Origin of the sequence: Burkholderia sp. SJZ089 (assembly GCF_007828315.1) — a bacterium.
Lineage (GTDB): Bacteria > Pseudomonadota > Gammaproteobacteria > Burkholderiales > Burkholderiaceae > Burkholderia > Burkholderia gladioli.
On sequence record NZ_VIUM01000008.1, the window covers coordinates 171635 to 358489 of the forward strand.

Annotated in this window: 169 protein-coding genes and 3 tRNA genes; 77 read left to right on the forward strand and 95 right to left on the reverse strand. The window is 69.6% G+C overall.

Annotation, left to right across the window (positions count from 1 at the left end; all coding sequences use genetic code 11):
- The first annotated feature begins 251 nt into the window (after positions 1-251).
- Complete coding sequence (locus FB600_RS16925; protein WP_145757114.1) at positions 252-1223, forward strand: LysR family transcriptional regulator; 972 nt, start codon at positions 252-254, stop codon at positions 1221-1223.
- A 79-nt stretch (positions 1224-1302) separates the two neighbouring features.
- Complete coding sequence (locus tag FB600_RS16930) at positions 1303-2559, forward strand: MFS transporter (protein WP_145757115.1); 1257 nt, start codon at positions 1303-1305, stop codon at positions 2557-2559.
- Between the two features lie 27 nt (positions 2560-2586).
- Here the strand turns inward: FB600_RS16930 and FB600_RS16935 are convergent, their stop codons facing one another.
- From FB600_RS16935 to FB600_RS16950, 4 genes are all read right to left on the reverse strand, one after another.
- On the reverse strand, positions 2587-3228 hold the full coding sequence (locus FB600_RS16935) for a DUF1109 domain-containing protein (protein WP_036055556.1): 642 nt from the start codon (positions 3226-3228) through the stop codon (positions 2587-2589).
- The gene (locus FB600_RS16940; RefSeq protein ID WP_036034451.1) at positions 3225-3797 is read right to left on the reverse strand and encodes a sigma-70 family RNA polymerase sigma factor; all 573 of its coding nucleotides are present in this window, start codon (positions 3795-3797) and stop codon (positions 3225-3227) included. Before FB600_RS16940 ends, FB600_RS16935 begins: the two co-directional genes overlap by 4 nt.
- Before the next feature lie 487 nt (positions 3798-4284).
- The gene (locus FB600_RS16945) at positions 4285-6345 is read right to left on the reverse strand and encodes a 7TM diverse intracellular signaling domain-containing protein (RefSeq protein WP_098153041.1); all 2061 of its coding nucleotides are present in this window, start codon (positions 6343-6345) and stop codon (positions 4285-4287) included.
- Between the two features lie 44 nt (positions 6346-6389).
- Positions 6390-7100: a response regulator transcription factor gene (locus FB600_RS16950; RefSeq protein ID WP_036034456.1), complete on the reverse strand. Its 711-nt coding sequence runs from the start codon at positions 7098-7100 to the stop codon at positions 6390-6392.
- Positions 7101-7503: 403 nt separating this feature from the next.
- Here FB600_RS16950 and FB600_RS16955 point away from each other — a divergent pair, with 403 nt between their 5' ends.
- Positions 7504-9030, forward strand: coding sequence for a PLP-dependent aminotransferase family protein (locus FB600_RS16955; protein ID WP_046580599.1), 1527 nt, complete (start codon positions 7504-7506; stop codon positions 9028-9030).
- Here the strand turns inward: FB600_RS16955 and FB600_RS16960 are convergent.
- Positions 9027-9398 (reverse strand): DUF4180 domain-containing protein, encoded by a 372-nt coding sequence (locus tag FB600_RS16960; RefSeq protein WP_145757116.1) that lies wholly within the window; start codon positions 9396-9398, stop codon positions 9027-9029. The two genes, FB600_RS16955 and FB600_RS16960, sit on opposite strands and share 4 nt — an antisense overlap.
- A 113-nt stretch (positions 9399-9511) precedes the next feature.
- Positions 9512-9871, reverse strand: coding sequence for a hypothetical protein (locus FB600_RS16965; RefSeq protein WP_036055565.1), 360 nt, complete (start codon positions 9869-9871; stop codon positions 9512-9514).
- A 422-nt stretch (positions 9872-10293) separates the two neighbouring features.
- Here FB600_RS16965 and FB600_RS16970 point away from each other — a divergent pair, with 422 nt between their 5' ends.
- Positions 10294-12405 carry a carbohydrate-binding protein gene (locus FB600_RS16970; RefSeq protein WP_186467866.1) on the forward strand — a complete coding sequence of 704 codons (2112 nt, stop codon included), beginning with the start codon at positions 10294-10296 and terminating at the stop codon, positions 12403-12405.
- A gap of 76 nt (positions 12406-12481) precedes the next feature.
- Here FB600_RS16970 and FB600_RS16975 read toward each other — a convergent pair whose 3' ends face one another.
- The 3 genes from FB600_RS16975 to FB600_RS37240 all read right to left on the reverse strand — a co-directional run bounded on the left by FB600_RS16975 (position 12482) and on the right by FB600_RS37240 (position 15706).
- Positions 12482-13537: a lactonase family protein gene (locus FB600_RS16975; RefSeq protein ID WP_098182123.1), complete on the reverse strand. Its 1056-nt coding sequence runs from the start codon at positions 13535-13537 to the stop codon at positions 12482-12484.
- Between the two features lie 219 nt (positions 13538-13756).
- On the reverse strand, positions 13757-14878 hold the full coding sequence (locus FB600_RS16980; RefSeq protein WP_145757118.1) for a lipid II-degrading bacteriocin: 1122 nt from the start codon (positions 14876-14878) through the stop codon (positions 13757-13759).
- 543 nt (positions 14879-15421) lie between these two features.
- Positions 15422-15706 (reverse strand): hypothetical protein, encoded by a 285-nt coding sequence (locus tag FB600_RS37240; protein WP_147238666.1) that lies wholly within the window; start codon positions 15704-15706, stop codon positions 15422-15424.
- Between FB600_RS37240 and acnA the strand changes: the two genes are divergently transcribed.
- The 4 genes from acnA (at position 15696) to FB600_RS17000 (ending at position 21334) form a co-directional block, all read left to right on the forward strand.
- Positions 15696-18356, forward strand: a complete 2661-nt coding sequence (acnA, locus tag FB600_RS16985) for an aconitate hydratase AcnA (protein WP_145757119.1) — start codon at positions 15696-15698, stop codon at positions 18354-18356. The genes FB600_RS37240 and acnA overlap by 11 nt on opposite strands.
- 58 nt (positions 18357-18414) lie before the next feature.
- A complete protein-coding gene (locus FB600_RS16990; RefSeq protein ID WP_145757120.1) occupies positions 18415-19401 on the forward strand; it encodes a GntR family transcriptional regulator in 987 nt (328 codons plus the stop codon).
- Positions 19398-20138, forward strand: coding sequence for an ABC transporter substrate-binding protein (locus FB600_RS16995; protein WP_145757121.1), 741 nt, complete (start codon positions 19398-19400; stop codon positions 20136-20138). Before FB600_RS16990 ends, FB600_RS16995 begins: the two co-directional genes overlap by 4 nt.
- Positions 20139-20251: 113 nt before the next feature.
- Positions 20252-21334 (forward strand): serine protease, encoded by a 1083-nt coding sequence (locus FB600_RS17000; protein WP_241171117.1) that lies wholly within the window; start codon positions 20252-20254, stop codon positions 21332-21334.
- A 23-nt stretch (positions 21335-21357) separates the two neighbouring features.
- Here FB600_RS17000 and FB600_RS17005 read toward each other — a convergent pair whose 3' ends face one another.
- Positions 21358-22344 carry a LysR substrate-binding domain-containing protein gene (locus FB600_RS17005; protein WP_098153036.1) on the reverse strand — a complete coding sequence of 329 codons (987 nt, stop codon included), beginning with the start codon at positions 22342-22344 and terminating at the stop codon, positions 21358-21360.
- A gap of 57 nt (positions 22345-22401) precedes the next feature.
- Here FB600_RS17005 and FB600_RS17010 point away from each other — a divergent pair, with 57 nt between their 5' ends.
- From FB600_RS17010 to FB600_RS37515, 3 genes are all read left to right on the forward strand, one after another.
- Complete coding sequence (locus FB600_RS17010; protein ID WP_145757122.1) at positions 22402-23313, forward strand: DMT family transporter; 912 nt, start codon at positions 22402-22404, stop codon at positions 23311-23313.
- Between the two features lie 211 nt (positions 23314-23524).
- The gene (locus FB600_RS37750; RefSeq protein ID WP_096752894.1) at positions 23525-23671 is read left to right on the forward strand and encodes a pyruvate kinase; all 147 of its coding nucleotides are present in this window, start codon (positions 23525-23527) and stop codon (positions 23669-23671) included.
- A 68-nt stretch (positions 23672-23739) separates the two neighbouring features.
- Complete coding sequence (locus FB600_RS37515) at positions 23740-25560, forward strand: pyruvate kinase (RefSeq protein WP_261383410.1); 1821 nt, start codon at positions 23740-23742, stop codon at positions 25558-25560.
- A gap of 130 nt (positions 25561-25690) precedes the next feature.
- Here FB600_RS37515 and FB600_RS17020 read toward each other — a convergent pair whose 3' ends face one another.
- On the reverse strand, positions 25691-26017 hold the full coding sequence (locus tag FB600_RS17020; RefSeq protein ID WP_096751669.1) for a hypothetical protein: 327 nt from the start codon (positions 26015-26017) through the stop codon (positions 25691-25693).
- Positions 26018-26062: 45 nt separating this feature from the next.
- Here FB600_RS17020 and FB600_RS17025 point away from each other — a divergent pair, with 45 nt between their 5' ends.
- A complete protein-coding gene (locus FB600_RS17025; RefSeq protein ID WP_145757123.1) occupies positions 26063-26284 on the forward strand; it encodes a hypothetical protein in 222 nt (73 codons plus the stop codon).
- Between the two features lie 50 nt (positions 26285-26334).
- On the opposite strand, the gene FB600_RS17030 is transcribed toward FB600_RS17025, so the two are convergent.
- Positions 26335-27195, reverse strand: a complete 861-nt coding sequence (locus FB600_RS17030) for a LysR family transcriptional regulator (RefSeq protein WP_013691159.1) — start codon at positions 27193-27195, stop codon at positions 26335-26337.
- Positions 27196-27343: 148 nt separating this feature from the next.
- Between FB600_RS17030 and FB600_RS17035 the strand changes: the two genes are divergently transcribed.
- A complete protein-coding gene (locus FB600_RS17035) occupies positions 27344-28645 on the forward strand; it encodes an aspartate aminotransferase family protein (RefSeq protein WP_046580609.1) in 1302 nt (433 codons plus the stop codon).
- Between the two features lie 139 nt (positions 28646-28784).
- Here the strand turns inward: FB600_RS17035 and aqpZ are convergent, their stop codons facing one another.
- Positions 28785-29525 carry an aquaporin Z gene (gene aqpZ / locus FB600_RS17040; RefSeq protein WP_105820202.1) on the reverse strand — a complete coding sequence of 247 codons (741 nt, stop codon included), beginning with the start codon at positions 29523-29525 and terminating at the stop codon, positions 28785-28787.
- Positions 29526-30062: 537 nt separating this feature from the next.
- Between aqpZ and FB600_RS17045 the strand changes: the two genes are divergently transcribed.
- The gene (locus FB600_RS17045; RefSeq protein ID WP_208446758.1) at positions 30063-30470 is read left to right on the forward strand and encodes a DoxX family protein; all 408 of its coding nucleotides are present in this window, start codon (positions 30063-30065) and stop codon (positions 30468-30470) included.
- On the opposite strand, the gene FB600_RS17050 is transcribed toward FB600_RS17045, so the two are convergent.
- Positions 30394-30792 carry a tautomerase family protein gene (locus FB600_RS17050; protein ID WP_145757169.1) on the reverse strand — a complete coding sequence of 133 codons (399 nt, stop codon included), beginning with the start codon at positions 30790-30792 and terminating at the stop codon, positions 30394-30396. The genes FB600_RS17045 and FB600_RS17050 overlap by 77 nt on opposite strands.
- Positions 30793-30938: 146 nt before the next feature.
- Here FB600_RS17050 and FB600_RS17055 point away from each other — a divergent pair, with 146 nt between their 5' ends.
- Together FB600_RS17055 and FB600_RS17060 are read left to right on the forward strand one after the other, a co-directional pair.
- On the forward strand, positions 30939-31403 hold the full coding sequence (locus tag FB600_RS17055) for a MarR family winged helix-turn-helix transcriptional regulator (protein ID WP_098182114.1): 465 nt from the start codon (positions 30939-30941) through the stop codon (positions 31401-31403).
- A 35-nt stretch (positions 31404-31438) separates the two neighbouring features.
- Entirely contained in the window at positions 31439-32131 is a 693-nt protein-coding gene (locus FB600_RS17060; protein ID WP_186024316.1) for a TetR/AcrR family transcriptional regulator, read from the forward strand.
- A gap of 66 nt (positions 32132-32197) precedes the next feature.
- On the opposite strand, the gene FB600_RS17065 is transcribed toward FB600_RS17060, so the two are convergent.
- Together FB600_RS17065 and FB600_RS17070 are read right to left on the reverse strand one after the other, a co-directional pair.
- The gene (locus FB600_RS17065) at positions 32198-32629 is read right to left on the reverse strand and encodes an organic hydroperoxide resistance protein (protein WP_025102239.1); all 432 of its coding nucleotides are present in this window, start codon (positions 32627-32629) and stop codon (positions 32198-32200) included.
- Positions 32630-32863: 234 nt separating this feature from the next.
- On the reverse strand, positions 32864-33340 hold the full coding sequence (locus FB600_RS17070) for an Lrp/AsnC family transcriptional regulator (RefSeq protein ID WP_036036363.1): 477 nt from the start codon (positions 33338-33340) through the stop codon (positions 32864-32866).
- Positions 33341-33471: 131 nt separating this feature from the next.
- On the opposite strand from FB600_RS17070, the gene FB600_RS17075 reads away from it, so the two are divergent.
- Both FB600_RS17075 and FB600_RS17080 read left to right on the forward strand, forming a co-directional pair.
- Positions 33472-34707 carry a diaminopropionate ammonia-lyase gene (locus FB600_RS17075; protein ID WP_098153030.1) on the forward strand — a complete coding sequence of 412 codons (1236 nt, stop codon included), beginning with the start codon at positions 33472-33474 and terminating at the stop codon, positions 34705-34707.
- Positions 34708-34763: 56 nt separating this feature from the next.
- The gene (locus tag FB600_RS17080; protein ID WP_098153029.1) at positions 34764-35927 is read left to right on the forward strand and encodes a M20 aminoacylase family protein; all 1164 of its coding nucleotides are present in this window, start codon (positions 34764-34766) and stop codon (positions 35925-35927) included.
- A gap of 6 nt (positions 35928-35933) precedes the next feature.
- Here FB600_RS17080 and FB600_RS17085 read toward each other — a convergent pair whose 3' ends face one another.
- From FB600_RS17085 to FB600_RS17100, 4 genes are all read right to left on the reverse strand, one after another.
- Entirely contained in the window at positions 35934-36647 is a 714-nt protein-coding gene (locus FB600_RS17085) for a cysteine hydrolase family protein (RefSeq protein WP_145757124.1), read from the reverse strand.
- A 95-nt stretch (positions 36648-36742) separates the two neighbouring features.
- On the reverse strand, positions 36743-37330 hold the full coding sequence (locus FB600_RS17090) for a TetR/AcrR family transcriptional regulator (RefSeq protein ID WP_013691148.1): 588 nt from the start codon (positions 37328-37330) through the stop codon (positions 36743-36745).
- Positions 37331-37407: 77 nt separating this feature from the next.
- On the reverse strand, positions 37408-38940 hold the full coding sequence (locus tag FB600_RS17095; RefSeq protein WP_145757125.1) for a methyl-accepting chemotaxis protein: 1533 nt from the start codon (positions 38938-38940) through the stop codon (positions 37408-37410).
- A gap of 334 nt (positions 38941-39274) precedes the next feature.
- Positions 39275-42346, reverse strand: a complete 3072-nt coding sequence (locus FB600_RS17100) for an FAD-binding and (Fe-S)-binding domain-containing protein (protein ID WP_145757126.1) — start codon at positions 42344-42346, stop codon at positions 39275-39277.
- Between the two features lie 140 nt (positions 42347-42486).
- On the opposite strand from FB600_RS17100, the gene FB600_RS17105 reads away from it, so the two are divergent.
- The 4 genes from FB600_RS17105 (at position 42487) to FB600_RS17120 (ending at position 46052) form a co-directional block, all read left to right on the forward strand.
- Positions 42487-43398, forward strand: coding sequence for a LysR substrate-binding domain-containing protein (locus FB600_RS17105; RefSeq protein ID WP_145757127.1), 912 nt, complete (start codon positions 42487-42489; stop codon positions 43396-43398).
- Positions 43399-44011: 613 nt separating this feature from the next.
- Entirely contained in the window at positions 44012-44995 is a 984-nt protein-coding gene (locus FB600_RS17110) for a hypothetical protein (protein WP_098153025.1), read from the forward strand.
- Between the two features lie 97 nt (positions 44996-45092).
- Positions 45093-45512 carry a hypothetical protein gene (locus FB600_RS17115; RefSeq protein ID WP_098182108.1) on the forward strand — a complete coding sequence of 140 codons (420 nt, stop codon included), beginning with the start codon at positions 45093-45095 and terminating at the stop codon, positions 45510-45512.
- A 150-nt stretch (positions 45513-45662) separates the two neighbouring features.
- Entirely contained in the window at positions 45663-46052 is a 390-nt protein-coding gene (locus tag FB600_RS17120) for a DUF3597 domain-containing protein (protein ID WP_017920232.1), read from the forward strand.
- 156 nt (positions 46053-46208) lie between these two features.
- On the opposite strand, the gene FB600_RS17125 is transcribed toward FB600_RS17120, so the two are convergent.
- Together FB600_RS17125 and FB600_RS17130 are read right to left on the reverse strand one after the other, a co-directional pair.
- Entirely contained in the window at positions 46209-47795 is a 1587-nt protein-coding gene (locus tag FB600_RS17125) for an aldehyde dehydrogenase (NADP(+)) (RefSeq protein ID WP_096751652.1), read from the reverse strand.
- A gap of 383 nt (positions 47796-48178) precedes the next feature.
- Positions 48179-48907 carry a FadR/GntR family transcriptional regulator gene (locus FB600_RS17130; protein WP_186467867.1) on the reverse strand — a complete coding sequence of 243 codons (729 nt, stop codon included), beginning with the start codon at positions 48905-48907 and terminating at the stop codon, positions 48179-48181.
- 254 nt (positions 48908-49161) lie between these two features.
- Between FB600_RS17130 and FB600_RS17135 the strand changes: the two genes are divergently transcribed.
- Positions 49162-50091 (forward strand): dihydrodipicolinate synthase family protein, encoded by a 930-nt coding sequence (locus FB600_RS17135; RefSeq protein WP_145757129.1) that lies wholly within the window; start codon positions 49162-49164, stop codon positions 50089-50091.
- A 120-nt stretch (positions 50092-50211) separates the two neighbouring features.
- On the forward strand, positions 50212-50967 hold the full coding sequence (locus FB600_RS17140) for an SDR family oxidoreductase (protein ID WP_098182106.1): 756 nt from the start codon (positions 50212-50214) through the stop codon (positions 50965-50967).
- A gap of 55 nt (positions 50968-51022) precedes the next feature.
- Here the strand turns inward: FB600_RS17140 and FB600_RS17145 are convergent, their stop codons facing one another.
- The gene (locus tag FB600_RS17145) at positions 51023-51946 is read right to left on the reverse strand and encodes an AraC family transcriptional regulator (RefSeq protein ID WP_098153021.1); all 924 of its coding nucleotides are present in this window, start codon (positions 51944-51946) and stop codon (positions 51023-51025) included.
- Between the two features lie 169 nt (positions 51947-52115).
- Here FB600_RS17145 and FB600_RS17150 point away from each other — a divergent pair, with 169 nt between their 5' ends.
- The gene (locus tag FB600_RS17150) at positions 52116-52901 is read left to right on the forward strand and encodes an SDR family NAD(P)-dependent oxidoreductase (protein ID WP_096751648.1); all 786 of its coding nucleotides are present in this window, start codon (positions 52116-52118) and stop codon (positions 52899-52901) included.
- Between the two features lie 251 nt (positions 52902-53152).
- Here the strand turns inward: FB600_RS17150 and FB600_RS17155 are convergent, their stop codons facing one another.
- Positions 53153-54208, reverse strand: coding sequence for a GlxA family transcriptional regulator (locus FB600_RS17155; RefSeq protein WP_145757130.1), 1056 nt, complete (start codon positions 54206-54208; stop codon positions 53153-53155).
- Between the two features lie 552 nt (positions 54209-54760).
- Between FB600_RS17155 and proP the strand changes: the two genes are divergently transcribed.
- Entirely contained in the window at positions 54761-56302 is a 1542-nt protein-coding gene (gene proP / locus FB600_RS17160) for a glycine betaine/L-proline transporter ProP (RefSeq protein ID WP_060005013.1), read from the forward strand.
- A gap of 164 nt (positions 56303-56466) precedes the next feature.
- On the opposite strand, the gene FB600_RS17165 is transcribed toward proP, so the two are convergent.
- Both FB600_RS17165 and FB600_RS17170 read right to left on the reverse strand, forming a co-directional pair.
- On the reverse strand, positions 56467-56877 hold the full coding sequence (locus FB600_RS17165; protein WP_098153019.1) for a hypothetical protein: 411 nt from the start codon (positions 56875-56877) through the stop codon (positions 56467-56469).
- A gap of 79 nt (positions 56878-56956) precedes the next feature.
- On the reverse strand, positions 56957-57490 hold the full coding sequence (locus FB600_RS17170) for a GbsR/MarR family transcriptional regulator (RefSeq protein ID WP_098153018.1): 534 nt from the start codon (positions 57488-57490) through the stop codon (positions 56957-56959).
- Positions 57491-57812: 322 nt separating this feature from the next.
- Here FB600_RS17170 and FB600_RS17175 point away from each other — a divergent pair, with 322 nt between their 5' ends.
- Positions 57813-58988, forward strand: coding sequence for a porin (locus FB600_RS17175; RefSeq protein WP_013691132.1), 1176 nt, complete (start codon positions 57813-57815; stop codon positions 58986-58988).
- Positions 58989-59087: 99 nt separating this feature from the next.
- Here FB600_RS17175 and FB600_RS17180 read toward each other — a convergent pair whose 3' ends face one another.
- The 3 genes from FB600_RS17180 to FB600_RS37255 form a co-directional block, all read right to left on the reverse strand.
- Complete coding sequence (locus FB600_RS17180) at positions 59088-60359, reverse strand: M48 family metalloprotease (protein WP_186024308.1); 1272 nt, start codon at positions 60357-60359, stop codon at positions 59088-59090.
- 490 nt (positions 60360-60849) lie between these two features.
- The gene (locus tag FB600_RS17185; protein ID WP_098153016.1) at positions 60850-63120 is read right to left on the reverse strand and encodes a phosphocholine-specific phospholipase C; all 2271 of its coding nucleotides are present in this window, start codon (positions 63118-63120) and stop codon (positions 60850-60852) included.
- Between the two features lie 32 nt (positions 63121-63152).
- Complete coding sequence (locus tag FB600_RS37255; RefSeq protein WP_155296504.1) at positions 63153-63320, reverse strand: hypothetical protein; 168 nt, start codon at positions 63318-63320, stop codon at positions 63153-63155.
- A 365-nt stretch (positions 63321-63685) separates the two neighbouring features.
- Between FB600_RS37255 and FB600_RS17190 the strand changes: the two genes are divergently transcribed.
- Positions 63686-64327, forward strand: a complete 642-nt coding sequence (locus FB600_RS17190; protein WP_096751643.1) for a YukJ family protein — start codon at positions 63686-63688, stop codon at positions 64325-64327.
- Positions 64328-64483: 156 nt separating this feature from the next.
- Here the strand turns inward: FB600_RS17190 and FB600_RS17195 are convergent, their stop codons facing one another.
- From FB600_RS17195 to FB600_RS17215, 5 genes are all read right to left on the reverse strand, one after another.
- Entirely contained in the window at positions 64484-66007 is a 1524-nt protein-coding gene (locus FB600_RS17195) for an efflux transporter outer membrane subunit (RefSeq protein WP_145757132.1), read from the reverse strand.
- The gene (locus FB600_RS17200) at positions 66004-67077 is read right to left on the reverse strand and encodes an HlyD family secretion protein (protein WP_145757133.1); all 1074 of its coding nucleotides are present in this window, start codon (positions 67075-67077) and stop codon (positions 66004-66006) included. Before FB600_RS17200 ends, FB600_RS17195 begins: the two co-directional genes overlap by 4 nt.
- 12 nt (positions 67078-67089) lie before the next feature.
- Entirely contained in the window at positions 67090-68679 is a 1590-nt protein-coding gene (locus FB600_RS17205) for an MFS transporter (protein ID WP_098153012.1), read from the reverse strand.
- Between the two features lie 251 nt (positions 68680-68930).
- A complete protein-coding gene (locus FB600_RS17210; RefSeq protein WP_047838141.1) occupies positions 68931-69230 on the reverse strand; it encodes an ArsR/SmtB family transcription factor in 300 nt (99 codons plus the stop codon).
- 13 nt (positions 69231-69243) lie between these two features.
- Entirely contained in the window at positions 69244-70467 is a 1224-nt protein-coding gene (locus FB600_RS17215; RefSeq protein ID WP_175427817.1) for an MFS transporter, read from the reverse strand.
- 145 nt (positions 70468-70612) lie between these two features.
- Here FB600_RS17215 and FB600_RS17220 point away from each other — a divergent pair, with 145 nt between their 5' ends.
- Both FB600_RS17220 and FB600_RS17225 read left to right on the forward strand, forming a co-directional pair.
- Positions 70613-71536, forward strand: a complete 924-nt coding sequence (locus tag FB600_RS17220) for a LysR family transcriptional regulator (protein WP_046580634.1) — start codon at positions 70613-70615, stop codon at positions 71534-71536.
- 80 nt (positions 71537-71616) lie between these two features.
- Entirely contained in the window at positions 71617-71940 is a 324-nt protein-coding gene (locus tag FB600_RS17225) for a hypothetical protein (protein ID WP_227742807.1), read from the forward strand.
- Between the two features lie 25 nt (positions 71941-71965).
- On the opposite strand, the gene FB600_RS17230 is transcribed toward FB600_RS17225, so the two are convergent.
- The gene (locus FB600_RS17230; RefSeq protein WP_145757134.1) at positions 71966-72874 is read right to left on the reverse strand and encodes an XAC2610-related protein; all 909 of its coding nucleotides are present in this window, start codon (positions 72872-72874) and stop codon (positions 71966-71968) included.
- A 193-nt stretch (positions 72875-73067) separates the two neighbouring features.
- Between FB600_RS17230 and FB600_RS17235 the strand changes: the two genes are divergently transcribed.
- The 3 genes from FB600_RS17235 to FB600_RS17245 all read left to right on the forward strand — a co-directional run bounded on the left by FB600_RS17235 (position 73068) and on the right by FB600_RS17245 (position 75211).
- Complete coding sequence (locus FB600_RS17235) at positions 73068-73496, forward strand: ACT domain-containing protein (RefSeq protein ID WP_103692744.1); 429 nt, start codon at positions 73068-73070, stop codon at positions 73494-73496.
- Positions 73497-73522: 26 nt separating this feature from the next.
- Complete coding sequence (locus FB600_RS17240; protein WP_157693251.1) at positions 73523-74176, forward strand: glutathione S-transferase C-terminal domain-containing protein; 654 nt, start codon at positions 73523-73525, stop codon at positions 74174-74176.
- Between the two features lie 162 nt (positions 74177-74338).
- Complete coding sequence (locus FB600_RS17245) at positions 74339-75211, forward strand: hypothetical protein (RefSeq protein ID WP_145757135.1); 873 nt, start codon at positions 74339-74341, stop codon at positions 75209-75211.
- A gap of 85 nt (positions 75212-75296) precedes the next feature.
- Here the strand turns inward: FB600_RS17245 and FB600_RS17250 are convergent, their stop codons facing one another.
- The 7 genes from FB600_RS17250 to FB600_RS17280 all read right to left on the reverse strand — a co-directional run bounded on the left by FB600_RS17250 (position 75297) and on the right by FB600_RS17280 (position 84332).
- On the reverse strand, positions 75297-77009 hold the full coding sequence (locus FB600_RS17250; RefSeq protein WP_222432925.1) for an ABC transporter permease: 1713 nt from the start codon (positions 77007-77009) through the stop codon (positions 75297-75299).
- Positions 77009-77974 carry an ABC transporter substrate-binding protein gene (locus FB600_RS17255; RefSeq protein ID WP_046580637.1) on the reverse strand — a complete coding sequence of 322 codons (966 nt, stop codon included), beginning with the start codon at positions 77972-77974 and terminating at the stop codon, positions 77009-77011. The genes FB600_RS17250 and FB600_RS17255 overlap by 1 nt, the downstream gene beginning before the upstream one ends.
- 1 nt (position 77975) lies before the next feature.
- Positions 77976-78671, reverse strand: coding sequence for an ABC transporter ATP-binding protein (locus FB600_RS17260; protein ID WP_186115352.1), 696 nt, complete (start codon positions 78669-78671; stop codon positions 77976-77978).
- Positions 78672-78681: 10 nt separating this feature from the next.
- The gene (locus FB600_RS17265; RefSeq protein WP_096751636.1) at positions 78682-79830 is read right to left on the reverse strand and encodes a porin; all 1149 of its coding nucleotides are present in this window, start codon (positions 79828-79830) and stop codon (positions 78682-78684) included.
- Between the two features lie 289 nt (positions 79831-80119).
- On the reverse strand, positions 80120-80464 hold the full coding sequence (locus tag FB600_RS17270; RefSeq protein ID WP_017921192.1) for an HdeA protein: 345 nt from the start codon (positions 80462-80464) through the stop codon (positions 80120-80122).
- Between the two features lie 192 nt (positions 80465-80656).
- Positions 80657-81571: a glutaminase gene (locus FB600_RS17275; protein WP_017921191.1), complete on the reverse strand. Its 915-nt coding sequence runs from the start codon at positions 81569-81571 to the stop codon at positions 80657-80659.
- Positions 81572-81767: 196 nt separating this feature from the next.
- Positions 81768-84332: a TonB-dependent siderophore receptor gene (locus FB600_RS17280; protein ID WP_145757136.1), complete on the reverse strand. Its 2565-nt coding sequence runs from the start codon at positions 84330-84332 to the stop codon at positions 81768-81770.
- 468 nt (positions 84333-84800) lie between these two features.
- On the opposite strand from FB600_RS17280, the gene FB600_RS17285 reads away from it, so the two are divergent.
- Together FB600_RS17285 and FB600_RS17290 are read left to right on the forward strand one after the other, a co-directional pair.
- Positions 84801-85508, forward strand: a complete 708-nt coding sequence (locus FB600_RS17285; protein ID WP_096751633.1) for a response regulator — start codon at positions 84801-84803, stop codon at positions 85506-85508.
- The gene (locus FB600_RS17290; protein WP_046580642.1) at positions 85495-86652 is read left to right on the forward strand and encodes an ATP-binding protein; all 1158 of its coding nucleotides are present in this window, start codon (positions 85495-85497) and stop codon (positions 86650-86652) included. The genes FB600_RS17285 and FB600_RS17290 overlap by 14 nt, the downstream gene beginning before the upstream one ends.
- A gap of 48 nt (positions 86653-86700) precedes the next feature.
- Here FB600_RS17290 and FB600_RS17295 read toward each other — a convergent pair whose 3' ends face one another.
- A complete protein-coding gene (locus FB600_RS17295; RefSeq protein WP_145757137.1) occupies positions 86701-89415 on the reverse strand; it encodes a patatin-like phospholipase family protein in 2715 nt (904 codons plus the stop codon).
- A 327-nt stretch (positions 89416-89742) separates the two neighbouring features.
- Here FB600_RS17295 and FB600_RS17300 point away from each other — a divergent pair, with 327 nt between their 5' ends.
- The 7 genes from FB600_RS17300 (at position 89743) to FB600_RS17330 (ending at position 96149) form a co-directional block, all read left to right on the forward strand.
- Positions 89743-90777: a rod shape-determining protein gene (locus tag FB600_RS17300; protein WP_145757138.1), complete on the forward strand. Its 1035-nt coding sequence runs from the start codon at positions 89743-89745 to the stop codon at positions 90775-90777.
- A 133-nt stretch (positions 90778-90910) separates the two neighbouring features.
- Entirely contained in the window at positions 90911-93193 is a 2283-nt protein-coding gene (locus FB600_RS17305; RefSeq protein WP_098182094.1) for an amylo-alpha-1,6-glucosidase, read from the forward strand.
- A gap of 138 nt (positions 93194-93331) precedes the next feature.
- Positions 93332-93586: a hypothetical protein gene (locus FB600_RS17310; protein ID WP_013691108.1), complete on the forward strand. Its 255-nt coding sequence runs from the start codon at positions 93332-93334 to the stop codon at positions 93584-93586.
- Between the two features lie 128 nt (positions 93587-93714).
- Entirely contained in the window at positions 93715-94047 is a 333-nt protein-coding gene (locus FB600_RS17315) for a hypothetical protein (protein ID WP_145757139.1), read from the forward strand.
- Positions 94032-94505 (forward strand): VOC family protein, encoded by a 474-nt coding sequence (locus FB600_RS17320; RefSeq protein ID WP_098153007.1) that lies wholly within the window; start codon positions 94032-94034, stop codon positions 94503-94505. Before FB600_RS17315 ends, FB600_RS17320 begins: the two co-directional genes overlap by 16 nt.
- 169 nt (positions 94506-94674) lie before the next feature.
- Positions 94675-95334: a glutathione S-transferase family protein gene (locus FB600_RS17325; RefSeq protein WP_145757140.1), complete on the forward strand. Its 660-nt coding sequence runs from the start codon at positions 94675-94677 to the stop codon at positions 95332-95334.
- Positions 95335-95438: 104 nt separating this feature from the next.
- Positions 95439-96149: a DUF899 family protein gene (locus FB600_RS17330; protein WP_013691105.1), complete on the forward strand. Its 711-nt coding sequence runs from the start codon at positions 95439-95441 to the stop codon at positions 96147-96149.
- 667 nt (positions 96150-96816) lie between these two features.
- Here the strand turns inward: FB600_RS17330 and FB600_RS17335 are convergent.
- On the reverse strand, positions 96817-97611 hold the full coding sequence (locus FB600_RS17335) for an alpha/beta fold hydrolase (RefSeq protein ID WP_145757141.1): 795 nt from the start codon (positions 97609-97611) through the stop codon (positions 96817-96819).
- 183 nt (positions 97612-97794) lie between these two features.
- On the opposite strand from FB600_RS17335, the gene FB600_RS17340 reads away from it, so the two are divergent.
- Both FB600_RS17340 and FB600_RS17345 read left to right on the forward strand, forming a co-directional pair.
- Positions 97795-98658: a MurR/RpiR family transcriptional regulator gene (locus FB600_RS17340; protein ID WP_145757142.1), complete on the forward strand. Its 864-nt coding sequence runs from the start codon at positions 97795-97797 to the stop codon at positions 98656-98658.
- Positions 98659-99029: 371 nt separating this feature from the next.
- Complete coding sequence (locus FB600_RS17345) at positions 99030-99293, forward strand: YodC family protein (protein ID WP_096751628.1); 264 nt, start codon at positions 99030-99032, stop codon at positions 99291-99293.
- A gap of 429 nt (positions 99294-99722) precedes the next feature.
- On the opposite strand, the gene FB600_RS17350 is transcribed toward FB600_RS17345, so the two are convergent.
- Positions 99723-100043 (reverse strand): superinfection immunity protein, encoded by a 321-nt coding sequence (locus FB600_RS17350; RefSeq protein WP_025097562.1) that lies wholly within the window; start codon positions 100041-100043, stop codon positions 99723-99725.
- Positions 100044-100166: 123 nt separating this feature from the next.
- Positions 100167-100559, reverse strand: coding sequence for a rhodanese-like domain-containing protein (locus FB600_RS17355; RefSeq protein ID WP_096751627.1), 393 nt, complete (start codon positions 100557-100559; stop codon positions 100167-100169).
- A gap of 103 nt (positions 100560-100662) precedes the next feature.
- Between FB600_RS17355 and ftrA the strand changes: the two genes are divergently transcribed.
- The 4 genes from ftrA to FB600_RS17375 all read left to right on the forward strand — a co-directional run bounded on the left by ftrA (position 100663) and on the right by FB600_RS17375 (position 104124).
- Positions 100663-101619, forward strand: coding sequence for a transcriptional regulator FtrA (ftrA, locus tag FB600_RS17360; protein ID WP_098153005.1), 957 nt, complete (start codon positions 100663-100665; stop codon positions 101617-101619).
- 229 nt (positions 101620-101848) lie between these two features.
- Entirely contained in the window at positions 101849-103300 is a 1452-nt protein-coding gene (locus FB600_RS17365; protein WP_025097559.1) for a M20 family metallopeptidase, read from the forward strand.
- 102 nt (positions 103301-103402) lie between these two features.
- Positions 103403-103852 (forward strand): GNAT family N-acetyltransferase, encoded by a 450-nt coding sequence (locus tag FB600_RS17370; protein ID WP_036055622.1) that lies wholly within the window; start codon positions 103403-103405, stop codon positions 103850-103852.
- 53 nt (positions 103853-103905) lie between these two features.
- Complete coding sequence (locus FB600_RS17375; protein ID WP_025097557.1) at positions 103906-104124, forward strand: DUF1653 domain-containing protein; 219 nt, start codon at positions 103906-103908, stop codon at positions 104122-104124.
- A gap of 94 nt (positions 104125-104218) precedes the next feature.
- Here the strand turns inward: FB600_RS17375 and FB600_RS17380 are convergent, their stop codons facing one another.
- On the reverse strand, positions 104219-105430 hold the full coding sequence (locus FB600_RS17380; RefSeq protein WP_145757143.1) for a winged helix-turn-helix domain-containing protein: 1212 nt from the start codon (positions 105428-105430) through the stop codon (positions 104219-104221).
- A 442-nt stretch (positions 105431-105872) separates the two neighbouring features.
- Entirely contained in the window at positions 105873-107270 is a 1398-nt protein-coding gene (locus FB600_RS17385; protein WP_047838121.1) for an MFS transporter, read from the reverse strand.
- Positions 107271-107563: 293 nt separating this feature from the next.
- On the opposite strand from FB600_RS17385, the gene FB600_RS17390 reads away from it, so the two are divergent.
- Together FB600_RS17390 and treA are read left to right on the forward strand one after the other, a co-directional pair.
- Complete coding sequence (locus FB600_RS17390; protein ID WP_096751623.1) at positions 107564-108193, forward strand: TetR/AcrR family transcriptional regulator; 630 nt, start codon at positions 107564-107566, stop codon at positions 108191-108193.
- Positions 108194-108380: 187 nt separating this feature from the next.
- Positions 108381-110126 (forward strand): alpha,alpha-trehalase TreA, encoded by a 1746-nt coding sequence (treA, locus tag FB600_RS17395; protein ID WP_013691092.1) that lies wholly within the window; start codon positions 108381-108383, stop codon positions 110124-110126.
- Positions 110127-110327: 201 nt separating this feature from the next.
- Here treA and FB600_RS17400 read toward each other — a convergent pair whose 3' ends face one another.
- Both FB600_RS17400 and FB600_RS17405 read right to left on the reverse strand, forming a co-directional pair.
- Positions 110328-110729, reverse strand: coding sequence for a winged helix-turn-helix domain-containing protein (locus FB600_RS17400; protein WP_025097552.1), 402 nt, complete (start codon positions 110727-110729; stop codon positions 110328-110330).
- A gap of 609 nt (positions 110730-111338) precedes the next feature.
- Entirely contained in the window at positions 111339-111704 is a 366-nt protein-coding gene (locus tag FB600_RS17405; protein ID WP_096751622.1) for a DUF3564 family protein, read from the reverse strand.
- 339 nt (positions 111705-112043) lie between these two features.
- Between FB600_RS17405 and FB600_RS17410 the strand changes: the two genes are divergently transcribed.
- On the forward strand, positions 112044-113291 hold the full coding sequence (locus tag FB600_RS17410) for an SfnB family sulfur acquisition oxidoreductase (RefSeq protein ID WP_145757144.1): 1248 nt from the start codon (positions 112044-112046) through the stop codon (positions 113289-113291).
- A 158-nt stretch (positions 113292-113449) separates the two neighbouring features.
- Here FB600_RS17410 and hpaR read toward each other — a convergent pair whose 3' ends face one another.
- From hpaR to FB600_RS17435, 5 genes are all read right to left on the reverse strand, one after another.
- Positions 113450-113890: a homoprotocatechuate degradation operon regulator HpaR gene (gene hpaR / locus FB600_RS17415; RefSeq protein WP_013691088.1), complete on the reverse strand. Its 441-nt coding sequence runs from the start codon at positions 113888-113890 to the stop codon at positions 113450-113452.
- A 279-nt stretch (positions 113891-114169) separates the two neighbouring features.
- Positions 114170-115270 (reverse strand): porin, encoded by a 1101-nt coding sequence (locus FB600_RS17420; RefSeq protein WP_145757145.1) that lies wholly within the window; start codon positions 115268-115270, stop codon positions 114170-114172.
- A 160-nt stretch (positions 115271-115430) separates the two neighbouring features.
- The gene (locus tag FB600_RS17425; protein ID WP_096751619.1) at positions 115431-116498 is read right to left on the reverse strand and encodes an ABC transporter ATP-binding protein; all 1068 of its coding nucleotides are present in this window, start codon (positions 116496-116498) and stop codon (positions 115431-115433) included.
- On the reverse strand, positions 116491-118260 hold the full coding sequence (locus tag FB600_RS17430; protein WP_025097546.1) for an ABC transporter permease: 1770 nt from the start codon (positions 118258-118260) through the stop codon (positions 116491-116493). The genes FB600_RS17425 and FB600_RS17430 overlap by 8 nt, the downstream gene beginning before the upstream one ends.
- Before the next feature lie 128 nt (positions 118261-118388).
- Positions 118389-119489, reverse strand: coding sequence for an ABC transporter substrate-binding protein (locus FB600_RS17435; RefSeq protein WP_098182087.1), 1101 nt, complete (start codon positions 119487-119489; stop codon positions 118389-118391).
- Between the two features lie 136 nt (positions 119490-119625).
- Here FB600_RS17435 and FB600_RS17440 point away from each other — a divergent pair, with 136 nt between their 5' ends.
- Positions 119626-120306, forward strand: coding sequence for a response regulator (locus FB600_RS17440; protein WP_025097544.1), 681 nt, complete (start codon positions 119626-119628; stop codon positions 120304-120306).
- Complete coding sequence (locus FB600_RS17445) at positions 120294-121703, forward strand: sensor histidine kinase (protein WP_098153000.1); 1410 nt, start codon at positions 120294-120296, stop codon at positions 121701-121703. Before FB600_RS17440 ends, FB600_RS17445 begins: the two co-directional genes overlap by 13 nt.
- Before the next feature lie 68 nt (positions 121704-121771).
- On the opposite strand, the gene FB600_RS17450 is transcribed toward FB600_RS17445, so the two are convergent.
- The 8 genes from FB600_RS17450 to FB600_RS17485 form a co-directional block, all read right to left on the reverse strand.
- Positions 121772-122653, reverse strand: a complete 882-nt coding sequence (locus FB600_RS17450) for an MOSC domain-containing protein (RefSeq protein ID WP_098182085.1) — start codon at positions 122651-122653, stop codon at positions 121772-121774.
- Positions 122654-122886: 233 nt separating this feature from the next.
- Positions 122887-123867 (reverse strand): ABC transporter substrate-binding protein, encoded by a 981-nt coding sequence (locus tag FB600_RS17455; protein ID WP_098152998.1) that lies wholly within the window; start codon positions 123865-123867, stop codon positions 122887-122889.
- A gap of 83 nt (positions 123868-123950) precedes the next feature.
- Entirely contained in the window at positions 123951-125141 is a 1191-nt protein-coding gene (locus tag FB600_RS17460) for a c-type cytochrome (RefSeq protein WP_145757146.1), read from the reverse strand.
- 36 nt (positions 125142-125177) lie between these two features.
- A complete protein-coding gene (locus FB600_RS17465) occupies positions 125178-126080 on the reverse strand; it encodes an ABC transporter ATP-binding protein (RefSeq protein WP_013691078.1) in 903 nt (300 codons plus the stop codon).
- A complete protein-coding gene (locus FB600_RS17470) occupies positions 126074-127198 on the reverse strand; it encodes an ABC transporter permease (RefSeq protein WP_145757147.1) in 1125 nt (374 codons plus the stop codon). Before FB600_RS17470 ends, FB600_RS17465 begins: the two co-directional genes overlap by 7 nt.
- Positions 127199-127203: 5 nt before the next feature.
- Positions 127204-128238 (reverse strand): ABC transporter substrate-binding protein, encoded by a 1035-nt coding sequence (locus FB600_RS17475; RefSeq protein WP_105821299.1) that lies wholly within the window; start codon positions 128236-128238, stop codon positions 127204-127206.
- An 82-nt stretch (positions 128239-128320) separates the two neighbouring features.
- A complete protein-coding gene (locus FB600_RS17480) occupies positions 128321-129160 on the reverse strand; it encodes a class II aldolase/adducin family protein (RefSeq protein WP_145757148.1) in 840 nt (279 codons plus the stop codon).
- Positions 129161-129339: 179 nt separating this feature from the next.
- The gene (locus tag FB600_RS17485) at positions 129340-130425 is read right to left on the reverse strand and encodes an LLM class flavin-dependent oxidoreductase (RefSeq protein WP_145757149.1); all 1086 of its coding nucleotides are present in this window, start codon (positions 130423-130425) and stop codon (positions 129340-129342) included.
- Positions 130426-130685: 260 nt separating this feature from the next.
- Here FB600_RS17485 and FB600_RS17490 point away from each other — a divergent pair, with 260 nt between their 5' ends.
- Entirely contained in the window at positions 130686-131954 is a 1269-nt protein-coding gene (locus FB600_RS17490) for an acyl-CoA dehydrogenase family protein (RefSeq protein ID WP_145757150.1), read from the forward strand.
- 125 nt (positions 131955-132079) lie between these two features.
- On the opposite strand, the gene FB600_RS17495 is transcribed toward FB600_RS17490, so the two are convergent.
- A complete protein-coding gene (locus FB600_RS17495; RefSeq protein WP_096751608.1) occupies positions 132080-132994 on the reverse strand; it encodes a LysR family transcriptional regulator in 915 nt (304 codons plus the stop codon).
- A gap of 62 nt (positions 132995-133056) precedes the next feature.
- Between FB600_RS17495 and FB600_RS17500 the strand changes: the two genes are divergently transcribed.
- The 3 genes from FB600_RS17500 to FB600_RS17510 all read left to right on the forward strand — a co-directional run bounded on the left by FB600_RS17500 (position 133057) and on the right by FB600_RS17510 (position 137091).
- Positions 133057-133671, forward strand: a complete 615-nt coding sequence (locus FB600_RS17500; protein ID WP_096751607.1) for a cysteine dioxygenase — start codon at positions 133057-133059, stop codon at positions 133669-133671.
- Positions 133672-133725: 54 nt separating this feature from the next.
- Positions 133726-135396: a rhodanese-related sulfurtransferase gene (locus FB600_RS17505; RefSeq protein ID WP_227743956.1), complete on the forward strand. Its 1671-nt coding sequence runs from the start codon at positions 133726-133728 to the stop codon at positions 135394-135396.
- Positions 135397-135894: 498 nt separating this feature from the next.
- The gene (locus FB600_RS17510) at positions 135895-137091 is read left to right on the forward strand and encodes a porin (protein WP_013691069.1); all 1197 of its coding nucleotides are present in this window, start codon (positions 135895-135897) and stop codon (positions 137089-137091) included.
- Between the two features lie 234 nt (positions 137092-137325).
- On the opposite strand, the gene FB600_RS17515 is transcribed toward FB600_RS17510, so the two are convergent.
- A complete protein-coding gene (locus FB600_RS17515; protein WP_013691068.1) occupies positions 137326-137544 on the reverse strand; it encodes a hypothetical protein in 219 nt (72 codons plus the stop codon).
- Between the two features lie 15 nt (positions 137545-137559).
- Positions 137560-137898, reverse strand: a complete 339-nt coding sequence (locus FB600_RS17520) for a hypothetical protein (protein WP_036036705.1) — start codon at positions 137896-137898, stop codon at positions 137560-137562.
- 411 nt (positions 137899-138309) lie between these two features.
- On the opposite strand from FB600_RS17520, the gene FB600_RS17525 reads away from it, so the two are divergent.
- Positions 138310-139128, forward strand: a complete 819-nt coding sequence (locus tag FB600_RS17525; RefSeq protein WP_046582327.1) for an enoyl-CoA hydratase — start codon at positions 138310-138312, stop codon at positions 139126-139128.
- Between the two features lie 113 nt (positions 139129-139241).
- Here FB600_RS17525 and alr read toward each other — a convergent pair whose 3' ends face one another.
- Positions 139242-140369, reverse strand: coding sequence for an alanine racemase (gene alr / locus FB600_RS17530; protein WP_046582328.1), 1128 nt, complete (start codon positions 140367-140369; stop codon positions 139242-139244).
- Between the two features lie 29 nt (positions 140370-140398).
- On the opposite strand from alr, the gene FB600_RS17535 reads away from it, so the two are divergent.
- The 6 genes from FB600_RS17535 (at position 140399) to FB600_RS17560 (ending at position 146489) form a co-directional block, all read left to right on the forward strand.
- Positions 140399-140794 carry a hypothetical protein gene (locus FB600_RS17535; protein ID WP_127837706.1) on the forward strand — a complete coding sequence of 132 codons (396 nt, stop codon included), beginning with the start codon at positions 140399-140401 and terminating at the stop codon, positions 140792-140794.
- Between the two features lie 12 nt (positions 140795-140806).
- Positions 140807-141193, forward strand: a complete 387-nt coding sequence (locus FB600_RS17540) for a DUF427 domain-containing protein (protein WP_013691065.1) — start codon at positions 140807-140809, stop codon at positions 141191-141193.
- A 218-nt stretch (positions 141194-141411) separates the two neighbouring features.
- Complete coding sequence (egtB, locus tag FB600_RS17545; RefSeq protein WP_098152992.1) at positions 141412-142683, forward strand: ergothioneine biosynthesis protein EgtB; 1272 nt, start codon at positions 141412-141414, stop codon at positions 142681-142683.
- Positions 142667-143662 (forward strand): L-histidine N(alpha)-methyltransferase, encoded by a 996-nt coding sequence (gene egtD / locus FB600_RS17550; RefSeq protein WP_098152991.1) that lies wholly within the window; start codon positions 142667-142669, stop codon positions 143660-143662. The genes egtB and egtD overlap by 17 nt, the downstream gene beginning before the upstream one ends.
- Before the next feature lie 188 nt (positions 143663-143850).
- Positions 143851-144891: a bifunctional nicotinamide-nucleotide adenylyltransferase/Nudix hydroxylase gene (locus FB600_RS17555; RefSeq protein ID WP_025097517.1), complete on the forward strand. Its 1041-nt coding sequence runs from the start codon at positions 143851-143853 to the stop codon at positions 144889-144891.
- A gap of 110 nt (positions 144892-145001) precedes the next feature.
- Positions 145002-146489, forward strand: a complete 1488-nt coding sequence (locus FB600_RS17560) for a nicotinate phosphoribosyltransferase (RefSeq protein ID WP_145757151.1) — start codon at positions 145002-145004, stop codon at positions 146487-146489.
- Between the two features lie 31 nt (positions 146490-146520).
- On the opposite strand, the gene FB600_RS17565 is transcribed toward FB600_RS17560, so the two are convergent.
- From FB600_RS17565 to FB600_RS17575, 3 genes are all read right to left on the reverse strand, one after another.
- Positions 146521-147531 carry a sterol desaturase family protein gene (locus FB600_RS17565; RefSeq protein ID WP_145757152.1) on the reverse strand — a complete coding sequence of 337 codons (1011 nt, stop codon included), beginning with the start codon at positions 147529-147531 and terminating at the stop codon, positions 146521-146523.
- A gap of 12 nt (positions 147532-147543) precedes the next feature.
- Positions 147544-148548, reverse strand: coding sequence for a beta-propeller fold lactonase family protein (locus tag FB600_RS17570; protein WP_145757153.1), 1005 nt, complete (start codon positions 148546-148548; stop codon positions 147544-147546).
- A gap of 356 nt (positions 148549-148904) precedes the next feature.
- On the reverse strand, positions 148905-149483 hold the full coding sequence (locus tag FB600_RS17575; RefSeq protein ID WP_096751599.1) for a TetR/AcrR family transcriptional regulator: 579 nt from the start codon (positions 149481-149483) through the stop codon (positions 148905-148907).
- A gap of 86 nt (positions 149484-149569) precedes the next feature.
- Here FB600_RS17575 and FB600_RS17580 point away from each other — a divergent pair, with 86 nt between their 5' ends.
- From FB600_RS17580 to FB600_RS17590, 3 genes are all read left to right on the forward strand, one after another.
- On the forward strand, positions 149570-150013 hold the full coding sequence (locus tag FB600_RS17580) for a rubredoxin (RefSeq protein ID WP_080742261.1): 444 nt from the start codon (positions 149570-149572) through the stop codon (positions 150011-150013).
- Positions 150014-150353: 340 nt separating this feature from the next.
- Complete coding sequence (locus FB600_RS17585; protein WP_145757154.1) at positions 150354-151424, forward strand: AI-2E family transporter; 1071 nt, start codon at positions 150354-150356, stop codon at positions 151422-151424.
- A 149-nt stretch (positions 151425-151573) separates the two neighbouring features.
- Positions 151574-151981, forward strand: coding sequence for an outer membrane protein assembly factor BamE (locus tag FB600_RS17590; RefSeq protein WP_145757155.1), 408 nt, complete (start codon positions 151574-151576; stop codon positions 151979-151981).
- Between the two features lie 100 nt (positions 151982-152081).
- Here the strand turns inward: FB600_RS17590 and FB600_RS17595 are convergent, their stop codons facing one another.
- Together FB600_RS17595 and FB600_RS17600 are read right to left on the reverse strand one after the other, a co-directional pair.
- A complete protein-coding gene (locus FB600_RS17595; protein WP_096751597.1) occupies positions 152082-152876 on the reverse strand; it encodes an SDR family NAD(P)-dependent oxidoreductase in 795 nt (264 codons plus the stop codon).
- 157 nt (positions 152877-153033) lie between these two features.
- Positions 153034-153813: a carbon-nitrogen hydrolase family protein gene (locus tag FB600_RS17600; protein ID WP_098152986.1), complete on the reverse strand. Its 780-nt coding sequence runs from the start codon at positions 153811-153813 to the stop codon at positions 153034-153036.
- A 296-nt stretch (positions 153814-154109) separates the two neighbouring features.
- Between FB600_RS17600 and FB600_RS17605 the strand changes: the two genes are divergently transcribed.
- Positions 154110-154895: an alpha/beta hydrolase gene (locus FB600_RS17605; protein ID WP_145757156.1), complete on the forward strand. Its 786-nt coding sequence runs from the start codon at positions 154110-154112 to the stop codon at positions 154893-154895.
- A gap of 52 nt (positions 154896-154947) precedes the next feature.
- On the opposite strand, the gene FB600_RS17610 is transcribed toward FB600_RS17605, so the two are convergent.
- Positions 154948-155811: an alpha/beta hydrolase gene (locus FB600_RS17610; protein ID WP_145757157.1), complete on the reverse strand. Its 864-nt coding sequence runs from the start codon at positions 155809-155811 to the stop codon at positions 154948-154950.
- A gap of 264 nt (positions 155812-156075) precedes the next feature.
- Positions 156076-156981 (reverse strand): LysR family transcriptional regulator, encoded by a 906-nt coding sequence (locus FB600_RS17615; protein WP_145757158.1) that lies wholly within the window; start codon positions 156979-156981, stop codon positions 156076-156078.
- 100 nt (positions 156982-157081) lie between these two features.
- Here FB600_RS17615 and FB600_RS17620 point away from each other — a divergent pair, with 100 nt between their 5' ends.
- Complete coding sequence (locus FB600_RS17620) at positions 157082-157924, forward strand: SDR family oxidoreductase (RefSeq protein WP_096752887.1); 843 nt, start codon at positions 157082-157084, stop codon at positions 157922-157924.
- A gap of 23 nt (positions 157925-157947) precedes the next feature.
- Here the strand turns inward: FB600_RS17620 and FB600_RS17625 are convergent, their stop codons facing one another.
- On the reverse strand, positions 157948-159435 hold the full coding sequence (locus FB600_RS17625) for a PLP-dependent aminotransferase family protein (RefSeq protein WP_145757159.1): 1488 nt from the start codon (positions 159433-159435) through the stop codon (positions 157948-157950).
- 97 nt (positions 159436-159532) lie between these two features.
- On the opposite strand from FB600_RS17625, the gene FB600_RS17630 reads away from it, so the two are divergent.
- Entirely contained in the window at positions 159533-160198 is a 666-nt protein-coding gene (locus tag FB600_RS17630) for a pyridoxamine 5'-phosphate oxidase family protein (protein ID WP_145757160.1), read from the forward strand.
- 121 nt (positions 160199-160319) lie between these two features.
- Here FB600_RS17630 and FB600_RS17635 read toward each other — a convergent pair whose 3' ends face one another.
- Together FB600_RS17635 and FB600_RS17640 are read right to left on the reverse strand one after the other, a co-directional pair.
- On the reverse strand, positions 160320-161492 hold the full coding sequence (locus tag FB600_RS17635; protein ID WP_145757161.1) for a L,D-transpeptidase: 1173 nt from the start codon (positions 161490-161492) through the stop codon (positions 160320-160322).
- A gap of 119 nt (positions 161493-161611) precedes the next feature.
- Positions 161612-161869: a hypothetical protein gene (locus FB600_RS17640; protein ID WP_096751590.1), complete on the reverse strand. Its 258-nt coding sequence runs from the start codon at positions 161867-161869 to the stop codon at positions 161612-161614.
- Between the two features lie 64 nt (positions 161870-161933).
- On the opposite strand from FB600_RS17640, the gene FB600_RS17645 reads away from it, so the two are divergent.
- Complete coding sequence (locus tag FB600_RS17645; RefSeq protein ID WP_127837705.1) at positions 161934-162335, forward strand: hypothetical protein; 402 nt, start codon at positions 161934-161936, stop codon at positions 162333-162335.
- A gap of 96 nt (positions 162336-162431) precedes the next feature.
- On the forward strand, positions 162432-163076 hold the full coding sequence (locus tag FB600_RS37260) for a hypothetical protein (RefSeq protein ID WP_020381349.1): 645 nt from the start codon (positions 162432-162434) through the stop codon (positions 163074-163076).
- A 147-nt stretch (positions 163077-163223) separates the two neighbouring features.
- Here FB600_RS37260 and FB600_RS17660 read toward each other — a convergent pair whose 3' ends face one another.
- On the reverse strand, positions 163224-163982 hold the full coding sequence (locus FB600_RS17660) for a TerC family protein (protein WP_013691044.1): 759 nt from the start codon (positions 163980-163982) through the stop codon (positions 163224-163226).
- A gap of 139 nt (positions 163983-164121) precedes the next feature.
- Between FB600_RS17660 and FB600_RS17665 the strand changes: the two genes are divergently transcribed.
- The 3 genes from FB600_RS17665 (at position 164122) to FB600_RS17675 (ending at position 165870) form a co-directional block, all read left to right on the forward strand.
- Positions 164122-165009 (forward strand): LysR family transcriptional regulator, encoded by an 888-nt coding sequence (locus FB600_RS17665; protein WP_098182071.1) that lies wholly within the window; start codon positions 164122-164124, stop codon positions 165007-165009.
- A 231-nt stretch (positions 165010-165240) separates the two neighbouring features.
- Complete coding sequence (locus FB600_RS17670; protein WP_080757479.1) at positions 165241-165519, forward strand: AbrB/MazE/SpoVT family DNA-binding domain-containing protein; 279 nt, start codon at positions 165241-165243, stop codon at positions 165517-165519.
- A 12-nt stretch (positions 165520-165531) separates the two neighbouring features.
- Complete coding sequence (locus FB600_RS17675; protein ID WP_098182070.1) at positions 165532-165870, forward strand: type II toxin-antitoxin system PemK/MazF family toxin; 339 nt, start codon at positions 165532-165534, stop codon at positions 165868-165870.
- Between the two features lie 60 nt (positions 165871-165930).
- On the opposite strand, the gene FB600_RS17680 is transcribed toward FB600_RS17675, so the two are convergent.
- From FB600_RS17680 to FB600_RS17715, 8 genes are all read right to left on the reverse strand, one after another.
- A complete protein-coding gene (locus tag FB600_RS17680; protein WP_036036752.1) occupies positions 165931-166458 on the reverse strand; it encodes a flavin reductase in 528 nt (175 codons plus the stop codon).
- A 168-nt stretch (positions 166459-166626) separates the two neighbouring features.
- The gene (locus tag FB600_RS17685; RefSeq protein WP_105858455.1) at positions 166627-167559 is read right to left on the reverse strand and encodes an AEC family transporter; all 933 of its coding nucleotides are present in this window, start codon (positions 167557-167559) and stop codon (positions 166627-166629) included.
- Positions 167560-167696: 137 nt separating this feature from the next.
- Positions 167697-168581: a LysR family transcriptional regulator gene (locus FB600_RS17690; RefSeq protein WP_145757162.1), complete on the reverse strand. Its 885-nt coding sequence runs from the start codon at positions 168579-168581 to the stop codon at positions 167697-167699.
- A gap of 161 nt (positions 168582-168742) precedes the next feature.
- A complete protein-coding gene (locus FB600_RS17695) occupies positions 168743-169984 on the reverse strand; it encodes an MFS transporter (RefSeq protein ID WP_098153220.1) in 1242 nt (413 codons plus the stop codon).
- 201 nt (positions 169985-170185) lie between these two features.
- Positions 170186-170262, reverse strand: a tRNA-Val gene (locus FB600_RS17700).
- A gap of 103 nt (positions 170263-170365) precedes the next feature.
- A tRNA-Val gene (locus tag FB600_RS17705) sits at positions 170366-170442 on the reverse strand.
- 142 nt (positions 170443-170584) lie between these two features.
- Positions 170585-170661: transfer RNA gene (locus FB600_RS17710), tRNA-Val, on the reverse strand.
- A gap of 73 nt (positions 170662-170734) precedes the next feature.
- A complete protein-coding gene (locus FB600_RS17715) occupies positions 170735-171694 on the reverse strand; it encodes a LysR family transcriptional regulator (protein ID WP_096751586.1) in 960 nt (319 codons plus the stop codon).
- Between the two features lie 149 nt (positions 171695-171843).
- Between FB600_RS17715 and FB600_RS17720 the strand changes: the two genes are divergently transcribed.
- Positions 171844-172569 (forward strand): pirin family protein, encoded by a 726-nt coding sequence (locus FB600_RS17720; RefSeq protein WP_025102256.1) that lies wholly within the window; start codon positions 171844-171846, stop codon positions 172567-172569.
- Positions 172570-172768: 199 nt separating this feature from the next.
- Positions 172769-173191 carry a DoxX family protein gene (locus FB600_RS17725; RefSeq protein WP_279608224.1) on the forward strand — a complete coding sequence of 141 codons (423 nt, stop codon included), beginning with the start codon at positions 172769-172771 and terminating at the stop codon, positions 173189-173191.
- A 92-nt stretch (positions 173192-173283) separates the two neighbouring features.
- Here FB600_RS17725 and FB600_RS17730 read toward each other — a convergent pair whose 3' ends face one another.
- From FB600_RS17730 to FB600_RS17770, 9 genes are all read right to left on the reverse strand, one after another.
- Positions 173284-174561 (reverse strand): MFS transporter, encoded by a 1278-nt coding sequence (locus FB600_RS17730; protein ID WP_096751583.1) that lies wholly within the window; start codon positions 174559-174561, stop codon positions 173284-173286.
- 15 nt (positions 174562-174576) lie between these two features.
- A complete protein-coding gene (locus FB600_RS17735) occupies positions 174577-175371 on the reverse strand; it encodes a peptidylprolyl isomerase (RefSeq protein ID WP_098152977.1) in 795 nt (264 codons plus the stop codon).
- 9 nt (positions 175372-175380) lie between these two features.
- Positions 175381-176064 (reverse strand): respiratory nitrate reductase subunit gamma, encoded by a 684-nt coding sequence (gene narI / locus FB600_RS17740; RefSeq protein WP_096751581.1) that lies wholly within the window; start codon positions 176062-176064, stop codon positions 175381-175383.
- Between the two features lie 43 nt (positions 176065-176107).
- The gene (narJ, locus tag FB600_RS17745; protein WP_098182067.1) at positions 176108-176821 is read right to left on the reverse strand and encodes a nitrate reductase molybdenum cofactor assembly chaperone; all 714 of its coding nucleotides are present in this window, start codon (positions 176819-176821) and stop codon (positions 176108-176110) included.
- Positions 176818-178344 (reverse strand): nitrate reductase subunit beta, encoded by a 1527-nt coding sequence (gene narH / locus FB600_RS17750; protein ID WP_096751579.1) that lies wholly within the window; start codon positions 178342-178344, stop codon positions 176818-176820. Before narH ends, narJ begins: the two co-directional genes overlap by 4 nt.
- On the reverse strand, positions 178341-182126 hold the full coding sequence (locus FB600_RS17755; protein ID WP_145757163.1) for a nitrate reductase subunit alpha: 3786 nt from the start codon (positions 182124-182126) through the stop codon (positions 178341-178343). The genes narH and FB600_RS17755 overlap by 4 nt, the downstream gene beginning before the upstream one ends.
- Before the next feature lie 377 nt (positions 182127-182503).
- Positions 182504-183778: an isoprenylcysteine carboxylmethyltransferase family protein gene (locus FB600_RS17760; RefSeq protein ID WP_096751577.1), complete on the reverse strand. Its 1275-nt coding sequence runs from the start codon at positions 183776-183778 to the stop codon at positions 182504-182506.
- 194 nt (positions 183779-183972) lie between these two features.
- Positions 183973-185928: a collagen-like triple helix repeat-containing protein gene (locus tag FB600_RS17765; RefSeq protein WP_145768426.1), complete on the reverse strand. Its 1956-nt coding sequence runs from the start codon at positions 185926-185928 to the stop codon at positions 183973-183975.
- A 258-nt stretch (positions 185929-186186) separates the two neighbouring features.
- Positions 186187-186855: trehalose-6-phosphate synthase (locus FB600_RS17770; protein WP_186467902.1), on the reverse strand; the 669-nt coding region annotated here is incomplete at its 5' end.

A 186855-nucleotide genomic window follows, 5' to 3' on the forward strand; every position in this document is an offset into this window, starting at 1 on the left:
TCGATGCGCCGGCGTTCTCGGGGGATGTTGACCGGGTATCCGGTGTGGACAGTCTAGTCCGGCCGAAATCGCCCATTTATGAAGTTGTCCGGAGGATTCAGTGGGAACGGCAATGCCTGGCGCTCGAAAGCTTTCGGTTTGTCAGAAAGCATGGGCGATGCCGGCGGGATCCGCGGCGTCGACCGGTAGAATCCAGGGCTCCATTCCGCCGAGGCTCGCGGGCCCGGTATCCGGACAACAACGAGGCATACATGGATCTGCTGGCCGCAATGCGCGTCTTCGTGCGGGTCGTCGAACGCGGAAACCTGTCGCGCGCCGCGCGGGACCTGGGCCTGGGGCAGCCCGCCGTCAGCGACCGGATCGAGCGGCTCGAGCAGCACCTCGGCGTGCGCCTGCTGCTGCGCAGTACGCGCGCCGTCTCATGCACCGACGAGGGCTCGCTGTTCTACCAAAAGCGCAAGCTGGTGCTCGATGCCGCCGAGGAGGCGCGCGTCGCGGTCGCGCCCGGCGATCGGGCGGTGCGCGGCCGGATCCGCATCGCGGCGCCGCACGGGGTGGGCGATGCCCTGCTGCCGGGCGTGGTCGCGGTGATGCGCGAGCAGCATCCGCAGCTCCACGTCGAGATGATCCTCAACGACGAACCGACCGACCCGGTGACCGAAGGCGTCGATCTCTCGCTGCGGCTGGGTCGTATCGGCGAGGGCAATTTCATCGCGCGACGGCTCGGCCATGTGCGCCGCGTGCTGGTGGCCTCGCCCGGCTACCTGGATGCGGCTGGCCGCCCGGAGGCGCCCGCCGACCTGGTCCGGCATCCATTCATCCGGGTCGCGGGGCTGTTCTCCGATGGCCAGTTGCGCTTCGCTGCCGCTTCGCCGCTCCCGGCCTCGCCTGCCGCGCCGATCAACATCGTGACCACGGTCAGCCACTGGGGCCCGGTCCATCAGTTGCTGCTGGCCGGTTGCGGCATCGGCGTGCTGCAGGAGATCGTCTGTGCCGAGGCGCTGGCGACGGGCAGGCTGGTCGAGTTGCTGCCCGGCCATACCGTGCCGGGTTTCGAGCTGCACGCGCTGCTGCCGGTGACGCGCCCGGTGCCGGCCAGGACGCAGGCGGTGCTCGAACTGCTCGAGGCGCACTTGCCCGACGCGGTGCGCCTGGCGAAGCCGCCGCCCGAGGCACGAGCCGCGCGGGACCGGGGCGTATCGATCGGGTTTACCGATGACTGATATCGGGGCGGCGGCGCTACTCCCCGGGTGCGGCGCCCGTTAAGTTAGGCGGCAACTCCACTTGCCGCGAGGCCGCCTCATGTCCCGACTCAATCTCAAGCTGCTCGGCCCCTGCCTGCTGGCGATCGCGATCGACGCCATGGGCTTCGGCCTGGTCTACCCGATCATGGCGGCGATCTTCTCCGATCCGCATTCGGGCATCATCGGCGCCGGCACCCGCGTCTCGCTGCGCAACTTCTACCTGGGACTCGGCTACGGCGTCTATCCGTTCTTCATGTTTCTCGGCTCCTCGCTGATGGGCGAGCTGTCGGACGGCTACGGGCGCCGCAGGATCCTGCTGCTCTGCATCTTCGGCCTGGCGCTGAGCTACCTGCTGATGGCGCTCGGCGCGCTGCTGCCGAGCATCGCGCTGCTGCTGGTCGGGCGCGGCCTGAGCGGGCTGATGGCGGGCTGCCAGGGCATCGCGCAGGCGGCCATCACCGACGTCAGCACGCCGGAAACCAAGGCCTGGAACATGAGCATCATGTCGATGGCCTTCAGCGCCGGCGTGATCGTCGGCCCGGTGCTGGGCGGCATCACCTCGGACCGCACGATCCTGCCGATCTTCAACTACGGCACGCCGTTCCTGCTGGTTGCCGCGCTGTCGGTGTTCTGCGGCCTGTGGACCTTCTGGACCTATCGCGACGCGAGCCCGCCCAAGGGCAAGACCCACGTCGACATCCTGCTGCCGATGCGCATCATCCACGAGGCCGGCCGCCATCATCGCGTCGCCTTCCTGTCGATCGTGTTCTTCCTGATGCAGGTCGGCTACGGCCTCTACCTGCAGACCATCATGCTGGTGCTGCAGACCCGCTTCGGCTACACCAGCTCGCAGCTCGGCCTGTTCAGCGGCCTGATCGGCATCTGCTTCGTGTTCGGCCTGATGGTGATCGTGCGCCTGATGCTGAAGGTCTGGAGCGTGGTGGACATCGCCAAGCTCGGCCTGCTGATCGCCGGCATCGGCCAGGTGCTGTCGGCCCTGCTGCCGCACGAGGGCATGCTCTGGGGGCTCGGCATGGTGGTCGGCTGCTTCGACATGGTGGCCTACACCACCATGTACACCGCCTACTCGGACGCGGTGTCGCTCGAGCGGCAGGGCTGGGCGCTCGGCGTCGCGGGTTCCGTGATGGCGATCGCCTGGGTGGTGACGGGCTTCCTGACCAACCTGCTGCCGGTGGTCGGTGAGTTGGGACTGCTGATGATCGGCGGCCTGAGCTTCATCCTGAGTTTCCTGATGATGATGGCGTACGGCCGAAAGTGGTCGTCGGTGGCCGTCGGCGTCGGAGCACGGGCGTGATGCCGCCGCCCGGCTCCGGCGCCGCGCTCACCAGCGCAGCACGCGCGGCCCGAGCAGGGCGCCGGCGACGGTCGGCACCAGCATGCCGAGCAGGTACCAGACGCCCCAGAAGGCCACGCCCATCTCCGGGCAGTGCAGGCAGTAGACCAGGGTGGCTACCGCGCCCGAGAGCAGGCCGCCCGCGGCGCCGGCCAGCGCCAGGCGGGTGGGCGCGAGGCTGCGCAGCGCGGCCAGGGTGGCGACGAAGCCGGGGATCGACAGCATCGAGATCGCGAACGGGCAGACCTTCCAGGTCTGGCCGAGCACCATCGCGAGACGCTCGCCGGCCGGCGTGAGCGCCAGCATGACGAGGGTGGCGATCCACACCACCGCCACCGGCGAGGCCACCAGCAGGCCCGCGCCGCCCGCGCGCGCGCCGGGCCGCGCCAGCCTGAGCGCGCCGCGCAGCGCGCCGATCGCGATCGCCAGCGGCAGGGCCACCTTGGCCCAGAACAGCGGCGTTTGCGCGACCGTCGCCAGGTCGTGGCGCAGGCCGAGCACGGCCAGCATCAGCAGCAGCGCGCCGCCCGCGCCGATCGCGACGGCGGTCGCGAAGCGCTTGGCGGGCAGGTGCGGGTCGACGGGCGTGACGCCCGTCGCCAGCATGGAAATCAGTTCATCGGTCTTCATCGTGTTCCGCGTATCTTCGCGGCCAATGCCTTCAGGCCGCGATGCACTCCAATCTTGACGGCCGATTCGGAAAGGCCGGTCATCCGCGCGGTCTCCGCCACGGACAATCCCTCCAGCTTGACGTGCACGATCGGCAGGCGTTGCCGGTCGGGCAGCGATTCGAGCAGCTGGCCCAGGTCGCGCCGCGCCTCGGACGATTCCAGCTCCGGCGGAGCGATCCACTCGGCCTCGTCGTCGAAGCTGTCGTTGAGCGCCTCGTGGCGCGACCAGGCGCGGAAGTAGTCCACCAGCTTGTAGCGCGCGATCGCGTGGACCCAGGCCGTCAAGGGTTCGCCGGCGCGATAGGTGTGACGCTTGTCGTGGATCGCCAGCAGCATCTCCTGAACCAGGTCCTCGACGTCGGACGGGCGGCTCGCCAGCCGGCGCCTGACGAAGCCGCGCAAGTGCGCGGACAAGGCGTTCAGGAAGCGGCGGTAGGCAGCCTCGTCGCCGCCCAGGCCGAGCAGCAGCCATTGCCGCAGTTCCTGCTCGGTGCGTTGTCGCGCGGCGCTGTCTTGAGTTCGTTCCATCCGTGTCGGCGGTTACACCGGGCGCAAAAAATTTCGTCGATTCTACGACGGCGACGGGACGGGAGGCGTTTCTTGTGGGGTCAGGGCAACAAGGCGGGTCGCGGGCGGGCGGCGCGCGAGTGGTACGAAGCGGGTGCCGGGGCGGCTCGGGCGGCCGCGGCAAAGGCCTGGCCGGCGGTCTTGGTGAGCCGGCCGACGCTGCCGCGCCGGCCGGTCACCGCCTCGTGCCAGAGAATGACGAACGATGCGTGTCTTCAGGGCGCATCGTCCATCGCATTCGCCGGCCGGGCCGGTCGCGCCGCGCGCTGCCGCCGGTGTCGGCCCGTGCGGCGCCTTGCTCGCGCCGCGCTTCCTTGCCTTGGCAAGCGAATGTGCGGGCAGATTAGCAATCCGCCCCTTGGGTGCCCATCCCCCGAAATTGGTAAGCCGGTGAACCATGCCGGGCGGCCGATGTCGCGTGGCGCCCGGCTGTCGTTCGGGCGGTCGCTCAGCCGGCGCCGGTGGGCGTGCCGAGCCCGGGAATGCTCACCGTCAGCCGTGTGCCGCTCGCATCGGAGGCGATCCGCAGCACGCCGCCGAGCCGGCCGACGCGCGCGCGCAGGCTGCGCATGCCGATCCCGCCGTGCAGCGTCGGCGCTTCCGGGTCGAAGCCGCGGCCGTTGTCGGCGACGGCCATGCGCAGCCCCTCGGCATCGTGCACCACGGCGATCTCGATGCGGCTCGCGCCGCTGTGGCGCAGCGCGTTGGTGGCCGCCTCCTGCAGCACGCGCATCACGTCCAGGCAGGTCGAGTTCGGCAGGTGCAGGCTGTCGATGCCGGCCAGCTCCCAGCGGCAGTCGATGTCCTGCGCCTCGAAGGCGCGCGCCAGCCGGTGCCGCATCGGCGCGATGAAGCCGTCCAGCGAGCGCGTGCCGGCATGGTCGAGCGAGGCCGAATCGATGATGATGCGCAGGTCGTCGCGCAATTCCTTCAGGATGCCGAGGAAACGCGCCGGCGGCATGTCCTGCGGCGCGTGCTCGAGCGTGGTGATGCTCGACACCAGGGTGCCGCCCAGCCCGTCGTGCAGATCCTGCGCGAGCGAGAGCCGCTCGTTCAGGCGCGCGTTGGTGACCTGCAGCGCGTGCTCGCGGTCCAGCGTGTCGCGCAGCTCGCGCTTGGCCTCGGCCACCGCGCTGGTCAGCTCGTGGTTGAACTGCTCGATGCGGCGCAGGTTGGTGACGAAGCGCCAGGCCAGCACCAGCGCCATCCCGATCATCTCGAACTGCGCGGCGATCGAGGTGTAGTAGACGTTGTCGCCGAGCACGCCGAGGAAGGTCAGCAGGTCGTGCATGCAGGCCAGCACGAAGACCAGCATGCAGCCCGACAGCGCCAGCCGGTCGGCGCGCGGCCGGCGCAGCGAGAACACGATGAAGGCGCTGCAGCAGCCGATGAAGGTCAGCGCGGGCAGCAGGGCGATGGCCGCGCGCACCGTCTCGATCGAGCCGCGTGGCGCGAGCAGCATGGCCAGCGTCTGCGCCGCGGCGAGCAGCCAGAGCAGGCGCTCCAGGCGTGGGCAGCGGCGGTTCGCGAAGCGCAGCGTGAACATCGCGAAGCTGACGCTGAACAGCACCACCGCGATCGACATGGCCGCTTCCCAGCCGTCGGTGCTCGCGAACGGCCAGGGCGAGGTGGCCGCCTGGTTCACCTGGAAGCACCACCAGGCCATCGACTGCAGCCCGAACCAGCCGTACAGGCTCTCGCGGCGGCGCATCAGCCAGAGCACCACGAAGAAGCAGCCGAGCGTGGAGGTGACGGCAAGGCTGTAGAGCTGCAGGTCGCGACGCACCTGGTGGGCATGCGCGTAACGGCGCTCGACCTGCGCGGGAGCGCCCACCGTCACCGGGCCGAGCCCCGGCGCGTAGGCGGCCAGGCCCGAGACGCGCACCAGCAGGGTATTGCTGCCGGCCACCAGCAGCGAGGCCGGCAGCAGCCAGCGGCGCGGCATGTTCCAGCTGCGGCTGAGCGGTTCCTTCAACCGAGGGTCGGCGGCCAGCAGGCTGCCGTTCAGGTAGAGCGCGCCGGCCATGTTCACGTAGTCGATGAAGGCGGCCGCCGGTGCGTCGCCGAGGCAGGCGCGGTTCCAGCGCAAGCGGTACCAGACCACGCCGTCGAAGCCGGGCCAGCGCGAGGTCCAGACGTCGGGCAACTGCACGCGGGTCCAGCCGGCGGCGGGCGGCGCGGCGTCGTCCCAGCCGGCGGCGCGCGCGGCGTCGGTCTGCAGCGCGCAGTCGGGCGGCTCGGCGCTGCCGCTGGCGTCGCCGGCCAGCACCTCGCTGCCGGCCGGCGAGATGGTGGCGGCCGCCGCGTCGATCGGTGGCGCGGTGCTGGTCGAGGCGTTCGCCGTTGCCGGCGCCGCCGCGTCGGCGGCGCGCGCCGTGCTCGCCAACACCGTCAGCAGCGCGAGGCAGAGCAAGCACAGCCACGGCGGCACGAGCGCGCGAGCGCCGCCGCCCGCCGCGCCGCGCGCGGGCGTGGATGTGAGCGGTAACGTCGCGGGCCGGGCAGGCATCGATCTGTGATCGCAGGCGAGGGATGCTTGGAGGCGAGGCGCGGCTAGGGCAGCAGGCCGTGCGCCCGCGCCTCGAACACCGCCTGCGTGCGCGAGCGCACCGCGAGCTTCTTGTAGATGTTCTTGATGTGGCATTCGACGGTCAGCCGCGACAGCGACAGCAGCTCGGAAATCTCGCGGTTGGTCAGCCCCTTGCTGACGATGCCGAGGATCTCGATCTCGCGGCGGCTCAGGCGCACCGGCGGCGCGCCGTTGCGCGAGGGCAGCAGGCCCGCGCTGGCCGGCGTCGCGGCGGCCGGCGCCGCGTGCACGGTGGTCTCGAGGATATGGCGCGCCACGAAGGGATCGATCGGCGCGCCGCCGCGCAGCACGCTGCGGATCGACAAGGCGATCTCGATGTCGTCGCGCTCCTTGAGCAGGTAGCCGGTCGCGCCGGCCTGCAGCGCGCCGACGATGGTCGGGCCGGTGCTCCAGGTCGAGATCACCACGATCGGCAGGGCCGGGTCGGCCTCGTGCCATTCGCGGATCAACTCGATACCCGAGCCGTCGGGCAGGCCGATATCGACCAGCGCGATCGCGCAGGGCTGGGTGGCGCGGATCGCGCGCGCCTCCGAGAGGCTGCCGGCGAACAGCAGCGCGTCGTCCGAGTAGCCCAGCGAGGTCAGGATGGTGGTGAGCCGGCGCTGCATCAGCGGCTCGTCGTCGACGATCAGGAGCGGGCCGGGGACCATGGGTTCCGGGGGCAAAAGCGTCATGGGTCGCGTATCGGTGACAGGATCGGATGACGAACGGCGAGCGCGCGGCAAGGGCGCGGTCGCCGGACGGCCGGCAAGCGGGCGGGGCGCCGCCTCGAGGCCCGAAACGCGGGGCGCGGCGCGGCTTCCGGCCATTGTCCGGTGCCGGCGCGCGGGACGCGCGCCAGCGTGATCGCATGATACGCGAGCGCCTCGACAGCTTCCTTACAAGCGCGGGATATCGTGTATCTGCACAGTGGATGAGTGTGGCGTGGGTTCGATGACATCCATATGAAGAAAGGCGGGCGTAAGGCGAGGGTGGCGATCCCGGCGAAGGGCCGCGGCGGGCAGGACCGCGAGCCTGCCGCCAGGATCGATGTGGTATAAGCCGGGATTGATTCCACGCTTACCGGACTGGACCACTATGACGCGAGGCAAGGCCGCGATTCCGCTCGATCTGCCGAGGCCGCCGGGCCTCTCCTCGCGAGGCGGCGCCTCGAAGCAGGATCGCATCGCCGATGCGCTGCGCGAGGCGATCCTGCAGGGGCGCCTGGCGGCCGGCGGCGCGCTGCCTTCGACGCGCACGCTGGCCGAGCGCTGGCGGGTGGCGCGCGGCACGGTCGAGGTGGCGTTCGAGCGGCTGGTGGCGGAGGGTTATCTATCGCGCGTGCGCGGCTCGGGCACGCGGGTCAGCGCGGTGGTTCCCGAGGCGTATCTGATGGCGCCGGCAGCCGATGCGCATGGCGAGGCCGCGGTCGCGGTCGATATCGCGCCCGCGAGCGCCGATCCGTCCCGCCTCCGGCGCTCGCCCGATGCGGCCCGCGACGCCTCGCCGACCGGCACGCGCATCGGCCAGCCCTTCGTCGCGCGCCTGGCCGACCCGGCCCTGCTGCCGGCGGCCACCTGGAAACGCCACCTGGCGCAGGCGCTGGCGGGCCTGAAACCGGCCGAGCTCGGCGCGGCGGTGCCCGGCGGCGACGCGCGGCTGCGCGCGCGGATCGCCGCCTGGCTCGGCGAGTATCGCGGCATCGCCTGCCGCGCCGAGGACGTGTTCATCACCGCCGGCATCCGCCATTCGCTCGACCTGGTGATGCGGGCGATCGAGGTGCGTGGGCGGCGCGTGGCGATCGAGGATCCCGGCTATCCGATGACGGAGCGGCTGGCCGCGCTGAACGGCGCCGCCGTCGCGCAGGTGCCGGTCGATCCGCAGGGGCTGGTGGTCGAGCGGTTGGCCGCGCTGCCGGGCATCGTGGCGGCCTGCGTGACGCCCGCGCACCAGTCGCCGCTGGGCGTGACGATGTCGGTTTCGCGGCGCCTGGAACTGCTCGACTGGGCGCGCCGCGAGCAGGCCTGGATCGTCGAGGACGACTACGACGGCGAGTTCAGCTACCAGGCCGCGCCGTTGCCGGCGCTGAAGGCGCTCGACCGGCACGATCGCGCGATCTATTGCGGCTCCTTCAACAAGACCCTGTTCGCGGGCTTGCGGCTCGGCTACGTGGTGGCGCCGGCGGCGTTGCGCGCGCCGCTCGAGGCCCTGCTCGCGGCGCTCGGGCGGCCGGTCGGCGTGATCGAGCAGCGCGCGCTGGCGGGCCTGATCGGCAACGGCGATTTCGCCCGGCACCTGCGGGCGAGCCGCCAGGCCTACCAGCAGCGGCGCGATGCCGTGCTGGAGCGGCTGGCGGCCGGCGCGGCAGGCCGCTACGCGATCTCGGGCGAGCAGGCGGGCTTTCATTTCATGCTGTGGCTCGATCCGGGCAGCGACGAGGCCGCCTTCGTCGCGGCGGCCGCCGCGGCGGGCATCGCGCTGCAGCCGCTGGGCATGTTCTGCCGAGAGGCGCGGCTGCCGCCGGCGGTGCTGGTCGGCTACACGGCCCTGACGCTGGCGCAGGCGCGTCACGCGGGGCGCGCGCTGGCGAAGGTGCTGGCCGGATTCGCGCAGGGGAAGGCCTAGGCGGCGAGCGCCGCTTCGAGCCTGGCGATCGCCGCGTCGAGATCGGCGACGAAGAACACCTGCCGGCCGCGATTGCTCTCGACGATGAAGTCGTGCAGTGCTCCGGCGCGGACCTTGGAGAAATCGCCGACGATGGCCAGCAACAGGTGATAGTTCACGAACATCTGCAGCAGTTCGCCGGCCACGCCGGTGCGCAGCACGAGGAAGTCGGGATGCAGGCAGGCGGCGTCGATCGCGATGCCGTCGAGGTCCCGGTGGCCGTGGCCAAGCATGATGTCGAGCGCGTCCTGGCGGCTGCGCACGGGGGTATCGACACTGCTGACGTGGACGATGCGGCTCGTGGGCCGCTCGATCAGGCGTGCTTCCATGGAGAGTCGGATCCGGTTCGTCGTGCTGGCTGGGGATGCCGGCGCGAGGGCCGGCGCAGGCAACGGTCTGGCGATACCGCGCGGCCTGGTCGTCGAGCCGGCCGCGCGCTGCCTCAGGGCTTGGCCGCCGAAGCGCCGGCCGCGCCCGATGCGGCGGCCGCCTGCGCCGCCTTGCGCTTCAGGCAGTTCTGCGTGACCAGCATGGTGGCCTGGTCGGGGTTCAGCAGGGTGGGCGCGCCGTAGATCTCCTCGATCGCCTGGTCGACGGCCTGCGCGTCGGGGCCGTTGCCGTAGTACTTGTGCGACTGCGCGATCGCCTGTTCCTTTGTCTTGTGCTTCTTGCGCCAGCCGGAGATCTGCGCGGCCACGTCGCCGACCGCGAAACAGCGATCGTCGAAGGCCTGGGCCTGGGACGGGAGAGCCGGCAGCGCGAGCGCGCCAGCGAGGGCAAGGGACAAGACGGCTTGCTTCATCGGGAATTCCTGTGGATCGGGAGCGCGGTGCGCCGGTCGTGCCGTCCGCTGCCGCGAGAATCCGCACAGTCTATCGAAAAGCGGCCAGGCGAGCGGTTGGCGCCCCCGCTTTGGCCTCCAGCGATGATGCGGCGCAATGCCGCATAACACGATCGCGCGACGAAACCGCGCCGGCTAGGCGCGTGCGCCGTCGCTGCATCGCGGCGTGCTCGCGCGAGGCCGCGAACGCGCCTTTTCGCGCGCGATTCAACATATGGGAAGCCGTCGCGCAACTTGATCAGCCCTGATTCGGCGGATACCGTTCGCATGCAATCGAGCAGGTCTGGCGCAGCGAATAAAACCATTAATTGAATCAGGATACCTATTCAATGAAACGGCATATCCGAGCGGTATTTTTTTCATTGCCCTTATTCATATCGGCATTGTCTTCCTATCACGCGGGCGCGGCTTCGGTGACCGGCGCCGCGGCGCCCGGCAGCGGTGCCGCGCCCGCCGCGCAGCAGGCCTGGCCGCCCGCCTGGCCGCTGGTGCGGCAGGTGCCGGTGCCACCGCCGCCGATGGGCTGGGCGAGCTGGAACGGGCATGGCTGCAACATCAACGAAAAGGTGATTCACGACGCGGCCGATTACCTGGTCAGCAGCGGCCTGAAAAGTGCCGGATATGTCTATGTGAACGTCGATGATTGCTGGTCGGAATTGACTCGCGATTCACAAGGGAAATTGAATGGAAATCATGTATCGTTTCCAAGCGGAATGACCGCGCTCGGCGATTACATCCATTCCAAGGGATTGAAATACGGGATTTACGCGACGCCGGGCCTGCGTACCTGTGCCCAGCTCAACAATCTGCAGAACGAACTCGCCCCCGGCGCGCCCGGCAACGAGGCCAACGGCAATACCGGCAGCCTGGGCCACGAGGCGCTCGACGCGGCCACCTTCGTGCAATGGGGCGTCGACTACCTGAAATACGACTGGTGCACCAAGGGCTCGACCGCGGCGCCGGCCCAGGTGCCGGTATTCGCGAAGATGCGCGACGCGCTGCGCCAGGCGGCGCTCGGCGCCGGCCGCAAGGGCTACCTGTTCTACAGCATCAACCCCGACAGCTTCAACGACTCGAAGACGGGCCGCGACTACGACTGGGGCAACGTGGCCGACATGTGGCGCACCGAGGAGGACATCTCCTACGACACCGGCGACAACTTCACGCCGGGCTGGTCGCGCCTGGTGGGGCAGAACTTCGAGGGCAACGTGTTCCCCGAGGCGCAGCACACGGGCCGCTACAACGATCCGGACATGATGCTGGCCGGCATGGGCCTGAGCGACGAGCAGGACCGCTCGCACATCGCGCTGTGGGCGATCTCGGGCGCGCCGATGATCCTCGGCAACGACTTCACCGGCCGCCCGCCCAAGGCCGCCACGCTGGCGCTGCTGAAGAACCCCGAGATGATCGCGATCGACCAGGACGGGCTCGGCCTGCAGGGCGTGCTGGTGGCCAACCCGGCGCCCGGCGTCGAGGTCTGGGCCAAGCCGCTGATGGGCAACGGCCGTCGCGCGGTGCTGCTGTTCAACAACTCGACGAAGGACGCGAGCATGGCGGTGAGCTGGCGCGAGCTCGGGCTCGAGCCGCTGGTGCCGGGCCTGGTGCGCGATGTCTGGGCGCGCGCCAATGCCGGCATCGGCATCGGCCGCTTCGAGACGCGCGTGCCGGCCGGGACCAGCCGCCTCTACGTGATCCAGGGCGCCGACACGGCGGCCGTGCCGTATCGGCCCAGCGCCTACCAGCCGAGCGCGGACCTGTCGTCCTGCGGCGGCTGCGAGCCGAACGCGCAGCTCGTGAATCCGGCCACGGTCAGCTTCGACAACGTGGTCTCGCAGCGTGCCGGCGGTTACCTGCAGATCGCCTACCAGAACACCGGCAGCGAACCGGTCGACGCGCTGCTCAGCGTCAACGGCGGGCCGGGCAGCATCGTCTCGCTGCCGCCGACCGGCGCCGCCTGGGGGCTGGGCGGGGTGAGCGTCGAGGCCGCGCTGAAGCCGGGCCGCAACAGCGTGGTGCTGGCCAAGTGGCACGATCCGTCGGCGGCGCTGTCGATCCAGCGCGTGGCCGTGGTGGCCGGGCCGCTCGCCTACCGGCCGCCGCGCGCGGCCTACGAGGCCGAGTCGCCCCTCAATACGCTGAGCGGGCAGGCGGCCGTGTATGACTGCGCGAGCTGCTCGGGCGGCAAGAAGGTCGGCTACATCGGCCAGGCCAACACGCTGAGCTTCAACCAGATCGCGGCGCCGAAGGCCGGCGCCTATTCGATCGACATCCTGTACGGCAATGGCGAACCGAACGGCCGCAACGCGCAGGTCAGCGTGAACGGCGGCACGCCGGTCACGCTCGCGCTGCCCTCGACGGGCAGCTACGACACGATCCGCCATGCCGCGGTGACGGTGAACCTGCAGGCCGGCTCGCGCAATACGCTGACGATTTCGAATCCGAGCGACTGGGCGCCGGATATCGATGCGATCGGCTGGCCGACGCCGCTGAGGTAAGCGCGCCGCGCACCGGGAAAGGCAACGGGGCATGCCCGCCTGGGCATGCCCCGTTTTCCTTTGTTGGCTGGCCTTGTCAGGCGCGGGAAAACACCATGCAGACCGGGCTGCCTGTCGAGGTCAGCTGCCCGGTGGGCGAGAGGCGGCCGCTGCCGGCATCGACCGAGAAGCTCACGATGCTGTCGCTGTCCTCGTTGAGCGCATACAGCAGGCGGCCATTCGGCGAGAGCGTGAAGAAGCGCGGCGTGCGCCCGCCCGTCGATACGGCTTCCACGAAGGCGAGCCGGCCGTTGTCGGGATCGATGCGCAACAAGGCGATGCTGTCGCTGCCGCGATTCGAGGCGTAGAGGAAGCGCCCGCCGGCGTCGATCTGGATGCCCGCCGCGCGGCTGTTGCCCGTGTAGCTGTCGGGCAGCGCCGACACGATCTGCCTGGGCCGCAGCTCGCCGCTGTCGGCGCGATAGTCGTAGGCGGTCACCGTCGAATCGAGTTCGTTGACGCAATAGACCCAGGGCCGCGACGGATGGCAGGCGAGATGGCGCGGGCCGGCCGTCTCGCGCGTGGCCACGAAGGGCGGCTCGGCGGGCGTGAGCCGCCCGGCTTCGTAGCGGAACACGAAGATGCGATCGAGGCCCTTGTCGGGCACCAGCACGAAGCGGCCGTCGGGCGAGAAGGGATTGAAATGCGGCTTGGCCTGCTGCTGCTCGATGCGATGCGGGCCGATCGGGCCGTCCAGCGCGAGGCATTGCGCGAGCGCGCCGAGCGAGCCGTCGGCCGCGATCGGCAGCACCGCGAGGCTCGCGCCCAGGTGGTTCGAGACCAGCGCGCGGCGCCCGTCCGGCGCGAGCGCGACGTGGACGGGGTTCCTGCCGCCGGTGTCCTGCCGGTTCAGGAAGGCGAGGCGCCCGCTCGCGCGGTCGATCGCGAAGGCGCTCAGCTCGCTGCGATCGCCGTGCACGCTGTACAGGCGCTCGCCGCGCGCATCGATCGCGAGGAAGGACGGGTTGACCAGATCGCCGAGCACCTGCACGGGATCGAGCGCGCCGGTCGAGGGATCGACGCGGAACACGCTGATGCCCTCGCCGCGGGCGTTGCGCTCGCGCGTGGTGCGCGAGCCGACATAGGCGTACATGCTGCGGATTCTCCTCGATGCCCTACCTGTGGAAAGCGCCGGCCCGGTCATGCTGTCCGGTAGACGCCGGATTGTATTGCTTCTGGATAGCGCGAGACGGCACGGATATCCAAATAGGTCATGACCGTTTCGCGAGAATGGTGCTGGCGCCGCCGTACTGCACGGCACCCTGCGACGAGCCTGGGCCGGGCAATTTCCGAAGCGTCTGCCTCGCCGGGGCTAATCGATCACCGGCGGATTGCGCGGCAAGCCGCCAAAGGACGGTCTCGTATTCTGGCCTGTCGGGCTGACGGCTTGCTCCTTGTTCGGTCTTTGCCCGGAGATCGTCACGCCTTTGTTGCCGATGAACGTGATGTCGTAATCGTTGTGGCTTTTCGCGCCTAGATTCATGAGGAAGTTATTCAAGACTTCCTGATAACCGGGACGTGTCGAAGGGTAGGCCTCGTAGCGATCGTCATACAAAGTCCAGTAGCCGTTGAACGAATATGTCGTGTCCGTCAATACAAGATCACCAAACACTCGCCCGGTCACGCGTCCGAGGATGCCAGCAACCCAGATGTCCTTGTCCCCGTGGCTGAAGAGGTTCGTGTCGAATTGCGCATCGATGTGGTACGTGCCAGGCCCGTTCGCAAGGTCCAGTGCGACTCTCTTGATAGGATCGAAATCGGCAATTCCCATCTGCAGGTTCATCGATTCAATGTTCATGCTTCTCATGGAGCCATCTCCGTACAACCAATAATATATTGCTGATGTGGTCAATAACGCGGTTCCATAAAATTGGAAATTCGAGGGTTGCTGGAGGAACATGCCCGGGTAGTACTGGGCAGCGTATACGCCGAACAGAGAGGTCAGGATGTTCGACTGATTCAACGTCAAGCCATACGGTGTGGCGCCGGCGATATTCTTGAACCCCTCGCCAATTCCGAGCCATTGTGAAAATGATGCATATATTCCGAGTTGGGCGCGCAGCACCATATCCGATGCATTGACCAGGCCTTGGGCCAACGCGGTCAGTGTTCCTATCGTGTCGCCTTGGCTTGCGGCGCCCAATATATTGAGTCCGTTGATCAGATACACCTTCCCAAGCAGCAGGATAGGGGTGGTTCCGCTGTTCGTCATGAGTTCGGGAGGCAAGGCTGGATGTCCCATTCGCGGTAGATCTGCCGGGGAACTGGTGATGACGTTGCCGGAGCCGTCGACGATGATCGGGGCCAAGGTAATCTCGGGCTGGATTGCCAGGCTTTTCGACATGCCGGACAGGCCAAGTGCCGGAGCCGATGCGATTGCGCCAATTAGTGATCGGCGGATTTTAAACTTGTTGTTGTCATTGGAATTTCCCATCTTCTTCCCCGGAAACAATGGTTTGTGACGTGATGAGGCAGGGTATGATCAGCCGGTGCGCATCCATACGGAGAACGGCATGACTGCAAGTAATTGGTGGTTCTCGATCGGCGTTCCGACTGCGCTATACGTCCTGGGGTTGGGGTATGCGGTATGTCGAGTATTCGGTCCGCCCCATGGACGTTTCCCGATAATAGGGCGAGTGGCTTGGGGCTGGTGCGGTTTTTTAATCGTGGCCGGCACTTGGGTGACGATAGATGTCGCGAGACGAGACGCGGATGCTGTCGTTCTCGCGTCTGCAGCCATGTATTTGGCAATGATCGGTGTTGTGTGGGGAGTTCTGGGGGCTTTATTGCATTCTGTTATTTCTATAGTGCGCGGTCAGATTCCGCTTCGAAGATAATTCGAATGTTTGCTTCTTATATGGAATGCGTTGCATTTTTGTGATGAAGTCGCATGCTTGTGTCGTTGCCTCCTCGCGTCGGTGATTTGGGTAGGTGGAAAAATACGTTATCGAAGTTTCCATAAATACAGCGCAATCTTTCAATTGCGAAAGAAATTGACGAGATGTTGCCGTATTTGCTCAAGCAGCATCGAAGCAAGCCACGAGCCGCCGGCGCAATTCTGAAAAACCTCACACACGCCTACTCGAACCTCGACGCGCATGTGCCGCGCGTTTCGCCCTGGCGCCGATGGCGCTTGGGTGATGCGCCGAGCGCGCACGGCCGCCAGCCAGGCACGGCCCAAGCCCGGCGATCGTGCCCCATAGCCTTCCCGCATTTTCTCGAAATTGCATTTTTCATTTGAAATATGCAAAATGCGCGGCATGACCCCCAGCCCCCTTGCCGCCGCCCCTGATGCGACCCTCACTCTCGACGGCGCGCGCTACCGCATCGTCGACCTGCCGGCTCGCTTCGGCACGCGCCTGCGCGAGCTGCCCGTGGTGCTGCGGCTGCTGCTGGAGAACGTGATCCGCCATCACCGGGGCGAGGAGCAGCGCGCTGCCGTCGACGGCATCCTGGCCTGGATCGAGCACGCCAGCAGCGAGATCGAGATCGCCTTCCAGCCGAACCGCGTGCTGATGCACGACACCACCAGCACGCCGGCGCTGGTCGATATCGCCGGCATGCGCGACGCGCTGGCCGAGGCCGGCGTCGATCCCTCGGTGCTCAATCCGGTGCTGCCCGTCGATGCCTCGGTCGACCATTCGCTGGCCGTGGAGGTGCATGGCGAACCCGACGCGGCGCCGCGCAACCTGCGCATCGAACTGGCCCGCAACGCCGAGCGCTACCGTTTCCTGCGCTGGGCCGCGAAGGCCGTCACGGGCGTGCGGATCCATCCGCCCGGCACCGGCATCATGCACACGCTCAATCTCGAGCAACTGGCGAGCGTGGTCGGCGTGATCGAGCGCGACGGCGAGCGCTGGGCCGTGCCCGATACGCTGATCGGCACCGACAGCCACACGCCGATGATCAACGGCATCGGCGTGCTCGGCTGGGGCGTGGGCGGCCTGGAGGCGCAGACGGTGATGTTCGGCATGCCGGTGATGCAGCGCATTCCCGAGGTGGTGGGCGTGAGGCTGAGCGGCGCGCTGCCGCCGGGCGTGCTGGCCACCGACCTGGCGCTGACGGTCACGCAGCGGCTGCGCGAGATCGGCGTGACGGGCGAATTCGTCGAGTTCTTCGGGCCCGGCGTGAGCACGCTGAGCGCGGGCGAGCGCGCGGTGGTGGCCAACATGGCGCCCGAATACGGCGCGACCACCGGCTATTTCCCGATCGATGCGCGCACGCTCGACTATCTGCGCGAGACCGGCCGCGACGCCGCCGCGATCGCGCTGGTGGAGGCCTATGCGCGGCGCGTCGGGATCTGGTTCGAGCCCGAGGCGCAGCCGCGTTACACGCGCCGCATCGAGATCGCGCTCGACGGCATCGCGATGCAGGTGGCGGGGCCGCGCCGGCCGCCGGACCGGCTGCCCTACACGGCCGTGGCCGAGACGCTCGCGAAGCTGGAAGGTGCGCCGCCGGCGAGCGGGGCGCGGACGACGAACCTGCCGCATCATCCGGTGGCGATCGCCGCGATCACGAGCTGCACGAACACCTCCGATCCGGCCTTGTTGATCGCCGCCGGGCTGGTGGCGCGGCGCGCGCGTGAACGCGGCCTGACGGTGCCGGCCTGGGTCAAGACCTCGCTCGCGCCGGGTTCGCCGGCGGCGGCGGCCTATCTCGAGCGCGCCGGGCTGATCGAGGATCTCGACGCGCTCGGCTTCTCGATCGTCGGCTACGGCTGCACCACCTGCATCGGCAATTCAGGACCGCTTGGCGAGCCGATCCGCGCGGCGCTGGCCGCGAAGGCCGCGCGCCCGGTGGCGATGCTGTCGGGCAACCGCAATTTCCCGGGCCGGATCCATCCCGAGCTCGAACTCGGTTTCATCATGTCGCCGCCGCTGGTGATCGCCTTCGCGCTGGCCGGCGACGCGGCGCGCGACCTCGGCCGCGAGCCGCTGGGCCTGGCGCATGACGGCACGCCGGTGCACCTGCATGAACTGTGGCCGACGCGCGAGGAAATCGATGCGCTGGTCGCGCGCGCCAACGAGCCGGGCGACTACCGCCGCGCCTTCGCGATCGCCAGCGCCAATCCCGCCTGGCACGCGCTGGAAGCGCCGGATTCGGCGCGCTTCCCCTGGGACCCGGCCTCGAATGCGCTGCGCCGCCCGCCCTTCGCCTCGGCCGAGGCGGGCAGCCAGCTCGGCCATTACGTAGCGCATCCGCTCGCCGTCTATGGCGACGACGTGAGCACCGATCACATCTCGCCGGCCAGCGCGATCCCGAAGCACAGCCCCGTCGCCGATTTCCTGGTCGAGCGCGGCGAGGATCGCGAGGACCTGAACGTGTTCGCGTCGCGGCGCGGCAACTGGGAGGTGATGCTGCGCGCGGCCTTCTACAACCGCACGCTGGAGAACCGCCTGCGTGCCGGCTTGCCGGTCGCGCACACGGTGCATGCACCCTCGGGCGAGGCCCTGCCGCTGCACGAGGCGGCGGCGCGCTATCGCGAGGCGGGCGAGGCGGTGGTGCTGGTGGCGGGCGCGCGCTATGGCACGGGATCGTCGCGCGACTGGGCCGCCAAGGGCCAGCGCCTGCTCGGCATCCGCGCGGTGCTGGCCACCAGCTTCGAGCGGATCCATCGCTCGAACCTGATCGGCATGGGCATCCTGCCGCTGCGCATGATCGAGCTCGCGCATCCCGATGCGCTGGCGCTGCAGCCGGGCGACCGGATCGAGATCGACGCGCGCGAGGCGGTGCTGCAGCCGCGTGCCGCCATGCGCGTGAGCGTCGTGCGCGCGCACGGCCGCGTCGAGCCGCTGGCCGCGCTGGCCGCCGTCGAGACGCGGCTCGAATGCGAGCTGCTGCGCGCGGGCGGCGTGATCCCCTTCATCCTGCGCCGCCACCTGCCGCGCGTGGACGCGGCGGCGCTTGCGTGATGCGCCGAAACGCGGACAATGGGCGGCCCTGCCACGCCAATCCTTCACGCCGGCTTCCATGACCGACCGATCGATCGCCGCCCGCATCGTCGAGCTGATCCGCAGCGAGCAGCTCGAGGCCGGCGCCCACCTGCCGGCGCAGATGCTGGCGGACCGCCTGCGCGTGTCGCGCTCGCCCGTCAACGAGGCGCTCGCGCTGCTGCACGAGAAGGGCGTGGTGACGCGCGAACGCCATCGCGGTTTCTTCGTGGCGCGGGCCTTGCGCGAGCCGCTGGAGGAGGTGGTCGGCGGGCTCGGCCTGGACGAGGCGGACCTGGTCTCCAGCGTGTATTTCCGCATCGCCGACGATCGCCTGCGCGGCGAGCTGCCCGACGAATTCTCCGAGCAACTGATCCGCCAGCGCTACGGCCTGACCGGCGCGCAGCTCAATGCCGTGCTGGCGCGCATCGCCGGCGAGGGCTGGGCCGAGCGCAAGCCGGGTTACGGCTGGGCCTTCTCGACCATGCTGACCACGCCCGACAGCCTGCTGCAGTCGTATCGGCTGCGGCTCGCGCTGGAGCCGGCCGCGCTGCTCGAACCCGGCTACCGGCTCGATCCGCGCGTGCTCGAACGCTGCCGCGATACCGAGCTGCAACTGCTGGCCGGCGGCATCGAGACGGCCAGCGCCGACGCGCTGCACGATCGCGGCGTGCGTTATCACGAGGCGCTGGTCGAGGCGTCCGGCAACCCCTTCTTCATCGACACGATCCGCCGCGTCAATCGCGTGCGGCGCCTGCTGTCGTATCGCTCGATGCGGCATCGCGAGCGCTATGCCGAACACTGCCGCCAGCACCTGCACGTGCTCGACCTGCTCGCGCGCGAGCGCAACGAGCAAGCCGCCGAGGCGCTGCGCGAGCACCTTCTGCATATGCTCGACGCGCTCGCGCGCATCAGCGGGATACTCGAATCGCCATCGCCCCGATCCCCGGCGCGGGAAACCGCGCCCGTCCCGTCCGCCGCCGCGCCTGCCGGCCAGCGGCCCAACCGAACCCGCCGCGCCTCATGAACCTCGATCCCGCCATCGTTTCCGCTTTCGCTCCCCACGGCGTGCTGCGCGCCTCGATCAACCTCGGCAATCCGATCCTGGCCGGCCACGATCCCGCCAGCGGCGCACCGGCCGGGGTCTCGGTCGACCTGGCCCGCGCGCTCGGCGCGCAACTGGGCGTGCCGGTCGAGCTGGTGGTGTTCGCCACCGCCGGCGAATCGGTGGCGGCGGTCGGCGACGAACGCGCCGACGTCGGTTTCTTCGCGATCGATCCGCTGCGCGCCGAATCGATCGCCTTCACCTCGCCCTATGTGCTGATCGAGGGCTGCTACCTGGTGCGCGAGGCCTCGCCGATCCGCGCCAACGAGGAGGTCGACCGGCCCGGCGTGCGTGTCACGGTCGGCAAGGGCAGCGCCTACGACCTGTTCCTGACGCGCGAGCTGAAGGCGGCCGCCATCGAGCGCGCGCCGTCCTCGCCGACGGTGGTGTCGACCTTCCTGGCCGAGGGGCACGACGTGGCGGCCGGCGTGAAGCAGCAACTGGAAGCCGACGCGGCGCGGCAGCCGGGCCTGCGCCTGCTCGACGGCCGCTTCATGGTGATCCGCCAGGCGATGGGCCTGCCCCGCAGCCGCGGCCAGGCGGCCGCCGAGGCGCTCGACGCCTTCGTGGAGGCGCGCAAGGCCTCGGGCTTCGTCGCCGAGGCGCTGGCCCGGCACCATGTGGCGGGCGCCTCGGTGGCGCCGGCCGGGCGGGGCTGAGCGCGCGCTCCCGACGGCCGTTCGGGCAGGTCCCTATAATCGGGACCTGGCACGCCGTCGTGGCGGCGCCGGGCAGCCGTCCATCGCGTGATCCGAATGCAAGGAGACGTCCCTTGAGAATCGACCGAGCAGGCTTCGCCGCCATCCTGCGCCATGCCGCCTGTCTGCTGTGGTGCGGCTTCGGCGCCGGTGCGTTCGCGCAAGCCGGCACGGCGCCCGCCAACGACATCGGCAATGGCGGCAGCCAGGCCGAGCAGGTGTTCGCGGCGGTCTCGCCGAAGGTCTGGACGGTGCGGGCCCAGCAGCCGCAAGGCAACCAGTACCTGATCGGCAGCGCGGTGCTGATCGCGCCGGGCCGTTTCATCACCGCCTGCCACGTGGTCGAGAAGTCGATCGCAGTGACGCTGGGCAACAACGGCGCCACGCTGAAGGTGGACGAGGTGCTGCGCGACCCCGACAACCGCCGCGACCTCTGCCTGCTGCGCGTGGCCGGCAAGTTCGAGGTGACGCCGGTGCAGGTCGCGCCGATCAGCACCTTGCGGGTCGGGCAGCGCGTCTACGTGATCTCCAGCCCGCGCGGGCTGGAACTGTCGCTGACCGACGGGCTGATTTCCTCGCTGCGCCAGGAGCCCGAGAGCACGGTGCCGATCATCCAGTCGTCCACGCCCGTCACCAGCGGCTCCAGCGGCGGCGGCCTGTTCGACCAGCAAGGCAGGCTGGTGGGCGTGGTGCGTTCGGTGGCGACGGCCACCGAGAATTTCGCGTTCTCGTATCCGGCAGAATGGGTCGCCCAGCTTCCCGAGCGCTATGCGAAGGAAATCGCGGCCTGGCAGGGCGAGATGAAGGCCGCCGGGGTGCGCTTCGGCGCCGACGGCAGCGTGGCGGGCAGCGGCTACGCCGCGCTCGGCGATGCCGACGCGCTGCCGGTGCCGGCCGCGCAGAAGGCGCCGGTGGTGCTGGCCTACAAGCAGTTCCTGCTGCTGGCCGCGCCGCGCGTCTTCGTGTTCACCAGCGACGGCAAGTTCGGCAGCTTCTCGAGCTCGGCCGAATTCGCGCGCTTCAAGGACGATTGCCGCAAGTCGAACGTCACCTTCAGGCTGTATGCCGTCGACAACGCGGTGGTCTGGCAGGCGCCAGGTTCCGCCAGCACGCCTGCCTCGGCGCCGGCAGCCGCGCCGTCTCAGGCCAGCCGGTGAGGGGCACGGCCGGTGCCGCGATGTCAGCCGCCGGCGCCCGCCAGGCCCGCCGCTTCCTGGTTCGCCATCCTCAATAACCTGTCGATCAGCGCCAGCACCTCGGGGCGGCATTCATCCCGCGCGTGCACGATGTACGCCGTCAGCGGCGAAACCACCTCGCGCCGACTCAGGCGCACCAGCGGGCTGCGCGCCAGATGGGCGGCGGCCACCGGCACGCGCGCCAGCGCCACGCCGAGCCCGGCCTCGGCGGCGGCCAGCACCAGCGTGTAGTCCTCGAAGCGCCGATCCTGCGCGCGCGGCTTGAGCGCGATGCCGAGCGGCTCGAACCAGGCACGCCAGCCGGTCGCGTCGGAGTCGTGCAGCAGCGGGGCATCGAGCAGGGCGGCCTCGCCGTGACGGCGCATGGCCTTGGCCAGTTGCGCGGCCAGCGCCGGATGCGCGACCGGGTAGAGCGCTTCGGGCAGGAAGGGCCTGGCCTCCAGATGGCGCCAGTTGCCGCGTCCGTAGCGGATCGCCAGGTCGGCCTGGCCGCCCGCGATATCGACGGTGCGATGGTCGATGTCGAGCTCGATGCGCAGGGCCGGTGCTTCGTTCTCCAGATCGCCGTGGCGGGCCAGGAACCACAGGCTGGCGAAGGCCGGCACCATGCTCAGCTTGACCAGGCGCGCGCTGCGCGGCGAGCGCCATTGGTCGGCCGCGCTGTCGATGATGCCAAAGGCCTGCTCGATGCGGCTGACGAAGCGCTGCCCGTCCAGGGTCGGCCGCACGCCGCGCGCGTGGCGCTCGAACAGCTTCACGCCGAGCCAGTTCTCCACGGCCGCGATGCGCCGGCTGATCGCGCCGTGCGTGAGGCCGGAGATCTCGGCGGCAGCCAGGAAGGAACCGTGGCGCGCCACGTTGCAGACCGTCTCGAGGCTGGCCAGTGGTGGCCGCGCGGCGTCGGGCGCGGCGTCGGCGAGCCGTGCCGCGGACGGGACGCGAGGGCGAGATGAGCTGTGAGCCATATTCACAGGAAGACGTTGATCGATGCGCTAGCTTAACAGCTGGCGATGCGGCACGATCCTGGCATGAACACGCTCTCCCCGGCTTCGAAAAACGGCTCGCCGCGCGATCTCAGGCAGGTGCTGCTCGCGCTCGGCGCCGTCGCCTTCACGGTGGTGTCCTGGGCTTCGGCCTTTCCCTTCATCCGCATCGGCCTGCAGGGCCTGTCGCCGCTGCATCTGGCGGCGGGGCGCTTCGGCACCGCCGCCGTGCTGGTGCTCGCCTGGCTGGCCTGGCGGCGGCCGCGCCTGCCGGGCTGGCGCGACAGCCTGCGCTTCCTGTTGTGCGGGCTGTTCGGCATCGCCTTCTACAACGCCCTGCTGAACACCGGCGAGCAGACCGTCGCTCCCGGCGCGGCCAGCTTCATCGCCAGCACGCTGCCGATCTTCACCGCCGTGCTGGCGGTGCTGTTCCTCGGCGAGCGCATCAATGCCTGGGGATGGATCGGCTCGCTGGTCAGCCTGGCCGGCATCGCCGTGATCGCGCGCGGCCAGCCGGGCGGCCTGGCGCTCGGCGCCGGCAGCACGCTGATCCTCGCGGCGGCCTTTTGCACGGCGAGCTATTTCGTGCTGCAGCGACGGCTGATTCCCGTCTACGGGCCGCTGGCCTGCACGGCCTATACGCTGCTGGCGGGGGCTTTATGGCTCTCGCCGTGGCTGCCGGCCTCGATCGGCGCGCTGCCCGCGGCGCCTCACGGCACGCTCGCGGCGGTGCTGATGCTCGGCGTGTTCCCGGCCGCGCTCGGTTACGCGAGCTGGACCTACGCGCTCGGTTATTTCGGCGCCGCGCGCGCGGCGAACTTCCTGTACCTGTCGCCGGCCGTGGCCACCGCGCTGTCGGCCTGGCTGACCGGCGAGCGTCCCGGCCTCGCCACGCTGGCGGGTGGCGCCACGGCGATCGCGGGCGTGGTGCTGGTGGCGTGGCGCGGGCGGGGGTGAAAGGGGATTTTCGAAGCGAGGCGAATCAAGGTCTCATTTTGAATTCGATGGCGCCATTTGATTGAACGGCGTTTCAACAGCGTTATTGATGTTTCGACTTCGAATGACGAGCTTTATTTCTTTGGCGTCTAATTGGCCAAGTTTTTATTATTAAAGGCGCTGACATATTTCTGTCATATTTGCCGCGTGCAAACCAACGACAGAAAAAGAAATGTCCAGAACAACAATCGTCGCAACCATCGGGCCGGCTTCGAACCATCCTTCCACCTTGCTGGCCTTGCAGCGCGCGGGCATGACGGTCGCGCGCCTGAACGGCTCGCATGGCGACCTGGCCTGGCAGAGACCACCATTGCCCTGATTCGGGAAACCCTGCCCGAACTGCCGATCCTGCTCGATATTCCGGGGCGCAAGATCCGCACTATCCAGTTGCGTGTCGAACCGTCGTTCAAGACGGGGGACTGTCTGATATTGACTACCGACCTGTCGCATGACGGTTCGCAAAAGGTGCCGGTCAATTACGCGAAGTTTCATGAGAAGCTGCGTGCCGGCGTGCGCATTTACGCCGACGACGGCACCTTGTCGTTCCAGGTGGCCGAAGTCGAGGGGCCCGACGTGCATGTGGTCGCGGAAACGGACGGCACGCTCAAGAGCCGCAAGGGCATCAACGTTCCCGAGATCGCCCTGGGCCAGGAGCTCGTCACGCCGCGCGATCGCGACATGATCGCGTTCGCCAGGCGCGTCGGCGTGGATTTCGTCGGCATCAGCTTCGTCGAATCGGCGCGCCACGTGGAGGCGATCCGCGCCCTGATCGACGCGCCGACGCCGCAGATCGTCGCCAAGGTCGAGAACCAGGGCGGCCTCGACCATCTCGACGAAATCGCGGGCGCCACCGATACCATCATGATCGATCGCGGCGATCTGTCGGTCGAGACCAGCATCGATCACGTGTCGATCCACCAGAAGACGATCATCGCGGCCGCGCAGCGCTACGGCAAGCCGGTGATCGTGGCCACCGAGCTGCTGCACAGCATGATCGAGAGCCCGCTGCCGACCAAGGCCGAGATCGGAGACGTGACCAATTCGGTGATCGACGGCGCCTCGGCGGTGATGCTCTCGGGCGAGACCGCGGTCGGCCGCTTCCCGGTGGAGGCCGTGGCGCGCCTGCGCAGCATCGTCACGCTGGCCGAGGGGCACCGGCACGCGGTGGCGCCGCCGCTCGGCGGCGTGCCGACCAGCCGGCTCGACCTGCGGGCGGCTACCCAGGCATTGGCGCGCAGCCTGCCGATCACGCGCATCGTGGTGCTGTCGCGTACCGGTTACGCGGCCCGGCTGGTGTCGATGGCGCAGGTGCAGCAGCCGATCTTCGCCCTGATCCTGCTCGGCTTCGTGCTGCGCCAGCGCCGGTTGCTCGCCGACGCGTTCTGGCTGCCCTGCGAGACGCTGAACTACTACTACATGTTTCCGGCCCTGATGTTCAGCCAGGTCGCCCGCGCCAACCTCACGCAGTTCCCGATCCGCCCGATCGCGATCGCGATCCTCGGCGCGGTAGGCGCCGGCGCGCTGCTGCTGTATGGCTGGCGCCTCTGGAGCCGGCAGCCGGGCGCGGTGTTCTCCTCGGTGATCCAGGGCTCGCTGCGGCCCAATACCTACGTGGGCGTGGCCGCCGCCGCCGCGATGTACGGCAGCGCGGGCCTGACGCTGACCTCGATCAGCATCGCGGTGGCGATTCCGCTGCTCAACGTGGCTTCGGTGGTGATCCTGATGCGCTACGGCAGCGGCGGCGCGCCCACGCCGGGGCAGGTCCTCAATGCCGTGCTGAAGAACCCCGTGATCATGGCGGTGCTGCTCGGCGCGCTGTTCAATCTCGGCGGCCTCACGTTGCCGGCCACGCTGTCGAGCCTGCTCTCGATCCTCGGCGCGGCCTCCCTGCCGCTGGGGCTGCTGGCCGTCGGCGCCGGGCTCGACATGCAGGCGGCCCGCGCGGCGCGCGGACCGGTGCTGCAGTCCTCCTTCATCAAGCTGCTGCTGGTGCCGCTGCTGACGCTGTGGATCGGCGTGAGCCTCGGCATCCACGGCCCGGCGCTGACCACCATCGTGCTGTTCAACTCGCTGCCCTGCACGCCCTCGGCCTACATCATGGCGAAGCTGCTGGGCGGCGATCATCGCCTGTCGGCCGGCATCATCACCGTGCAGACGGCGCTGGCGGCTATCACCATGCCGCTGGTGCTGCTGGTGTCGCATCGTTAGGCGGCTCGCCTTGCGTCGAAGCCGCGGCGATGCGCTGGATACCGCGGAACAGGCGCTGCTGCGCCCGCTCGGGCGCGAGCGGCTTGCCGAACTGGCGCAGCGCGCGAAGGCCGCAGCGGGATGAAGGGGCTTACCAGTTCAGGCGCGAGCCGCAGGTCGTCGAGCTGCCCGATTCCTGGTAGCAGTACGAATCGATATTCTTCGAATACGGCTTGACCGACAGGTTGCCGGCTTGCTCGACGTTGCGCTGCCCATGCTGCGGGTACATGCCGAGCCCCGCGGCCCGTCTCTTTTCCGCGTCGTTCCTGAGCGAGTCGCGCAGATGGTCTTCGCGCCGGATCCTGTCGCGCTTGTCCAGCACGTCGTATTCCTTGAACAGGGAGGGGCGCGTTTCCCCGGCGGCAAGCGCCTGGGCGCCGGTGCCCAGCAGGACGAGGGTGGTCGCGATACGCAGCATGAACTTCTCCGATCTACCTGAAAGCGGGTATGGATCGTCGGGAAATTGAAAAGTTCAAGCAACGAGGCAATCGAGCGTTTCCGACTCGGCGCGATCGCGTCCCTGCTCGATGGCGCGCATGCGCCGCAACGCGCGGCGCTGGTGCTCGCCTTGATCGCCGGTTTCCAGATGATGCGGCAGATGATCGGGCTGTCGCCGCCGGCCGGGGTGGGCCGGCAGATGCGGATCGACACGCTCGCGCCGCTGTTCGAGCGCCTGCTCTCCTGACATGCCCGTCGCGCGAGATCGATGAGGATCGCGAACGAATCGCCGGGCCGTCACAGCGAGGGCAGGGTGGCGCGGATATGTTCGGCGAAGGCCTCGACCAGCGGCGAGGGCTGGGCCTGCTCGAGCCGCAGCGTGATGCCGACTGCCGGCAGGGCCGGCAGGCCCGGATCGCCGCCGAGGATCGCCAGATCGGGCGGCACGGCCATCTGGGTGACCACCGCGAAGGCCTGCCCCGAACGCACCAGCGCGATCAGGCCGGCCAGGCTGCTGCTCGCGTAGGCGATCCGGTAGGCGCGCCCGGCGCGCTGCAGGGCCGCGCAGGCGGCGCGATGGTCGAGCGTGTCGGGATCGGACAGTGCCAGCGGCAAGGGCTCGAAATCGGCCGGCGCGAGGCCCGGATAGCCGATCCAGACCAGCGGCTCGCGGCGGATCGGGCCGCTGCCGGCCGGCTGCCCATCGGCCACCGAAACCATCGCCAGGTCGATCGCGTGCTTGGCCAGTTGCTCGTGCAGGCGCGGTGACGGCGCGCAGAACACCTCGACCTGCGCATGCGGATGCTGGATCGAGAACTGCCGCAGCAGCGGCGGCAGGAAGGTGGTGGCGTAATCCTCGGGGCAGCCGAAGCGGATCGTGCCGGACAGACCCTTGCCGGAGAGATCGGCCAGCGCCTCGTCGTGCAGCCGCAGGATGCGCTGCGCATGGCCGAGCAGGCGCTCGCCGGGATGCGTGAGCACCACGCCGCGCCCGGTGCGCTGGAACAGCGGCTGCTCGACGATCTCCTCCAGGCGCCGCAACTGCTGGCTCAGCGCGGACTGGGTGCGGCCGACGCGATCCGCGGCACGGCTCAGCGCGCGCACTTCCGCGATCGCGACGAAGCTGCGCAGCAGGTCGATATCGAGTGTCTGGCTCAAGGCAGGTTCCCCAAGGTATTAGCCGAGCTACTATCTGGCATTAAAACTATTAGATTCTATAAAACCAGAGCGGCCACTAGACTGCAAGCATTCGTTCACCCGGGTCCGTCGCCGCGAGGGATCCGCCAGTCCAGCCAGGAGAACCACGGTGTCCCGCAACCAAGACGAGCAGTTCTGGCAACGCGCCAGGCAGCACCTGATCCGCTACGGCGGCAGCTTCGAACCGATGATCATCGAGCGCGCGCAGGGCAGCTTCGTCTACGACGCCGACGGCCGCGCGATCCTCGATTTCACTTCGGGGCAGATGAGCGCCGTGCTCGGCCACAGCCATCCCGAGATCGTCTCGGTGATCAACGAATACGCCGGCAAGCTCGACCACCTGTTCAGCGGGATGCTGTCGCGGCCGGTGGTGGATCTCGCCACGCGCCTGGCCGAGATCACCCCGCCCGGGCTCGATCGCGCCCTGCTGCTGAGCACCGGCGCGGAATCCAACGAGGCCGCGATCCGGATGGCCAAGCTGGTCACCGGCAAGTACGAGGTGGTGGGTTTCGCGCAGTCCTGGCACGGCATGACCGGGCACGCCGCCTCGGCCACCTACAGCGCCGGGCGCAAGGGCGTGGGCCCGGCGGCGGTCGGCTCGTTCGCGATCCCCGCGCCCTTCACCTATCGCCCGCGCTTCGAGCGCGAGGGCCGCTACGACTACCTGGCCGAGCTCGACTACGCCTTCGACCTGGTCGACCGCCAGTCGAGCGGCAACCTGGCGGCCTTCATCGCCGAGCCGATCCTCAGCTCGGGCGGCATCATCGAGCTGCCGCCGGGCTACCTGGCCGCGCTCAAGCGCAAGTGCGAGGAGCGCGGCATGCTGCTGATCCTCGACGAGGCGCAGACCGGCGTGGGCCGCACCGGCACGATGTTCGCGTTCGAGCGCGATGGCGTGACGCCCGACATCCTGACCTTGTCGAAGACGCTGGGCGCCGGCCTGCCGCTGGCGGCGATGGTCACCTCGGCCGAGATCGAGGAGCGCGCGCACGAACGCGGCTACCTGTTCTACACCACCCACGTTTCCGATCCGCTGCCGGCCGCGGTCGGCCTGCGCGTGCTCGACGTGGTGGCGAAGCAAGGGCTGGTGGCGCGCGCCAACCAGATGGGCGAGCGCCTGCGCCACGGCCTGCTCGGGCTGATGGAGCGCTACGACTGCATCGGCGACGTGCGCGGGCGCGGGCTGCTGCTGGGCATGGAGGTGGTCAAGGATCGCCGCAGCAAGGAGCCGGCCGACGGGCTCGGCGCGAAGATCACGCGCGAATGCATGAAGCTCGGCTTGAGCATGAACATCGTGCAACTGCCGGGGATGGGCGGCGTGTTCCGGATCGCGCCGCCGCTGACGGTGAGCGAGGAGGAGGTCGACCTGGGCGTGGAACTGCTCGGCAAGGCGATCGAGCAGTCGATCTGAGGCGGGGGAGGGGCGGGCAAGGGGGAGGGCGGGCGCTTCGCGAGGAAGCGCGGCATGCTTGTCCTGCTCTGCTGCTGCAGCAGCGACTGGGAACGAACGGCGGCGCGAACCTGCATCGGCAGGCTCGCGCCGCCGTTTTTCATTCGGCGGGCGCCGCCGCCGGGGGCAGCGCGTCGACCACCGAGCCGCGCCCCGCCACGATCGGGTAGACCACGCCGGCGATCACGGCGCCGATCAGCGGCGCGGCCCAGAACAGCCACAGCTGGCCGATCGCGTCGCCGCCGACGAACAGCGCCGGGCCGGTCGAGCGTGCCGGGTTCACCGAGGTGTTGGTGACGGGGATCGAGATCAGGTGGATCAGCGTCAGGCACAGGCCGATCGCGATCGGCGCGAAGCCGGCCGGCGCGCGCTTGTCGGTGGCGCCGAGGATCACGAACAGGAAGAAGGCCGTCATCACCACTTCGCAGATGAAGGCCGCGCCCAGCGAGTAATGGCCGGGCGAGCGATCGCCGAAGCCGTTGGTCGCGAAGCCGCTGCCCACCACGTCGAAGCCGGGCTTGCCGGTGGCGATCAGGTACAGCACGAAGGCGCCGAGCGCGCCGCCCACCACCTGCGCGACGATGTAGGGCACCAGGTCGCGTGCCGGGAAGCGGCCGGCCACGGTGAGGCCGACGCTGACGGCCGGGTTCAGGTGGCAGCCCGAGATATGGCCGATCGCGAAGGCCATGGTCAGCACGGTCAGTCCGAAGGCCAGCGCGACGCCGGCGAAGCCGATGCCCAGTTGCGGGAACGCGGCCGCGAGCACGGCCGCGCCGCAGCCGCCCAGTACCAGCCAGAAGGTGCCGAAGACTTCAGCGGCGAGTCGGTGAGACAGGTTCATGAGTTGGACTCCTCATCAGGATGGATCGATGACACCGAAACGGCCGCTGGAATCGGCCGATTTCATACTAGGTCGAGATTGTCGAAATGGATATGCCCGATTACGGGTATCCCGGTAATTCCGGCAGGGTAAAGCCGGCATGAATCGTTTCGGACTGGTCCAAGCGGATTTTCATGCGAGTATCGGCGCTGCAATGTAAAAAACCATCAAATCGATTCAAACGATTTTTTTGCGATGCATCATCCTGTCGATTTGCCGACAGGGCGCATCGCGCTATCGCCCATCGCCCCTGTTTTTAAGGGCTTTGCGAATTTCCGGCTTGCCCGCCAGGCGTGACGCGGGTAGGGTTTCGCGATTAAACCTCGGCGATTGATTCGGACCGGTTCGAAATGCCTAATGCGGTAAACGAGTCACGATGCCGGCAAGATACGCGATTTTTTTAGTCATGAATTCAATATGAACATATTTCACACTCTGCGGCGTATTGCGTTGGTGCAGCCGTCATCCGCTTATCCGGCGAGTTGGCCGATCGCGCTGATGCGGATTGCGACCGGCGTATTCTTTTCGGCTTCCGGTTTCAACAAGCTGGTGCTGCCGGGAAATCGCGCCGCGATGCTGCAGACCGTCACCGAGGCGCAGGTGCCCTGTCCCGAGCTGATGGCGCCGTTCGTGGCGGGCTGCGAGTGCCTGTTCGGCCTGCTGCTGGCATTGGGCCTCGGCACGCGCCCGGCCGCGCTGGTGCTGTTCGCGATTAGCGGCGTCGCGCTGGCCACCGTCGGGCTTCACCAGATCCCGGCGGGGCTCGGGCCGATCGGCTGGACCAGCTGGCTGCTCTATCTGCCCGAGTCGCTGTACCTGCTGATCACGCTCATGCTGCTCGTGCGCGGCGGCGAGTCCCTGAGCCTCGACGCGGTCTGGGCGCGCCGCCTGGCGCGGCGGGCCTGAGGCGCCTCACCAGCGCGGCGAACACATCGTCGGGATGCGCCTCCACGCGCTCCGCGACCAGCAGCGCCGTCTTGTCGTCCTTCCCGCGATGCGCGCCGAGCAGCACGGTGATGATCATCGCCTTGTCGCTGCGCTGCATGCCCATGAAGTCCGGGTCGATGAACAGCTCGTCTTCGCCGCACTCGCTAAGCATGACGAAACGATCGCCGCGAGGAATGCCTAGCACCTCCACCAATGACTGGTTCAGCGCCTCGGCGATGGCCATCTTTTGCGTCGAGTCGTAGCGGCCCGCCCTCGCTTTACAATGCGTTGATATGCGCATAATATGCAGCGCAGTCCCCGCCGGCAATCCGCTCGCGTCTTGTCGCGTCTCGCGAAGCGGGCGGCGGGGCAGCCGCTTCGGCGCCTGATGCGCGCGATGCGAAACCGTCTCGCGCGACGAGCGATGCCCTCCATCTCCTTCCGATCATGGACACCAGCACGAACCTCGACGGACGCTGCAACTGCCTGGCCGCGCGCAAGGCCTCGCGCTACCTGAGCGCGCTCTACGACGGCGCGCTCAGCCAGGTCGGGCTGCGCGCCACCCAATTCTCGATCCTGCACAAGCTGCGCGCGGGCGGCCCGCTCGGCGTGGGCGAGCTGGCCACCGTGATGGCGATGGACCGCACCACGCTGTCGACCAACCTGAAGCCGCTCGAGCGCGATGGCCTGCTGGCGATCCGTCCCGGCGAGGACGATCGCCGCCGCAAGGCGATCTCGATCACCGCGGCCGGCGAGCGCGTCTATCGCCAGGCGCTGCCGGTCTGGCAGCAGGTGCAGGATGCCTTCGAACAGTCCTATGGCGAGCAGCGCGCGGCCGGTTTGCGGCGCTCGCTCGCGGCGGTGCTGAACACCGGTTTCAGTCCCTGGGACGACGCCCCGGCGCAGCCATGAACAGCACCGGCCGGCCCGACTTCCCGATCCCTGCCATGGACCTTGCTCCCGGCGATTCGCCCGATCTCGTCGACATCCGGCTCAGGCGGCGCGGGCCGGCCGCGCCGGCGCGCGCCCGCTATCGCCGCGCCGAGGATTCGCGCGCGGCGATCCTGCAGGCCGTGGTGGACCTGGTCGAGCGCGACGGCGGCGAGCCCGTGCATGTGGATCGCATCGCCGAGCGCGCGGGCCTGCACAAGATGGCGATCTACCGGATCTTCGGCTCGCGCGCGGCCTTGCTCGACGAAGTGGCCGGGCGGCTTTGCGACGGCGAGCGCGCGCGCTGGGACGAGATCGCCGGCGCCACCGACGGCACGCCGCGCGCGGTGCTGATCGCCTTGTTCGACGATCTGGCGCGGCGCGTGCGTGCCGATGCGGCCTGCGATTGCCGGCTGGCCCGGCTGACCTCGCAGGGCGAGGCCCTGCCCGCCACCGGCCAGCGCAGCCTGGCGCTGCGCGGCGCCTTGCGTGCCTTCCTGCATGCGCATTGCCTGGCCTCGGGCGCGGCCGAGCCCGGGCGCATGACCGATGCGCTGATGCTGGTCTGGCAGGGGGCGGTATCGCCGCGCTGGACCGACGAGGAAGTGGCGGCGCTTTGCGACGGGCTGCCCGCCGTGGTGGACGGCGTGATCCGCGGCCACGTGCCGGCCGCGGCCGGCGCCACATCGCCCATCGAGACCTGCAAATGAAACGGGGCGGCAAGCCTGGCTTGCCGCCCCGTGCGATGTCGAACCCGGTGGAAGACGGATTCGATCTCAGCCGTGCGTGGTCGTCTTCACGTCGACGCTGGCCTTGATGGCGTTCGAATACGGGCAGATGGTGTGGGTGGTCTCGACCAGCTTCTTCGCGTCGGCCTCGTCGAGGCCGGGCAGGTAGACGTCGAGTTCGGCGGTGATGCCGTAGCCGCCTTCCGAGCGCGGGCCCATGCCGATGGTCGCCTTGACGGTCGAGCCATCCGGCACCTTGATCTTGGTCTGCTGGGCCGCGACGCGCATCGCGCCGAGGTAGCAGGCCGAATAACCGAGCGCGAACAGCTTCTCGGGGTTGGCGCCATCGCCCCCCGGGCCGCCCAGCTCCTTCGGGACCGTGAGCTGCAGCGACATCGTGCCGTCGGCGAGCTCGGTCTTGCCGTCGCGGCCGCCGCCGGTTGCCGTGGCGGAGGTCTTGTATTTCGCATCAACTGACATGGGGTGCTCCTGTATCGAGTTGGCAGGAAAAGCGCTGCCCATGTTAGGCGCCGCCGGGGCTTTCGTCCAGCCGGCTCGGCAGCGGTATCGCGTGCCGTGCCGTGGAGCCGCGCCGCGGCTGGCCGAGCGATCCCGACCTAGCAACGCGCGGGCCCGTCGGCGCCCGCGATGCGTCGCGGCGGCCTTGCCGATTCCACCCGGCATGCGCGCCTTCTCGCCGCCCGCCTTGCCCGCTCAGGCCTCCAGCTCCATCGGCACCTCCAGCCCCACCTTCACGCGGCCCATGCTGACCAGCGTCTTGAAGCGCCGCACGTTGTTGTTCGAGAAGAACAGCCGCCGCGTCAGCTCGTTGTACTGCTCCATGTGCTTGACGGCGACGATCAGCACGAAATCCCATTCGCCCGCCACGTAGTAGCACTGCTGGATCTGCGGGCACTGCGCGAAGCTGCGCTTCATCGCGTCGAGCAGGTCGATCTGCTCGCTCTCCACCTCGACGTTCACCACGATCGTGAGCGGGTGCTCGGCCTTCTCGGGCGCGACCACGGCCGTGTAGCGCTCGATCACGCCTTCCTCGGCCAGGCGGCGCAGGCGCCGGTTGACGGCCGCCGTGGACAGGTTCACGCGCGCGCCCAGCTCGTTCTGCGGGGTTTGCGCGTCGCGCTGGATCTCGGCCAGCAGCTTGCGGTCGTAAGTGTCGAGGGGCGTGGTCATGAGGATGTCGGGGGCGGATGAACGCGGAATCGATAAAAAATTGCGTCAGGCAGGATAACAACGAGACAGGATTCGCGTCACGGCGAAATATTATTTACCCGATCCGAATCCGTTTCCCGGGAGCCCCATCCATGCTGTTCGCCAATCCGAACGCCTGCTTCACCCCCTATCCCGACGCGCTGCGTCGCATCCTCGATATCGACACGGCCCGGCAGAGCGGTGCCTGGCTCGCGCATTGGCCGCTGATCGAGCGTGGCGCGACACCGCTCTGGAACCTGCCCGGCGCCGCGGCGCGCTTCGGCATCGCCGCGCTGGCGGTCAAGGACGAGTCGCTGCGCTCGTCGCTCGGCAGCTTCAAGGCGCTGGGCGCGCCGGTCGCGCTGCTGCGCCTCGCGCTGCGCCTGATGCCCGAGGCGCGCTTCGAGCCGCAGGCGCTGTTCGCCGGCCGTCATGCCGGCGCGCTTGCCGCGCTGACCGTGATCAGCGCCACCGACGGCAATCACGGCACGGCGCTCGCGGCCGCGGCGCAATCGCTCGGCTGCGCCTGCGTGATCGTGCTGCATGCGCGGGTCAGTGCCGAGCGCGAGCGGGCGATCGCCGCTCATGGCGCGCGCATCGTGCGGATCGCCGGCAACTACGACGAATCGGTGGAGCACGCGGCGCGGCTGGCGCGCGAGCAGGGCTGGCATGTGGTGTCCGATACCTCGTATGAGGGCTACGAGGCGATTCCGCGCGACGTGATGCAGGGTTACGGCGTGATCGCGGCCGAGCTGCTCGCGCAGGCCGCTGGCCAGCCGCCCTTCACGCACGTGATCCTGCAAGGCGGCGTGGGCGGCCTGGCGGCCGGCATCGCCAGCTATCTGTGGGAGCATTTCGGCGCGAGCCGCCCGCGCTTCCTGGTGGTCGAGCCGGCCCAGGCCGATTGCCTCTATCAGAGCGCCATCGCCGGCCGCGCGGCGCAGGCTTCCGGCAGCGTCGATTCGGTGATGGCGGGGCTGGCCTGCGGCGAGGCCTCGCCGCTCGCCTGGCGCATCCTGCAGCCCTGCATCGACGCCTTCCTCACCATCGACGATGCCGACGCGACGCTGGCGATGCGCGCGCTGGCGGCCGGCGTGGATGGCGACGTGCCGGTGCTGGCCGGGGAATCGGGCGCGGCCGGCCACGCGGGGCTGGCGGTGCTGATGCGCGATCGCGCGCTGGCCGCGCGCGCCGGGCTCGACGCGAATTCTCGCGTAGTGCTGATCAATACCGAGGGTGCGACCGCGCCGGGCGTCTATGCCTCCTTGACGGGCGAGGCCGCCGAGGCCGTGATCGCGCGCCGGCGGGCCTGGCTCGACGACGCGGCGCGCCTGCCGCTCGACGCATGAGGCGCGGCGTCGTATCGATCACCGGGAATTCATCGAGGATAGCCAGGACGAGGAACATGGAAAGCTCCCTGCAGGACAAGCTGGCCGGCTGGCGCCGGCAGTTTCATCAATACCCGGAAACGGGCTTCGAGGAGGTCCGCACCTCGGACACGGTGGCGCGCATCCTCGGCGCGCTCGGGCTGGAGGTGCATCGCGGCATCGGCGGCACGGGGCTGGTGGCGAACCTGCGGGCCGGCCGCGGCGAGCGCGCGATCGCGATCCGCGCCGAGATGGATGCGTTGAACATCGTCGAGCAGGCGCCGGGCCGTGCCCATGCCTCGTGCGTGCCGGGCAAGATGCACGCCTGTGGCCACGACGGCCATATGTCGATGGTGCTCGGCGCGGCGCAACTGCTGGCTGAGCGGCGCGACTTCGACGGCATCGTGCGCTTCGTGTTCCAGCCGGCGGAGGAACACGGGCGCGGCGCCAAGGCGATGATGGCCGACGGCCTGTTCGAGCGCTTTCCGGTGGAGGCGATCTTCGGCGCGCACAACATGCCGGGCATGCCGGCCGGCAGCTTCGCGACGCGCGCCGGCGGCATCATGGCCAGCGAGGACAACTTCGTGATCGAGATACGCGGGCGCGGCACGCACGCGGCGCGCCCGCAGATGGGCATCGATCCGATCGTGATCGCCTCGCAGATCGTGCTGGCGCTGCAGACCATCGTCTCGCGCAATCTCGATCCGGGGCTGCAGGCCGTGGTGTCCTGCACCGAGTTCATCACCGACGGGCTGCGCAACGTGATCCCGTCGACGGTCACCATCAAGGGCGATACGCGCAGCTACGCGCCCGAGGTGCAGGCCATGCTGGCCAGGCGCATGCGCGAGATCAGCGAGGGCATCTGCGCGAGCCACGGCGCCGAATGCCGCTTCGACTACACGCACGAGTTCGCGCCGACCGTGAACCCGGCGCGATACGTGGCGCTGGCGGTGGAGGCGGCCACGCGCGTGGCCGGCGCGGCGGCCGTCGATGCGAACGTGCAGCCGATGATGATCTCCGAGGATTTCGGCGCCTTCCTGCAGGCGGTGCCGGGCAACTTCGTGTTCATCGGCAACGGCGTGACGGCCGGCGAGGGCGGCACGCCGCTGCACAATGCATCCTACGATTTCAACGACGCGCTGCTGCCGGTCGGCGCGCGCTACTTCGCCGAGCTGGCGCGGCTCGCGCTGCCGGCCGCTTGAGCGCGTTCAGGCCGTCGCTTGCAGGGCCTCGACGGTCTGCGCGGTGCTCCACAGCGCATGCGCGATGAAGCGGAAGTTGACCAGCGCGGCCAGGTAGCCGTCGCCTTCGGGCACGCGCGGGCCGGCCGTCGCATCGCGCACCACCAGCACCTCGAAACCCTGCTCGACCAGCTCGCGCAGATGCGACTCGATGCAGAGGTTGGCGGCCATGCCGGCCAGGATCACCTGCGAGACGCCGCGCTTGCGCAACTGCAGCGCCAGGTCGTTGGTCTCGGGCCCATAGACCTTGTGCGGCGAGGCGATGAGGGTCTCGCCGTCGAGGATGTAGGGCTTGTAGCGTTCGAGGAAATCGGCGCCCGAACCCTCGTAGCCCTCGAGCGTGACGGGCCCCTTGCGCTCGAACATGCCGAGCGCGTGCATGGTCTTCTCCAGCGGGCCGCCGAACTGCCAACCGTGGTCGCAGGGATAGTAGTAATGCGGCGAGACGGCTACCGGGATGCCGGCTTGCTTGGCGGTCCTGAACAGGGTTTCCAGGTGATCGACGGTGCCGTTCTCGACGATGCTCTCGCCGAAATACGGCCAGCTCACGCCGGACGGGCTGAGGAAGTCGTTCTGCGGATCGACCACCACCAGCGCGGCCTTGGTGCGGTCGAGCTGGAAGCCGGTTGGCGGCAGCGCCGGGTCGGACGGATCGGCGTAGGGCAGGGTGGAACGGGTCATGCGGGGCTCCTTCGAGCGGTGGGGATGCGGGAATGGAAACAGGCGGCTTCGAATAATAAATGACCGGTCGCTTTATTATTGGGCCAAAAAAAAGCTCACCCCAGCAGACGGGTGAGCACCACTTTTTCGAATCGCTCGCAGGCCTGGCCGTTGCGCTCGATCTTGCTGCGCATCACGGCGCCTTCGTAGGCCTCGATCAGGATCGCCGCCAGTTGGTCGGCATCGCCCGGCGCGACCTCGCCGGCCGCCTGGCCTTCGCGCAGGCAGTCGGCCAGCAGCGCCTGCCAGTGATCGAGCAGGCGCTGCGCGGTCAGGCGTGCCTGCTCGTTGGTGGCGGACAGCTCCAGCGAGAGATTGCCGATCAGGCAGCCCAGCGCGAAGCCGGCCTCGCGATGATCGTCGGACAGCAGGCGGAAGAACTTGCGGATGCGCGCGACCGGCCGGGCCCGGCCCTCGCGCAGCACGGCCGAGTGGCGTGCCACGATCGACTCCCAATAGGCCTCGAGGATCTCGCCCGCGAAGGCTTCCTTGCTGTCGAAGTAGTTGTAGAACGAGCCCTTCGGCACGCTGGCCGCCTCGGCGATGTCCTGCACCGCGCAGCCGTTGAAGCCGAGTTCATGCACCACGCGGCGGCCGGTGGAGATCAGGCGCAGGCGGACTTCAGGGTTGGGCGGACGCGGCATGGACGATGTCCCAGGTTGGCAGGATGCGTAGCAAGGTAACCGGTCATCTATTAACTGTCAATCGAGGTGCGTGGCGCTCAGGCCAGCCGGAACACCGACACGGCCGAACGCAGCCTGCCCGCCTGTTCGTCCAGCGAGGTGGCCGCGGCCGCCGCCTGCTCGACCAGCGCCGCGTTCTGCTGCGTGACCTCGTCCATCTGCGTGACCGCGCGGCCGACCTGGTCGATGCCCGTGCTCTGCTCGACCGAGGCCGCCGAGATCTCGCCGATGATGTCGGCCACCTGCCCGATCGAGCGGTCGATCTCGCTCATCCGTTCGCCGGCCAGCTGCACCAGCCGGTTGCCGTCGCCCACCTTGTCGACCGACACCTGGATCAGCTCCTTGATGTCCTTGGCGGCCGAGGCGCTGCGTTGCGCGAGCGAGCGCACCTCGGCGGCCACCACCGCGAAACCGCGGCCTTCCTCGCCGGCGCGCGCCGCCTCGACAGCGGCATTGAGCGCGAGGATGTTGGTCTGGAACGCGATGCTCTCGATCACCGAGGTGATGTCGGCGATTCGTGAGGATTGCTCGGCGATGCTCGACATCGTATCGACCACCTGGCGCACCGCCTCGCCGCCGCGCGAGGTGGCTTCGGTGGCACTGCCCACCAGGCCGTTGGCCTGCTGCGCGTTGTCGGCGTTCTGCTTCACCGTACCGGTGATCTGCTCCATGCTGGCCGCGGTTTCCTGCAGCGAGGCGGCCTGCTGCTCGGTGCGCTGCGAGAGGTCGATATTGCCCTGGGCGATCTCGCCGGCGCCGTGCGCGATGGCGTGGCTGGCGGACTGGATCTCGGCGATCATCGCCGCCAGGCGCGTGCGCATCTGCGCGAGCTCGGCGATCAGGCTGCCGGGCGCGGCGCGCGAGGCATCGAACTCGAGATGCAACCGGCCGTTGGCGATGTGGGTGGCGATCTCGGTGGCATGGGCCGGCTCGCCGCCGAGCGTGCGGCGCACGCTGCGCACCATGGCCAGCGCGATGGCCGAGACGACCACCGCGATCGCCATCGCGATGCCGGCCAGGATCGCCGCGAGACGGTAGAACACCTGGTTGATCCGGTCGTAGAAGAAGCCGGTGCCGATCAGCCAGTTCCACTCGGGAATCCGCACCACGCCCTGCAGCTTCGGCACCGGCTGCGCATCGCCGGGGCGCTTGAGCAGCAGGTCGACGAAGGCCACGTGCGAGCGGGCCAGCTGGGCATCGTATTCCTCGCGATCGGTCCTGCCGCTGGCGGTCGGGTTGTCGATCACGCGCTTGTCGCGCAGTGCCGGGTTCGGGTGGACGATATTGATGTTCTCGGCGTTCTTGACCCAGAAATAGCTGTCCTCGTCATTGAGGCGCGCGACCGCCTCCTTGGCCTGCTGTTGCGCTTGCTCGAGCGTGAGTTCGCCGCGCGCCTGGCGCTCGCGGTAGACATTCACCGCGTGCTCGGCCTTCGACAGCAGGGTCGCGATCTCGTCGCGGCGGCTGTCGATCAGTTCGCCTCGCATCATGGTCAGCGCGGTGGCGGCCAACAGGACGATACCGAGCAATGCCGTGACGACGAGCACCGTCAGTTTGGTGGACAACTTCATGCTGGAGGCCTTGAACTAAGATGGATGGAATCGTCGTTTTAACGGCCTGCCGGCCGCCCACTTTAGGGCGCGCCGATGCATTCGATGCGCAGGGATGTGCGGGAAAACGCAGCGTTGTAAGCCGGTGCTTGCGTTGGCGCGCCCGATTCGTGCAGGCGTGCCCGAGGTTGCGGCGTCGATCCCGCTTCGATGGCGGACGCGCGGCCGCCGATGGCGCGGCGCTTCGCGCCGATCGGTTGCGCATGCAATCAAATCGATTGCTGAAAACCGGGCGTGAAGCCGTTGAACGACGCTCATCGCGCCGCGTAAGCTTCACGTCATATCGATATGCGGATTACAGGCCCGGGCGCGCGTCCTCGATGTTGCGCCCATTCCGATAAACATCGAGCAGCGCCTCGATCGGGTGGCGCAGGCGCTTGCCGCTGATGCGCGCCACCTGGCAGCGGCAGGAATAACCGGTGGCGAGCAGTTCGTCGTCGTCCGCCTCGACATGACGCGCCCAGGACTGCCCGAAGATTCGCTCGGACGTTTCGCGATTGCGCGCCTCGTGCCCGTAGGTGCCCGACATCCCGCAGCAACCGCTGGCGGGCATCCGCAGCGCGAGGCCCGCCGCCTCGAACACCGGCTGCCACAGCGCGCTGGCGGCGCCGGCATTGGTGCGCTCGGTGCAGTGAGGCAGCAAGCGGAAGGCGCGCGGCGGCAGCTCGGCCGGGCGCGGCCGCGCCTGCAGCACCGCCACCAGCCATTCCTGGGGCAGCAGCACCTCGGGCAGCGCGCCGATGCCGGGCAGCTTGCGATACTCCTGCCGGTAGACGAGCGTCATGGCCGGATCGAGGCCGACCAGGGCGATGCCGCTCGCGGCCAGCGCGGCCAGGCTCGCCGCGTTGCGTCGGGCGGCACGCGCGAAGGCGGGCAGGAAGCCCTGCACGTGCAGCGGCTTGCCGTTCGGCAGGAAGGGCGCGACGAACACGCGATAACCGAGGCGCTCGGCCAGCGCGAGCCAGGCGGCCGCCACCGGCGTTTCGAAGTAGCGTGTGAAGGCGTCCTGCACCACGATCACGCTGCGCGCGCGCTCGGCCGCCGACAGTTTCGCGAGCCGTGCCGGCGTGGCGGGCTCGGCGCCGGCCGTTCGCAGCGCTGCGCGCCACGAGGCGCGGCTCAGGCGCGGCGCGTCCACCACGCCGGCCGCGCGCTCGATCAGCGCGGTCACCGGCGCCGTGTCCAGCAGCGCGTTGTAGACGCGGCGCGCGCCCGGCACGGCGGCCAGGCGCGGCAGTGTGAATTCCAGCGAGCCGATCAGGTGGTCGCGCAGCGAACGCAGGTAGCGCGTGTGATAGTGGGCCAGGAAGCGCGAGCGGAATTCGGGCACGCCGACCTTGACCGGGCATTGCCCCGCGCAGGACTTGCAGGCCAGGCAGCCGGCCATCGCCTCGTGCACCTGGTGCGAGAAATCGGCTTCGCCGCGCCGCTTGCGCAGGCTGTTCAGCGCGCGCGCCGGCAAGGGCGCCGCCACCGGCTCGGCGGTGAGATCGGTGCCAGCCTCGCCCTGCAGGCGCAGCCATTCGCGCATCAGCGAGGCACGCCCCTTGGGCGAGTGGATCCGCTCGCGCGTGGCCTTCCAGGACGGGCACATCGCGTCGTCGGGATCGAAGTTGTAGCAGGCGCCGTTGCCGTTGCAGTGGAGCGCGTCGGCATTGGCCTGCCAGACGCGTTCGTCGATGCGCCGGTCGAGCTCGCCGCGCAGCGGCACGGCGTCGATGCGCAGCAGTTGCGCGCCGTCGACGGCCGGGGCCGCGATCTTGCCGGGGTTCAACTGGTTGTGCGGATCGAAGGCCGCCTTCAGTTCCTGCAGGGCCGGGTAGAGCGCGCCGAAATAGTCGGGCACGTATTCGGAGCGCAGGCCCTTGCCGTGCTCACCCCACAGCAGCCCGCCGTAGCGGCGCGTCAGCGCGGCCACTGCGTCCGAGATCGGCCGGATCAGCGCGGCCTGCGCCGGATCGCGCAGGTCCAGCGCCGGCCGCACGTGCAGCACGCCCGCATCGACATGGCCGAACATGCCGTAGCGCAGGCCGCGGGCATCGAGCAGGGCGCGGAACTCGGCGATGTAGTCGGCCAGGTGCTCGGGCGGCACGGCCGTGTCCTCGACGAAGGGCTGCGGCCGCGCCTCGCCCTGCACGTTGCCGAGCAGGCCCACCGCGCGCTTGCGCATCGCGTAGACGCGCTTCACGGCGGCGTCGCCATCGGCGATCGTCAGGCCCAGGCGCGCGGGGCTCGCTTCCTGCTCCAGCCGCGCCACGAAGGCGGCCACGCGCGCGCGAACCTGGTCCGCGTCGTCGCCGCTGAACTCGACCAGGTTGATGCCCTGCGCGCCGCCCTCGACCGCGGCATCGTCGGGGAAGAACTCGGCCACGCCCTGCCAGACGATGTCCTCGCGCGCCAGCCGCAGCACGGTCGAATCGACGGTCTCGATCGACAGCGGGCGATGCGCGAGCAGGGCGCGCGCATCGCGCAGCGCATCCATGAAGCCGCGATAGCGGATATTGACCAGCATGCCGTGCCTGGGGATCGGCAGCACGTTCAGCGTGGCCTCCACCACGAAACCGAGCGTGCCTTCCGAGCCGCACAGCACGCTGTTGAGATCGAAGCGTCCCTGTTCGTCGCGCAGGTGCGCGAGGTCGTAGCCGGTCAGGCAGCGGTTCAGCACCGGGAACTGCTCGCGAATCCGTTGCGCCTCGCGCCGGTGGATCCCGCTGGCCACGCGATGCACGCGGCCGATGCCGTCGCCGCGCGCGCACAGGCTCGCGAGCGCGGCCTCGTCGACGGGGGCGCTGGCGAGCCGCTCGCCGCCGATCAGCACGGTCTCCAGCGCGAGCACGTGGTCGCGCGTCTTGCCGTAGGTGCAACTGCCCTGGCCGCTGGCATCGGTGCTGACCATGCCGCCGATGGTGGCGCGGTTCGAGGTCGACAGCTCGGGCGCGAAGAACAGGCCGTGGCGCTTCAGCTCGGCATTGAGCTGGTCCTTGACCACGCCGGCCTCGACGCGCGCGGTGCGCGCCACCGGATCGATCGCGAGGATCCGGTTCATGTGCCGCGACAGGTCGACCACGATGCCGTCGGTCAGCGACTGCCCGTTGGTGCCCGTGCCGCCGCCGCGCGGCGCCACATGAACCCCGCGAAAGCGTGCCTCGCCGAGCAGGGCCGCCAGGCGCGCCACGTCGGCGGCGTGGCGCGGGAACAGCGCGGCGGCGGGCTGGCGCTGGTAGATCGAGTTGTCGGTGGCCAGCACCGTGCGCGTGGCGTGGCGCCGGTCGATCTCACCCTCGAAGCCGGCGGCCCGCAATTCATGCAAGAATCGATCGATGGCCGAAGGCAGGGATTCGTCGACGGGGAGCCGGGCAATGGTCATCGTGGCGGGCGGGGAAAAGGGTTTCGGACTGGATTCGGCGCGTCCTTCACGATTCCGGGCGGACCGCCACCGGTGAATTGTCGGATCGACCGGCGCCGCCCGCAAACGTATCTTCCTCGGGTTGATCATGAGGTTTATGAATGAACTATCGGAAACTGACGCCCTCGATGTCCCTGCTGCTGGCCTTCGAGGCCTCGGCGCGGCATGAAAGCTTCACGCGCGCGGCCGAGGAACTGTCGCTCACGCAAAGCGCGGTGAGCCGGCAGGTGCAGGCGCTGGAGGCGATGCTGGAGGTCGAACTGTTCGTGCGCGAGGGCAAGCGCATCAGGCCCAGCGACGCCGGGCGCGCCTACATGGCCGAGATCGGCGGCGCGCTGGCGCGCATCCGCGACGCCACGCTGCGCGTGCTGGCCTCCCACGCGCCCGCCACGCAATTGCGGCTGGCCACGCTGCCGACCTTCGGCGCCAAGTGGCTGATGCCGCGCCTGCATCGCTTCTACCTCGCGCATCCCGCCTTGCAGCTCGACCTGCATTCGCGCATCGACGCCGTCGATTTCTCGGCGATGGAGATCGACGCGGCGATCGCGGTCGGCGACGGGCGCTGGCCCGAGGTGGTGGCGCATCGGCTCTACGACGAGGAACTGGTGCTGGTCGGCCATCCCGCGGTGCTGCCCGCCGCCTGGAAGCGCCGCGGCGGTTCCGGCCGGCGCCGCCCCGCGCCCGATGCGCGGGCGCTGGCCGGCATGAGCCTGCTGCGCGTGCGCAACTTCCCCGAGGCCTGGCGCGTCTGGTGCGAGGCCCATGGGCTGCCGCACGACGCGCCGCGGCCCGGCCCCAGCTTCGAGCTGACCTCGCACCTGATCCAGGCCGTGGTGGCCGGGATCGGCATCGCCCTGGTGCCGCGCATGCTGGTGGACGAGGAGCTGCGCGACGGCCGCCTGGTCAGCCCCTTCGATCCGGTGCCGAGTTCGCGTGCCTACTTCCTGGTCTATCCGCCGCGGGTCGGCCAGCATCCGGTGCTGGTCGCGTTTCGCGACTGGCTGCTCGCCTAGCTGGGCTCGCGCTGAGCCGCTGGGCTGCCACCGGCTGCCGTCGCCGTCGCCCCGGCACTCGCTTGGGAAATCCTGCCGGCGCGTGGCCGAGGCCGGCACCGCGAATCAAACTGAAAGATTGTCGCGAGCAGCGGTGCGGCCCTCGCCGCGTGCCGCGTTTCGCATATCGCGCCGATATGGACAGGCGCGCCAAATCATATTGGACGCTGCGATCCCGCGTCCGTAGTCTGTGCCAGACGACCGGCGGTAGTCCCGTTTGGCGCGCGTATCGACCGCGTTCTCGGTGTGCACGCAACGATCGGGGCGCGCTGCTCGGCGAGGATCGGCGCGCATCGCTAGCGATGCGCGCCTTCGTATCGTGGCGGTTCGGCAAGGCGCGGAATCGTCGAGACAACAGGGCGACGCGCAACAGGCCGATCGCCCGATCGAAGGAGCAGTAGTGATCGACAAGCGTGTTTCCCCGCGCGCAGCCGTCCTGGCTGGCGCATGCGGTGCCGTGTTGGCGTTGGCGGGATGCGGAGGCGGCGATGGCGGCGGCGCGGCGCCTGCCTCGAGCCAGTCTTCCCCGGCATCGTCGTCGTCGTCTTCCAGCGCGTCGTCGTCGAGTGCCGACGTGCAGCACATCCTGTTCGTCGGCGACAGCTTCACGCACGGCCGCTACACGCCGGTGCGCCCCTATCATTCGGGCGGCGCGGCCGCCTCGAGCAGCGCCTCCACCCTGGTGGTCGACGAGAACTACGGCCAGACCGGCGCGCGCGCCGAACTCGAGCCGGGCCCCTGGGGCGGGATTCCCGCCATCTTCGCGCAGCTCGCGGCGGAGGCCGGGCTGCGCTACGACGTGCATATCGAGGCGATCTCGCAGACCAGCCTGTCGAAGAATTTCGCGGCGGCCTCGGGCGTGATCGCGCAGCCGGGCTGGAACGCGGTGGTGCTGCAGGAGCTGAGCATCAAACCGCTGCCGTCCGCGCTGACCGGCAGCGGCGCCAGTAATCCGAAGGATTTCTGCGCGAGCGTGCAGACCATCGAGCGCGCGGTCCACGGCGCGGCGCCGCACGCGAACGTCTATCTCTACGAACCCTGGGCGCGCGCGGACCTCGCGCAGGCGCTGGCCGGCAACACCGGCGCGGCAGGTTTCGCCGCGCAGTACCAGTCGGCGCTTGGCGCGCTCAGCGACGCCAACCACGATGCCTATTACAACGCCGCCGCGATGGACGGCGCGATCGCCGGCGTCGCGCCGGTGGGCGAGGCGTGGCGGCTCGCCTGGAACCAGGGCGTGGCCAATCCCGATCCGTTCGTTTCCTCGGGCCTGCCGCTGCTCTGGTACGGCTTCAATGCCGTCAACGATCCGCAGATCAGTTCGCCCGATTACCTGCATCCCGGTGTGGACGGCGCCTACCTGGCCGGCCTGGTGCTATTCGCGCAGATCACCGGCACCGACGTGACGCGTTTCGGCGGCAACGAGACGGCGGCCCAGCAGCTCGGCGTGCCGGCCACGCTGGCCGCGCGCCTGCAGCAGATCGCGGCACAGGCGGTGAAGCAGGCCAGCGCCGCGCCGCTCAACGCCTCGGCGCCAGCGCCGTGCACGCAGTCGCAATGAGCGCCTGAACGTTCGAGCGGCTTCGTCATCGGCCCCGGTCACGGCCACGCGCACGGCGCTATGATGCGCCTGTTGCCCACCGCCGATCCGGGAGCCGATGACTACGCCGACCGAACCTGAATCCACGCCTGGCGAACCCGGCGTCGTTGCCGCCGCGCCCGCGCCGCGCCGGCCCGCCCATCTGCTGTTCCAGAGCGCCTGGTTGCTGCTGCTCGCCATCGCCTTGCTGATGGCGGGCGGTTTCGGCTTCTTCACTGCCCAGTGTCGCGACCTGGGATTGGCGCTCGGCTGGACCTTGCTGTTCACGATCATCGGCGGCGGCCAGGCGCTCGGCAACTGGCTCCTCACGCTGGCCGGCCTGGCGCTGTGGGTGGGCGTGGTGGCGCTGGCGCGCCGCCGGGTGCCGATCCGTTTCCGCCCCTATCCGAGCTTCATCGGCCTGGTGCTCGCCTACGTGGCCGCGGCAACGATTTCATGGTTCACCGTGGCGCCCGAATCCTGCCGGATCCACTTCTGAACGCGCGATCCGGAGCTCGTCGCGCTTACCACTTTTGACAATCGCGCCGGGGCATTCCGGGTAACATGGCGCCGGCATGCGCATCGCAAGCCGTGCGCGTGCATTCCTTTGTCACGAACCGAATTTCACCAACCGAATGGAGTGCCGACCATGAGCATCTTTGGCGATATCGTGAACAAGCTGTTCGGCAAGGCCAAGCCGGACCAGGCGCCGCCCGCCGAAACGCCGCAACCGGATCCGGCCGCGGCCCAGGCTGCCGCGCCGGCCACGCCGCCGCTGTCGGACGTCGACGTGGCCGCCGTGATGGACCAGTTGGTCAGCGAGAGCGGCCAGACGCTGAACTGGCGCGTGTCGATCGTCGACACCATGAAGGCGCTCGGCGTCGACAGCAGCCTCGAGCATCGCAAGCAGCTCGCGCAGGAGCTGAAGTACGACGGCGACACCAACGATTCGGCCAGCATGAACATCTGGCTGCACAAGCAGCTGATGCAGGCGCTGGCGGCCAACGGCGGCAAGCTGCCGCCGGACCTGGCAAGCTGATCGAGCGGCCTGTCTGCGGGCCGAGAAGCAACAAGGGCCGACGCGCGATGCGTCGGCCCTTTTGGTTTGTGCCGGCCGGCGCGCGTGAAGCGCGTGGCCGGCATGCTGCTGCGGTTCGGATCGGCCCTTGAGTCAGTCCTTCAGTCAGCCCCTGACTCAGCCCTTCACGAATTCGCCGTCGCGCAGGCGCCAGAGATCGAGCGGATTGTCGTCCCGCAGCGCCTCGGGCAGCAGCTCGGCCGGCAGGTCCTGGTAGCAGACCGGGCGCAGGAAGCGGTCGATCGCCATGGTGCCCACCGAGGTGGTGCGTGAATCCGAGGTGGCCGGGAACGGGCCGCCATGCACCATCGCATGACAGACCTCCACGCCGGTCGGGTAGCCGTTGGCCAGGATGCGGCCCACCTTGCGCTCCAGCACCGGCAGCAGGCGCCGCGCGGCCGGGTAGTCGGCCGCATCGAGCTGCAGGGTGGCCGTCAACTGGCCCTCGACGCCCTCCAGCACGCGCAGCAGCTCCGCCTCGTCGCGGCACGACACCACGATCGAGGCCGGCCCGAAGATTTCGTCGGCCAGCCCGTGATTGACCACGAACTCCGCCGCGGTGGTGCGGAACAACACGGGCAGCGCGCTGCAGGCATTGTCCGAGGCGATGCCGTCGGCCACCTGGGCGACGCCGGTCTGCTCGGCGCGCTCGCCGATCTGGCGCCGATAGGTGGCGGCGATGCCGGCCGACAGCATGGCCTGTGCCTGGCGCGTGGCGAGCGCGGCGGCCGCATCGGCCACGAAGGTGTCGAGGTCGGGGCCCGAGATCGCCAGCACCAGGCCGGGATTGGTGCAGAACTGGCCGGCGCCGAGCGTCAGCGAATCGACGAAGCCCTGCGCGATCTGCGTGGCGCGCGCCTTCAACGCGGCCGGCATCAGGACCACCGGGTTGATGCTGCTCATCTCGGCATGCACGGGGATCGGCTCGGCGCGCGCCGCGGCGATCGCCGACAGCGCGAGGCCGCCGCGCCGCGAGCCGGTGAAGCCCACCGACTTGATGGCCGGATGCGCGACCAGCGCCTCGCCCACCGTGTTGCCCTTGCCGATCACCAGCGAGAAGGTGCCTTCGGGCAGGCCCAGCTCGGCCACCGTCTGCTGGATCGCGCGGCCCACCAGTTCCGAGCCGCCCAGGTGCGCCTCGTGCGCCTTGACCACCACCGGGCAGCCGGCGGCCAGCGCCGAGGCGGTGTCGCCGCCCGCCACCGAGAAGGCCAGCGGGAAGTTGCTGGCGCCGAACACGGCTACCGGGCCGATCGGGATCTTGCGCGCGCGCAGGTCCGAGCGCGGCAGCGGCTTGCGCTCCGGCTGCGCCGAGTCGAGCGTGGCGTCGTTCCAGCGGCCGTCGCGCACCAGCTTCGCGAACAGGCGCAACTGGCCGCAGGTGCGTGCGCGCTCGCCTTCCAGGCGCGCCACGGGCAACGCGGTTTCCTGGTGCAGGCGCTCGATCAGCGTCGCGCCCAGCGCCTCGATACGCATGGCGATCCCTTCCAGCAGCGCGGCGCGCGTGTCGGGCGCGGCCTGGCGATAAGGGTCGAAGGCCTCGGCGGCGAGCCGGCAGGCGCGATCGACATCCTCCGCGCCGCCCGCGCCGAACTCAGGCTCGAGCTCCTGGCCGCTGGCCGGCGCGAAGGCGCGCAGCGTGCCCTGCGTGCCGCGCACCGAAGCGGCGCCCAGCAACATGTTTCCGGTGATTTCGTGGTCCATTCCGTCTGTCTCCTGCGATGCGGCAAGGTGGATCGGTGGCGGTGCCGCGCGGAACGGATCAGGCTTCGCGCCGCGCCGGCGCCGTGATGCGGATTGCGTGCGAGTCGTGGCCGGACACGGGACGCGGGCCCGGGCGGGAAGCCGGGACCGCGGAGCGGGTCGCTTCGATGGACGAGGGGGCGACGGCGGGGTGACGGCGAACGCTGCGAGGCCGGCCGCCTGGCTGGGGCAAGGCACCGGCTACTGGATCGCGGCAAGGTAGCATTCGCTCGCCGGACATGTCAAACAAAGTGACAACTTGATACGGGTTCGCGTCGAGGGGCAGGGCGCGGGCGGGAGGCGGCGATCCAGCGGCGCTCGCCGCGCGTGCGATGCCGCCGCGTTCAGCGATCCAGTTGGCGGTCGAGCAGCCGGTTACGCGCCTGGTCGACGTGGTAGCGCATCGCGATCGCCGCGCTGTCGGGGTCGCCCACGCGGATCGCCTTGAGCACGCGGTCATGCTCGTCGAGCACGCGCGCGCGGCGCTGTTCCGAAGCCTCGCTGGTCAGCGACAGCGTCATGTGCATGCCGGCCTTGAGCCGCTCGGCCACGCTGTCGAGCAGGTCGAGCAGCAACTGGTTGCCGCTCGCCACCACGATCGCGCGATGGAAGGCGAAGTCGGCCTCCATCTCGGCCTCGCGCGACATCGGGCTGGCGAAGGCCAGGCGCAGTGCCTCGCTGGCGCGCTCCATCTCCAGCAGGTCGCGTTCCTTGCGATGGCGCGCGGCCAGCCGGGCGGCCAGTTCCTCCAGCGAGAGCCGCACCTCGAAGCCCTGCAGCACGTCGCGCAGCTTGCGGCTGGTGGCCAGCGCCGTGACCTGTCGAGCCGGGCTGCGCTGCACATAGGTGCCCGACCCCTGGCGCGAGACGATGATGCCGTCGCTCTGCAGCCGCCGCAGCGCCTCGCGCACCACCGGGCGCGACACCGAGAAATGCTGCGCCAGGCGGTTCTCCGGCGGCAGGCGGTCGCCCACCGCGTAGTTGCCGCCTACGATGCCGTCGAGCAGGGCCGCGTACACGGTGTCGGACAGCCGGGTGCGTTCGAGCGCGCCGGCGCTCGCGAGGTCGTCCATCGAATCCATCGAGTCCTGGGAGGCTAACAAGTCGGGTGACGATTTTACCAATCGCGGAACCACTGGCAATGAGTGGACGGCGTCGGGGAGGCCGGTATTGGCGCCGCACAAGCCTTTGGCTGCCTGGATTGGCGGCCGCCGGGCACGATTCGGGCGCGGCCGGCGCGGGCTCGGTGATTACCCTCGGTCATGTTGCCAGCCAGTCGTTTGGCCCGCTAAAGTTGTAAATCAATTTTACATATTGAGGCCGATCGATGAAAACCACCCCCGTGAGCGTCGAGGACTTGCGCGGCTCCGTGATCGCGGTGCCGCCGCTCGCGCGCCGCGCCGACGGCAGCCAGGACACGGCTGCCAACGGCGCACTGCTGGCGCACCTGAAACGCGGCGGCATCAGCACCTACATGTATGGCGGCAACGCGAATTTCTACAACCTCGGGGTGGCCGAGCTCGGCACCGTGGTCGATGCGCTGGCCGCGCAGTTGAAGGCCGGGGAATGGCTGATCCCCTCGGTCGGCCCTGATTTCGGCAAGGCGCGCGAACAGCTCGCCCTGCTGGCCGAGCGCGGTTTCCCGACCGCGATGGTGCTGCCGCTGCGCTTCCCGTCCACGCAGGCCGGCGTCGCCACCGGCCTGCGCAAGCTCGCCGAGCGTTACGGCCGGCCGTTGATCGCCTATGTGAAGGACGAGGGGTATCTCGCCGAGGACGATCTCGCCGCGCTGGTGAAGGACGGCGCCGTATGCGCCGTCAAGTATGCGATCGTGCGCGAGGACCCGCGCCGCGATGCGGTGCTGGCCGCGCTGGTCGAGCGCCTGGGCGCGGAGCGCATCATCAGCGGGATCGGCGAGCGGCCGGTGATCGACCATTTCCGCGGCTTCGGGCTGCGTGCCTTCACCTCGGGCTCCTGCTGCGTGGCGCCGGCGCTGTCGAACGCGATCCGCCTGGCGCTGCTGGCCGGCGACGACACGCGCGCCGCCGCGCTGCGCGAGCGCTTCATCGCGCTCGAGGACGCGCGCGACGCCTATTCGCCGATCCGCGTGCTGCACGCGGCCGTCGAGGCGGCCGGCATCGCGCCGCTGGGGCCGATCGGCGAATTCCTGTCGCGCATCGATGACCCGGCGCAACTGCGCGAGATCGAGGCGGCGGCCGTGGCGCTGCATGCCGACAACGCGGCGGCGCTGGCCTGAGCCGCGCCGGGCATCGTTGCTCCCGACTGCCCGGCTCGTTACGATAGCGGCCTGCTCGCGCCGCCGCGCAGCGATGCGCGCGGCACGCTTTCCATCACGACGCCAACCGGGATCTCGATCATGACCGTCTCCTTCTCGCAGCCGATTCGCGCCATCGTCACGGGCCACACGCGCGGCCTGGGCGCCGCGCTCGCCGCGCAACTGCTGCAACGCGAGGTCGCCGTGCTCGGCATCTCGCGCCGCGCGCATCCCTCGCTGGCCACGCAGTTCGGCGCCGATCGTTTCGCCGAACTCGCGCTCGACCTGTCGGACCCCGCGGCGATCGCCGCCTGGCTGGCCGGGGGCGCGCTCGAACGCTTCGCCGAGGGCGCGCGCAGCGTGCTGCTGATCAACAACGCGGGCATGGTCGAGCCGATCGGGCCGCTGGCCACGCAGTCGCCCGAGTCGATCGCGCAGGCGGTGGCGCTGAACGTGACGGCGCCGCTGATGTTCGCGGCCGCGGTGGCCAAGCTCGGCAGCGGCTCGCTCGAACGCCGCATCCTGCATGTGTCCAGCGGCGCGGCGCGCAACGCCTACGCGGGCTGGAGCGTCTATTGCGCGACCAAGGCCGCGCTCGACCATCATGCGCGCGCGGTCGCGCTCGACGCGAACGGGCCGCTGCGCATCGCCAGCGTGGCGCCGGGCGTGGTCGATACCGACATGCAGGCGAGCATCCGCGCCACCGAGGCGGAACGTTTCCCGCAGCTCGAACGCTTCACGCAACTGAAGGCCAGCGGCGCGCTGAGCACGCCCGAGGACGCGGCGCGCAAGCTGCTCGACTACGCGCTCGGCGAGCAGTTCGGCAGCACGCCGATCGCGGACGTGCGCGAGCTTTGAGACGCGAACCCGGGATGCGCGGCGCCGAGCGAGGCGAGCGCGCAACCCGGGGCTCCTAAGCCTCGCTGGTCTCCAGCACCCGCCCCTCGCGCAGCGACGCGGCCAGCGCGCCCGCGTCGCGCTTGGGCGAGATGCCGAACATGCGCGAATACTCGCGGCTGAACTGCGAGGCGCTTTCATACCCCACCTTGAACGCCGCTTCCTCGACCTTGACCACTTCATGCGCGATCAGCCGCCGCGCCTCCAGCAGGCGCAACTGCTTCTGGAATTGCAGCGGCGTCATCGAGGTCAGCGCCTTGAACTGGCGATGGAAGGCCGACGGGCTCATGCGCGCGAGCTGGGCCAGCTCCTCGATGCGGATCGGCGCGTTGTAGCGATCGCGCAGCGCGTGGATCGCGCGCACCACGCGCTCGGCATGGCCATTGCCGAGCAGCATGCCGACGATCTCGCCGCCGTTCGGCCCGGCCAGCAGCCAGTAGCAGAGCTCGCGCATGATGCCGGGATAGAGCACGCCGATCGCCTGCGGCGTGTCGAGCAGGCGCATCGCGCGCAGCATGCAGTCGATCATCTCGGGACGCAGCCGCTCGACGAACACGCCGGGCCCGGTGCTCTCGCGCGCGGCGGGCGGCGCCTCGAAGCTCTCCAGCACCGCGCTCATCTCCGCCATGTCGAGCTCGACGATCAGCGCGATCGCCGGTTTCTCCTCGGTGCCCTGCACGATGCGGCCGATCGCCGGCATCGTCATGCTGACCACCAGCGCCTCGCCGGCGCGATAGAGGTAGTCGCGCGCGCCGAAGGTGGTCTGCTTGGCGCCCTGCAGCGAGATGCACAGCGCGGGGCGCATCAGCAGGCGGCTCTGCGGGCGGTCCTGGGTGGCGCGCGTGATCAGCATGCCGTCGATCGCGGTGCGATAGACGTGGGCGGCCGGCTGGCCGTCGATATGGTGCCGGACCGCCTCGAGCAGGGCATTCAGGGTCATGTCGGATCCTCGGGAGCCAGGGGATGGCATCGGCTGCCAGCATAACGGCAAGCCGGCGGCGTCGTGCGCGGACGAGCAGGATCAGGCAAGAAATTGTCGAGATCGGTCATTCACCGCGCGAGGGGGGCGGCCTTACGATGCGCTCCATGTTCCCTGAACGAGGTGTTCCATGTCCACGCAAACTTCCCCCGTCGCCAGCCAGATCGGCAAGCTCGCCATCGTCACCGGCGGCAGCCGCGGCCTCGGTCGCGATACCGTCGTCAATCTCGCGCGCCGCGGCGTCGATTCGATCTTCACCTGGCATGCCAATTCGGCCGAGGCCGAGCAGGTGGTCGCGCAGGTGGCCGCCGAAGGCCGCCGCGCGATCGCGCTGCAGCTCGATACCGGCAACACGGCCGGCTTCGACGCCTTCGTCGGCAAGCTCGGCGAGGCGCTCGCGCAGCTCGGCGCGAGCCGCTTCGACTATCTCGTCAACAACGCCGGCACCTCGCATCACGCGCCGTTCGCGGAGGTGACCGAGGCCGATCTCGATGCGCTCTACCAGGTGCATTTCAAGGGCGTGTTCTTCCTGACCCAGAAGCTGCTGCCGCTGATCAACGACGGCGGGCGCATCGTCAACGTGTCCTCGGGCCTGACGCGCTTCTCGTTCCCCGGCAGCAGCGCCTATGCCTCGATGAAGGGCGCGGTGGAGGTGCTGACGCGTTACCTCGCGCGCGAACTCGGCGCGCGCGGCATCGCGGTCAATACCGTCGCGCCCGGCGCGATCGCCACCGATTTCAGCGGCGGCATGGTGCGCGACAATCCGGAGCTGAACCGCCGCATCGCCGAATTCACCGCGCTGGGCCGCGTGGGCCAGCCCGGCGACATCGGCCCCTTGATCGCCTCGCTGCTGGCGGACGACAACCGCTGGATCAACGCGCAGCGTATCGAGGCTTCGGGCGGCATGCTGGTCTGAAGCCGGGCGGCGGGGCGGGCACGACGCATGATGTGGCGTGCCCGCCCCGCGCGGCGTGTTCGACGCGACCAGCTCGCGCTGGCTGATGCGCCGGGCCAGCCAGTGGCAGTGGCCGGTCACGACGCCGGGATGGAAGTGCCGGGGCCGCTGCGACGCCCACCGGCGACGCGCCCGACAGGCCGCACCGTTGCTGCGCCGCGATGCGGCTCCGGGAACCGTGATCGATAGATGAGTTCGGTTTCGGGCGAGCGTCAGGCGTGCGGCATGCCGGCGACGGCCGCCTCCTCGAGTTCGCCGCCGTCGTCGTCGCGCGTGCCGGCGGCTTGCCGCGCGCGTTTCGTGGTGCCCGTCTTCGGCGCGCGCCGCTCCTGGCTCGGCGCATGGCCGAACTGGGCGCGATAGGCCTTGCTGAAATGGCAGGCCGAGCGGAAGCCCGACAGCGAGGTGACCTGCGCGATCGACACGTCGCTGTTGCGCAGGATCTCGCGCGCGTGCTTCAGGCGCACCGACAGGTAGTAGTGCGTGGGCGAGGTGCTCAGGTAGTGCTTGAACATGCGCTGCATCTGCCGCTCGGACAGCGCGATCAGCCGCGCCAGGTCGGCCAGCGGCAGCGGCTCCTCGATATTGGCCTCCATCAGCCGCACCGCCTCCACCAGCTCGCCGCGCGAGAAGCCGACCCGCGCGTCGACCGGGATCGGCTGCGGATCGCTGGCGCCGCGGATGCGCTGCAGCACGAACTGCTCGGACACGCGGGTGGCGAGTTCCTGGCCGCGCTCGGCGGCGACGATGCCGATCATCAGGTCGAGCGGCGCGGTGCCGCCGGTGCAGGTCACGCGATCGCGGTCGATCACGAACAGCTCGTCGACGATCGACACCGCCGGGAATTCGGCATGCAGGGCCGAGAGGTTCTCCCAATGCACGGTGCCGCGATAGCCGTCCAGCAGGCCGGCGGCCATCAGCGCGTAGGCGCCGGTGCAGATCCCGCCGAGCGGCATGCCGCGCCGCGCCAGCTCGCGCAACGCGTGGATCACCGGCGCGTCCACCGCCTCGCGCACCTGGGTGCCGCCGCAGACGATCATCAGGTCGGGCAGCGGCGCGTCGAGATCGAGCCGGTGGGTGGGCCGCGCGACCATGCCGTTGCTGGCGGCCACCGCCTCGCCGTCGACCGAGTAGACGGTCCAGCGGTAATGCTCGCTGCGGTCGACGTAGTTGGCCATGCGCAGGGCCTCGATCGCGCTCGAGAAGGCGATCATCGAGAACGAGGGCAGGGTCAGGAAACCGAAATGGCGCGGCGTGGATGCGGACATGGGAGCAACATCGGCGCGGGCCGATGCCAGAGGTTGGGCCGTACATGACGACGCCTGCCCGGCGGCCGGCTCGCGCCGGCCAGCCGCGATGCCGGAGAGCGGCGCGAGGGCGGTGGCCGCCGCGTTCCGGCAGGCACTTGCCGGGCGTCGCGGGCCGCGCTCGCGGCCGTTTTTCACGGCGGCGTCACCCCCGAATCATTGCGATAAAAGCGGGGCCGCGATCAAGGAAATTCGACGGGCGCTTGCCTATTCCCGACACGGATCGGACCGGTTCGACACGGCGCCCCGACGGCGTCCCACGGCGGGCCCGACAAGGGCATGAACACTGTCGTTTCCGGTCGGCTGGCGGACGCATCAGGGCAGGATGACGCAGGCGATGTCGCGCACACTCGGACCGATCACGACGCCGTATCCGATAACAGGCGATGGCGACCGCGAGGACCGCGCGCGCTGAAGTCCACGGACTTTATCGCGGCAGGGCCGGCGCGCTCGCACGACGAGACAGCATGCCGCGTCGCGGCTGTCCATCGCCACTCATCCAGGAGCGTGCCTTTGAGCCACTCGACCCGCAGAGCTTCAGGCAAGACCCCAGCCAGGCACCCGGCCGCGCCGGGCAGCGCGCCGCGTTCCCGATCCGGCGGCGCCGCGAAACGTGCCGCGCCGCCGCGCGAGGCGGCCTTCGCCGGCGACGAGGTGACCGTGGTCGATCGCGCGCTGCTGCGCCGCGCGGTGGGCGCGATGGCGCTCGGCAACGCGATGGAGTGGTTCGACTTCGGCGTCTACAGCTATATCGCGGTGACCCTGGGCCATGTGTTCTTTCCCTCGACCAGCGGCTCGGCGCAATTGCTGGCCACCTTCGGCACCTTCGCGGCCGCCTTCCTGGTGCGGCCGATCGGCGGCATGGTGTTCGGCCCGCTGGGCGACCGCCTGGGCCGCCAGCGCGTGCTGGCCGCCACCATGATCATGATGGCCTGCGGCACCTTCGCGATCGGCCTGATTCCCTCCTATGCCTCGATCGGCATCCTCGCGCCGGTGCTGCTGCTGGTGGCGCGGCTGGTGCAGGGCTTCTCGACGGGCGGCGAATACGGCGGCGCGGCCACCTTCATCGCCGAGTTCGCGGCCGACCGCCATCGCGGCTTCATGGGCAGCTTCCTCGAGTTCGGCACGCTGGCCGGCTACCTGCTCGGCGCGGGTACCGTCACGGCCCTGACCTCGCTGCTGAGCCCCGCGCAGATGCTCGACTGGGGCTGGCGCGTGCCTTTCTTCGTGGCCGGCCCGCTCGGGCTGATCGGCCTCTACATCCGCACCCGGCTGGAGGAGACGCCGGCCTTCCGCAAGGAGGCCGAGCATCGCGAGCGGCTCGAGCGCGCGCGGCCGCGCCCGTCGATCGCCGCGCTGCTGGCCGGGCAATGGCGCGCGCTGCTGGTCTGCGTCGGGCTGGTGCTGATCTTCAACGTGACCGACTACATGGCGCTGGCCTACCTGCCGAACTATCTGTCCGCCACGCTGCACCTCGACGAGACGCGCGGCCTGGTGATCGTGCTGCTGGTGATGGTGCTGATGATGCCGCTCACGCTCGCCGCCGGCTGGCTGTCCGATCGCGTCGGGCGGCGCCCGGTGATGCTGGCCGGCTGCATCGGCCTGATGGTGTTCGCGATCCCCGCGCTGCTGCTGCTGCAGACCGGTCGGGGCGGGTTGATCTTCGCCGGCATGATGCTGCTCGGCGTGCTGCTGTCCTGCTTCTGCGGCGTGATGCCGTCCGCGCTGCCGGCCCTGTTCCCGACCCGGGTCCGCTACAGCGCGCTGGCGATCGGCTTCAACGTCTCGGTCTCGCTGTTCGGCGGCACCACACCGCTGGTCACCGCCTGGCTGGTCGAGCGCAGCGGCAACCTGATGATGCCGGCCTATTACCTGATCGGCGCGGCGGCGATCGGCGCGATCTCGGTGCTGGCCGCGCGCGAGAGCGCGGGGCGGCCGCTGCCGGGTTCGGCGCCTTGCGTGTCGACGCAGGCCGAGGCGGTGCGGATCCGGCGCGGCGGCGCGTCCGTCGCCTCGTCGAACGGCCGCGCGCTGCGCCGGCTGGCGGGGGAGTAGAGGTCGCCGCGCATCGGCGCTATCGTGCGCGACAAGCGTTCAGACCGGCTCGAGGATCATCGGGAAGTACACGGCCGGCAGCGCGATGAAGGCCGTATCGCTCCCACTGCTTCGCTTCGCGCCGGCAAGTGCCGGGCAGCGTGACGGTGCCGCTGCCCGGATCTTCATGCCGAGGCGGCCGGGCGTTCCGTGGCGGCCGGCGTGGCGGCAAGACGGCCCGGCACGGACGGATCCGCGTCGCGCGGAATCTGCCGCGAGATCCGCAGCGCGATCGCCATCAGCGGCAGCATCGCGCCGAACAGCGAGGTGGCCAGCGTCGCGCGCAGCGCGCCGACCAGGCAGACCAGCTCGCTCGCCGAGCATTGCGCCGGATTGCGGCCGAAGGCGAGGCTCAGCGTCAGCGGGCCGAGCACCAGCATCACCATCACGATGCGGGTCCAGAAATCGGCGCGCTGCTCGGTGCCGCACATGTCCACCAGCAGGCGGCGCGTGACCGCGCGCAAGTACAGGGCGATCGCATAACCGATCGGCATCGGCAGGAGGAACTGGGCGGCCAGGGCGATGACGGTGTTCATGTCGCTTATCCTTACTGTTGTTTCTGTAGAAACAGAAATTCAAGGACCCAAAAAAGCGGGTGTCGCCACCCGCGCGGATTCACTTCGCCGGCTTGCGTCGCACCACCTGGCTGATCTTCGCGCCGATGCCGAGCGTCTTCATCAGCGTTTCCGGCTTCATGCGCAGCATTTCGTCGGACCAGGTGGTCAGCGTCTCGAGGAACTGCAGCGTATCGCGGATCCGCTGCTCGGTTTCCTGGCTCTCGCCGGCCAGCTCGGGGCTGTCGAGCGTCTCGCGCAGCACCGTCAGGGTCGGGTCGAGTTCGCGCTGGCGCCGGCCTTCGACGATCAGCTTGAACAGTTCCCAGATATCGGTGGAGGTCTCGAAATGGTCGCGGCGGTCGCCCATCACGTGCACCATGCGCGCCAGCCGCCACGACTGCAACTCCTTCAGGCTGTTGCTGACGTTGGAGCGCGCCACGTTCAGCGCGGCGGCGATCTCGTCGGCGGCGAGCGGCTTGCCGTGCAGGTAGAGCAGGGCATGTATCTGCGCGACGGTGCGATTGACGCCCCAGCGGGAGCCCATCTCGCCCCAGTGGAGGATGAATCGTTCGGAGAGCGGTGTCAGTTCCATGCGGCGTAATGTACGGTCCGTCAGTTATTTCTGTCAAGACAGAAATAACTGACGGCAAAAGCGCGCGTGAGCGGCCTGAGCGAGGGTTCGCGCCAGGCTGTCAAGCCGCGCATCGGAAGCGGCGCGCGGCCAGCCGAAACGACGCGATCGCGATGCTTGCGTCTGCAACTTCTTCCATAACGGCGATGCTCGTGTCAACGCGTCAATAAGCCGGAAACTGAAGTGTTGTTTTCATATTCTTAAAAGAATTCCTTGGTTTCGCCTGCTTATTGATTTCGATAACGTTCGGGCTCTTCCAATCAATAACAGATAGAGAACTCGGATGAAGCGTATTTCTCTCCTCGCGCTACCTGCCATCGCATCGCTTGCCACGGGCGTCGCTCACGCCCAGAGCACGGTCACGCTGTACGGCATCGTGGACGCCGGTATCGCCTACGTGCACAACGCCCAGGGCGCCAACGGCGCGAACCAGTCGACGCTGGTGAAGTTCAACAGCGGCAACATGTCGGGCAGCCGCTGGGGCCTGCGTGGCACCGAGGATCTCGGCGGCGGTCTCGCGGCGATCTTCCAGCTCGAGAACGGCTTCAACGTCGGCACCGGCGCGCTCGGCCAGGGCGGCCGCGAATTCGGCCGCAAGTCGATCGTCGGCCTGTCGAGCAAGACCTGGGGTACCGTCACGCTCGGCCGCCAATACGATCCGATCGTCGACCTGGTGCAGGGCCTGACCGAAGACGGCCCGTTCGGCGGCACCTTCGCCACGCCGGGCGACCTCGACAACTACGACAACAGCCTGCGCGTCAGCAACTCGGTCAAGTACACGAGCCCGCTGATCGCCGGCCTGCAGTTCGAGGCCCTGTACGCGCTGGGCGGCGTGGCCGGCCAGACCGGCAACGGCCAGACCTACAGCTTCGGCGCGGCCTACGCGCAAGGCCCGCTGTCGCTGGGCGCCGGCTACTTCTACGCGAACGGCGGCAACACCGTGGCCACCGGCGCGACCTCGCGCACCTGGACCAGCACCTCGGACACGCTGTTCAACACCGTGGTGAACTCGGGCTTCGCCAGCGCCAAGTCGATCCAGATCGTGCGCGCCGGTGCGCAGTACGTGCTGGGCGCGGCCACCTTCGGCCTAGCCTACTCGAATACGCAATACGCGGGCGACTCGCTGTCGACGTTCCGCTCGACGGCCAAGTTCAACAGCGGCTCGGGCTTCTTCAACTACCGCTTCACGCCGGCCCTGAACACGGGCGTCGGCTACAGCTACACCTCGCTGACGGGCCCGGCTTCGGCGCACTACAACCAGGTCAACATCGGCGCGGTGTACTCGCTGTCCAAGCGCACCGACCTGTACGCGCTGGCCGGCTACCAGAAGGCCAGCGGCAAGACGCTGGGCTCGGGCGGCGCGCTGGTGGACGCCAAGGCCTCGATCGGCAGCTACGGCGTGAACTCGGGCACCGACACGCAGGAGCTGGCGGTGGTCGGGATTCGCCACAAGTTCTGATGGTGGACGGGCTGCCCGCGGGCGGCCCGGATCGACTGGCTGGATGAAACGGCCGGCATCGCGCGAGCGGTGCCGGCCGTTTTGCCGTTCTTGCCCAGACTATCGTGCCGAGGTGGCCGCCTGCCGCGCGGTCTTGATCCCGATCGTAGTCCAGGGCACCGTTCTGCTCATTTCCCAGCGAGCGGTGTTTTTCAAGGCGGGCAAGGCGCGCTCGATAATCAGAGACAGTTCGCCTAGGTAGATGTCCATCTCCCGGCGTCGTTGCGGGGTCGGCGCTTCGAGGCCCAGGACGTTCATGGCTTTTTTAGCCGTGGCCCGGGTGCTCGATTTCAGGATGGCCTTGGCTTGGATCTCGGCTCGCGCGTCATCATCCGCGCGACTGAGCAGTACGGTGGCGAGTGCAGAGACTGCCACGATCCGACGTGCCTCCTGGACGTAATGCTGAATTTTTTCGTTTTGGCCAGGATCATGAGAAAGCGCTGCAAGCAACTGGGTATCTGTTGCCACAAGCGCTCTCAGTCCGGTGGGCGGATGCGTTGCATCGGATAGCAAACGTTCGGTCGTGATGTATCTGGCGCCGAGCGTGACATAGGCGATTTGGGCACAGAAGGCGAAGATGAAGTTGAGCCGGGCAAGGTCCGACTGGATCCAGGAAAATACCTCCCGGAAATGGGACTGGTTGGCGGGATCAACCGGGCGCATGGTGGCGAGTTGGTGTGTTGCCCATCGGCAGCCTTGTACGTCTGCATCGATTTCCATCGCCTGGTCCAGTTTGCTCCCGCCTGTCCGGCCCGCTGTATCGGACGACATCAGCCGGATGCCGTGAACGCTTTCCTCCTCGACGGCGGACCGGCTGCTCGACAGTCCCTTGATTAGATGCCCGCGTGCGAGGTGGCCGAATTCGTGCCCCAGGAGATAATTCATGGCGGTCTGGTAGAGAATGCGGTTCAGTGCCGTCAAGACGTCCTGCACGTGGCCTTTGAAAGCAGTCTTGAACGCGTCGCGGAAGTTGTCGGTGGCCAGGTCTTCGTGCGGCAGCATGTTGAAGATGGCGTTCTGCGCATTCAATATGTACTGATGCAGTGACTCGATGAGGCCCGTGCTCACGACCACTGCGTCGAACGTCCCGCAGGAGATGGCATAGGCATTGGGCACCGGAGTGTGAGCCAGCGCGCAGACGAGTTCCCGGTCCTGATCGCGGTGGTAACGGAATGCCTGCTCCGTCTGCACTCTGATGTGCTCGTATGCCTTGTCGAATTTTGCGAGCTCGGGCGCCGTGCCCGGGCCGGGAACGAAGATGTCGTATTCCTGTAATGACGAGTTCGCGAGCTTGACGACCTGTTCACGCAATACCGGCAACTGCGTGTGCAAGGGAATGCAGGGAGGAATATTGAATGCTGCGCGCTTGTTCGTGGTGGGCCCCGATTCGTCTGTGGTTGGCTGCGCTCGTGTGGCGCATGTCGGTCTGGTCGACACGGAGACCGTGAGACAGGATAAGCACGTGAACATCGCTTGTCATCGAGAATCGTGCGGCCCTGGCGCCATGCCAACCAGCCCTCATTCCTGCAGGTGCGTCTCGATATGCGCTTTCCGTGCCTGAGCGGGATCGACAATGTGCTCGCTCGCGCGTGCCGATGCGCTGCCTGAGAGGCCGAAGCTCACGCGCGAGGTCGATGGTGGGATAGGCGAGGTGGCCCCTCGCACGACCAGGCTCGAATAGTTCACGCAGCGCGTTGTCCGCGCGCGTTCGCGTTTCATCGCCACGCGGACGCTGTCGATGCTATCGTTCCGAAGTCCTGACGAAGCTCCCGTCTCGCCTGCCAAGCCGCCATCGAGTCCGTCCCGGCAGGCGCCATCCACCTCAGCTTGCCATCCCCATCGCCGGATCGGACACCGAATCCTTGCCGGTCTCGATGCGTCCCGCGAAGCGCCGCGAGAAACTCGGCGCATTGCTGCTGGCGACCGTGAAGTCGTACCAGTTGCCGTGCTCCGCGACGCTCCAGCTCAACTCGCCCGAGGCGTTCGCGGCAAGTTCGAGCGTCCACGGGCCGTCGCCGCGATAGGCGTTCGCGGTTACCGTGAACCGGGCCGGCCGGCTGCCGCGATTGAACAGCTTCACGCCGAGCGCCGAGGCATCGCAGGGCTGGTAGCAGACCTGCACCTCGGGATCGGCGCCAGCCGCGATGTCGCCCAGCTTGCCGACGTATTCGCGGTGATAGCCGTTCGGCCCGAGCACCCAGAGGTCGTAGCTGCCCTGGTCGGCGGCATCGGGCGTCCAGCTGCCGCTCAGCGTCTTGCCGGCCTCCACCACATAACGGCGCGGGATCCGGTCCAGGTGCAGGCGATCGTAGACATGGAACACGGCGCCCGTCGCATTGGCGCTGGCGTTAGCGAATTCCAGCGTGATCGCCCCGGCGGCCGGATGCGCGGTGGTGTGCAGTTCATAGGGCAGCGCGCGCGAGGCACGCGTGCCGGTGGCCTGCGCGGGCAGCGCCGAGGTGAGCGTCGCGCTCGGCACCGGGATCGCCTTGGCGGCACCTTGCGAGGCTGCCAGCGAATCGGCGCTCACCTTGGTGGTGCGGCCCGACAGCATGGGCAGCGTGCCCTCGTTGGGCGAGACGAAGTTGAAACAGGAGGTGAGGTCGCCGCAGATCGCCCGGCGATAAGCGCTGATCTGCGGCTCGACCACGCCGAAGCGCTTCTCGAGGAACAGCAGGGTGGAGGTGTGATCGAACACCTGCGAATTGACGAAGCCGCCGCGGCTCCATGGCGAGATCACCCACATCGGCACGCGCGGGCCGGGGCCGTAGGGGCGACCGTCGATGGCGGGCTGGTTCGCGGTGGCCGGCGTGAAGTCGTGATACTCGGGCGCCATCTGGTCGGCCGGCAAGGTGCTGCCGCCGGCCAGCGAGCCGTCGGGATTGCGCGAGGGCGCGCTCGGTGGCGGCAGGTGGTCGAAGAAGCCGTCGTTCTCGTCGTAGTTCACCAGCAGCACGGTCTGGCTCCAGACCTCGGGGTTGGCGGTCAGCGCGTCGAGCACTTCCTGCACGTACCAGCCGCCCTGCGCCGGGCTCGAGGGCCCCGGATGCTCGCTGTAGTACGAGGGCGGGATGATCCACGATACCGCCGGCAGCGTGCCGTTCTGGATATCGTCGCGGAAGGTCTCCAGGAAGCCTTCCGGCATGGTATTGCCGAAACCCTTCGCGAGCGGGCTCAGCGCGTCGTCGATGCTCGGATCGTAGAACGGGCCGGCGGCCGTCACCGCCTGCCTGATGTCCACCGTCGACACGTAAGTCGGGCGGCGCGCCTCCGGCATCTGCTCGATCGCGGCGCGCCAGTGGCGGAAGCTCATCATCTCGTTGCAGCCGAAATTGTCGACCAGGCTCTGGTAGACCTTCCAGCTCACGCCGGCTTGCTGCAGCCGGTCGGCGTAGGTGGTCCAGGTCCAGCCCGAGGTGGACGGGCCGATGTCGTTGCCGCCGTTGAACTCGTTGTTGAGCGCGGCCACGCGCACCGGGTTGTTATCGGCAGGGCTCAGGCCGTTCGGGCCGTTGGTTCCGCTCCAGTAGAACAGGCGGTTGGCGATGGTGCCGGTGTGCATGCCGCAGTGATAGGCATCGCAGATCGTGAAGGCATCGGCCAGTGCGCGGTGGAATGGCACCTCGGCGGCTTCGTAGTAGCCGAGCGAGAGCGGCGTCTTCGCGGTCGGCCAGGCCGACATGCGGCCATGATCCCAGGCGGCCTGCGCATCGTTCCAGGTGTGCGGCGTGCCGCCGGCGCGCAGCGCGTTGCCCTGCGTCTCGTCGAGGTGGTAGGGCGTGAGCGTGCTGGTCGCGCCGGCCTTGGTGTAGCGCTGGTGGAAGATGTTGGCCGCGCCCGCCGCCGACGGCACCGCGAAGCGGTCGCCATAGCCGCGCACGCCGCGGAAGGTGCCGAAGTAGCTGTCGAAGGAGCGGTTCTCGAGCATCAGCAGCACCACGTGCTTGACGTCCTTGAGCGTGCCGGTGGCGTTGTTGGCGTCGATCGCGAGCGCGCGCCGGATCGCGGGCGGAAAGCTGGAGAGCGTGGCCGCGGCGGCCGCGCTGCCGAGCGTGGTCTTCAGGAACCGGCGTTTGGAAGAGTCGAAGGTCATGCGAATGGGCTTCCAGGCAGGGTTGGGGCGGCTCAGGGAGCCGGTGCGCAGTGACGGGTGCCGCAGGCGGAGGCGGAGTCGCCGGTGGACGGTGCCGGGCGCGGCGCGTCGTCGTTGCCGCCGCAGGCGGCCAGCAACAGCGTGGCGCACAGCAGCGCCGTGCCGAGCAGGGGCGTGCCGCGTATCGAAAGGCGAGACATGGTGATTGTCATCCATAGGGACAGCGAGGGAGCGGGGAACGCGCCGGCCGACGGTTCCGCATGCGGGACGGGCCCGGGATCCGAAGCTGACTGTAAGCTTGGTTTTTGGCAGGAATGTGAAGCCGGTTGCAAGCATCGCGAACGGGCCTGCGCATGAGAACGTTGCCGCGCGCACATTCCTTCGTCGATCGACAGGAATTGCCGAATCCGCTGCCTGATCGTTTCGGGCTCGGTAGCGCTTACCGGTCGAAAGGAAGGCGCGCCTGCGCGTTGCGCATCGACTGCTCGCGGCTGCAACTCCGGCGTCGCGAAACTGTCAGTCGCAGGCGGCAGAATCGAATCCCCACTCACGACAGGACCTTCCGATGGCACTGAACTATGGTTTGCTGAAGGGCACCGTTTCCGGGCATCTGCGCGATGCCGACGACGATCATTACCAGATCCTCGTGCATGCCGGCGACGAGGTGTTCCGGATCGCGGTGAACGTGAAATCCTCGGCGCCGCACGCGCCGTCCACCGTGCTGTTCGAATCGCGCGACACGCTGCCGGATTCGTTGAGTTCGCAACTGATGGCGGCCGGGATCGGCTTCACCAAACTGGCGAGCAAGCCGGGCGGCCTGGCGATCGACTTCGTGCGCGGCGGCCTGGTGGACACCTCGGCGATGGTGCCGGTGCCGCCCGATGCGCCGGGCCGGAACAACGACCTGAAGGACCGCCTGGAGAGCGCGGTGGTGAAGGCGATGGACCAGGCCGGCTCGCAGGTGTTCGCGTTCGGCTCGAAGTGGGGCCCCGAGGACAAGCCCGACCAGTATTTCAAGTTCGTGCCGGGGCAGGGCGTGCACGACATCCACATGAACCAGGGCAACTCGGGTTCGTATCGCAAGGACAACGGCGTCTACCAGGACGGTTGCCTGATCCTGCATTACCCCGACGACACCTGGCTGGCGGTGTTCCTCGCGTTCCAGTCGCAGACCTTCGATACCGACGACCACGGCAACCCGCGCTGAGCGCGGGCGCTCACGGCTTGTCTCTGGTAAGCGATTCCCGCTGCGCGCTCGAAGGCCGCGACGGCTCCAGGTTGCATTCGGCCTCGAATCCTCTTCCTGGGGCCCGGGGCGTCGAGCCGGATCCAGGCCGCGTGGCGCCTGCAGGCCTCGCCGGATTCAGGACTTGCCGAAACGCGTTTCCCAACCGCCGCCGAGCACCTTGCACAGCGTGACCAGGTGCATGGCCGCCTCGGCCTCGCTGGCTTCCTGCCGGCCCTGGGCATCCAACAACTGCCGCTGGGCATCGAGCACCGCCAGGTGATCGGCCGAACCGGCCCGGTACTGCTGCTGCGCGAGCGCCAGCGCGCGCTGGTTCAGCGTCACGATTGCGAGCAGGCGCGCCTGACGCTGTTGCTCCGCGTGATAGTTCACCAGTGCGTCGTCCACCTCGCGCCACGCATCCAGCACGGTGCGCTGGTAGTCGATCGCGGCTTCCTGCTGCTGCGCCTGACGCAGCGCCAATATGCCCTTGAGGCGGCCGCCCTCGAAGATTGGCAGCGTGATCGATGGCCCGAGCACGAACTGACCCGAGGACCAACCCGCGAGGCTCGAGAGCTGCAGGCTCTGGAAACCGGCGCTGCCATTCAGCGTGATGCGCGGATAGAAGTCGGCCTGCGCCATGCCGATCGCGGCCGTTGCCGCGTGCAGCCGCGCCAGCGCCTGGCGGATGTCGGGCCGGCGCTGCGCAAGTTCGGACGGCAACCCGATCGGTACGCTGGCCGGCAACGCGGGCACCGCGCGAGTACTGCCGAGCAGTGCATCGAGCGCGCCGGGCGTTTGCCCTAGCAGCACGCCGATCGCATTGACACGCGTCTTGCGGCGCGATTCCAGCGTCGGCAGGCGGCTCTCGATCGACGTCACCTGGGCGGCGGCGTTGACTGCATCGAGATCGGTGCCCACGCCGTCCTTGCGGCGGATGTTCGCGAGCCGTTCCAGATCCTGGGCGATCACCAGGTTCTGGCGGGCGATTCGCAACTGGGCCTGCGCGTCGCACAGTTCGAGATAGTCGCGTGCGAGTTCGGCGCGTACCGACAGCAGCACCGCATTGCGTGCCTCATAGGACGCCTGGCTCAACGCATCGGCAGCCTCCACGCCGCGTCGTACGCGGCCCCACAGATCGACCTCCCAGGATGCATCGAAGCCTGCCTGGTAGAGGTTGTACGCGGGTGAGCCGGACGAACCCGGCATGGCGGCCACGCCGAACGGCGCATCGCCCGCGGCCGACTGGGTGGGCGCCGCGCTCGGCGTCACGCCGAGCAGCGAGAGGATGCCGTTTTCGCTGCCGCGTTCGCGGTCATAGGCGCCGGCGGCGCCGAGCGCGGGCATCCGGGCCGCGCCGGCCACGCGCCGCTCGGCCCGGCTTTGCCATAGCCGGGCGCTAGCGCCGGCCACATCGAGGTTGGCATCGGCCAGGCGTTGTTCCAGCGTATTCAGCACCGGGTCGTCGAACAGCGTCCACCAGTCGGCCTGGAAGGCGGCCTCGACGGGCTGGCTCGGGGCCTGCTGCGTGCTGACGCGCTCGAACACGGCCGGCGTGGTGCTGGCCGGCACCTCGAAGTTCGGGCCTACGGAGCAGGCCGTCAGCGCCGCGCCGGCCAGCAGCGTCAGTATCGCGGTGCCCAGCGAACGGATCGGCTTCATTGCGGTATCTCCTGGTGCGCGGCCGCTTCGCGATGGCCGCCGGTATCGACGCTGGCCTCGACCGACAGTCCCACGCTCAGCGCGGCGGCCTGCTCGCGCGGCGCGTCGATGGCGATCTTGACCGGCACGCGCTGCACGACCTTGGTGAAGTTGCCGGTGGCGTTGTCGGGCGCGATCGGCGCGAAGCTCACGCCGGTGGCCGGCGCCAGGCTGTCGACATGCCCCGTGATGCGGCTGCCGGGCTGGCTGTCGACGCGGATTAGCACGCGCTCGCCAGGATGCATCGTGCCGATCTGGTTTTCCTGGAAGTTCGCGATCACGTAGGCATCGGCGAGCGGCACGATGGCCAGCAGCGGCGCGCCGGGCGAGACGAAGGCGCCGACGCGCGCGCTGCGCCGTCCCACCTTGCCGTCCACCGGCGCGCGCACTTCGGTGTAGGACAGGTTCAGCCTGGCCTGTTCGAGCGCGGCCTCGGCGCGGGCCAGCGCGCCGTTCGCCTTGTCGCGCCGGCTGGTCAGCACGGCCAGGTTCTGGCGGATCGCGTCGAGCGCGGCCGCGTCGCCAGTGCGCCGCGCGAGTTGGCCGGCCAGCGCGCTGGCCGCGCGTTGCTGCTCCTGCGCGGTGCCTGCGCCGTTGTCGGCCAGGTCGCGGTAGCGCGCGTCGTTGGCTTGCGCGAACTGCAGGGCGGCGTCGTCGGCGCGCAGCGTGGCGCGGGCCTGCTCGACCAGCGCCGGCTGGCGCGCGATCTCGGCCTCGTCGTTGGCCACCTCGGCGCGCGCGGCTTCCACGTCGGCCTGCGCGCTCATCAGCGCGGCGCGGAAGTCGCGATCGTCGATGCGCAGCAGCAACTGGCCTGCATGCACCTGCTGGTTGTCGTCGACCAGCACCTCGACCAACTGGCCGGCCACACGAGGCGCCACCAGGGTGAAGTCGGCCGCCACGTAGGCGTCGTTGGTCGTTTCGGTATGCGAATCGAGGAGGGCGCGGCTGCCGGCGCAGGCGGCCACGCCGAGCGCGATCGCGAATCCGGCGGCAAGCGCCTGGTATCTGGTGTGAAGGGCGAATGACATGCTTGTCGTCTCTCAGTGCGAGGAAGGAGGTTGCGGGGCCCAGGGCGGCGCGATGCGGGTCGGCAGCAGCGGAACCAGCAGCAGCAAGGCCAGGGCGACGCAGGCGGCCAGCCGGTACAGGTCGGCCGAGGCCAGCACCTGTGCCTGCTCGTGCAGCCGGTGCGCGAGCGGGGCGAGGCCCGCCGCGCCATCGAGTCCGTCGCTCCCGAGCTGTTGCGCGCGGTTGCCGAACTGGTCCACCAGGCGGTTCGAATGCAGGTGCTCGCGCGCGCTGCCCAGCGTGTCGAGCAGGCTGGTGGCCAGCGCCGCCGAGAAGGTCTTCAGCGAGTTGAACATCGCCGAGGCGAACGGCCCCTCGGTGGGCGGCAGGCCGGTGGTGACACCCATCAGGATCGGCAGGATCAGCATCGGCTGCGCGAGGATCTGCAGCGACTGAAGCCAGTAGAAATCGTCGCGGATCCATACGCCGCTGAGTCGGCTGCCGGCCAGGCAGCTGGCCATCATCAACAGGCAGCCGGCGCCCAGCACCCAACGCGAATCGACGCGGCGCAGGTTCAGCACGGCGGCGGTCAGCGGCAGGCTCAACAGCAGCGGCACGGCTACCAGCAGCGACAGCGGGGCGCTCTGCAGCGGGCGGTAACCGTGCACGCCGGCCAGGTAGCGGCCGGGGATCGCGGCCACGGCGGTCAGCAGGATCACCGCACCCGCCAGCGTCAGCAGGCCGTGCGTGAAGTTGCGCCGCGCCATCAGTTGCAGCCGGAAGAACGGCAGCGGATGGAACCACTCGTTGACCAGGAAGATCGCCAGCAGGCCGAGGCCGCCGGCCAGCAGCGCGCGGATCGCCGGCGACTCGAGCCAGTCGAGGCGCTCGCCCTGCAGCAGGGCGATCACCAGCATCGCCACGGCCGGAAAGCCGCTCAGGAATCCGGACCAGTTGAAGGCGTGCAGCCGCTCCGGCTTCGGCGTGTCGTTGGGCAGGCCGTAGGCGATCGCCGCGCAGCAGGCCAGCCCGAGCGGCACGATCTGCCAGAACACCAGGCGCCAGTCGACGAACTCGGTCCAGAGCGCCGCGAGCGGCGTGCCCAGCGCGGGCCCGAAGGTGGCCGTCATCGCGTAACCGGCCAGCCCGTACAGCTTCGCCTTGGGCGGCAGGTAGCGCAGCGCGACGATGATCAGCATCGGCGGCAGGCAGCCACCCGCGATACCTTGCAGCACACGCAGCGCGAGCAGGGTGTCGAAGCCTGGCGCGAACGGAGACATCAAGCCCAGCAGCAGGGTGGCCAGCACCGCGCCGATGGTGAAGCGCTTGAGCGTGAAGGTGATGCCGAACCACGGCGCGAACACCATGGTGGCCACGTTGGCCGCTTCGAACAGCGCGGTGAGCCAACTGCCGTCGTCGTAGCCGATCGAGAAGGCGCCGCGGATGTCGGCCATCGCGACGGCGGTGACCTGTTCGTTGAGGATCGCCAGCAGGGATGCCAGCAGCATCCCGACCAGCCCGGTTGCGAGGCGCGGCGTGAGGATCGGGGCCGCGGCCGGCGGTGCGGCGGGGCTGTCCTGCGCAGGCGAGCCGGCGAAGGGGGGTGAGGAGGCGGTGTTCATGATGTCGGACGCTTCCGGAGGTTTCGAGAGGGCCAGGTGGAGCCGGATTGTCGTGTGGCTGCCGGCTCGTGGTCACGAAATCGCGACCGTGAAAGCACGATACATTCTTCAGGATTCGACGATAATTGCTTGCGATCGGGAATCATCATCTCGAAAAATGGAAGTGGTTGGGCGTGAAAATGCGCGGACGGATTCGCGTGCGGCGCTGCGCTTGCATCGGTGCCGGAAGCAGAATCGCTACGGCGCGACGCTCAGAGATCACTGGCGACCCGGGCCACGAAATCGGCGATGGCCGCATCGTCGCGTGCCACGAAGATCCACTGGCCGACCGGTGTGGCGATCACCAGCCCCGCCTCGCGCAACAGCGCGACATGGGCCGAGACGGTCGATTGCGATAATCCGCTGCGCGCCACGATGGCCGACAGCGGCGCACCATGACACGAATGCAGGCGCGCCGAAGCCACCAACGCGTCGGGCGACTTCAGCCAGCGCAGCACGTCCCGGCGAAACGGATGCGCGAGTGCCTTGTGGGCGAGGTTGAGGTCGATCATGACGGGGTTTGCCTCAGCGACGGCCTATGCGGAGATGCACGAGCGCGGCGGCCAGCCCCGCCGCGATGCCGAACGCGACCACGCCGTGCCAGGCGAAGCGGGCCATCAACGCGCCGCTCGCGATGGCGCCGAGCGCGCCGCCCACGAAGGTGGCCGTCATGTAGAGGCTGTTGATGCGCCCCTGCGCCTTCGGGTCGGCGGCGAAGGCGCGCGTCTGGTTCGCCACCAGGCCGGCCTGCACGCCGATGTCGAGCACCACCACGCCGATCACCAGCAGGGCGAGCGAGCTGCCCGCGCCGGCCAGCACCAGATAGGCGGCGGTGACGATCGCGATGCTCAGGCCGATCACGCGCCGCGTGCCGATCCGGTCCGAGGCGCGGCCGCCGATGGTGGCCGCCATCGCGCCGGCCGCGCCGATGATGCCGAAGCCGCCGGCCCAGGCGCTGCCGAGATGCCAGGGCCCTTCGGCGAGCAGGGCCGCGAGGTTGACCCAGAAGGCATTGAAGGCGGCCCACAGCAGCGCCTGCACCAGCATCGATTCACGGATCGGGCGATGGTCGCGCGCCAGCGGCCAGAGCGAGGCGAGCAGCCGGCCGTAGCCGAGCGTGGTGCTCGGCACGCCGCGCGGCAGCAGCCAGGCCGCGGCGAGGCCCACCGGCACCATCGCGGCGGCTTCCACCGCGTACACGGCGCGCCAGCCGTAGCGCGCGGCGATCACGCCGCTGACCGCGCGGCCGAGCAGGATGCCGACCATGATGCCGGTGACCACCGTGCCGACATTGCGGCCGCGCTGCGAGGGCGCCGACATCACGGCCGCGAACGGCACCAGTTGCTGGGGCACGCAACTGACGACGCCGAGCCCGAAGGCGGCGCCGATCAGCGAGCCGAGGTTCGGCGCGAGCGCCGCGGCGAGCGCGAGGACGAAGGCCAGCGCGATCTGGCCGAGCACCAGCTTGCGCCGGTCGTAGCGGTCGCCGAGCGGCAGCAGCAGCGCCAGCCCGGTGGCGAAGCCGAGCAGGGCCGCGCCGGCCACCAGGTCGGCGGAGGCCGCCTCGGCATGCAGGCCCTGCGCGATCAGCGGCAGGATCGGCTGGGTGCAGTAGATGTTGGTCACCACCGCGCCGGCGATGGCGGCCATCGTGATGATCTTGCCGCGCGAGGCGGCGGGGGGAGCGGGGGGCGCGGGCGTGGCCGGCGCGGCGCGCGGGGTGCCGGCGGCGATGGGCAAATCGTTCATGGCAGCTTCCTTTCCTGGCGAATTCGTCGTCGTCACCGGCGGCGGATGCCGCGGGCGCGATGATGGGAGGCCAGCCTACCGACTTGATCGTGGGAAGATAATCCAACAGAATCTGGAATCATCTTTCCAGAATTCGAGAGGCAGCATGAATCGGCTCGAGTCGATGTCCTTGCTGGTGGCGGTGGTCGATGCCGGCAGCATGTCGGCCGCGGCGCGCCGGCTGGACATTCCGCTGGCCACCGTGAGCCGCAAGATCGCGGAACTCGAGGCCTACCTGAACACGCGCTTGCTGCATCGCACGACGCGCCAGCTATCGCTGACCGAGGCCGGCGAATCCTATGTGGCCGGCTGCCGGCGCATCCTCGACGACATCGCGGAAACCGAGCGCGCCGCCACCGGCGAATACGCGGCGCCGCGCGGCGAGTTGATCGTCACCGCGCCGATCGTGTTCGGGCGCCTGCACATCGTGCCGGCGGTGGCGGCCTTCCTCGCCCACTATCCCGAGATCGACGTGCGCCTGGTGCTGACCGATCGCGTCGCCCACCTGATGGAGGAGCAGATCGACGTGGCGCTGCGGATCGGCGAGCTGCCCGACAGCAGCCTGATGGCCGTGCGCGTGGGCAGCGTGCGCCGCGTGATCTGCGCGAGCCCGGCCTATCTGGCCGCGCACGGCGCGCCGGCCGAACCCGCCGACCTGGCGAATCACCCCTGCATCAGCTTCGAGGTGCTGGCCTCGCGGCGCGCCTGGGTGTTCGAGGCAGGCACGGGCGAGCTGACGGTGCCGGTGCACTCGCGTTTCGCGGTGAACACGGCCGAGGCCGCGATCGATGCGGCCGTGCTCGGCGTCGGGCTGATCCGCGTGCTGTCCTACCAGGTCGAGACGGCGCTGCGCGAGGGCGCGCTGGAAGTGGTGCTCGACGGTTTCGAGGCACGGCCGCTGCCGGTCAGCCTGGTGCACAAGGGGCAGGCGCCGATGCCGCTGAAGCTGCGTGCCTTCCTCGATTTTGTTGCACCGCGGCTGCGCGAACGCCTCGCGGGATTGACGACGGCGGCCGGCGCGCCGCGCTGAGCGCCGCCTGATCGATCTTGGTGGGCGGCCGATCGCCGACTAGACTACAAAGCTCCTTGGCTATCCGGGGCGGGGCTGCCATGACGATGAAGATCGATTTCCACGCGGACCCGGTGGACGTGGATGCGATCTGCCGCGATCTCGAGAACGGCGAGATCACGGTGATCCAGACCACGCGGCCGAACTTCAGGGATCTGCACGAGGCGGTCAGCCCGCTGATGCGCGGCTCGGCGATCCTGCCGCTGGCGGTGCGCGATGCCGACGGCAACTGGCACGGGTATTTTCTGAACGGCGATTCGCAGCCGGCGCCGCTGGCCGAGGTGGATGCGCGCGTGGCACGCGCGATCGCGCTCTGGCAGGCGGCGGGGCGGCCGACGCCCTATCACGTCGCGGCGGCCCGCTAGGGTTCGCTCGGGTCGGCGGCCCGCCTCAGGGCTGCGTCGTGCCGCTGGCGGCAGCGGCCTGGGCCGGCGCGCTCGCCTCGCTCACCTTGATCCAGCCGACGATCGCGCCCGCGCGCGGATTGCTGAAACGCACCTGCAGCCAGGTCATCGCGTCGTTCGCGCCCACCAGCGCGAGCTTGTCGCCCGCCACCACGTAGCGGCGCGTCGGCCCCTCGTGCGGGCTCTCGTGCAGCGCCAGCCTCGGCACCGCCACCATCATGCCCGCCTCGCCGCCGCCATAGGCCTGCGGCTTGTGGTCGATCACCTTGCCGCTCGCGTCATGGCTGACCAGCAGCGAGGCGGGGCCGTCGTCGGGCTTGCCGTCCACCAGGTCCTGCACCTCCTGCGGCAGCTCGCGGCTCGCCTGGTACAGGTAGAGCACGCCGTCGGCGCGGTAGCGATAGGCATCGGTGTACCAGATCGGGCCGCCGCGGCAGGAGCTGTAGAGCGTGTGCTCGGCCGGCTTCGCGTCGAGGTTGGTGAGATCGCCGCAGTTGCCGAGCCTGTCGCTGCCGGGCGCGAGCCCGAGCGGCACGAAACGGCGGCTGGCCGCATCGAACAGGTAGACCTGGTAGCGCTCGTTGACCATCCCCAGCGTGGCCGAGAAGGCCAGGTCCTGGTGGCCGTCGAAGTTGTAGTCGCCCGAGCCGTATTGCGTGTTGCCATCCTCGTCGCTGACGCCGACCTCCAGCTTCTGCGTGGTGTTGTCGGGCGACAGGCGCACCAGCACGTGATTGCCGTCGGCGCGTGTGACGGTGGCGGTGGCGCTCGCGTCGACCTTGACCGCCAGCAGCGGCTTGGCGGCCGAGGCCGGCACGGCCGCGCCGAGCAGGCAGCCGGCCAGCAGCATCGACAGGGCGGGAGCCAGGGCGTGTCGCGATTCGGGGATGCGCATCGTGGAGGCGGCGCCGATGCGCCGATGGTCGGGATGGCGGCGAGCATGCCATGGCCGGGCGGCCTTCGCAATGCGGGGCCGCTGCCGCGAACTCGCTCGGCAAGCGTGGGCGATTCGTTGCATCATGACGGTCCGCCGCGCCGGCCGGCCGCGTGCCGCGCGGCCCTTTCCCCATGAGGCACGAGCCCACGCCATGAACCGAGCCCCCGAAGGCCAGACCGACCTGCAACGCCTGTTGAGCGGCATCGATCCGCTGCTCGACGAGGTGATCTACACCTTCTGCACGGTGCCCTGCGATACGCCGGGCACGCCGGCCGGCTGCATCTGCAGCTTCGACGAACGCGAGGGGCGCACCCTGATCCTGCCGCTGGAGACGGCGCGCGAGTGCGGCCTGCAGGCCGCCGGCGAATGGGCCAGGATCACGCTGCAGATCCATTCCTCGCTGGAGGCGGTCGGCTTCATCGCGACCGTCGCCACCGCGCTCGCGCGCGAAGGCATCAGCGCCAACGTGATGTCGGGCTACTACCACGATCACGTATTCGTGCAGTGGGCGCGCCGCCACGAGGCGATCGACGCGATCCGCTGCCTCGCGCTGGACGCCGGCCCGGCAAGCGCGGCCTGAACCTGACCGACCCCGGAGAAATGAAGATGCTGAAGATCATGACCGATGCGACCTCGCCGTTCGGCCGCAAGGTGGTCGTCGCCGCGCTCGAGCGCGGGCTGGAGGTGGCCGAGCAGTTCGTCGACATGAAGGCGCCGCAGCCGCTCGCGCCGTTCAATCCGCTCTGGCAGATCCCGACGCTGGTGTTGTCGGAGCGCGCGGGCGTCTACGACAGCATGGCGATCCTGCTCCATCTCGATACGCTGCACGAGCAGGCGCCGCTGGTGCGTGTCGGCGATGCGGCCGCGCTGTCGATGCTGTCGCTCGCCGATGGCTTGATGGAGGCAGTGCTGGCGCGTCGCGTCGAATCGCTGCGCGAAGCCGCGCGCCAGGACGACGGCTACCTGGCGAAGCTGGAGGCGCGGATCCTGCGCTCGCTCGATGCGATCGATGCGCGCCGCGATGAGCTCGGCGACGCATTTGGCGATGAAGCCGGCGGGCTGCCCTCGGGCACGCAGATCGCCGTGGCGGTCGCGCTCGAATACACCGACTTCCGTTATGCGCGCGACTGGCGCGAAGCGCGCCCGGCACTCGCGGCCTGGCTCGCGACCTGGGCCGCGCGCCCGAGCATGACGGCCACCGCGCCCGGCACGCGCGAGCCCTTCGTCGGCAGCCTGCGCGACGCGCATCCGGCAAGCTGATCGTTGCATCGAGCGGCGCGCACGAACGAGGCCATCGCCCCTCCTGCGCGCCGCACGTCGAACCGACACATTCGCTTCACCGCCACGTCATTTCGCAGCGCTAACTTGTGAGGGCTTCGCCGAGCGGCGAAGTGTCGCATCCCTCCACTCATGAGCACCGAAATGACAAAGATCAGATTGCATCATGCAGCGGCGCTGGCGTTGTTCGCCGCGTCCCAGCTCGCCCACGCGGGCACCCCGAGCGTCGGCAGCCGCGAATACAAGGTCCTGCTGAATCCGCAGGCCTTCCAGAGCGCGCCGGCCGATGCCGCCAACCGCTTCCTCACCGACCTGAAGGCCAGCCTCGCCGCCAACGGCTTCGACAGCAGCATCAAGAAGAGCTTCGCGGCCGATCACGACCGCGGCGTGCTCTACTACGACACGGCCGGCAACTGCGCGGTGAAGACGGCCGGTTACTCGATGCGCCAGCGCAACGAGAGCGGCAGCCTCGACATCGAGCTGAAGTTCGGCTCGGCGAGCCAGGCCACCTCGGCCAATACCGACGTGAGCGGCAGCTCGTCGAAGGCCAAGACCAAGCTCGAGGACGACATCACGCCGCCGGCCAGGGAGACCTTCTCGCATTCGACCAGCGAGCCGCTGTCGAGCTCGAAGAACATCAACAAGCTCAGCGACATCAAGGACCTGTTCCCCACCACCAAGACCTTCGACAGCATCGGCGGCCAGGCGCTGGTGCCGGTGAGCGGCCTGTCGATCCACGAGCTGACCTTCGACGGCCCGACCAGCGATCTCGGCCAGGAAGACGCCGACTTCACCATGACGGTCTGGTATGCGAACGGTTCGAGCACGCCGGCGCTGGCGGAGATCTCCTTCGAGGTCGACGTCGACGACGATGGCGTGTTCACCGACAAGGTGAGCTCGCGCTCGCAACTGATCTTCAACACCATCCAGGGCATGACGAACTGGGTGCAGTCGCCGAGCTCGACCAAGACCGCCTGGGTCTACCAGTACCAGCCGAGCTTCTGCAGCGGCAAGTAAGCGGCGGCCAGGCGCCAGCCTGGTTGTCCGCAGCACACCGCGCCGGTACGCGTGAGCGTGCGGCGCGGTTTTTCATTCGGCAGGCTCAGTGCAGCGTGTCGAGCCGCTTGGTCCAGCGCGAGGCCAGCGCCAGCAGCACGCCGCTGATCAGCAGCATCAGCGTGCCCATCGCCATGCCGTCGCCGATCGAGCCCTGCTCGAACTGCTGCCAGATGAACACCGAGGCGGTCTGCACGCCGCTGGGCGCGAGCAGCAGCGAGGTGACCAGTTCGCGCGAGGCCACCGCGAACACGATCATCATCGAGGCGGCCAGCGGCGCCGCCGCGAGCGGCAGCACGATGCGCCACAGCACGCGCGCGGGCGTGGCGCCGTGCACGCGTGCCGCCGCCTCGAGACTGCCGCCGATCTGCCGCAGCGCCGCGCTCGCGTAGCGCACCGGGTAGGGCAGCAGCAGGCAGGCATAGGAGAGCAGCAGGATCACCCAGCTGTTGTAGGGCGTGACGGGCCAGAACGGCAGGTTCCAGGCCAGGATCAGGCCCACGCCGATCACGATGCCGGGCATCGCGTGCGGCAGCAGGGTGAGCGCGTCGAGCGCGGCGCGTCCCGGCGTGCGCGTCTTGACCACCACCCAGGCGCACAGGAAACCGAGCACGCCGGTCAGCAGCGCGGTGCCGGCGGCCAGCGCGAGGCTGGTGCCGAGCGCGCCGGCGCCGTCGCCGGCCGAGGTGATCGCGCCGAAATGCGCGAGCGTCAGGTTGGCCGCGTGCAGGCCGCCCGACAAGGTGCGCAGGAAGGCGGTGGCGATGATGGCGGCGATCGGCGCGACGCTGGTGCCGGTCGCCACCAGCGCGAACAGCAGCAGGATCGGCAGGCGCCAGCGGCCCGGCTCGGCGGGCTCGACGCTCACCGGCTTGCCGTTGTGCGTGTCGAAATCGCGTCCCGCCAGCAGGCGCCGCTGCGCGTAAAAGGCGAGCAAGGCGGTCAGCGCCAGCAGGCTGGAGAGCACGGCCGCGCCGGGCAGGTCGATCGGCCAGTCGGAGAAGCGCGCCTCGATCGAGGTGACCAGCAGGCTGAAGCCGGCCCGCGCGCCGAGCGCCGAGGGAATCCCGAACTCCTCGATCGCCATGGTGAAGGCCAGCAGCGCGCTGGCGGCGATGGCCGGCGCGGCCAGCGGCAGCGTCACGCGCAGGAAGGCGCGCCAGGGCGTGGCCCCGCACACGCGCGCGACCTGGGCCAGTCGCCCGCCGGTCTGCATCATCGCGCGCGACACCGAGAAGTAGACCACCGGGAACACGCTCAGCGTCATCGCCGTGGCGATGCCGGGAAACGAGAACAGGAAGCCGCCCAGTTCGATGCCCACCAGTTGCTGCAGATAGCCGTTGGGTTGCAGCAGCAACATCCAGCCGAGCGCGCCGAGGTAGGGGGGAATCAGGAACGGCGCCAGGAACAGCAGGTCCCAGAGCCGCGCGCCGGGCAGGCGCACCAGGGCGCGCAGCGCGCCGAGCGGCACGCCCAGCGCGAGGCTGCCGGCCGCCACCGCCAGCCCGAAGCGCAGCGTGTTGCCGAGCAGCGGCCAGGTGCCGGCCTCGTCGAGGGTGGCCCTGACGGCCGCGAAGGAATGCGCGAACGAGCCCTGGTTGAGGGCCGGGAAGATCGCCTGCAGGCCGACGAAGGCCACCGGCAGGGCGACCAGCAGCGCGAGCGCGGCGAGCAGGGCGCCGAGGCCGGCCAGGCAGCCGGCGCGGCCCGAGCCCCGCGCGCCCGGCCGGGCGGCGCGTCGCGCGAGCGCGGTAGCCATCAGTGCTCGCCGAACAGGGCGTTGAAGCGCTTGAGCACCTCGGCGCGCGAGGTCTTGTTGCTGCCGTCGTCGATCGGCAGCAGCTTGAGATCCTTCAGGCCGGGGCGGGGCGACTTCACGTCGTCGCGTGCCGGGATCAGGTAGGCGGCCGCCACGATCTGCTGGCCCTCGTCGGACAGCACGTAGTCGACGAAGGCGCGCGCGTCGGCCGGTGCCTTCGAGGTCTTGAAGATCATCATCGGGCGCGGCGCGATCACCGTGCCGCTGCTCGGGAAGATCACCTTGACCGATTCGCCGGTGGCGGCCGCGCCGTAGGCGACGTAGTCCACCGCGCCGAACACCGCCGACTTCGCGCCCTGCAGCACCGGGTTGATGGCCTGCGCGTTCGGGCCGAGCACCACCATGCCGTTGCGGTGCAGGCTGTCGAACAGGCGCCAGGCCGCTTCGCCGAGGCGGTCCTGCAGGCCCAGCAGCAGGTCGAGCGAGGCGCCCGAGAGCGCCGGGTTCGGCGTGCTCACCTGGTCGCGATAGGCGGGCGCGGCGAGATCCTTCCAGTCGTGCGGCTCGGGCTTGCCGGTGCGCGTGTTCCAGACGATGCCGAGCGCCGAGATGCCCTGCGCCACGTAGTTCGGCGTCTTGAACATCGGCGGCACGTGGGCGGCGTTCGGGCTGGTGCAGGGCGCCAGCCAGCCGCGCTGGTCGAGATCCTGGGCGGTATCCCAGGAGGCCGAGATCAGCACGTCGGCGTGCGGATTGCTGGCTTCGGCCTCGACGCGGGCCATCAGTTTGCCGGTGGTGGCCTGGAACAGGTCGACCTTGATGCCGGTCTTGCGCTCGAAGCCTTGCGCGAGTTTCTTGCTGAGATTGCCGGGGCCGGCGGTATAGACGGTGAGAGCGTGCACGGATTGGGAAAGCCCGAAGGCCAGCGTGAGGGTAAGGACGGTCTTGGAAAGGGTGGTGAGCATACTACCGGCTCCATGAATTTTGGGTGACCCGCGCCACGCGCCCCTGGGCCAGCTCGACGATGCGGTGGGCCAGCGTGTCGGCCTCGGCGCGATCGTGCGTGACGTAGACGGCGGTGGTGCCGAGCTGGGCCAGCAGCTCGCGGATCTCGAGGGCGAGCGAGGCACGCAGTGGCGGGTCGAGGTTGGACAGCGGCTCGTCGAACAGCAGCACGCGCGGGCGCGCCACGATCGCGCGCGCGAGCGCGACGCGCTGCTGCTGGCCGCCCGACAGCGCCGAGGGGCGGCGCGCGCCGAACCCGCCGAGGCCGACGCGCTCCAGCGCCTGCGCCACCGCGGCGGCGCGCTCGGCGCGCGGCACGCGGCGCATCTCCAGCGGGAAGGCGACATTGCCGGCCACCGTCAGGTGCGGCCACAGCGCGTAGTCCTGGAACACCATGCCGAGCTCGCGCGCCTCGGGCGGCAGGCAATGGCCGGGCTCGGCGACGATCTGGTCGCCGAACTGCACGGCCCCCTCGTCGGGCTGCAGCAGACCTGCCAGCAGCTTCAGCAAGGTGCTCTTGCCGCAGCCCGAGGGCCCCAGCAGCGCGAGCGTGGTGCCGGCCGACACGTCGAGGTCGATCCCGTCGAGGACGGTGTGCGCGCCGAAGCGCTGGCGCAAGCCGCGCAGGCGGATCGAGACGCGCGTGCCCTGGTTCATGCGGACTCCTTCAGAACTTGTGGCGGATGCCCGCCATCAGGCCGAACTGGTTCTTGCCGGCCACCACGTCGGTGCCGAAGCCGTTCAGGCCGAGGTTCGAGCCGTTGCGGTTCAGCACGTAGCCGAGGTTCAGGTAGAGGTCGGTGCGCTTGGACAGGAAGTAGTCCGCATCGACCTGGAACGACCACGGATCGCGCGAGTTGCCATAGAAGTTCTGGTACATCGCGGTGCCGGAGAAGGCCAGGTCCGGCTGCGCGTACCAGGTCGAGCCGAGCCAGTAGAGGCTGCTGGCCTCGACCGGCGAGCTCGACAGCGTGCTCAGGTGCACCGCGTGCGAATCGAGGTAGCGGTAGCCCGCGTAGGTGGTGACGCTGGAGAACCTGTAGCTCGCGGCCACGCCGATGCGGCGGTCCATGTCGCCCTCGTAGCCGCCGGCCTTGGTGGTGTGGGCCGCCGTCGGGCTGGTGCTGCCGCCGTTCTTCTGGTCGTACACCAGGGTCGCGCTGAACGGGCCGTGCTTGTAGCGCAGGCCGGCCTCGATCACGCGCGCGTAGCGGGTGTCGCCGGCCGGTTGCGCGCCGTAGGTGACGCTGTCGTAGCCGAAGCTGTACTGGGCGATCGCGCTCAGGCCGCCGAAGCGCTTCTCGTAGCGCACCGTGTTGTCGAGCCGGTCGGAGAAGGCCGGATCCTGCATCTTGATCGCGTAGACGGCGTTCTTGAGCGGGTTGTATTCGCTGACCCAGTCGAGGAACAGGCCGCCCTGGCGACCCAGCGAGACGGTGCCGAGCCGCTCGTCGGCGATGCCGACGTAGGCGAGTCGGCCGAATTCGCGGCCGCCCTGCAGCGAGGCGCCGGTATCGATGTTGATGCCGCTCTCGAGCAGGAAGAAGGCGCGCGTGCCGCCGCCCAGGTCCTCGCGGCCGGTGATGCCCCAGCGCGAGCCGGACATGTTGCCCGAGCTCAGGCGCGTCACGCTGTGCGTGGTGCCTTTCGAGGAAGCGGCGTTGTCGAGATATTCGAGACCGGTATCGAGGATACCGTAGAGGGTCACCGAGGTGCCGGCGGCACTTGGCGTTTCATCCGCGCGGGCGTGGGCGGGCATGCCGGCACAGGCGGCCAGGCACGCGCCTACCGCCGCGATGCGATAGGAGTGGTTCACGAGTTTTGTCCTCTTTGGGATTCAATCGAGCCGCCACTGTAAGTGGCGGGCAAGTCAGGTTCGTGACAGGCAGGAGGGGGGGCTAGCGAGGCAGGGGGCTTTGCGCTGCAGCGGCGGCGCGATCGTGGCTGGCGAAGCTGATTTGTCGGTGCCGCGAGCACATTGGCGTGCCGAGGCAGGGGCGCGAGTAGAAGCTCGGGCGTCCGGCGGTGCGCTCAGGGCGCATCGGCCGGCTGGACCGATGCGGCGCCGGACCGCCGGGATTCGGCGCCCGGCGGTCCGGCGTGTCTCAGTTGCCCTTGTAGATGCTGAGCTTGCCCGCCTTTGCCATCGCCTTGACCTTGTCGACGATCTTGACCTTCGGCGTCGCTCGGCACGCGGCGGTGATGTCCTCGGCCACCGGGTGCCCGGTGTCGATCGTGATCTGATCGGTCTCGCGCACGCCCAGCTTGTCGACGCCGGTTGCCCAATAGACCACCGCGGGTTTGTAGACATCCTCGAGCGTCACGAAATCGGCGCACGTCATCTTGGCGGGCGCGATCGTCTTCGCCGTCGATTGCGCATACGCCACGTTCGCGGTCGCGATGCCCACGAGCGCCGCCGCTGCACACCACATGCTGAGCTTCTTCATCATTGACCTCACCAGTTTGATAAGCGAGCCATCGCCGCGCGTTGAATCGATCGTCGACGCGACGTGTGCCGTTGTCGGCGGTGTTCATTCTCGGCAGGCTTCATTAATCCAGACTTAACGGCTGCGGGAATCGTGCGCTTGCCGGGAGATGCCATTCCGATCGACCGGCCGCGGCCGCCGCGTCGCGCACCGTCCTCAAAAAATCGACCGCCCCGTATAAGTCGTCAGCCACTCCAGCGCCAGCACCCCCGCCAGCGAATTGCCGTTCGGATCCAGCCCCGGCGACCACACGCAGACCGCCATCTCCCCCGGCAGCACCGCGACGATGCCGCCGCCCACGCCGCTCTTGGCCGGCAGCCCGACGCGGTAGACGAAGTCGCCCGCCGCGTCGTAGGTGCCGCAGGTCAGCATCAGGGCCGAGAGCCGCTTGGCCGAGCTGGCGTCGACGATCTGCTCGCCGCTGATCGGCGCCACCCCGCCGTTGGCGAGGAACAGCGCGGCCTGGGCCAGCTCCACGCAGCTCATCGAGATCGCGCACTGGCGGCAGTAGGCGTCCACCACCGTGGAGGCCGGCATCCACATGTTGCCGAAGCTGGCCATGAAGTGCGCCATCGCGCGGTTGCGCTCGGCATGCTGCAGCTCGGAGCTCGCCACGCGCGAGTCGTAGTCGATCTCGTTGGAGCCGATCAGGCGGCGGATGAATTCCACCAGCGCCGTCTCGGCGCGCACGAAGCGCCGGCTCAGCACGTCGGTCACCACCAGCGCGCCGGCGTTGATGAAGGGATTGCGCGGCTTGCCGCGCTCGCTCTCGAGCTGCACCAGCGAGTTGAAGGCGGTGCCCGACGGCTCGCGGCCGACGCGCTGCCAGAGCTCGTCGCCGAGCAACTGGAAGGCCAGCGTGCAGGCGAACAGCTTGGAGATGCTCTGGATCGAGAAGCGCTCGTGCGCGTCGCCGACCGTGTAGGTCTGCCCGTCGAGCGTGACGATCGCCATGCCGAAGCGCTCGGCCGGCACCTTGGCGAGTTCGGGGATGTAGTCGGCGACGCGCCCGGCGCCGATCCAGGGCGCGATTTCGGATTGGATGCGGTCGAGTATCGATTGGTAATTCATGACGAAGGCGGCGGCGCGCGCACGGAATTCAGCGAGCCCGTATGGAAGCGCCTGCGCGCCGATTCGTCAAGCGCCGATGCGGCCCGGCGGCCTTTCGCGCGAAGCGGCGCCGGCGGCGAGCGGGGGCGTTGCCGCCAGCGGCCTGTCGCTCGCCCGTTACCGCCGGCGCGGTCACCGCCGCCGGCTTTCCGTCGCCTTACCAGCGATAGTTCGCGCCCGCGAACACCTGCCGCCCGTAGCCGAACCAGCACCAGGCCGTCGACGAGCACGAGGCGACGTAGCGGCGATTGAGCAGGTTCTGCGCGTTCACGTAGACATCCGAGCCCTTCAGGCGCGAGGACAGGCGCCCGAGATCGTAGCGCAGTGTCGCGTCCAGCAGCAGGTAGCTGGCCAGCCGGTACTGGTTGGTGTCGTTGTAGGTCTGGCCGGTGTAGCGCAGCCCGGCGCCGGCCGACAGCCCCGCCAGCGGCCCGCGCCGCTGCGTGTAGTAGGCCCAGGCCGAGGCCTGGTGCTGCGGCACGCCGGTCAGGAACCTGCCCTCCAGCCCGCTGTTGTCCTTCACGTACTTGGTATCGAGGTAGGTATAGCTGGCCGTCACGTTCAGCGAATCGGACAGGCTCGCCTTGGCCTCCAGCTCGATGCCGCGCGAGCGCGCCTCGCCCGACTGGGTCTGGTAGAGCGGGTTGGCGGTGTCGGTGGTCAGCAGGTTGTTGCGGGTGAGATCGAACAGCGCGATGGTGAACATCGCGTCGTAGTCGGTCGGCTGGAACTTCAGGCCGATCTCGTACTGCTTCGCGCGTTCCGGGTCGAAGGGCCGGCCGGCGCGACTGGTGCCGCTTTGCGGCGAGAACGATTCGGTGTAGCCGACGTAGGGCGCGATGCCGTTGTCGAACACATAGCTGAGGCCGGCGCGCTTGGTGAAGGCGCGCGCCGATTGCGAGCTGGTCGCGCCGCCCGTGGCGGTCGAGGTATTGGCCCAATCCTGGCGAGCGCCCAGCGTCAGCACGAAGTGGCCGTAGCGCATCTGGTCCTGCGCATAGACGCCGAACTGGTTGCCGCGGATCCGGGTGGGCGCGAGCGCGATCGGGTCGATCGGCTGCGCGTAGTTCGGCGCGAGCACGTCGAGCGGCGGCGCGCTGCCGTAGCCGAGCGCGTAGGAGGTCGCGAAGTGCTGGTAGTCGAAGCCGGCCAGCACCGTGTGGCGCACCGCGCCGGTCGCGAAGCGGCCTTCGAGCTGGTTGTCGAGCGCGATCGAGTTGAACTGGTCCTGCGAGGCGATCGAGTAGCGCTGCAGCGAAGAGGTGCCGGGCACGAAGCCGCTGCTGTAGACGCTCGCGTAATCCTGGCCGATATGGAAGTAGCGCGCGTTCGAGCGCACCGTCCAGTCGCGCTCGAGCTTGCGCGAGAAGCGGTAGCCGACGGCGGCCTCGGTGCGGCTGAAGCGTTCGAAGTTGGTGTCGCCGTCGTAGAAGTCGCGCGGCAGCGCCCCGTAAGGGCTGCCGATCACCGAGCCCTCCAGCGGCACCGCGCCGTAGGAACTGCCGCGCGGATCGCGCTGGTAGAGCGCGTAGAGCGTCAGCGAGGTGGCCTCGTCGGGGCGCCAGGTGAAGGAGGGCGCCAGCGCGATGCGCTCGTTGCGGGTGCTCTGGACCTGGCCGAACTCGCTGCGCGCGATGCCGGTGAAGCGGTACAGGTAGCGGCTGTCGGCGTCGAGCGGGCCCGAGAAATCGAACGAGGCCTGCCGGTGCGCGTCGGTGCCGAGCTCCACGCCGATCTCGTGCAGCGGCTGGCGCGTCGGCAGCTTGCTGCCCTGGTCGAGCACGCCGCCCGCCGCCGCCTGGCCGTAGAGCACCGACACCGGCCCCTTCAGCACGTCGATGCGCTCCAGCAGATAGGGGTCGATCTGCGGCGTGGAATACATGCTGTTGGTGATCTGCTTCAGGCCGTTCCAGTAGGTGTCGGCCTGGAAGCCGCGTACCGTCAGCAGGTCGTAGCGCGTGGCCACGGCGCCGCGCGTCTCGGGCTGCACGCCCGAGGTGTAGCGCACCGCCGCGTTGAGCGTCTGCGCGTCCTGCTGGACCATCTGGTCGTGCGTGACCACCGAGACCGATTGCGGGATCTCGAGCAGCGAGGTGGCGGTCTTCGAGCCGGCGCTGCTGGTCGCGGCCACGTAGCCGCCTTCGTCGTTGCCCGCGCGGCTGCTGACCTTGACGATCGGCAGCGCGTGGCTGGCCGCGGCCGACGCGCCGGCGGCATCGATATCGACATCGCCGCCGGCCCGCGCGCGCACCAGCCAGACCTGGCGGCCGCCGTCGACGGCCTCCAGCGAACTGCCCGCGAGCAGGGCGGCGAAGCCCTCGGCCAGCGTGTAGCGGCCGTCGATGCCGCGCGTGCGCCGGCCCTCGACCAGCCGCGCGTCCATCTGGATCGTCACGCCGGCCTGGCTGGCCAGCTCCGACAAGGCGGCGCCCAGCTCGCCGGCCGGCACATGCCAGGCGCGGCGCCCGGCCGGAGTCGGGGCATCCGGGGCGACATCCGGGGCGGCGCGTTCGGCGGCGGTGGCGCCGGCCGTGCCGGCATGCGCGCCGCGCGCGGGTTCGGCCGCGCCGCTCGTCGGCGCGAGGGTCCAGGCCAACGCGGCGGCCGCGCAAAGCGCGCGCCGCGCGACCGGGCCGCGCCGCGAGCGCGAGGCACGCGGCTGACCGGGGTGGGCGGCGGCGCCGGGCTGCGTGGCCGGGCGGCGGGAGGGCCGAGCAATCATCGAGGTACTCCTGTGTGGTTCGAATCCGGGTTACCAGTCGATGACACGGCAGCCGAGCGAAAGGGACAGGAAAACGCGACGGCCTCAGGTAAGCGCTTACCGGATTGATCGCGCGGCGCGGCCCGGCGCGAGCCGCCGTCGATGTGGAGATGGCATGGAGATTCGATGGAGCCGAGCGAAGTCGACAGCGGTTTCAGGCACTCCCGGCGGCGCGGCCGGTCGAATGCGGCCGGACACTGCCGGGCCCGGTCCCGACGCACGCTCCCGCGCCCTTCGCGCCGGTTGTTTCCGGCGGCTTGCGCACTTGCTGCACAGCGGCGTCGATTCCTGAGGAACATGCATCAATCGGGGACCGGACAGCAGTATCATGCTGATTTGCTTGAGATGTTACCGATGGTTACCTGCCGGACCGCGGCCCGACCCGCCGCCGGAACCCGGCCCGATTCACCGCCAGCAACGATCACCCCCATGCCTTACCGGATTCTTCTCGTCGAGGACGACAATCGCCTGTCCACCCTGATCACCGGCTACCTGCGCAAGCACGACTACGAAGTCGAGGCCGTGCTCGACGGCCACGCGGCCGTCCCCGCGATCCTCTCGTCGCGGCCCGATCTGGTGCTGCTGGACGTGAACCTGCCGGGCAAGGACGGCTTCGAGATCTGCCGGGAGGCGCGCAAGCATTTCGACGGCGTGATCGTGATGGTGACGGCCCGCGACGAGCCCTACGACGAGCTGCTGGGCCTCGAATTCGGCGCCGACGACTACGTGCGCAAGCCGGTCGAGCCGCGCATCCTGCTGGCACGGATCAAGGCGCAGCTGCGGCGTGCACCGGTGCGCGCGCCGGAGCCCGGCAACGGGCCCGAGAGCCACGCCTTCGGCAAGTTCTCGATCAACCGCGGCAACCGCTCGGTGCGGCTGCCGGACGGTTCCTCGCCGGACCTCACCTCGGCGGAATTCGACCTGCTGTGGGTGCTGGTGAGCCACGCGGGCGAGGTGGTCAGCCGCGACGACCTGATGCTGCAACTGCGCGGCGTCGAATTCGACGGCCTGGACCGCACCATCGACGGCCGCATCTCGAAGCTGCGCCGCAAGCTGCAGGACGACGCCAGCCATCCGCGCCGGATCAAGACGATCCGCAGCAAGGGTTACCAGTTCAGCACCCATGCCTGGGAATAAGGACGCGGCCCGGCCCCGCGGCTTCGGCGGCGCCGGGCAGTCGCGGCTGTCGGCGCTGCGCTACCTGCGCTGGCGCTGGCTGCGCTTCCGGCGCTCCTGGACCGACACGCGCGCCGATCGCATGCCGAGCTGGTCGCGCCTCTACGTGCGCGCCTACCTGCACCTGATGGGCCTGGTCCTGCTGGTGGTGGCGGTGCCGCTGCTGGCGCTGTCGGTGACGCTCTCGCCGTGGACGGTGCTGGCCGGCTTCGAGGCGCTGCCGGGCGGCGCGCTCGGCGTGGCGCTGTTCGTGATCGTGGTGCCGGCGCTGGCCACCTGGCGCTGGGCGCGGCCCACCTGGGTGGACCTGGTGATGGTGCGCGAGCGCGCCATCGACTTCAGCGGCGGGCGTTTCCACACGCGCGCGCGCGAATCGCACAGCGTGATCCTCGGCCCGCTGGCGCGCACCCTCAACGCGCTGGCGATGCGCATGGAGCGCCTGATCGAGGCGCAGCGCGACCTCACCAACGGCATCTCCCACGAGCTGCGCACGCCGCTGGCGCGCGTGCGCTTCGCGCTCGAGATCCTGCGCGACCCGATATCGGATGCCGAGCGGCTCGACGCGCTGGACAGCATCGCGCAGGACGTGACCGAGCTCGACGAGCTGATCGACATGAGCCTGACCTACGCGCGGCTCGAATACAGCTCGCTGCAGTCGAGCCTGGAACCCACCACGCTGGCCTGCTGGCTCGGTACCCAGGTGCACGAGGTGGCGCCGCTGAGCGCGGGCAAGATCATCGAGACGCGCCTGGGCACGCCGGCCGAGCTGCGCGTGAACATGGATACGCGCCTGATGTCCTACGCGATCCGCAACCTGCTGCGCAACGCGGCCAAGTACGCGCAATCGCGCATCCTGATCGGCACCACGCTGGGCGCGAGCGGCGGCGAGATCCTGATCTACGTCGAGGACGACGGCCCCGGCGTGCCCGACGGCGAGCGCGAACGGATCTTCGACGCCTTCGTGCGGCTCGATCGCCACACGGCCGGCTACGGGCTGGGCCTGGCGATCACGCGGCAGGTGCTGCAGGCCCATCACGGCAACATCGCGGTGACCGACGCGCGCGTGCTGCCCGGCGCGCGCTTCGAGATCCGCTGGCCGGGCTGAGCGGGGCGGCGCCGGCGTTCAGGATGCCGGCGCCGCTCCGTTGCGGGCTCAGTAGGTGCGGCCGAGCTGGAAGTACAGGTTGCGGCGCCCGCCCGGCGCGAGCGCCACGCCCACGTAGATCGGCCCGAACGAGGTCGTGAAGCTCGCGAAGAACGAATAGCTCTGCTTCATCGGCCCGCTGCTGATGTCGAGCCGGATCTGGTCGCCGGAAGACGTCCAGACGTTGCCGATTTCCGCGCTCGCGCCCAGGTACAGTGCCTTGATCGGCGAGGCGTTGAAGCTGGCCACCTGGTTCATGTAGGTGACCTGTCCATAGGCGATCGCGTCGCCGTTGAGCTGGTCGGCGGCATAGGCGGCCAGATGCTGGAAACCGCCGAGCGTGAAGCCCAGCAGGTTGACCGGGCTGGTGCCGCCGAAGCTCTTGCCGCCCTCGATGCTGGCGTTGATGCTGTGCCGCCCGAACTGCTGCGCGACCATCGCCTTGCCGGATACCTCCGTGTACTGGACCTGATCGCTGGCGACCAGGGAGCGTTCGACGCTGAACTTGGCGAAGTAACCGTTGCGCGGCAGCGTCGGATCGTCGAGCTGGTCGATCACGAAACGGGCGCGCACGCTGAGCTGGTGGCCGTTGTCGCTGTCGAACACCTGGCCGATCGGGCTGCCGTTGGGCGAGATGTCGGTCGGGAAGTTGTAGGTCGGCGAGGCATTGCCGTGCGCGTAGGCCAGGCCGACGCGGAAATCGCCGAGCCGTCCGACCGGCAGGCCGAGATCGAGGCCGAGGCGCTCGGTTTGCAAGCGGTATTGCGTGAGCTTGTAGTCGTCCCAATAGACGTTGGCGAAACGCCGCTCGAATTCGGCGTAGGGCGCGAGATAGAGGCCATGGCTGCTCGACAGCGGCTGGCGCAGCTCGGTGCGCAGCGCCTGCAGGTCGCTGCCGAGCGTGGAGTCGGCGCGGAATTCCAGGCCCGAATCGGTCAGCCAGGGGCGCCGGTAGCCGATATGGAAGCGGAAGCCGCCCTCGTCGGTGGAACTGCTCGACATGCCCAGCCCGAACAGCAGGAAGTTCGGGCCCCAGGTCTTGCCGCGCGCGTCCACCACCAGCTTGTTGCTATCGCCGTCGGTCACCACCTGCTGCGTGACCGTGTCGAAATTGCCGGTGGTGGTCAGCGCCAGCAGGTCGCGGCTGACGGCCTGCGGATCGTAGATGTCGCCCGGCTTCACGTGCAGCGCATCGGCCACCACCCGCTTCGGCACCGGCCCGTGAGCGCGGATCTCCACCTCGGCGAGCCGGATCGGCTCGGCGGGCGGGCGCATGTGCGCGGCGCGGTAGGCCGCGTAGGCCTCGGGCGACAGCGCGTAGCGCTCCAGCCGCGGCAGCGCGGCCTCGGCCGCCGCCTCGCCGGCGGCGATCGCCTGGCTGGCGTTCTGGAAATCGGTGAAGCTCAGCGAGCCCAGCGAGGGCTCGAGCAGCACGTCGCGCGGGCCGAGTTCGCTGCGTTCGCGCGAGACGTTCTGGCGGATCAGGATGCCGAGCATCTGCTGGAACACGTCGGCCGGCGAGGCCAGCGCGTCGAGCGGACGCAGTTGCGAGCCGATGTCGACCGCGATCACCACGTCGGCGCCCATCCTGCGCGCGGTGCTGACCGGCAGGTTGCTGACCAGGCCGCCGTCGACCAGGGTCACGCCGGCGATCTCGGTCGGCGAGAACAGGCCCGGCATGGCCATGCTGGCGCGGATCGCGAGCGGCAGCGAGCCGTGGTCTAGCACTTCCATGCGGCCGTTGCGCAGGTTGGTGGCGATCGCGCGGAACGGGATCGGCAGGCGGTCGAAGGGCTGGTTGACCGGCACCGCCGCGGTCCAGTCGGCCAGCAGGGCCTGCAGGCGGTTGCCCTGCACCAGCCCGGCGGGGGCCTTGAAGCCGTTCTTGCCGAAGCCGACCGTCAGGCCGCTGATGTAGCGCTCCTCGTCCTCGCGCTGCTTCTGCGGCAGGTCCGCGCGGTTGACCACGTCGAAGGCGATGTCGGCCAGGTTCACCCTGGCCAGGCGCTCGGCCATCTCGTCGGCGTCCATCCCGCTCGCGTACAGGCCGCCCACCACGGCGCCCATGCTGGTCGCGGCGATGCAGTCGATCGGGATGCGATGCTTGGCCAGTACCTTCAGCACGCCCAGGTGCGCGTAGCCGCGCGCGCCGCCGCCCGACAACACCAGGCCGATCGCGGGACGGCCCGCTTGGCCGCCTTCGGCGCGGCAGTCTTGCGTGACCGGTTGATTGGCGCTCGCCGGTGTGGTTGCGATGGCAGGGGCGGTGTCCTGGGCGATGGGCATGCCCGCGCTGGCCTGGGCATTGGCGCCGGAACGGTCGCCGGCATCGGCGGCCAGGGCGCCCGCGCGCATCGCGGCGAGCGCGTCGGCCCAGGCCGGGGACGGCGTGGCGGCATCGGGGGCTTGCACGGGCACGGCGGTGGGTGAGCCGTTGAGCGCCGGGGCGGCGGCCCGGCTCGCCTGGGCCGCGGCGAGCGAGGGCAGCAGGGCCGCCGCGAGCAGGGCCGCGAGGCAGGCGAGCCGGGCCGGCAGCCCGCGCCACGGCTGCGCGCCGCCTTGGCGGGATGCGGAATCGAAGACGAAATCGAATACGGGATCGACAGCGACGGAGCACGCGGCATGGGCACCGGCAGCGCCGGAGCGCGCCTCGTGGATGGCGGCGCTGGGTGCGCGCGCGGCGGCGGAGGCCCCGGACGAGGCGGGGCGTGCGGCGTTGAACATTCTTTTGATATCGGGTTGGCCTGGCCTGGCGCGACGGTAAACGCGCCGGCGAGACGAGAGGGTACAGACTTTGCGAAGGGCGTCAATTCATTCCGGAATCCAACGGACTGCCAATCTTCCCGTCAGATTGTCAATTCGGCATCGGAATTCGGCATCGGAATATTCTCCATTGACCTGGAATTACCTAGAGTAGAAACTTCCTGTCGCCGACGCGTCGCGTTTCGATGCGAACGCCGGCGGCCATCGGAAGCAGTACCGGCACGGGGAAAATGCCGGTTTGGCCGCGCAGCGCGTTTCCTCGGTCCGTCAGTCCGTAAAGGCACATCCATGTCGACACCCATCCTGGGCAGGCTTTTCGCCAATAACGTCGCGGTCGATCCGGGCACCGCGAGCACGCTCATCTACACGCAGGAGCGCGGCGTGGTGCTCAACCAGCCGTCGGTGGTCTGTTTCCGCAAGGCCGACGCCCATGTCGACAAGGCGCGGGTGGAGGCGGTCGGCGAGCAGGCCAAGGCGTTGATCGGCCGCGTGCCCGAGCACCTGGAAGCGGTCCGGCCGCTGCGCCACGGCGTGATCGCCCATTACCCGGCGGCCGAGCAGATGATCCGCCAGTTCGTCGGCATGTCGCATGCGCGCTCGCTGTTCGGCCGGCGCATCGAATTCACCGTCTGCGTGCCCTCCAGCGCCACCGCCGTGGAGCGGCGCGCGCTGCGCGAGGCCGCGGCGGCGGCCGGCGCCTCGCGCGTGAACCTGATCGACCAGTCGCTGGCGGCCGCGCTCGGCGCCGGGCTGCCGGTCACCGAGGCGGTCGGCTCGATGGTGGTCGACATCGGCGGCGGCACCACCGAGGTGGGCGTGGTGTCGCTCGGCGGCACCGTCTACCAGCACGCGATCCGGGTCGGCGGCGACCAGTTCGACGCGGCCATCATCAACCACGTGCGCGGCCTCTACAACGTCCTGCTCGGCGAGCAGACCGCCGAGCACGTCAAGAAATACATCGGCTCGGCCAGCGGCTCGGTGCCGCGCGAATCGATGCGCGCGGTCGGGCGCGGCGTCGAGGACGGCCTGCCGCGCACCATCGAGCTGTCCAACCACGATATCGCCGAGGCGCTGGCCGCGCCGCTCGACCAGGTGGTCAACGCGGTCAAGCGCGTGCTCGAGAAGGCGCCGCCCGAGCTGGTTACCGATATCGCCCATCGCGGCATCGTGCTGACCGGCGGCGGCGCGTTGCTTGCCCACCTGGACCGGCGCCTGTACGCCGAGACCGGGCTCGCGGTGCGGGTCGCCGACGAGCCGCTGAGCTGCGCGGTGCGCGGCGCCGGCGAGGCGATGGGCCGGCTGGCGATGGAAACCGATCACTGACACGCCGGCAGGCGACACTGCGAAGCAGGGCCATTCTGGCCTATGCTGTGGCGAAACGGGGTGCGAGCAGCGGAGCGAACCGCCGCCCGCGCCCGTTTCCCCAGTTCCCCGTGGACCGCAGTCAGGAGTCGCAATGCCCGGCACGCAAGCTCATTCCGTTACCCCGACGGCCGAAGCGGCCGCAGCCGCTTCCCCCGTTTCCCCTGTTTCTTCCGCTTCCCAGGCCGCGCAGGTCGCCGCGACCGGCGCGCCGCCCTTCATCGCCCCCGAACCCGTCTCGCAGAAACCGGTGGCCGGCAGCCAGCATGTGCTGAAGGCCGGCGACGCATTCGTGGTCAGCGACACGCTGGGCGACATCCTCGGCCATGACGACGGCCTGTTCGTCGACGACATGCGCGTGCTGTCGGGCTGGCGCCTGACCTTCGGCGGGCGCGCGCCCTCGCTGCTGTCGGGCGCGACCAGCGCCGACAACGCCTCGTTCACCGCGCACCTGACCAACCGGCCGCTGCCGCCGCTGGGCGGCCACGAGATGCCCGAGGGCGTGATCCACATCGACCGCACCCGCGTGCTGTCCGACAACGTGCTGTACGAGGCGCTGACGCTGACCAACTACGGCACCGCCGACGCCGAGGTGCCGCTGTCGATCTCGTTCGCGGCCGACTTCCTCGACATGTTCGAGGTGCGCGGCACGCCGCGCGAGCGGCGCGGCGCGGTGGCGGCGCCCGAGGTCGAGGCCGGCCAGGTGCGGCTGCGCTACGACGGCCTGGACGGCGTCGCGCGCACGGTGCGGATCGGCTTCTCGCCGGCGCCGGTGCGCCTGGATACCGATCGCGCCGACTACACGCTGACCATCGCCGCGCAGGCCTGCGTGTCGATCTACCTGACCGTCGAGGCGCGCATCGAGCGCGACGGTGAGCCGGCCGCGCCGGCCCAGCCGCTCGCGCGGGCGGGGCGCCCGGGCCTGCGGCGCGCGCTGGTGCAGGTGCACCGCCAGATGCGCGAGCGGCGCCGCAGCATCGCGCGCGTGCGCACCGGCAATCCGCTCTTCAACGCCTGGCTCGACCGCTCGCTGGCCGACCTGGGCCTGCTGACCACCCAGCTCGAGACCGGCCCCTATCCCTACGCGGGCATCCCGTGGTTCTCCACGCCCTTCGGCCGCGACGCGGTGATCACCTCGCTGCAGATGCTGTGGCTGCAGCCTTCGCTGGCGCGGGGCGTGCTGCGCTTCCTGGCGGCGCACCAGGCGCAGGAGACCTCGGCCTTCCGCGACGCCGAGCCGGGCAAGATCATGCACGAGTTCCGCCGCAGCGAGATGGCCGCCACCGGCGAGGTGCCGTTCGCGCTCTACTACGGCGGCGTCGACACCACGCCGCTGTTCGTGGTGCTGGCCGGGGCCTATCTCGAGCAGACCGGCGACACGGCCCTGATCGACGAACTCTGGCCGGCGCTGGAGAAGGCCGCCGGCTGGGTGGCGCGCGCCTGCGACCGCAATCCCTACGGCCTGCTCGACTACCAGAAGACCTCGGAGCGGGGCCTGGCGAACCAGGGCTGGAAGGACAGCCACGATTCGGTGTTCCATGCCGACGGCCGCTTCCCGGAAGGCCCGATCGCGCTGGTCGAGGTGCAGGCCTATGCCTGCGCCGCCTTCGACGCGATGGCGACCTTCTCGACCCATCGCGGCGACGCCGCGCGCGCGGCCGACTACTCGGCGCGCGCGAGGAAGCTGCGCGAGGCGGTGGAGGCGCATTACTGGATGCCCGAGGCCGGTTTCTACGGCATCGCGCTCGACGGGCGCGGCGAGCTGTGCCGCGTGCTGGCCTCGAACGCGGGGCACCTGCTGGCCTTCGGGCTGCCCGAGGCGAGCCGCGGCGAGGCGGTGGCGCGCACGCTCGACTCCTCGCTGTTCCGCACCGGCTGGGGCGTGCGCACGCTGGCGGCCGGCCAGCCGCGCTTCAACCCGATGGCCTACCACAACGGCTCGGTCTGGCCGCACGACAACGCGCTGGCGGCGCGCGGCTTCGCGCGCTACGGTAACAAGACGGCCGCCACCGAGCTGCTGCGCGCGCTGTTCGAGGCGGCGGTCAGCTTCGACATGCGCCTGCCCGAGCTGTTCTGCGGCTTCCCGCGCCGGCGCGGCGAACCGCCCACCGCCTATCCGGTGGCCTGCCTGCCGCAGGCCTGGGCGGCCGGCTCGCCGTTCATGATGCTGCAGGCCTGCCTGGGCGTGAGCGTCGACGCGGCGCGCGGCGAGGTGCGCATCGAGCGGCCCGCGCTGCCGGACGGCATCGACTGGCTCGAACTCGACGGCCTGCGGGTGGGCGGGGAGACGGTCTCGCTGACCTTCCGCCGGGTCGGCGGGCAGGTGGTGGCGGCCGCGCAGGGCGGCGGCCGCGTCAAGGTGGTGGCCGCGCTGTAGCGCGCGACGGCTGGATGGCGGGCGTCGCCGGTGCCGAACCGGCGCGGCGCCCGCCGCATCGGCGCCGGCCGGCTGGCCGGCGGGAACGCGAGGCAGTGCCGCCGGCACCGCCTCGCAGCAGTACAGGAGAGCGAGATCATGAGCCAGCAACCCACGCCCGACGAGGGCCGTCAATCGCAACTCGAGCAGATGGAGGCGGCGGTCGGCCATCTGCAGGATTCGGTCAGGTCCCAGTCGATCGCGGCGGGCGCCGCCAAGGGGCTCGCCTTCAGCCTGGTCGAGACGCTCGGCGCGCTGATCGGCGACCCGGACCTGCCCGAGCACGCGCGCTCCGGCTACGAGGCGCTGCGCGACAAGGTCAACGAGCTGATGGCCGCGCCCGAGCGACCCTGAGCGGCATCGAGCAGGAATCGAGTCGTACCGGGGCCGCCGCCCGGCGGCCCTGCCCGCTGATCGGGCACGCTAAAAAAATGCCGCGGGATCAAGCACTTCGGCGCGCTGTCAGGTCGATATCCACAAGCTTGCCCACCTCCCGTGTTGACAAGCACTGCCTGCGTTTGTCGCTTTGCTGGGCGTCCCAGGTGTCGGCGAAAAAAAATCATTCCGATCAAGGGCTTGGCGATTGGCTTTCGGTGATATCCACAGGTTTGCCAACAAAAACTGTGGATAACTCGGGCTTCGTCGGATTTGTCCCGGCGAAGCCTCGTTGGCGCGGCTGGAAATTTTTTCGCCGCGATGTCGATTCCGGCCGCCATCGCGCGTCGTGGGAAGGAGAGCGCGCCGAATGCGCCGCTCGCCCCGACGCGTCGCCGACGCACCCACCCAAGGAGCCGACATCATGTCCGCCGCCGTGAAACCGATCCCCGAAGGCATGCATACCCTGACCCCGCACCTGATCTGCAACGGCGCGGCCGATGCGATCGCGTTCTATGGCGCCGCGTTCGGCGCCACCGAGCTGACGCGCCTGCCGGGGCCCGACGGCAAGCTGATGCACGCGGCCGTGCGCATCGGCGATTCGACGCTGATGCTGGTCGACGAGATGGCCGGTTGCGGCGCGCTCGGCCCGCGGGCGCTGAAGGGCTCGCCGGTGATCCTGCATCTCTACGTGGCGGACGCCGACGCGGTGGTGGCGCGCGCGGTCGAGGCCGGCGCGAAGCTGATCATGCCGCCCGCCGACATGTTCTGGGGCGATCGCTACGGCCAGGTGGAGGATCCCTTCGGCCATCGCTGGTCGGTCGCCACCCATCGCCGGGACCTCACGCCCGAGCAGATCCGCGAGGGCATGGAGCAGTGCGTGCGCCAGCCGTCCTGAGCGTCGGCGCCTGAAGCGCGGCGGCTAGGTGGCTAGGTGGCTAGGTGGCGGCGCGGGTGCCGGGCCGTCGCCTTGCCGTGTCGGCAAGTACCGCTCGCCGCGTTTGCCGTATTTGCCGCGCGTTGCCGTTTCCCCATCCGTTGTCGTCGATTCCCAGGAGGAAGTCGCGATGTCATTGACGCTCTACGCGCATCCCTTTTCCTCGTATTGCCAGAAGGTGCTGATCGCGCTCTACGAGAACGCCACCCCGTTCAGCCTGCGCGAGCTGTCGGGCGAGCATCCCGGGCATTACGCCGAGTTCGCCGCGCGCTGGCCGCTGAAGCGGATGCCGCTGCTGGTCGACGCCGGGCGCAGCGTGGCCGAGGCCACCATCATCATCGAGCACCTGGGGCTCCATCATCCGGGCCCGGTGAGGCTGCTGCCGGCCGATCCGGTGGCCGCGCTCGAGGTGCGCGCGCTCGACCGCTTCTTCGACAACTACCTGTCCGCGCCGGCCCAGCGCATCGTCGCCAATGCCCTGCGGCCCGAAGGCGGGCGCGATGCCTATGGCGTGGCTGAGGCGCGCGCGCAGCTCGAGACCGCCTATGCCTGGCTCGACGGCCACATGGCGGAGCGAAGCTGGGCGGCCGGCGAGGGCTTCAGCCTCGCCGACTGCGGCGCCGCGCCCTTCCTGTTCTATGCCGACTGGACGCACCGCATCGACCGCGGCTTCCGCCACGTGATCGCCTACCGCGAGCGGCTGCTGGCGCGGCCCTCGTTCGCGCGCGCGGTGGACGAGGCGCGGCCCTATCGCAAGCTGTTCCCGCTCGGCGCGCCCGACGCCGATTGAATCCCGCGCGGCGGCCATGTGACGCACGGCGGCGGCCCGAAGCCCGGGCCGACTGCCTGCCGCCCCTGCCGCCGCCGCGATCCACGATTGCCAAGGAGACGAGCATGAACCCGAGCCAGCCGCTGATCCCCGCCGCCGAACTGGCGGCCCTCAACCGCTGCACCTACCCGAACGAGAGCGCGGCCTATCGCCAGGCGCGCAATGCCCTGCTGGTCGAGGAGATCGAGCTGCGCCGCCGGATCGAGCGGGTGGCCGAGCAGCGTCGCGCGTTGCCGCCCGGCGGCGCGGTGACGCGCGATTACCGCTTCGAGGGCGAGGGCGGCGGCAGCAGCTTCGCCGAGCTGTTCGGGCGGCACGACACGTTGGTGGTCTACAGTTACATGTTCGGCCCGACCCGGCAGCGGCCCTGCCCGATGTGCACCTCGCTGCTGGGCGCCTGGAACGGCGAGGCGCGCGACATCGGGCAGCGCGTCTCGCTGGTCGCGGTGGCACGCGCGCCCTGGGCGCGTCTCGACGCGTTCCGGCGCGAGCGCGGCTGGCGCGACCTGCGGCTCTATACGGATCTGTCGGGCGAATACAGCCGCGATTACCACGCGATCGGCGAGGGCGACAGCGATATCCCGGCGCTCAATGTCTTCACGCGGCGCGACGGCACGATCCGGCATTTCTACGGCGGCGAGATGAGCGGCGAGATGTCGGATCCCGGCCAGGATCCGCGCGGCGCGCCCGACCTGATGCCGATCTGGACCGTGCTCGACATGACGCCGGCCGGCCGTGGCGGCGACTGGTATCCCAAGCTCGATTACGGGCAGTGAAGCGGGCACGCCGGGCTGGCGTCGATGCGCGCTGCCGCATCCTTGGCGCGCGGCGGTAAACCGTGTCGGATCAAGTGCTTGCGTGGCTGGTGCGCAGGTAATCCACAAGCTTGCCAACAGAAATTGTGGACAAGCCGGCCGCCGGGTGCGCTGCCGCTTTCCTGATGCGCGGAAAAAAACCTCGACGGATCATGGGCTTGTCGTATGTGACAGCAGGATGTCCACAAGCTTGCCAACAAAAAATGTGGACAACCGGGGTGCCGGGGCGAGGGGGCGGTCGCCGAGGTTTCCGGCGCGCGCGAGCCATGGAGCAGGGTGGGCGGCCGCGTCGGCAGGATGCAGGCGCCGGCCGCCGATTGAACGCTAGATCCTTGATCTCGTTGGTCTTTTCGCCCGCCAGCCGGGCATGGCGGCGCTGCCGAAGCATGCATTGCCGGCGAGGATCCGAATCGAATCAAGGACTTGGCGGGCTCGCCAGCAGGATATCCACAAGCTTGCCAACAAAAACTGTGGACAAGCCACGCATCCGGGGCGCGTCGCGGCGGGGCCTGCCGGATTCCTGCGATTCGGAAAAAATCCTTGTGCGCTCAACGGCTTGCGAAAGACATGCGCAGGTCATCCACAAGCTTGCCAACATTTTCTGTGGATAAGCCGCGAGGCCGGGCGTTCAGCGTGTCGGCGCGCCCAGGAAACCGTGTAGCGCCTCCAGCACCGCCGGCTTCGCCTCGCGATGCGGAACATGCGCGCAGCCGGGCAGCATCATCATGCGCGCCGGCCCCGCCACGCCCTCGACGATGCGCGCCGGGTGGCGCGGCGAGCCGTATTCGTCATGCTCGCCGTGCAGCACGAGCGCCGGGCAGCTTACCTGCGCCAGCGTCGCGTCGAGCGTCCAGCCGGCGAAGGCCGGATCCAGCCAGGTGTCGATCCAGGCATCGAGCACCCAGCGCGCGCGTTCGCCGTGATGGCGCGCCAGCCGCGCGAATTGATCCGGCCGCGCGAACGCCGCGCGGGCCGCTCGAATGCCCTCCAGCGTGCGCGCCTCGACGAAGGCCTGCGCGGAGATCGTCACCAGCGCCTCGCAGTGCTCGGGCTGCGCGGCCGCGCAGGCGGCGGCCATCGCGCCGCCGACGCTATGGCCCAGCGCCACGAAGCCCGCAAAGCCGAAGCCGCGCTGCAGCGCCGGCAGGTTGTCGCGCGCCTCGGCCGCGACGAAGTCGGCCGGCAGCGGCGCTCGCGCCGGTGCCGAGCGGCCGAAGCCGACGCGGTCGTAGGCAATCACGTCGCGGCCGGTGGCGCGTGCCAGCTCGGCGGGGAATTCGCGCCACAGGGCGACGCAGCCGAGCGAGTCGTGCAGCATCACGATCGGCGCGGGCCGCGTGGCGGTGCCATTGGCGGGGCGCGGCCAGCGTTGCGCGTAGAGGCGGCCCTGGGGGGCATCGATCCAGCGGAAGTCGTCGGTCATCGTGGCGGGCCCGCGCCGGCGCGGGCCGGGCAGGCATCGAGGCATGAGGGGCGAAGGGGCAGGCAGGGCCTCGCCGCAATGTAGCAGAAGCGGACGCGAGCCCGGCGCGCGAGGGCCCCCGCCCGACGCGCAGGGCCGCGAGGGCCGGTGTACCATGGGCGCCCGCTCCACGCTGCCCTGACGATGCCCGCCAATTTCGACGAACTCGCGTCCCTGATCCGCGCGCAATTTTCCGAGCTGAGCCCGCAATTCCAGGTCGGCGCGGCCTTCCTGCTCGACCATCCCGACGAGGTCGCGGTGTCGTCGATGCGCAAGCTCGCGCAGCGTGCCCAGGTGCAGCCGGCCTCGCTGGTGCGGCTCGCGCAGCAGTTCGGCTTTCCCGGCTGGAACGAGCTGCGCGACCTGTTCGTGGCGCGCCTGCGCACGCGCCCCGCGCCGATGACGCAGCGCGCGCGTTCGCTGGTCAAGCCCGGCGGCAAGGCCGCGCTCGCGCAGGACCTGCTGGCCGCGCAGCAGCACAACCTGGCCGGCACGGCCGGCCAGAACGAGCGCGCGATGCTCGAGGCGGCCAAGCTGATCCGCAAGGCGCAGCACGTGCACGTGGCGGGCTTCCGTTCCTGCTACCCGGTCGCGTTCGGCTTCGTTTATGCCTACCGGCTGTTCCGGCCCAGCGTGTCGCTGTTGGCCGGCGTGGCCGGTTCGCTGGAGATGGACCTGCGCGCGATCGGCCGCCATAGCGTGACCGTGATCGTCAGCTTCGCGCCGTATTCGGCCGAGGCCACGCGCGTGGCGACCATCGCGCGCGATCGCGGCAGCCGGGTGGTCGCGATCACCGACAGCAGCGTCTCGCCGATCGCGCTGCTGGCCGATCTGACCCTGCTGTTCAGCCACGACAGCCCCTCGTTCTTCCCCTCGCTGGTGGCCGCTCACGCGCTCACCGAAGGCCTGGTGGCGCAACTGCTGGCGCTGGAGGGCGGCGAGGCGGTGGCCGCGCTCGAGCGCACCGAATCGGAATTGCACGCGCGCGGCGCCTATAGCGCGTCCTGAGCCGTTTCCCGCAATACCGGCCGACCAGGGCGGCCGGATCGGTTCATCGTCGATATTCTCCGATTCCAATCGCCATTCGATCTTTGAGGGATTCATTTTCGGCAATGAAGTTTTGACGAAATAATGAAATCCGATGATTTCCCCGGTTGAAAATGTCGGCTGAAAACCCGTCAAATCGGACAGGAAGAAATGGCGTTTCGGACAGTCTGAGAAGTCTTGACTGGAAAGGCTGACAGGTGAAATCGGCTATTTTCTGATTGGTGATGAAGGAAGCTGAAAAGACTGCTTGTGCCTGAATATTTTCGTTGCTAGGCTGCGTCAAATACACAAGCCGGAAATCGATCCGGCATGACTTCCGAGAGGCCAGGGCCATGACATCACTGAACGATATCCGTGCCGCGTCGCCGTGCATCGGCGACGTCGTGACGCTCAAGACCGGCGGGCCGCGCATGACGGTCACCTTCGTCGGTGCCGCCGGCGGCGAATCCTGGGTGAGCTGCCAGTGGTTCGATGCGAGCGGGGAATTCCGCCAGCAGCGCTTCGCCGTGGAGGCGGTGGTGATGGAGCCGACCACCATCTCGGCGGGCCGCGCCAGCCTGCGCCGCTTCGGCTGGTCGAACGGCGTGGCGCTCTGAGGCGCGCCGGGCCGTCCATTAGCCCATCCCTTGCCGCTTTTTTCCGCCGTTTCTTCCCGCTGTCTTTCCTTCCCGCTGTTTTCCCGAGTTTTTCCCGTCACTCGCGCGGCATACGCCGCGCGAGTGACGCCGTGCCCGTTCGCCGGCACCGCCCGCTGATTCTCGGGGCGGCGCGTCCGGCGCCTTCAGGCTTGCCGGCGGTGCCGCCCCACGCCCCGTCACGCCGGAAACCGGCAAGACGGGATCATCCGGGGCAAGGCGCCGGGACGGGACCAACGATCGGGCGGGGTGACGCAGGCGGAAGACGCTCACAGGTGACGCGGGGCAGGGCTACGCAGTCGGTGATGCGTGGAAATCCGGAAGCGACGACAACGGGTACGACGGCGGGTACGACGGATCAGGCCTGGCGGACGGGCACGGCCCGGTGGCTCAGCGCGAATCCTGCTTCTCGATCCAGGCCTGCTGGAGCGCGACGCGGTTCTGCACGCGATCGACCAGGCCGTTCGAGAACTTGCGCATGCTGATCGAGCGGCGCGTCTGGACGATGTTGCCGGCCAGGTTGCGCGCCGGATTCGGCAGGCTGGCCCAGTACAGCGTCATCAGCCAACCGATGCCGGTCCAGCCGAACAGCGCGTTGAACAGCGCGAGGGTCAGCTTGTCGTGACGGCCGCGACGGTCGGCGATGATCGCCGGCAGAAAGTAGAACGCAATCGCGATAACTGCCCCGGCAATCTGAAACAGGATCTTCATGGGACTTCTCCTTCCGTGTTGCAATGCGACAAGTCAACTGCAGTGAGACGGATTGTCGCGCTTTTTCGGATCCCGTGCCGGCAACTAATTGTTGCGTTTACCGCGATGATACCGACCCGTCACTCAATCCGTCGCCAATTTGAAATGTTCGTCGCACCATCCCGTAATCCCGCCTGCCATAAGCTTCACGGGCCTTCCGAGGCGTGCCAGGCGCTGCGCTGCACGAGCGGCGCCATTGCAGTGCGGGCCGGCACAATAGACAACGAATATCGTATCGATTGGAAAATGCGATAGCGTCCCCGCGACGATCTTGCGGTGCGGAAGATTGATGGCGCCCCGGATATGTCCGGCGGCGAACTGCTCGGGACTGCGAACGTCGAGCAGGATGAAATCGGCCTGGCCCGAAGCGAGCGCGTGATGCACGTCCCAGCAATCGGTTTCGAACCGGAGCAGGTCGCTGAAGTGGGCCAGGGCGGCGGCGCTGTCGGCGGCGGGGATCTCGGTGACGTAGGACATGATGGTTCGGGTTCCTCTGGAATAAGTGTCCGAGTCCCCAGTATCGGCATCGCGGGCCCGGCCCGAAAGTGGCGCGATCGACAAGTTCCGGTAACATCGCGCCATGAAAGATCATCTCGTCGTGGCGCTCGCCTACGATCGCCTCTGCACCTTCGAATTCGGCTGCACGGTCGAGCTGTTCGCGCTGCCGCGCCCGGAGCTGGAGGTGGACTGGTATCGCTTCGCGGTCTGCGCGGCCGAGCCGGGGCCGATCCGCGCGGCCGGCGGCATCACGGTGGCCGCGCCCTACCGGCTGGCCATGCTCGATCGCGCCGACACGATCGTGATCCCCGGCTGGCGCGATCCCGACGAGGCGCCGCCCGAGGCGCTGCTGCGCAAGCTGCGCGCGGCCCACCGGCGCGGCGCGCGGCTCTGCTCGATCTGCTCGGGCGTGTTCGTGCTGGCCGCCGCCGGCGTGCTCGACGGCCTGGCCGTCACCACCCACTGGCGGTATGTGGAGCGCCTGCGCGCGCGTCATCCCTCGCTGCAGGTGAACCCCGACGCGCTGTATGTCGACCAGGGCGCGATCGTCACCTCGGCCGGCTCGGCCGCCGGGCTCGACATGCTGATGCACCTGGTGCGGCGCGACCACGGCAGCGCGATCGCCAACCGCGTGGCGCAGCGGCTGGTGCTGCCGCCGCATCGCGAGGGCGGCCAGGCGCAGTTCGTGCCGCGCCCGGTCGCGCCGGAAGGGCGGGACCGGCTCGCGCCGCTGATCGACTGGATGCGCGAGCACGCGGCCGAGCCGCACACGCTGGCCAGCCTGGCCGAGCGCGCGGCGATGAGCCCGCGCACGCTGCAGCGCCAGTTCCGCGAGGCGACCGGGCTGGCGCCCTATGCCTGGCTGATCCGCGAGCGCGTCGGGCTCGCCAAGGAGATGCTGGAGGCGAACCCAGCGCTGCCGCTGGCGCAACTGGCCGAGCTGGCCGGCTTCGGCTCCGAGGAATCGCTGCGCCGCCACTTCCGGCGCGTCGCGGCCACCAGCCCCGCCGCGTACCGGCGCGGTTTCGACGTGCGCTGAAGAGGCGACGCAGCGATGTGCCGGGCCTGCGCTCCGCCGTGTTCCCAGCGTCGAGCGGGAGATCCGCGGCAGACGCCCTTCGCGCCGCTCCGCAGCCGGCGGCTGCCGGGCGGTCGCAAGCGGTTTACCGTAGTCTCGTGCGCCGGCGCGCGTTTGCGCGAGATCGCCCGCCGCGCGAGCCCGCATCGGCGCTATCATCTTTTTTTCGTCCCCACCGGCCAGCACCATCATGACAAGCACCGCCGACACCGCTCTCGATCACCCGCGCCTGACCGATTTCGTCGACCGCAAATGGAACGACGAGATCCTCCACCAACTGACCGACTACATCGCGATTCCCGCCAAGAGCCCGGCCTACGATCCCGACTGGCAGCAGCACGGCCTGCTCGAGCGCGTGGTGGTCGATGCCGCGCAATGGGCCGAGCGCCAGCCGGTGCGCGGGCTCACGCTGGAAATCGTGCGCCTGCCGGGCCGCACGCCGGTGATCTTCTTCGACGCGCCCGCCACGCGCTCCGGCACCACCGAGACGATCCTGCTCTACGGCCACCTCGACAAGCAGCCCGAATTCGACGGCTGGCGCGCCGACCTGGGCCCTTGGACGCCCAAGTACGAGAACGGCAAGCTCTATGGCCGCGGCGGCGCCGACGACGGTTACGCGATCTACGCCAGCATCACCGCGCTGGCCGCGCTCGACGCCCAGGGCGTGGAGCGCCCGCGCTGCGTCGGCCTGATCGAGACCTGCGAGGAATCGGGCAGCTACGACCTGCTGCCCTATGTCGACGCGCTGCGCGACCGGCTCGGCCAGGTCGGCCTGGTGGTCTGCCTCGATTCGGGCGCGGGCAACTACGACCAGCTGTGGCTGACCACCTCGCTGCGCGGCACGGTGGCGGGCGAGCTGCATGTCGAGGTGCTGGAGGAGGGCATGCACTCGGGCATGGGCGGCGGCATCGCGCCGTCGAGCTTCCGCATCATGCGGCAGTTGTTCGAGCGGCTGGAGGATTCGGCCAGCGGCAACCTGCTGCCGGGCGTGTTCCACTGCGAGATTCCCGAGAGCCGCGTGCGCGAGGCCGAGGCCACCGCCGCGATCCTCGGCGACCAGGTCTGGAAGGGCCTGCCCTGGGCCTGCGGCCAGGACGGCCGCCCGGTGCTGCCGACCACCAGCGACCCGCGCGAGGCGCTGCTCAACTCGACCTGGCGGCCCTCGCTGGCCGTCACCGGCGCGGCGGGCCTGCCGCCGCTGGAGAACGCCGGCAACGTGCTGCGCCCGAAGACGGTGTTCAAGCTCTCGCTGCGCCTGCCGCCGCTGGTCGACGCCGCCACGGCCGTGCAGGACCTGAAGCGCCTGCTCGAGCTCGAGCCGCCCTACAACGCCAAGGTCACCTTCAAGCCCGATTCGGGCGCCGCCACCGGCTGGAACGCGCCCGAGCTCGCGCCCTGGCTGGCCGGCTCGCTCGACGAGGCCTCGCGCCGCCACTTCGGCGCCGACTGCGCGTTCATGGGCATCGGCGGCACGATCCCGCTGATGAACGTGCTGCAGGCCGGTTTCCCGAAGGCGCAGTTCATGGTGTGCGGCGTGCTCGGGCCGAAGTCGAACGCGCACGGGCCCAACGAGTTCCTGCACGTGCCTTACGCGAAGCGGCTGACCGCCGCGGTGGCCGACGTGATCGCCGCCGCGCGCTGAGCGCTCTGGAACCACGCAGGGGCGCGAGGCCGGATTGCCTCGCGCCCCTGTGCCGTATACCGGGCGCCTGCCGCCTATCGAGGACCACGAAGGATTCGTCTCATGTCCCAACCTGAAATCCGGCCGGGCGCGCTGCGCATCTCGACCGACAAGCGCGAGCTCGACGTCGACGCGATCCACGCCTTCCTGCACGATCACGCGCCCTGGTCGCTCGGCATCCCGCGCGAGGTGGTGCAGCAGTCGATCGACGGCTCGCTCTGCTTCGGCGCCTTCCTCGGCGAAACCTTCGTCGGCTTCGCGCGGCTCGTCACCGACCTGGCCACCTTCGCCTATCTCTGCGACGTGTTCGTGCTGCCCGAGCATCGCGGGCAGGGCCATGCGCGCACGCTGATCGACCAGGTCTTCGCCGATCCGCGCGTGAGCGGCCTGCGCCGCATCGCGCTGGTGACGAGCGACGCGCACGGGCTCTATGCGCCGGTGGGCTTCGTCGCGCCCGCGCATCCCGAACGCTGGATGGAGCTGCATCGGCCCGAGGTGTATCGCCGGGCTTGAGCGCGCGGGCGCCTACAATACGCGCTTTGCACGCGGAGCCCGCCATGAGCGACCTGACCGAACAACAAGCCGAACAGCTTGCCACCCACCGCCACTACAAGGGCGGCCTCTATCGCGTGATCGGCGTCGCGCGTCATTCCGAAACCGACGAGGCGCTGGTGATCTACGAGCATGTCTGGCCGCACGAGCCGAGCCTGCGCGCGCGTCCCGAGGACAACTTCCACGGCACGCTGGAGGATGGCACGCCGCGCTTTCGCAAGCTGCGCGATTGAAGATTCGATGAGCGCGCGAGCGGCGCGGACCCTATCGGCCAGGCCGGCCCGGCGACGAACGCGTCGTGACGCCGACTCGCTGCTGCGAGCCTTTTCAGCGCGCCGCGAGCGCGGCCTTCAACTCGCGCGGCGCGTTGCCGACCGCCAGCTCGGGCGTGCCGTGCCAATCGGCGAGCCGGCCGATCGCGCGGGCCACGTCGCCGGCCAGCCCGCTGCCGAGGCGCACCTGCGGCTCGAAGTGGACCGCCTTCAGTTCGAACACGCCCTGCGTGCGATGCGCCTTGGCATCGACGCGGCCCACCAGGCGGCCGCGATGCAGGATCGGCAGGCAGAAATACCCATAGCGGCGCTTGTCCGCCGGCGTATAGCACTCGATCGTGTAGTCGAAGTCGAACAGCGCCGAGGCGCGCCGTCGGTCCCACACTACCGGGTCGAAGGGCGAGAGCAGGGTGGTGACCGAGGAGCGCAGCGTGCCGTCGGCGGCGCGCGCGAGCAGCGGCTCGAGTTCGCGATGCACGAAGACCTGTTCCTTCCAGCCTTCCACCATCACCGGCAGCAACTGGCCCGCGTCGGCCAGCGCATGCAGTTCGTCGCGATAGGCGCGCCTGGGCAGGCGATAGTAATCGGCCACCCAGTCGGCGCGTACCACGCCGAGCGCGCGGCAGGTCTGCTCGAGCAGTTGCGGCAGCACCATCTCGCGCGCGGGCAGGTCGCGCGCATCGTCCCAATGCGGCAGCACGCGTTCGAGCACGTCGTAGATGCGCTGGAAGTTCTGGCGCGCGGCCACCATCAGCTGCCCGGTCGAGAACAGCACCTCCAGGTGACGCTTCTCGGGTTTCCAGTCCCACCAGCCCGAGCCCTTGGCGCCATCCTCGCGCGAGAAGTCCGAGGAGCGCACCGGGCCCGTATCGCGCACGCGCGCGAGCAGCGTGTCGATCGCCTCGCGATGCAGCTCGTGCCAGTCCGCCGCGTATTTCCAGCCCATTCCCGCCGGGTTCAGCATCTTGTGGCGCATCAGCCCGAAGCTCTCGATCGGCAGGAAGCAGGCCTCGTGCGACCAGTATTCGAACAGGCTGGCCTCGGCCAGGTGCTCGTCGAGCCAGCGCTGCTCATAGGGGCCGAGGCGGCTGAACAGCACCAGGTAGGGGCTGCGCGCCACCACGTGGATGGTGTCGATCTGCAACTGCGCCATGCGGCGGATCGCATCCAGCACGTCGGCCTTCACGGCCTTGCGGCGCGGCGGCGCGAGCAGGCCTTGCGCGGCCAGGTGCAGGGAGCGGGCGGCGGAGAGCGGGAGGGTGGTCACGGGCGTGCGCGGGGCGGGGACGGAAGCCGTCACTGTAGCGCGATTCGATGGCCGCCGTTGCCGTCGACGCGACGGCCTCGCGCGGCAGGGACGCGAAGGCGCGACATGCTTGCGGCATCGGATCTGACAATCGTTGACAGACGCCCGAATCGAGTTTCCCTATAGTGACGTTCATGCCGTGACGGCCGCGATTCCACCGGATCGCGATTCGATCGGCGCTGGTTTTGCTCCCGACGCAACATATGTCAATGGCACGCAGGGAGTGAATCCGGGGAACGTGACTGTGTCGCAGCACCCGGAATCATTCGGCGGATATCCGAACGGCTCTCCAGGCCCGATGTGGATATCCGCCGATTTCTTTTTTGCGCGAGCCGTTTTTTCCAGGGCCGCCGCGCCGCCTCTTTCCCGCCCGAATTCGAACCCGCCGATGCGATCGGCGTGCTCAGCCGCGCTTGCCGCGTGCGATCTCGTCGCCGGCGTTCGGCGCGAGGCGCCGCGTGATCGGGATCGAGGCGAACGAGCAGAGCCCCACCACCAGGAAGGCCGGCCAGAAATCCGACCACTGCACCGAAGGGTGGCCGCGCAGCGCGGCCGACAGGTGCAGCACGATGCCGGCCACCGTCACGCCCAGGCCCAGCGACATCTGCTGCACCACGCTGCCGAGGCTGGTGGCGCGGCCGATGTCGCGCGGCTGGATCTCGGCGTAGATCACCGAGTTGAGGCTGGTGAACTGCAGCGCGGGGAAGATCCCGCCGACCAGCACGATCACCCAGATCGCCCACACCGGCATGCCTGGGTAGAAGGTGCCGTACATCGCGATCGCGAGGCCCGCCAGCGCGGCATTGACCATCAGCACCCGGCGGAACCCGAACCGGCGCAGCAGGCGTTGCGAGAGCAGCCGCGAGAGCGTGCCGCCGACCGCCGAGGCGCAGGTGATCAGCCCCGAATCGAAGGCGCTCATGCCGAGCCCTTCCTGCAGCGTGAGCGGTAACAGGAACGGCACCGCGCCGAGCCCGATGCGGAACAGCGAGCCGCCCATCACGCTGGCGTTGAAGGTGGGGATCTTCAGGAAGCGCAGCTCGAGCACCGGCATCGTCGCGCGCCGCGCGTACAGCACGTAGCCGCCCAGCAGCAGCGCGCCGGCCACGCACATCAGCACCGCGTCGCGCGGGCTGATCAGCGCGCCGTCGAGCATGGTCAGGCCCATCAGCAGCAAGGAGGCGCCGGCCGCGGAAAGCAGGAATCCGAACCAGTCGAGCGGGCCCGGGTTCGCCTCGTGCGTGTTGGCGATGTACTTGTTGGCGAGATAGATGCCGTAGATGCCGATCGGCACGTTGATGAAGAAGATCAGGCGCCAGTGCAGGTAGGTGGTGAGGAAGCCGCCCAGCAGCGGCCCCGCGGCCGGGCCGAACAACGCGGGCAGGCTCAGGTAGTTCATGGCGCGGATCAGGTCCGCGCGCGGCACCGCGCGAAAGATGATGATGCGCCCGACCGGCACCATCATCGCGCCGCCCACGCCCTGCACGAAGCGCGCGAAGGTGAACAGCTCGAGATTGGTGGAGGCCGCGCACATCAGCGAACCCACCACGAAGATGCCGATCGCGGTGCGGAACACCGTGCGCGCGCCGTAGCGGTCGGCCAGCCATCCGCAGATCGGAATGAACACGCCGAGCCCGACCACGTAGGCGGTGATCGCGATATTGAGGGTGACGGGGTTGTGGCCGAAGGCGCGTGCCATCGCGGGCAGCGCGGTGACGATGATGTTGGCGTCCACCGTCTCCATGAACAACGCGCAGGCGACGATCAGCGGTGCGATGAACGGATGGACTGCGAGCGGCATTGGGGATCGATGCGCGGCAAAGCCGACATTATTGCATCGATCCCTCCGCCGGCGTTAGCGGAACCCTTCCCGTTCGAGCATCTGGGCGCATCTGGACGCATCGCCGCCGAACGCGTCGCGTACTGCGTGGCGGGTTCGGGCGCGTGTCGCGCGTTCGCGCGGCGAATGGAACGCGATGTCGTGGATGCGTGCGCATCGATTTCCACCCGTCGCCGATCGCGTTCGCGAGGGCTGCAGCCAGCCGTTTAGAATACGAGCGTTCGCTCATATTCGAAGCGCCCCGCATCCAGCCCATGACGAAATCCTCCGCCAGGAACCACGTGACGCCGCGCAAGGCGCCGGTCCAGCGCCGTTCGGCGGCCACCGTCGAGGCGCTGGTCGAGGCCGCCGCGCGCATCCTGGAGCGCGAGGGGCCCGATGCCTACACCACCAATGCGGTGGCCGCGCGCGCCGGCGTCAGCATCGGCTCGCTCTACCAGTACTTCCCGAATCGCGATGCCCTGACGGCCGCGCTGATCGAGCGCGAGACCGGCGCGCTGCTCGCCGATTTCGATCGCGCGGTCGAGCTGCCCGATTGCGCCTCGATCCTCGCGGCGATGGTGCGGGCGGCCGTCGCGCACCAGTTGCGCCGTCCCGCGCTGGCCCGGCTGATCGACGTGGAGGAGCGGCGGCTGCCGGTGGAGGGCCGCGTGGGCTACGTGGCCGCGCGCGGGCTGGAAGCCATCGCGATCGCGTTCGGCAAGCCCGGTGCGCCGCCGCTCGCGGCGCCCGAGGTCGCGGCACGCGATGTGCTCGCGATGGTGCGGGGCATCACCGACATGGCGGGCGAGGCCGGCGAGACCGATGCCGCCGCGCTGGAGCGGCGCGCGCTGCGGGCGGTGTTCGGTTATCTGCGCGCGGAGCCCGGGCGGACGGGCTTGTGAGGCGCGAGCCAAGCATCTGATCCTGCCAGCGCGGGCGGCGCGCAAGGCATGACGCCTGCTCGCGCCGCGCGACTCGTGGGGCCACGCACGGCATCGTTTCGCCTGACAAGCTCGCAGAACTGCCGGCGCGGCCCGCGCCCGCCTCGGGCATCATCGGATTCCCGGAATTCATAACAAAGGACCGAAGATGGCCGTCATTCCAGCCCGACACGCGTCGAACCCTTCTCCGGAAGCCGCATTCGATCGCACAGCGAAACATTTCGCCGCGAACGCCGTCGCGCGCCGACCGAACCTGCCGCGCACGCTGCGCCGCCGCGCCAGCCTCGCCTTCGTGCTGGCCGCCGCCTGCATCTCGCTGCCGGCCTGCTCCGACACGCAGCCCGTGGTGCGCCCCGGCGAGGATGCCGCCGTGCCGCCGCAGACGCGCCCGAGCGGCGTGCTGCCGCCGCCCAGCGAGCTGTACGGCGAACTGTTCACCGCCGTGCAGACCCAGCAGATCTATCCCGACCAGAAGACCTTCGTCGACACCACGCCCGACGCCGACGCGGCCACCATCATGCGGCTCTACGCGCAGCAGAAGGACGCGCCGGGCTTCTCGCTGCGCGACTTCGTCACCCAGCACTTCAAGCCGCCGGTCGACGCGGTGGTCACGCCGCCGGCGAACCAGACGCTGCGCGCGCATATCGACTGGTTGTGGCCGCACCTGACGCGCACCACCGAGGGCGCCTCGCCCAACGGCTCGCTGATCACGCTGCCCAAGCCCTATGTGGTGCCGGGCGGGCGCTTCCGCGAGGGCTACTACTGGGACAGCTACTTCACGATGCTGGGCCTGCAGGAAGCCGGCCGCGAGGACCTGGTCGACGACATGCTCGACAACTTCGCGCACCTGATCGATACCGTGGGCCATGTGCCGAACGGCAATCGCACCTACTACGCGAGCCGCTCGCAGCCGCCGTTCTTCGCCTACATGGTGGAGCTGGCCGCCGAGAAGGAAGGCAACGGCGTCTACCAGAAGTACCTGCCGGCGCTGCGCAAGGAATACGCGTACTGGATGCAGGGCGAGACCGGCACGGCGCGCGGCGCGGCCACCGCGCACGTGGTGACGATGCCCGACGGCGCGGTCCTGAATCGCTACTGGGATGCGAGCGCGACGCCGCGCGACGAGTCCTACCTGGAGGACGTGCAGACCGCGAAGTCGGCGGCTGGCCGGCCGGCTCCGGAAGTCTGGCGTGACCTGCGCGCGGGCGCCGAGAGCGGCTGGGATTTCAGTTCGCGCTGGCTCGGCGACGGCAAGACGCTGGCGACCATCCGCACCACCGCGATCGTGCCGATCGACCTGAACAGCCTGATGTACCACCTCGAGAAGACCATCGTGACGGGCTGCACGGTCACGCACGACGCGGCCTGCGTGGCCGACTTCTCGGCGCGCGCGTCGCGCCGCGACGCGGCGATCAATCACTGGCTGTGGAACGCGAACGGTTATTACGGCGACTACGACTGGCAGCTCGGCCAGCCGCGCGACGGCCTCACTGCGGCCGCGCTGTACCCGCTGTTCGCCGGCGTGGCCACGCCGGATCATGCGATCTCGACCGCCCAGCACGTGCGCGACACGCTGCTGCAACCGGGCGGGCTGGCCACCACCACGCAGAACACCGGGCAGCAATGGGACGCGCCGAACGGCTGGGCGCCGCTGCAGTGGATCGCCATCGAGGGGCTGTCGCGCTACGGCGAACGGCCGCTCGCCGACGAGATCGGCCAGCGCTTCCTGAAGGGCGTGAAGGGCGTCTACGCGAGCGAGGGCAAGCTGGTCGAGAAGTATGTGGTGGAAGGCTCCGGCGTGGGCGGCGGTGGCGGCGGCGAGTATCCGCTGCAGGACGGCTTCGGCTGGACCAATGGCGTGACCGCGAAGCTGCTCGATCGTTACGGGCAGTGAGCGGCGGCTGGAGGGAGGAGGGGCGCCGGCCAACGTTTGCGTCGGCGCCCGTGATCCATCGCGGCCTGGTTGCGTTCACAGGCATCGATGGCGAGGGAGTCGCCGTGAGGCGGCGGGGTTGCGATGCCGCCGCGCGGCATCGCGAAGTCCTGGCTGGCCGACGCGCGAGCCGCGAGCGGCGCGCGCGTCGGCCGGCGGAACTCAGGCGAAGGCGTGCGTGAGCGGCGCGCCCGGTTGCGGGCTGCGGCGCAGCGTCGGTTCGTCGTGCGGCTCGACATGCGTCATCGCCGCGCCGAACAGCACCAGCCGATAGCCGATCGAGTAGATCGGGATGATCCGCATGTTCTTGTCGTTGTCGAGCTTGAGCTTCGAACGGATGCGGGAAATATGGGTGTCGAGCGTGCGCGACGAGACGCCGAGCTCGCGGCCCCAGACGGCTTCCTGGATAGCCTGGCGCGGCACGATCTTGTTCATGTTGTCGAGCAGGAATTCGACCACGTCGAATTCTCGCGGCGTCATGTCGACCTGCTGGCCCTCGATCTCGATCGAGCGGCGGATGAAATTGATTTTTATGTTGTCGATGTACAGATACTTGCAATCCATGATGGTCCTCGCAATTAGTCTGATGGCCCCGGAGCGGAACGCCCTCTACTCTGCAATAAGCGGGCCAGCGTGCGAGGTTTGGAGGAGTGGACTGGAAATTTTTCGCAAGCAACTGATTTAAAAGGAATTGTCGAGGTGGCTTCGGAAGCGTGAGGCTGGCTTCGCGTTGGCCTGCATGGCGCGCTCGGCGCTCTGTTACGTAGCAAGGGGGGAATTGTTACGGCGCTGTTCCCCTGTGACGTAACGTCAAGGAACGTGAACGTTGCATCGAGCGAAACGTTTGCGCGAATTGGTATGAAGTGTGCAAATTTACGCCCGTAACGGTCGTGGATCGGCTCAGGGCGGCCCGACAAGGGACCGAAGGCGGTGGCGCGAGAGCGAGGAAGCTGGGGCAGCCCGGGATTCGCCGGGCCGGCTTCGGATCCGCCAAGGTGCGGCTTGCGCCGCATGCGAACCTGGCCCGCGAGAGAAAGGTGCCCGGCATCGCGCCGGGCGCCTTGATGATCGGCAGGTGAGGGCTTCGAACCCGCTGGCTGGAAGTGAGCCGGCGAACGCGCCGCTCATGCGACTTCGGCGAGCAACACCAGCGAGAAACTTCGGCGAGAAACTTCAGCGAACCACGGTGAAGCCGCGGTTCTCCGATTGCGTCGCGCAGCGATCGACGGCCTGCAGGTGCCATGCGCCGTCGGCGCTGCTGCTGCCGAGCAGCGCGGTGCCCTGGCCGGCATCGGCGGCGACGCCCATCACGCGATCGATCGACAGGCCCTGCAACCGGCACAGCGCTTCGTCGCCGTCGGCCGCGCAGAGCGCGACCGCGCCCTCGACATGCTTCACCTTCCCCCATTGCGGCAGATCGATGCCCTGATGCGCCTCGCGCGACCAGAGCTGCTCGTCGGTGTCGACCCACAGCACCGCGTACGAGGCTTGGCGCGAGGTGGGTTGGCTGCTTGCGTTGATCCGTATCGTGAGGCGCATGGAATCGTCTCCTGGATGGCATGGATGAAGGCTAAAAGTAAACAGTCTAGAGGTCTCCCAGCTAAACACAAGATGGGTGCGCAATAAAATTGCCGCACTGGGCATGCTGCCGTCATAGGCTCGCTGCATCGGCCTCGGAAGCGAAATCGTTTGCGCATTTTCGTGCCTTATCGGGTGGATCATGTCGCGCGAAGAGGTGTGATGACTGGTGTGTCGCGGCGATGTCCTGCGCGGGAATATCGATTCCCGAATCGATCGCTTGGGCGGCGGGGGCGCGATTGCTAGATTGGCCGTCTGCCTGTCGCTTCGTTCCCCTCGATTGCCTGCACGGAGATGCCGATGTCCACCCTCGACGCCACCACCCCGACCTCCGCCAACGCGCCGGCGGCACCCGCCGCCGCGCGCGCCCACGTGATCGCCTCCGACCAGGAGGCGCTGGCGGTGGCGCGCGAGTTGGCCGCGCGGCTGGCGGCCGGCGCGATCGAGCGCGACCGCCAGCGGCGCCTGCCGCGCGAGGAGATCGAGTGGTTCTCGCAATCGGGGCTGTGGGCGATCACGGTGCCGAAGGCGCATGGCGGCGCGGGCGTGTCCTTCGTGACGCTGACCGAGGTGGTCAAGCTGATCTCGGCAGCCGATCCCTCGCTCGGCCAGTTGCCGCAGAACCATTACGGCCTGGTCGACGTGATCGCGCTGACCGGCAGCGAGGCGCAGCAGCGCGCCTTCTTCGCCGAGGTGCTGGCCGGCCGCCGCTTCGGCAACGGCTTCTCGGAGCGCGGCACCAAGCACGTGCTCGACCTGAAGACCCGCATCGTGCGCGAGGGCGAGACCTGGCGCGTGAACGGCACCAAGTTCTACTCGACCGGCGCGCTGTTCGCCCATTACGTGCCGGTGCTCGGCCTCGACGAGGAACGGCAGGCCTGGCTCGCCTATATCCCCCGCGACACGCCGGGCCTCACGGTGATCGACGACTGGTCCGGCTTCGGCCAGCGCACCACGGCCAGCGGCACGGTCAGGCTCGAGGACGTGCGGGTGCCGGCCTCGCACGTATTTCCCGCGCAGCGCGTGTCGGACCAGCCGACCCTGAACGGGCCGATCTCGCAGATCATCCAGGCCGCGATCGACGCGGGCATCGCGCGCGCGGCGCTCGACGACACGCTGCGTTTCGTGCGCGAGCGCTCGCGCGCCTGGGTCGACAGCGGCGTGGAGCGCGCCGCGGACGATCCGCTGACGCTGCGCGAGACCGGCAACCTGGTGATCCGCCTGCACGCGGCCGAGGCGCTGCTGGAGCGCGCGGCGCGCACGCTCGACGAGATCGCCGCGCGCGGCGAGGTGAGCGAGGACGACGTGGCGCGTGCCTCGGTGGCGGTGGGCGAGGCCAAGGTGCTGACCACCGAGGCCGCCCTGCTGGCCGGCGAGAAGCTGCTGGAGCTGGCCGGCACCCAGGCGACGCTGGCCGAGCACGGCCTGGACCGTCACTGGCGCAATGCGCGTACGCATACGCTGCACGATCCGGTGCGCTGGAAGTATCACCTGGTCGGCAACTACTACCTGAACGGCGTGAAGCCGGCGCGCCACGCCTGGAATTGACGAAGCCGCGCGCGTGAGCCGTCGCCAACGACCGCGCGCGACGGCATCGAGTCATGGCGAACAGACTCGTCGGTCCAGCGGAAGCGGGTGGGCAATCGTGCGGCGGCCCGGCGAGGCGCGGGCGGAGAGGGGAGCGGATCGCGGCGCTGGCCGCGCGCTCAGTTGGGCGAGGCGACTTCGAGCAGGCGGTCGAGCGCGGAGTAGACGTCGCGCAGCGTATCCGAGCCCAGTTGCTGTTCGAGCTGACGGTACTGGTCGTCGATGCGCGGTGCGATCCGGCGCACCAACTGGCGGCTGCGTTCGGTCAGCGCGACCAGCAGGCGGCGCTGGTCCTCGGTGGAGCGCATGCGCGTGATCATGCCGTCGCGTTCGAGCCGCTCGAGCACGCCGGTCAGGCTCGGGCTCAGGATGCAGCAGCGTTTCGCGATCTGCCCGGCTTCCAGCTCGCCCTTCGGCTCGCCATCGAGCAGGCGGATGATCCGCCACTGCTGCTCGGTCAGGGAGACTTCCTTGAGGATCGGGCGGAAGCGTCCGATCAGCGTCTCACGAGCCTCGAGCAGCAGCATCGTCAGATTGCGATGGTCAATCGTGCGATTCATGTAAATCGATTCGGGTGTTGCAGGCAGGGAAACAATCTTAACAGGAGGATATGTTTCCGAGGCACTCCGGTTCGATGAAATTCGTGTGTATTTGTGCGCGGATTCGTGAATGGATTCGTCAGATCGCGGCAAGCACTGTTAAAGGTTTTCGTTGTGCTTACGAGGCCGGCTTTACGGATCCGGCAAAAAAACGCGGCGGGCCGTGAAGGCCGCCGCGTTTTTTCCGCGAACGATCGTGCGCTTTGGTGGCGCCTCGGCGGCACCTCGTTGGCGCATCGCTTAGAAGCGCTGCTGGATGCCGAGCGTGGCGCCCACCTGGTTGCTCGCGTAGCCGACCAGGTCGCGCGACACGCTGGTGTTCTGGCCGTGCCGCGCGAAGGCGAAGCCGCCCGAGGCGAACAGCACGGTGCGCTTGGACAGCGCGTAGTTCGCGCGCAGCGAGACCAGGGTCGGGTCGGCGTCGGTGCCGCCCTTGAGGTCCTGGTGGTAGACGGCCGCGATCAGCGTGAAAGTCGGCGTGAACTGGTAGGCGCCGCCCAGCCAGTAGGTGTCGCTCAGTTGCGTGACGTCGCCGGCATGCAGGCTGCGGCGGTAGTTGCGATAACCGGCCATGGTCTTGAGCTTGCCGAAGTCGTAGCTGAGCGCCGCGTGGATCTGCTGCGCGTAGTTGACCGGGTCGGCCGGCAGCACGCTGTCGTTGGCGCCGTTCTGGCGGTCGAAGCTCAGTACCGCGGCGAACGGGCCATGCTCGTAGCCGCCGGCCACGCCGTATTTCGAGCTGGTCTTGACGCTGCCCGGCGTGTTGCCGAGGCCGACCATCGCGCCGAAGCGGAAGTCGCCGAACTCGCCGTCGTAGCGCACCGCGTTCGAGGCGCGCGTGAACAGGCCGTCCTTGCGGTTGCCGCTGGCCGTCGAGCTGGTTGCCCAGGAGTAGTTCTGCGCGTAGCCCATCGGGTCGAAGGGCAGCACGTAGTCGTAGGTGACCGTGAAGTTGCGCCCGAGCGTGAGCTCGCCCCACTTGCCCTTGAGGCCGACCACGGCGCGGCGGCCGAAGATCGAATCGGCGCCGTCGTCGAGCGTGCCGTTGGCGATGTCGATGCCGCTCTCGAGCCGGAACACCGCCTGCAGGCCGCCGCCCAGGTCCTCGACGCCGCGCAGGCCCCAGCGCGAGGTGTTCTTGGTGCCGGAGCGCAGCTTGAAGCTGTCGCCGCCCTGGGGCGCGGCATGGCTGGTGTATTCGAGGCCGGCGTCCATGATCCCGTAGAGGGTGACCGAGGAGGCGGCCTGCGCGGCGCAGGGGGCCAGCGTGAACGAGGCGGCGATGGCGGCGGCCAGCGGCGCGGGCGGGCGGCGATGGAGCGGACGGAAAAGCGGGTTCATGCGGTGATGTCTCCAGTCTGGTTGTTATCGATTGATGAGGACTGCGATAAGAGCGGGTGATGCGACATGGTTCGTGAAGGACCGCGCCCGATCGTCCCGCGGACGACGGCTGCCGGCCCGGCGCGGTGGGCCGGCAGCCTGAAGCGAGGCGGGCGAGGCCTCAGCCCGCCGAGGCGAAGGCCCAGCAGTCGTTGGCCGGGAACTCCAGCCAGTGCGGGCCGGCCGCGCGCGGCACCTGGCCGAACGCGCGCAGCCGCAGCGCGCCGCAATGGAACAGGTATTCCCAGCGATCGCCGAGATACATCGAGGTGACGAGCTCGGCCGGCAGGCGGTTCGCGCCGGGCGCGTCGGCCACCTGCACGCGTTCGAGGCGGATCACCGCCTGCGCCGGCTGGCCCGGCGCGAGCGCCTCGCGCGCCACCGCCTGCAACCGCCAGCCCTCGCCGGCCAGCGTGACGCGCTCCCCCGCCACCGCCTCGACACGCGCTTCCAGCCGGTTGTTGCTGCCCATGAACTCGGCCGTGTAGAGCGTGCGCGGCGCGCCATAGAGTTCGGCCGGCGTGCCTTCCTGCTCGATGCGCCCGTTGCGCAGCAGCAGGATGCGGTCCGACATCGCCATCGCCTCGGCCTGGTCGTGCGTGACGCACAGCGCCGACAGCCCCAGCGAGACGATCAGCTCGCGCAGCCAGGCGCGCGCTTCCTCGCGCAGCTTCGCGTCGAGGTTCGAGAGCGGCTCGTCGAGCAGGATCACGGGCGGGTTGTAGACCAGCGCGCGCGCGATCGCCACGCGCTGCTGCTGGCCGCCGGAAAGCTGGTGCGGATAGCGACCGGCGAGATGGCCGAGGCCGAGCTGGTCGAGCGCGGCCTGCACGCGCTGGCGCGTCTCGGCGGCCGACACGCGGCGCAGCTTGAGACCGTAGCCGACGTTGTCGGCCACGGTGCGATGCGGCCACAGCGCGTAGGACTGGAACACGAGCCCGAGCGAGCGTTCCTCGACCGGCAGGTTCAGGCCGCGCGCGCCGTCGAAGAAGGCGCGCGCATCGAGCGTGATGCGGCCGGCATGCGGCTGTTCGAGGCCCGCCACCGCGCGCAGCAAGGTGGTCTTGCCGCTGCCCGAGGCGCCGAGCAGGCAGACCACCTCGCCGGCCTTCAGTTCGAACGACACGCCCTTGAGGATCGGGTTGCTGCCGTAGCTGAGATGGAGATCGTCGACGCTGAGCTTATCCATGAAGTTTGACTCCGAAACGCAGGGCCACGCCGAGACCGGCGCCGACCATCGCGATGTTGATGACGGACAGGGCGGCCACCTGGTCGACGGCGCCGGTTGCCCACAGCGAGACCAGCAGCGCGCCGATCACCTCGGTCCCCGGCGAGAGCAGGTAGACGGCGGTCGAGTATTCGCGCTCGAAGATCATGAAGATCAGCAGCCAGGCGGCCAGCAGGCCGAAGCGCACCAGCGGCAGGGTGACGTCGAGCGAGACGCGCGCGCGGCTCGCGCCGACGCTGCGGCCGGCTTCCTCCAGTTCCGGGCCGACCTGCAGCAGCGCGCTCTGGATCAGGCGCATGCCGTAGGCGAGCCAGACCACGGTGTAGGCCACCCAGATGCTCCACATCGAGTTCTTCAACTCGCGCAGGCCCGGCACGAACAGGAAGATCCACAGGAAGGCCAGGCCCGCCAGCAGCCCCGGCACCGCGCGCGGCAGCAGCACCAGGTAGTCGAGCAGGCGCGTGGCCCAGTCGTGGCGGCGATGCCCGGCGAAGGCCACCAGCGTGTAGAAGCCGATCGCCAGCGCGCCGCCGATCACGCCGATGCCGAGCGTGTTGAGGATCGCGCGCACCAGGTTGTCCTGCTCGAACAGCTCGACGAAGTTGGCCAGCGTGAGCACCTCGGCCAGCGCCACGCCCTCGCCCCAGTTGGTGACGAAGGCACGCAGCACGATGCCCGAGATCGGCACCACCACGGTCAGCGCCAGCCAGGCGATCACGATCGCCAGCGCCAGCCACCGCCAGCCGCCCAGCGGCAGCACGGTGGCGCGCCCGGCCTTGCCCTTGACCGTGACGAAACGGTTCGCGCTCCTGAGCAGGCGGCGCTGCAGCAGCACCAGCGGGAAGGTGATCGCGACGATGCAGATCGCCACCGCCGCCATCAGGTGATAGGACGGCACGCCGAGCTTGTTGGTGAGCTTGTAGAGGTAGGTGGCCAGCACCAGGTGGCCTTCCGGATCGCCCAGCACCAGCGGCAGCCCGAACACCTCGAAGCCGAGGAAGAACACCAGCACGCCGGCGAACAGCAGGGCCGGCATGGTCATCGGCAGGCTCACGTCGAGCGCCACGCGAAACGGCCGCGCGCCCGTCACGCGCGCGGCTTCCTCGACGTCCGAGCCGAGGTTGCGCAGCGCCGCCGAGGCATACAGGTAGACGTGCGGCACGTGGGTCAGGCCGACGATCAGCGTGATCGCGGCGATCGAGTAGATCTGCCAGGGCAGCGTCTGCAGGCCCGTCAGCTCCTTGAACCAGACCGAGTAGAAGCCCACCGGGCCGGCCGCCACCACGTAGCCGAAGGCCAGCACCATCGGCGAGACGAACACCGGCGTGAGCAGCAGCGGCTCGAGCCAGCGGCGCCCGGGCAGGTCGGTGCGCACCATCAGGAAGGCCAGGATGCCGCCCAGCGGGATCGAGATGAACAGCATGCCGCCCGCGATCGTGAAGGAATTGCGCACCGCCGACCAGAAGTCGGGATCGCTGAAGATGAAGCGGAAGCCGTCCAGGCCGAAGCTGCGATTGGCATCGAAGAACGGCGCCGACAGCAGGCTCTGGAACAGGATGAAGCCGAGCGGCAGTGCGACCGCGACGGTCAGCACCGCGACCACGAGCCAGCGCAGCATGCCGGCCAGCGGCCTGAGGCCGCCGCGGCGCGGCGCGGGAATCGCGGCGCCGGCGCGCGTGGATGGCGCCGCGTCGGCGGCACCGGGAGGACTGGTGGTGAGCATGAGTTCGCCCCTGCGGCCACGCGGGCCGCATCGTATGAAGTGGGTGGGGAGCGCCCGCGCCCCCGGACGGGGCGCAGGCAGGCGAGGGCGCCGCCGCGGGGCGATGCCCCGCGTTCAGCGCCGGCCGTCTAGCGCTTGATGGCCTGCTGCCATTGCTTGAGGAAGGCCAGGCGCTTGGACTGGTCGAGATAGACCAGCAGGCCCGCGCCGATCTGGATCGGCTTGAGCGAATCGCCGAGCGACTTGGTGAGCGCCGTCATCGAGGTCTCGCCCTGCACGTCGCCGCGGATCGAGTAGAGGTTGGCCTGGTTCGCGATCAGCGTCTGGCCGCGCTGCGAGAGCAGGTAGTCGACCCACAGCTTCGCCGCGTTGGGGTTCTTGGCCTGCTTCGAGATGGTGGCCAGGCGGCTCACCACCTGGGTGTAGTCGCGCGGGAACACGTAGCCGATCGACTTGTCCTTCTTCGCCTTGGCATAGGCATACGAGCCGATGATGTTGTAGCCGATCAGGTTCTCGCCCGAGGAGATCCGCTCCATCATCGCGCCGGTGCTCGACTGCAGCTTCGGCCCGGTCGCGCCGATCGCGCGCACCAGCTCCCAGGTGACGGTCTCGTTGACGTGCGCGTCCTGGGTCAGGTAGTTGAAGCCGACGCCCGACTTCTCGATGTCGTAGGTGGTGACCTTGCCCTTGAAGCGCTCGGGCTGCGACTGCAGCAGCTTGATCAGCTCGGCGCGCGTCTTCGGCACCTCGTTGTCGGCGATCAGGCGCTTGTTGTAGACGATCGCCAGCGGCTCGAAGGTGGTGCCGTAGGCCTGCTTCTGGTACTGCGCCCAGCCGGGGATGTGGCTGGTCTCGGGCGAATCGTAGCTGGCCATCAGGCCGTCGTTGACGAGCTTGATCTGCAGGTCCATCGCCGAGCTCCACAGCACGTCCGCGCTGGTGCTCTTCGCCGCGTTCTCGCTGATGTAGCGGTTGTACAGCTCGGTGCTGTTCATGTCGTTGTATTCGACCTTGACGCCGTACAGGCTCTCGAAGTCCTTGATCAGCGGGCGCACCAGGCTGGTGTCGGTGGTCGAGTAGACGATCAGTCGGCCTTCCTGCTTCGCGGCGTCGATCACGCCCTGGTAGTTACCCGGATAACCGGTCGGCACCTGCGCTTCCACGACGCCGGCGGCGAGCAGGGCGGCGGTGGCCAGAACGGCCGCGCGGCCTGTCTTTGCGTGCTGCATGTCTTCCTCCAGATGAAACCCCGGGCGGGATTGTGTTCGTTTGTGTGACGCGGATCGTAAGCGGCGGGCACTTTCAGTCTGCTTTCGTTTCGGGCCACAATAGCGTCCGTTTCGTCATGGATTTCCCGAGGTCGCGATGCGCGTGCTGCTGGTCGAAGACAATCCCTCCCTGGCGCAGTCGCTCACCGACGCGCTGGCGGCCGCGCGTTTCGCCGTCGATCACATGGCCGACGGCGAGGCCGCCGACCACCTGCTGCGTACCCAGGACTACGCGCTGGTGATCCTCGACCTGGGCCTGCCCAAGCTCGACGGGCTGGAGGTGCTGCGGCGCCTGCGCGCGCGCCGCAACGCGGTGCCGGTGCTGATCCTGACCGCGCACGGCTCGGTCGAGGATCGCGTGCGCGGCCTCGACCTCGGCGCCGACGACTATCTCGCCAAGCCCTTCGAGCTGACCGAGCTGGAGGCGCGCGCGCGGGCCCTGATCCGCCGCAGCAACGGCCACGAGCAGACCCGCGTGGCCTGCGGGCCGCTCGAGTTCGACAGCGTCGACGGCGGCTTTCGCCTGGCCGGCGAGCCGCTGGCGCTGACGCCGCGCGAGCGCGCCGTGCTGGAGGTGCTGATCCTGCGCAACGGCCGCGCGATCAACAAGGAGGCGCTCTCGGAGAAGATCTTCGGCATCGACGAATCGGTCAACGCCGACGCGATCGAGATCTACGTCTACCGGCTGCGCCGCAAGCTGGAAGGCCGCGGCGTGGCGATCGTCACGCTGCGCGGGCTCGGCTACCTGCTGGAAGCGAAGGACCCATGCGTCGCCTGAACCTGCGCATGCAGGTCGCGCTGTGGCTGCTCGCGCCGCTGCTCGGCCTGCTCGCGCTCGATTCCTGGCTGACCTACCAGCGCGCGATGAGCGCCGCGCACCACGCCTTCGATCGGACCCTGGCCTCCTCGCTGAAGTCGATCCGCGAGGGCGTGCGCCTGGACCGGGGCGAGGTGATCGTCGACCTGCCCTACCTGGCGCTGGAGATGTTCGAGTCCAACGACGGCGGCAAGATCTACTACCAGATCCGCGAGGACGGCGGCCGCAACGTGACCGGCTATCCGGACCTGCCGCAGCCCGAGGCGAATGCTGAGCCGTTCCAGCCGGTGTTCTACGATGCGCCCTATCGCGGCGAGCAGTTGCGCATGGCCGCGCTGCGCCTGCCGGTGCACGACGTGCCGACCGCGCAGACGCGTCTGGTGCGCGTGCTGGTGGGCGAGACCATCGAGGCACGCCAGGCGCTGGCGCGCGAGATCCTGACCGGCTCGCTGAAGCAGGAGGCGCTGCTGATCGTGCTGGCGCTCGGCATCGTCTGGTTCGGCGTGTCGCGCGGGCTGCGGCCGCTGTCGCGGCTGTCGGCCGCGGTGGCCGCGCGTGCCGAGGACGATCCCGCGCCGCTGCCGGCCGACGGCCTGCCCAGGGAGATCGCGCCGCTGGTCGAGTCGATCAACCAGTACATCGCGCGCATCCAGCGCATGCAGGTGGCGCGGCGGCGCTTCTTCGCCGATGCCGCTCATCAGTTGAAGACGCCGCTGGCCGCCGTGCAGGCCGGCGTCGAGCTGGCGCAGCGGCCCGCCGAGGCAGCGCGCGCGAGCGGCCACCTGCGGCGCGCCGGGCTGGCGGTGCGGCAGGCCGCGAAGCTGGTGCAGCAGTTGCTGTCGCTGTCGCGGCTCGAGTCGGACGGCGGCGCCGCGCTGGAGCGTCGCCGCGTGGCGCTGCACCGGCTCGCGCGCAGCAGCACGCTCGACTGGTCGCCGGTGGCGCGCGCCCACGGCATCGACCTGGGCTTCGAGCACGAGGCCGACGTCGAGGTGGTCGCGCGCGCCGACCTGCTGGCCGACCTGATCGGCAACCTGATCGACAACGCGATCCGCTACGCCGGCGACGGCGCGGTGATCACGGTGCGGATCGGCCGGGAGGGCGGGCAGGCACGGCTCGACGTGATCGACGACGGCCCCGGCATCGCCAGCCAGGAGCGCGAGGCCGTGTTCGAGCGCTTCTATCGCAGCTCGGCGACGGAATCGGTGGAGGGTTCGGGGCTGGGCCTGTCGATCGTGCGCGAGATCGTGCGCGTGCACGAGGGCGAGATCGCGCTGGACGATGCGCCGGGCGGCGGGCTGGTGGTGACGGTGCGGCTGCCGCTCGCGCCGGCGGCGCCGGGCACGGGCACCGCCTAGCCGGATCGGCGAGGTGGTTGCGGGCGCAACCGCCCCGCAACCGTCCCGCGATCGCCGCCGCGCCGGGCTCAGGCGTCGAAGCCGATTTCCGCCTCGAGCGGCTGGCCCACTTCCAGCACGCGCGGGCCGGCGCCGCTATCGGCCACCACCAGCACGCCGTGCTTGCCGAAGGTCAACTGGCCGTCGAAGCGCTCGTTGGCGCGATAGCCGCTCATGGTGTCGAGCGGTTCGTGCGGATGCTGCGGGTTCGGGCCGCCGAGCGCCTGGTCGACGTCGGGCACCGGGCAGCGCGTGCAGAGCTTGACCAGTCGCAGCCGGATCGGGCCGCTCGCGGCCTCGATGTCGAGATGCTCGACGTAATCCTCTTCATAGGCATCGAGCCCGCTGATCACCAGGTTGGGCCGGAACCGGTTCATCGGCACGGCAGGCACGCCGCGCTGGCCGAGCCGCGCGTTCAGGTCGTCCAGCGAGGCCTGGCCGATCACCATCACCGGGAAGCCGTCGGCGAATTGCGTGTGGGTGCTGAGCTCGCCGGTCCACTTGCGGGTCACCTCGCGGCGCACCTCGGGCGCGAAGCGCACCAGTCGAACCGTCAGGCCGAGGAAGGCGCTGAACCAGCGCGCGGTGGCCTCGCCCGTGTCCAGCGCCTCCATGCTGTCCTTCCAGACCGTCACCGACAGGCGCGGCGCGTCGCCGAGCGCGCGCGCGTCGAGCGGCGTGCGCAGCGGCGGCATGCCGGGCGCCTCGATCAGCAATTCGGTTTCGCCGATCGCGATCTTCACCAGCGCCAGGCGCGGATGCGTGCGTTGCGTGATCATCGAGCCCGAGGGTTCGACGATCAGCCAGGTGCGGTCGTATTCGAGGCCGCTTTCGAGCAGGGTCGCGCGCGTGAGCGAGATGCCCGCGCAGGATTTGATGGGGTAGACGAACAGTTCGCTGAGGGTCGGCATGGAAGCGGCGCGGCAGGGGCGCGATGGCGGGCGGCAATCCGGGATTTTGCCAGATCGGCGGCGCGCGGTCGCGGCGGCGTTGCGCTCGCGCCGCCGGCAGCCGCTCGCCGAACCGCTGCCCGCCGAAGCGCCGAAGCGCCGAGCACGCTGACGCGGCGTCGACGCTCGGCGCATGGCCGCCTGCACGCGGCGGCGAGCGCCCGAGCACCATGCCCTGCTCGGGCCACGCCCGCTCAGGCCGAGCCGAGCGGGAAACCGCGGTCGAAGGTCGGGCCGACGTCGAGCGGCTGGCGCAGCATGCCGACCTTGCGATAGAAGTCGGCGGTGGCTTGCTGCTCGGCCACCAGCGGCGCGTCGATCGGCAGCCACTGGGTGGCGCGCCGCTCGAACTGCAGCCTGGCGGCCGCCTCGGGGATGCCGATGATGCGCGCCAGCGTGGCCGAGAACGCGTCGGCGTGGCGATAGGACCAGCGCTGCGCGCCTGCCACGCGCCGCACGAAGTCCTGCAGCACCGCGCGCTTGCCGTCGATCGCCGTATCGGTGGCAGCGATGTAGCTGAGCCCCGAGGACAGGCCGCGCCCGTTGACCAGCACGCGCGCGCGTCCGCTGGTCTCGGCCAGCGCCGTGTAGGGCTCCCAGGTCGCCCAGGCGTCGATCGAGCCGGTGGCCAGCGCGAGCATGGTGTCGGCCGGCGGCAGGAAGCGGAAGTCCACCGCGCTGGGCGGCAGCCCCGCCGCGTCGAGCGCCTTGAGCGTCACGTAGTGGCCGATCGAGCCGCGCGTGGTGCCCACGCGCTTGCCCTTCAGGTCGGCGGCGCCGCGCATGGCCGCGTCGGGCCGCACCATCACGGCGGTGCCGTAGGCGTCCGAGCGGTTCGCCGCGATCGCCTTGACGCGCGCGCCCGAGGACAGCGCGAAGATCAGCGGCGCATCGCCGATCGGGCCGCAATCGACGGCGGCCGCGTTGAGTGCCTCGGCCAGCGGCGCCGCGGCCGGAAATTCGGTCCACTGGATATCGTAGGGCAGGCCGCCGAGGGCATTGGCGGCCTCCAGCAGCGCGCGCAGGCCGCCTTTCTGGTCGCCGGCCTTCAGCACCGGGCGCGGGCCGGATTGCGCGAAGGCCGTCGCGCCGAGCGCGGGCAGCAGGGCGAGGCCGGCACCGGCGGCGCCCGATTGCAGGAAGCGTCGTCGGCTGGTGGAGCGGGGCGGGTTCATGGCGTGATGGGTCCTTGGGGATGGGAGGGGAGTGTTCGTGCCGGCGTGACGGGGTTCGGGGCTGCGCCGGAGGCTCAGTGCGCTCAGTGCGTGTAACCGCCCTCGATGTCGGCCACCGGCTCGGCGTCGATCCGCGCCAGCAGCGCGTCGATGCCGCCGGCCGAGGTCCGGCTTTCTCGCGCGGCCGTCGTGCTGGTCGCGCCGCACATCAGGTTCGCGTCGGACCAGCGCGTGCCGGGCGCGGCCACCGCGCGCAGCCAGCCGCCGCGATCGGCGATCAGCTCGGTGCCGGCGAAGGCATCGGGGGCGCGGTTCGCGATCGTCGCGAAGATTCGCCAGGCGTCCGGCGCGATGGCCGTGCAGCTCGCGCGCGGGCCATGCGCGCCGTCGCGCGGCGGCGCGGGCGGCTGGCCGTCGCGGGTGAGCAGCAGGGTCTGCCAGCGCGCGTCCTCGAAGGGCGGCGGCGCGGCGGCGTCGAGCGCGACCAGGCGCACGCGCTGGTCGCTGCGCCATTGCGCGAGCGGCAGCGGCGCGCCGTCGGCGCAGCGCACCTCGAGCGCGGGCAGCGCGAGCGGCACCGGCCAGCCCTCGCCGCCGGCGCCGCCGCCCGCCGCCGACAGCACGCGCAGGTAGGCCAGGGTGGCCCAGATCTCGCGATCGTCGAGGCTGGCGCCGAAGGCCGGCATCGTCACGGCGCCCTGGCGATCGCGCATGCCGCTCGCGACATGCTGGAACAGTTCGCCGTCGAGCCGCCGCGCCAGCAGCGGGCCGGCCAGGGTGGGCGGCCAGACCGGCAGCGAATCGGCGTGCGGGCCGTCGCCGCGCCCGCGCGCGCCATGGCAGGCCAGGCAATGTTGCGCGTACAACGAAGCGCCCTGCGCGAGCGTGTCGATCGAGAAAGGCAGCGGCGAGCGCTGGAAGCTGGTGGGCGTGGCGGCGGTCAGCCACAGCGCCGTCGGCGGCCAGGGCGCGAGCCAGGCGCAGGCCAGCGCGAGCCCCGCCAGCGGCAGCCGCGCGCGGCGCGCGAGCAGGGCCGCCAGCGCGAGAATCAGCGCGGCGCTGCTGGCGATCAAGGCCAGGCCGAGCCGGCGCGCCAGGCCGCGGTCGATCGCCAGCGTCTCGGTCGCCACGCGTCGCGCCCAGGGCCAGGCCGGCTGGCCGTGGCTGCTGCCGGCCAGCCCGAGCCGGTCGGCCAGCGCGCCGAGCAGGACCTGGGCCTCGTGCAGCGTGGCGAGCAGCGGATTGAGCCAGGCCTCGGGTGCCGCCAGGCTCATCGCGACGACACCTCGCGGACCCGCTCGCCGCGTGCGCTACCAGCTCGCATCGAGGCCGAGATGGGCGAGCGCGGTGCGGCGCAGCTCCGCCAGGCGCGGGTCGCCGCGATGGCGCGGATAGGGCAGGTCGACCTCGAGCTCGGCGAGGATCCGCGCCGGGCGCGGCCCGAACACGACCACCCGCTGCGCGAGGAACAGCGCTTCCTCCACGTCGTGCGTGACCAGCAGGGCCGAGAAGCGCGCGCGCCGCCACAGCGCGACCAGCTCGCTCTGCATGGTCAGGCGCGTGAGCGAATCGAGCTTGCCGAGCGGCTCGTCGAGCACCAGCAATTGCGGATCGTTGACCAGCGCGCGCGCCAGCGCCACGCGCTGCGCCATGCCGCCCGAGAGCTGGTGCGGAAACGCGTCGGCGAACTCGCTCAGGCCGACGCGCGCCAGTTCCTCGTCGACGCGGTGCCGTTCGCGCCGGGCCAGGCCGCGCGCATCGAGCCCGAGCGCCACGTTGGCGCGCACGCGCCGCCACGGATACAGCGTCGGGTCCTGGAACACCACGATGCGCGACGGATCGGGCCGCTCGATCGGTTTGCCGTCCTGCCGGATCGAGCCGCGCGTGGCCGGCTCGAGGCCGGCCACCAGCCGCAGCAGGGTGGACTTGCCGCAGCCGCTGGGCCCGAGCAGGGCGACGAACTCGCCCGGCGCGACCGACAGCGACACGTCGTCGAGCACGTGCAGCGGCCCCTTCGGGGTATCGAACCAGTGGCTGGCATGACGGATGTCGATGCGCGCGCCGGTGACGGTCGAGGCATCGTCGCCGCGCGGCGCATCGGCGTGGCGCTCGACATCGGCGCGGCGCGTGAGGTCCGCGTGACGCGCGGCTTCGATCGGCGCGTCGGCGCCGCGTGCAGCGGGCGCCGGGGACAGCGTGGCGGGGCTCACCATTTGACGGTTCCTTTCTGCCAGGCGAGCGCGCGGTCGCGCAGCGCGAACAGCAGGGTGATGAGGCCCGAGAACAGCAGGGCCATGACGATCAGCGCCGCGTACATGTTGGTGTAGGAGGCCCAGCCCTGGGCCCAGGTCAGGTACCAGCCGAGGCCGGACTTCACGCCCATCATCTCGGCCACCACCAGCACCGTGAAGGAGGCGCCCAGCCCCATGAACAGGCCGACGAAGACCTGCGGCAGGGCGCCGGGAATCGCCACCCGCAGCACCAGGAAACGTGAATTCGCGCCGAGCGTGCGGGCCACGTCGTAATAGGCCTTGCCGACGCCGGCCACGCCCGACCAGGTCAGCACGGCGACCGGGAAGCCGGTGGCCAGCGCGATCAGGAACACCGCGGCCGACCAGCTCGATGGGAACAGGTAGAAGGCGAGCGGCAGCAGGGCGGTGGCCGGCAGCGGCCCGAGCACGCGCAGCACCGGATGCACCCAATAGCCGATCGCGCGCGACCAGCCGACCGAGACGCCCACCAGGAAGCCGATCGCGGCGCCCGTGGCCACGCCCACGCCGAGCAGCTTCAGCGAGTTGAGCGCGCTGCCGGCCAGCCGCGGCGCATCGTCGAGGTAGACCTCGATCAGCGCCTGCGGCGGCGCGAAGAAGGGCGTGGGCAGCCAGCCGGTCTTGGCGGTGGCGATTTCCCAGGCGGCCAGCAGCAGCGCGATCGCGGCCAGCCAGGGGCCGGCCGGCTGCAGGCGTGCCACCAGCGCGCGGCCCGGCGCGAGCAGGCGGCCCGCGATCGCCAGCAGCGCCAGCAAGGCCGCGACGGCCCAGCCGGCGAGGCCGATTTCCTCGGTATAGGCCCAGTCGGCGAAGCCCACCACGCGGTTCGGCCAGAGACAGGCGACGGCGCCGAAGGCTGTCCAGGCCAGCGCGGCGATCAGGCCCGTGCCCCAGACGCGCGGTTCTCGCGCGGCTGCCGATGCGTCGGCGGCGCAGGCAGAGCAGGCGAGCGCGGCCGGCTTGTCTGCCGGTGCCTCGATCGTGGCGTGGCCGGCTGGCGTCGCGGCAGCCGGCTGCCGCGCGGCGTGCCGGTCGAGCGGGGTGGAATCGAGCGTGGACATGATCCTCAGCCCAGTACGTTGGCGTAGACCGTCTGCGCGAAGCGCTGCGGATCGGTCGACTTGCGCATCACGCCGATGCGGCGGAAATCGTCGGCATAGAAGGCGATTTCCTGCTGCAGGTCGACATTGGTCGGATGGTGCTCGTAGGTCAGCGTCGCGTAGAGCTTGCGCAGGTCCTCGGGGTTGACCTTGGGCGTGTACTTCGCGAACAGCCGGGCCGATTCGTTGGGGTTCTCGCGCGTGTAGTCGGTGGCCTCGACGATCGAGCGCGCCAGCGCGGCGGCGGCCGGCCGGTCGTTGCGCACCAGCTCGCCGCGCGCGCCGATCACGCAGCAGACCTTGTGCTGGTACTCGTCGGAGAGGTTGCTGGCGAGCTGCGTGTACTGGCCGGGGCTGCGCTTCTCCAGCAGGTAGAGGTTCGGGTCGCCGTCGGCGATCGCGTGGATCTCGCCCTTGTCGACAGCCGTGCCGAGCAGGTCGGCCGGGTACTGGCGCCAGGCGACGTCGCGCTCGGCGTCGATGCCATGCCTGGCCAGCAGGATCGCGAAGAAGTGCTTGCCGGGCGAGGCCAGGTCGCTCACGCCGATGGTCTTGCCCTTGAGCGTGGCCAGCGAGGTGACGCCGGCCTTGTTGGCGCCCAGCAGGCGCACGCAGCCGCCGTGCGAGCTGCCGATGATCTTCACGTCGAAGCCGGCCTCGAGCGGCTTGAGCCAGCGGTGGATCATGCCCACCGCCGCGTCGGCCTTGCCGGTCGCGATCGATTCGAGCAACTGGTCGGTCGAGCCCGAGTAGTTCACCAGCTCGACCGCGAGGCCGTTCTTCTCGAAGATGCCGCGCTCCTGCGCGACCACGATCGGCGTGAGGCAGAAGGCGGTCTGGTTCCAGGCGAACTTCAGCTTGCGCAGCGGCGGCGCCGACCAGGCGCTGCGTCCCAGCGCCAGCGCGGCGCCCGCCAGCGCGGCGGCGCCGGCCGTGCGCAGCGCGCGCCGGCGGCCCGGGCGCGCGGCCTCGGGCGATGCGGTATCGAGCGGACGAGACATATCGGATTCCTCAACGTAGCGAGCAGTGGCGTGAAGGTGGCGGGGCCGGTGCATGGCCGGCCCCTGGAATCGGGAACGGCGGTCAGTCGAGCAGCTCGGGTTCCTGCTCGACCAGCCCCGCGTAGAGGCTTTCGAAGGCCTGCAGCGCGCCGTCGGGCTTGCCGATCTGGCCGTGCGTGTGGCGCGCGGTGGCCGCGTCGATCGGCTGCGTGGTGCCGGCCGCTTCGGCGAGCAGGGCGGTATGCGCGACGTTGTCGAGCGCGATGTACCACCAGGCCGCCGCCTCGACCGTCGGGCCGCCGGTCAGGATGCCGTGGTTCTTCAGGATCACGCCCTTGTGCGTGCCGCCCTCGGGCTTGGCCAGCGCCTGCGCGATGCGATCGCCCTCGCTGGTGTCGACCACCATGCCGGTGAAGTCGTCGAACAGCGCGCGGTCCTCGTAGAACACGCAGGCGTCCTGGGTCAGCGGCGCCAGCGGGCGGCCCAGCGTCGACCAGGCCTTGCCGTAGGTCGAGTGCGTGTGGGCGGCGGCCACCAGCTCGGGATGGGCCTCGTGGATCGCCGCGTGGATCGCGAAGGCGGCCTTGTTGAGCGGGCGCTCGCCGATCACCGTCTCGCCGCGGCCGTTCACGAGCAGCAGGTCCGAGACCTTGATGCGCGAGAAATGCACGCCGAGCGGATTGACCCAGAAATGGTCGGGCAGCTCGGGATCGCGCGCGGTGATGTGCCCGGCCAGGCCCAGCGCGAAACCGTGTCGCGCGAACAGGCGGAACGCGCCGGCCAGGCGCTCCTGGCGATGGCGGCGCTCGGCCGCGATGCTCGCGCGCGGCGCCGGCGGATCGAACCAGAATTTCTGCTGCGGTCGCGGATTGATCGCGAGACCGGAAGGCGTGCGGGACTGCAGCGGCAGGACGGTGGACATGATCGGCTCTTAGGTTGTGGGGGCGGGGAGGCGGGTGGCGGCCCGGGCCGCGGTCGGTCACGGCAGTCGCGGCGGCGGGTGCGTCTTGGCCCGGTTTCGGCGGGGCTGCCCGTGCCGTTCGCGCTGCCTGCTTGCTTGCGCTGTCTTCGCGCGTGCGAATCGAATCGACGCTGACGGGTTCACGCCGCGGCGCGGTTTGCCTGGCGCGCCGCCGCCAGCTCGCGTACGCGCGGGATCAGCTCGCGGCCGTAGTCGATCGCGTCCTCGAGCGGATCGAAGCCGCGGATCAGGAAGGTGGAGACGCCGATGTCGTAGTAGTCGGCCAGCGCGTCGGCCACCTGCTCGGGCGTGCCGACCAGCGCGGTCGAGTTCGAGCGGCCGCCGCTCAACTGGGCGATCTCGGTCCACAGCCGCTTGTCGACGCGCGAGCCGCGTTCGGCGGCGGCCAGCAGGCGCCGCGCGCCTTCGCTCTGCTGCGGGCTGCCCACGCCCAGCCCGGCCGCCTCGCGCAGCCGGCGCGTTTCGGCCAGGATGCGCCGAGCGCGATCCCAGGCGGCGTCCTCGGTGGCGGCCAGGATCGGGCGGAACGATACCGAGAAGCGGATCTGCCGGCCCTGCGCGGCCGCGGCGGCGCGCACGCGGCCGGTCAGCTCGCGCACCTGGTCGAGCGATTCGCCCCACAGCGCGTAGATGTCGGCGTGCTTCGCGGCCACCTCCAGCGCGGCCGCCGAGGCGCCGCCGAAATAGATCGGCACGTGCGGGCGCTGCGCCGGCTTCACCTCGGAGAAGCCCTGGCGGAAGCGGTAATAGGTGCCCTCGTGGTCGAACGGCCGGTCCTCGGTCCAGATCCGGCGCAGGATGCCGAGGTATTCGTCGGTGCGCGCGTAGCGCTGGTCGTGATCGAGGAAATCGCCGTCGCGCTGCTGCTCGCTGTCCGAGCCGCCCGAGATGAAGTGCACGCCGAGCCGCCCGCCGCTGAACTGGTCGAGCGTGGCGATCTGGCGTGCGGCCAGGGTCGGCTCGGTGAAGCCGGGCCGGTGCGCCAGCATGAAGTTCACGCGCTCGGTGACGGCCGCCGCGTAGGAGATGGTCAGCGTCGCGGAGGGACCGGTCGAGTGATGCGGCACCAGGATCCGGTCGAAGCCGGCCTGCTCGTGGGCCTGGGCGAAGGCGCGCACATAGTCGCGATCGACCACGGGGCCCGCGGGCGGGTGGATCTCGGACTGCTTCTGGCTCTGGATCATGCCGATGAATTCGACGCTCATCGCGGGGCTCCGGGTGCGGGCGGCCCGGCGCGGGCCGGGCGGAAATGGAAAGAGGGCGGGGCCGGCGGCGACCAGGGGGCCACGCACCGGAACATGCCGGCCAGATTAGCCGCGGGATCATGCAAGATGGAAATAATTATTTGCGCAAAGAATATCTTTTTTGCATGGTTTGGCGGGCGCCGCCCAGCCCTTAGGCTGATGGCCGATCCCTTTGCCGGCGGGCTGCCGCCGGCGTTTCGAACCCGAGGAATGGCAATTCGATGGCTACCCTGCTGAGCGACCCGGTCGAGACCGCGGCCGGCTTTCCCGCTCCCGCCGACGAGGCCGCGCTCGACGCGCTGCTGGCCTCGCTCGCGCTCGCGCCCGCGCTGGCCGAGGGCGCGGCGCGTCACGACCTGGACGGCAGCTTCGCGCACGAGCACCTCGCGCTGTTGCACCGGCATGGCCTGGTCGCCCAGGTGGTGCCGCGCGCGGCGGGCGGCGGCGGTGCCTCGCTGGCCCGCGCGCGCCGCATCGTGGCCGGCATCGCGCGCGCCGACGCGGCCACCGCCCTGGTGCTGACCATGACCTATCTGCAGCACCGCGCGCTGGTGCGCGAGGACAGCCGCTGGCCCGAGGCGCTGCGGCGGCGGGTTTATGCCAGCGCGGTGGAGCAGGGCGCGCTGATCAACGCGCTGCGCGTCGAACCCGAATTGGGCTCGCCCTCGCGCGGCGGCTTGCCGGCCACCGTCGCGCGCCGCGACCGCGACGGCTGGCGCCTGTCGGGGCACAAGATCTACAGCACCGGCGTTCCGGCGCTGCGCTGGCTGGCGGTGTGGGCGCGCACCGACGAAGCCGAGCCTCGCGTGGGCGTGTTCCTGGTGCCGCGCGAGGCGCGCCGGCGCGAAGGCGGCGAGGCGATCCGCGTGATCGAGAGCTGGAACCACCTGGGGCTGCGCGCCTCGGGCAGCCACGAGGTGGTGTTCGACGAGGCCTGGATTCCCATCGAGCATGCCGCCGACCTGCGCGCGCCGGCCGACTGGCTGCCCTCGGGCGCGGCCCAGGCCGATAGCGGCGCGCAGGCCGACCAGCAGGCCTGGATGATCGCGCTGCTCGGCGGCCTCTACGATGCGGTGGCGCGAGCGGCGCGCGATTGGCTGCTGGGTTTCGTCAACGCGCGCGCGCCGGCCAGCCTGGGCGCGCCGCTGGCGACGCTGCCGCGCGTGCAGGAGACGCTAGGCGAGATCGAGGCGCTGCTGCTGGCCAATCGCGTGCTGCTCGACGAGCTGACCGAGCGCGCCGACGCGGGCGCGCCGCCCGACGTGGTGAGCGCCGGCCTGGTCAAGTACACGGTGACGAATCACGCGATCCGCGTCACCGAGCTCGCGCTGCAGTTGTCGGGCAATCACGGGCTGAGCCGTCGTCATCCGCTGGAGCGTCATCATCGCGATGTGCTGTGCAGCCGGATCCACACGCCGCAGAACGACGCGATCCTGGTCGCGGCGGGGCGCGCGGCGGCCGCGGAGATCGCTTCGCGCGACGCGGCTTGAGGGGCGCTGGCGAGGGAATCGGATGCGACGCTGAAGCGGGGGAAGCAGCGAAGACGAACGACGTGAGCCGCGGCGCGAGCCACGCGACGAGGCGGCCGGCCCGAAGCCGCGCCGCCCGTTGTCGTTCAGGCGGCCAGGTCGGCCGCGCCAAGCGCCTCGAACTGCTCGCGCGCCGCCTCGCCCACCGCGCGCGCCGGCGCCGCGAGCCGCTCCACGCCGTCGCGCTGCGCCAGCCACAGATCGATCGGCGGCCGGAAGTCGCTGACGTTGACGATCTCCAGCGCTGCGCGCAGCGGGCTCGCCTCGACCAGCGGCAGGGGCACCAGGCCGAGCCCGAAGCCGTTCGCCACGCTTTGCAGCTGCACGTCGCGTCCGAAGGCGTCGAGCGTGACCGCGAGCGGCAGCCGCTGCGCGTCGAGCGCGCGCTTCAGGCTGGCGCGAAAGCCGCAGCCGTCGGGATTGAGCACCCAGCCGCGCGCGTGCAGCTCGGCGAGCCGGTAGCTGCGCTTCGGGCAGGCGCCGCGCGCGGCCACCACGGCCAGGCGCGTGGCAGTCAGGCGCTCGCCCGTCACGTGCGGCGGCAGGGCGGTGTCGCGCGCCACGAACACCAGCGCGGCGTCGAGCTCGCCCAGCGAGAGCTTGTCGAGCAGCGCGCCGGCCCAGCCGGCCTCGACGCGCGGCGCCACCGAGGGCCAGCGCTCGCGCAGCATCGCGATCAATTCAGGCAGCATCAGCTCGCCGATGCCGTGCGTGATGCCGAGCCGGAACGCGCCGGCCGGCGGCTGGGTGGCGCGCACCATCTCGCGCAGCGCCTCCACCTCGCGCAGCACCGCGCGGCATTGGTCGTGCACGCGACGGCCGAGGTCGGTGGGGCGCGGCGGCTTGGTGTTGCGGTCGAGCAGCTCGACGCCGAGCGCTTCCTCGAGGTTCTGCACGCGCCGCGTGATGGCCGGCTGCGTGATGCCGAGCTCGTGTGCGGCCTGGCTCAGGGACTGGCAGCGGATCACGGCCGCGAATGCATCGATATCGCCGATTTTCATGTTACTTTTGCATGCAATCCGATCAGGGTTATAAGCCCGAATCATATTCCAAGAGGTCCCCGATGAGTTCGTTTTCCTTGCATCAGTCGCTGGCGGAAGACGCGCAGCGTGCCGCGCCTCCGCTGGCCGAGTTCGTCGCCGCGTTCTCGCGGCTGATCGACACGCGGCCCGACGAGGCGCGCGTGGTCCGTGACGGCGGCGCGCTGCTGGCCGACCTGGTGGCCCGCGACGACTGGCTGCCCGACAACTTCGCGCAGCCCGATCCGGAGCGCTACCAGCAGTTCCTGCTGCATCGCGATCCCGAGGCGCGCTTCTCGGTAGTCAGCTTCGTGTGGGGCCCGGGGCAGACCACGCCGATCCACGATCACACCGTCTGGGGCTTGATCGGCATGCTGCGCGGCGCGGAGGATTCGCAGCCCTACGCGCTGGCCGCCGATGGCCGGCCGCTGCCCGAGGGCGAGCCGGTGCGGCTCGCGCCGGGGCAGGTCGAGGCGGTCTCGCCCGCGCTCGGCGATATCCATCGCGTCAGCAACGTGCACACGGACCGCGTCTCGATCAGCATCCACGTGTATGGTGCCGACATCGGCGCGGTCGAGCGCTCGGTCTATCGCGAGGACGGCACGCGCAAGCTGTTCATTTCCGGCTACACGCTGCCGGCGCAGGCCGTGCGCAACTGAGCTGGGCGCTACCCGGATTCCGATTCCATCGTTCCTTTCCCTTTCTTCTTGTCGATGAACACCGTGCCTGCTTCTTCCGTCGATTCCTCCGCCGTTCCCGTCGAGTTTCCCCGCCTGTCCGTCGCCGAGGTGCGCGCCGCGCTGCTCGCGCGCGAGGAGATCGCCCTGGTCGACCTGCGCGAGGAGGACCCTTACGCGCACGGCCATCCGCTGTGGGCCGCCAACCTCTCGCTGTCCAAGCTCGAGCTCGAGGCCTGGACGCGCATCCCGCGCCGCGACACCACGATCGTGCTGTACGGCGAGGCGCTCGGCGAGGATCTCGCGCCGCGCGGCGCGCGCGTGCTGGCCGCGCTCGGCTACACGCGCGTGCATCTGCTCGACGGCGGCCTGGACGCCTGGCGCGCGGCCGGCGGCGAGCTGTTCATCGACGTCAACGTGCCGAGCAAGTCCTTCGGCGAGTATGTCGAGGCCGAGCGCCACACGCCCTCGCTGTCGGCGCCCGAGGTGCAGGCGCTGATCGACGCGCGCGCCGACGTGGTGATCGTCGACGCGCGCCGCTTCGACGAATACCAGACCATGAGCATCCCGACCGCGACCAGCGTGCCCGGCGCCGAGCTGGTGCTGCGCGTGCGCGAGCTGGCGCCCGATCCGGCCACGCGCGTGATCGTCAATTGCGCGGGGCGCACGCGCAGCATCATCGGCACCCAGTCGCTGGTCAACGCGGGGCTGCCGAACCCGGTGGCGGCGCTGCGCAACGGCACCATCGGCTGGCTGCTGGCCGGGCAGACGCTCGACCATGGCGCGGCGAAACGCTTCCCCGATACCATCTCGGACGCGCATCGCGAGGCCGCCCGCCGCAGCGCCCGCGAGGTGGCCGCGAAGGCCGGCGTGCCGCGCATCGCGGCGGCCGAGGTGGCGGCGCTGGCCGAGGGCGGGCGCCGCACCGTCTACCGGCTCGACGTGCGCACGCCCGAGGAATACGCGGCGGGCCACCTGCCCGGTTTCGCCAGCGCGCCGGGCGGCCAGTTGGTGCAGGAGACCGACCATCACGCGCCGGTGCGCGGCGCGCGCATCGTGCTGGCCGATGACGACGGCGTGCGCGCCGACATGAGCGCCTCGTGGCTGGCGCAGATGGGCTGGGAGGTGAGGGTGGTCGAGCCGGTGGCGGCCGAGGCGCGCTCGGCGCTGGGCGCCTGGCGCGCCGAGGTGCCCGAGGCCGCGCCGATCGAGCGGATCGCGCCGGCCACGCTGGCCGCCTGGCGCGCCGAAGCCGGAGTGGATGCCGATACTGATGCCGATGCCGCGGTGGCCGTGATCGACGTGACGGCCAGCGCCAACTACGTGAAGCGGCACGTGCCGGGCGCCTGGTACGCGGTGCGCGCGCAGTTGCGCGCGGCGCTCGCGACGATTCCGGCCGCGCGGCGCTATGTGCTGACCTGCAATACCTCGCAACTGGCCGCCTTCGCGGCCGTCGACCTGCGCGCGCTGCTGCCGGCCGAGGTCGGCGTGTTCGTGCTCGAGGGCGGCACGCTGGCCTGGATCGACGCGGGCCTGCCCGTCGAGGCGGGCGAGACGCGCCTGGCCACGCCGCGCACCGATCGCTACCGGCGTCCCTACGAGGGCACCGACAACGCGGCCGCCGCGATGCAGGCCTATCTCGACTGGGAGTTCGGCCTGGTCGAGCAACTGGGCCGCGACGGCACGCATCATTTCAAGGTGATCTGAGCGGCGCTTCCTTCCCGGCCGCCGTTCGCGGCCGACTCCCCGCCTCGATCGACGCGCGACGTGCGATGTCCCTGCCTCGTCGCGCTCCCCGGTCGATCCTTACATATGACATTTCGATCGCCCGATCCGCAAACAGACTTGTAAGTCTGTCTACTCGCGTTTCCGGCCGAGACAAGGCAATACATCGCATGCAATTGATTTGCTGCGTCGCATCAATTCAAACGCCGGCGCCAGCCTGACGCACCTGGGTTTGGCGCCTGAAATGTAAATCAGGGTTTATGCCGGGACCGGTTTCATCGATTCGACAATCAAACGAAAAACGCTTTGTGCATCGCGCTCAAACGCTCACCGTTTAGTGAATTCCCGCGTTGCGCCGAACCGACGATGCACTTTTGACAGGTAGGGAATTGTCAGCTTCTCGGTCAGAATGGCGCCGGCATGGAAACTCGCCCATGCCCGTAGCACACGAGACCAAAGAATCCTGAGGATGGAGAAGCAATGAAAAAGCACGTAGCGGTTGCCATCACGGCAGCCGGCCTTGCCACGGCCGCGCACGCCCAGAGCAGCGTGACCCTGTACGGGATCGTCGACAATGGCCTGGCCTACCAGAACAGCAGCGGCTCGCTGGGCCAGACGGCCAACGGCCATTCGTCGGTGAAGATGTCGACGGGCGTCTGGGCGGGCAGCCGCTTCGGCCTGAAGGGCGCGGAAGACCTGGGCGGCGGCACCAAGGCCGTGTTCACCCTGGAAGCCGGCGTCAATACCGCCAACGGCAACTCGCAGTTCAGCGGCGGCATCTTCACGCGCCAGGCCTTCGTCGGCCTGTCCGATACCAAGTACGGTACGCTGACCGCCGGCCGCCAGTACACCGCCTACTACACGCTGCTCTCGCCGTGGAGCCCGACCACCTGGCTGACCGGCTATTTCGGCGCGCACCCGGGCGATATCGACTCGCTCGACACCAGCTACCGTGCCAACAACTCGCTGGTCTACATGTCGCCGAAGTACTACGGCTTCACGTTCGGCGGCTCCTACTCGTTCGGCGGCCAGCCGGGCAGCGTCAACGCCGGTTCGACCTGGAGCGCGGGCCTGCAGTACACCAACGGCCCGCTCGGCGTGGCCGCGGCGTTCCAGCGCGTCAACAACGCGGCTTCGGGCGGCGGCGCCTGGAGCCCGAACTCGACCACCTCGAACGGCGGCGCGCAGACGGCCGTGTCGGCGATCAACAACGGCTACATCACGGCGCAGGCGCAGCAGCGCGTGGCGGTGACGGGCGGTTACCAGTTCACCTCGCAGTTCGACGTGACGGTCTCCTACTCGAACGTGCAGTACATCCCGGGCGCCAACTCGACCTTCCGCAACACGGCCACCTTCAACACCGCCGGCGCGGTGCTGCACTTCAAGCCGGTTGCCGTGTGGGACTTCGGGCTCGGCTACAGCTACACGGCGGCGACGCTGTCCAACGGCGTGTCCAGCGCGGCCCGCTACCACCAGGTCACGGCCTCGCAGTACTACAGCCTGTCCAAGCGCACCGGCCTGTACGCGGTCGAGGCCTACCAGCACGCCTCGGGCAACACGCTGTCGAACGGCAAGGTGATCGCGGCGACGGCCTCGATCGGCGACGGCTTCAACAGCACGCCGGCCACCACGCGCGGCCAGGTCGGCCTGGGCGTCGGCCTGATCCACCGCTTCTGATCGAGCGCGCGGGCGCGGCGCATCGCGGCGCGCTCGCGAATGCAAAACGGGCAGCTCCCGCCTCGGCGGGGCTGCCCGTTTTTTCATGGCTGGACGATGAGGCTGCCGGCGGATCGGTCGCGCAGGCGAGCCGGCGGCGAGATGTCGAGCGAGGGGAATTGCCTGGAAAGGATGGCTGGCCCGATCAGGCCATGCATGTGGTGGTACAGCGGGGAAGACAAGCAAGCCGTGGCATCAGCCGTGGCTGTCGACCCAGGCACGCGCCCATTCGAGCCCGGCCAAGCGCGCGGCATCCTCGGTATCGAACACGCCGAGCACGCTCGAGGCGTCGACCAGCCGGTTGTTGCGCGTGATGGTGCCGCTGGCCGCATAACGATCGGGCTGCATGATCTCCTCCTGCTGGAGGATCGCATGGCCCCAGATCTGGTAGCCCTTGTAGGTTTCGGCTTCCATCGGCGGGGGCTTTCGTCAGCGCAGGATGGTGACGCCCGCGGCGGCCGGCGTGCCGACCCGCAGCACGTTGCCGTCCGGCGTGAACAGGCGCGGGATCTCGGGCGTGCCCGGGGCGGCGCGCGGTGTATCCGGCGTGGCCGCGTGCGGCCTTGCCAGCGGCTTGGCGGCTTCCACGGCCGGCGGGCGCACGCCCGCGTCGACCAGGCGCGGTGCGACGCGCTTGTGTTGTTTCGGTGCTTTCGGCACGGCCGGCGCCATGTCGTGGTGGGCACCGCCGCGTGCTTCGGGCGGATTCCAGATTTCGACGTAGTGGTCGCCCGCGAATGCCGGCGACGTGACCGCCAGCAACAGCAACCCGCATCCAACCAGTTTCACTATGTATTCTCCGTGTGGCACCGGAACCAGCCGCCATGGCGGCGCGTTCCGTGTCGGCCGGTGCCCCGCGCGATTGCACTGCGCGGCGAGCTTCGGCCAACGAGCGATTGTCTCATGGACACACTGTCCGGCAGGCGATTTTTACCGGCCGCCGGCGAGTCGAGTGCTGTATGAATATACAGTATTTTCGGTGCGGTCGCGAGGCATGAAACGCGGCGTCGGCGCCGGCGCCAGACGCGGCGCGGTTCTGCCCGCGGCAGGGCATGCTGCGACAGGCGACGAGGCGGCTCGGCTCGGTCCGAAGCGGTGTAAGGTGGCGCGCAGGACCGTCGCGTGCGCGCGACGCCCCGTTGAAAAATACGAAAACATCGAGGCAGCCAGGAGGGCGACATGCATTCCCCAGCAGGCAAGGACGAACCCCACGTATTGCGCGAGGACGCCCAGGGCGTGACCACCTTGCGCCTGAACCGGCCGGCCCAGGCCAACGCCTTGTCGGACGCGATGCTCGCCGAGCTCGGTCGCGCCTTCGACTCGCTGGCCGGCGATACGCGGCTGCGCTGCGTGGTGCTGGCCGCCGAGGGCCGCGCCTTCTGCGGCGGCCACGACCTGCGCGAGATGCGCGCGCGCCTCGGCTCGGCCACGGCCCGCCGCGACTACCTCGAACTGTTCACGCGCTGCAGCGACCTGATGCAGGCGATCCGCGGCCTGCCGGTGCCGGTGATCGCGCGCGTGCAGGGCGTGGCCACGGCGGCCGGCTGCCAACTGGTGGCGGCCTGCGACCTGGCGGTGGCGGCCGACACGGCGCGCTTCGCCGTCTCCGGCATCGAGGTCGGGCTGTTCTGCTCGACGCCGGCCGTGGCGCTGTCGCGCAACGTCTCGGCCAAGCGCGCCTTCGAGATGCTGGTCAGCGGGCGCTTCATCGACGCGAGCACGGCGCGCGACTGGGGGCTGGTCAACGAGGCGGTGCCGGCCGACGCGCTCGATGCGGCGGTGGCGTGCCTGGCGGCCAGCATCGTGGCGAAGTCGCCGGCCGCCGTGCGTCATGGCAAGGCGATGTTCCATCGCCAGCGCGAGCTGCCGCTCGACGAAGCCTATCGCCACGCAGCCGCGGTGATGGCCGACAACATGATGGAGCCCGACGTGGAGGAGGGGATCGACGCGTTCTTGGAGAAGCGGCCGCCACGCTGGGGCCGATCGGGCGAAGCCTGAGATCGAGGCCGGCGGCGCGCGCGAGGCGCGCGCTGCCGGCTGGCCTGTTGCCCGCGTCCGCCGGGATGGCTCGGGCGCGAGCCGGTGCCCGCGGGGAATGCAGCGACGCCGAATCAGCGCCCGTAGCTGCCGGTGCGCAGCGCCGGCAGTTCGAGCGGCTCGGTGTCGACCAGCGGCTCGACCTCCACCGGCACGCGCCGCGCGATCGCGCAGATCAGCTCGTAGCCGATCGTGCTGGCGGCTTCGGCCACCTCGTCGACATGCACCTGGCTGCCCCACAGCTCGACCGGCGAGCCGATACGCGCGTTCGGGCAGGGCGTGAGATCGACCGTCAGCATGTCCATCGAGACGCGGCCGACCACCCGCGTGCGCACCCCGTCGACCACGATCGGCGTGCCGGTGGGCGCGTGGCGCGGATAACCGTCGGCATAGCCGCAGGCCACCACGCCCACCCGCATCGCGCTGGAGGCGGCGAAGCGCCGGCCGTAGCCGACCGTCTCGTTGGCCTCGATGGTCTGGATGCCGATCAGCCGGCTGCTCAGCGTCATCGAGGGCAGCAGGCCGGTGTCGGCGATGTCGCGCGCCACGCCGGTCGGCGAGGCGCCGTAGAGGATGGTGCCGGGGCGCACCCAGTCGCGGTGCGCGGCCGGATGCCAGAGCACCCCGGCCGAGTTCGACAGCGTGCGTTCGCCGGGCAGGCCCTGGGTGGCCGCGTCGAACACCTGCATCTGCCAGTCGGCCTGGCCTTCGTCGGCATTGGCGAAGTGCATCATCAGCGCGATGCGGCCCACCGCCGGCGTGGCCGAGGCGCGCTGCCAGGCCTCGCGATAGACGTCGGGGCGAAAGCCCAGCCGGTTCATGCCGGAGTTCATCTTGAGCTGGATGTCGATCGGGCGCGTCGGGCGCGCGGCGGCCAGCATGTCGAGCTGTTCCGGGGTGTGCACCGCGACGCTGAGCCGGTAGCGATCCGCGATCGCGACATCGGCGGCCTCGAACAGGCCTTCCAGCAGCAGCACCGGCCGGGTCCAGCCCAGCTCGCGCACGCGCACCGCCTCGTCCAGGTCGAGCAGGGCGATGCCGTCGGCCTCGGCCAGCCCCGGATAGATCCGCTCGATGCCGTGGCCGTAGGCGTTCGCCTTGACCACGGCCCATACGCGCGAGCTGGCGGCGCGTCGGCGGATCACCGCGAGATTGTGGCGGACCGCGGCGGGGCGGATCTGGGCAAGGATGGGACGGGGCATGGCGGTCTCGGTCGGAATGGCGATGCGCCTTGCCGATCGGCCTCTCAGTGGCGATCGATCGCGCGTTTCGCGGTTGGTATGGTGACGGACGCCATCATATGGGCATCGAGGCAGTTTTATTTAATGTTTTTGTCACGTTTTTGGTAAAGATTGCCCTAGGCCGGGCGGGGCGCTCGGCCTGGGCCGCCGCCGGCGTGCATCATCCGGCCCCGGTTGCGGGCATGGAACCTGCGGCGGGAGACAAGCCCGGCTGCGGCTGGCCGAACCTGCTCGCATTTCCGTATCGCGCGAGCGGCCGCGCCAGCGCTTGCCGGCCCTGCATGGCGTGCCGTGCGCGGGCCGGCGGCCCGGGTTGGTGCCGGCCTCGTACGCATGTCACGAAATCGACGTACGATGCCGAAATATTCAAGCGCGAAGCACGCTGAAGGAGCGACCCCATGTCCTCGTCATCCGATCGCCCCGTCCGGGTTCCCGGCCCGGATCATCCGATTACGATCGCGCCCACCGGCGCCCATGTCCGCGTGCTGGCCGACGGCGCGCCGCTGGCCGACACGCACGGCGCGCTGACGCTGCGCGAGGCCAGCTATCCGCCCGTGCAGTACATCCCGCGCGCCGATATCGACGTCACGCGCGTGGTGCGCAGCAGCCACACCAGCTACTGCCCCTACAAGGGCGAGGCCACCTACTACTCGATTCCCGCGCTCGGCCCGCGCGGCGAGAACGCGATCTGGTCCTACGAATCGCCGCACGAGGCGGTGGCACCGATCGCCGGCCATTTCGCGTTCTATCCCGAGCGCGTCGACGCCATCGAGATCGCCGCCTGATCCAATCCGCCAAGGCACTGTAACCGCGACCGCGTTTTCCACGAACTCGAGGAACGCATGATTCGCGTGCCGATCCGCCCGCCCGCGCGTATCGCGCCCGGGCGACCTTGCGCACCATCCGCCACCGTGGCACGGGCCGCGGCTCGCGGACTCTCGCTGAAGATATCCATGGCCAGGTCCGCCGAAGCGGGCCGGCCGCCACTCCCGGAATCCGACCGATGACCAAGAACGAACTGACGGCGCGCACGCTCGCGTCGACCCTGGAACGGGAGATCGCCGCGGTGCGGCGCCATAGCCTCGAGCTCGCGAGCCCGCTGAGCCCCGAGGATCAGGTCCTGCAGTCGATGCCCGACGCGAGCCCCACCAAGTGGCATCTCGCGCATACCACCTGGTTCTTCGAGACCGTGATCCTGGCGCGTCACGCGCCGGGCTACACGCCCTTCGACGAGCGTTACGCCTACCTCTTCAACTCCTACTACGAGGCGCTCGGGCCGCGTCATGCGCGCCCGCGGCGCGGGATGCTGTCGCGGCCCTCGCTGGAGGACGTGCTGGCCTATCGCCATCACGTGGAAACGGCCCTGCTCGAGCTGGTGCGCGGCGCGGACCTGCCGCTGCTGGTGGAGATCGCGCCCGAGATCACGCTCGGGCTCAACCACGAGCAGCAGCACCAGGAACTGCTGCTGACCGACATCCTGCATGCCTTCTCGGTGAATCCGCTGCTGCCCGCCTATCGCGACGACGGCGCCGCGCCGCGCATGCCGGCCAGCCCGGCGGGCGAGGCGCGCTGGCTGGCGCACGCGGGCGGGATCGTCGAGATCGGCCATGACGGCGGCGGCTTCGCCTTCGACAACGAGGGCCCGCGCCACCAGGCGCTGCTGCGGCCCTTCGAGATCGCCGATCGCCTGGTGAGCAACCGCGACTACGCGGCCTTCATCGCCGACGGCGGCTACACGACCGCGGCGCTGTGGCTGTCCGACGGCTGGGCCGCGGTGCAGCGCGAGGGCTGGTGCGCGCCGGCCTACTGGCAGTCGCGCGAGGCCGGCGCGCTCGGCCTCGCGAGTGACGCGCACGATCCCGGCGCCGGCCTGCCCGGCTGGCTCGGTTTCGGCCTCGACGGCCTGCGGCCGCTCGATCCCGACGCGCCGGTGGCGCACCTGAGCTTCTTCGAGGCGGCCGCCTATGCCGAGTGGGCCGGCGCGCGGCTGCCGACCGAGTTCGAATGGGAGGCGGCCTGCGCGCTGCCCGGCATCGCGCAGATGCTCGACCACGTCTGGCAATGGACGCGCTCGTCCTACGACCCGTATCCGGGCTTCCGGCCGCTGCCGGGCATCGCATCGGAATACAACGGCAAGTTCATGGTCGGGCAGCAGGTGCTGCGCGGCAGCAGCCTGGCCACGCCGCCGGGCCATGCGCGGCCGACCTACCGCAATTTCTTCCCGCCGGCCGCGCGCTGGCAATTCACAGGAGTACGCCTTGTACGAGACCTCTGAGCTGTTCCGCGCGAACCCCAACAGCGCGAGTCGCCCGCCTGCCCGGAACCCCTTCCTGCGCGACCTGCTCGACGCGCTGGGTACCCGGCCGCGCAGCATCTCGCCGAAGTATTTCTACGACGCGGCCGGCTCGGCGCTGTTCGACCGGATCTGCGAGCTGCCCGAGTACTACCCGACGCGCACCGAGCACGCGATCCTGGCGGCGCACGCGGGAGAGATCGCGCAGGCGATCGGCGCCGAGGCGAACCTGATCGAGTTCGGCGCGGGCTCGCTGTCGAAGATCCGCTTCGTGCTCGACGCCTGCCTGGCCGCCGAGCCGCCCGCCAGCTACGTGCCGGTCGACATCTCGGCGGCCTATCTGCGCGAGTCGGCCGCCGCGTTGCGCCGCCACTATCCCGCGCTCGAGGTGCAGCCGGTGGCGGCCGATTATCTGCAGCCCGAAGCGATGCGCGAGCTCGCGCGCGTGCCGGATCGACGGATCGGCATCTTCTTCGGCTCGACCATCGGCAATTTCTCGAACCGCGAGGCCGATACCTTCCTGGGCCGCACCGCCGCGCTGCTGGCCGGCGGCGGCCTGCTGATCGGCGTCGACCTGGTGAAGGACACGGCGGTGCTGGAGCGCGCCTACAACGACGCGGCCGGCGTGACGGCGGCCTTCAACCTGAACCTGCTGGCGCGCGCCAATGCCGAGCTGGGCGCCGATTTCGATCTCGACGCCTGGCGCCATCGCGCGTTCTACGACAGCCGGCTGCAGCGCATCGAGATGCACCTGGTCAGCCTGCGCGCGCAGACCGTGAAGGTCGGCGGCCAGGCCTTCGAGTTCGCCGAGGACGAGACGATCCACACCGAGAATTCGCGCAAGTTCACGCTCGACGGCTTCCGCGGGATGGCCGAGCGTGCCGGCTACGTGCCGCGCAAGGTGTGGACCGACGAGGCGCAACTGTTCAGCCTGCACTGGCTGGAAAGCCCGGCGCGCTGAACGCGGGGCGCGTTGCCGACGCGGTGGCCGGCCGGCGCCGCGTCTCATCGGGCGCGTGCGCCCTGGTGAGCCCCGCTGCGGCGCTGGCCCTGCCCGCGAATTCGAATTGACGCTCGAACTCGTGCCGATTTAGGATGGCACCAGTCTTCGGGATAGACCCGGAGCGTTCCAACTCTTGAGGGAGCCTCATGAGCACGCAGTCCAGGCGCTTCGACGCGCTCGTCTTCATTGGTCGTTTCCAGCCGCCCCACCGTGGTCACCTGCATGTCCTGAAGGCCGCCCTGGCCCAGGCGCCGCGCGTATGCGTGCTGGTCGGCTCGACCGATCGCCCCCGCACCATCAAGGATCCGTTCTCGTTCGACGAGCGCCGCCAGATGCTCGAGTCGATGCTCGACGCCGACGAGCGCGAGCGCGTCATGATCGTCCCGGTGCAGGACTCCATGTACAACGACACCGACTGGGTCCGCTGGATCCAGCAGGCGGTGGCCGCCGCGCTCGGCGAGGCCGCCGCCACCGGCCGCGTGGGCCTGATCGGCCACGAGAAGGACGCCTCCTCGTACTACCTGCGCATGTTCCCGCAATGGCCCTTCGTCGAGGTCGAGCCGAACGAGGACATCTCCGCCACCGAGATCCGCGCGCAGTATTTCGCCGAGCGCCCGAACAGCTTCGTGTCCTGGGCCGTGCCCGCGCCGGTGTTCGCCTGGCTCGAGCAGTTCCAGGCGCGGCCCGAGTTCGCGCAGCTCAAGTCGGAAGCCGAGTTCATCGCCGCCTATCACCGCAAGTGGGCCGCCGCGCCCTACGCGGTCACCTTCGTGACCGTCGACGCGGTGGTGGTGCACTCCGGCCATATCCTGCTGATCCGCCGCCGCAGCGCGCCGGGGCAGGGCCTGTGGGCGCTGCCGGGCGGCTTCGTCGAGCAGGACGAGCGCATCGACGCGGCCTGTATCCGCGAGTTGCGCGAGGAAACCGGGCTCAAGCTGCCCGAGCCGGTGCTGCGCGGCTCGCTCAAGGACCGCCAGGTGTTCGACCACCCGACGCGCTCGCTGCGCGGGCGCACCATCACGCATGCCTCGCTGTTCCACTTCCCGACCGGCGAGCTGCCGCGCGTGAAGGGCAGCGACGATGCCGACAAGGCGCGCTGGGTGCCGCTCAACGAGTTCGAGACGATGCGCGAGCGCATGTTCGAGGATCACTTCGACATCGCCTATCACTTCCTCGGCAAGCTCTGATTCTCATCGTCCATGCTTCACCGTAGTTCACGCGCCCGGCCACGCCGGGCGCGACCGGCCCGCCAGGATAGACCCGGCGGCCTTCCCCCAGGTCCAGAGGAGCTCTGACCATGCACAGCACCGAAGCCGGCGGCCTCGCCGCGATCCTTGCCAACCCGATCCTCAACACGGATTCGTACAAGGCCTCCCACTACCTGCAATATCCGCCCGACGCGACGGCGATGTTCTCCTACGTCGAATCGCGCGGCGGCCGCTACGAGCGCACGCTGTTCTTCGGCCTGCAGATGCTGCTCAAGGAATACCTGTACCGGCCCGTCACGCACTCGATGGTGGACGAGGCGCGCGATTTCTTCGCGCTGCACGGCGAGCCCTTCAACGAGGCCGGCTGGCGCCGCGTGGTGGAGCGCTACGACGGCTACCTGCCGGTGCGCATCCGCGCGGTGCCGGAAGGCTCGGTGGTGCCGGTCGGCAATGCGCTGATCACGGTCGAATGCACCGATCCCGAGCTGTTCTGGCTGGCGTCCCACGTCGAGACCATGTTGCTGCGCATCTGGTACCCGGTGACGGTCGCCACCCGCAGCTGGCATCTGCGCCAGACGATTCGGCACTGGCTCGAACGCGGCGACGAGGATCTCTCGCAACTGCCGTTCAAGCTCCACGATTTCGGCGCGCGCGGCGTGTCGAGCGCGGAGTCGGCCGCGATCGGCGGCGCCGCGCACCTGGTCAGCTTCATGGGTTCGGACACGGTGCTCGGCGTGCTGGCCGCCAACCGCTTCTATCGCGAGCCGATGGCGGCCTATTCGGTGCCGGCCGCCGAGCACAGCACGATCACCTCCTGGGGCCGCGACGGCGAGCTCGAAGCCTACCGCCATGTGCTGGCGCGCTGCGCGAAGCCGGGCGGCATCGTCTCGGTGGTGTCCGATTCCTACGACCTGTTTGCCGCGCTCGACCTGTGGGGCGGTCCCTTGCGGCAGCAGGTGATCGACTCGGGCGCCACCCTGGTGGTGCGCCCCGATTCGGGCGACCCGGAAACCATCGTGCTGGCCACCGTGCGCGCGCTCGACGCCGCCTTCGGCGCGAGCGTGAACCGCAAGGGGCACCGCGTGCTGAACCACGTGCGCGTGATCCAGGGCGACGGCGTCAACGAGGCCTCGATCGAGGCCATCCTGGCATCGCTCGACGCGGCCGGCTATTCGGCCGGCAACGTGGTGTTCGGGATGGGCGGCGCGCTGCTGCAGCAGGTCGATCGCGATACGCAGCGCTTCGCGATGAAGTGCTCGGCGATCCGACGCGGCGAGGTCTGGCACCCGGTCGGCAAGGACCCGGTCACCGATCCCGGCAAGCGCTCCAAGCAGGGCAGGCTGACGCTGCAGCGCCATCGCGGCACCGGCGCCTATCGCACGGTGGCGATGCCGGCCGCATGGGACGACCACGCGGTCGAGGGCGAATGGGAGGATGCGCTGCGCACCGTGTTCGATACGGGGCGCCTGCTGGAGGAGGTGACGCTGGCCGAGGTTCGCGCGCGTGCGCACGCGCATGAAGTCGCGAGCGAGGCGCGGCAGCCCGAGGCCGAGGAGGTGCCGGTCCCGCTCGCCTGAGGCGGCGAGCGGCGGCGCGCCCGGCGCCGGTTCAGGCCGAGCGCGCCGCGAAAGCCCGCCCGCAAGCCAGCCGGATGCGGCTGGCGATGCGCATGAAGGCGAGCCAGTTCTGCGCCCAGACGCCTTCGCCGTAATCGCGGCCCGGGCCCGCATCGCCCGGCAACTGGTCCGAGATGCCGGTCGGCTCGATCCTGCGGGTCCAGTCGGCGGTGCGGAACAGCATGTCCCACCACGGAAACAGCACGCCGAAGTTGCAGCCATAGGCCACGCCGGTATGGCCATACTCGACCGCGTGATGGCGTCGATGGAAGGCCGGGCTCACCAGCAGCCGCTCCAGCAGCCAGCCGTAGGACAGGCGCGCATTGACGTGCTGGATGCTCTGCAGGGTATTGCCGACGGCCACCAGCACCACGTACTGGCCCGGCTGCACGCCGATCAGCAGCGCCAGCAGGGCGAAGAACGCGGCCTGGATCAGCACGTCGAGGAAGTGGTTGCGGTCGTCGTTCCAGAACGACATGCGGCGCTGGCTGTGATGCACCGCATGCAGTTCCCACCACACGCCGAAGCGATGCTGCCAGCGGTGGTACCAGTAGCCGGCGAAGTCGAGCGCGAGCGCGTAGATCGCGAACGAGACCAGCGGCCGGTCCGAGACGCCGGGCCAGAACTCGTCGAGATTGACGTTCCAGACGCGATGCACCTGCATCCAGGTCTCGGCGTGGTTGAACAGCGGCTGCAGGTAGACGAAGAACAGGCCATTGACCACGCCGAGCTTGGCGATCCAGGTGTACCAGACGTCGGCGCGCACCGCGCGGCGCTCGGGCCAGCGCTCGATCGGCCGCCAGGCCTCCAGCGGGCGCAGCAGCGCCCAGGTCAGCGCGATCTCGCAGACCGCGACGATCACCCAGTACAGCGCGTCGTAGATGTCCTCGTCATAGTCCATCAGGTGGGCGCGAAACAGCAGCGGCTGCACCAGGTCCACGTAGAGCGCCGTCTGCGCGGTGGCGATCAGGTTGTCGGCCGAAGCCAGCAGCGCGTCGATCATGGCGGGCCCGCCTCAATCCGGGTTGGGTGCATGGACCGGCGCGCGGTCGGCGAAGAACAGGCCGTGCGGCGAGCGGCCGACGGCGATCGTGCTGACCAGCTTGCGCGTGGCCAGGTCGATCACGCCGACATGGCGCGAGAAACGGAAGGTGACCCACAGGAAGCGCTTGTCGGCGGACAGTTCCATGTCGTCGGGGCCGGGCATCAGGCCGGTGATGTCGCCGGTGTTGGTCAGGGCCGCGTAGTCGAGCACGCTGATGGTGCTGTCGACGCGATTGGTGACGGCCACGTGGCGGCCGTCGTCGAGCGAGCGGAAGTTGTGCGCGCCGCGGCCGGTATGGATCCTCTTCACCACCTGGTGCGTGACGCAGTCGACCACCGCCACGTCGTCCTCGCCGGTCATGCCGACCAGCAGGTAGCGGTTGCCGGGCGTCATCCACAGCCCGGCCGGGTCCTGGCCCACGTGCATGCGCCAGTCGACGGTCTGGGTCGGCAGGTCGATCGCGGCGATTTCGCCCGATTCCTGCAGCGAGACGTAGACGGTGCGATTGTCCATCGAGAAGGTCATGTGGCTGGGCATCTTCTCGAGCGGCAGGCGCCTGGCCAGCGTGAAGTGCAGCGGCGCCTCGTAATGATAGATGTCGACGCGATCGAGCCGCAGCGCATTGGTGACGAACCAGCGGCCGTCGGGCGAGAAGCCGAGTTGATAGGGGTCCTCGATATCCTGCAGCGTGCCCTCGACGCGGCCGGTGGGCGGGTCGACGAACATCAGGTTGTCGGACACCGAGTTCGCGACGATCAGGGTCTTGCCGCCGGGCGTGATCATCAGGTGATGCGGCTCCTTGCCGGCGGGCAGGGTGGCCACCACCTTGCGCGAGGCCTCGTCGATCAGGTTCAGCCTGGCTTCGCCCGAATCGAGCACCACCACGTTGTCGGCATGGGCGGCCAGCGGGGCGCCGGCGGCGCAGAAGAGGGACAGCAGCAGCACGCGCAGGCGCGCGGCGGGGGAGCGGAACATCGGGACTTCCTGGTGCGAGCGTGACGAAAGCGGCGACGCGCGGCAATGACGGCGAGGGTCTCGCGTGTCGCGCGCGCTGGGCTGACGCGCAACTTACCGGGCAGCCCGATGAGCGTCCAATGCATTGTGCGGATGAAACGATGAGCGCCGCGTATGAGTGGAACAATCGCGCTTGCGCGCCGCAATGGCGGCCTTGCGCGCGCATCAATCGATCGTCGCGCCGCAAGCCGATGCGATCGGAATCGAAGCCGGCCGCAAGCGCGATGCGGGGTGATCGTGGGGAAGGTGGCAGGCGGCTGAAAGCCGTTTGTCGAACTGCTTGTATCGGCAACCAGTTGGGGAAGCCCCGGCGCGGCTCAGCGCAGCGTGCCGAACAGGCCGCCGAGCGCGGCGCGCAGCAGCTCGCCCGAGCTTGGCCGGCTCACGAAGCTCATGGCCGGCGCGTAGGTCAGCTCGAAGATCAGCGCACCGAGCGTTTCGGCATCCACCGAGAGCGCGGGATCGAGCCCGCGCAGACGCTCGCCGAGCGTGCGCCAATGCGAGCGCAGCACCGCTTCCTGCGAGGCGCGGAAGCTGTCGGCAGGCTTGGCGTGGCGCGCGTATTCGAGCACCAGCAGCGGCCAGCTGCCCAGGCGCGAATGCCGGTCGGCCCAGCCGGCGATCCGCTCGATCGCGTCGGCCGGCGTGGCGGCGCCGTCGATCGCCGCGTGCAGGTCGGCGAGGCTGCGCTGCCCATGCGCTTCCAGCACTTCCAGGAACAGCGCTTCCTTGCCCGGGAAGTTCGAGTAGACCGCGCCCTTGCTGAAGCCGGCCACCTCGGCGATGCGCTCGAGCGAGGTGGCCGCGTAGCCGTCGCGCGTGAACAGCGCGGCGGCTACCTCCAGCAGCCGATGGCGGGTTTGCGCCTGGCTTTCCTCGCGCGTCAGTCTGGCCATGCCTGTCTCCGTCGAATCGGAATCTCGGTTGAATGCCGGGCAGTATACAGATACCATCGAGTATCCGAATTATCCCGAGCTGTTCCATGTACAAGAAAGGTACCGCCCTCGAATTGCAGTTTTCGCCGCGCCGGCTCGGCGAGGCGCGCGGGCAGCCGCTGAGCCTCGGCCTGAGCGGCGAGGACGCCGGGCGCCTGTACCGCGCGCTCGACGCCTACCTGGCCGCCGCGCCGGCCCAGGGCGCGGAGCCGCTGGTGGTGAGCCTCGACGACGAGGGCGAGGTCCATGCGCCGGTGCCTGCTCACGCGCTCGATTCCGCCGCCGCCGAGGCCGAGCCCAACCAGCCAGTGCCGAGCGTCGTCGAATTCCGCCAGTTCGTCTGCCTGATCTGCGGCTGGATCTACGACGAAGCCAGCGGCGATCCCGAGCATGGCCTCGCGCCGGGCACGCGCTGGGAGGCGGTGCCCGACGACTGGCGCTGCCCGCTTTGCGACGTCGGCAAGGAAGACTTCGCCCTGATGGCTTTCTGATTCGTTCATCCGCTTCGTTTGCGATCCGGCTTCGCGAGATGCGCAAGCCACTTTCTTTCTTTTTGCCGACGCGTCGCCGATCACCCACGACCGGCGCCTGTCTGCTACGCGTTTTCTTCGATTACCTGCCATGTCGAACGAATTATCGGCAAGCAGGCCACGATTGACTTCGTTCGCTATCGAACCGTTTCGAGGGCTGCCGGCCGCTGTGCCCCGGCCCATCCGCATCACCCGCCACGCGGCTCGATTCCACCAAGCATTTCGCAAGCCCGCCGTGATCGTCCTTTAAGATGACGACACCGTCACCATCTGCGTATTCCATTGCGCCCAGAGTGTCCCGATGATCCATTCCTCCCGTTCGACGTCGGATTCCGAACGCCCGAAAGCGCAGGCGATCGCGCTCGGCGTGCTCTACACAGCACTCGTCGCGCTCGCGCTGTGGGTAATCCGTGAATTCCTGCCGGCCGTGGCCTGGGCCGGCGTGATCGCCATCGCGCTGTGGCCCGCGCTGCGCCGCATCGATGAGGTGCCCTGGCTGTCGGGGCGCCACACCGTGGTTTCGATCGTGCTGACCTCGGCGGTCGGCCTGCTGCTGGTGGTGCCGGTGGCGGTGGCGGTGGTGCAGGCCGCGGGCCAGGTCCACGAAGTGTTCGCCTGGGCGCGCGACGCGCGCCTGAACGGCATCCCGGTGCCCGACGCGGTCTCGCACCTGCCGTTCGGCGCGCAGCAGGTCAGCACCTGGTGGCAGGCCAACCTGGCCCAGCCGCTGCATGCGCCCACCGGCGTGAAGGCGATGAACAGCGAGGTCTTCGTCAGCTACGGCAAGGCCTTTGGCTCGCGCGTGGTGCATGCGGCGGTGCTGTTCGGCTTCATGCTGGTGACGCTGTTCGTGATCTTCCGGGCCGGCCCGAACATCTCGGCATCGCTGATGCGCGGCGTGCAGCGCGCGTTCGGCGCCAACGGCGCCTCGCTGATCCAGCGCATGGCCTCGGCCATCTACGGCACGGTGACGGGGCTGGTGGTGGTGGGCCTCGGCGAGGGCGCGCTGCTCGGCATCGCCTATGGGTTCGCGGGCGTGCCGCACGCGGCGCTGCTGGGGCTGGTGACGGCGGTGGCCGCCATGCTGCCGTTCTGCGCGCCGATCGTGTTCTGCGGTGCCGCGATCTGGCTGTTCCTGGTGCAGGGCGCGACGGGCTGGGCGATCGGCCTGGCCGTGTTCGGCTTCGTGGTGGTGTTCGTCGCCGAGCACTTCGTGCGCCCGGTGCTGATCGGCGGCTCGGCGCGCCTGCCGTTCCTGCTGGTGCTGTTCGGCATCCTCGGCGGCGCCGAGACCTTCGGCCTGCTGGGCCTGTTCATCGGGCCCGCGCTGATGACGGTGCTGACCGTGCTGTGGACCGAATGGATCCACTGAGGATTCGCCTCGATCGTTGCGCACGCAACGCATCGGCCTTCCCGGGCACATGCTTGCATGCCCGTTCGCACGCGAGGGCCGGTCGATTTTCGATGCGGGGTTTTAAAGTTTTCCACATTCGTGTCGTCGAGGTGGATTAGGATGCGGAAATGACGACCGATCGTGTTGGCCGGGTTCTGACCGGCCTGCTAGCCCCGCCCCCGCGTTCCTCCCTCGCCGCGCCGTTCGCCGCGAGCCTGCTGTTGTCGGGCTGCTCCTGGTTCGGCTGGCTGCATCATCCCTCGTTCTCGTACGCGAAGCTGCCGGTGCCGAAGGCCGCTTCCCAGCCGGGCGCCACCCAGCAGCGCGTGGTGGGCGCGGGCGGCAATCCCGCCAGCGTCTGGATGGTGCGCAACGGGACCGGCACTTGCTACAACTACCTGCTCCAGCACGGCAACGAACATCGGCCCTACTACGTGGTGTTCGACCGTCACGGCATCGTCACGCATCACGGTTTCGCCACCTGCATGGAGGCGGACCGGCAAGGCCTGCTCAAGCGCGCGGTGCCGGTTTCCTGAGGTCTTCCCGCTTTTCCCGCGGCACCCGGCGGCCCGCTCGCCCCCGGTGCCCGGTTATCACCGGGCGCTCTCGTCGATTTCCTGCCGCCGCCGGCCCGGCTCAGGCCAGCGTGTCCACCACGCCGCCATCCACGCGCAGCGCGGCGCCCGTGGTGGCCGACGCCTGCTGCGAGCACACGTACACCACCATGTTCGCGACTTCCTCGGTGGTCGCCGGCCGCTGCAGGATCGAGCTGGCGCGCTGGGTGCGCACGAACTCCACGGCCACCTCGTCGACCGTCTTGCCTTCCTGGTCGGCGGTTTCCTTGAGCATCGCCTTCACGCCGTCCGACATGGTCGGGCCCGGCAGCACCGAGTTGACCGTCACGCCGCTGCCGGCGGCGAGCTTGGCCAGGCCGCGCGCGATCGACAACTGCGCGGTCTTGGTGAAGCCGTACTGGATCATGTCGGCCGGGATGTTGAGCGCCGATTCCGACGAGATGAACACCACCCGGCCCCAGTCGCGTTCGAGCATGGCCGGCAGGTAGTGGCGCGAGAGCCGCACGCCCGACATCACGTTCATCTGGAAGTAGTGCTCCCATTCTCCGTCGTCGATCTCGAAGAAGGGCTTCGGGCCGTAGATGCCGGCGTTGTTGACCAGGATGTCGACGGCCGGGACCGCCTCGACCAGGGCCTTGACGCCGGCCGCGCCGGACAGGTCGCTGGCCACGCCCGAGGCGTTCACGCCGGGCACGGAGGAGCGCAGCGTGGCCAGCGAGGCATCCACCGAGCGCTCGCTGCGTCCGTTGATGATCAGGGTCGCGCCGGCGCGCGCGAGGCCTTCCGCGATGGCATAGCCGATGCCGCTGGTGGAGGCGGTGACGAGGGCGGTCTTGCCGGTCAGGTTGATTTGCATGATTCGGAGTCCCTGGAAGCGTGGAAACGGTGTGCCGCGCGTCGCTGGCTGCGCGCACGGCACAGGATGCATCAGCTCGGGCGAATCGCCTCGCACGCGGCGGCGGCCGGGCCGGATTGCATGATCCGCCGGCCGCGGTCGGTTCGCTGCGTTCGCCTCATTCCTTCACGTAGCACGGATAGGCCAGCTTGGCGGCCCGCGTGGCGGCGAGGTCGAGCGTGATCGCGCGCAATGGGGCGGCCTGCGAGGTGGTGCCGAGCGATTCGCCCGTCGGTGAGATAGCAAAACCGGTGCCGCCGAATTCGAGCGTCGGCGTGGCGCGTCCATGGCGGTTCGAGCTGACCAGGGCCGCGCCGGCCACGATCGCCGCCATCGCGCCGGCCGTGAACCAGTGCTGGACGGCGTGGCCGGTGGCGCGCGGCGTGACGATCAGGTCGGCGCCCAGGCGCCCGTAGGCGCGCGCATGCTCATTGAAGAACAGCTCGGTGCAGAGCAGCACGCCCAGCTTCAGCTTGCCGACCGTCGCGCATTCGAAGCCCTCGCGGCCGCGCTCGAACCAGCTCGCCTCGTGCCAGCCCGGCTCCTCGGGAAAGAACTTCTTGTGATGCAGGTAGCGATAGGCACCGCCCTCGATCACGAAGGCCTCGTTCGCCAGGCGCCGCGCCTGCGCCACCGGCCGCGAGGACAGCACCGCCCCCACCTGCAACCGGCCCAGCGCCGCCAGGGCCTCCTCGTGCAGCGCCACGCTGCGCGCGGCCGCCTCGGCATCGTAGTCGGGCGTGATCGCCAGCCACGGGCCGAAGGGCATCTCGTTGGTGACCAGCAGGTCGGCCTGTTCGGCATCGACGGCGCGGCGGATCGCCTCCCAGGCCGCGCCGCTCGGCTGCAGGCCGTCGGGCCATTGCACGTAGAGGATCCTGACTGTCCCTGTCTGCATCGCTGCTCCCTGGCGTGGAAAGGAAGGCGGGACCGGTTGTCCGGCTGCCCGGCGAGGCTGAAAGCTTTTTGTAGTCGTGCTCGGTGCGAGGCGCCTTCACGATTTCCCGACGGTCGAAAAAAAATTTTGCATCGGCCGGGAATAAACGCACGGACCCTGTGTTCGCCCTCATGTAACCCAAGCGCTCAGCCGCGAATCGCCGACGACAGCCTGGGTATGGTCCGGCCTTCGCCTCACCGCATGAAAGGTGAACGAAGTGGGGACTCCCGTCAATGCAATGCCTCTGGAGAAGTCAGATGAAGTTGAAATCGCTTGTCGCCGCCGCCCTGGCCTGTACCGCCATCTCGGGCGTGAGCTCGGCCTTCGCGCAGGACAACGCCGCCGCCGCGCCGGCCGCGCCGATCAAGAACGTGGTGCTGGTGCATGGCCTGTATGCCGACGGTTCGAGCTGGGCAAAGGTGATTCCGCTGCTGCAGGCCAAGGGCCTGCACGTGACGGCGGTGCAGAACCCGACCACCTCGTTCGATGCCGACGTCGACGCGGTCAAGCGTGCGCTGGCGGCCCAGGACGGCCCGACCCTGCTGGTCGCGCACTCCTACGGCGGCATGGTGATCAGCCAGGCCGGCGACGATCCGAAGGTGGCGGGGCTGGTCTATATCGCGGCGCGCGCGCCCGATGCCGGCGAGGACTATCCGGCCTTGACGAAGAAATTCCCGGCCGCGCCGGCCTCGGCGGGCCTGCAATGGTCGGCCGACGGTTTCGGCAAGCTCTCGGAACAGGCCTTCGTGCACGACTTCGCCGGCGACCTGCCGCCCGAGGAAGCGCGCGTCTACTACGCCGTGCAGCAGCCGATGGGCAAGCCGATCACGATGGCGAAGACCACCGTGGCCGCCTGGCGCGACAAGCCGACCTGGTACGCGGTGTCGACCGAGGATCGCACCATCAACCCCGACCTGGAACGCTTCATGGCAAAGCGCATGCATGCGCACACCATCGAGATCCAGTCGAGCCACGTGTCGCTGATCTCGCACCCGGCCGCGGTGGCGAACCTGATCCTGGAAGCGACGGGCGAGGCGAAGTAAGACGGGGCGGCGGGCGCGATCGCGAAGCGGCGCGCGCGCCTGCCGCCGTTCGTCATTGCGGCGCGACGCTGCGCATCCAGCGCGCGATATCGCCGACCACCTGTTTCTCGATGCCGAAATAGCCGTGCGGCGACAAGGAGCTGCACGGATTCGACGACTGCGCGACACCGCCCTCGACATGCAGGACGGTGGCCGCGCTGTTTTTCATGGCGGCGGCGATTTCGGGCGCGCGCGAGGGCGGCGCGACGGTGCAGGTGTCGTCGCGGTTGGCCACCACCAGGGCCGGCGCGCGCACGCGTTCGGGCCGCGCGTCGAACACCGTCTCGCCCGAATGCCCGACCACCGACACCGATTCGGTCAGCACGATGCCGGCCAGTTCGCCGTCGCGCGCGCTCGAGCCGGCCGCCATCGCGGCGATCGAGCCCTGGCTGGTGCCCATCGCCCAGAGCGGGCGATCGGTGAGCGTGTGCGCGTAGTCGAGGATCTCGCGCAGCACCTGCCGATAGGCCTCGGTGCTGCGCTCGCCGCGCATCGACTTGTGGCCGATCGCATCGACGATCACCACGCCATAGCCGAGCCGGGCCCACAGTTCGCGCGTGCGCACCACGAAGTTGTTGTCGTGGCGGATCGCGCCGTCGCGTTCGATGTCGACGTCGCCGGCGCCACCGGGGAACATCAGGATCACGCCGCGCATCGGGCCTGCCGGGCCGTAGAACAGCACGCGCTGGTGCTCGCCGCCGGGTAGCGGCAGGTCCTGCACGGCGCTGCGCGTGGCGAGATCGGCGCCGGCGGCGACGCTGGTGGGCGGCGGGGGCGGCACTTCGTCCGCCGACGGGCGGCGCGCGCTCGCGCCATGGGAGAAGCCGAGCGCGAGCAGCGCGACGGCGAGGATGGACAAGCGGGACCGACGAATCATGTGCTGAGTACCACCGAGATAACTGGGACGAAAGCGGGGCGGCGCGATTGCACCGCGCGCCTAGCGTACGCCAGCGGCCGGGGCCGCGACCAATACATTTTCGGCGACGCCGCGATACGTTCGGCGTATGTCATCGGCGCAGGCCCGTGCGGTGGACTCGCGCATCCCGATCGACATCGAATCGCAAGGAAAACGACGCATCCGGAAAGGCACCGCGCGGTCGATCGCAGGGCGCCGGCGCGCGATGTGCGCTCGGCCCGGCGCTCAGGCGCGCGTCGCGTCGAGCTGCTTCAGCACCTCGATGAAGGCCCGCAGCGCGGCCGGCACCTGGCGGTGGCCGGGATAGTAGAGGAACAGGCCCGGATAGACCGGGCACCAGTCGGCCAGCAGCGCGCGCAGCGACTTGTCGCGCAGATGGGGCAGTGCCAGCTTTTCCGGCACCATCGCGATGCCCAGCCCCTTCAGCGCGGCCTCGATCATCAGCTCGGTGCGGTTCAGCGTCAGCGCGCCCTGCACGTCGAGCGAGATCGCCTCGCCGTGGCGCTCGAATTCCCAGCGGTAAGGGCGGCCCGCCGGCGTGCGCGCGCGAATGCAGCGATGCTCGCGCAGTTCGTCCGGCGTGCGCGGCGCGCGGCGGCCCTTCAGGTAGGCGGGCGAGGCGACCGGCAGCATCCGCGACGGGCTGCCGAAGCGGATCGCGACCATGTCCCGAGGCACGTCGTCGCCGAGCCGGAAGCCGGCGTCGTAGCCTTCGGCGACGATGTCGACGAAGGCCGGCTCGGCCACCAGGTCGACCTCCACCTCGGGATAGCGCTCGATGAACACCGGCATCACGTGCCGGACCAGCAGCATCGATACGGTCTCCGAAGCAGTCAGCCGCAGCCGGCCGCCGGGCGCCTCGCGCGAGGCGCTGAGCTCGGCCAGCGCCTCGTCGAGGCCGGCCAGGATCGGCGCGAGCTGCGCCACCAGCCGTTCGCCGGCCTGGGTCGGCGAGACGCTGCGCGTGGTGCGGTTCAACAGGCGCGTGCCGAGGCGTTCCTCCAGCTCGCGCATCATGTGGCTCAGCGTCGAGGGCGCCAGCTCCAGCGCCTCGGCCGCCTTGCGGAAACTGCGCTGCGAGCTCACCGCGGCCAGCGCTCGCAGCTCGACTAGCGTGACGCGCTCATTCATGGGTTTTCGCCATCAGGGTATGCCGGTTCAGGGCGGTTATCGGCTCGCATTATCGCTGCTAAATTGCGTGCCGTTCCATCACCGCCACAAGGAGAGCGAGATGTCCCGAACCTGGTTCATTACCGGCATCGGCAGCGGCTTCGGCCGCGAGATGACGCAGCAGTTGCTGGCGCGCGGCGATCGCGTGGCCGGCACGGTGCGCGACACGCAGGCCGTCGCGGACCTGCGCGAGCGCCATGGCGACGCGCTCTGGAGCGCCACGCTCGACATGACCGACCTGCCGGGCATCCAGCGCGTGGTCGCGCAGGCCTTCGAGGTCTTCGGCCGGATCGACGTGATCGTCAACAATGCCGGCTACGGCCTGTTCGGCGCGGCCGAGGGCCTGTCCGACGCGCAGATCCGTCATCAGATCGACACCAACCTGATCGCCCCGATCCAGGTCACGCGCGCGGCCTTGCCGGGGCTGCGCGCCCAGGGCGGTGGCCGGATCCTGGCGATCTCCAGTTATGGCGGGCAGGCCACGCACCCGGGCGCCTCGCTCTATCACGCCAGCAAGTGGGGCATGGAGGGTTTCTTCGATGCGCTGTCCGCCGAGGTGGCGCCGTTCGGGATCGGCGTGACGATCGTCGAGCCGGGCGGCGCGCGCACCGCGTTCCGCCGCGCGGCCGGCCGGCATTTCGGCGCCGAGCTGGAAGCCTATCGCGACACGCCGGTGGGGGCCCTGTACGCGCGCTTGTCGGATCCCGGTTTCGTCGCCAGCGGCGACCCGGCGAAGATGGTGTCGATCATGATCGACAGCGTGGATCGCACGCCGGCGCCGAAACGCATCGCGCTTGGCCGCGATGCCTACACGATGATCCGCAATGCCCTGGGCGAGCGGCTCGCCGCCGTCGAGGCCGATCGCGAACTGGCGCATTCGACCGATTTCGACGCGCCGGCCTGAGCGGGCTATTCCGTGCGCGTGATTCAGGTGAGGCCAGTCGCGCCCCGCACTTCGACGATCGCGCGTTCGAGCCGCGTCACGGCCGCCTCCATGGACTCGGCCGGCACGTTGCCGTAGCCGAGCACCAGGCCGTTGTAGGCCGAGCTGTCCGAGCCGGGCAGGCAGAACGGCGAGAGCGCGCGCAGCACCAGGCCGTGCGCGCGCGCGGCGCGCTCGACCTCGACGTCGGCGACCGGCGCGTCGAGCCGTGCCGACAGATGCATGCCGCCGTCGCCGGCCGAGACCGTCAGCAGGCCGCCGAGCCGGCGCGTCAGCGCCTCGTGCAGCACGTCGCGGCGCTCGGCATAGACGCGGCGCATGCGGCGCAGGTGCCGGCTGAAATGGCCGGCCTCGATGAATTCCGCCAGCGCGAGGTGGTCGGCCAGCCGCCCGCGCGGCGACAGCGCCGAGGAGACCTGCTCGAGCTCGGGCGCGATGGCGCCCGGCACCACCACGAAGCCCACCCGCAAGGCCGGGAACATCACCTTGCTGAAGGTGCCGAGATAGATCACCGGCGCGTCGCGCACCACGTTCTGCAGGGCCGCCAGCGGCGTGCCGTGGTGGCGGAACTCGCTGTCGTAGTCGTCCTCGACGATCCACGCACCGACGTCCCGCGCGGCCTGCACCAGCGCGACGCGCCGCTCCTGGGACATCACCGCGCCGAGCGGGTATTGGTGCGAGGGCGTGATGTAGACCAGCCGCGGCGGCGCGCTGCGCCACAACTCGGCCGTGGGCGCCAGGCCATGCGCGTCGACCGGCACCGGCACCAGGCGCAGCCCGGCGGCCTGCAGCGCGACGCGCGCCCCGCCGTAGCCGGGGTTCTCGATCCAGGCGATGTCGCCGGCATCGGCGAGCGCCCGCGCGCAGAGATCGAGGCCGTATTGCGTGCCGTCGGTGATCAGCACCTGCTCGGCCTCGCAGGCCACGCCGCGCGAGACGCGCAGGTAGCTGGCGATCGCCTGGCGCAGCCGCAGGTTGCCGGCGGCAGGCTGGTAGTCGAGCTGGGCCGGGCCGATGCGGCGCCAGGCGCGTTCCACCGAGCGCCGCCAGGCCGTCAGCGGGAAGGCGTCGAGGGCCGGCACGCCGAGCACGAAGGCGCCCAGCTCGCCGGGGCGATCGACGTTGCGGCTCAGGCTCGCGGCGCGCCGCGACAGGGGCGGCGGCGCCAGCGGCGGCACGCGCTCGGCGCGCGCGGGCGGCAGGCCGGTGCGCGCCACGCGCGTGCCTTGCCGGTCGGCGATCACGTAACCTTCGGCCGTCAGCCGCTCGTAGGCGTGCAGCACGGTGTTGCGGGCGATGCCGAGCAGCTCGGCCAGCGTGCGCGAGGAGGGCAGGGCCGTGTCGGCATCGAGCCGACCTTGCAGGATCGCCTCGCGCAGGCAGGCGTAGAGGCGATGCTGGCGTGGCTGGCGCGCCTCGTCGGCGCCGCCGGCGGGCTCGAGGAAGGCGGCGAACAGGACGCGGAAATCCATCGTGGCTCCAAGAATCGATGATCGGCTGGATCTAGGCATGGTGCCATGGTTTGCGTATCGTCCGGTGCTTTCCATCCCGTCATTCCGGAGCCAGGCCATGAACGATGCCCCCGCCAGGGATCTCCCCAGCTCGGAGCGCACCCGCGTGCGCCGTGTCGCGCAGCGCGCCCATTACGATCGCGCCACGCTGGAGGCGATCGTCAACGCGGCCCATGTCTGCCATGTCGCGTTCGCCGACGAGCAGGGCGTGCATTGCATTCCCACCGCCTGCTGGCGCGACGGCGATCATCTCTACATCCATGGTTCGAACGGCAGCCGGATGCTGAAGCTGGCCGCGGCCGGCGCGCAGGTCTGCGTGAGCATCACGCATCTCGACGGGCTGGTGCTGGCGCGCTCGGCCTTCAATCATTCGATGAACTATCGCTCGGCGATGATCTACGGCCGCTTCGAGGTCGTGCCCGAAGCGCGCAAGGGTGCCGTGCTCGACGTATTCCTGGAACAGCTTGCGCCGGGGCGCAGCCGCGAGGCGCGCCCCGGCAATGCCAAGGAGCTGGCGGCGACCACGGTGCTGCGGATCGGCTTCGACGAGGTGGCGACCAAGGTTCGCCAGGGCGGCCCGAAGGACGACGAGGACGATCTCGGCTTGCCGGTCTGGGCCGGCGTGCTGCCGCTGGGCGTGGCGCGCGGGGCGCCGATCGTCGAGGCGGCGCCCGATGGCACGCCCGCTTATGTACGCGACTGGGAGCGCGTCGTTCTCGCCTGAGTACGGGCGCGGCGCCGGGTTGCCAGCGCTCCGGCGGCTGCCGAATCAGCCTCGGCAGCGCTGGACCCGCCCTCGTCGGCGAGTGGCGCTTCAGCCGGTCGTGAGAGGGGGCAAGCGGCCTTCAGTCGGCCGTATCCCCGCCCTTGGGCAGCTTCGACCAGGCGGCGTGCCCCGGCAGCGGCGACCAGGCCGGGCGCGCCGCCTTCGCCGTGTCGATCACCACCAGGTAGCGGCCCGCGTCGGGCGTCGGCTCGCGCGGCTGGTCGCGCAGGATCCACGGCGCCTCGCCCTCGCTCGCGCGCGTCTCGTAGTCGGCATCGAGGATGCCGCGATGGTCGAGGAAGGCATTGAGCGAGCCGGGAATCCGCACGCAGCCCTTCGAGTGGCGGATGCCGAGCAGCGGCTCGAGCTTGTCGGGATCGGTGGAATGCATCTGGAAGCGCATCGGCGAGGTACCGCCCTTGCCCCAGCCGCGCTGGCCGTCCACCCAGCCGAAATCGAAGATGCGCCGACCGGCCGCGCCATAGCCGCGGATCTTGTTCTCGTTCTCGGTTCCCTCGGCGCGGAAATCCATGTTGACGGGCGAGTGCTCGAACACGCCGGTGGGCGTGACGAAGTGGTCGTACTGGCCCGGCAGCCCGGTGCCGACGGGCGAGGCGCCGATCAACTGCCACTCGTTGCCGGGCGTGGTGCGGAAGTAGACGAACAGCGCCTGGACGTTGCGCGCGCGGTCGACCAGCACAACGTATTCGCCGGCCAGTTCGCCGTGGCCCTTGGCAGCCAGCGCCTGCTGCAGCCGCGTCGCGTATTCGCGCTGGGCCGCGGCCGGCACCGTCAGGCGCCGCGTGACCTCGCGCGCATAGGTATCGCGCATCGCCAGCGCGCGCCGGGTGATCGCCAGGGCTTCCTCGGCATTCTTCGGCGCGGGATGGAACACGGGCGGGGGGAGTTCGGCGGGGACCTCGGGCGCTTCGGCGGCAGAGGCCGACGAGGCGGCCGAAGCGCTGGCGCTGGAGGCTGCCGAAGCGGCGGACGCCGTGGAAGCCGGAGCCGCGTCGGCGTGTGACGACGCCTTGGCCGCGGCAGGCTCTGCAGCCGGTGCCGCAGCCTTGCCGGCCGGAGCCTGCGCCGCGGAAGCGGGCGCAGGCTCCGGAGCCTCGGCGGCCAGCACCGGCGCGGGCAGGGTGCCGAGCACGGCGAATGCCGCGCAGGCCAGGCAGGCGATCGCACGCCCGCGATGAGGAGCGGGGTGAGCGGGGTGCCATGACGACGGGGCGTCGAATGGTTCTGGCATCAGGGGGCCTCGTGTCAACGACGATGACGGTGAGGCATGGCTGGCCCGAATTCGTTCGGCCGGGGTTGTGACGACTTGTAAGCGGGGTCGGAGCGCAGGAGCTCAGGCGGCGAAGCGGTTCAGCCGAGATCCTCGTCGATTTCCTTGCGCTCGCGGCGCTCCTCGTTGCCGCGCCGGGCGCGCAGGCGCTGGCGGGAGAGCACCGAGATCACCTCGCCGGTGCTGGCGCCGGCCGGGATTTCATTGCGGATCACCTGGGCGACCAGCGGCAGGCCGGCCCGCTGTCGTTTCAGCGCGCGGGCGATCGCACCCCGGCACGCCGGGCCGTGGCATTCCCATTCGTCGCGGATTCGTTCGCAGTAGCGGCATTTTTCCATCCACAGAGTCTAACCGGAATCGACCTTGCGCTCGGGGCGGGCCGCAACGGCCCGGAGCGGGGCGATGGGCATCGGTGAGGCTCGCGGTCGTCAGTTACCCGAAGCAAGTTGGTTGCATGCGGGACTGGTTCGCCCGGATCGGCGGGGCGGCGGCGAGCGGAACGTGCAGCCTCGATTGCGAGCGAAAACGTGCACGATGGCCATCATTGCTGTCGCATCGTGGACACGCGTCGCGCCCGCCTTCCACGGCGTCTGGAACGGCAGGTTTGCAAAGCAGCAAACCATCCGCATCGATGCCGTCGATGGCACGCGATGCAATCCGAAGGCCGATGTTGCGACGCGAAATGACCGGCTGCCGAATCACGAATTTCGTGCTGTTTCGCCAGCCGGATTTGATTCCTATGACGAAAAAATTATCGGGCCCATCAGGGTGAATACCTACATAAAAGCGCTGATAGCGGTATAGTAGGCGCGCTCGCCGGCGCCTCCCCAGCGCCGGCCGAAATTCCGGCGGGCTGCGCCGCCATCCGTGATTTCACCCTGGACGATGCAAGAAACCCTGTTGCTCATTGCCGCGTCGATCGGCGTCGCGATCATCGCGATCGGCGCCGGCGTCTGGTTCGCCGGACGCCAGGCAAGACGGAATCCCTATGCCCGTCACGCGCTGGTGCGCGAGGCCGTGCCCGCCGAGCGTCGCGCGAGCACCGATCCGGTCGCGTCCCATCTCGCTTCTCGCCTGGTTTCTCCCGCCGTGGCCGGTTTCGTGCCGCCCGTTGCCGACGCCGCCGCCAAGGGGCGCCAGGCGGCCGATGGCGCGACCGCGCTGGGCTCGGCGGCCCGCGACGCGCAGGCCGCCGCCAAGGCCGCGATTCGCGAGGCGCGCGAGGCCGATGCCGACGCGGTCGATCTCGAGCATCGCGCCGCGCAGGCGGTGCGCAACGCGCGCCCGAACGTATCGGGCTCCGAAGCATTGGCGCTGCGCCTGCAGGACCGCGCCCGGCGTGCGCGCCGCTACGCGACGCTGGCCTCGCAATGGGCCGCCGATGCGCGCAACTACGCCGAGCTGGCGATCGGCGAGCCGACCGGCTCGCATGCGGCGCTCGCGATCGAGCGCGCGATGCAGGCAGCCGGCGCGCATCGCGAGACGCAGCGGCTCGCCACCCAGCGCCGCGGCCGCGTGCGCGGCCTGCAGACCGCCGAGCGCTGAGGCGCGGGGCGTCGTCGAGTTTCCGCGCCGCCCGTCCCCATCTTTTTCCCCTTTCCTGCTGTCGATCCGCTCGCGCGTCGCACGCGTCGAGCCGAGCGGATCGCGGCGGGCGCAGCGAGCGACTGCTGCGCCCTGGCCGCTCGAGCCTCAGTGCCCGCCTTCGGGCTGCCCGCGCTTCGCCTTGGCACGCCGCGACAGCATGTTCATCCCCTCCACGAAGGCCGAGAAGGCCATTGCCGCGTAGATGTAGCCCTTGGGCACGTGGCTGCCGAAGCCTTCGGCGATCAGCGTCATGCCGATCACCACCAGGAAGCTCAGGGCCAGCATCACGATGGTCGGGTTGCGGTCGATGAAGCGCGACAGCGGGCCGGCCGCGACCAGCATCACCGTGACGGCGGCGATCACCGCGATGAACATGATGGCGACGTGCTCGGTCATGCCGATCGCGGTCACGATGCTGTCGATCGAGAACACGATGTCGAGCACCAGGATCTGGCCGATCGCCGCGACCGGCGTCAGCATCGCGGCGGCCACCCCGCCCGCCGCGCCGGCCTGCTCGCCCGGCGCCACGTGATGGTGGATCTCCTTGGTCGCCTTCCAGACCAGGAACAGGCCGCCCGAGATCAGGATCATGTCGCGCCAGGAGAAGGCGTGGTCGAACAGCGTGAAGGCCGGCTGGGTGAGCCGCGCGATCCAGGCCACCGTGCCCAGCAGCGCGAGCCGCAGGAACAGCGCCAGGCCGATGCCGATGCGCTGGGTGCGTGCGCGCTGCGCCTCGGGCAGCTTGTTGCTGAGGATCGAGATGAAGATCAGGTTGTCGATGCCGAGCACGATCTCCATCGCGACGAGCGTCACGAGGGCGGCCCAGACGGCGGGGTCGGCGGCGAGGGTCAGCAGGTGGTCCATGGCGGTCGGGTTCCGGAATCCATTGGTGGGCTGGTGTCGAGGCTTGTTATGATCGGCGATCGTCGGCTTCGGGAAAACCATCTCGGAACTGATTCCGACGTCGGTTTTTCCGAAGTTCGTCACGACTGCTGGAGCCATCATGCTGAATTTTCGACATTTGTACTACTACTGGGTGGTCGTGAAGGAGGGCGGCTTCGCGCGCGCCGCCGAGCGGCTCGACATGGCGGTGCAGACCATCAGCGCGCAGGTGCGCGAGCTCGAGCGCGCGCTCGGCCATCCGCTGCTGAAAGCGGCCGGGCGCGGTGTGACCATGACCGAGGCCGGCCAGGCGGCCTTCGCGCGCGCCGACGAGATGTTCCGGATCGGCGCGCATATCGCCGACGACGTGCGCGCGGCGGCCAGCGGCGAGCTGGCGCGGCTCGCGGTGGGGCTGACCGATGGCGTGTCGAAGCTGGCCGCGCACGCGGTGCTGGAGCCCGCGCTCGACACGCCGTCGCTGCGGCTGCGCTGCCACGAGGGCGAGCTCGACGACCTGCTGGCCGAACTGGCGCTGCACCGGCTCGACCTGGTGCTGGCCAGCCAGCCGGCGCCGCCGCATCCCACCCTGCGCCTGACGAGCGAGCGGCTGGTGGCTTCGGCGGTGGATTGGTACGGGCCGGCCAGCCTCGTCACGCGGGCCTCGCGCGAGCGGTTTCCCGATTGCCTCGCCAGCTTGCCGGTGCTGCTGCCGACCGCGCATTCACCCTTGCGCGCGCAACTGGAGCGCAGCTTCGAGGCGAGCGGGATCCGGCCGCGCATCGCCGGCGAATTCGAGGACAGCGCCTTGCTGGCGGTGTTCGGCGCGCGCGGGCTGGGGGTGTTTCCGCTGAGCGAGGCGGGGGCCGGCGACGCGGCCATGTTGCGCGGCCTGCGCCGGCTCGGGCGGGCCGATGGGGTGGTGGACGAGATCTACGCGATCCGCTCGCGGCGCGGCGAGCACCATCCGCTGGTGGAGCGGGTGATGCTCGGGGCAGAGTCGAGCCGCTGATATCGCGACAAGTTTTCCTGGACCCGGGAATTTGCTTTTGTATTTGACATGTCACAAGTAGGTGTCGTGACGTATCAACTACGTTGACACATCTTGCTCGGTTTTCTACACTTTTCGTGTATCGACGTGTTGATACGTTTGCGAACGACGGATCATGAAAGCCAGGAGACGAGGTGCAAGAGCATGTCGTGCGATGTTCGGTCCGTCTCGCTTTTCCAGGGGGATTGAGTGATGGCTGTTCAAACGCTGAAGCGCTGGGGTAATAGTCTCGCGGTTCGAATTCCGGCCAATGTCGCACAGGAAGTGAAATTCACCGAAGGGCAGGAGGTCGATGTGCAGGTCGTTGATGGCAATTTGCAAATACGAGCGCATGGCGCAATCAAGCGTTTTTCCCGCGAGCGGTATCTACAGCAACTTCGTGAGGCGAAGCTTGCCCCGCACCCCCATGTCGAGTTTGGCGAGCCTCAGGGCGATGAGTTTGGTGGTCCGGACGATCCGGCGCGCCGCTGAAGGGGGGCCACGATGCTTGATGGAATTCCGGAAGCGGGAGATGTGATTCGTTTGTATATCGGGCCGAGTAAAGGTAACGAACAGGATGGATATCGAGCGGTCGTTGTTCTGACGGCCCTGGATATCAATGAGTTGACCGGACGTATAGTCGGTCTGCCCATTACCTCGACGATCCGGGGCTGGGATTCGGAAATACCTCTCTCGAGCCTCGCTCGGCCCGGCGTGGCACTTGTCGATCAGATCGTCAATCTGTCGTTCAGGACACGTGTTTTCACATGCGACGGGGAGCGGGCCACGGACAAGGAAATGCAGGCGATTCGATTCGCTGTCCGCAGTTTTCTCGACCTGTAGATCGAAGCGGCGCCCATTCTCCTCATCCTTATCCGAATGGGCCTGGCCGCTCGGCCATCTTCAAGCCTCCACCATCCCACCCACCCGATGAAACGCGCGGCCGAAGTAGATCAGCCCGTCCGTATCGCCGCGCACGCGGATCGCCGTGGCCTCGACGAACACCACCGTGTGCGAGCCCACCTCCTTCATCTCCACGATGGTCCCCTGCACGCTGGCCAGCGCGTCGCGCAGCACCGGCACGCCGTCCTGGCCTTCGTCCCAGGCGGCCAGGCCGAAGCGCTCGTCCATCGGCATCCTGGTCAGTCCTGCGAAATGACGCGCCAGCGGCTCGTGCTCGCCGGGCAGCACGTTCACGCACAGCGAACGGTTGCCGGTGAGCGTGGCGTGGGTGCTGCTCGAACGGTTCAGGCAGATCAGCAGGGTGGGCGGCGCGTCGGTGACCGAGCAGACCGCGCTCGCCGTCACGCCGCAGCGGCCGTGCGGGCCCGCCGTCGTGATCAGGTTGACGGCGGCGCCGAGATGCGCCATCGCGTGGCGGAACAACTGGCGCGCGTCCTCGTCGGCGGCTGCGCGCGTTGGGTCGGTCATGGACACTCCTGGAGCGGACGACATGGCGAAAGCCGCGGCCGCTCATGGGACAGGGCGGCCGGATTCGCTCGATAGTCCCGCAGTGTCGCCCGTCCGGCGGAAAAAGTCAGGGTAACCCCTTGCTTGCCGGGGTTTTCGACCACGCCGCCGAGCTTTGCTCGCGCCGCCTCAGGCGCCGTGCGCGAGGCTCGCCAGCGAGACCAGCATGACCGGCATGGCGACCATCGCGAGCAGCGTCTGCATGGCCGTGATGCCGGCCATCAACGGCGCGTCGCCGCCGAGCTGGCGCGCCATGATGTAGGACGAGGAGGAGGTCGGCAGGGCCTGGAACAGCAGCGCGACCGTCATGACGGCCTCGCCGAGCCCGAGCGCGCGGCCGGCCGCGAAGGTCAGCAGCGGCATGGCGAGGAACTTGAAGAGCGAGGCGACCAGCATCGGCTGCAGCCAGGCGCGGGTCGCGCCGAAGCGCAGCGCGGCGCCGACGCAGAGCAGGCCGAGCGGCATCGAGGCGGCGCCGAGCGCGCGCACCGCCGGCTCGATCGCGGCGGGCACGGCGATGCCGCCGGCCTGCATCGCGCCGCCGATCGCGCAGCCCACCACCAGCGGGTTGGTCAGCACCTGGCGCAGCGCCGCGGCCGGCCCGAGCCGCGTCTGGCCGTAACGCGCGAAGACCAGCACGCAGAACAGGTTGACGGTGGGCACGATCACCGCCACGCAGACCGCCGAGAGCGCGATGCCCTGCCGGCCTAGCAGGCCGGCCGCCACGGCGGTGCCCACGTAGTTGTTGAAGCGCACCGCGCCCTGGAACACCGAGGTGAAGCCCGCGCCGTCGACCCTCACCCAGCGGCGCATCAGCAGCAGCGCGACGGCGGCGGCCAGCGTGGCGCCGACCAGCGCGGCGGCCAGCGGCAGGATCGGCAGGGCGCCGAGCTGCGCGGTGGCCAGGCCGTGCGCGAACAGGGCCGGTAGCAGTACGTAGTAACAGAGCCGCTCGGCCGGCGGCCAGAACGCGTCGGCGATGAAGCCGGTGCGCTTGAGGGCGTGGCCGAGCGCCACCAGCAGCGCCACCGGCAGCAGCGCGAGCACGATCGCGCCGCTCATGCCGGAACCCCGATCGAGGCGGCGCGACGCCCGCGATGGCGAGGGAGGATCGAAGACATGGCAGCTTGCGCGGTAGTGAGGATGCCCTCAAGTTAAGCACGCGCAGCCACGAGAAATGATGGTGATTTCTCGGGTGATCAATGAGAAAACCTCATGGATGAGGCGATCAGCTCGGCGGCCAGCGCCTGCGCGAAACGCTGCGCCGGACGCGAGCGGTGTTCGAGCAGGACCACCGCGCTGCGCAACTGCGGCTGCCCGAAGGGCAGGCGCACCACCGGCGGCAGCCGCGCCAGCACCGAGTCGTGCAGCGCCACCACGCCGGCGCCCAGGCCGCGCGAGGCCATGTGGACGATGGTCTCGGTGCTGTCGAGCACCATCTCCTCGCGCACTTTGATGCCCATCCGGCGCAGCTCGGCGGCGATCTCGCGGCCGGCCCAGGCCTGCGCGTCGAAGCGGATGAAGGGCAGCGCCTCGAGCAGCTCGCGCACGCTCCAGCCCTCGTGGCGCGGCGGCGCGACCAGCCAGTAGCGGTGCTCGTAGAGCGTCTGCCAGACCAGCCCGGAAGGATGCGGGCGCACCGGGTGGGTGGTGACGGCCGCGTCGAGCTCGCCGCCGGCGACGCGCTGCGCCAGCGCCAGCGACAGGCCCGCGGCAACATGCACGCGCAGCGAGGGATGCGCGACCCGCAGCGACAGCAGCGCATCCGGCATCGGCCCCGACAGCGCGGTCTGGATCGCGCCGACGCGCAGCCGCCCGACCAGTTGCTTCTCGTCGCTGAGCACATCGGGGATGCCGTCCACCATCGCCAGGATCTGCTCGGCCTGGGCCAGCACGATGCGGCCCGCCTCGGTCAGCGTGGGCTGGCGGCGCGAGCGGTCGAACAACTGCACGCTGAATTCGGTTTCGAGCGCCTTCACGTGCAGGCTCACGGCCGATTGCGTGAGGCCGATCGCGTCGCCGGCGCGCGCGAAGGTGCCGTGGCGGGCGATGGCGACGAGGGTGCGGAAGGCGCGTATCGACATGGGCGGCGATCATCGGGACGAGGCGCGTCGCGAGCCGCGGCGCGATGGCGGGGCGGCGCGAGCGGGCGCGGGTTGCCGCCCTGGCGGGCGGCCGTGTCGAGCGATGATGCCTGCGGCGCGCGCCGCCGGCAACCGCTGCCGGCAAGGCTTGCCGGGCGCGCCTACTTGCGCTCGGCCTCGAGCGAGCGCATGGTGCGCAGCGAGGGGAACAGCCGCATCCACAGCAGGGCCACCGCGATGGTGCAGGCGCCGCCGATCAGCACCGCCGGCTGCGCGCCCCACCAGCCCGCGGTGATGCCCGATTCGAATTCGCCGAGCTGGTTCGAGGTGCCGATGAACAGCGCATTGACGGCGCTCACGCGGCCCAGCATCTCGTCGGGCGTGCGCAGCTGCACCAACGAGGAGCGCACCACCACGCTGATCACGTCGGCCGCGCCGAGCGTGGCCAGCGCCAGCAGCGACAGCGGCAGCCAGGTCGACAGGCCGAACACCAGGGTGGCCAGGCCGAACACGATCACGCCGAGGAACATCGCCATGCCGGGGCGCTTGCGCATCGGGAAGCGCGCGAACCACAGCGTGCCGGCCAGCGCGCCGATCGCCGGCGCCGAGCGCAGCAGCCCGAGCCCCCAGGGCCCGGTGTGCAGGAAGTCGCGCGCATAGATCGGCAGCAGCGAGACCGCGCCGCCGAACAGCACCGCGAACAGGTCGAGCGAGAGCGCGCCGAGGATGGCCGGTTCGCGACGGATGAAGGCGATACCCGAGAACACCGATTCGAGCGTGACGGGTGCGCGCGCAACGGGTTTGCTGCTCAGCTTGAGCGAGCCCATCAGGCAGGCCGCGCAGCCGAAGCAGATGATCCCGAGCAGGTAGACCACCTGCGGCCCCAGCCCGTACAGCACGCCGCCGGCCGCCGGGCCGATGATCAGCGCGGTCTGGGTCGCCGAGGTCGACAGCGCGGTGGCGCGCGGCAGCTCGGCGCGCGGCACCACGGCCGGCAGCAGCGAGGCCACGGTGGGGTTCTCGAAGGCGCGCGCGGCGCCCAGGCAGGCCGCCAGCGCGTAGATCGCCGGCGCGTTGAGCCAGCCGCCGAGCGTGCCGGCCAGGAACACCGCCGAGGCGAGCGCCAGCAGCGACTGGCAGACGGCCACCACGCGGCGCCGGTCGTGGCGGTCGGCGACATGGCCGGCCACCAGGGTCAGCACGAACATCGGCAGGAACTGCGCGAGCCCGACCAGGCCCAGCGCGTAGGCGCTCTGGGTCAGCGTGTAGATGTGCCAGCCGATCGCCACCGAGAGCATCTGGAACGAGATCGACGACAGCACGCGCGCGCTCCAGAAGCGCTGGAAGGTGGAAGGGCGGGAGACGGCGGGAGAAGGGCCGGACGAATCGGAAGGCGCGGGCATGGGCGATGGGCGGTCGGCGTGGTGCGAGGGCGGCCGCTGCGGCGGCGCGTCGAAAAACGGCAAGTGTAGATGAGTTCGCGCGCGCTCGCGGAATCGGCGCGGCGACGGCCGCGTGCGGGGCCGGCGCTGAAATGACGATGGACGGTCAAGCGGGCCCGCGTTCGAGAGAAGCGCGGCGCTTGCCGTCCATGTCGGATGCGTTGGTAGGCTCGATTGGATTCGAACCAACGACCCCCACCATGTCAAGGTGGTGCTCTAACCAACTGAGCTACGAGCCTGTATGCCTTGCGTGATGCGCGGCGGTGCTGCCTGGGTGGCCAGCCGGGAAGCGCGGGCATGTTCGCTTGAACACGCGGCGCCTGCCGTCCATGCCGGATGCGTTGGTAGGCTCGATTGGATTCGAACCAACGACCCCCACCATGTCAAGGTGGTGCTCTAACCAACTGAGCTACGAGCCTATGTGCCCCGCGTGATGCTGCGTGGCGATACTGCCTGCTGCCATGGCGATCCGTGACAAGCGGAGCGCCGAAAAGACAATGGACGGCTAGCGTGTTCCGCGTTCACCTGGAGCGCGGCGCTTGCCGTCCATGTCGGATGCGTTGGTAGGCTCGATTGGATTCGAACCAACGACCCCCACCATGTCAAGGTGGTGCTCTAACCAACTGAGCTACGAGCCTGCGAGGCGCGAATTATAGAGAGGCTCGCCCGATGTTGCAAGCGCCGGATCGCGTCCTGCATCGCCGGCATGTTTCAGCGTTTGCGCCGGGTCGATGCGGCGCCGGCGGTGACCTTGGCCTTGGCCGGTACCGCCGCCGAGGGCGCGGCCTCGAGCGAGGCCACCAGCCGTTCCTCCAGGAACGCGAACAAGGTGCGGATTGCCGTCGATCCCTGCCGGTGCTGCGGATACACCGCGCTGAGCCGCAGCGGCGGCGTGGCATGCGCGGCGAGGATCGTCACCAGCGCGCCGCTCGCGATCGCCGGGCCGACGATGAATTGCGGCAGCAGCGCGACGCCGAGCCCGGCGATCGCCGCATCGCGCACCACGTCGCCGTTGTTGGCGATCAGCGGCCCCTGCACGGCATAGGCGCGCCGCCCTTCCGGCGTTTCGAATTCCCAGCCGTCGCGGCTCTCCTGTCCGTAGAGCAGGCAGGCATGGCGATGCAGCTCGGCCGGCGCGGCCGGCTCGCCATGCGATCGCCGATAGGCGGGGCTGCAGCAGGCGATCATGCGCAGCGTGCCGAGCGTGCGCGCCACCAGCGTCGAATCGGCCAGTTGCCCGATCCGCAGCGCCAGGTCGAAACCCTCGCCGATCAGGTCGACGCGGCGGTCGCTCAACTCCACCTCGAGCCGCACCGCCGGATGCGCGGCCAGGAATTCGGCCAGCAGCGGCGACAGGTGGCTCACGCCGAAGGACATCGGCGCGCTGATCTTCAGCGAGCCGTGCAGCTCGGTGCGGCGCGCCGACATCGCCTCCTCGGCCTGCGCGACCTCGGCCAGGATGCGCTGCGCATGCAGGTAGAAGGCCTGCCCCGATTCGGTGACGGCCAGCTTGCGCGTGTTGCGGTTCAGCAGGCGCACGTGCAGCGCGGCCTCGAGCGCGGCCATGCGCCGGCTGACGAACTGTTTCGACAGCAGCAGCTTGTCGGCGGCGCCGGTGAAGCTGCCGGCGTCCACCGTGGCGAGGAAGATGCGCAGGTCGTCGAGTTGCATGGCAGGGGCGGTTCCCGGTCGATTGTCCACTAAAACAGGACGATGATTATCTCACATGAGATTTATCTATCAGGATGGTTGACCTAAGATTCATCCCATCGATCGACGCCGCACCGCAGTGGCGCGGCGCGATCCACCGGAGAACCATCATGATCGAAGTCAGAAACGCAGACGCCCGCGGCCGTGCCGAACATGGCTGGCTCAGCTCCCGCCACAGCTTCTCGTTCGCGAACTACTACGACCCGCAGCAGGTCGGCTTCTCGGACCTGCTGGTGATCAACGACGATCGCGTCGCCCCGGGCCGTGGTTTCGGCACGCATCCGCACCGCGACATGGAGATCATGTCCTACGTGCTGGAAGGCGCGCTCGAACACAAGGACTCGATGGGCACCGGCTCGGTGATCGTGCCCGGCGACGTGCAGCTGATGAGCGCCGGCACCGGCGTGGCGCACAGCGAGTTCAACCACTCGAAGGACGAGCGGGTGCACTTCCTGCAGATCTGGGTCGGCCCGGCGGAGAAGGGCGCGCAGCCGCGCTACCAGCAGGCCAACATCCCCGCCGGGGAGAAGCGCGGCAAGCTGCGCCTGGTGGTCTCGCCCGACGGCGCGCAGGGCTCGCTGGCGATTCGCCAGGACACGCGGATCTACGCCGGGCTGTTCGACGGCGAGGAAAGCGCCAGCATCACGCTGCCGGCCGATCGTTTTGCCTACGTGCACGTCGCCCGCGGCAGCGTCGAGCTCAACGGCCGCCGGCTAGGCGAGGGCGACGGCGCGCGGATTCGGGCCGAGCAGGCGCTGAGCTTCGCGAATGGCCAGGATGCCGAGGTGCTGGTGTTCGACCTGCGTCCCGTCGAGGTGACGGCCGACTGGGCCTGAGCGACGCCTCGGCGGTGCCGGCCGCGCGTCCCGCGAGGCGCGCGGCCGGCACTCGTCCGATCGCGCATCATCCCGTTGTTGATTTGCATGACTTGTCAGTCGATGATGAACCAGCGCGCGCCGCCCGGCGGTTCGCGCGTTCTGGCCGCCGGCGTGGTGCCGGTCATCGTCGATCTCAGGATTTCAATATTTCACAAGGATCTCGACCATGCGTTACCTCTCTCTCGACAAGCAAAGGGACGGCGTGCTGCTGGTGGCACGCGTGCTGATGATGGTGTTGTTCGTGATGTTCGGCTGGCAGAAGCTGATGGGCTTCTCCGGCACGGTCGCCTACATGGGCTCGACCGGCGTGCCCGCGCCGATGCTGGCGGCGGTGATCGCGGTGGTGATGGAGCTGGTGGCCGGGCTGCTGATCGTGGTCGGCTTCTACACGCGGCCGGTGGCGCTGCTGCTCGCGCTCTACACGCTCGGCACCGCCTTCGTCGGCCATCACTACTGGACCATGACGGGCGCCGAACAGTACGTCAACCTGATCAATTTCTACAAGAACATCAGCATCGTGGGTGGCCTGCTGGTGCTGGCCGTCTCGGGCCCGGGGCGGTTCTCGATCGACCGCCACTGAGGCGCTGAGGGTTCGTCAAGGCAAAACGCCCGCTCGATGGACGAGCGGGCGTTTCTTCTTTGTGGCCTGCAATCGGCGTGGCCGGGCCCGGTTCAGCGCGAGGGCGCCTCGCCGACCACCGGCGCCCTGCGCACCTCGGACAGGTAGATCAGGATCAGCGAGACCCAGACGATGCCGTACAGGAACATGAAGCAGGTGGTGCGCACCTGCAGCAGGTCGAGCAGCATGCCGAACAGGATAGGCAGCAGGAAGCCGCCCAGGCCGCCCGCCAGGCCGACGATGCCGGTCACCACGCCCATGTTGTCGGGGAAGTCGTCGGCCACGTACTTGAAGGTGGAGGCCATGCCGAAGGCGAACACGGCACCCAGCACGAAGGCGAGCGCGACGAAGCCGGCCAGCGGCATGGCGATGCTCAGCGAGGCGGTGCCCTTGATGGTGTGGATCACCAGGTCGGTGGCGGGATAGGAGAGCAGGAACAGGCAGATCCAGGCGACCCACAGGCCCCACCAGGTCACCGCATGCGCGCCGAAGCGATCCGACAGCGCGCCGCCCACCGCCCGCAGCAGCGAGCCCGGCAGCGAGAAGCCGGCCGCGAAGGCCGAGGCGGCCACCAGGGTCATGCCGTATTCGCTGGTCAGGTATTGAGGGATCCACAGCGACAGCGCGGTGAAGCCGCCGAAGCTGATCGAGTAATACTGGCAGAGCCGCCAGACGCGCGGATCGCGCAGCGCCCGGAACGAATCGAGCAGGGAGCCGCCTTGCTTGCCGGCGCCGGGGTCCGGCGCGGAGGCGAACCAGAAGATCACGGCCGTGACCAGCAGGGCGATCGCATAGACGCGCGGCACGAAGCGCCAGCCGTAGGCGAGCTGCAGCGAGGGCGTGACGAACAGGTTGACGGCCGCGCCCGCGGTGCCGGCGCCGAATACGCCCATCGCGAAACCGCGCCGCTTCGGCGGGAAGAAGCGCGCCACGTAGGGCGTGCCGACCGCGAACGAGGCGCCGACGCAGCCGAGGAACAGCCCGATCATCAAGAACTGCCAGAGCTCGGTGGCATAGCTGACGATATAGACGGGCAGCGCGCAGACGACCAGCAGCACCGTCATCACGATGCGCCCGCCGAAGCGGTCGGTCCAGATGCCGAGCGGCAGGCGCATGAGCGCGCCGGTCAGCACCGGCGTGGCGGTCAGTAGGCCGAACTCGGTGCTGTTCAGGCCGAGCTCGGCGCGCAATTGCACGCCAAGCACGCCGAACATCATCCAGACGACGAAACAGACCAGGAAGGCGAGCGTGCTCGCGGCGAGCACGGACCAGGCACGGGGCGGGACGGCATCGCCGCTGGCCGCCGCCGTGGCGTCATGGGTGGGGGTCATGGGAGGTTCTCCGCGTCATTGGACCAGCGGGCCTTGCGCGCCCGCCAGCGTGATGCCCTCGATGCGCGCCACGCCGGCAAGGATCGCCACGTACTGGCGCATTGCGTCGCGCCTGACGCGCTCGGCCAGGAAACCGGCGATGCGCTCGCGCGCGGCCTTGAAGGGCTGCATCTCGCCGGGCACGCGCCGCTTGATGCGTACGATATGGAAGCCGTGGCGCGTACTGACGAGCCCGGGCAGCACGCCGAGCGCCTCGTTGCCGAACAGCGCCGCCTCGAACTCGGGTACGCAGTCGCCGCGCAGCAATTGCCCGAGGCTGCCGCCCACGGCGGCCGACGGGCAGTTCGATGACTCGCGCGCGAGCGCCTCGAAGCGTTCCGGTGCCGCCAGCACCTCGGCCAGCGCGGTCTCGGCGCGTTCACGCAGCGGCGCGAGCGGCACGCGCTCGGTCACGGCGAACAGGATATGGCTCGCATGGACCAGCTCGCCCTGCCGGAAACGCTCGGGGTGGTGCGTGTAGTAGCGCCGGCAATCGGCCTCGGTCGGCTCGGGCAGGTGGGTCAGCTCGCGCGCGAGCAGGGCGTCGAGCGTCGCGTCGTCGAGTTCGGCATGGTCGGCGAGCAGGGCCAGCGAGACGGCGCGCTGGCGCAGCAGTTCGCCGATCACCAGCGTGTGTCGCGCGGCCTCGGCGGCATCGGGCGAGCCTTCGTGCAGCGCGGCTTCGGTGGCCAGCGCGGCGGCCTCGATCGCGATGCCGTTGACGGCGAGCGGCGCGGCGAGGCCGGCTGGGTTGGTGGCGGTCGGTGACATGGCGGCAGCTCAGCGCTTGCGTACCAGTTGATACGGGCGGACCAGGTAGGCCAGCGAGGCGATGCCGCTCCAGACATGGACCATCCGCGTGAACGGCGAGACCAGGAAGATCGTGAAGCCGAGCAGGATATGCAGCCGGTAGGTCAGCGGCACGCCTTCCAGCAGGCTCGCCACGCCGGGCCGGAAAGTGACGATGCCCTTCACGTAGTCGGTGAGCTGCTCGAACATCGCGCCGTCCAGGTGGCGCGTGGACAGCGCCACGGTGCCGAGCCCGAGCGCGAGCTGCAGCCACAGCATCAGCACGATCAGAATGTCGGAGCGGCGGCTGTGGCGGCGGATCCGCGAGTCGCCCAGGCGGCGCACGATCAGGATCGTCAGCCCGACGATCGCGGCGGCGCCGGCCGCGCCGCCCGCGATCATCGCCGCGAGCTGGTGCGCCGAGGCGGACAGCAAGGGCGAGACCAGCCAGTGCGGCACCAGGAAGCCGACGAAGTGGCCGAGCACCACCACCAGCACGCCCCAGTGGAACAGGTTGCTGCCCAGGCGCAGCGCGCCGCGACGCAGCAACTGCGAGGAGTCGCTCTTCCAGGAATACTGTTCGCGGTCGAAGCGGATCAGGCTGCCGACCAGCAGCACGGCGAGGCAGATGTACGGATAGACACCGAACAGAAACGGATGCAGATAGGCGTTCATGACGATTCCCTGTCGGATCGGATGGGCAGGCGAGGTTCGCGCCTCATGCGCGGCGCGCCGGGCGCTGCGCGTGGAAGGGCAGCGGCTGCTCGGCCGGGATGGCGGCGCCGACGAAGCGCACCGCCTCGTCGGCATACGCGGCGTCGAGCGCGCGATAGTCCTCGCGCGCCGGGCGGCGCCCGGCATCGTCGTCGTCGGGCGAGCGCGGCGCGTCCGGTGCCTGCGAGGCGGCCACGCCGGCCAGCGGCAGCAGCGCGCCGATCACGAAGCCGTAATGGCTGTTGCGCTGCGTCAGTTGCCCGGCCAGCGCGCGCAGGATCCCGGCCGTCTCGCCGAGCAGCGCGCGCGCCTCGGCGGCGGGAATCCGCGAGAGATACTCGAGGAACACCGGCAGGTAGTCGGGCAGTTCGCCGGATTGCAATTGCAGGCCCTGCCGTTCGTACATGCGCAGCAGGTCGACCATCGCCTGGCCTCGATCGCGCGACTCGCCATGCACGTGCTCGAACAGGTGCAGCGAGGTGGCGCGGCCGCGGTCGAACAGCGCGACGTAGTTCTCCTGCAGCGTGAGCAGGTCGCGCTCGCGCAGGTAGGCGAGGAAGCGGTCGATCCCGGCGCGCGCGGCCTTCGTGAGACGCGGATGCGCGCGCAGGTGCGCCTCGATCGAGTCGAGCACCTCGAGCAGGCCTTGGTCGGGATAGTCGAGCAGCGCGGACAGGGCCGCGTGGATCGGATCGGGTTCGCCTGGATGGCGTGTCATGAAGCCTCCCGGATAGGAATCGTCTTCGCGCCTTGTTTCGGGCTGAACAGGCTGCCCGAGGTGCGCCCGTCGGAGCAGCCGTTGCCGAACGAGAAGCCGCAGGAGGCGCGCATCTCGAAGGCATCCTCGGCGGTCTCGCGATGGGTGGTCGGGATCACGAAACGATCCTCGTGGTTGGCGATCGCCAGGTAGCGGTACATCTCCTCGACCTGCGCGAGCGAGAGCCCGACCTGCTCCAGCACGCCGCTGGCCTCCACGCCGTCGACATGCCGTGCACGCATGAAGCCGCGCATCGCCAGCAGACGTTGCAGCGCCAGCTTGACGGGCGCCTCGTCGCCGGCGGTCAGCAGGTTCGCGAGGTAACGCAGCGGGATGCGCAGCGATTCGACATCGGGCAGCCAGCCGTTCATGCCGAGCACGCCGCTGTTGGCGGCGGCGTTGATCGGCGAGAGCGGCGGCACGTACCAGACCATCGGCAGGGTGCGGTACTCGGGATGAAGGGGAAACGCGATCTTCCAGTCGATCGCCATCCTGTGGACGGGCGAGCGCTGCGCCGCTTCCAGCCAGGCGGCCGGCACGCCGTCGCGCGTGGCCTGGTCCAGCACCTCGGGGTCGTGCGGGTCGAGGAACACCGAGAGCTGGGCCTCGTAGAGATCGGTCTCGCGCTCGACGCCGGCGGCCTCGGCAATGCGGTCGGCATCGTAGAGCAGCACGCCGAGATAGCGGATCCGGCCCACGCAGGTTTCCGAGCAGACGGTCGGTTCGCCGGCCTCGATGCGCGGGTAGCAGAAGATGCATTTCTCGGCCTTGCCGCTCTGCCAGTTGTAGTAGATCTTCTTGTACGGGCAGCCCGACACGCACATGCGCCAGCCGCGGCACTTGTCCTGGTCGATCAGCACGATGCCGTCCTCCTCGCGCTTGTAGATCGAGCCGGATGGGCAGGATGCCACGCAGGCGGGGTTCAGGCAGTGCTCGCAAAGGCGCGGCAGGTACATCATGAAGGTGTTCTCGAACTGGCCGTAGATGTCCTTCTGCACCGCCTCGAAATTGACGTCCTGCGAGCGCTTCTCGAACTCGCCGCCGAGGATCTCCTCCCAGTTCGGTCCCCATTCGATCTTCTCCATGCGCTGCCCGCTCACCAGCGAGCGCGGCCGCGCCACCGGCATCGCCGTGGCGTCGCCAGCCTGCTGCAGCTGGGCGTAGTCGAAGCTGAAGGGTTCGTAGTAGTCGTCGATCTCGGGCAGGTGCGGGTTGGCGAAGATCTGCGCGAGCAGCCGCCACTTGCTGCCCAGGCGCGGTTCGAGCCGGCCGTCGGCGTGCCGTTGCCAGCCGCCGCGCCAGCGCGTCTGGTTCTCCCAGTCCTTCGGGTAGCCGATGCCGGGCTTGGTCTCGACATTGTTGAACCAGGCGTATTCCATGCCCTCGCGGCTGGTCCAGACGTTCTTGCAGGTCACCGAGCAGGTATGGCAGCCGATGCACTTGTCGAGGTTGAGCACCATCGCGATCTGTGCGCGCACTTTCATTCGAGCTCTCCCGCGTTGAGGCTGTCCGCGGCGCCGGCATCCACCGTTTCGCCGTCGAGCCAGTCGATCCGGTTCATCCTGCGCACGATCAGGAATTCGTCGCGATTCGAGCCGACCGTGCCGTAGTAGTTGAAGCCATAGGACAGTTGCGCGTAGCCGCCGATCATGTGGGTGGGCTTGAGCGCCACGCGCGTGACCGAGTTGTGGATGCCGCCGCGGGTGCCGGTGATCTCGGAGCCCGGCGTGTTGATGATCTTTTCCTGCGCGTGGTACATCATCACCATGCCCGGCGGGATGCGCTGGCTGACCACGGCGCGCGCGCAGAGCGCGCCGTTCGCGTTGTAGCACTCGATCCAGTCGTTGTCGGCCGCGCCGATCGCCCGCGCGTCGCTCTCCGAGATCCACACGATCGGGCCGCCGCGCGACAGCGTCAGCATCAGCAGGTTGTCGGTATAGGTGCTGTGGATCCCCCACTTCTGGTGCGGGGTGAGGAAGTTCAGCACGCGTTCGGGGTTGCCGTTCGAGCGCGTGCCGAGCAGGTGTGCATAGTTGCCGGTGTCGATCGGCGGCTTGTAGGCGCACAGCGCCTCGCCGAACGCGCGCATCCAGGGATGGTCCTGGTAGAGCTGCTGGCGGCCGCTCAGCGTGCGCCAGGGGATCAGCTCGTGAACGTTGGTGTAGCCGGCGTTGTACGAGACGTGCTCGGATTCGATGCCGCTCCAGGTCGGCGAGGAGATGATCTTGCGCGGCTGGGCCTGGATGTCGCGAAAGCGGATCTTCTCGTCCTCGCGCGCGGCCGCCAGGTGCGCGTGCTCGATGCCGGTAATCGCGGACAGCGCCCGCCAGGCCTTGACCGCCACCGCGCCGTTGGTTTCGGGCGCCAGCGCGAGGATCGTCTCGGCCGCGTCGAGCGCGCTGTCCAGGCGCGGGCGACCTGCCGGCCCGTGCTCGCCTGGCTCGGTGCGGCGGTTCAGGGCGCCGAGCAGTTCGATTTCCTCATGGGTTTGCCAGCCGATGCCCTTGCCGCCGTTGCCGAGCCGATCGAGCAGCGGGCCGAGCGAGGTGAAGCGTCGGTAGGTGGCGGGATAGTCGCGCTCGACCACCGTGATGGCGGGCATGGTGCGGCCCGGCTGCGGCTCGCATTCGCCGCGCTTCCAGTCGCGCACCTCGAAGGCCTGGGCCAGCTCGCCGGGCGTGTCGTGCGCGATCGGCGCGAGCACCACGTCGCGCTCGACGCCGAGATGGCCTTCGCACAGATCGGAGAAGCGCTTCGCAATGCCCTTGAAGATCTCCCAGTCGCTCTTCGACTGCCAGGCCGGATCGACCGCCGCCGACAGCGGGTGGATGAAGGGATGCATGTCGGACGTGTTCATGTCGTCCTTCTCGTACCAGGTGGCGGTCGGCAGCACGATGTCGGAGTACATGCAGGTGGTCGACATGCGGAAGTCCAGCGTGACCAGCAGGTCGAGCTTGCCGCGCGGCGCCTCCTCGTGCCATTGCACCTCCTCGGGACGCGCGCCGCCGCTGGCGCCGAGGTCCTCGCCCTGCACGCCATGGGTGGTGCCGAGCAGATGCTTGAGGAAATATTCGTGGCCCTTGCCGGAGGAACCGAGCAGGTTGGAGCGCCAGACGAACAGGTTGCGCGGGAAGTTCCGCGGCGCGTCCGGGTCCTCGCAGGCCATCGCCAGCGAGCCCGAGGCGAGGCGTTGCGCTACCTGATGGGCGGCATCGGAGGCGGCGTCGTTCGCGTCCAGGCTCGCGCCGACGCGCAGCGGGTTCTCGCCGAGCTGCGGCGCCGAGGGCAGCCAGCCCATGCGCTCGGCGCGCACGTTGTAGTCGATCGGCGTGGCCGGGAAGGACGTCGGATCGGCCAGCGGCGAGAGCAACTGGCGCGGGTCCATGCCGTCGTAGCGCCATTGGTCGGTATGTGCGTAGAAGAACGAGGTCGAGTTCATCTGGCGCGGCGGGCGATACCAGTCGGTGGCGAAGGCCAGCGGCAGCCAGCCGGTTTGCGGGCGCAGCTTCTCCTGCCCCACGTAGTGCGACCAGCCCCCGCCCGACTTGCCGATGCAGCCGCACATCGCCAGCATGTTGATGATCGCGCGGTACGACATGTCCATGTGGAACCAGTGGTTGATGCCCGCGCCGATGATCACCATCGACTTGCCCTGGGTCTTGTGCGCGTTGTCGGCGAACTGGCGGGCGACGGCGATCGCGTCGGCGCGCTTGACGCCCGTGATCGCCTCCTGCCAGGCCGGCGTGCCGGGCAGGTCGTCGTCGTAGGAGGCGGCCACGTCGCGCCCGCCGAGCCCCTGGTCGAGCCCGTAGTTGGCGACGAACAGGTCGTAGACGGTGGCCACCAGCATCTCGCCGTTGTGCGTCGCCACGCGGCGCGCGCCGATCCGGCGCCTGAGCGTCGAGCCGTGCCCGGTATGCGCGAAGTGCGCATGCGGCTGGTTGCCGAAGTACGGGAACAACACCTCGACCGCCTCGTCGTGCGCGGCGGTCTGCGTCAGTCGCGGCGTGAAGCAGGCGCCGCCGGAGGTCTGGTCGCGTAGGTTCCACTTGCCGCGATCGGCTTCGCCGGGCCTGGCCCAGCGAAAGCCGATCGAGCCGACCGGAACCACGAACTCGCCGCTGGCCTCGTCGATCATCACGCTCTTCCAGTCGGCGCGTTCGGTCTCGCCGAGCGCGCCGTCGAAATCGGAGGCGCGCACGATGCGCTCGGGCAGGTAGCCGCCCTCGGGATGCGGTACCAGCCGGACCAGGCAGGGCATGTCGGTATAGCGCCGGCAGTAGTCGAGGAAATAGTCGCCGCGCCCGGCCAGGTGGAATTCCTTGAGGATCACATGGCCCATCGCCAAGGCGAGCGCCGCGTCGGTGCCCTGCTTCGGGTGCAGCCAGAGATCGCCGAGCTTCGCGCCCTCGGCGTAGTCGGGGAACACCGAGACGATCTTGGTGCCGCGATAGCGCGCCTCCACCAGGAAGTGCGCATCGGGCGTGCGCGTCTGCGGGACGTTGGAGCCCCACATCATGATGAAGGTCGAGTTGTACCAGTCGGCCGATTCGGGCACGTCGGTCTGCTCGCCCCAGGTCTGCGGCGAGGCCGGCGGCAGGTCGCAATACCAGTCGTAGAAGCTCAGGCAGACGCCGCCGATCAGCGACAGGTAGCGCGAGCCGGCCGCGTAGGACACCATCGACATGGCCGGGATCGGCGAGAAGCCGACCACGCGGTCGGGGCCATGTCGTTCGATGGTATGCACGTTGGCCGCCGCGATGATCTCGTTGACCTCCTCCCAGCTCGAACGCACGAAGCCGCCCAGGCCGCGACGCCGTTGATAGCCGCGACGCGCCTCGTCGTCGTCGACGATCGCGCGCCAGGCCTCGACCGGCGCGAGCGTGCGGCGCTTCTCGCGCCACTGCCGCACCAGCGCGCTGCGCACCATCGGGTACTTGATGCGGTTCGCGCTGTAGAGGTACCAGGAATAGGAGGCGCCGCGCGCGCAGCCGCGCGGCTCGTGGTTCGGCATGTCGGGGCGGGTGCGCGGGTAGTCGGTCTGCTGGGTTTCCCAGGTGACGATGCCGCCCTTCACGTAGACCTTCCACGAACAGGAGCCGGTGCAGTTCACGCCGTGCGTGGAGCGCACGATCCGGTCGTGCTGCCAGCGTTGCCGGTATCCGTCCTCCCACTTTCGGTCCTCGTCGGTGACCGTGCCGTGACCATCGGAAAATGACTGCCGGGCCACGGTGAAATACCGCAGCCGGTCGAGGAAGTGACTCATCGAAACCTCGCGTTGGGGGACGTTTGGCCGAACTGCGTTGCGGGTCGCTCCGGTCCGCCGGGCGTGCCGGACAGACTGATCCGTTACCGGTACCGCGACTGCGCCGCATCGGGCGACGCCATCTTAGCGACGCGCCGCGATGCGGGATGCGACCTGCATCAAACGCTCAATGAGATTTCCAGGTGGGGATGGAAGGAGATTTCCCGGCTTGCTGCGAATTTTCGAACGCGGGGAATCCATCGATCTTAAGCTAAACGAAATGTCTGGGCGATTCGCTGTATATCGATGGATGTTTTGACGGGGCGGTGATGCGGGGAGCGCATCGGCGGGAGGGCGAGCCGCGCATGGCTGGTGCGCGGCTCGTTTCGTTTCGAGGTTCAGGCTTGCCCGAACACCTGCCGGATTCTCGCGAACAAGCCGTGCTGCGCGATCCACGCGGCGTAGGCGCGATACTCGGGATCGCGCATCAGGTGGCGTTCCTCGGTCTTGGCCCGCATGAAGTAGATGCCGTTGACGGCCAGCAGTGCCGCGCAGTGCGCGAGCGCGACCTGCCAGCCCAGCGCGCCGACGAAGGGCACCGAGATCATCCAGTACGACAGGTTCTTGGTCAGGTAGGCCGGGTGCTTGGTGAAGCGATACGGGCCCGAGGTGATGATGCCGCGGTTGGTCAGGTTCGAGAAGCGCAGGCCGAACGAGATCGTCGAGAGCGCGTAGCAGAGTACCAGGGCGATGATCACCGCGCCCCACAGGCACTGGATCAGCGGCACGCCGGCCAGCCAGTTGTCCCAGAACAGCGTGCCCTCGTAGCGGATATAGCGATCCGAGATCAGCGACCAGAACGGCTGGTAGCAGACCAGCGCGACCAGCCAGCCGAGCGTGGTGGGCTCGACGGTGCGCACGTGGCTGTCTAGGATGCGGAAGGTGCAGAGATAACCGACCGAGCCGAACAGCAGGTCCATGGTGAAGGCCAGCTCGTACAGGAAGCGGAAGGTCGCCAGCGAGTAGGGCGCACTCTGCAGGGCCGTCAGCGAGGCGGTCAGGTGGTCGGCGTTGCTCGACACGTAGACGAACATCAGCGGCAGGAAGAAGGCCTTCACGCCCCAGCCGGCCAGCATCTCGCGCACGCTCGACCAGCTTTCCGGCTTCTGCCCGCGGAACACGAAGCGCGCCCAGCACAGGTAGGCGTCGTCGACCTCGCGCTGACGCGCGTCCATCCAGGCGAAGTAGAGCGGCGCACCGACCGCGAAGTACGGCGCGAGCATCGCGCAGAGGCTCCAGAACGGCTTGTAGAAGTCGCCGTGGTATTCGGGCAGCAGCCAGTAGATGAAGGCGATGCCGGCGTAGATCGAGCCGAGCCCGGCCAGCCGCATCGCCACGCGCGCGAAGCTCATCGGGCGTATCGCCTCGGCGGCGAGGCCGGCGCTGGGGCGCAGGTAGGCGCGCGCCACGAACAGCTCGTAGCTGGCCACCACCACGATGATCGCGAAGCAGGCCGCGAAGCCGCGGCCGGCGCCGCTCAGCAGGCTGCCGTCGCGCGAGAACCACAGCACGGCCAGCGCCGCGGCGATGCCGGCCAGGCCGACCGTGAAGGGGGTGGCGGAACGGGGTGGCCGGGCCCCGACGTCGGAGAGACTATCGATGGTCGAGTTCATGTCATTCCTCGTGTGATGACATCTTGTGATCGGTCGGCCGGGCTGTTGGAGTATAGGTGCCCGGCCGCCGTATTTCCGCTGCTTGTTGCTCGTTGCTTGCTGCGTGTTGTTGCCTGCCGCCGTGTGTCGATTCCTGCCGCCACGGCGCGGCCTGGATGCCGGCGGCGGATGTTCCCGCCGCCGGGTTTGCCGCCTTACTTCTTGCCGCCGCCGAGCAGGCCGCCGAGCAGGTTGGTCACCGGCGAAAGCAGGCCCGCCGAGGTGCCGCCGGAGGCGGTGCTCGAACCGGACAGCGAACCCGTCACGCCGTTGGCCGCGCCCGACACGGCGCCGGTCACGGAGCCGGTCGCGTTGGCGACCGTGCCCACCGCGCCCGACACGGTGCCGGTCACGCCGGCGGCCGCGCCGTTCGAGCCGATCGATCCTTGCGCGCCACCTGCCAGGCTGCCGGTCAGGCCGCCCACCAGGTTGGTGACCGGCGCGAGCAGGCCGCCCAGGCCGGCCGATGCGCCGCCGTTGGCGGTGCCGCCGACGCTGCCCGTCAGGCCGCCGATCAGATTGGTGACCGGGGTGAGCAGGGCGCCGAGGCCGGCGGTGCTGGTACCCGAGGTGCCCGACGAGGCCGAGCCCGAGGTGCTGCTGCCGCTGCTCGAGCCGCCGCCGATGGTGGCACCCAGGCCCAGGTTCAGGCCCAGCGAACCGGTCAGGTTCAAGAGCGGGGCGAGCGGGTTGGTGGTCGAGCCGGTCAGCAGGCCGCCGGTGCTCGAGACGGTGTTGCCGAGCTGGGTGACCACGTTGCCGAGATCCTTGCCGACCGGGTTGCCGGTGGCATTCGAGATCGCCGCGCCCGCGCTGCCCAGGCCCGCGCCGATGGTGCCGAGCAGGCTGTTGACGGGCGCGCCCAGGCCGGTGGCCGAGCCGACCGTCTGCGTGACGTTGGTGACGGCATTGGTGATCGGGTTGACCAGCGAGCTGACGCCCGTCTCGATCTGCTGGACCGGGGCGCTGCCGAGCACGGTGCCGAGGCCCGTGCCGACGTTGCCGACCACGCCGCCGAGCGAGTTCACCACGGTGCCGAGCGTCTGCGTGAGCGGGGCGAGCGGCGCGAGCGGGCCGCTGCCGAGGCTCGACACGGCGCCGCCGAGCGACTGCACCGAGTTGGCCACGTTCGACACCAGGTTGGCCGCCGAGCTCAGCGTCGGCCCGAGCGGGTTCGACGAGGTGCCGATCTGGCCGAGGCCGGCGCCCAGGCCGTTGCCGAGCGAGACGATGCCGTTGCCGAGGCTGTTGACCGCGTTGCCGATGCCGGTGGTGGTGCCCGTGCTGACGATCGGGATGCCGCTGCTGGCGACCTGCGTGCCGCCGTCGGCGACGGTCTTGCCGGTGGCGGTGACGATGTTGCCGAGCTGGTTGATGATGGTGCCGAGCGGGCTGGTGCCGGTGCCCGAGGTACCGGAGGTACCGGAGGTGCCCGAAGTACCGGAGGTGCCCGAGGTACCAGACGTGCCTGAGGTACCGGAGGTGCCCGAAGTACCGGAGGTGCCCGAAGTACCGGAGGTGCCCGAAGTACCGGAGGTGCCCGAAGTACCGGAGGTGCCCGAAGTACCGGAGGTGCCCGAAGTACCAGACGTGCCCGAAGTGCCGGAGGTGCCCGAGGTACCAGAAGTGCCCGAAGTACCGGAGGTGCCCGAGGTACCAGACGTGCCCGAAGTGCCGGAGGTGCCCGAGGTACCGGAGGTGCCCGAGGTACCAGACGTGCCCGAAGTACCGGAGGTGCCCGAAGTACCGGAGGTGCCTGAAGTACCAGAAGTGCCCGAAGTACCGGAGGTGCCCGAAGTACCAGACGTGCCCGAAGTACCCGAGGTGCCCGAAGTGCCCGAAGTGCCCGAAGTGCCCGAAGTGCCCGAAGTGCCCGAAGTGCCCGAAGTGCCCGAAGTGCCCGAGCTACCCGAAGTCCCGCCGCCCGACGTCCCCGACGATCCACCCGAAGTACCCGAGGTCCCCGACGCGCCGCCCGAGGTACCCGAGGTCGCGATACCGAGATTGCCGCCCGGCGGCGTGGTCAGTGCGTCGGTCCCGCCGCAACCCTGCAACGCGAGCAGCGACGACACGCCGACGGTGATCGCGGATTTCTTGAATAGCGCGCGCATAGCATCCTCACAGAAAAAATGTTGTTCTGGAGGGGCTTGCTGCAAAATCCGGACCACGCATATCCATCATGCGTGGAGCGTTGGCTTCGTGAAATTTCCTGCGAACAATCCCAGGAAAGCGAGCGCAATGCGCGAAACCGCGCCGCAATTGTTAACGCGGCGAGCCCGATGTTCCGCGTGGTGCTACGTAACGCCGGGCAAGCTGCCGTAACGAGCCGGGGGCGTGACGCGCGGCGCCGCCCCGGCTTCAGCGGATCCTCAGACCAGCCCGGCCGGCCGGCGCGTGGGCGGGATCGGCGCGTCGTCGAGCGCGCCGAGGAAGCCGGTGGTCCACCAGTGCACGTCGTGCTTGCGGATCTCGGCGAGCAGGGCCGTGTGGCGTCGCACGCGCTCGTCCAGCGGCATGGTCAGGGCCGCCTGGATCGCGCGCGCGGTGCCCTGGATGTCGTAGGGATTGACCAGCAGCGCATCGGTCAGCTGCTCGGCGGCGCCGGCGAAGCGCGACAGCACCAGCACGCCGGGGTCCTTGCCGTCCTGCGCGGCGATGAACTCCTTGGCCACCAGGTTCATGCCGTCGCGCAGCGGCGTGACCAGCGCCACCCGGCTCGCGCGGTACAGCCCCGGCAGCGAGCTGCGGTCCAGGCTGCGGTGGATGTAGCGCACCGGCATCCAGTCGAGTTCGCCGTAGTCGCCGTTGAGCGAGCCGCACAGCGTATCCATCTCCTGGCGCAGGTGGTCGTAGGCGTCGACGTCCTCGCGGCTCGGCGCGGCGATCTGGATCAGCGTCGCGCTCTGGCGCATCTCCGGGTAGCGGTCGAGCATCTCGCGGAACGCCTGCACGCGCTGCGGCAGGCCCTTCGAGTAATCGAGGCGGTCCACGCCGAGCAGCAGCTTGCGGCGCGAATACTCGTCGCGCATCTGCTCGTA

Excerpts from the sequence above, each read along its gene's own strand:
- FB600_RS17165 (WP_098153019.1), bottom strand. The coding sequence starts at position 56,877 with ATGAACACCGTCATCGCCCTGGCCGCCCAGTTCCTCCTGCCGATGCCG.
- FB600_RS17300 (WP_145757138.1), top strand. The coding sequence starts at position 89,743 with ATGTCGACACCCATCCTGGGCAGGCTTTTCGCCAATAACGTCGCGGTC.
- FB600_RS17320 (WP_098153007.1), top strand. The coding sequence starts at position 94,032 with ATGTCCGCCGCCGTGAAACCGATCCCCGAAGGCATGCATACCCTGACC.
- FB600_RS16950 (WP_036034456.1), bottom strand. The coding sequence starts at position 7,100 with ATGACGCTTTTGCCCCCGGAACCCATGGTCCCCGGCCCGCTCCTGATC.
- FB600_RS17435 (WP_098182087.1), bottom strand. The coding sequence starts at position 119,489 with ATGCAGCACGCAAAGACAGGCCGCGCGGCCGTTCTGGCCACCGCCGCC.
- FB600_RS17595 (WP_096751597.1), bottom strand. The coding sequence starts at position 152,876 with ATGCAAATCAACCTGACCGGCAAGACCGCCCTCGTCACCGCCTCCACC.
- FB600_RS17295 (WP_145757137.1), bottom strand. The coding sequence starts at position 89,415 with ATGTTCAACGCCGCACGCCCCGCCTCGTCCGGGGCCTCCGCCGCCGCG.
- FB600_RS17455 (WP_098152998.1), bottom strand. The coding sequence starts at position 123,867 with ATGAACCCGCCCCGCTCCACCAGCCGACGACGCTTCCTGCAATCGGGC.
- FB600_RS17205 (WP_098153012.1), bottom strand. The coding sequence starts at position 68,679 with ATGAACACCGCCTCCTCACCCCCCTTCGCCGGCTCGCCTGCGCAGGAC.
- FB600_RS17640 (WP_096751590.1), bottom strand. The coding sequence starts at position 161,869 with ATGGAAAAATGCCGCTACTGCGAACGAATCCGCGACGAATGGGAATGC.
- FB600_RS17570 (WP_145757153.1), bottom strand. The coding sequence starts at position 148,548 with ATGTTCCGCTCCCCCGCCGCGCGCCTGCGCGTGCTGCTGCTGTCCCTC.
- FB600_RS17090 (WP_013691148.1), bottom strand. The coding sequence starts at position 37,330 with ATGCCGCGTCCGCCCAACCCTGAAGTCCGCCTGCGCCTGATCTCCACC.
- FB600_RS17255 (WP_046580637.1), bottom strand. The coding sequence starts at position 77,974 with ATGCTCACCACCCTTTCCAAGACCGTCCTTACCCTCACGCTGGCCTTC.
- FB600_RS17100 (WP_145757126.1), bottom strand. The coding sequence starts at position 42,346 with ATGACCATTGCCCGGCTCCCCGTCGACGAATCCCTGCCTTCGGCCATC.
- FB600_RS17170 (WP_098153018.1), bottom strand. The coding sequence starts at position 57,490 with ATGGAACTGACACCGCTCTCCGAACGATTCATCCTCCACTGGGGCGAG.
- FB600_RS17065 (WP_025102239.1), bottom strand. The coding sequence starts at position 32,629 with ATGTCAGTTGATGCGAAATACAAGACCTCCGCCACGGCAACCGGCGGC.
- FB600_RS17325 (WP_145757140.1), top strand. The coding sequence starts at position 94,675 with ATGTCATTGACGCTCTACGCGCATCCCTTTTCCTCGTATTGCCAGAAG.
- FB600_RS17130 (WP_186467867.1), bottom strand. The coding sequence starts at position 48,907 with ATGGACGACCTCGCGAGCGCCGGCGCGCTCGAACGCACCCGGCTGTCC.
- FB600_RS17290 (WP_046580642.1), top strand. The coding sequence starts at position 85,495 with ATGCCTGGGAATAAGGACGCGGCCCGGCCCCGCGGCTTCGGCGGCGCC.
- FB600_RS17365 (WP_025097559.1), top strand. The coding sequence starts at position 101,849 with ATGACAAGCACCGCCGACACCGCTCTCGATCACCCGCGCCTGACCGAT.
- FB600_RS17625 (WP_145757159.1), bottom strand. The coding sequence starts at position 159,435 with ATGGATTTCCGCGTCCTGTTCGCCGCCTTCCTCGAGCCCGCCGGCGGC.
- FB600_RS17630 (WP_145757160.1), top strand. The coding sequence starts at position 159,533 with ATGAACGATGCCCCCGCCAGGGATCTCCCCAGCTCGGAGCGCACCCGC.
- FB600_RS17135 (WP_145757129.1), top strand. The coding sequence starts at position 49,162 with ATGAAAACCACCCCCGTGAGCGTCGAGGACTTGCGCGGCTCCGTGATC.
- FB600_RS16930 (WP_145757115.1), top strand. The coding sequence starts at position 1,303 with ATGTCCCGACTCAATCTCAAGCTGCTCGGCCCCTGCCTGCTGGCGATC.
- FB600_RS17390 (WP_096751623.1), top strand. The coding sequence starts at position 107,564 with ATGACGAAATCCTCCGCCAGGAACCACGTGACGCCGCGCAAGGCGCCG.
- FB600_RS17730 (WP_096751583.1), bottom strand. The coding sequence starts at position 174,561 with ATGACCCCCACCCATGACGCCACGGCGGCGGCCAGCGGCGATGCCGTC.
- FB600_RS16960 (WP_145757116.1), bottom strand. The coding sequence starts at position 9,398 with ATGGAAGCACGCCTGATCGAGCGGCCCACGAGCCGCATCGTCCACGTC.
- FB600_RS17060 (WP_186024316.1), top strand. The coding sequence starts at position 31,439 with ATGGACCTTGCTCCCGGCGATTCGCCCGATCTCGTCGACATCCGGCTC.
- FB600_RS17500 (WP_096751607.1), top strand. The coding sequence starts at position 133,057 with ATGAGTTCGTTTTCCTTGCATCAGTCGCTGGCGGAAGACGCGCAGCGT.
- FB600_RS17075 (WP_098153030.1), top strand. The coding sequence starts at position 33,472 with ATGCTGTTCGCCAATCCGAACGCCTGCTTCACCCCCTATCCCGACGCG.
- FB600_RS17285 (WP_096751633.1), top strand. The coding sequence starts at position 84,801 with ATGCCTTACCGGATTCTTCTCGTCGAGGACGACAATCGCCTGTCCACC.
- treA (WP_013691092.1), top strand. The coding sequence starts at position 108,381 with ATGGCCGTCATTCCAGCCCGACACGCGTCGAACCCTTCTCCGGAAGCC.
- FB600_RS17585 (WP_145757154.1), top strand. The coding sequence starts at position 150,354 with ATGATCCATTCCTCCCGTTCGACGTCGGATTCCGAACGCCCGAAAGCG.
- hpaR (WP_013691088.1), bottom strand. The coding sequence starts at position 113,890 with ATGAATCGCACGATTGACCATCGCAATCTGACGATGCTGCTGCTCGAG.
- FB600_RS17590 (WP_145757155.1), top strand. The coding sequence starts at position 151,574 with ATGACGACCGATCGTGTTGGCCGGGTTCTGACCGGCCTGCTAGCCCCG.
- FB600_RS16925 (WP_145757114.1), top strand. The coding sequence starts at position 252 with ATGGATCTGCTGGCCGCAATGCGCGTCTTCGTGCGGGTCGTCGAACGC.
- FB600_RS17150 (WP_096751648.1), top strand. The coding sequence starts at position 52,116 with ATGTCCACGCAAACTTCCCCCGTCGCCAGCCAGATCGGCAAGCTCGCC.
- FB600_RS17420 (WP_145757145.1), bottom strand. The coding sequence starts at position 115,270 with ATGAACCCGCTTTTCCGTCCGCTCCATCGCCGCCCGCCCGCGCCGCTG.
- FB600_RS17120 (WP_017920232.1), top strand. The coding sequence starts at position 45,663 with ATGAGCATCTTTGGCGATATCGTGAACAAGCTGTTCGGCAAGGCCAAG.
- FB600_RS17660 (WP_013691044.1), bottom strand. The coding sequence starts at position 163,982 with ATGGACCACCTGCTGACCCTCGCCGCCGACCCCGCCGTCTGGGCCGCC.
- FB600_RS16965 (WP_036055565.1), bottom strand. The coding sequence starts at position 9,871 with ATGAAGCAAGCCGTCTTGTCCCTTGCCCTCGCTGGCGCGCTCGCGCTG.
- FB600_RS17460 (WP_145757146.1), bottom strand. The coding sequence starts at position 125,141 with ATGAGCCTGGCGGCACCCGAGGCCTGGCTCAATCCGCTGCTCGCCACG.
- FB600_RS17715 (WP_096751586.1), bottom strand. The coding sequence starts at position 171,694 with ATGCAACTCGACGACCTGCGCATCTTCCTCGCCACGGTGGACGCCGGC.
- FB600_RS17210 (WP_047838141.1), bottom strand. The coding sequence starts at position 69,230 with ATGATCGACCTCAACCTCGCCCACAAGGCACTCGCGCATCCGTTTCGC.
- FB600_RS17125 (WP_096751652.1), bottom strand. The coding sequence starts at position 47,795 with ATGGACCACGAAATCACCGGAAACATGTTGCTGGGCGCCGCTTCGGTG.
- FB600_RS17495 (WP_096751608.1), bottom strand. The coding sequence starts at position 132,994 with ATGAAAATCGGCGATATCGATGCATTCGCGGCCGTGATCCGCTGCCAG.
- FB600_RS17680 (WP_036036752.1), bottom strand. The coding sequence starts at position 166,458 with ATGACCGACCCAACGCGCGCAGCCGCCGACGAGGACGCGCGCCAGTTG.
- FB600_RS17450 (WP_098182085.1), bottom strand. The coding sequence starts at position 122,653 with ATGCCGACCCTCAGCGAACTGTTCGTCTACCCCATCAAATCCTGCGCG.
- FB600_RS17580 (WP_080742261.1), top strand. The coding sequence starts at position 149,570 with ATGTACAAGAAAGGTACCGCCCTCGAATTGCAGTTTTCGCCGCGCCGG.
- FB600_RS17225 (WP_227742807.1), top strand. The coding sequence starts at position 71,617 with ATGACGATGAAGATCGATTTCCACGCGGACCCGGTGGACGTGGATGCG.
- FB600_RS16980 (WP_145757118.1), bottom strand. The coding sequence starts at position 14,878 with ATGGGAAATTCCAATGACAACAACAAGTTTAAAATCCGCCGATCACTA.
- FB600_RS17260 (WP_186115352.1), bottom strand. The coding sequence starts at position 78,671 with ATGAACCAGGGCACGCGCGTCTCGATCCGCCTGCGCGGCTTGCGCCAG.
- FB600_RS17190 (WP_096751643.1), top strand. The coding sequence starts at position 63,686 with ATGGCACTGAACTATGGTTTGCTGAAGGGCACCGTTTCCGGGCATCTG.
- FB600_RS17755 (WP_145757163.1), bottom strand. The coding sequence starts at position 182,126 with ATGAGTCACTTCCTCGACCGGCTGCGGTATTTCACCGTGGCCCGGCAG.
- FB600_RS17605 (WP_145757156.1), top strand. The coding sequence starts at position 154,110 with ATGAAGTTGAAATCGCTTGTCGCCGCCGCCCTGGCCTGTACCGCCATC.
- FB600_RS17635 (WP_145757161.1), bottom strand. The coding sequence starts at position 161,492 with ATGCCAGAACCATTCGACGCCCCGTCGTCATGGCACCCCGCTCACCCC.
- FB600_RS17345 (WP_096751628.1), top strand. The coding sequence starts at position 99,030 with ATGACATCACTGAACGATATCCGTGCCGCGTCGCCGTGCATCGGCGAC.
- ftrA (WP_098153005.1), top strand. The coding sequence starts at position 100,663 with ATGAAAGATCATCTCGTCGTGGCGCTCGCCTACGATCGCCTCTGCACC.
- FB600_RS17645 (WP_127837705.1), top strand. The coding sequence starts at position 161,934 with ATGGGCATCGGTGAGGCTCGCGGTCGTCAGTTACCCGAAGCAAGTTGG.
- FB600_RS17250 (WP_222432925.1), bottom strand. The coding sequence starts at position 77,009 with ATGGCTACCGCGCTCGCGCGACGCGCCGCCCGGCCGGGCGCGCGGGGC.
- FB600_RS17720 (WP_025102256.1), top strand. The coding sequence starts at position 171,844 with ATGATCGAAGTCAGAAACGCAGACGCCCGCGGCCGTGCCGAACATGGC.
- FB600_RS17735 (WP_098152977.1), bottom strand. The coding sequence starts at position 175,371 with ATGTCACCGACCGCCACCAACCCAGCCGGCCTCGCCGCGCCGCTCGCC.
- FB600_RS17405 (WP_096751622.1), bottom strand. The coding sequence starts at position 111,704 with ATGCGCCTCACGATACGGATCAACGCAAGCAGCCAACCCACCTCGCGC.
- FB600_RS37750 (WP_096752894.1), top strand. The coding sequence starts at position 23,525 with ATGTCCAGAACAACAATCGTCGCAACCATCGGGCCGGCTTCGAACCAT.
- FB600_RS16940 (WP_036034451.1), bottom strand. The coding sequence starts at position 3,797 with ATGGAACGAACTCAAGACAGCGCCGCGCGACAACGCACCGAGCAGGAA.
- FB600_RS16990 (WP_145757120.1), top strand. The coding sequence starts at position 18,415 with ATGACCGACCGATCGATCGCCGCCCGCATCGTCGAGCTGATCCGCAGC.
- narI (WP_096751581.1), bottom strand. The coding sequence starts at position 176,064 with ATGAACGCCTATCTGCATCCGTTTCTGTTCGGTGTCTATCCGTACATC.
- FB600_RS17510 (WP_013691069.1), top strand. The coding sequence starts at position 135,895 with ATGAAAAAGCACGTAGCGGTTGCCATCACGGCAGCCGGCCTTGCCACG.
- FB600_RS17330 (WP_013691105.1), top strand. The coding sequence starts at position 95,439 with ATGAACCCGAGCCAGCCGCTGATCCCCGCCGCCGAACTGGCGGCCCTC.
- FB600_RS17215 (WP_175427817.1), bottom strand. The coding sequence starts at position 70,467 with ATGAACGATTTGCCCATCGCCGCCGGCACCCCGCGCGCCGCGCCGGCC.
- FB600_RS17230 (WP_145757134.1), bottom strand. The coding sequence starts at position 72,874 with ATGCGCATCCCCGAATCGCGACACGCCCTGGCTCCCGCCCTGTCGATG.
- FB600_RS17690 (WP_145757162.1), bottom strand. The coding sequence starts at position 168,581 with ATGTCGATACGCGCCTTCCGCACCCTCGTCGCCATCGCCCGCCACGGC.
- FB600_RS17465 (WP_013691078.1), bottom strand. The coding sequence starts at position 126,080 with ATGGTGAGCCCCGCCACGCTGTCCCCGGCGCCCGCTGCACGCGGCGCC.
- FB600_RS37255 (WP_155296504.1), bottom strand. The coding sequence starts at position 63,320 with ATGTCTCGCCTTTCGATACGCGGCACGCCCCTGCTCGGCACGGCGCTG.
- FB600_RS17760 (WP_096751577.1), bottom strand. The coding sequence starts at position 183,778 with ATGAACTCGACCATCGATAGTCTCTCCGACGTCGGGGCCCGGCCACCC.
- FB600_RS17085 (WP_145757124.1), bottom strand. The coding sequence starts at position 36,647 with ATGACCCGTTCCACCCTGCCCTACGCCGATCCGTCCGACCCGGCGCTG.
- FB600_RS17200 (WP_145757133.1), bottom strand. The coding sequence starts at position 67,077 with ATGTCATTCGCCCTTCACACCAGATACCAGGCGCTTGCCGCCGGATTC.
- FB600_RS17445 (WP_098153000.1), top strand. The coding sequence starts at position 120,294 with ATGCGTCGCCTGAACCTGCGCATGCAGGTCGCGCTGTGGCTGCTCGCG.
- FB600_RS17555 (WP_025097517.1), top strand. The coding sequence starts at position 143,851 with ATGAGCACGCAGTCCAGGCGCTTCGACGCGCTCGTCTTCATTGGTCGT.
- FB600_RS17540 (WP_013691065.1), top strand. The coding sequence starts at position 140,807 with ATGTCCTCGTCATCCGATCGCCCCGTCCGGGTTCCCGGCCCGGATCAT.
- FB600_RS17600 (WP_098152986.1), bottom strand. The coding sequence starts at position 153,813 with ATGCAGACAGGGACAGTCAGGATCCTCTACGTGCAATGGCCCGACGGC.
- FB600_RS17665 (WP_098182071.1), top strand. The coding sequence starts at position 164,122 with ATGCTGAATTTTCGACATTTGTACTACTACTGGGTGGTCGTGAAGGAG.
- FB600_RS17080 (WP_098153029.1), top strand. The coding sequence starts at position 34,764 with ATGGAAAGCTCCCTGCAGGACAAGCTGGCCGGCTGGCGCCGGCAGTTT.
- FB600_RS16935 (WP_036055556.1), bottom strand. The coding sequence starts at position 3,228 with ATGAAGACCGATGAACTGATTTCCATGCTGGCGACGGGCGTCACGCCC.
- FB600_RS16955 (WP_046580599.1), top strand. The coding sequence starts at position 7,504 with ATGACGCGAGGCAAGGCCGCGATTCCGCTCGATCTGCCGAGGCCGCCG.
- FB600_RS17270 (WP_017921192.1), bottom strand. The coding sequence starts at position 80,464 with ATGATGAAGAAGCTCAGCATGTGGTGTGCAGCGGCGGCGCTCGTGGGC.
- acnA (WP_145757119.1), top strand. The coding sequence starts at position 15,696 with ATGCGCGGCATGACCCCCAGCCCCCTTGCCGCCGCCCCTGATGCGACC.
- FB600_RS17195 (WP_145757132.1), bottom strand. The coding sequence starts at position 66,007 with ATGAAGCCGATCCGTTCGCTGGGCACCGCGATACTGACGCTGCTGGCC.
- FB600_RS17505 (WP_227743956.1), top strand. The coding sequence starts at position 133,726 with ATGAACACCGTGCCTGCTTCTTCCGTCGATTCCTCCGCCGTTCCCGTC.
- FB600_RS17615 (WP_145757158.1), bottom strand. The coding sequence starts at position 156,981 with ATGAATGAGCGCGTCACGCTAGTCGAGCTGCGAGCGCTGGCCGCGGTG.
- narJ (WP_098182067.1), bottom strand. The coding sequence starts at position 176,821 with ATGACACGCCATCCAGGCGAACCCGATCCGATCCACGCGGCCCTGTCC.
- FB600_RS17095 (WP_145757125.1), bottom strand. The coding sequence starts at position 38,940 with ATGAAGTTGTCCACCAAACTGACGGTGCTCGTCGTCACGGCATTGCTC.
- FB600_RS17695 (WP_098153220.1), bottom strand. The coding sequence starts at position 169,984 with ATGCCCGCGCCTTCCGATTCGTCCGGCCCTTCTCCCGCCGTCTCCCGC.
- FB600_RS17560 (WP_145757151.1), top strand. The coding sequence starts at position 145,002 with ATGCACAGCACCGAAGCCGGCGGCCTCGCCGCGATCCTTGCCAACCCG.
- FB600_RS17105 (WP_145757127.1), top strand. The coding sequence starts at position 42,487 with ATGAACTATCGGAAACTGACGCCCTCGATGTCCCTGCTGCTGGCCTTC.
- egtB (WP_098152992.1), top strand. The coding sequence starts at position 141,412 with ATGACCAAGAACGAACTGACGGCGCGCACGCTCGCGTCGACCCTGGAA.
- FB600_RS17185 (WP_098153016.1), bottom strand. The coding sequence starts at position 63,120 with ATGACCTTCGACTCTTCCAAACGCCGGTTCCTGAAGACCACGCTCGGC.
- FB600_RS16945 (WP_098153041.1), bottom strand. The coding sequence starts at position 6,345 with ATGCCTGCCCGGCCCGCGACGTTACCGCTCACATCCACGCCCGCGCGC.
- FB600_RS17115 (WP_098182108.1), top strand. The coding sequence starts at position 45,093 with ATGACTACGCCGACCGAACCTGAATCCACGCCTGGCGAACCCGGCGTC.
- FB600_RS17275 (WP_017921191.1), bottom strand. The coding sequence starts at position 81,571 with ATGAATTACCAATCGATACTCGACCGCATCCAATCCGAAATCGCGCCC.
- FB600_RS17675 (WP_098182070.1), top strand. The coding sequence starts at position 165,532 with ATGCTTGATGGAATTCCGGAAGCGGGAGATGTGATTCGTTTGTATATC.
- FB600_RS16995 (WP_145757121.1), top strand. The coding sequence starts at position 19,398 with ATGAACCTCGATCCCGCCATCGTTTCCGCTTTCGCTCCCCACGGCGTG.
- FB600_RS17175 (WP_013691132.1), top strand. The coding sequence starts at position 57,813 with ATGAAGCGTATTTCTCTCCTCGCGCTACCTGCCATCGCATCGCTTGCC.
- FB600_RS17385 (WP_047838121.1), bottom strand. The coding sequence starts at position 107,270 with ATGCCGCTCGCAGTCCATCCGTTCATCGCACCGCTGATCGTCGCCTGC.
- FB600_RS17020 (WP_096751669.1), bottom strand. The coding sequence starts at position 26,017 with ATGCTGCGTATCGCGACCACCCTCGTCCTGCTGGGCACCGGCGCCCAG.
- FB600_RS17050 (WP_145757169.1), bottom strand. The coding sequence starts at position 30,792 with ATGCGCATATCAACGCATTGTAAAGCGAGGGCGGGCCGCTACGACTCG.
- FB600_RS17765 (WP_145768426.1), bottom strand. The coding sequence starts at position 185,928 with ATGCGCGCGCTATTCAAGAAATCCGCGATCACCGTCGGCGTGTCGTCG.
- FB600_RS17155 (WP_145757130.1), bottom strand. The coding sequence starts at position 54,208 with ATGTCCGCATCCACGCCGCGCCATTTCGGTTTCCTGACCCTGCCCTCG.
- FB600_RS17575 (WP_096751599.1), bottom strand. The coding sequence starts at position 149,483 with ATGGCCAGACTGACGCGCGAGGAAAGCCAGGCGCAAACCCGCCATCGG.
- FB600_RS17490 (WP_145757150.1), top strand. The coding sequence starts at position 130,686 with ATGGCTACCCTGCTGAGCGACCCGGTCGAGACCGCGGCCGGCTTTCCC.
- FB600_RS16975 (WP_098182123.1), bottom strand. The coding sequence starts at position 13,537 with ATGTACGCCTATGTCGGCTCGCGCACCACGCGCGAGCGCAACGCCCGC.
- FB600_RS17240 (WP_157693251.1), top strand. The coding sequence starts at position 73,523 with ATGCTGAAGATCATGACCGATGCGACCTCGCCGTTCGGCCGCAAGGTG.
- FB600_RS17140 (WP_098182106.1), top strand. The coding sequence starts at position 50,212 with ATGACCGTCTCCTTCTCGCAGCCGATTCGCGCCATCGTCACGGGCCAC.
- FB600_RS17470 (WP_145757147.1), bottom strand. The coding sequence starts at position 127,198 with ATGTCCACGCTCGATTCCACCCCGCTCGACCGGCACGCCGCGCGGCAG.
- FB600_RS17245 (WP_145757135.1), top strand. The coding sequence starts at position 74,339 with ATGACAAAGATCAGATTGCATCATGCAGCGGCGCTGGCGTTGTTCGCC.
- FB600_RS17440 (WP_025097544.1), top strand. The coding sequence starts at position 119,626 with ATGCGCGTGCTGCTGGTCGAAGACAATCCCTCCCTGGCGCAGTCGCTC.
- FB600_RS17280 (WP_145757136.1), bottom strand. The coding sequence starts at position 84,332 with ATGATTGCTCGGCCCTCCCGCCGCCCGGCCACGCAGCCCGGCGCCGCC.
- FB600_RS17515 (WP_013691068.1), bottom strand. The coding sequence starts at position 137,544 with ATGGAAGCCGAAACCTACAAGGGCTACCAGATCTGGGGCCATGCGATC.
- FB600_RS17045 (WP_208446758.1), top strand. The coding sequence starts at position 30,063 with ATGCGGATTGCGACCGGCGTATTCTTTTCGGCTTCCGGTTTCAACAAG.
- FB600_RS17610 (WP_145757157.1), bottom strand. The coding sequence starts at position 155,811 with ATGATTCGTCGGTCCCGCTTGTCCATCCTCGCCGTCGCGCTGCTCGCG.
- FB600_RS17340 (WP_145757142.1), top strand. The coding sequence starts at position 97,795 with ATGCCCGCCAATTTCGACGAACTCGCGTCCCTGATCCGCGCGCAATTT.
- FB600_RS17430 (WP_025097546.1), bottom strand. The coding sequence starts at position 118,260 with ATGCTCACCACCAGTCCTCCCGGTGCCGCCGACGCGGCGCCATCCACG.
- FB600_RS17565 (WP_145757152.1), bottom strand. The coding sequence starts at position 147,531 with ATGATCGACGCGCTGCTGGCTTCGGCCGACAACCTGATCGCCACCGCG.
- FB600_RS17235 (WP_103692744.1), top strand. The coding sequence starts at position 73,068 with ATGAACCGAGCCCCCGAAGGCCAGACCGACCTGCAACGCCTGTTGAGC.
- narH (WP_096751579.1), bottom strand. The coding sequence starts at position 178,344 with ATGAAAGTGCGCGCACAGATCGCGATGGTGCTCAACCTCGACAAGTGC.
- FB600_RS17620 (WP_096752887.1), top strand. The coding sequence starts at position 157,082 with ATGTCCCGAACCTGGTTCATTACCGGCATCGGCAGCGGCTTCGGCCGC.
- FB600_RS17670 (WP_080757479.1), top strand. The coding sequence starts at position 165,241 with ATGGCTGTTCAAACGCTGAAGCGCTGGGGTAATAGTCTCGCGGTTCGA.
- FB600_RS17305 (WP_098182094.1), top strand. The coding sequence starts at position 90,911 with ATGCCCGGCACGCAAGCTCATTCCGTTACCCCGACGGCCGAAGCGGCC.
- FB600_RS37240 (WP_147238666.1), bottom strand. The coding sequence starts at position 15,706 with ATGCCGCGCATTTTGCATATTTCAAATGAAAAATGCAATTTCGAGAAA.
- FB600_RS17055 (WP_098182114.1), top strand. The coding sequence starts at position 30,939 with ATGGACACCAGCACGAACCTCGACGGACGCTGCAACTGCCTGGCCGCG.
- FB600_RS17335 (WP_145757141.1), bottom strand. The coding sequence starts at position 97,611 with ATGACCGACGACTTCCGCTGGATCGATGCCCCCCAGGGCCGCCTCTAC.
- FB600_RS17410 (WP_145757144.1), top strand. The coding sequence starts at position 112,044 with ATGTCCACCCTCGACGCCACCACCCCGACCTCCGCCAACGCGCCGGCG.
- FB600_RS17370 (WP_036055622.1), top strand. The coding sequence starts at position 103,403 with ATGTCCCAACCTGAAATCCGGCCGGGCGCGCTGCGCATCTCGACCGAC.
- aqpZ (WP_105820202.1), bottom strand. The coding sequence starts at position 29,525 with ATGAACCTGTCTCACCGACTCGCCGCTGAAGTCTTCGGCACCTTCTGG.
- FB600_RS17425 (WP_096751619.1), bottom strand. The coding sequence starts at position 116,498 with ATGGATAAGCTCAGCGTCGACGATCTCCATCTCAGCTACGGCAGCAAC.
- FB600_RS17485 (WP_145757149.1), bottom strand. The coding sequence starts at position 130,425 with ATGAGCGTCGAATTCATCGGCATGATCCAGAGCCAGAAGCAGTCCGAG.
- FB600_RS17480 (WP_145757148.1), bottom strand. The coding sequence starts at position 129,160 with ATGTCCACCGTCCTGCCGCTGCAGTCCCGCACGCCTTCCGGTCTCGCG.
- FB600_RS17220 (WP_046580634.1), top strand. The coding sequence starts at position 70,613 with ATGAATCGGCTCGAGTCGATGTCCTTGCTGGTGGCGGTGGTCGATGCC.
- FB600_RS17355 (WP_096751627.1), bottom strand. The coding sequence starts at position 100,559 with ATGTCCTACGTCACCGAGATCCCCGCCGCCGACAGCGCCGCCGCCCTG.
- FB600_RS17400 (WP_025097552.1), bottom strand. The coding sequence starts at position 110,729 with ATGGATTGCAAGTATCTGTACATCGACAACATAAAAATCAATTTCATC.
- FB600_RS17070 (WP_036036363.1), bottom strand. The coding sequence starts at position 33,340 with ATGACCACGCCCCTCGACACTTACGACCGCAAGCTGCTGGCCGAGATC.
- FB600_RS17685 (WP_105858455.1), bottom strand. The coding sequence starts at position 167,559 with ATGAGCGGCGCGATCGTGCTCGCGCTGCTGCCGGTGGCGCTGCTGGTG.
- FB600_RS17525 (WP_046582327.1), top strand. The coding sequence starts at position 138,310 with ATGCATTCCCCAGCAGGCAAGGACGAACCCCACGTATTGCGCGAGGAC.
- FB600_RS17310 (WP_013691108.1), top strand. The coding sequence starts at position 93,332 with ATGAGCCAGCAACCCACGCCCGACGAGGGCCGTCAATCGCAACTCGAG.
- alr (WP_046582328.1), bottom strand. The coding sequence starts at position 140,369 with ATGCCCCGTCCCATCCTTGCCCAGATCCGCCCCGCCGCGGTCCGCCAC.
- FB600_RS17010 (WP_145757122.1), top strand. The coding sequence starts at position 22,402 with ATGAACACGCTCTCCCCGGCTTCGAAAAACGGCTCGCCGCGCGATCTC.
- FB600_RS17145 (WP_098153021.1), bottom strand. The coding sequence starts at position 51,946 with ATGACCCTGAATGCCCTGCTCGAGGCGGTCCGGCACCATATCGACGGC.
- FB600_RS17475 (WP_105821299.1), bottom strand. The coding sequence starts at position 128,238 with ATGTCTCGTCCGCTCGATACCGCATCGCCCGAGGCCGCGCGCCCGGGC.
- FB600_RS17350 (WP_025097562.1), bottom strand. The coding sequence starts at position 100,043 with ATGAAGATCCTGTTTCAGATTGCCGGGGCAGTTATCGCGATTGCGTTC.